Origin of the sequence: Streptomyces sp. 8N114, from assembly GCF_052245835.1 — a bacterium.
In the GTDB taxonomy this organism is placed as follows: Bacteria; Actinomycetota; Actinomycetes; order Streptomycetales; family Streptomycetaceae; genus Streptomyces.
Window position 1 is genome coordinate 1 of sequence record NZ_JBQQBT010000007.1, and the last position, 227075, is coordinate 227075.

General features: G+C 70.2%; 206 protein-coding genes, 9 pseudogenes and 1 riboswitch (1 of these 216 running past the window's edge). Of the genes and pseudogenes, 115 read left to right on the forward strand and 100 right to left on the reverse strand.

The genetic code is table 11. The features are described from left to right. Positions 1-32 precede the first annotated feature (32 nt). The 5 genes from ACTWQF_RS16660 to ACTWQF_RS16680 form a co-directional block, all read right to left on the reverse strand. Positions 33-1808 (reverse strand): 2-isopropylmalate synthase, encoded by a 1776-nt coding sequence (locus ACTWQF_RS16660; RefSeq protein WP_443280179.1) that lies wholly within the window; start codon positions 1806-1808, stop codon positions 33-35. Between the two features lie 323 nt (positions 1809-2131). Further along, entirely contained in the window at positions 2132-3877 is a 1746-nt protein-coding gene (gene cydC / locus ACTWQF_RS16665; RefSeq protein WP_443280180.1) for a thiol reductant ABC exporter subunit CydC, read from the reverse strand. 9 nt (positions 3878-3886) lie between these two features. After that, the gene (gene cydD, locus ACTWQF_RS16670; RefSeq protein ID WP_443280181.1) at positions 3887-5683 is read right to left on the reverse strand and encodes a thiol reductant ABC exporter subunit CydD; all 1797 of its coding nucleotides are present in this window, start codon (positions 5681-5683) and stop codon (positions 3887-3889) included. A gap of 23 nt (positions 5684-5706) precedes the next feature. Beyond that, positions 5707-6714 carry a cytochrome d ubiquinol oxidase subunit II gene (gene cydB, locus ACTWQF_RS16675; protein ID WP_443280182.1) on the reverse strand — a complete coding sequence of 336 codons (1008 nt, stop codon included), beginning with the start codon at positions 6712-6714 and terminating at the stop codon, positions 5707-5709. A 40-nt stretch (positions 6715-6754) separates the two neighbouring features. After that, entirely contained in the window at positions 6755-8227 is a 1473-nt protein-coding gene (locus ACTWQF_RS16680) for a cytochrome ubiquinol oxidase subunit I (RefSeq protein ID WP_443280183.1), read from the reverse strand. 143 nt (positions 8228-8370) lie between these two features. Here ACTWQF_RS16680 and ACTWQF_RS16685 point away from each other — a divergent pair, with 143 nt between their 5' ends. The 5 genes and pseudogenes from ACTWQF_RS16685 (at position 8371) to ACTWQF_RS16705 (ending at position 13303) form a co-directional block, all read left to right on the forward strand. After that, positions 8371-9270: a LysR family transcriptional regulator gene (locus tag ACTWQF_RS16685; RefSeq protein WP_443280184.1), complete on the forward strand. Its 900-nt coding sequence runs from the start codon at positions 8371-8373 to the stop codon at positions 9268-9270. Between the two features lie 54 nt (positions 9271-9324). After that, positions 9325-10203, forward strand: a complete 879-nt coding sequence (locus tag ACTWQF_RS16690) for a DUF2268 domain-containing protein (RefSeq protein WP_443280185.1) — start codon at positions 9325-9327, stop codon at positions 10201-10203. A 192-nt stretch (positions 10204-10395) separates the two neighbouring features. Beyond that, entirely contained in the window at positions 10396-11481 is a 1086-nt protein-coding gene (locus ACTWQF_RS16695; protein WP_443280186.1) for a pyridoxal-phosphate dependent enzyme, read from the forward strand. Positions 11482-11715: 234 nt separating this feature from the next. Continuing rightward, a pseudogene (locus tag ACTWQF_RS16700) lies at positions 11716-11901 on the forward strand (SDR family oxidoreductase); the annotation flags it as partial. Positions 11902-12103: 202 nt separating this feature from the next. Continuing rightward, complete coding sequence (locus ACTWQF_RS16705) at positions 12104-13303, forward strand: low temperature requirement protein A (RefSeq protein ID WP_443280187.1); 1200 nt, start codon at positions 12104-12106, stop codon at positions 13301-13303. A 248-nt stretch (positions 13304-13551) separates the two neighbouring features. Here the strand turns inward: ACTWQF_RS16705 and ACTWQF_RS16710 are convergent, their stop codons facing one another. Next, on the reverse strand, positions 13552-15051 hold the full coding sequence (locus tag ACTWQF_RS16710; RefSeq protein ID WP_443280188.1) for an MFS transporter: 1500 nt from the start codon (positions 15049-15051) through the stop codon (positions 13552-13554). 393 nt (positions 15052-15444) lie between these two features. On the opposite strand from ACTWQF_RS16710, the gene ACTWQF_RS16715 reads away from it, so the two are divergent. Together ACTWQF_RS16715 and ACTWQF_RS16720 are read left to right on the forward strand one after the other, a co-directional pair. Continuing rightward, a complete protein-coding gene (locus ACTWQF_RS16715) occupies positions 15445-16077 on the forward strand; it encodes a GAP family protein (RefSeq protein WP_443280189.1) in 633 nt (210 codons plus the stop codon). 49 nt (positions 16078-16126) lie between these two features. Continuing rightward, positions 16127-16546 (forward strand): DUF7144 family membrane protein, encoded by a 420-nt coding sequence (locus ACTWQF_RS16720; protein WP_443280533.1) that lies wholly within the window; start codon positions 16127-16129, stop codon positions 16544-16546. Positions 16547-16577: 31 nt separating this feature from the next. On the opposite strand, the gene ACTWQF_RS16725 is transcribed toward ACTWQF_RS16720, so the two are convergent. Continuing rightward, on the reverse strand, positions 16578-18008 hold the full coding sequence (locus ACTWQF_RS16725; RefSeq protein ID WP_443280190.1) for a hypothetical protein: 1431 nt from the start codon (positions 18006-18008) through the stop codon (positions 16578-16580). Positions 18009-18494: 486 nt separating this feature from the next. Here ACTWQF_RS16725 and ACTWQF_RS16730 point away from each other — a divergent pair, with 486 nt between their 5' ends. The 7 genes from ACTWQF_RS16730 (at position 18495) to ACTWQF_RS16760 (ending at position 26053) form a co-directional block, all read left to right on the forward strand. Further along, entirely contained in the window at positions 18495-19574 is a 1080-nt protein-coding gene (locus ACTWQF_RS16730; protein WP_443280191.1) for an acyltransferase domain-containing protein, read from the forward strand. Next, positions 19571-21454: an acyl-CoA dehydrogenase family protein gene (locus ACTWQF_RS16735; RefSeq protein WP_443280192.1), complete on the forward strand. Its 1884-nt coding sequence runs from the start codon at positions 19571-19573 to the stop codon at positions 21452-21454. The genes ACTWQF_RS16730 and ACTWQF_RS16735 overlap by 4 nt, the downstream gene beginning before the upstream one ends. Beyond that, positions 21451-22524, forward strand: a complete 1074-nt coding sequence (locus ACTWQF_RS16740) for a 3-oxoacyl-ACP synthase III family protein (RefSeq protein ID WP_443280193.1) — start codon at positions 21451-21453, stop codon at positions 22522-22524. Before ACTWQF_RS16735 ends, ACTWQF_RS16740 begins: the two co-directional genes overlap by 4 nt. Before the next feature lie 83 nt (positions 22525-22607). Further along, the gene (locus tag ACTWQF_RS16745) at positions 22608-23426 is read left to right on the forward strand and encodes an SDR family NAD(P)-dependent oxidoreductase (protein WP_443280534.1); all 819 of its coding nucleotides are present in this window, start codon (positions 22608-22610) and stop codon (positions 23424-23426) included. A 4-nt stretch (positions 23427-23430) separates the two neighbouring features. Then, the gene (locus ACTWQF_RS16750; RefSeq protein ID WP_443280194.1) at positions 23431-24537 is read left to right on the forward strand and encodes a beta-ketoacyl-ACP synthase III; all 1107 of its coding nucleotides are present in this window, start codon (positions 23431-23433) and stop codon (positions 24535-24537) included. After that, the gene (locus tag ACTWQF_RS16755) at positions 24513-24782 is read left to right on the forward strand and encodes an acyl carrier protein (protein ID WP_443280195.1); all 270 of its coding nucleotides are present in this window, start codon (positions 24513-24515) and stop codon (positions 24780-24782) included. The genes ACTWQF_RS16750 and ACTWQF_RS16755 overlap by 25 nt, the downstream gene beginning before the upstream one ends. Continuing rightward, on the forward strand, positions 24779-26053 hold the full coding sequence (locus ACTWQF_RS16760; protein WP_443280196.1) for a beta-ketoacyl-[acyl-carrier-protein] synthase family protein: 1275 nt from the start codon (positions 24779-24781) through the stop codon (positions 26051-26053). The genes ACTWQF_RS16755 and ACTWQF_RS16760 overlap by 4 nt, the downstream gene beginning before the upstream one ends. A 344-nt stretch (positions 26054-26397) precedes the next feature. On the opposite strand, the gene ACTWQF_RS16765 is transcribed toward ACTWQF_RS16760, so the two are convergent. Then, positions 26398-27015 (reverse strand): hypothetical protein, encoded by a 618-nt coding sequence (locus ACTWQF_RS16765; RefSeq protein ID WP_443280197.1) that lies wholly within the window; start codon positions 27013-27015, stop codon positions 26398-26400. A 56-nt stretch (positions 27016-27071) separates the two neighbouring features. Beyond that, on the reverse strand, positions 27072-27680 hold the full coding sequence (locus ACTWQF_RS16770; protein WP_443280198.1) for a hypothetical protein: 609 nt from the start codon (positions 27678-27680) through the stop codon (positions 27072-27074). Between the two features lie 576 nt (positions 27681-28256). Between ACTWQF_RS16770 and ACTWQF_RS16775 the strand changes: the two genes are divergently transcribed. Together ACTWQF_RS16775 and ACTWQF_RS16780 are read left to right on the forward strand one after the other, a co-directional pair. Beyond that, a complete protein-coding gene (locus ACTWQF_RS16775) occupies positions 28257-30347 on the forward strand; it encodes a SpoIIE family protein phosphatase (RefSeq protein WP_443280536.1) in 2091 nt (696 codons plus the stop codon). 210 nt (positions 30348-30557) lie between these two features. Beyond that, positions 30558-31097: a hypothetical protein gene (locus tag ACTWQF_RS16780; protein ID WP_443280199.1), complete on the forward strand. Its 540-nt coding sequence runs from the start codon at positions 30558-30560 to the stop codon at positions 31095-31097. Positions 31098-31103: 6 nt separating this feature from the next. On the opposite strand, the gene ACTWQF_RS16785 is transcribed toward ACTWQF_RS16780, so the two are convergent. The 6 genes from ACTWQF_RS16785 to ACTWQF_RS16810 all read right to left on the reverse strand — a co-directional run bounded on the left by ACTWQF_RS16785 (position 31104) and on the right by ACTWQF_RS16810 (position 38918). Beyond that, entirely contained in the window at positions 31104-32294 is a 1191-nt protein-coding gene (locus ACTWQF_RS16785) for an MFS transporter (RefSeq protein WP_443280200.1), read from the reverse strand. A 4-nt stretch (positions 32295-32298) separates the two neighbouring features. After that, positions 32299-32934, reverse strand: coding sequence for a GNAT family N-acetyltransferase (locus ACTWQF_RS16790; RefSeq protein ID WP_443280201.1), 636 nt, complete (start codon positions 32932-32934; stop codon positions 32299-32301). Continuing rightward, positions 32927-34216, reverse strand: a complete 1290-nt coding sequence (locus tag ACTWQF_RS16795; protein WP_443280202.1) for a type III PLP-dependent enzyme — start codon at positions 34214-34216, stop codon at positions 32927-32929. Before ACTWQF_RS16795 ends, ACTWQF_RS16790 begins: the two co-directional genes overlap by 8 nt. Then, the gene (locus tag ACTWQF_RS16800; protein WP_443280203.1) at positions 34213-35538 is read right to left on the reverse strand and encodes a DUF6271 family protein; all 1326 of its coding nucleotides are present in this window, start codon (positions 35536-35538) and stop codon (positions 34213-34215) included. Before ACTWQF_RS16800 ends, ACTWQF_RS16795 begins: the two co-directional genes overlap by 4 nt. Continuing rightward, the gene (locus ACTWQF_RS16805) at positions 35520-36623 is read right to left on the reverse strand and encodes a phytanoyl-CoA dioxygenase family protein (protein WP_443280204.1); all 1104 of its coding nucleotides are present in this window, start codon (positions 36621-36623) and stop codon (positions 35520-35522) included. Before ACTWQF_RS16805 ends, ACTWQF_RS16800 begins: the two co-directional genes overlap by 19 nt. A 240-nt stretch (positions 36624-36863) precedes the next feature. Continuing rightward, positions 36864-38918: a prolyl oligopeptidase family serine peptidase gene (locus ACTWQF_RS16810; protein ID WP_443280205.1), complete on the reverse strand. Its 2055-nt coding sequence runs from the start codon at positions 38916-38918 to the stop codon at positions 36864-36866. A 169-nt stretch (positions 38919-39087) separates the two neighbouring features. On the opposite strand from ACTWQF_RS16810, the gene ACTWQF_RS16815 reads away from it, so the two are divergent. From ACTWQF_RS16815 to ACTWQF_RS16830, 4 genes are all read left to right on the forward strand, one after another. Further along, entirely contained in the window at positions 39088-40101 is a 1014-nt protein-coding gene (locus ACTWQF_RS16815; protein WP_443280206.1) for an FAD-dependent oxidoreductase, read from the forward strand. A gap of 62 nt (positions 40102-40163) precedes the next feature. Further along, positions 40164-41372 (forward strand): hypothetical protein, encoded by a 1209-nt coding sequence (locus tag ACTWQF_RS16820; protein ID WP_443280207.1) that lies wholly within the window; start codon positions 40164-40166, stop codon positions 41370-41372. 158 nt (positions 41373-41530) lie between these two features. Next, a complete protein-coding gene (locus ACTWQF_RS16825) occupies positions 41531-42796 on the forward strand; it encodes an FAD-dependent monooxygenase (RefSeq protein ID WP_443280208.1) in 1266 nt (421 codons plus the stop codon). A gap of 220 nt (positions 42797-43016) precedes the next feature. Then, the gene (locus ACTWQF_RS16830; protein ID WP_443280209.1) at positions 43017-44258 is read left to right on the forward strand and encodes a threonine synthase; all 1242 of its coding nucleotides are present in this window, start codon (positions 43017-43019) and stop codon (positions 44256-44258) included. 11 nt (positions 44259-44269) lie between these two features. Here ACTWQF_RS16830 and ACTWQF_RS16835 read toward each other — a convergent pair whose 3' ends face one another. Further along, positions 44270-45187: an ABC transporter permease gene (locus ACTWQF_RS16835; RefSeq protein WP_443280210.1), complete on the reverse strand. Its 918-nt coding sequence runs from the start codon at positions 45185-45187 to the stop codon at positions 44270-44272. Further along, complete coding sequence (locus ACTWQF_RS16840; protein ID WP_443280211.1) at positions 45184-46260, reverse strand: ABC transporter ATP-binding protein; 1077 nt, start codon at positions 46258-46260, stop codon at positions 45184-45186. Before ACTWQF_RS16840 ends, ACTWQF_RS16835 begins: the two co-directional genes overlap by 4 nt. 271 nt (positions 46261-46531) lie before the next feature. On the opposite strand from ACTWQF_RS16840, the gene ACTWQF_RS16845 reads away from it, so the two are divergent. The 4 genes from ACTWQF_RS16845 (at position 46532) to ACTWQF_RS16860 (ending at position 49426) form a co-directional block, all read left to right on the forward strand. After that, the gene (locus ACTWQF_RS16845) at positions 46532-46648 is read left to right on the forward strand and encodes a keywimysin-related RiPP (protein ID WP_443280212.1); all 117 of its coding nucleotides are present in this window, start codon (positions 46532-46534) and stop codon (positions 46646-46648) included. 167 nt (positions 46649-46815) lie between these two features. After that, positions 46816-48744: an asparagine synthase-related protein gene (locus ACTWQF_RS16850; RefSeq protein ID WP_443280213.1), complete on the forward strand. Its 1929-nt coding sequence runs from the start codon at positions 46816-46818 to the stop codon at positions 48742-48744. Beyond that, positions 48744-48998, forward strand: a complete 255-nt coding sequence (locus ACTWQF_RS16855) for a lasso peptide biosynthesis PqqD family chaperone (protein WP_443280214.1) — start codon at positions 48744-48746, stop codon at positions 48996-48998. Before ACTWQF_RS16850 ends, ACTWQF_RS16855 begins: the two co-directional genes overlap by 1 nt. Then, the gene (locus ACTWQF_RS16860) at positions 48995-49426 is read left to right on the forward strand and encodes a lasso peptide biosynthesis B2 protein (protein ID WP_443280215.1); all 432 of its coding nucleotides are present in this window, start codon (positions 48995-48997) and stop codon (positions 49424-49426) included. The genes ACTWQF_RS16855 and ACTWQF_RS16860 overlap by 4 nt, the downstream gene beginning before the upstream one ends. A gap of 78 nt (positions 49427-49504) precedes the next feature. Here the strand turns inward: ACTWQF_RS16860 and ACTWQF_RS16865 are convergent, their stop codons facing one another. Next, on the reverse strand, positions 49505-50074 hold the full coding sequence (locus tag ACTWQF_RS16865) for a transglycosylase SLT domain-containing protein (protein ID WP_443280216.1): 570 nt from the start codon (positions 50072-50074) through the stop codon (positions 49505-49507). Positions 50075-51035: 961 nt separating this feature from the next. Between ACTWQF_RS16865 and ACTWQF_RS16870 the strand changes: the two genes are divergently transcribed. Further along, the gene (locus ACTWQF_RS16870; protein WP_443280217.1) at positions 51036-52448 is read left to right on the forward strand and encodes an RtcB family protein; all 1413 of its coding nucleotides are present in this window, start codon (positions 51036-51038) and stop codon (positions 52446-52448) included. A 29-nt stretch (positions 52449-52477) separates the two neighbouring features. Here ACTWQF_RS16870 and ACTWQF_RS16875 read toward each other — a convergent pair whose 3' ends face one another. Beyond that, complete coding sequence (locus ACTWQF_RS16875; protein ID WP_443280218.1) at positions 52478-52999, reverse strand: archease; 522 nt, start codon at positions 52997-52999, stop codon at positions 52478-52480. 17 nt (positions 53000-53016) lie between these two features. After that, positions 53017-53370 (reverse strand): hypothetical protein, encoded by a 354-nt coding sequence (locus tag ACTWQF_RS16880; protein ID WP_443280219.1) that lies wholly within the window; start codon positions 53368-53370, stop codon positions 53017-53019. Between the two features lie 248 nt (positions 53371-53618). Here ACTWQF_RS16880 and ACTWQF_RS16885 point away from each other — a divergent pair, with 248 nt between their 5' ends. Next, on the forward strand, positions 53619-54038 hold the full coding sequence (locus ACTWQF_RS16885; RefSeq protein ID WP_443280220.1) for a CBS domain-containing protein: 420 nt from the start codon (positions 53619-53621) through the stop codon (positions 54036-54038). Positions 54039-54113: 75 nt separating this feature from the next. Further along, positions 54114-56339 carry an SUKH-4 family immunity protein gene (locus ACTWQF_RS16890; protein WP_443280221.1) on the forward strand — a complete coding sequence of 742 codons (2226 nt, stop codon included), beginning with the start codon at positions 54114-54116 and terminating at the stop codon, positions 56337-56339. 3 nt (positions 56340-56342) lie between these two features. Here the strand turns inward: ACTWQF_RS16890 and ACTWQF_RS16895 are convergent, their stop codons facing one another. Further along, positions 56343-57059 carry a TetR/AcrR family transcriptional regulator gene (locus ACTWQF_RS16895; RefSeq protein WP_443280222.1) on the reverse strand — a complete coding sequence of 239 codons (717 nt, stop codon included), beginning with the start codon at positions 57057-57059 and terminating at the stop codon, positions 56343-56345. An 87-nt stretch (positions 57060-57146) separates the two neighbouring features. On the opposite strand from ACTWQF_RS16895, the gene ACTWQF_RS16900 reads away from it, so the two are divergent. Further along, a complete protein-coding gene (locus ACTWQF_RS16900; protein WP_443280223.1) occupies positions 57147-57947 on the forward strand; it encodes an SGNH/GDSL hydrolase family protein in 801 nt (266 codons plus the stop codon). 141 nt (positions 57948-58088) lie between these two features. Further along, positions 58089-59288, forward strand: coding sequence for an MFS transporter (locus tag ACTWQF_RS16905; protein WP_443280224.1), 1200 nt, complete (start codon positions 58089-58091; stop codon positions 59286-59288). Between the two features lie 29 nt (positions 59289-59317). Here ACTWQF_RS16905 and ACTWQF_RS16910 read toward each other — a convergent pair whose 3' ends face one another. Both ACTWQF_RS16910 and ACTWQF_RS16915 read right to left on the reverse strand, forming a co-directional pair. Further along, positions 59318-60073, reverse strand: coding sequence for a dienelactone hydrolase family protein (locus ACTWQF_RS16910; RefSeq protein ID WP_443280225.1), 756 nt, complete (start codon positions 60071-60073; stop codon positions 59318-59320). A gap of 521 nt (positions 60074-60594) precedes the next feature. Continuing rightward, positions 60595-61554 (reverse strand): AraC-like ligand-binding domain-containing protein, encoded by a 960-nt coding sequence (locus tag ACTWQF_RS16915; protein ID WP_443280226.1) that lies wholly within the window; start codon positions 61552-61554, stop codon positions 60595-60597. 329 nt (positions 61555-61883) lie between these two features. Between ACTWQF_RS16915 and ACTWQF_RS16920 the strand changes: the two genes are divergently transcribed. The 4 genes from ACTWQF_RS16920 to ACTWQF_RS16935 all read left to right on the forward strand — a co-directional run bounded on the left by ACTWQF_RS16920 (position 61884) and on the right by ACTWQF_RS16935 (position 64212). Next, positions 61884-62324, forward strand: a complete 441-nt coding sequence (locus tag ACTWQF_RS16920; protein WP_443280227.1) for a hypothetical protein — start codon at positions 61884-61886, stop codon at positions 62322-62324. Beyond that, positions 62324-63211, forward strand: a complete 888-nt coding sequence (locus ACTWQF_RS16925; protein ID WP_443280228.1) for a transcriptional regulator — start codon at positions 62324-62326, stop codon at positions 63209-63211. The genes ACTWQF_RS16920 and ACTWQF_RS16925 overlap by 1 nt, the downstream gene beginning before the upstream one ends. Next, positions 63208-63759 carry a roadblock/LC7 domain-containing protein gene (locus ACTWQF_RS16930; RefSeq protein WP_443280229.1) on the forward strand — a complete coding sequence of 184 codons (552 nt, stop codon included), beginning with the start codon at positions 63208-63210 and terminating at the stop codon, positions 63757-63759. Before ACTWQF_RS16925 ends, ACTWQF_RS16930 begins: the two co-directional genes overlap by 4 nt. 78 nt (positions 63760-63837) lie before the next feature. Beyond that, positions 63838-64212: a hypothetical protein gene (locus ACTWQF_RS16935; protein WP_443245779.1), complete on the forward strand. Its 375-nt coding sequence runs from the start codon at positions 63838-63840 to the stop codon at positions 64210-64212. A gap of 115 nt (positions 64213-64327) precedes the next feature. Here ACTWQF_RS16935 and ACTWQF_RS16940 read toward each other — a convergent pair whose 3' ends face one another. The 7 genes from ACTWQF_RS16940 to ACTWQF_RS16970 form a co-directional block, all read right to left on the reverse strand. Then, positions 64328-64624 carry a hypothetical protein gene (locus ACTWQF_RS16940; RefSeq protein WP_443280230.1) on the reverse strand — a complete coding sequence of 99 codons (297 nt, stop codon included), beginning with the start codon at positions 64622-64624 and terminating at the stop codon, positions 64328-64330. A 167-nt stretch (positions 64625-64791) separates the two neighbouring features. Next, positions 64792-65610: an NPP1 family protein gene (locus ACTWQF_RS16945; RefSeq protein ID WP_443280231.1), complete on the reverse strand. Its 819-nt coding sequence runs from the start codon at positions 65608-65610 to the stop codon at positions 64792-64794. 363 nt (positions 65611-65973) lie between these two features. Beyond that, a complete protein-coding gene (locus ACTWQF_RS16950; protein ID WP_443280232.1) occupies positions 65974-67923 on the reverse strand; it encodes a glycosyltransferase family 2 protein in 1950 nt (649 codons plus the stop codon). A 407-nt stretch (positions 67924-68330) separates the two neighbouring features. Further along, entirely contained in the window at positions 68331-69107 is a 777-nt protein-coding gene (locus tag ACTWQF_RS16955; protein ID WP_443280233.1) for a transglycosylase SLT domain-containing protein, read from the reverse strand. A gap of 4 nt (positions 69108-69111) precedes the next feature. Next, positions 69112-69287, reverse strand: a riboswitch (cyclic di-AMP (ydaO/yuaA leader). 490 nt (positions 69288-69777) lie between these two features. Continuing rightward, complete coding sequence (gene amaB / locus ACTWQF_RS16960) at positions 69778-71307, reverse strand: L-piperidine-6-carboxylate dehydrogenase (RefSeq protein ID WP_443280234.1); 1530 nt, start codon at positions 71305-71307, stop codon at positions 69778-69780. Positions 71308-71336: 29 nt separating this feature from the next. Further along, complete coding sequence (gene hglS, locus ACTWQF_RS16965) at positions 71337-72734, reverse strand: 2-oxoadipate dioxygenase/decarboxylase (protein ID WP_443280235.1); 1398 nt, start codon at positions 72732-72734, stop codon at positions 71337-71339. 71 nt (positions 72735-72805) lie between these two features. Then, positions 72806-73978, reverse strand: a complete 1173-nt coding sequence (locus ACTWQF_RS16970) for an NAD(P)/FAD-dependent oxidoreductase (RefSeq protein WP_443280236.1) — start codon at positions 73976-73978, stop codon at positions 72806-72808. Positions 73979-74154: 176 nt separating this feature from the next. Between ACTWQF_RS16970 and ACTWQF_RS16975 the strand changes: the two genes are divergently transcribed. After that, positions 74155-75087, forward strand: a complete 933-nt coding sequence (locus tag ACTWQF_RS16975; RefSeq protein ID WP_443280237.1) for a LysR substrate-binding domain-containing protein — start codon at positions 74155-74157, stop codon at positions 75085-75087. 235 nt (positions 75088-75322) lie between these two features. Then, complete coding sequence (locus tag ACTWQF_RS16980) at positions 75323-76726, forward strand: amino acid permease (protein ID WP_443280238.1); 1404 nt, start codon at positions 75323-75325, stop codon at positions 76724-76726. 144 nt (positions 76727-76870) lie between these two features. On the opposite strand, the gene ACTWQF_RS16985 is transcribed toward ACTWQF_RS16980, so the two are convergent. After that, on the reverse strand, positions 76871-77791 hold the full coding sequence (locus ACTWQF_RS16985) for a LysR substrate-binding domain-containing protein (protein ID WP_443280239.1): 921 nt from the start codon (positions 77789-77791) through the stop codon (positions 76871-76873). 231 nt (positions 77792-78022) lie between these two features. Between ACTWQF_RS16985 and ACTWQF_RS16990 the strand changes: the two genes are divergently transcribed. The 8 genes and pseudogenes from ACTWQF_RS16990 to ACTWQF_RS17025 all read left to right on the forward strand — a co-directional run bounded on the left by ACTWQF_RS16990 (position 78023) and on the right by ACTWQF_RS17025 (position 88432). After that, the gene (locus tag ACTWQF_RS16990) at positions 78023-80923 is read left to right on the forward strand and encodes an FAD-binding and (Fe-S)-binding domain-containing protein (RefSeq protein WP_443280538.1); all 2901 of its coding nucleotides are present in this window, start codon (positions 78023-78025) and stop codon (positions 80921-80923) included. Between the two features lie 29 nt (positions 80924-80952). After that, positions 80953-82101 (forward strand): Glu/Leu/Phe/Val family dehydrogenase, encoded by a 1149-nt coding sequence (locus tag ACTWQF_RS16995; protein ID WP_443280240.1) that lies wholly within the window; start codon positions 80953-80955, stop codon positions 82099-82101. A gap of 138 nt (positions 82102-82239) precedes the next feature. Continuing rightward, complete coding sequence (locus ACTWQF_RS17000) at positions 82240-82791, forward strand: cysteine hydrolase family protein (RefSeq protein WP_443280241.1); 552 nt, start codon at positions 82240-82242, stop codon at positions 82789-82791. A 58-nt stretch (positions 82792-82849) separates the two neighbouring features. Continuing rightward, positions 82850-83347, forward strand: coding sequence for a hypothetical protein (locus ACTWQF_RS17005; RefSeq protein WP_443280242.1), 498 nt, complete (start codon positions 82850-82852; stop codon positions 83345-83347). A 287-nt stretch (positions 83348-83634) separates the two neighbouring features. Further along, a pseudogene (pulA, locus tag ACTWQF_RS17010) lies at positions 83635-86275 on the forward strand (pullulanase-type alpha-1,6-glucosidase); the annotation flags it as partial. Positions 86276-86334: 59 nt separating this feature from the next. Further along, on the forward strand, positions 86335-86610 hold the full coding sequence (locus ACTWQF_RS17015) for an SCO4225 family membrane protein (RefSeq protein ID WP_443280539.1): 276 nt from the start codon (positions 86335-86337) through the stop codon (positions 86608-86610). A gap of 132 nt (positions 86611-86742) precedes the next feature. Next, positions 86743-86844 (forward strand): annotated as a pseudogene (locus tag ACTWQF_RS17020) (hypothetical protein); the annotation flags it as partial. Positions 86845-87334: 490 nt separating this feature from the next. Further along, on the forward strand, positions 87335-88432 hold the full coding sequence (locus ACTWQF_RS17025; protein WP_443280243.1) for a methyltransferase: 1098 nt from the start codon (positions 87335-87337) through the stop codon (positions 88430-88432). Positions 88433-88501: 69 nt separating this feature from the next. On the opposite strand, the gene ACTWQF_RS17030 is transcribed toward ACTWQF_RS17025, so the two are convergent. The 3 genes from ACTWQF_RS17030 to ACTWQF_RS17040 are packed head-to-tail and all read right to left on the reverse strand — an operon-like array spanning position 88502 to position 89748. After that, positions 88502-88768 (reverse strand): hypothetical protein, encoded by a 267-nt coding sequence (locus ACTWQF_RS17030; protein WP_443280244.1) that lies wholly within the window; start codon positions 88766-88768, stop codon positions 88502-88504. Then, entirely contained in the window at positions 88755-89171 is a 417-nt protein-coding gene (locus ACTWQF_RS17035) for a (2Fe-2S) ferredoxin domain-containing protein (protein WP_443280245.1), read from the reverse strand. The genes ACTWQF_RS17030 and ACTWQF_RS17035 overlap by 14 nt, the downstream gene beginning before the upstream one ends. Before the next feature lie 43 nt (positions 89172-89214). Then, on the reverse strand, positions 89215-89748 hold the full coding sequence (locus ACTWQF_RS17040) for a Fur family transcriptional regulator (RefSeq protein ID WP_443280246.1): 534 nt from the start codon (positions 89746-89748) through the stop codon (positions 89215-89217). A gap of 248 nt (positions 89749-89996) precedes the next feature. Here ACTWQF_RS17040 and ACTWQF_RS17045 point away from each other — a divergent pair, with 248 nt between their 5' ends. Together ACTWQF_RS17045 and ACTWQF_RS17050 are read left to right on the forward strand one after the other, a co-directional pair. After that, a complete protein-coding gene (locus tag ACTWQF_RS17045; RefSeq protein WP_443280247.1) occupies positions 89997-90557 on the forward strand; it encodes a TetR/AcrR family transcriptional regulator in 561 nt (186 codons plus the stop codon). Continuing rightward, complete coding sequence (locus ACTWQF_RS17050) at positions 90554-90979, forward strand: DUF6463 family protein (RefSeq protein WP_443280248.1); 426 nt, start codon at positions 90554-90556, stop codon at positions 90977-90979. The genes ACTWQF_RS17045 and ACTWQF_RS17050 overlap by 4 nt, the downstream gene beginning before the upstream one ends. A gap of 162 nt (positions 90980-91141) precedes the next feature. Here ACTWQF_RS17050 and ACTWQF_RS17055 read toward each other — a convergent pair whose 3' ends face one another. From ACTWQF_RS17055 to ACTWQF_RS17065, 3 genes and pseudogenes are all read right to left on the reverse strand, one after another. Next, on the reverse strand, positions 91142-92572 hold the full coding sequence (locus ACTWQF_RS17055) for a purine-cytosine permease family protein (protein ID WP_443280249.1): 1431 nt from the start codon (positions 92570-92572) through the stop codon (positions 91142-91144). A 215-nt stretch (positions 92573-92787) separates the two neighbouring features. Beyond that, positions 92788-93195, reverse strand: a pseudogene (locus tag ACTWQF_RS17060) (glycoside hydrolase family 6 protein); the annotation flags it as partial. Between the two features lie 33 nt (positions 93196-93228). After that, positions 93229-93795: a DUF2165 domain-containing protein gene (locus ACTWQF_RS17065; protein WP_443280250.1), complete on the reverse strand. Its 567-nt coding sequence runs from the start codon at positions 93793-93795 to the stop codon at positions 93229-93231. Between the two features lie 107 nt (positions 93796-93902). Here ACTWQF_RS17065 and ACTWQF_RS17070 point away from each other — a divergent pair, with 107 nt between their 5' ends. The 4 genes from ACTWQF_RS17070 (at position 93903) to secD (ending at position 100252) form a co-directional block, all read left to right on the forward strand. Continuing rightward, complete coding sequence (locus ACTWQF_RS17070) at positions 93903-94049, forward strand: hypothetical protein (protein ID WP_443280251.1); 147 nt, start codon at positions 93903-93905, stop codon at positions 94047-94049. Between the two features lie 72 nt (positions 94050-94121). After that, positions 94122-96773: a BRCT domain-containing protein gene (locus tag ACTWQF_RS17075; protein ID WP_443280252.1), complete on the forward strand. Its 2652-nt coding sequence runs from the start codon at positions 94122-94124 to the stop codon at positions 96771-96773. 339 nt (positions 96774-97112) lie between these two features. Then, positions 97113-97544, forward strand: coding sequence for a hypothetical protein (locus ACTWQF_RS17080; protein ID WP_443280253.1), 432 nt, complete (start codon positions 97113-97115; stop codon positions 97542-97544). Between the two features lie 398 nt (positions 97545-97942). Next, positions 97943-100252: a protein translocase subunit SecD gene (secD, locus tag ACTWQF_RS17085; protein WP_443280254.1), complete on the forward strand. Its 2310-nt coding sequence runs from the start codon at positions 97943-97945 to the stop codon at positions 100250-100252. A gap of 162 nt (positions 100253-100414) precedes the next feature. Here the strand turns inward: secD and ACTWQF_RS17090 are convergent, their stop codons facing one another. Next, on the reverse strand, positions 100415-100822 hold the full coding sequence (locus ACTWQF_RS17090) for a VOC family protein (protein WP_443280255.1): 408 nt from the start codon (positions 100820-100822) through the stop codon (positions 100415-100417). A gap of 110 nt (positions 100823-100932) precedes the next feature. Beyond that, positions 100933-101127, reverse strand: coding sequence for a hypothetical protein (locus tag ACTWQF_RS17095; RefSeq protein WP_443280256.1), 195 nt, complete (start codon positions 101125-101127; stop codon positions 100933-100935). 132 nt (positions 101128-101259) lie between these two features. Between ACTWQF_RS17095 and ACTWQF_RS17100 the strand changes: the two genes are divergently transcribed. Continuing rightward, positions 101260-101901 carry a TetR/AcrR family transcriptional regulator gene (locus ACTWQF_RS17100; RefSeq protein ID WP_443280257.1) on the forward strand — a complete coding sequence of 214 codons (642 nt, stop codon included), beginning with the start codon at positions 101260-101262 and terminating at the stop codon, positions 101899-101901. 58 nt (positions 101902-101959) lie between these two features. On the opposite strand, the gene ACTWQF_RS17105 is transcribed toward ACTWQF_RS17100, so the two are convergent. Further along, positions 101960-102721, reverse strand: coding sequence for a LysR family substrate-binding domain-containing protein (locus ACTWQF_RS17105; RefSeq protein WP_443280258.1), 762 nt, complete (start codon positions 102719-102721; stop codon positions 101960-101962). Positions 102722-102779: 58 nt separating this feature from the next. Here ACTWQF_RS17105 and ACTWQF_RS17110 point away from each other — a divergent pair, with 58 nt between their 5' ends. Continuing rightward, a complete protein-coding gene (locus tag ACTWQF_RS17110; RefSeq protein WP_443280259.1) occupies positions 102780-103205 on the forward strand; it encodes a DUF5997 family protein in 426 nt (141 codons plus the stop codon). A gap of 147 nt (positions 103206-103352) precedes the next feature. On the opposite strand, the gene ACTWQF_RS17115 is transcribed toward ACTWQF_RS17110, so the two are convergent. After that, complete coding sequence (locus tag ACTWQF_RS17115; protein ID WP_443280260.1) at positions 103353-103733, reverse strand: winged helix-turn-helix transcriptional regulator; 381 nt, start codon at positions 103731-103733, stop codon at positions 103353-103355. Positions 103734-103876: 143 nt separating this feature from the next. Here ACTWQF_RS17115 and ACTWQF_RS17120 point away from each other — a divergent pair, with 143 nt between their 5' ends. Next, the gene (locus tag ACTWQF_RS17120; protein WP_443280261.1) at positions 103877-104278 is read left to right on the forward strand and encodes a RidA family protein; all 402 of its coding nucleotides are present in this window, start codon (positions 103877-103879) and stop codon (positions 104276-104278) included. A gap of 119 nt (positions 104279-104397) precedes the next feature. Here ACTWQF_RS17120 and gap read toward each other — a convergent pair whose 3' ends face one another. After that, positions 104398-105408, reverse strand: a complete 1011-nt coding sequence (gene gap, locus ACTWQF_RS17125; RefSeq protein WP_443280262.1) for a type I glyceraldehyde-3-phosphate dehydrogenase — start codon at positions 105406-105408, stop codon at positions 104398-104400. 132 nt (positions 105409-105540) lie between these two features. Here gap and ACTWQF_RS17130 point away from each other — a divergent pair, with 132 nt between their 5' ends. Next, positions 105541-105996 (forward strand): MarR family winged helix-turn-helix transcriptional regulator, encoded by a 456-nt coding sequence (locus ACTWQF_RS17130; RefSeq protein WP_443280263.1) that lies wholly within the window; start codon positions 105541-105543, stop codon positions 105994-105996. Between the two features lie 87 nt (positions 105997-106083). Here ACTWQF_RS17130 and ACTWQF_RS17135 read toward each other — a convergent pair whose 3' ends face one another. Beyond that, positions 106084-106830, reverse strand: a complete 747-nt coding sequence (locus ACTWQF_RS17135) for a sulfite exporter TauE/SafE family protein (protein WP_443280264.1) — start codon at positions 106828-106830, stop codon at positions 106084-106086. A 76-nt stretch (positions 106831-106906) separates the two neighbouring features. Next, positions 106907-107467, reverse strand: coding sequence for a COG4315 family predicted lipoprotein (locus ACTWQF_RS17140; protein WP_443280265.1), 561 nt, complete (start codon positions 107465-107467; stop codon positions 106907-106909). Positions 107468-107862: 395 nt separating this feature from the next. Here ACTWQF_RS17140 and ACTWQF_RS17145 point away from each other — a divergent pair, with 395 nt between their 5' ends. From ACTWQF_RS17145 to ACTWQF_RS17155, 3 genes and pseudogenes are all read left to right on the forward strand, one after another. Continuing rightward, the gene (locus ACTWQF_RS17145) at positions 107863-110313 is read left to right on the forward strand and encodes a SpoIIE family protein phosphatase (protein ID WP_443280266.1); all 2451 of its coding nucleotides are present in this window, start codon (positions 107863-107865) and stop codon (positions 110311-110313) included. Positions 110314-110396: 83 nt separating this feature from the next. Then, positions 110397-111426 (forward strand): annotated as a pseudogene (locus ACTWQF_RS17150) (MDR family NADP-dependent oxidoreductase). A 30-nt stretch (positions 111427-111456) separates the two neighbouring features. Further along, positions 111457-111876 (forward strand): MerR family transcriptional regulator, encoded by a 420-nt coding sequence (locus ACTWQF_RS17155; protein ID WP_443280267.1) that lies wholly within the window; start codon positions 111457-111459, stop codon positions 111874-111876. 108 nt (positions 111877-111984) lie between these two features. On the opposite strand, the gene ACTWQF_RS17160 is transcribed toward ACTWQF_RS17155, so the two are convergent. Both ACTWQF_RS17160 and ACTWQF_RS17165 read right to left on the reverse strand, forming a co-directional pair. Next, entirely contained in the window at positions 111985-112338 is a 354-nt protein-coding gene (locus ACTWQF_RS17160; RefSeq protein WP_443280268.1) for a hypothetical protein, read from the reverse strand. A gap of 93 nt (positions 112339-112431) precedes the next feature. Next, a complete protein-coding gene (locus ACTWQF_RS17165; protein WP_443280269.1) occupies positions 112432-113640 on the reverse strand; it encodes an alpha/beta hydrolase family protein in 1209 nt (402 codons plus the stop codon). An 84-nt stretch (positions 113641-113724) separates the two neighbouring features. Between ACTWQF_RS17165 and ACTWQF_RS17170 the strand changes: the two genes are divergently transcribed. After that, on the forward strand, positions 113725-114744 hold the full coding sequence (locus ACTWQF_RS17170; RefSeq protein ID WP_443280270.1) for an ArsR/SmtB family transcription factor: 1020 nt from the start codon (positions 113725-113727) through the stop codon (positions 114742-114744). Between the two features lie 112 nt (positions 114745-114856). Here ACTWQF_RS17170 and ACTWQF_RS17175 read toward each other — a convergent pair whose 3' ends face one another. From ACTWQF_RS17175 to ACTWQF_RS17190, 4 genes and pseudogenes are all read right to left on the reverse strand, one after another. Beyond that, positions 114857-116179 carry a glucarate dehydratase family protein gene (locus ACTWQF_RS17175; RefSeq protein ID WP_443280271.1) on the reverse strand — a complete coding sequence of 441 codons (1323 nt, stop codon included), beginning with the start codon at positions 116177-116179 and terminating at the stop codon, positions 114857-114859. Continuing rightward, positions 116176-116364 (reverse strand): annotated as a pseudogene (locus ACTWQF_RS17180) (5-dehydro-4-deoxyglucarate dehydratase); the annotation flags it as partial. The gene ACTWQF_RS17175 and the pseudogene ACTWQF_RS17180, both read right to left, overlap by 4 nt. 368 nt (positions 116365-116732) lie before the next feature. Beyond that, positions 116733-117716: an LLM class flavin-dependent oxidoreductase gene (locus ACTWQF_RS17185; RefSeq protein WP_443280272.1), complete on the reverse strand. Its 984-nt coding sequence runs from the start codon at positions 117714-117716 to the stop codon at positions 116733-116735. A 106-nt stretch (positions 117717-117822) separates the two neighbouring features. Then, positions 117823-118683 carry a LysR family transcriptional regulator gene (locus tag ACTWQF_RS17190; protein ID WP_443280273.1) on the reverse strand — a complete coding sequence of 287 codons (861 nt, stop codon included), beginning with the start codon at positions 118681-118683 and terminating at the stop codon, positions 117823-117825. Between the two features lie 69 nt (positions 118684-118752). On the opposite strand from ACTWQF_RS17190, the gene ACTWQF_RS17195 reads away from it, so the two are divergent. Further along, a complete protein-coding gene (locus tag ACTWQF_RS17195) occupies positions 118753-119712 on the forward strand; it encodes an EamA family transporter (protein WP_443280274.1) in 960 nt (319 codons plus the stop codon). 7 nt (positions 119713-119719) lie between these two features. On the opposite strand, the gene ACTWQF_RS17200 is transcribed toward ACTWQF_RS17195, so the two are convergent. Both ACTWQF_RS17200 and ACTWQF_RS17205 read right to left on the reverse strand, forming a co-directional pair. Next, positions 119720-120562 (reverse strand): ATP-grasp domain-containing protein, encoded by an 843-nt coding sequence (locus ACTWQF_RS17200; protein ID WP_443280275.1) that lies wholly within the window; start codon positions 120560-120562, stop codon positions 119720-119722. After that, positions 120559-121482, reverse strand: a complete 924-nt coding sequence (locus ACTWQF_RS17205) for an ATP-grasp domain-containing protein (protein WP_443280276.1) — start codon at positions 121480-121482, stop codon at positions 120559-120561. Before ACTWQF_RS17205 ends, ACTWQF_RS17200 begins: the two co-directional genes overlap by 4 nt. A gap of 410 nt (positions 121483-121892) precedes the next feature. On the opposite strand from ACTWQF_RS17205, the gene ACTWQF_RS17210 reads away from it, so the two are divergent. Next, a complete protein-coding gene (locus ACTWQF_RS17210; RefSeq protein WP_443280277.1) occupies positions 121893-122429 on the forward strand; it encodes a hypothetical protein in 537 nt (178 codons plus the stop codon). A 213-nt stretch (positions 122430-122642) separates the two neighbouring features. On the opposite strand, the gene ACTWQF_RS17215 is transcribed toward ACTWQF_RS17210, so the two are convergent. Next, positions 122643-124097 (reverse strand): hypothetical protein, encoded by a 1455-nt coding sequence (locus ACTWQF_RS17215; protein WP_443280278.1) that lies wholly within the window; start codon positions 124095-124097, stop codon positions 122643-122645. A gap of 86 nt (positions 124098-124183) precedes the next feature. Between ACTWQF_RS17215 and ACTWQF_RS17220 the strand changes: the two genes are divergently transcribed. Then, on the forward strand, positions 124184-125041 hold the full coding sequence (locus ACTWQF_RS17220; RefSeq protein WP_443280279.1) for an aldo/keto reductase: 858 nt from the start codon (positions 124184-124186) through the stop codon (positions 125039-125041). 248 nt (positions 125042-125289) lie between these two features. Next, a complete protein-coding gene (locus ACTWQF_RS17225; protein WP_443280280.1) occupies positions 125290-126339 on the forward strand; it encodes an ABC transporter substrate-binding protein in 1050 nt (349 codons plus the stop codon). A gap of 153 nt (positions 126340-126492) precedes the next feature. On the opposite strand, the gene ACTWQF_RS17230 is transcribed toward ACTWQF_RS17225, so the two are convergent. From ACTWQF_RS17230 to ACTWQF_RS17245, 4 genes are all read right to left on the reverse strand, one after another. Beyond that, positions 126493-127311, reverse strand: coding sequence for an ABC transporter permease (locus ACTWQF_RS17230; protein WP_443280281.1), 819 nt, complete (start codon positions 127309-127311; stop codon positions 126493-126495). Further along, complete coding sequence (locus ACTWQF_RS17235; RefSeq protein ID WP_443280282.1) at positions 127308-128324, reverse strand: ATP-binding cassette domain-containing protein; 1017 nt, start codon at positions 128322-128324, stop codon at positions 127308-127310. The genes ACTWQF_RS17230 and ACTWQF_RS17235 overlap by 4 nt, the downstream gene beginning before the upstream one ends. Before the next feature lie 298 nt (positions 128325-128622). Further along, positions 128623-129207, reverse strand: coding sequence for an NUDIX hydrolase (locus ACTWQF_RS17240; RefSeq protein WP_443280283.1), 585 nt, complete (start codon positions 129205-129207; stop codon positions 128623-128625). A gap of 315 nt (positions 129208-129522) precedes the next feature. Beyond that, positions 129523-130083, reverse strand: a complete 561-nt coding sequence (locus ACTWQF_RS17245; protein WP_443280284.1) for a TetR/AcrR family transcriptional regulator — start codon at positions 130081-130083, stop codon at positions 129523-129525. Between the two features lie 111 nt (positions 130084-130194). On the opposite strand from ACTWQF_RS17245, the pseudogene ACTWQF_RS17250 reads away from it, so the two are divergent. Then, positions 130195-130305 (forward strand): annotated as a pseudogene (locus tag ACTWQF_RS17250) (short-chain dehydrogenase); the annotation flags it as partial. 216 nt (positions 130306-130521) lie between these two features. On the opposite strand, the gene ACTWQF_RS17255 reads toward ACTWQF_RS17250, so the two are convergent. After that, positions 130522-131844 (reverse strand): TerD family protein, encoded by a 1323-nt coding sequence (locus ACTWQF_RS17255; protein WP_443280285.1) that lies wholly within the window; start codon positions 131842-131844, stop codon positions 130522-130524. A gap of 198 nt (positions 131845-132042) precedes the next feature. On the opposite strand from ACTWQF_RS17255, the gene ACTWQF_RS17260 reads away from it, so the two are divergent. From ACTWQF_RS17260 to ACTWQF_RS17280, 5 genes are all read left to right on the forward strand, one after another. Next, complete coding sequence (locus ACTWQF_RS17260) at positions 132043-132957, forward strand: aminoglycoside phosphotransferase family protein (protein WP_443280286.1); 915 nt, start codon at positions 132043-132045, stop codon at positions 132955-132957. A gap of 461 nt (positions 132958-133418) precedes the next feature. Next, positions 133419-135464, forward strand: coding sequence for an oxidoreductase (locus ACTWQF_RS17265; RefSeq protein WP_443280287.1), 2046 nt, complete (start codon positions 133419-133421; stop codon positions 135462-135464). A gap of 40 nt (positions 135465-135504) precedes the next feature. Further along, entirely contained in the window at positions 135505-136773 is a 1269-nt protein-coding gene (locus tag ACTWQF_RS17270; protein WP_443280288.1) for an aromatic ring-hydroxylating oxygenase subunit alpha, read from the forward strand. Further along, positions 136770-137867 (forward strand): FAD-binding oxidoreductase, encoded by a 1098-nt coding sequence (locus ACTWQF_RS17275; protein WP_443280289.1) that lies wholly within the window; start codon positions 136770-136772, stop codon positions 137865-137867. Before ACTWQF_RS17270 ends, ACTWQF_RS17275 begins: the two co-directional genes overlap by 4 nt. Before the next feature lie 91 nt (positions 137868-137958). Then, positions 137959-138873, forward strand: coding sequence for a LysR family transcriptional regulator (locus ACTWQF_RS17280; protein ID WP_443280290.1), 915 nt, complete (start codon positions 137959-137961; stop codon positions 138871-138873). Between the two features lie 84 nt (positions 138874-138957). Here ACTWQF_RS17280 and ACTWQF_RS17285 read toward each other — a convergent pair whose 3' ends face one another. Then, the gene (locus ACTWQF_RS17285) at positions 138958-139785 is read right to left on the reverse strand and encodes an IclR family transcriptional regulator (protein WP_443280291.1); all 828 of its coding nucleotides are present in this window, start codon (positions 139783-139785) and stop codon (positions 138958-138960) included. A gap of 213 nt (positions 139786-139998) precedes the next feature. Between ACTWQF_RS17285 and ACTWQF_RS17290 the strand changes: the two genes are divergently transcribed. From ACTWQF_RS17290 to ACTWQF_RS17305, 4 genes are read left to right on the forward strand one after another with little or no spacing between them, the layout of a single operon-like run. Next, entirely contained in the window at positions 139999-140580 is a 582-nt protein-coding gene (locus tag ACTWQF_RS17290) for a thioesterase family protein (RefSeq protein WP_443280292.1), read from the forward strand. A 13-nt stretch (positions 140581-140593) separates the two neighbouring features. After that, entirely contained in the window at positions 140594-141772 is a 1179-nt protein-coding gene (locus tag ACTWQF_RS17295) for an acyl-CoA dehydrogenase family protein (protein ID WP_443280293.1), read from the forward strand. Further along, positions 141772-143967: an acetate--CoA ligase family protein gene (locus ACTWQF_RS17300; protein WP_443280294.1), complete on the forward strand. Its 2196-nt coding sequence runs from the start codon at positions 141772-141774 to the stop codon at positions 143965-143967. Before ACTWQF_RS17295 ends, ACTWQF_RS17300 begins: the two co-directional genes overlap by 1 nt. Beyond that, the gene (locus tag ACTWQF_RS17305; RefSeq protein ID WP_443280295.1) at positions 143891-144676 is read left to right on the forward strand and encodes an enoyl-CoA hydratase-related protein; all 786 of its coding nucleotides are present in this window, start codon (positions 143891-143893) and stop codon (positions 144674-144676) included. The genes ACTWQF_RS17300 and ACTWQF_RS17305 overlap by 77 nt, the downstream gene beginning before the upstream one ends. 34 nt (positions 144677-144710) lie before the next feature. Here ACTWQF_RS17305 and ACTWQF_RS17310 read toward each other — a convergent pair. The 11 genes and pseudogenes from ACTWQF_RS17310 to ACTWQF_RS17360 all read right to left on the reverse strand — a co-directional run. Further along, positions 144711-144875, reverse strand: a pseudogene (locus ACTWQF_RS17310) (alcohol dehydrogenase catalytic domain-containing protein); the annotation flags it as partial. Between the two features lie 136 nt (positions 144876-145011). After that, positions 145012-145185: a hypothetical protein gene (locus ACTWQF_RS17315; RefSeq protein WP_443280296.1), complete on the reverse strand. Its 174-nt coding sequence runs from the start codon at positions 145183-145185 to the stop codon at positions 145012-145014. Between the two features lie 52 nt (positions 145186-145237). After that, positions 145238-145444 (reverse strand): hypothetical protein, encoded by a 207-nt coding sequence (locus ACTWQF_RS17320; protein ID WP_443280297.1) that lies wholly within the window; start codon positions 145442-145444, stop codon positions 145238-145240. 37 nt (positions 145445-145481) lie between these two features. Next, entirely contained in the window at positions 145482-146087 is a 606-nt protein-coding gene (locus ACTWQF_RS17325) for a DUF5947 family protein (RefSeq protein WP_443280298.1), read from the reverse strand. Next, the gene (locus ACTWQF_RS17330) at positions 146084-146629 is read right to left on the reverse strand and encodes a NifU family protein (RefSeq protein ID WP_443280299.1); all 546 of its coding nucleotides are present in this window, start codon (positions 146627-146629) and stop codon (positions 146084-146086) included. The genes ACTWQF_RS17325 and ACTWQF_RS17330 overlap by 4 nt, the downstream gene beginning before the upstream one ends. Then, entirely contained in the window at positions 146622-148436 is a 1815-nt protein-coding gene (locus ACTWQF_RS17335) for a nickel-dependent hydrogenase large subunit (RefSeq protein WP_443280300.1), read from the reverse strand. Before ACTWQF_RS17335 ends, ACTWQF_RS17330 begins: the two co-directional genes overlap by 8 nt. A 51-nt stretch (positions 148437-148487) precedes the next feature. Then, positions 148488-149579 (reverse strand): hydrogenase expression protein HypE, encoded by a 1092-nt coding sequence (locus ACTWQF_RS17340; RefSeq protein WP_443280301.1) that lies wholly within the window; start codon positions 149577-149579, stop codon positions 148488-148490. Then, a complete protein-coding gene (locus tag ACTWQF_RS17345; RefSeq protein WP_443280302.1) occupies positions 149576-150181 on the reverse strand; it encodes a hemerythrin domain-containing protein in 606 nt (201 codons plus the stop codon). The genes ACTWQF_RS17340 and ACTWQF_RS17345 overlap by 4 nt, the downstream gene beginning before the upstream one ends. After that, positions 150153-151739 (reverse strand): hypothetical protein, encoded by a 1587-nt coding sequence (locus ACTWQF_RS17350; RefSeq protein WP_443280303.1) that lies wholly within the window; start codon positions 151737-151739, stop codon positions 150153-150155. The genes ACTWQF_RS17345 and ACTWQF_RS17350 overlap by 29 nt, the downstream gene beginning before the upstream one ends. A gap of 139 nt (positions 151740-151878) precedes the next feature. Then, a complete protein-coding gene (locus ACTWQF_RS17355) occupies positions 151879-152676 on the reverse strand; it encodes an alpha/beta fold hydrolase (RefSeq protein ID WP_443280304.1) in 798 nt (265 codons plus the stop codon). Then, complete coding sequence (locus tag ACTWQF_RS17360; protein WP_443280305.1) at positions 152673-154100, reverse strand: hypothetical protein; 1428 nt, start codon at positions 154098-154100, stop codon at positions 152673-152675. Before ACTWQF_RS17360 ends, ACTWQF_RS17355 begins: the two co-directional genes overlap by 4 nt. Positions 154101-154360: 260 nt before the next feature. Between ACTWQF_RS17360 and ACTWQF_RS17365 the strand changes: the two genes are divergently transcribed. From ACTWQF_RS17365 to ACTWQF_RS17380, 4 genes are all read left to right on the forward strand, one after another. Beyond that, positions 154361-154858, forward strand: coding sequence for a hypothetical protein (locus ACTWQF_RS17365; protein WP_443280306.1), 498 nt, complete (start codon positions 154361-154363; stop codon positions 154856-154858). 98 nt (positions 154859-154956) lie between these two features. Then, positions 154957-155397, forward strand: coding sequence for a helix-turn-helix transcriptional regulator (locus tag ACTWQF_RS17370; protein WP_443280307.1), 441 nt, complete (start codon positions 154957-154959; stop codon positions 155395-155397). Between the two features lie 10 nt (positions 155398-155407). Beyond that, the gene (locus tag ACTWQF_RS17375) at positions 155408-155818 is read left to right on the forward strand and encodes a VOC family protein (protein ID WP_443280308.1); all 411 of its coding nucleotides are present in this window, start codon (positions 155408-155410) and stop codon (positions 155816-155818) included. A gap of 341 nt (positions 155819-156159) precedes the next feature. Then, on the forward strand, positions 156160-158550 hold the full coding sequence (locus ACTWQF_RS17380) for an ATP-binding cassette domain-containing protein (protein WP_443280309.1): 2391 nt from the start codon (positions 156160-156162) through the stop codon (positions 158548-158550). Between the two features lie 24 nt (positions 158551-158574). On the opposite strand, the gene ACTWQF_RS17385 is transcribed toward ACTWQF_RS17380, so the two are convergent. Further along, positions 158575-159186 (reverse strand): TetR/AcrR family transcriptional regulator, encoded by a 612-nt coding sequence (locus tag ACTWQF_RS17385; protein ID WP_443280310.1) that lies wholly within the window; start codon positions 159184-159186, stop codon positions 158575-158577. A gap of 54 nt (positions 159187-159240) precedes the next feature. On the opposite strand from ACTWQF_RS17385, the gene ACTWQF_RS17390 reads away from it, so the two are divergent. Then, positions 159241-160350, forward strand: coding sequence for an alpha/beta hydrolase (locus ACTWQF_RS17390; protein WP_443280311.1), 1110 nt, complete (start codon positions 159241-159243; stop codon positions 160348-160350). 255 nt (positions 160351-160605) lie between these two features. Continuing rightward, the gene (locus ACTWQF_RS17395) at positions 160606-161028 is read left to right on the forward strand and encodes a hypothetical protein (protein WP_443280312.1); all 423 of its coding nucleotides are present in this window, start codon (positions 160606-160608) and stop codon (positions 161026-161028) included. 60 nt (positions 161029-161088) lie between these two features. On the opposite strand, the gene ACTWQF_RS17400 is transcribed toward ACTWQF_RS17395, so the two are convergent. The 3 genes from ACTWQF_RS17400 to ACTWQF_RS17410 all read right to left on the reverse strand — a co-directional run bounded on the left by ACTWQF_RS17400 (position 161089) and on the right by ACTWQF_RS17410 (position 163105). Continuing rightward, positions 161089-161637, reverse strand: a complete 549-nt coding sequence (locus ACTWQF_RS17400) for a DUF1697 domain-containing protein (protein WP_443280313.1) — start codon at positions 161635-161637, stop codon at positions 161089-161091. A 196-nt stretch (positions 161638-161833) separates the two neighbouring features. Continuing rightward, on the reverse strand, positions 161834-162250 hold the full coding sequence (locus tag ACTWQF_RS17405; protein ID WP_443280314.1) for an SGM_3592 family protein: 417 nt from the start codon (positions 162248-162250) through the stop codon (positions 161834-161836). A gap of 261 nt (positions 162251-162511) precedes the next feature. After that, positions 162512-163105, reverse strand: a complete 594-nt coding sequence (locus ACTWQF_RS17410) for an NADPH-dependent FMN reductase (protein WP_443280315.1) — start codon at positions 163103-163105, stop codon at positions 162512-162514. Positions 163106-163217: 112 nt separating this feature from the next. Here ACTWQF_RS17410 and ACTWQF_RS17415 point away from each other — a divergent pair, with 112 nt between their 5' ends. Then, positions 163218-164054, forward strand: a complete 837-nt coding sequence (locus ACTWQF_RS17415; RefSeq protein WP_443280316.1) for a helix-turn-helix domain-containing protein — start codon at positions 163218-163220, stop codon at positions 164052-164054. A 91-nt stretch (positions 164055-164145) separates the two neighbouring features. Here ACTWQF_RS17415 and ACTWQF_RS17420 read toward each other — a convergent pair whose 3' ends face one another. Further along, positions 164146-164286, reverse strand: a complete 141-nt coding sequence (locus tag ACTWQF_RS17420; RefSeq protein ID WP_443280317.1) for a hypothetical protein — start codon at positions 164284-164286, stop codon at positions 164146-164148. A 338-nt stretch (positions 164287-164624) separates the two neighbouring features. Here ACTWQF_RS17420 and ACTWQF_RS17425 point away from each other — a divergent pair, with 338 nt between their 5' ends. Further along, positions 164625-165953 carry an MFS transporter gene (locus ACTWQF_RS17425; RefSeq protein WP_443280318.1) on the forward strand — a complete coding sequence of 443 codons (1329 nt, stop codon included), beginning with the start codon at positions 164625-164627 and terminating at the stop codon, positions 165951-165953. Between the two features lie 446 nt (positions 165954-166399). On the opposite strand, the gene ACTWQF_RS17430 is transcribed toward ACTWQF_RS17425, so the two are convergent. The 5 genes from ACTWQF_RS17430 to ACTWQF_RS17450 form a co-directional block, all read right to left on the reverse strand. After that, positions 166400-167608: a DUF418 domain-containing protein gene (locus ACTWQF_RS17430; protein ID WP_443280541.1), complete on the reverse strand. Its 1209-nt coding sequence runs from the start codon at positions 167606-167608 to the stop codon at positions 166400-166402. Between the two features lie 163 nt (positions 167609-167771). Beyond that, a complete protein-coding gene (locus ACTWQF_RS17435; protein ID WP_443280319.1) occupies positions 167772-168680 on the reverse strand; it encodes an RNA polymerase sigma-70 factor in 909 nt (302 codons plus the stop codon). Then, positions 168659-169756, reverse strand: a complete 1098-nt coding sequence (locus ACTWQF_RS17440) for an NAD(P)/FAD-dependent oxidoreductase (protein WP_443280320.1) — start codon at positions 169754-169756, stop codon at positions 168659-168661. Before ACTWQF_RS17440 ends, ACTWQF_RS17435 begins: the two co-directional genes overlap by 22 nt. A 226-nt stretch (positions 169757-169982) precedes the next feature. Further along, a complete protein-coding gene (locus ACTWQF_RS17445; protein WP_443280542.1) occupies positions 169983-172007 on the reverse strand; it encodes a CocE/NonD family hydrolase in 2025 nt (674 codons plus the stop codon). Between the two features lie 24 nt (positions 172008-172031). Continuing rightward, positions 172032-173327, reverse strand: coding sequence for an ATP-grasp domain-containing protein (locus ACTWQF_RS17450; protein ID WP_443280321.1), 1296 nt, complete (start codon positions 173325-173327; stop codon positions 172032-172034). Between the two features lie 560 nt (positions 173328-173887). Between ACTWQF_RS17450 and srlA the strand changes: the two genes are divergently transcribed. The 9 genes from srlA (at position 173888) to ACTWQF_RS17495 (ending at position 181734) form a co-directional block, all read left to right on the forward strand. Further along, positions 173888-174559: a PTS glucitol/sorbitol transporter subunit IIC gene (srlA, locus tag ACTWQF_RS17455; protein WP_443280322.1), complete on the forward strand. Its 672-nt coding sequence runs from the start codon at positions 173888-173890 to the stop codon at positions 174557-174559. Further along, complete coding sequence (gene srlE, locus ACTWQF_RS17460; protein WP_443280323.1) at positions 174556-175617, forward strand: PTS glucitol/sorbitol transporter subunit IIB; 1062 nt, start codon at positions 174556-174558, stop codon at positions 175615-175617. The genes srlA and srlE overlap by 4 nt, the downstream gene beginning before the upstream one ends. Positions 175618-175628: 11 nt before the next feature. Then, complete coding sequence (locus tag ACTWQF_RS17465) at positions 175629-176000, forward strand: PTS glucitol/sorbitol transporter subunit IIA (RefSeq protein ID WP_443280324.1); 372 nt, start codon at positions 175629-175631, stop codon at positions 175998-176000. A gap of 35 nt (positions 176001-176035) precedes the next feature. Beyond that, positions 176036-176404, forward strand: coding sequence for a hypothetical protein (locus ACTWQF_RS17470; protein WP_443280325.1), 369 nt, complete (start codon positions 176036-176038; stop codon positions 176402-176404). A gap of 11 nt (positions 176405-176415) precedes the next feature. Then, positions 176416-176838, forward strand: coding sequence for a transcriptional regulator GutM (locus tag ACTWQF_RS17475; protein WP_443280326.1), 423 nt, complete (start codon positions 176416-176418; stop codon positions 176836-176838). Positions 176839-177132: 294 nt separating this feature from the next. Beyond that, the gene (locus ACTWQF_RS17480) at positions 177133-178464 is read left to right on the forward strand and encodes an NAD(P)H-dependent oxidoreductase (protein ID WP_443280327.1); all 1332 of its coding nucleotides are present in this window, start codon (positions 177133-177135) and stop codon (positions 178462-178464) included. A gap of 40 nt (positions 178465-178504) precedes the next feature. Further along, entirely contained in the window at positions 178505-179473 is a 969-nt protein-coding gene (locus ACTWQF_RS17485; protein WP_443280328.1) for a thiamine pyrophosphate-dependent dehydrogenase E1 component subunit alpha, read from the forward strand. Between the two features lie 33 nt (positions 179474-179506). Further along, positions 179507-180550, forward strand: a complete 1044-nt coding sequence (locus tag ACTWQF_RS17490) for an alpha-ketoacid dehydrogenase subunit beta (protein ID WP_443280329.1) — start codon at positions 179507-179509, stop codon at positions 180548-180550. Continuing rightward, entirely contained in the window at positions 180550-181734 is a 1185-nt protein-coding gene (locus ACTWQF_RS17495; RefSeq protein ID WP_443280330.1) for a dihydrolipoamide acetyltransferase family protein, read from the forward strand. The genes ACTWQF_RS17490 and ACTWQF_RS17495 overlap by 1 nt, the downstream gene beginning before the upstream one ends. Before the next feature lie 265 nt (positions 181735-181999). Here ACTWQF_RS17495 and ACTWQF_RS17500 read toward each other — a convergent pair whose 3' ends face one another. Next, entirely contained in the window at positions 182000-182953 is a 954-nt protein-coding gene (locus ACTWQF_RS17500; protein ID WP_443280331.1) for a sugar-binding transcriptional regulator, read from the reverse strand. A 502-nt stretch (positions 182954-183455) separates the two neighbouring features. On the opposite strand from ACTWQF_RS17500, the gene ACTWQF_RS17505 reads away from it, so the two are divergent. From ACTWQF_RS17505 to ACTWQF_RS17530, 6 genes are all read left to right on the forward strand, one after another. Further along, a complete protein-coding gene (locus ACTWQF_RS17505) occupies positions 183456-183770 on the forward strand; it encodes a hypothetical protein (RefSeq protein WP_443280332.1) in 315 nt (104 codons plus the stop codon). A gap of 149 nt (positions 183771-183919) precedes the next feature. Further along, on the forward strand, positions 183920-184360 hold the full coding sequence (locus tag ACTWQF_RS17510) for a hypothetical protein (protein ID WP_443280333.1): 441 nt from the start codon (positions 183920-183922) through the stop codon (positions 184358-184360). A 207-nt stretch (positions 184361-184567) separates the two neighbouring features. After that, on the forward strand, positions 184568-185029 hold the full coding sequence (locus ACTWQF_RS17515) for a GntR family transcriptional regulator (protein WP_443280334.1): 462 nt from the start codon (positions 184568-184570) through the stop codon (positions 185027-185029). Next, positions 185026-185967: an ATP-binding cassette domain-containing protein gene (locus ACTWQF_RS17520; RefSeq protein WP_443280335.1), complete on the forward strand. Its 942-nt coding sequence runs from the start codon at positions 185026-185028 to the stop codon at positions 185965-185967. Before ACTWQF_RS17515 ends, ACTWQF_RS17520 begins: the two co-directional genes overlap by 4 nt. Next, positions 185964-187043, forward strand: coding sequence for a translation initiation factor IF-2 (locus tag ACTWQF_RS17525; RefSeq protein ID WP_443280336.1), 1080 nt, complete (start codon positions 185964-185966; stop codon positions 187041-187043). The genes ACTWQF_RS17520 and ACTWQF_RS17525 overlap by 4 nt, the downstream gene beginning before the upstream one ends. 102 nt (positions 187044-187145) lie before the next feature. Beyond that, on the forward strand, positions 187146-188711 hold the full coding sequence (locus ACTWQF_RS17530; protein ID WP_443280337.1) for a glycosyltransferase family 39 protein: 1566 nt from the start codon (positions 187146-187148) through the stop codon (positions 188709-188711). A gap of 79 nt (positions 188712-188790) precedes the next feature. Here ACTWQF_RS17530 and ACTWQF_RS17535 read toward each other — a convergent pair whose 3' ends face one another. Together ACTWQF_RS17535 and ACTWQF_RS17540 are read right to left on the reverse strand one after the other, a co-directional pair. Beyond that, positions 188791-189714, reverse strand: a complete 924-nt coding sequence (locus ACTWQF_RS17535) for an RNA polymerase sigma-70 factor (RefSeq protein ID WP_443280338.1) — start codon at positions 189712-189714, stop codon at positions 188791-188793. Between the two features lie 156 nt (positions 189715-189870). Continuing rightward, the gene (locus ACTWQF_RS17540) at positions 189871-190344 is read right to left on the reverse strand and encodes a carboxymuconolactone decarboxylase family protein (protein WP_443280339.1); all 474 of its coding nucleotides are present in this window, start codon (positions 190342-190344) and stop codon (positions 189871-189873) included. A 224-nt stretch (positions 190345-190568) separates the two neighbouring features. Here ACTWQF_RS17540 and ACTWQF_RS17545 point away from each other — a divergent pair, with 224 nt between their 5' ends. Further along, positions 190569-190943 carry a hypothetical protein gene (locus ACTWQF_RS17545; RefSeq protein WP_443280340.1) on the forward strand — a complete coding sequence of 125 codons (375 nt, stop codon included), beginning with the start codon at positions 190569-190571 and terminating at the stop codon, positions 190941-190943. 85 nt (positions 190944-191028) lie between these two features. Here the strand turns inward: ACTWQF_RS17545 and ACTWQF_RS17550 are convergent, their stop codons facing one another. The 3 genes from ACTWQF_RS17550 to ACTWQF_RS17560 all read right to left on the reverse strand — a co-directional run bounded on the left by ACTWQF_RS17550 (position 191029) and on the right by ACTWQF_RS17560 (position 193854). Next, positions 191029-192114 (reverse strand): hypothetical protein, encoded by a 1086-nt coding sequence (locus tag ACTWQF_RS17550; RefSeq protein WP_443280341.1) that lies wholly within the window; start codon positions 192112-192114, stop codon positions 191029-191031. A 68-nt stretch (positions 192115-192182) separates the two neighbouring features. Beyond that, positions 192183-192350, reverse strand: a complete 168-nt coding sequence (locus ACTWQF_RS17555) for a hypothetical protein (protein ID WP_443280342.1) — start codon at positions 192348-192350, stop codon at positions 192183-192185. Between the two features lie 286 nt (positions 192351-192636). Next, positions 192637-193854 (reverse strand): erythromycin esterase family protein, encoded by a 1218-nt coding sequence (locus tag ACTWQF_RS17560; RefSeq protein WP_443280343.1) that lies wholly within the window; start codon positions 193852-193854, stop codon positions 192637-192639. A 58-nt stretch (positions 193855-193912) separates the two neighbouring features. Here ACTWQF_RS17560 and ACTWQF_RS17565 point away from each other — a divergent pair, with 58 nt between their 5' ends. Further along, positions 193913-194662, forward strand: a complete 750-nt coding sequence (locus ACTWQF_RS17565; protein WP_443280344.1) for a TioE family transcriptional regulator — start codon at positions 193913-193915, stop codon at positions 194660-194662. A 179-nt stretch (positions 194663-194841) separates the two neighbouring features. Here the strand turns inward: ACTWQF_RS17565 and ACTWQF_RS17570 are convergent, their stop codons facing one another. After that, complete coding sequence (locus tag ACTWQF_RS17570; RefSeq protein WP_443280345.1) at positions 194842-195561, reverse strand: hypothetical protein; 720 nt, start codon at positions 195559-195561, stop codon at positions 194842-194844. Positions 195562-196124: 563 nt separating this feature from the next. Here ACTWQF_RS17570 and ACTWQF_RS17575 point away from each other — a divergent pair. Both ACTWQF_RS17575 and ACTWQF_RS17580 read left to right on the forward strand, forming a co-directional pair. Beyond that, on the forward strand, positions 196125-197150 hold the full coding sequence (locus tag ACTWQF_RS17575) for an ADP-ribosylglycohydrolase family protein (protein WP_443280346.1): 1026 nt from the start codon (positions 196125-196127) through the stop codon (positions 197148-197150). A 202-nt stretch (positions 197151-197352) separates the two neighbouring features. After that, positions 197353-198606, forward strand: coding sequence for a GNAT family N-acetyltransferase (locus tag ACTWQF_RS17580; RefSeq protein ID WP_443280347.1), 1254 nt, complete (start codon positions 197353-197355; stop codon positions 198604-198606). A 142-nt stretch (positions 198607-198748) separates the two neighbouring features. On the opposite strand, the gene ACTWQF_RS17585 is transcribed toward ACTWQF_RS17580, so the two are convergent. Further along, positions 198749-198976, reverse strand: coding sequence for a hypothetical protein (locus ACTWQF_RS17585; RefSeq protein WP_443280348.1), 228 nt, complete (start codon positions 198974-198976; stop codon positions 198749-198751). Positions 198977-199329: 353 nt separating this feature from the next. Here ACTWQF_RS17585 and ACTWQF_RS17590 point away from each other — a divergent pair, with 353 nt between their 5' ends. The 8 genes from ACTWQF_RS17590 (at position 199330) to ACTWQF_RS17625 (ending at position 206331) form a co-directional block, all read left to right on the forward strand. Continuing rightward, positions 199330-199881: a CGNR zinc finger domain-containing protein gene (locus ACTWQF_RS17590; protein ID WP_443280349.1), complete on the forward strand. Its 552-nt coding sequence runs from the start codon at positions 199330-199332 to the stop codon at positions 199879-199881. Positions 199882-200049: 168 nt separating this feature from the next. After that, entirely contained in the window at positions 200050-200508 is a 459-nt protein-coding gene (locus tag ACTWQF_RS17595) for a nuclear transport factor 2 family protein (protein WP_443280350.1), read from the forward strand. Positions 200509-200692: 184 nt separating this feature from the next. Then, positions 200693-201637, forward strand: coding sequence for an RNA polymerase sigma-70 factor (locus ACTWQF_RS17600; protein ID WP_443280351.1), 945 nt, complete (start codon positions 200693-200695; stop codon positions 201635-201637). Positions 201638-201742: 105 nt separating this feature from the next. Beyond that, the gene (locus ACTWQF_RS17605; protein ID WP_443280352.1) at positions 201743-202942 is read left to right on the forward strand and encodes an NAD(P)/FAD-dependent oxidoreductase; all 1200 of its coding nucleotides are present in this window, start codon (positions 201743-201745) and stop codon (positions 202940-202942) included. A gap of 718 nt (positions 202943-203660) precedes the next feature. Beyond that, positions 203661-204092, forward strand: coding sequence for a hypothetical protein (locus ACTWQF_RS17610; protein WP_443280353.1), 432 nt, complete (start codon positions 203661-203663; stop codon positions 204090-204092). Positions 204093-204100: 8 nt separating this feature from the next. Beyond that, complete coding sequence (locus ACTWQF_RS17615) at positions 204101-204559, forward strand: hypothetical protein (RefSeq protein WP_443280354.1); 459 nt, start codon at positions 204101-204103, stop codon at positions 204557-204559. A 53-nt stretch (positions 204560-204612) separates the two neighbouring features. Further along, complete coding sequence (locus tag ACTWQF_RS17620) at positions 204613-205038, forward strand: hypothetical protein (RefSeq protein ID WP_443280355.1); 426 nt, start codon at positions 204613-204615, stop codon at positions 205036-205038. A gap of 783 nt (positions 205039-205821) precedes the next feature. Beyond that, on the forward strand, positions 205822-206331 hold the full coding sequence (locus ACTWQF_RS17625; RefSeq protein ID WP_443280356.1) for a DinB family protein: 510 nt from the start codon (positions 205822-205824) through the stop codon (positions 206329-206331). Positions 206332-206537: 206 nt separating this feature from the next. Here ACTWQF_RS17625 and ACTWQF_RS17630 read toward each other — a convergent pair whose 3' ends face one another. Next, a complete protein-coding gene (locus ACTWQF_RS17630; protein WP_443280357.1) occupies positions 206538-207089 on the reverse strand; it encodes a hypothetical protein in 552 nt (183 codons plus the stop codon). A gap of 239 nt (positions 207090-207328) precedes the next feature. On the opposite strand from ACTWQF_RS17630, the gene ACTWQF_RS17635 reads away from it, so the two are divergent. After that, positions 207329-208210, forward strand: coding sequence for a hypothetical protein (locus ACTWQF_RS17635; protein ID WP_443280358.1), 882 nt, complete (start codon positions 207329-207331; stop codon positions 208208-208210). 283 nt (positions 208211-208493) lie between these two features. Here the strand turns inward: ACTWQF_RS17635 and ACTWQF_RS17640 are convergent, their stop codons facing one another. After that, positions 208494-209303, reverse strand: coding sequence for a TetR/AcrR family transcriptional regulator (locus ACTWQF_RS17640; protein WP_443280359.1), 810 nt, complete (start codon positions 209301-209303; stop codon positions 208494-208496). Positions 209304-209402: 99 nt separating this feature from the next. Here ACTWQF_RS17640 and ACTWQF_RS17645 point away from each other — a divergent pair, with 99 nt between their 5' ends. From ACTWQF_RS17645 to ACTWQF_RS17655, 3 genes are all read left to right on the forward strand, one after another. Beyond that, the gene (locus tag ACTWQF_RS17645; RefSeq protein WP_443280360.1) at positions 209403-210242 is read left to right on the forward strand and encodes a patatin-like phospholipase family protein; all 840 of its coding nucleotides are present in this window, start codon (positions 209403-209405) and stop codon (positions 210240-210242) included. A 194-nt stretch (positions 210243-210436) separates the two neighbouring features. Next, complete coding sequence (locus ACTWQF_RS17650) at positions 210437-210571, forward strand: hypothetical protein (protein ID WP_443280361.1); 135 nt, start codon at positions 210437-210439, stop codon at positions 210569-210571. A gap of 451 nt (positions 210572-211022) precedes the next feature. After that, entirely contained in the window at positions 211023-212198 is a 1176-nt protein-coding gene (locus ACTWQF_RS17655; RefSeq protein ID WP_443280362.1) for a cytochrome P450 family protein, read from the forward strand. A gap of 598 nt (positions 212199-212796) precedes the next feature. Here ACTWQF_RS17655 and ACTWQF_RS17660 read toward each other — a convergent pair. From ACTWQF_RS17660 to ACTWQF_RS17675, 4 genes are all read right to left on the reverse strand, one after another. Then, positions 212797-213588, reverse strand: coding sequence for a DUF4232 domain-containing protein (locus tag ACTWQF_RS17660; protein WP_443280363.1), 792 nt, complete (start codon positions 213586-213588; stop codon positions 212797-212799). 294 nt (positions 213589-213882) lie between these two features. Then, the gene (locus ACTWQF_RS17665) at positions 213883-215508 is read right to left on the reverse strand and encodes an FAD-dependent monooxygenase (protein ID WP_443280364.1); all 1626 of its coding nucleotides are present in this window, start codon (positions 215506-215508) and stop codon (positions 213883-213885) included. Between the two features lie 91 nt (positions 215509-215599). Further along, entirely contained in the window at positions 215600-216229 is a 630-nt protein-coding gene (locus ACTWQF_RS17670) for an acyl-CoA-like ligand-binding transcription factor (protein WP_443280544.1), read from the reverse strand. Positions 216230-216618: 389 nt separating this feature from the next. Beyond that, a complete protein-coding gene (locus ACTWQF_RS17675) occupies positions 216619-216996 on the reverse strand; it encodes a VOC family protein (RefSeq protein WP_443280365.1) in 378 nt (125 codons plus the stop codon). Between the two features lie 656 nt (positions 216997-217652). Between ACTWQF_RS17675 and ACTWQF_RS17680 the strand changes: the two genes are divergently transcribed. Continuing rightward, entirely contained in the window at positions 217653-218159 is a 507-nt protein-coding gene (locus ACTWQF_RS17680) for a DinB family protein (protein WP_443280366.1), read from the forward strand. 264 nt (positions 218160-218423) lie between these two features. Further along, positions 218424-219164 (forward strand): class I SAM-dependent methyltransferase, encoded by a 741-nt coding sequence (locus ACTWQF_RS17685; protein WP_443280367.1) that lies wholly within the window; start codon positions 218424-218426, stop codon positions 219162-219164. 64 nt (positions 219165-219228) lie between these two features. Here ACTWQF_RS17685 and ACTWQF_RS17690 read toward each other — a convergent pair. Both ACTWQF_RS17690 and ACTWQF_RS17695 read right to left on the reverse strand, forming a co-directional pair. Next, positions 219229-220116 (reverse strand): annotated as a pseudogene (locus tag ACTWQF_RS17690) (IS5 family transposase). A gap of 243 nt (positions 220117-220359) precedes the next feature. After that, on the reverse strand, positions 220360-220752 hold the full coding sequence (locus ACTWQF_RS17695) for a nuclear transport factor 2 family protein (protein WP_443280368.1): 393 nt from the start codon (positions 220750-220752) through the stop codon (positions 220360-220362). 377 nt (positions 220753-221129) lie between these two features. Here ACTWQF_RS17695 and ACTWQF_RS17700 point away from each other — a divergent pair, with 377 nt between their 5' ends. Then, entirely contained in the window at positions 221130-221327 is a 198-nt protein-coding gene (locus ACTWQF_RS17700; RefSeq protein WP_443280369.1) for a hypothetical protein, read from the forward strand. Between the two features lie 100 nt (positions 221328-221427). Here ACTWQF_RS17700 and ACTWQF_RS17705 read toward each other — a convergent pair whose 3' ends face one another. Together ACTWQF_RS17705 and ACTWQF_RS17710 are read right to left on the reverse strand one after the other, a co-directional pair. Continuing rightward, a complete protein-coding gene (locus ACTWQF_RS17705) occupies positions 221428-222162 on the reverse strand; it encodes a DUF4232 domain-containing protein (protein ID WP_443280370.1) in 735 nt (244 codons plus the stop codon). 323 nt (positions 222163-222485) lie between these two features. Further along, positions 222486-223670 carry a thiamine pyrophosphate-binding protein gene (locus tag ACTWQF_RS17710; protein ID WP_443280371.1) on the reverse strand — a complete coding sequence of 395 codons (1185 nt, stop codon included), beginning with the start codon at positions 223668-223670 and terminating at the stop codon, positions 222486-222488. A 7-nt stretch (positions 223671-223677) separates the two neighbouring features. On the opposite strand from ACTWQF_RS17710, the gene ACTWQF_RS17715 reads away from it, so the two are divergent. Beyond that, on the forward strand, positions 223678-224016 hold the full coding sequence (locus ACTWQF_RS17715; RefSeq protein WP_443280372.1) for a hypothetical protein: 339 nt from the start codon (positions 223678-223680) through the stop codon (positions 224014-224016). A 112-nt stretch (positions 224017-224128) separates the two neighbouring features. Here ACTWQF_RS17715 and ACTWQF_RS17720 read toward each other — a convergent pair whose 3' ends face one another. Together ACTWQF_RS17720 and ACTWQF_RS17725 are read right to left on the reverse strand one after the other, a co-directional pair. Then, positions 224129-225373 carry a hypothetical protein gene (locus ACTWQF_RS17720; protein ID WP_443280373.1) on the reverse strand — a complete coding sequence of 415 codons (1245 nt, stop codon included), beginning with the start codon at positions 225371-225373 and terminating at the stop codon, positions 224129-224131. Positions 225374-225622: 249 nt separating this feature from the next. Beyond that, positions 225623-226570: a helix-turn-helix domain-containing protein gene (locus ACTWQF_RS17725; protein WP_443280374.1), complete on the reverse strand. Its 948-nt coding sequence runs from the start codon at positions 226568-226570 to the stop codon at positions 225623-225625. A 283-nt stretch (positions 226571-226853) separates the two neighbouring features. On the opposite strand from ACTWQF_RS17725, the gene ACTWQF_RS17730 reads away from it, so the two are divergent. Continuing rightward, a protein-coding gene (locus ACTWQF_RS17730; RefSeq protein WP_443280375.1) for a zinc-dependent alcohol dehydrogenase family protein crosses the window boundary here: on the forward strand, positions 226854-227075 show its 5' portion. The gene runs 801 nt beyond the window's last position; the window shows 222 of its 1023 coding nt (coding positions 1-222); it begins with the start codon at positions 226854-226856; the stop codon falls past the right edge of the window.

Consider the following 227075-nt stretch of genomic DNA (forward strand, 5'->3'; position numbering starts at 1 on the left):
CCGCACATTCGGTGCGGCGACCGCCCCACCCGTCACAGGGCCCGGTTGACCGCGGCAAGCACTGCCCGTACGGACGCGGTCAGCACGGAGGTGTCACGGCCCGCGCCCCAGCGCTCCTTGTCGCCGGTGCGGCAGGACGCGTAGGCCATGGCGGGGCTGTCCGGACCGGCCTTGGTGGCGTGCTGGACGAAATCCAGCACGGTGACGGACATTCCGGCGCCCTCCAGGGCGCGGGTGAAGGCGGACAGCGGACCGTTGCCGGTGCCTTCGTACCAGCCGGGCCGTACACCGTGGCCGCTCAGCCAGCAGGTGAACCGGTGCTCGCCGGGAGCTGTCGCCTCGGTGCTCCAGGACTCCAGCAGCAGCGGCCCCGCCTCGCCGGGTTCCAGATACGCCGCCGAGAACAGTTCCCACAGCTCCTTCGGCGTCGCCTCCCGTCCGCTGTGGTCGGTGGCCTCCTGCACGATGCGGGAGAAGTCGGCGCGCAGCCGGGCGGGCAGCTCCACACCGTGATGGGTGTGCAGCAGATGGCCGATCCCGCCCTTGCCGGACTGGCTGTTGACGCGGATGACGGCCTCGTAACTGCGGCCCAGGTCCGCCGGGTCCACCGGCAGATACGGTACTTCCCAGGGCGCCTCCGCCTCGGACACCCCCAACTCGGCGGCCCGCCGCGCGTGGTGGGCGAAGCCCTTGCTGATGGCGTCCTGGTGGGTGCCGGAGAATGCCGTGTGCACCAGTTCGCCGCCGTAGGGGTGGCGGGGGTGCACGGGGAGCTGGTTGCAGTGCTCGACGGTGCTGCGGACGGCGTCCAGCTCCGTCAAGTCGATCATCGGGTCGACGCCCTGCGTGTACAGATTGAGGGCGAGCGTCACCAGATCGACGTTGCCGGTGCGCTCCCCGTTGCCGAACAGACAGCCCTCCACGCGCTGCGCACCCGCCAGCACGGCCAGCTCGGCGCAGGCGACGCCGGTGCCGCGGTCGTTGTGCGGATGGACGGAGAGGATGACGGCGTCACGGCGGGACAGATTGCGGTGTGCGTACTCGATCTGGTCGGCGTAGACGTTGGGCGTGGCGATCTCGACGGTCGCCGGGAGGTTGTGGATGACCGGCCGGTCCGGCGACGCGTCCCACAGCTCGGTCAGCTCGTTGCACAGCCCCAGCACATAGTCGGGCTCGGTCAGCACGAACACCTCGGGGGAGAACTCGAACCGGATGTGCTGCCCCGGCCGCGCGTCCGCCAGACGCGCCAGCTGCTCGGCCGCTTCCCGTACGAGCGCCCGCACTTCTCCCCGGCCACGGCCGAGTACCACATCCCGCCACACCGGCGCGGTGGGCGTGTAGAGGTGGACGACGACGCGCGGCAGCCCCTCGACGGAGGCGAAGGTGCGCTCGATCAGATCCTGCCGCGCGGGGGTGAAGACGACGACCGTCACATCGTCGGGCACCGCGCCGGAGGCGGCCAGATGGCGGACGAAGTCGAAGTCGGTGCGGCTCGCCGAGGGATAGGCGACCTCGATCTCCTTGAAGCCGAGCCGGACCAGCATGTCGAACATCAGCCGCTTGCGTTCCGTCCCCATCGGCTCGGCCAGCGCCTGGTTGCCGTCCCGCAGATCGACCGGTACCCACAGCGGGGCCTGCTCGGTGCGGGCGTTCGGCCAGTCGCGCTGTGCGCCGGGAGCGGACAGGGGGAGTTGGACCCGCTCGTGGGCGGGACGGTAGCGGTGGAACGGCATACCGCTGGGGCGCTGCGGATTCCAGGAGGGTGCCCCGGCCGGGGCGACGGGTGAGTGGGTATGACGAGTGTGCATCTGTCTGCGGCTTTCCTCGGCGCGGTCGATGGGAGACCGGCAGCACGGCACCCCACGGCGGGGTGCCGGTCGGTCAGACCCCGCCGCGGCAGCCGAGAAGAAGAAGCCCGCAGACGATCATGCCGAGCATGCAAGCACACCTCCCGCCTCGCCTGCAACGCGTTTTCTCCGCGCGGATTTCCGTGTGAAGGCGATGATGCGCGCTGTGGGCCGTACGGCGCCGCGGCGGACTGGCCATACGGCGTCGTGGCGGACGGGCCGTACGGCGCCGCCGCGAACTCCGCTGCGAGCCCTACCTCGCGGACGCGCCACTGCTCGTGGCCCTACCTCGCGGGCGCGCCACTGCTCGTGGCGGCTCCCTGCCGAGGGGCTGCTCCGGCTCCCTGCCGAGCAGCGACTTCGACGATCCGGCCCTGGTCGAGCCGGACGATCCTGTCCGCCAGCCGTAGCCCGGCTTGCTGGTGCGTCACCAGGAGCGTGGTGCGGCCGTGGCCGGCTGCCAGGAGGTCGGCGAGCACGTCGTCGGCCGTCCGGGGATCGAGCCCTTCCGTCGGCTCGTCGAGGAGCAGCACGGCGGGGTCGGCCAGCAGCGCCCGGGCGAGCAGCAGCCGTTGCCGCTGCCCTCCCGACATGCTGCTGCCGCCTTCGGTCACGGTGGTCTCCCAGCCCTGGGGCAGCGATTCGACCCACGTCAGAAGCCGTGCCTGCGCCGCCGCGGCCCGGAGCTGTTCGTCGCTCGCCTCCGGCCGGCCCAGGGCGATGTTCTCCCGCACGGAGGCGCGGAAGACGTACGAGTCCTGGGTCACTCCCGTCACCAGGCGGCGTACGTCGTGCCCTGACAGGTCGCGCAGCTCGCGGCCGTTGAGCCGTACGCTGCCGTGCTGGTACTCGGCGAACCGCATCAGGGTGGCCAGCAGCGTGGACTTGCCCGCGCCGCTCGGGCCGACGAGAGCGACACACTCCCCCGGAGCCAGCACGAGGTCCACGCCGTCGAGCGCGGGCGGCCGATCCGGCTGGTGCCGCACGCCGAGGCCGGCCAGCTCCACCCGGACGGGAGAGCGGGGCGTCGGGAGGGGACGGGCGGGCTCCGCGACCGGTGGGACGGCCTCCCACAACTGCCCCAGCCGTACGGCGGACTCGGTGACGTCGACCGACAGGCGTGCCGTGGCGACAAGTGGCGCCGTGACCTCGAAGGAGGCCAGTGCCAGTACGGCAAGGACAGGCAGCAGCACCCCCGGCAGCCGCCCCTCCGCGTGGGCCTGCAGCACGAGGACGGTGACCGCCAAGGTTGTGAGGCCCTGCACCACGACCCCGGCAGCGGTGCCGACCGCGGCGGTCGTCGCCGGCCGGACCTGCGCCCTGCCCAGCCGCCGGCCGAGCAGGGAGGTGCGCCGAAGAGCACTGCCGCCCGCGTCGGCCGCCGCCAGGTCGGCCGCCCCCTCCGTGAGGTCGAGCGCCGAGGCCGCGAGGTCCTCGCGCGCCGCTCCGGCCTGCTCCCCGGCCCGCCGTACCGCCGTACGGACCAGCAGCGGGATGCCGACAGCCGTGAGCACCAGTCCCGCGGCGAGCACGGCCCCGGCCACCGGGAGGAGGGCGAAAGCGACTCCGCACACCGTGCCGCTGACCGTGAGCGCCACCACGGCGGGCATCAGACAGCGCAGCAGGAGGTCCTGGACCGCGTCGATGTCGGAGACCAGCCGGGTGAGCAGGTCGGCACGGCGGAAGGCCGGCAGCGCCGAGGGAGCGAGCGGGATCATCCGCTCGTACAGCCGGGCCCTGAAGGACGCCATCGCCGAGAGAACCGCGTCGTGGCCGACGAGGCGCTCGACGTAGCGCAGCACTCCCCGGCCCAAGGCCAGCGCCCGGACCATGACGATGGCGAGCGCCACGGCTTCCAGCGGCGGCTGCTGCGCGGCGCGGGAGATCAGCCAGGCGGCGGTCGTCAGCAGCGCGAGGGCGGAGAGTTCCGTGGCGACCGCGGCCGTCACAGCCAGCAGCAGACGGCGCCGATGGGGGAGGAGCAGCCGCAGCAGCTGCCACAGGTGCCGGTGGGGAGAGCCAGGAAGCATGGGAAGTCCTCAGTACCGGATGCCGGGAACAGCTGTTCCGGGACGTATCGGCTGGTCGGGAGTGGTCAGCCGGCCGTCATCGAGGGACACCAGCCGGTCGGCGTACCGGAGGATCGCGGGCCGGTGGGCGACGACGAGCGCCGTGCGCCCCGCGGCCAGCCGGGCACAGGCGTCCACCACGGCGGTCTCGCTGTGCGGGTCGAGGTGTGCGGTGGGCTCGTCCAGCAGCAGGAGCGGCGTGTCCCGCAGGAACGCGCGGGCCAGGGCGAGCCGTTGCCGCTGCCCCGAGGACAGGCCGGCGCCGTGCTCGCCGAGCCGGGTGGCGTATCCCAGGGGGAGGCCGGCGATGAACTCCTCCGCGTTCGCCGCCCGCGCCGCCTCGCGGACCTCCTGGTCGGAGGCGTCGGGCGCCCCCAGCCGGATGTTGTCCGCGACAGAGGCCGCGAACAGGTGCGGGTGCTGCGGCACCCACGCCACCTGCTGCCGCCAGTACGCCGGATCGATGTCGGCCAGGTCGGTGTTGCCGGCAGCGACACGGCCCGAGGCCGGGGCGAGGAAACCGAGAAGCAGTGTGAGCAGGGTCGACTTCCCCGCTCCACTCGGCCCCACCAGGCCCAGCGTCTCGCCCGGCTCCACCCGCAGCGACACCTCGCTCAGCGCGGGCACGTCCTGCCCCGGGTAGCGGACCGACACCCGCTCCAATGACAGGCCCGCACGCTCCAACGACGGGAAATCGCGCTCCAGGGGGCCGAACTTCCGCTCCGGGGCAGGGAATTCGGCCCGCGCGCCCGCGCGCACCGCTGCACGAGCACCGGCGGCGACCCGCGTACGGTTGCCGGAAGTGACCGTCCCCGGCGTGTCGAGCACTGCGAAACAGCGTTCGGCCACTGCCACACCCTCCGCGCTGTCGTGAAAGGCGCCACCCGCGGCCCGTAGCGGCGAGTACGCCTCCGGGGCGAGGAAGAGGACCGTCAAGGCGGTGCCGAGCTCGGCGTGCCCGGCCAGCAGCCGCAGCCCCATGGGGACGGCGACCAGCGCGACCGAGCAGGTGGCGACGAGTTCCAGGACCAGAGCGGACAGGAACGCCACTCGCAGGGTGCGCAGCGTGGCCCGGTGGTGTGCCTCGGCCATCCGGCGCACCACGCCGACCTGGCGCTCGGCGCGGCCGAAGGCGCGCAGGGTCGGCAGCCCGGACAGCACGTCGAGGAAGTGCCCGCCCAGCCGGGCCAGCGAGGCCCACGAGGCGGCGGTGCGTTCGCGGGTATGCGTTCCGACCAGCGCGCCGAACAGCGGGATCAGCGGCAGGGTGAGTACGACGATCAGCGCGGAGACCGGGTCGACTACGGCCAGCGCGGTCAGCACGGCGAGCGGGATCACCACGGCGCCGGTCGTCTTGGGGAGATAGCCGACGACGTAGGCGTCCATGCTGTCCAGGCCGCGGGCGAGGAGCGTCGCCAACTCGCCCCGGCGCCACCGGTCCGGGGCCACCGGTCCCCAGGCGTGGGCATGGGCCGCCAACCGGTCGCGCAGCGCCGCCTTCAGCCTCGCCGCCGCCCGCGCCCCGAGCACCGACTGTCCCCACGTCAGGGCCGCGCGCACTGCCATCGTCGCAGCCAGCGCCAGCAGTGGTCCGGCCAACTGCGCCGGCCGGGAGGCGCTGGTGAATCCGCCGGCGAGGACCTCGGCCAGCAGACCGGCCTGCGCGATGACGCAGCCCGCGGTGGCCGCGGCCAGCACCGTCGTCAGGACCAGATGCCGGCGCAGTGCCGGTATCTCCGCGTGGAGACGCCGTCGAGTGGCGTTCATCGTCTCTCCGCGCCCTTGCCGCGTCACAGGTAGCCGGGCGACTCGGCCCGTACCCGGCCGCTGAACAGCCACCAACTCCACGCCTGGTAGGCGAGCATGACCGGGACAAGGACGACGCCGAAGGAGGACAGCACCGTCAGCGTGGCACCGTCGGCTGCCGCGTCCTGGACGGTCATCCCGAACCGCTCGTCGACCGACGAGACCAGGACGTAGGGATAGGAGCCCGCTCCCACCAACGCCACCGGTGCGGCGGCGGCGAGGCCGGTGGCCGCGAACGCCCATCCGTTCCTCCGCCGCGCGAGGGCCGGCCACCCGCCGCCAAGGGCCAGGAAGAACACCACGCCGACGAGGACGCCGGCCGTGCCGTTCCGGAGCGCTGGGACCTCGCCGAGCACGGCCGACAGGGCGACGACCAGGGCGCACCCGGCGGTTGCCGCCAGGGAGAGTCGGGCCGCCCGCGCCGCGCGGTCGGCGAGCGCCCCCGTGGTCCGCATCGTGAGGAACACCGAGCCGTGCGCGGTGAACAGCGCGATACTGGTCAGCGCACAGGCCGGTACGAGCGGGTGGAGCAGCAGCTCCGCGCTCACTGTGAAGGTGCCGTCCGCACCTCGCGGTACGCCGATGAGCAGAACGCCGACCACCAGTCCCCAGGCCGCGGCGGGCAGCAGGCCGCCGACGGCGATCAGCAGGTCCCAGCAGCGGCGGCCGAACGCCCCCGACGCCCGACCGCGCAGCTGTACAGCAGCCTTGCCGAGCACGAGGCCGGTCAACAGCACGAGGACGAGCGGATAGAGGCCCGACAGCAGCGTGCCTTCCAGAATGGGGAACGCGCCGAACAGCACCCCCGCGAAGGCCACCAGCCAGACCTCGTTGCCGAAGAACAACGGGCCCAGTGCGTTCAGCGACACTCTTCGTTCGCTCTCGTCCGAGCACAGCAGGCTGCGTGCCATCTGCACTCCGTAGTCGTAACCGCCGAGCACGAAATAGCCGCTCAGCAGGGCTCCCAGCAGGATGAGCCAGGCAGTCTGCATTTGATGTTTCCTTTCCCGTCCGAGCGGTAGGAGGCGCAACTCACAAAGTGGGAGCGGACTGCGAGGTCGTCAGCGGGTCCAGCGGAGCCCGGTTGCCCAACTGGGCGCCCTCGGGACCGCGCCGGGCGAAGCGGGCGATCAGCGTCCAGTTGGCAATTGCCAGCGCGAGGAACACGGCGAAGAACACCACGCAGGAGGTGAGCAGCGTGACCGTGCTGACGGGGGAGACGGCTTCCTCCACGGTGAGCTCGCCGTACACCAGCCACGGCTGCCGTCCGCCCTCCCGGAACAGCCAGCCGCCGAGTGAGGCCACGAACGGCAGCGGAATCAACGCGACCAGTACGCAGTGCGCGAACCGACTGCGCGTCAGCCGGTCACCGAAGACCAGCACCGCCGCCAGTACCGCCGCGCAGGCAGCGAAGATCAACCACCGGTAGGGGCCGGCCTCGCCGAAAACGGCCGCCCCGACGAAGTCCGAGACGGGGAACGCGGCCACCGCCACGACGAGTACGGCCACGGGAACCCTGCGGACCAGCCGTTCCCGGTACAGCGCGATCGCCGCGACGATGACGACGGTGCACAGGAAGTACCCCAGGTACAGCATGACAAGCTGGGCCGTACCGATCCAGCTCGGCGGTACGTAGTCGCCAGGCCCGTGCTCCTTCGCCATGGCGGCGGCCAGCTCCGCCACGCCGTCTCCGGTCGTCGCGGCCAGCTTCATCGGCTGCGTCTTGCCCAGCAGCGGATATTGGAGCGCCCCGACGACATACACCGGGGCACTGGCGAGCGCCGCCACCAGCACACCCATCCGCAGCCCCCGGCGGAAGAAGCCGCGATCCTCCGCCTTGCCGGGCCCCTCTGTCCCCCTGGCCGAAGGCCGACGGCGGGCCAGATGGTAGGCGCTGATACCGGCCACGAAGATGCCACCGGTCAGCAGGGCAGCCGTCGTGATGTGGCCGAGCGCGAGCAGGGCGTTCGGGTTGGCCAGCATCGCGGCGAAGTCCGTGAGGTAGGCCCGCTCGCCCCGCACTTCGTAACCGACCGGGTGCTGCATAAAGCCGTTGGCCACCAGGATCCAGTAGGCCGAGGCGTAGGCGGTCAGTGTGACCAGCCAGATCAGCACAGCCTGGACACCCGGGCGCAGCCGTCCCCACCCGAAGATCCACATACCCAGGAACGTCGACTCGGCGAAGAACGCGATCAGCGTTTCCAGCGCCAGCGGGGCCCCGAAGACATTGCCCGCGAACTTGCTCAGCCCGCTCCAGGACAGTCCGAACTGGAACTCCATGACCAGCCCGGTCACAATCCCGAGCGCATAGTTGATGACGTACAACTGGCCCCAGAACTTGGTCATCCGCTCCCAGCGGAGCCGACCTTCCGGCTCACGGGCCAGCGCCGCGCGCGTGTGCATGACCGCCACCAGCGGAACCAGGCCCAGCGTCAAGATGACGAACAGCCAGTGAATCCCGGTCGTCCCGGCGAACTGCACCCGCGCCACTAGTGACGGATCCACGCGTCTTCCCTCCCACTTTCGCCGGTCACTGCCGACGACTTGCTTCCGGCGCAAAAGCTAGGCGCGCACCACTCATGCCGTCCAAGACAAGCTCGGATATATATTCATGCCCTCGATGGCATGAGTGGCATGAAGGAGTCGCTGTGGATCTGCTGCCGTTGCGTTACTTCCAGCTGGTCGCCAGGTACGAGCACGTCGGCAAGGCGGCGGCGGAGCTCCAGGTGGCGCAGCCGTCGGTGAGCCGCACCATCGCACGCCTGGAGAACGAGCTCGGGGTACCGCTGTTCGACCGGCAGGGGAAACGGGTGCGCCTCAACCGCTTCGGCGCCGCCTATCTCCGCAGGGTGGACCGCGCTCTCGCGGAGCTCGACGACGGGCGCCGGGAACTCGCGGACGCGGCAGGGCTGGAGTACGGCAGCGTCGCGATCGCCGTCGAGACCATGCTGACCCTCACCGAGCTGCTGCCCGACTTCCGCGCTCGGCGCCCCCGGGTGGACGTGCGGCTCTTCCAGTCGACAGCGGCCGACATGCAGGTCCAGTTGCAACGAGGCGAGGTCGACCTGTGCATCGCCTCCCAGCCCCTGACCGGGCCCTCGCTGCGCGAGGTCGAACTCCTGCGGGAGGAAGTCCTCCTCGCCGTCCCGCCCACCCACCGCCTGGCGGACCGGGAGGCGGTCGCCCTCACGGAGCTTGCCGGTGAACCGTTCGTCACAACCCGCGCCGGGCACTGGCAACGAACCCTGGCCGACCGGCTGTTCACCGAGGCCGGACTCCGGCTGACGGTCGTGTGCGAGGGCGACGAGCCAGGGGCGACCGCCGACCTGATCGGCGCCGGTCTGGGCGTCGGGCTGGTGCCGGCCATGTCGCGCGGCGTCTCCCCCCGGAGACCGGTGGTCTTCCTTCGTATCGACACCCCCGGCTGCTACCGGTCGCTGTCGCTGGTATGGCGCCAGGACGCCTATCTGTCGGCCGCCGCCCAGCGCTTCTCGGAACTGGCCGTCGCGCACTTCCGCCGCTTTCCGCGATACGGGGGCGCCGACTGAGCGGCAAGAAGACGGCTTGACCCTCACGTAACGTGAGGCTCTACGGTCCCAGCCATGAAGATCGTTGTTCACGACACCGCGTCCGCCATGACCGACCTCCTGCAGCGCCCGCTGGCGGAGCGGCCCGATGCCCTGCGAGAGATGCTGAGCCCCGTCAACAGAGCGCTGCCGGCCGGGGCGGACCTGATCCAGATGCACCACATGAGCGGCTTCCGGGTCGACAGAGAGGACCCGCGCTACCTGCCGGCCCTGGCACAGATGCAGGACGCGGGGGTGTGGAGCCGGATCGAGGAGTCGCTCGGCACGGCGTGGGAGCACCTGAGCGGCGCGGTGCCCGGCATCGAGCACGCGGACACGGTGGACGTCGTCCTGGTGCTCGGCAACCCCGACGACGAGCACCTGACGGTCCGCAGCCGCGGCTACTTCGGCATGGGCGGCTTCCCCGGACTGATCCATCTGGTGATGTGGCCCACCGACACAAGCCTGGAGAAGATCGGGCACGTCGCCGCGCACGAACTCCACCACAACGTGCGCTATGCCAACGTGCACTGGGACCCGATGGCCGTCACGGTCGGCGAGTGGGTGGTCTCCGAGGGCCTGGCCGAGGCGTTCGTACGGGAACTGGTGGGCGAGCAGGCCATGGGCCACTGGTCGCAGACGCTGACCGGTCCCGAACTGGACCGCGCCTACGAGAAGATCACCGCAGACATCGATGTCGCCGAGATGGAAAAACTGACGGCGTACGTCCTCGGTGACGCCACCGCCCAGTACATGGGACACCAGCCCGTGGGACTCCCGGACTTCGCCGGGTACGCGGCGGGGCTACGGATCGTCGACGCCCACTTGGCGGCCTCCGGCCTGACCGCGGCGCGGAGCACCGCCCTGCCGGCGCGCGAGATTCTGACCAACGCGGGTGTGACGACCGGCGCGTGACGGATCTTGCCGCGCGCGGGATGCGGCCTCTGCGCCCTCGGTTGCACCGGTGAGGGGGTGCCCCTGCTCGTAGGTTGCGGGCTGCGGGTTCCTCGTGGCTGGTGGGGGCACCACCCGGCCGGAGTCGCCCAGCCTCCGGCCGGGAGGTGGCCCCAGGGGAGCAGTTCCCCGCTCTCGATAGTGTCGGCGTTCATGAGCGCGGTGCATCCACATGTCTGGGCGGCGGAGGCGATCCGGCGGATCCGGGCGGACGGTCCGGGCCTTGCGCCAACGCCGCTTCGACCACTCCCGATGCCCGCGCTGGAGGGCATCGACATCTACCTCAAGGACGAGCCGGCCCTCCCCTCCGGCAGCATGAAGTACCGCCTGGTGCGGGCCATGTTCTGTCATGCGATCGCCGGAGGGGAGATCACGCCGGACACGCCGGTGTTCGCGGCGACGGGCGGGGCGGTCGCAGTCGCCGGGGCGCGCTTCGCGAAGCTGCTGAGCCTGCCGTTCACCGCGGTCGTACCGGCGAAGACCCCTGCGGACGTGCTGGACCGCATCGCCCACGAGGGCGGGCAGTGGCAGGTGGCTCAGCAGCCGCCGGCCGCGGTGCAGGAAGAGGCCCGTGCTGTGGCCGCCCGCAGCGGCGGCTACTTCCTGGACCACTTCACCGACGCGGAACGGGCGGTGGCCGGCTGGGACGGGCCGACGATCGCCGACGAGATCTTCGCTCAGCTGCGGCCCGAGCCGCAGCCGGTCCCCGAGTGGATCGTGACCGGCGTCGGGACCGGAGCCACGTCGGCGACGATCGGACGGCATCTGCGCCGCCACGGCCGTCCCACCCGGCTGGCCGTGGTGGACCCGGAGCACTCCGCCTATTTCCCCGCATGGGCGAGCGGTTGCGCCGACTACGCCACGGGGATGCCGTCGCGCATACCCGGCATCGGCCGTCCCCGCGTCGAGCCCGGCTTCGTACCGGGGGTGATCGACCTGGTGATCCCGGTGCCGGATGCCGCATCCGTAGCGGCGATGCGCTGGCTGCACACCGTGCCCGGCATCGCGGCCGGTCCCGCGACCGGCACCAATCTGTGGGGCGTGTGCCATCTGGCGGCGCGGATGCGCACGGCCGGGAGCAGCGGCAGCGTCGTAGCCCTCATCGGGGACAGCGCCGAGCCCTACCGGAACACGCACCTAAGCCCCGAGTGGCTGCGCGCGCGGGACCTCGACCCGGCACCTTTCGAGGCCGACCTGGAGCGCTTCGCCCGCACCGGGGAATGGCCGACGACCGGGTAGGAGCTCCCTCCGGCCTGCCTAGGACCCGTGCCCGGAATGTCCGCTTAGCCTCGTCGGTAGCTGTGATCAGGCCGGTCACCAGCGATGACGCGAAGGAGTGCCGGGCATGGCCGAGAACACGCTGCAGAACAAGGTCGCGCTCATCGGCGGGGGAGAGAAGAACCTGGGCGGGCTGCTCAGCCGGACGTTCACCGAGTCCGGAGCGAACGTCGTGGTGCACCACCACACCGCGGCGTCGTGGCACCGGGGCCGATGGACACGCCGTTCTTCTACCCGCAGGAGACCCCGGAGCGGGTGGAGTTCCACAAGTCGCAGGCGATGGGAAACCAACTCACCCGGATCGAGGACATCGCTCCGCTGATCGAGTTCCTGGCCACCGAAGGCTGGTGGTTCACCGGTCAGACGCTGTACCCCAACGGCAGGACACCACCCGCTGACTCGGGCGCGAGCCGGGTCGGGGGCAGGGCCGGGGCCGGGTGCCTTTCCCGAAGGCCCGCGCCGGGCAGCCGCGCCCCGCGAGGCCCGCCGGGAGACGGCCACCCCCGGCAGCCGTGGCGGTGTCATCCGGGCGGCCCGCGGCGGTGACAGCACAGTACGCAGGACTTTTTGGCGGGAGAGGCAGATGAGCGGAGGCGACAGCCTCGCGGAGCGGACCGGGGTGCTGCGGCGGGCGATGCGGGGCCGGGACCCGGGCGAGGAGCACCGGGCCGCCACCCCGCTGGAGCTGCTGTTCGATCTGACGTTCGTGGTCGCGGTGGCGCAGGCCGCCGCCCAGCTCCACCACGCGCTGGCCGAGGGGCACGTCGGGTCCGGGCTCACCGGCTATGCCGCGGTGTTCTTCGCGATCTGGTGGGCGTGGATGAACTTCAGCTGGTTCGCCTCCGCCTACGACACCGATGACGTGCTCTACCGATTGCTGACCCTGCTTCAGATGGCGGGCGTGCTGGTGCTGGCCGCGGGGGTGCCCGAGGCATTCCAGGACGGCGACTTCTCGGTGGTCGTGGTCGGTTACGTCATCATGCGCCTCGCGATGATCGCCCAGTGGCTCCGGGCCGCGGCCGAGCACTCCGCGGGCCGTGGTGCCGCGCTGCGCTACGCCGCGGGGATCGCGGTGGTGCAGTGCGGCTGGATCGCCCGGCTGTGGGCGGGCGGCGTGTGGGCGCCGGTCCCCTTCGTGCTGCTGGTGGTGGCGGAGCTGGCGGTACCGGCATGGGCGGAGTCCCGGGGCCGGGCCACCAATTGGCACCCCGGCCATATCGCCGAACGGTACGGGTTGTTCACCATCATCGTGCTCGGCGAGGTGATCCTCGCCAGCCTCAACGCCGTCCAGTCGGCCAGGACCGAACACGGCCTGTCCGCCCAAGTGCTCCTGATCGCCCTCGGCGGACTGCTGCTCGTCTTCGCGCTGTGGTGGATCTACTTCACCGGCAGCGACGCCGTACTGGCCAACTTGCGTACCGCCCTGGTGTGGGGCTACGGGCACTACATCGCCTTCGCCGCGCTCGCCGCGCTCGGCTCCGGGCTGGAGGCGGCCCTCGACGCGACCGAGCACCACGCGCATCTCTCCGAGCGGGCCGCCGGCCTGGCCGTGGCCGTACCCGTGGTGACCGTGCTGCTCATGCTGGGCGTACTGCACCCGATGACCGGCACCGGCGCCGTGGGGCACGGCCTGCTGGTGGTGGCCGGTGCGCTCGTGGTGCTGGCCCTCGGCTTCAGCTCGCCCGCGCTGGGCCTGGGCGGCGCTGTGCTCGGCATGGGGCTGGCCGTCGCTGCGTCCCTGACCGCCAACACGATGGCTCTGCACCGCCGTGCGAGGGGATGAGCCGGCGCGGGCGGCGTCTGCCCCTGCCCGACGCTTGCGGGCTGCGGGCTCGTTGTGGCCGGTCGCTCCCCCAAGTTCTCGGCTTCTCCCCCAGCCTTCGGCCGGGAGGTGCCCCCAGAACAGGGGGACCCCCATCGCGGCGGAGCCGCACATCAACACAGCCCCGCGCCCCTGACGGGGCGCGTCTCCCTGGGGGCAAGCTCTAGCGGCCCAGTGCTTCCTCTACCGACGGACCCGGAAAGAGGGGCTCAGACCAGGGCCTCGGCCGTCTCCGCAGGCGCTTCGGCCCGCCGCTCCGGCGGCGGCTGCTCGGCACGTGGCAGCAGGCCGACGAGCAGCACCGAGGCGGCGGTGAGCGCGGCTGCGGCCAGATAGGCGGCGGCGTAGCCGTCGGCGAGCTGCCCCGGGGTGGGCCGGGCATTGTGCGCGGTGGTCGCGCCGGCGGCGACGGCGCCGAGTACGGCGAGGCCCAGCGCGCCCCCGATCTGCCGTGAGGTGTTGACCAGCCCGGCCACCACCCCGGCTTCCCGTGCGGTGGCACCGGTGGTCGCGGCGTCGGTCAGCGGGGTCATCAGCAGGCCGGTTCCGGTGGCCATCAGGAGGCCCGGACCCAGGATCGTGCCGAGGAAGGTGCCGTCCGCGGTCAGTACGAGCCCCTGCCAGCCGAAGCCGGCCGTCGTCACCACGCCGCCCACGGCCACCATCGTGCGGGTACCGAACCGGGTCATCAGCCAGGGCGCCACCTTGGAGCCGACGATGACCCCCACGGTGTGCGGCAGGAAGGAGACCCCCGCGCGGACGGCGGAGTAGCCCAGCACGTTCTGCATGTAGAGGGACAGGAAGTACCACATCGCGAAGGCGCCGGTCATCGCGACGAAAGTCACCACGTTCCCCGCGGCGACGGCGCGCAGCCTGAACAGCCGGAGCGGCACGAGCGGTTCGGCGGTGCGCGCCTCGACCGCGACGAAGGCGCCCAGCGCCAGCAGCCCACCGACCAGCGGCACCAGCACTCCGGCGGTGCCCCAGGAGTGTGACTCGGTGCGGCCGATGCCGTACGCGAGCGCCGCGACGCCGACGGTCACCAGCGCCGCACCGGGCAGATCCAGGCCCCGGCGGGCGGACTTCTCGTGCCGTTCCCGCAGCCCGAGCAGGACCACGGCCACGACGAGTACCCCTACGGGGACGTTGATGAGCAGCACCCACCGCCACGACAGCAGATCCGTCAGCAGCCCGCCGACCAACCCGCCCGCCGCGCCGCCCGCCGTACCGACAGCGGCCCAGGTCGCGATCGCCCGGGTCCGCGCGGGCCCCTCCGGGAAGGTGGAGGTCAGCAGCGAGAGCGTGACGGGTGCCAGGACGGCGGCGCCGATCCCCTGCACCGCGCGCGCGGCGATCAGCATCTCCGCGTCCTGCGCGAGTCCACCCGCGAGGCTCGCAACGGTGAACAGGCCCAGGCCCACGAGGTAGACGGGCTTGCGGCCGAAGAGGTCAGCGGCGCGCCCGCCCAGCAGCAGGAACCCTGCGAAGGTCAGCGCATAGGCGTTCACGACCCATTGCAGCGTCGTGCTGCTCAGCGACAGTCCGTCCCGGATGCTGGGCAGTGCGACGTTGACGACGGACACGTCGAGGACGACGAGGAACTGGCCGATGCTGGAGGCGAGCACGACAGCCCACGCCCCGGCGGCGCGCCCGGACGCCGGGCCCTCCTTCGGAGCGGTGCTCGATGACGGTGACGTTCTGGATGACATGACAGCCATCCTGGGCACCGGGCCGCGCGCAGGCATCGGAACAAGGTCCCGCCTTCCGCCGCACCTTCGCCCTAGGTACTTGGTCCGTCCACCGGGACTGCGGCGGACTTCTTCGGTGACCTGGCCGCCGCGATGGAACAGGCGGGAGACGCCCGCCCGGACGCTCCGGTCGCCGACCGGGTCCGTGCGGGCGGCGACATGCGCCTTGTGGGTCCCGTCCTAGCCACCCCTGCGTCGTCACCCGTTTGGGCTACGCAGGTGTGCGGTGGTGACAGGCGCTGGTGCACTGGGAAGTGAGCAGGAAAACCAGGAAGTGAGCAAAGAAAAGAGGGTCAGGGCACGGTCTGCTGTGCGGGCCCACGCCGTGACAAGCTCCACACAGATGGCCTTCCTATGGACAATCTGAAGATCCTGCCTCTCGCAATCACCATGATGGCGGGGCCCCAGATCATGTCGGCCGTCATTTTCGCCACGGCGCAGAAAGCCGTTCGGATATCCTTGGCATTTCTGGTCGGAGTGCTGATGGCCACCTCGTTGGGTGTGGCTGTCATGCTGGGCGTTGCCACCGGCCTGGGCGGGGCCGTCGACTTCGGAAGCTCCGACAACAAGAGCTCTGCCGGGCACGTAATTCAGTATGTGTTGGTGGCCCTGCTGATTCTGGCCGCCTTGCGGAACTGGCGGAAGCGGGAGACCGTCGAACCGCCGAAGTGGCTGCATGCGCTGATGTCGGCCGACGCCCGGAAGGCGTTTCGGACGGGCTTGCTGGTGATTCTGGTGATGCCGTCGGACCTTATGGTGATGCTTACCGTCGGCATTCATCTGGAACAGGCGAAGGATTCCTACGTCGACGCACTTCCGTTCATCGCCCTGACCGTTGCGGTCGGCGCGGTACCGCTGCTCCTGCGTGTGCTCCTGGGGCGCCGTGCCGCGTCGGCGATGCCGAGCCTCCGGGACTGGATGAACAACAACAGTTGGCTGGTCAACATCATTGTGTGCCTGATCTTCGTCGTACTGATCCTGGCATGAAACCCGTTCCGTTCACCGTTCGGAGAACCCGAAGAACCTAGGAGTCATGATGACGCAAGCAGTGAAGCACCCGGCCCACAACTATGAGCCGCTGGCCACCGGAGTAGTGACATTCGGTGCGGTCATGCTCGTCATCGGGGGCGTGCTCGGAATCTTCCGCGGCATCATGGCCGTCGCCAAAGACAACGTCTTCGTGAGTACACCGGACTATGTATTTCGATTCGACGTGTCAGGCTGGGGCTGGATTCATCTGATCCTGGGCTTCATCGCTTTCGCGGTCGGCCTGAGCCTCTTCAAGGCCAGGCTCTGGGCTCGCATAGCGGGAGTCGCCATCGCCGGCCTGCTCCTGGTGACGAGCTTTCTGTCACTGCCCTACTACCCGGTCTGGTCCGTCGTCCTGATCGCCATGTACGGGTTCATCATCTGGGCGCTGTGCGTCGCCCGCCCCGGGGCCTCGGGCGCACGCTGAGCCGCATGCCACCCTCCGCGCCGGAGGGTCCTCAGAGCGGGGCCGAGGAGGTGCGCCGCGTCAGACGGACGATGTGGCCATGGACCTCGCGGGCCTCTGGGTGCCGGCGGTAGGGCGCGAGGGAGCGGCGGACGGTGGTCAGAGCCGCGGTGGTACGGCGGGAGGCGGTGTGCGGGTAGTGCACGAACAGCTGCCGGCACTGGTCCAGCGCGGCCTCCAGCTCGCCGAGGGCGAGCAAGGTCTCGGCCAGCTGCGCGTGGGTGAGGACGAGTGCGATGTGGTGGGCAGGCGGGCGTACAGCCAGTGATTCCCGGAAAGCGGCGACGGCTTCGGCCCGGTCGCCCAGTGACAGCAGGACTTCCCCGCGCTGATAGCGGAACCCGGCGGGCGGATACCGCGTGAAGAGGCCGAGAGGTCCGGCGCCGGCGTCGGCTTCCGCTTCGTGGGAGCGCTCGGCGGCCAGCAGGTCCGCGAGCGCCGCCCGGCGCTCCCCGTCGGCGGCCCGCACCACCGCGCGCCCCGCATGGAGATAGCACCGCACGTGGGAGGTCGCGGTGTCAGCCGCCACCTCCAGAGCGGTCTGTGACCACTGCCGGGCGCGTGCCATGTCGTCCAGGCGCAGGGCGAGCACTGCCATGGTGCGCAGGGTGATCGCGTAGATGTTCCGTTCGTCCGCCCGGTGCGCCAGGTCGAGCGCTGACCGGTAGCAGTGGTAGCCGAGGTTCGGCAGCCCCGCGTCGGCAGCCATCATGCCCAGCAGGTGCATCAGGCAGGCGCTGCCGGTCAGCACCGTGGGATCGGCCGCCTCGCCGTCCGGGGACGGCACCAGACGCGGGGTGACGTCGTCGGCTATATAGGCGCCCAGCGCCGAACGCGCATGCGCGCCCCCGTACTTCTCGGCCAGGTCGGCGAAGACGGTGACCATGTCCGCCAGCCGTGCGTCGGCGTACGGAGTCCCGCCCTGCGCCGTGCCGACCGGCCGGTCGGTCCGCGGCCGGTCGGTGCGCGGCCTGGTTCCGACCGGCCGGTCGGTCTGCGGCCCGGTCGCAGGCGGCCAGGCGGGCAGCCGACTGTCGACGGCGGTGAACATCTCCCGGTTGAGAGCCAGCCGCCGGGCGGGGTCCGCATCGGCGTCGCACAGCGCGGACAGCCGTTCCACCAGGTCGCCGGTGCGCAGCACCGCGGCGGTCGAGGTCCCGGCAGCGGTGGCGCTTTCCAGCCCCGTCTCGCCGATGTGTACGGCGCGGCCGAGGCGCCGTCCGAACACCTGGGCCACCAGGCCGGGAACCGGCGGGCGTGGCCGGGACCCCTCCAGCCAGTGGGCGACAGCCGTACGGTCGTAGCGCAGCCGCAGGCCGTACTTGGTCCCCAGGGCGTTGACCGCGCGGGCCAGTTCACCGGCGCTCCACCCGGACTCCGCGAGCAGCGCGGCAAGTTGCCGGTTCGGCCTGCGAGGGCCCATGGGAGTCTCCTGGCTCACTCCGCCCGGTCACGCAGGTCCGGGGCTTTCAACGCGTTCACGCCTTGGTGACCGGAACCGGTCAGCACCGCGCCCTTGCTTGTGTTTCGGTGGAGGCATACCCGGTCGGAGCCCTTTCCGCATGGACCGGGGGCATTTCCGGACTGTACGCACGGGGTGCCATGGCCCGGCGTTGCCCGTGCGTCCGGTGATGCCGTTCCGTCGACAACGCCAGTGCACAGGCCGGCGAGGTGCACCGCTGCGCCGCACGTCACAGGGGCCCGCCAGAACCGGCTGCCCGAGGAGAGGCCGGCTGCGGGGTCCGTTTCGAAAAAGTCCAAAACATGGCGCAGCTCCACGGCGGTCACCGGCCGCTTGGACTCCAGCGGTGTGCCCCTCCCGCGTGAGAAGACTCCTTCCCCGCGCCACGGAGGGCGCCCTTCCCCGTCAGCAGAACACCCGCTCCCCACGTGAGAAGGAGAAAGGAATATGCCCCCAGCACACGACCGGCCGGAGCCGCCGGTGCCATGGGTGCCGTCCCGCGAGATCGTCGTCCATCTGTTCCCCGGGCAAGGAGATTTCGCCGTCTCCCCGTTGGTACGGGCCGCCCGTGACCACTCCGTGGTACGCGCAGCCGTCGCGGAAGTGTTCGCGCAGGTCGACGCGGTGAGCGACGCGTACGGGGTGCCGGCTCTCGGGCCTGCGCTGCTGGGGGACGCACCGCCGAGCGGTCGGGAGCTGGCCGCCGGGCCGCTGGGTACTTCGCAGGTGGCGCTGTTCGGCGCTTCCATGGCGATCCACCGTGCGCTGTGCGCGGTCGGCGCGGCGCCCCATCGGATGGTTGCCGTCAGCTTCGGAGAGATCGCCGCACTCACCGCGGCGGGTGTGTTCGGTGTGCCTGACGGTACGCACATCGCCTGCAGGCTCGCCCGCTTCCTGAGCCGTTGCCGTGGCGGCATGACGATGCTCGCGGCCGGAAACGGCGAGGCGGAGCGGCTGATCGCTGCCGCCGCAACCCGACGGGTGGCCGTGGCCTGCGTCAACGACCCGTACGAAACCGTCCTCAGCGGCCCGGTCCAGGAGCTCGGCCGGGTGGAGGAGCGGGCGGCGGACCAGGGGGTGGACGCCGTTCGGCTCCGGCTGCCCTTCTCCTCCCACCACCCGTCACTCACCACCCAGGCCGAGGGATTCGCAGCGGCGATCCGCACCGTGCCCGCACAACCGGCCCACACCCCGGTCCACTCGGCCGTGCGCGGCGGGCCGTATGGCAGGGGCGACGACGTGTACGCGGGACTGGCCGCCTGCCTGACCCGCCCGGCCCGGCTCCCCGAACTCCTCGCCCGCGCCGCGGCCCCCGGACCCACCCTGCTCCTGGAATCCGGTACGGGACAGGCCCTCACCCGCAACGCCCAGCGGGTTCTCGCCCAGCAGGAGAGCGCCGTCGTGGCGCGCAGCCCGCTCCACGACCCGGACTTTCCCTGGGAGCGCCCGGACCGCCTGCACCGGACCGGCGCGACGGAGGACAGGCACCGCACAGCTCGCCGACAGCCCCAGGGAGAGAACGCATGACGCCGACAGCCACCGACCCGCCGACCACTTTGCCGCCCGCGCACCGGCCCGGCACCGATCCTTTACGCACGCCCCAGGGGCAGCGCATCGCCGAAGCGCTCGGCCCCGTCCGGCCGCCCGGACCGGGGGAGGGGACAAGCCGGAACCATCAGACCCACCACGAGCTGGCGCGGCTGGCCAGGGTGCTGCCGCCCGCCCGCGAACTGCTCGGCGACCGGGACTGGGCAGCCGCACTGAGCGCCTGCACAGCCCTCGCCGATCCCGCGCTGTACATGACGGTCGTCAACCACTACGTCCTGTGCCTCGGTTCCGTCGTCGCCTCGGCGGACGAGCAGCAGCTTTGCACCGCGGATCTCGCACGGGTCGTGGACGACCTGGAGAGCGGCCACCGGAAAGGGGTCTTCCTCGTCACCGAGATCGGCGACGCCAACAGCCACCTGGCGCTCCGTACCACCGCCGAATTCGACCCGCAACGCCGTGAGTTCGTACTGCGCACGCCCGATCCCGGCGCCGCCAAGTTCTCCAGCGTCGGCACGCCGGGCAGGCCGCAGTCGGCTGTGGTGTGCGCCCGCCTGATGGTGGGCGGCGCCTGCTGCGGAGTCCATCCCTTCCTGGTCGACCTGTGCGACGAGCGGCGCACCGCCCCCGGGGTCGCCATCTCCAGCCCTCTCGGGGTCGAAGCCCTCCCGCTGGAGTACGCGCTGGTGCGGTTCGACGGAGCGCGGCTGCCCTACGACCGCTGGCTGCGCGGCGCGGCCGGGATCGACCCCGACGGCGTCTACCACGACCCCGTCGGCGACCCGGCCCGGGCCCTCAAGCGCACGCTGGACGTCGGCCGGCTGCTCTGGGCCACAGTGCCCTCAGCCGCAGCAGCAACGGCCCGCGCCTCCGCCGTGGCGGCGCTCCGCCATTCCCAGTACCGGCGCTCGCACGGCCGACTCGCCCCGCAAGCCCCGGTGCTGGCCTACAGCACCCAACAGCGCGCGGTGCTCGGCGCGTTGGCGGAGGCGTACGCCCTCAGCTGCGCGGCGACCACCGCGCTGGACATCTGGCAGCGGTCGGAGGCCGCCCGCAGTGGCCCCGCCGCCGAAGACCCCCCGACGACGGAGACGGCGTTCTCGCCGTGGGCCGGGGTCGACCGCCGGTTGTCCGCTTTCAAGGCAGTGGCGGTGGACGGTGCGGCCCGGGTCACGGCCGAATGCCGGCGCCGCTGCGGCCTCGCCGGTTATCTCACCGTCAACCGGCTCAGCGGATATGCCGGTTTCACGGATGCCTTCGGCGCGGCCGGCGGCGACAACCGGCTCATCCTGCTGGATGCCGGCCGTGCCCTGGCGGACGAGGGCGATGCGCCCGCAGGAGCCGACGGCACGTCCACGCCTGCCGACACCGACGATCCCTCCTGGTGGCTTTGGGCCGTCAGCACTCTGGAACGGCGGCTGACGGCACGTCTCCGCGCGGCGATCGACGAACGCCGTCAGCAAGGGCTGGACGGTATGGACCTGTGGAACCCGCTGCTGGAGCGGGCGCGGCAACTGGGCGAGGTCCACACTCTGCGGCTCGCCGCACAGTCCGTCGCCGACGCGGTGAGCGCGGCGCGGAATCCGGATCCTGCCCACGTCGCCCTGGCCGCCCTCCACGGAACGACACAGGCACTGCGGCTGGCCGGGCCCCTGCAATGGACCGGAGTGCTCTCCGCCGAGACCGCTGCCTCGCTGGAGGCAGCGGCGGACCGGCAGTGCGCCCGCCTTGCCCCGTACCTGGACGAGCTGGCCGTCGGCCTCGCTCCGCCCGAGCCACTGTCGCTCACCCCGCTGGCCGCTCCCGACTACGCGGCGGCGCTCCACTCCACCCGCACCTGGCCCGCCGGAGGACGCTCGTGACCGGTACATTTCTCCCCTCTGACGCGACGTCACGCATCGGCGTACTCGGTATGGGCACCTATCTGCCCACCCGGCAGCGCTCCAACGAGGAAGTGGCCCGCGAGGCCGGAGTCAGCGCCGGCTGGATCGCCGAACGTACCGGGGTGCGCAACCGCCATACCGCGGCTCCGGACGAGGCCGCCTCCGACATGGCAGCGGCTGCCGTACGCTCCGCCGTGGCGGCGGCCGGGCTCGACATGGAACAGCTGGACCTGCTGGTGCTGGCCACCTCGACCCCCGACGAACTGGGCCCGGCGACGGCCTGCCGCGTACAGGCCCTCACCAAGGCACGCAACGCCGTCGCCCTCGACGTCAGCGCGGCCTGCTCGGGCTGGCTGTTCGCGGCCCGTGTGGCGCACGACTACCTGCGTGGCGACGCCGGTACGCGTTATGCGGCAGTGGTCGGCGTCGAGGCGTACTCGAAGTTCCTCGACCCCGCCGACCGTGGCACCGCCGTGCTGTTCGCCGACGGCGCCGCCGCCTCCGTGCTGGGCCCGGTCCCCGCCGGGGAGGGGTTCTGCGACTTCCATCTCGGCTCCGACGGGACCCTCGCCGACAACGTACTGATCCCCGCCGGTGGAAGCCGGGCGCCGGCCGGCGTCGGCACGGTTGCCGACGGCCGGCACACCATCCGTATGGACGGCCGAGCCGTGCGGGACTTCATCGTCGAGATGTTCCCCCTCGTCGTCTCCGACAGCCTGACCCGCAACCGGCTGCGGATGGACGACATCGACGCCTTCGTCGCCCATCAGCCCAACCCCAGGCTGCTGCGTTCGGTCGGCACGGCGCTGGGCGTCCCGCCCGGCCGGCTGCCGATCATCGCGGACGAGGTGGGCAACATCGGCGCCGCCTCGGCGCCGTACGCCCTGGCGTCGGCAGCCGTGGACGGCCCGCTGCGGCGCGGGGACCGCATCCTCCTCGCGACCATCGGAGCCGGCATGACGTGGGGCACTGCCCTGCTCAGCTGGAGCGGCGCTCCCGCCATCCGCACCGCCCCCACCGCCGAACCCTTGGAAAGGAGCGCGCGTTGAACAGCACACCCGCACCCACCCGGACACCCGCACCCACCCGGACACCCGCACCCGCACCCGGAACCACAGCCGAAGCGTTCCGGATCGACGGCGCCCGCGCCCTGGTGACCGGCGCGTCGCGTGGCATCGGACGCGCCGTCGCCCTCGCTTTCGCCGACGCCGGGGCCGACTTGGCGCTGTCGGCGCGCAGCGAGGAGGCGCTGAAGGACACCGCCGCCGAGGTCGCCCGCCGGGGCCGGACCGCGATCCTGGCACCCGGCGACTTCTCTCGGGCCACTGCCGCGGGCGCGGTGGTCGACGAGGCGGCCGAGGCGCTCGGCGGACTCGACATCGTCGTCCACAACGCCGGCATCCTGCCCGGAGGACCCGACGGCGCACCGCAGCTCACACCGCTCCAGCACGCCCGGCAGGAGGACTGGGACGCCGTGGTGACCGTCAATCTGAACGCCTCCGCCGCGCTGTGCCGGCACGCTCACCCGCACCTGGCCGCCTCCGCACGGGCGAGCGTGGTGCTGATGTCCTCGGTCGCCGGTGCGGTGGGCATCCCCATGATGGAGGCGTACGCGGCGACCAAGGCGGCGCAGATCTCCCTCGCCCGGAGCCTGGCCGTCGGCTGGGCGCGGGAGGGCATCCGCGTCAACGCGCTGTGCCCGGGCTGGACCCGCACCGACATGACCACGTTCGCCTCCGGCACCGCTGCGCTGTCCGACTGGCTGATGGCACACGTCCCGCTGGGCCGGTGGGCCGAACCGGAGGAAGCCGCCTGCGCTGCGCTGTATCTGGCCTCGCCCGCGGCGGCCTTCCTGACCGGTCAGGCCCTGCTGCTGGACGGAGGACTGTCGGTGCCCGACGGCGGACTCGCCGGTATCCCCAAGCCGGCCTCCCCGTTCGCCGAGGTGTGATCCGGTGACGCCCCGGACCGTCCAGACCGCCCCGGCCGACGGGCGCGCCACCGTCGTGTGCGGCATCGGCGCCTGTCTGCCGCCGCAGGTGCGGAGCAACGCGGACGTGGCGCACGACGGCGCGCTCGCCACCAGCGACGCGTGGATCCGCTCGCGCACGGGCATCGCCCACCGCCGCTGGGCCGCGGCCGGCACCGCCACCGGCGACCTGGCCACGGCCGCCGGCCGGGCCGCGCTGGAGTCCGCCGCCGGAGCACGCGCCGACATGCTGCTCCTGGCCACCACGACACCGGACCGGCGCTGCCCTGCCACCGCGCCCGAGGTGGCCCGACGCCTGGGCCTGGGCACCATCGCCGCCTTCGACCTGGCCGCCGTCTGCTCGGGCTTCGTCTACGCCATGACCGTCGCCACCGGACTGGTCCGCTCCGGGCTGTGCGACCGTCCGCTGGTCATCGGCGCCGAGACGTACTCGACCATCGTCGACCCGCAGGACCGGGACACCGCCGTCGTCTTCGGAGACGGCGCGGGAGCCGTGTTGTTGCGGGCCGGGGACCGCGGAGAGCCCGGCGAGGTGATCGCCTGGGATCTCGGTGCGGACGGGTCCGGAAGCGACCTGATCTCCATCACCGCAGGTGGTTCGAGCACACCCGCTACGGAGACCACGCCCCCGCGCGACCACCGGTACCTGCGGATGCGCGGGCGCGAGGTCTACGCACACGCGGTGCGCCGGATGACGGAGTCGTCACGCACCGCGCTGCGCCGGGCCGACTGGGAGCCGTCGGTGCTCGGCGCGTTCATCGGCCACCAGGCCAACCAGCGCATCCTCGACACGGTCGGCGACCGGCTCGGAGTCGCGCCCCGGCACCGGTACGGCAACATCCGCGACGTCGGCAACACCGCGGCGGCCTCCGTGCCCCTGGCCCTGGCCGACACGGCAGCGCGCGACCTGGTACGGCCGGGCACCCCCACCTTGCTGACCGCCTTCGGAGGCGGACTCACCTGGGGGTCGATCGCCCTCACCTGGCCCGCCGCCCGGCCCCGCGCCAACTCCCCACGCCAAGACCGGCAACAACGAAAGGAAGACCCATGGACCCTGTCCACGACTACGTGACCACCGTGCTCACCGACAAGTTCGAAGTGCCCTCCGACGGTGTCCGGCCCGGGGTGACCCTCACCGAACTGGGCCTGGACTCCCTGGCCGTCACCGAACTCCTCGTCACCCTCCAGGAGCACTACGGCACCGCCGCGCCCGACGATGCGGTCTCCGGCGAGGCCACGCCGGAGGATGTCGTCGCGCTGGTGCATGAGCTGCTGGGCGACACGCAGCAGCCTGCCGGGCAGCTGGGGGAGGAGTGACCGGCGCCCGCACCGGCTCAGCTGCGGCGGTCACCGGCGTCGGACTGGTGACACCGGCGGGTGTGGGCACCGAGGAGACCTGGCAGCGGGTGTGCTCCGGCCGGCCGACCGCAGCCGACGACCCCGAGCTGGCCGGGGCGCCGGTCAGCATGTCCTGCCGGGTGCGCGGGTTCGATCCACGCCGGCACGTGGGCGGCGCGCAGCCCTGGCGGTACGACAGGTTCACCCAGTTCGCCCTGGTGGCGGCCCGCGAAGCGGTGCGGGACGCCGCGCTGGACCCGCGCAGCTGGGACGGCGCGCGCATCGCGGTGGTGCTGGGCTCCGCCGCGGGAGGGATCGGCAGCTACGAGCAGCAGCACCACCGGCTGCTCACCACCGGGCACCGCGCGGTCTCACCGCTCACCCTGCCCGGCTTCCTGCCGAACATGGCCGCAGGCCAGCTCGCCATCGACCTGGGCATTCACGGACCGGTGCTGCACACCGCGACCGCCTGCGCCTCCGGGGCGACCGCACTGGTGACCGCCGCCATGCTGCTGGACAGCGAAGCCTGCGACATTGCGGTGGCCGGCGGCAGCGACGCGATGGTGACGCCCTTGTGTGCGACGGCGTTCGCACGCGCCGGCGCCCTGTCCCGGCGAGGCGGCGATCCGGCGGGCGCCTCCCGCCCCTTCGACGCCGCGCGGGACGGATTCGTACTGGCCGAAGGCGCCGGGGTGCTGGTACTGGAGCGGGCGGCGGACGCGACCGTGCGGCACGCCCCCGTCCGGGCCCTGCTCACCGGGCACGGTTCGACGACCGACGCCCACCATGCCGTTGCCCCGCGGCCGGACGGCCGCTGTCTGCGGGACGCGACGGAGCAGGCCCTCGCGCGGGCCGGCGCCGACCGTGCCGACGTGGACCACGTCAACGCCCACGGCACCAGCACCCCGCTCAACGACAGCACCGAGGCAGCCGTACTGCGCGAGCTCTTCGGCCCCGACGGTCCCGCCGTCACCTCCGCCAAGGGCGTCACCGGCCATACGATGGGCGCGGCGGGCGCCGTGGAGGCCGCACTCACCGTCCTGACCGTGCAGCGCCAGACGGTGCCGCCGACCGCCAACTTCCGCAGCGCTGACGAGGGCACGTCGGACATCGACGTCGTGCACGGGGCCGCACGGCCGCAGCCTGTCGGGCTGGCGGTCAGCAACTCCTGCGGCTTCGGAGGGCACAACGTGGTGCTCGCGTTCGCCCCGGCTCCTACGGTGCGCCGGGCGTGCCGGAGCCGGGTGTGAAAGGGGTCGAGGGGCGGGGCGGCGCAAGGTCGTCCTCGTCGTCCGGCGCGGCGGCAGCACGAGCCACCCCCAACCGGAGCTCCGCCGGGGGTACGGAGTGCCCGGCTGCCGGTTCGCCCCTCATGGCCAGCGCATAGTGCTCGGGATCGGTCATGACCGACGGTTACCTCCGCCGGCCGGCGACCAGGCAGCCACCCCCGGAAGACCACCCGTGCTGCGGTACGTCACCCACCCGCAGCCCCTCGCAGCGCCCCTGCCGGGCTCACCCTCCGACTTCTTCCGGGAGGTGCCCCGGGCGGCCGAGTCCGGCAGGGGCGGAGCGCGGTGGCTCCTCGGCCGTGGTGTCAGCCGCAGTGCTGGGCCTTCTCGTCCTCGGTCATCGCACGTGTGTGCTGGGTCTTGGTGCTCGGCGCGTCCGGCTTGGGGCCGGTGGCCTCGAACGGCACGTACCAGATGTAGTGGCCGTGGAACCGGTCCGGGAAGTGCAGCTCGTACTTCCCGCTGACGGTCTGCATCTGCGCCTCGCGTGTCACCCAGCCGACCTCACCCGGCCGGACGTCGATGTTCGTCTGGTCCGTCTCGGTGTGGGAACTCTCCCAAGTGTGCTGGTAGTTGGTCTCGATGCTGACCTTGAACGCTTCGGCGAAGCCGTACTCGGCGCTCAGTGAGACCCCGACGCTGTTGGACTCGCCGGTGGTGTCGGACCAGCCGACGGTGGAGCGCTGGGGGTCCTGCGTGCAGTTGTCAGCGCTGTCGCCCACCTGGTGGGCCTCGCCCATGGAGTCACGGGGCGGTCCGTCGGGGTGGAAGACGCAGACGTCGGTGCCGTTGTCGCACTTGTCGAGCAGCTCCCGCGTGGTGGGCGGGTCGTCGTCGGCCTGCGCCACGCCGGGGGCGAGCGCGGCACTGCTCGCTGTCACGAGGGCGGCCAGCAGGACGGACCACCTGACGCGTTGGTTCATGGGGGGTTCTCCTCACAGGAGGTGGGGGGTTGGTGAAGTGGCGCCGGTGTGCGGCGTCAGCTGAAGCCGATGGACTGGGTGCGGTCGTTCATCAAGGCACCGATGTCGGAGGTGTTCTCCTTGAACGGGCCGTCCCGGTCCCCGCCGAGGTTGGGCTCCGGGTAGAGCCAGACCCAGCAGTTCCCCCACGGCTGAACCGAGGAGATCCGGTTCTTCCAGGCGTCTTCCAGGTCGTGCTGGTAGTCGACCCAGCCGTCCTTCTCGCACAGCCCCTCGCCGCTGATGGTCAGCGAGTCGCCGCCGAAGCCGGGATCGTCGAAGAAGGTGCCCTGGATGACACTGTCGGCCTGCCGGTCGCCGTCCGCCGCCGGCGACCTGGCCTCCGCGCGGAACCGGCTGTCGTGCACCGCCGTGCGGGCGGAGGCCGGTGCGTCGTCGATGCGCCCGCCGCTGGCGTGGTCGACGGCCTCGGTGAAGCTGGCGTAGCAGCGTTCGGCGCCGGTGCTCAGGTCGAGGGTGCAGTGCCGCGGCTGCCCGCCCTCGCCCGGCGCGGCCGGACCCGTCGGGGCGGCCTGTGCCGCGGGCGCGGTGACCGCGCCGGCCAGCAGGACGGAGGCGGTCAGGGTGACCGAACGCCTGATGCGGTGTCTGGGCCGGGAGATCATGTGGAGCCTCCAAGTGTTCGTGGGGCACGCCTAGTTGGACGTGGAACAGCAGTACGCGTGCTCGCTCGGCCCAGGCTGAAACAACAAGCCCGTTATTGCCCGGAAGTTACCGGGCGTAACAGCTGTGACGTGGCGGCCGTGCCCGGAAATGTGGGAGCCCCGGCGCGGCATGGGAGCGCGCCCGCACCCGGCCCCGTCGCCGCCTACGCCGTGGAAATCGGTCCGGGCCTACGCCGGGCAAAAGCGGGCCGGCGCGATCTCCGTGACGCCCCCGTTCGGCTGATCCCCCGGACACGGCTCGGACCGCGTTCCCGGCTCGGCCGGCCGTCACCCGGCCCGCCCGTCGGTGTGCCGCCACCGCGTCGGCGGGTTCGTACCGGAACATGGCCAACGGCGGCCGGGTGCGGGCGGCACACCGCGCACGGCCGCCGGCCGCCGGCTGTCGGGCTGCCGACAGCCGGCGGCCCACCTTGGTCCAGCTTCGGGAGCGGCGTGAACGGTGAGAGCGGTACGGCGCGGGCTGCCGGCTCGGACGACCCCGGCTGGGAGCAGCTGGATGCTGTCCTGACCGATGTCATGGGTGCGACCGAAGCCTCGGTGGGCCTGGTGTATCTGCTGCCGCCCGGCGAACGGGTGCTCCGCCTCGCGGTGGTGTCCGGCGTCTCCCGCAGCATCGCCGCGCCATGGGCCCGGATCCCGCTGGACGCCCCCATCCCGGTGGCGGTCGCGATGCGGCGGCGGCGGATCGTATGGCTGGCCAGCCAGGAGGAGGTGGCCCGTCAGTTCCCCAGGCTCGGCCTTGTACTGCCGTACGACTTCCGGCTGGCCGCGGCGCCCGTCGTCATCGGCGCCGCGGCGCGGGGCGGCATCGTACTTCTGTGGCCGACCGAGCACCCGCCGCGGCTGAGTCACCGTGAACGCCACGTCCTGGGAGCGAGTTGCCGCAGCACCGCCCGCGTTCTCAAGCAGGCCGCCGACAACGGTCGTCCGCTGCTGCCGCAGGACGAGCCGCGGCTCCTGCGCCCGCAGAGGTCCGGTGAGCCCGATCCAGCTCAGGCGAGGGCGGCATTCGAGTTCGCCGAACGCTTCCCGGAGGGTTGCTGCTCGCTGAACATCGAGGGCCGGATCGTCTTCCTCAACTCCGCGACCGCCCAACTGGTGGGAGCCGACGCGGCGACGCTGCTGGGCACCCGGCCCTGGGAGTCGCTGCCCTGGCTGCACGACCCGGTGTTCGAGGACCGGTACCGGGCAGCCATGGTCGCCCGGCAGCCGTCCACCTTTACCGCTCGGCGACCGCCCGACACCTGGCTGTCGTTCCGGCTGTTCCCCGGTGCGGGCGGCGTGAGCGTCCACATCACCCGCGCCGACACCGAGGACATCCCCACGTCCCCGGACCGGCGCCCGGACAGGGCTGAGCGGCCGGCCGGTGCGCTGGCCCTCTACCACCTGACGCACTTGGCGGCCGTCCTCAGCGAGGCGGTGGGAGTCAACGACGTGGTCGAACTCGTGGCCGACCAGCTTGTGCCCGCGTTCGGCCCCGCAGCACTGGCCCTGCTGACGGTGGAAGAGGGCCGTCTCCGCGTCGCAGGCCACCGCGGCTACGCGACCGAGCAGCTCGACCGCTTCAACGCGGTCCCCCTCTCCTCCGGTATGCCCGCGGCGCGGGTGCTGGCCAGCGGCGTCCCGGCCTTCTTCGCGAACCCCGTCGACCTCGAACGGGCCTATCCGCCCGCCGTCCGCCACGACGGGATGGCCGCCTGGGCGTTCCTGCCGCTGACCGCCTCCGGTAAGGCCATCGGCACTCTCGTGCTCGCCTACGAGCAGCCCCACGCCTTCATGCCTCCCGAAAGAGCCCTGCTCACCTCCTTGGCCGGGCTGATCGCACAGGCGCTGGACCGGGCCCGCCTCTACGACACCCAGCGGCAGCTGGCCCACAGTCTGCAGACCGGTCTGCTGCCGCACAGCCTGGCCACCGTCCCGGGCCTGGAAGTGGCCGCCCGCTACCAGCCCGCGGCACGGGGGCTGGACATCGGCGGCGACTTCTACGACCTCATCCGCTGCGACCGCACCGGCGCTGCCGCGGCCATCGGCGACGTCCAGGGGCACAGCACCACTGCCGCAGCGCTCATGGGGCAGGTGCGGACCGCCGTACACACCCACGCCACCGCAGGCGCGTCGCCCGGCGAGATCCTCGCCCGCACCAACCGGCTCCTCATCGACCTGGACACCGGCCTGTTCACCAGCTGTGTGTACGCGCACCTCGACCTGGCACGGCAGGAGGTCAGGCTCGCCTCCGCGGGACACCCTCCACCGCTGCTGCGCCATCCCGACGGCCGCACCGAGATCCTCGGCCTGCCGCCCGGTCTGCTGCTCGGCATCGAGGCCGACACCGACTACACCACGACCGACATCCCCCTGGAACCCGGCTCCGTCCTGGCCCTCTACACCGACGGACTCGTCGAGGCCCCCGGAGTCGACATCGGCGTGTCCACCGCCGCGCTGGCCCGAGAACTCTCGGACGCCACCGATCGCAGCCTCGAAGACCTCGCCGACTCCCTCACCGCACCCACCGCCCAGCACACCCCGCCCAGCGACGACATCGCCCTGCTCCTGCTGCGCCCCACCGGCGGTCGGCTCGACCGGGAGCAGGGGGCCGGTCCCGCATGAGCGTGTCCAGGAGCCGCCGGACGGTGGACGGCTCATGAAGGTCGAGCCGGCGGCCACGGTCGTCGGCGACACCGCCGGAGTGCAGACCTCGGAGCTGCCCGTTCCGTGAGCGTTACGCCCCACGGCTGAGCGGACCGGTCCTGCGGTCATCCTCCCGGACGAGTGGATCAGGCTCCCAGGCTGACGGGATGCGAGGAACATCCCAGCAGGATGAGGCGCATGAGCACTCAGATGACCACCGCAGCTTCGAGTACGGCCGCCGATGCGCCGCGTTGGGCGGTCTGGGCAGCACATGCGACCACGCTGGTCGTGCTGCCGAGCGGGCTGTGGCGCATCGCTTTGGTACTCGGATATCCGGCCGGCTACACTGACGAGGGCTTCACAGGCTTCCAGTCGTTCGGCGCGAAGGTCTGGATGCTGACGCTGAGCGTCGTCTGCGAGTTGCTGGCGGTCCTGACGGTCGGCCTGGTACGGCCGTGGGGCGAGGTCGTACCGCGCTGGATACCGCTGATCGGCGGGCGCGCCGTCCGCCCCATGGCCGCCGTCGTCCCGGCCGCACTCGGCGCGGTCGCGCTGACCGCGCTGTGGGCCGGCGTGCCCTGGTGGTGGACGTATCCGCACGACGACATGACCGACACCGGGAACGTTGTCGTCGGCATCCTCTACCAGCCGCTGATCCTCTGGGGTCCGCTGCTCGCCGCAGTCACCGTCTCCTACTACCGGCGCCGGTGTCGGCGGCGATCTGCCTGACCGGTCTCAGCGCGGTGCGGTGGCCACCGGGGTCCACCGGATCCGGGTGCTGCACAGGGACACCACGGCTGCCGAAGCGGCGACGGCCGCCATCCCCCAGGCCAGGTTGCTCGCGCTCGCGACGAAGCCGATGAGCGGCGGCCCGGCCAGCAGCCCGGTCGTTCCCATGGCGGCGACCAGCGTCAGCGCGTCCGAGCCCTCTCGGGCCGCGGCCGCGTAGACGCACGGGGTGACGGCGGCAATTCCCAGTCCCACGCAGGCGAAGCCGAGAAGGGCCGTCACCACACCGCCGCCCACCACGGCGCAGGCGAGCCCGGCGGCGGCGAGCACGCTTCCCAGCAGGACCACCCGGCCGTCGCCCCAGCGGTAGCGCCAGCCGTCGGCGAAGAGGCGGGCGAGGACCATCATTCCGGAGACGACGGCGATCCCCAGCGGCGCGATCTGGGCCGACGCCTTCGCGATGTCCCTCATATAGAGAGTGGACCAGTCGTTCATGGCGCCCTCGGCGATGGTGCCGAACACCATGGCGCAGCACATCCACAGCGTCACCCGGGACGGCACGGCCCACCGGGCGCGGGCCTGCTTCTCCGCGCCCTCGGCGGGCCCGCCGTCCGCGAGCAGTCCGGTCCGTGCGTAAGCGCCCAGCAGCACGAGGACGGCGACCGCCACCCCGAAGTGCACCCCGACCGAAGGGGTCAGCGCGTTCACACCGGAGGCGAGCAGCGCCGCGAGCAGCGAACCGCCGCTGAAGGTCGCGTGCAGTCTCGCCATGGCGTTCCGCCCGTAGCCGGCCTCCAGCGCCGCCCCTTGCGCGTTCATCGCGACGTTCAGGCACCCGACGAACACCCCGTCGACGCACATCACCAGCAGCGCTACGGGGTAGTTGGGGGCCGCGGCCAGCGCGAGGAGCAGCAGCGTCAGGCACAGCTGGGACAGCACGGCGAGTCGCCGGGAGCCCAGGCGCCTCATCAGCATCGCCACCAAGGGGAACGACGCCGCGGCGCCGACCCCCGCCGCCATCAGCAGAACTCCCACCTCCGCGGCGGTCAGGCCGAGGTCTTCCTTGATCGCCGGTATCCGTGCGGCCCAGGTGGCGTACTGGAACCCGAGGGAGCAGAACAGCGCGGCGATGGCCGACTGGCTGCGGAAAAAGGCTCTGCGGGTGGAGAGATCGCGGATATCGCGGACAGGGAACACTGGATCAGCTCACTTCGTGCTGCAAGGACGGGCCGCGCCGTGTCGCGCTTCCCGGACCGGGCCGTCCGCCCGGGCCGGAGAGCACCGGCTTGGACATGTACACCGCGTCTGTGCCGTAACCGCTGCCCGGGGGAAGGACTTTCGGGTGCGCGACGAATCCGCGTGCCGACCAGAACCGGTCGCTGCCGCCGACGGCGACCAGGGAGATCCGCTCGTCCCCGCGCGCCCGTGCGGTACGGGTGAGGTGGTGCAGGAGGAGCCGCGCCAGTCCCCGGCGACGCAGGGGCCGGGCGACCACGATGTCGTGCAGATGCAGATTGCCCGCCGCAAAGGCGGCGGAGGTGTGCTCCGTCCGGCCCAGGTCCGGGTAGTTGAACGCCGGATGGGGCAGCGCCAGCACGTAGCCAGCCGTCCGGGAGCCGACGTCCAGCGTGAAGCATGTGCCCGGTGACGCGGACGCCCGGGACTGCAGGGCGGCCCGCTCCTCCGACAGACCCAGTCCGGCGTAGGCGTCCCGCTCCAGCTCCTCGATGGCGTCCCAGTCGCCCTCGACGATGCCGCGGATGCGAACAGTTTCATACGGCCATGTACGAACGGCTTTCGTGCGAACGGCTTCCTCTGTCCGGATGGCTTCACCCATCGCGGCCCTCCCCGCCCATGGCCCGGCCGCCGCGCGATCCCGCCGTGAGGTACGGAAGTGGCGCGATGCCGTTGAAGCCGCGGGTCGTATAGCTGAGCGCGTACGCGCCGCAGGACAGCACCCAGACGGGGTCGCCCGACGCCAGCGCCCTGGGCACCGGGACCAGGGCGTGGCCGGGGGAGTAGGCGTCGTCGCTGTCGCACGTGGGGCCCGCGAGCACGGCCGGGACGTACGCGCCCCCGGCGTGCCCCGGAAACACCAGCCGGTACTGCAACGCGTCCATCTCGTACAGGCCGTTGAACTTGCCGCAGCTCAGATACAGCCAGTGCTGCCGCTCGCCGTTCGGCTTCGGGCGCTCCGCGAGACGGGCGACGTGCGCCCGGATCGCCCCGTGGTCGGCGACGAGATGCCGCCCCGGCTCGACGACGAACGCCAGGCGACCGCCCACAATCCGGCGCAGGCCGGCCATGCCCTCCCGGATCACCGCGAAGATCTTGTCCAGGGGCGGATCGAGGGGCTGTCCGCGCCGGTCGAGGTACCCGAGCGCGGGCAGGCCGCCGCCCAGGTTGACGTGGTCCGGCCGTATTCCGCGGCGGGCCAGGGCGTGCAGGACATCGCCCAGGCTCTCCAGCGCGCCGTGCCACGCCTCGGGCGCCATCTGCTGGGAGCCGACGTGCACGGACAGGCCCGAGGGCACCAGCCCCGCTTCCCGGGCCCGCTCCAGCACCTTTGCGGCCTCGGCAGGCGGGCAGCCGAACTTGTCGCGGAGGCCCCATACGGCACCGTCCCCGCCGGTCGTCACCCGGCAGAAGACCCGGGACCCGGGGGCATGGGCGGCGATGGCCGCCACGTCCTCCAGGCTGTCGGTCGCGAAGTCCCGGATGCCGAGCCGGTGGGCGGCGGCGATGTCCCGGTCGGACTTGACGGTGTTGCCGTAGTGCATCCGGCGAGCCGGAACCCCGGCCCGCAGCGCCTGCTCCGCCTCGCCCGGGCTCGCCGCGTCGATACCGGCACCCTTGCGCGCCAGGGCAGCGAGCACCTCGTCCACCGGGCACGCCTTCATCGCGAACCGGACCCGGACTCCGGGCAGTTCCCGGCACAGCGTCTCGTAGCGCTGCTCGATGCCCGCCAGGTCGAGAACGAGCCGGTCCCCGGCCGCACCGGCGAGCGCCTCGGCGAGGGGCGCGCTGAGCCCAGGGCCGCCCTTGGCGCCCGTGACGCCTGCGGTGCCCGCCGCGGCCTCGATGCCCGGCCGCGGCGCCGTCCCTGTGCCCGTGCTCATCGCCCGCTCACCCGGCCGGACTGCGGGCTCAGGGGCGTGTTCCGGGCCGCGGTCATCAGCTCGTCCCATGCCTCGGTCAGCAGCGCGAAGTCCTCGATGTCGCTGCGGGCCTCGTCCAGCAGGCGCTCCCGGTGAGCGGCCAGCTGGTCGGCGAAGGCGGTGTACCGGCCGCCCAGCCGCCGGTAGGCGGTGTCCAGGGCGTCGAGCCGCTGGACGTTCTCCTGCCGGTCGAGCCCGGTGGCGTCCCTGGCGTACGCGGCGACGGCGGATGCGCGTGGCTGTCCCTGGTCGTCCAGCAGCGAGTCGCCGGCCCCGGCCATCCTGTCGTAGACGAAGTGGAAGTAGCGCATCGACAGCAGGAACTTGGTGAAGCGCCTCTGGTAGGCCATGAAGCCCGGGCCGGTTCTGCGCTCGGCCGTGTAGTAGTTGACGATGTTCCGGTTGTGCAGCACACCGGGCAGCTTGGCGGCGTGGAGCAGGTGGAACAGGAAGTAGTCGCTGCCGATGGTGTCCCGCGCGGGCGGCAGCGGCACCCGTTCGTGCACGCCGTGGAAACTGATGTTGCACATGTCCACCCGCATCGGGTCGACCACCGTCAGCACCGAGTGGTCCCGCTCGAACGGCTGCGTGCCCGCGCCGCGGAACGACTCGTCCACCAGCTCCCGTTTCTGTTCGGCGGACCAGCCCGCGGGTGCCCAGAGGCTGACGACGTCGTGGTAGACCTCCGGGTCGGTGGCCAGGATCTCGCCGATGTCCACGGACAGTTCGCCGATGAACGAGCTGCCCACCATCGCGACCCGGCGGTCCATGAGCTCCGCCGCCAGCGCCGTCCCACCGACGCCGGGCGCGGCCTCGGCGGCACGCTTGCCGAGCGACAGCAGCTCGTGGTGGACGGGGAAGACCGGGCGGCCGTCCACCATCTGGTACCGGCTGTCGGAGTCCCTGCGGTGCACGGACTCGCAATCGAGTGCGGCCGCGATCAGGAAAGCACGGTCGGTGCAGGCCCCGTAGGAGAGGCCGTCCGGAAGCAGCAGGTCGCGCAGCAGTTCCGGCTTGGCGCTTCCGGTGCGGTCGGTCACCCGCCGCAGGAAGTCCCGCTGCTGCGCCTCGTCGAGGTGGTGCACCGTGAGGCGAGGCGAGGCGGGCAGCAGTCGGACGGCCTCGGCGTGCTCGGCGTACACAGGTGGCGCGCAGGAGTCGAGGATCAGCAGGTGGACATCGTTGTCAAAGTGCGTGCCGGCGTAGGCCGCTTCCTCGCCGACGGCGGCTATCGTCGCCGCACAGGGCCTGTTGGTGGGGAGGGTCAGGCAGATACTGCGCATGTCTCTTCCCTGGTGACCTCGACCGCGTCCGCTCCGGCGCCGGTCTCGGCGCCCTCCCCGTGCCAGGACTCCGTGTGCCACGACTCCAGGCCCAGCAGCCTGGCGCCGAGTCCGGTGAGTTCGGCGGGCCCGTACCGCAGGGACTCGTGCATTCTGCTGTCACCGATCAGCGTCGCGTTCCACTCCGGAGTGCTGAGGTGGCGCCAGGAGCCGATCCGCGACTGCCGCAGCGCCCGGTGCGTCTCCAGTGCGGGCATCATGGACACGTACTGGACCGAACGCACCCCGTTCTTCGAGGTGTTGGGCGCCACCCCGTGCGCCAGCAGACCGTTCCAGATGAGCAGATCGCCGGCTTCCAGTTCGGGCCGTACGACGGGCAGCTCGTCCCGGTCGATCGCGGGCCGGATCGGGTCGCGGCCGTCCGGCTGGAGCGCTTTCCACCGGTCGAACTGCCGGAACAGCTCGGGGCAGCACTGGAAGCCTCCCCGTTCCGGTTCGCTGTCGTTGAGGGCGATGACGCCTTGGACCCGCTGGGGCGGTACGCCGAGCGAGGTGTCGATGTCCCAGTGCAGTTCGATGTCGAAGCCGCGCTCCCGGTGCTCGATCAGGGCCCGGTCCCGGTTGCGGATGTTGGGCGGGTTGAGGTTGAGCCGGTCCAGGGTGACCCACAGCTCTTCGCAGTCCCACACGTCGACGAAGGCGTCGTAGACCCGCGGTGTCTGGCGGCTGTCCCAGATGAGCTGGTGGTGGTACGCCTCGACGAAGCCGTAGATGTGGAGCTCCCGTTCGAGGTCGGAGCGGAACTCACGCTCCTCGTACCAGGTCTCGGGGCGGTCGGGCGCAAGCCCTTGGAACTCCCAGGCGAAGTCCAGCAGACGCCGGGCGGCGGAGGCCGGAATCGCCTCCTTGACGACGACGTACCCGTAGCTCTGCCAGAAGGAGAACTGCTCCTCGGACAGCACTCGCAGCGGGCGGGTCTTGCGGAGGTCACGTAGTGGCGTCCGGGCCAGATACGTGTCGCCGTCCGCGCTGAAGTAGGGGATGTTCGTTGCGGCTCGATGGAGATAGCGGTCAGGCGTCGCCATGTGGTGCTCCAGATGCTCACTGTCGCCCCGGGCCGGGGGCCTTCGGAGGCGCGGTGAAATGAACCCGCGCCCGCCCGGAAACGGAACGCGCGCCACCCCTGCCCCTCCATTGACTTGCGCCCCACCATAGTTGGACTAGACCAAAGGGAATGTCAACTCCCGTCCGTACGGCCGCAGGTGGGCGCGCCCCGAGGGGGCGCGGGCCAGGGACACCCCCTCACCGGAACAACGCAGGGCCCCTCAGCGCGGCACCCGGCCCTCGTCGCTCAGGGTCCGCCAGAGGAAGGTGTGGATCAGTGCTTCGACGAACGCGGCCTGCTCGTGATCGGCGGCACCGGCGTGCCCGCCGCCGGTGTTCTCGAAGTACCGGACGGGCAGCGCCAGTTCGCGCATGCGTGCGGCCATCTTCCGGGCATGGCCCGGATGGACACGGTCGTCGCGGGTCGAGGTCGTCAGCAGCAGCGGCGGGCAGGCGAGTCCGGCGTGCACGTTGTGGTACGGCGACCAGCGGAGCAGCTGGGCACGCTCGTCGGGGTCCTCGGGATCGCCGTACTCGGCGATCCAGGACGAACCCGCGAGCAGCCGGTGGAAGCGGAGCATGTCCAGCAGCGGCACCTCGGCCACGACAGCGCCGAAGAGTTCGGGGCAGCGGGTGAGCATGACACCCATCAGCAGACCGCCGTTGCTGCCGCCGGCGATACCGAGCCGGCCCGGTGCGGTGATGCCCCGCGCGGTCAGATCCCGGGCGACGGCCGCGAAGTCGTCGAAGGCCCGGTCCCGGCCGGAGCCGAGCGCCGCGCGGTGCCAAGCGGGACCGTACTCGCCGCCGCCGCGGATGTTCGCCACCACATAGCTGCCACCGCGCTGGAGCCACGCCCTGCCGGTCACGGCGGAGTAGGACGGGGTGAGGGACACCTCGAACCCGCCGTAGGCGTACAGCAGCGTGGGAGCCGGCCCCTCCTGCCGCTCCGGCCCGACGACGAAGTACGGGACCCGGGTCCCGTCCGCCGAGAGGGCGAAGTGCTGCTGCACGGCCAGTCCCTCGGCGGCGAAGCGGTCCGGCGCCTGCTTCAGCGTCTCCGGGTCGCCCGGTACGTCGGCCACGGCGCGGCGCAAGGTGGCGGGCTGGAGGAATCCGCTGACGTCGAAGAGGACCTCCTCCGCGTTCTCGTCCTCCTCGTCGGGGGCTGTCGCGGTCACCGTGGCCGTGGACAGCGGCGGCACCTCGCCGAGAGGGCTGCGCGACCAGCCGCCGCCGGTGTTCGGAGTGAGCAGGTGCAGCCGCGAGGAGACATCGGTGAGGGTCTCCACGACCACGCGGCGGCGGGTGGTGGCATAGCTTTCGAGAACGGTGTGCTCATCGGGCATGAACAGCACCTGGTGCTCCCGCTCGCCGCGGAGGTAGTCCTCGAAGGCGAAGGCCAGCAGCGCTCCGGCGGGCCGGTCCAGCCAGGGGGAGCGCAACTGGACCAGGAGCCACTCCCGGTGCACGGTGGCCTCCGCGTCGTCGGGCACCTCGATCCGTACCGCCGGTGCTTCGGACCTGAGCAGGAAGTACTCGCTGTGCCAGAAGTCACGGTGCCGGACGGCCAGATCCCGCTCGAACCCGGGAGCCGGATCGTGCCAGGCGGCGACGGACACGTCCTCTTCCCGTCCTTCGAAGACGACCGGCGCCTCGCCGAGCGGCGTACCGCGGCGCCAGCGCCGCACCGTGCGGGGATAGCCGGAGGTGGTGAGCGAACCGGGACCGGTGTCGGTACCCACGAAGAGATGGTCCTCGTCGATCCAGCTGACGGAGCTCTTGGCCTCGGGCAGCTGGAAGCCGTCCGCGCCGTCCGCCACGAACGAGCGCCCTTCCATGTCGTACTCCCGCACGACCACGGCATCGGCCCCGTCCCGGGACAGCTTCACCAGCGCCCGCTTGTGGCCGGGCCGCAGCACCGAGGCGCCCGACCACACCCAGGGCACGTCCTCCGCGGCGGCCAGCGCGTCCACGTCGAGCACCGTCTCCCAGCGCGGGCCGGGGCGGCGGTACTCGTCGAGGGTGGTGCGCCGCCACACCCCTCTGAGGTGGGCGGCGTCGCGCCAGAAGTTGTACAGGTGCGGGCCGCGTCGTACGACGTACGGGATGCGTGCGGGGTCGCTCAGTACTTCCCGCGCCTCCTTCCGCAGCTCCTCGAACCCGGGATCGGCGGTCAGCTCCGCCTCGGTCTCCGCGTTCCGCTCAGCCACCCAGGCGAGCGCGGCGTCGCCCTCGATCTCTTCCAGCCACAGGTACGGGTCGTTCTCGATCACACCTCATTGTCTCTCCCTCCCTCCCGCGGCTGTTCACCCGTGCGGCCAGGGACCGTCGGACGCCGTCGGCGGGCCGGCGGCGTCATCGGTGCGATCGTGGAGCCCGACCCGCCCGGGAAGGCGCCATGGGTATTCGGAGGTCAGTGGTCGGATGTCAGGGGAGTCGCACGTGGAGGCGGAGCTGGTCGTCGTCGGCGGAGGACCGGCGGGCGTGGCGGCGGTGCTGATGGCGGCAAGCCTCGGCCTGCGCACGGTTCTGGTCGAGGCCGGCCGGGTCGGCGGGAAGCCATGGGAGATCGGCGCGCTGGAGAACGTTCCGGGAGGCTGGTCCGACGGTGCCGCCCTCGCGGATGCGCTGGCCGCGGACGTCGCGCGGCTGCGGGACGCCGGCCGGTGCGCGTTCGTGGGCGCGCGCGCCGTCCGGGTGCGCGCGTACGAGGACCGGGCCGACACGGTCCTGGCCGACGGCCGTACCCTCGCCGCGGGCGCCGTGGTGGTGGCCACCGGCGTCACACCGCTGACGCCTGGGCACGTGACGTGGATCGACGCGCCGGAGGAGCTGTGCCCGCCGCCGCTGTGGCGCGCGAGGCCCGAGGACATCGGGTCCGGGACGGTCGAGGCGGCCAGGCCCGGGAGCGCCGGGGATGCGGGCGTCCGGCTCGGCGGCGCCGGGCCGGAGGCCGACGAACGCGGGAACGCCGAGGCCGCGGGTGTCGGACGTGGGGGTCCGGCGGTGGTGCTCGGCGCGGACCGTCCGCTCGGCACCTGGCTGCGTGCCCATCCGGACGCCGCCGTACGCCTCGACGTACTGCATCCACCGGGCGATGCCTACAAGACGGCGGAGGTGGCGGACGACAGCAGGGTGCGGCTGTCAGAGGTCGAACACGTCACCGTTGCCCCGGAGGGAGCCGGTTTCCGAGTGGCCGCGCGACGTAGCGACGGCGGGGTCCGCGAGGTCATGACGCACGCGCTGTTCGGCAACATCGGTTCCCGTCCGGCGCTGCTCGACGGCGATCTCGTGTCCGGTCCGGACGGCTACTGTGCGCCTGCGGCCCAGCATCCGCGGATCCTCGTCGCGGGAGACCTCCGCTCGGCCCGCCACCAGCGCATCGTCACGGCCCAGGGCTCCGGCGCCGAGGCAGTGCTCACCCACTACTACGCGGAGCGTGGACTCGCCGGGTGACGGCGTGGACAGGTGCGGAATTCCGTTCGCGGTGCGCTTCAGGACGTCCCTAAGGTGGTGCCGTGGACGACGTGGACGACGTGGACCGTAGAACCGCCGAACCGACCCTTGCCGAGCGCGCGGACCTGCTGCTGGGTGCGCCGCTGGGACGGGACTTCCTGGGCACGTTCGTCGATTTCGCCCTGGACCACACCCTGTTCGCCGAGCTCGGTCTGGGGGACGTACCGGGGACGGTGATGTTCGTCGTCGAGGACGACGGGCCGGGGTCCGAGCCCCGTAGCCGTACCGTCCGCCGGCGCAAGCGCAGGGACTGGCGCGACGTCCCCGCCGGAGAGGTGCGGGCCGTACTGCGGGACGCCGTCGGCCGGGGAGAGTGGCGCGGCCTGGGGGAGCTGTCCGAATCCGAGCTGATGGACCAACTGTCCGGGGTCACGGAGGGGTTCGGTTTCGGCGGCGGCGACACGGCGCTGTGGGGCCTCACCGCGCTCGCGGCCGAGGAACTGCGGCCGGTCGCCGCGGCGCTCGTCGCGTCACCGGCGGCCTCCTGGTGGTGGGACCCGGTCGACCGCTCGGACCAGCGGCAGTTGATATGGGCGGACACGGACGACAACGGCGGCGGGGGAGGGCTGGCCGGCGTCGAGGAGGCCATGCGGCGCGATATGGCACGCGAGCGCTCCGCCAACGAGAAGGGGCGGCGCCGGCGCCCGCGTCCCGGCGAACGGAACCTCGGCGCGACCTGGTGGTCGGCCCCGGACTTCGCAACGGGCACCTGGACCACCGGCCCGCGGGGCGGACTGCCCGCGCTCGAACTGGGCCACTTCATCGACACGTTCGCGCCCTTCGAGGAGTCCACGGCGACCGTCGGCAGCCTCACCGTCGGCGAACGGGCCCGGGTTGCGGAGATCCGGCGCCCCCACGACTGGCTGGACCTCGTGTCCCGCTTCCCCCGTGACGTGTCGGGGACCCACGACGGGGAGTGGCGCGACTGGGGCGACGTGGACGGCCCCTGGTACCTGCCCGACTGGGAGGCCGTGGCCGAGCACTACGACGGGGTGCATGTCACCATCGGCGGCTATCTGTCGTCCTGCGGCCTGGCCCAGCCCGTCCACGACGGCTGCACCATGCTCGCCGGATGGGTGCCCGGCGCCACGGTCTGGCTGCGGGACGTCGCCACGGAGTACCGGCGGCTCGGCGTATGGCGCGGTGCCCCGCAGGAGTGCGGTGAGTGGGAGGACGTCCTCGCCGGCTGGGAGCCGTACGCGCCGGAGTGACAGAACGGCACCTGCTGCGGTGTCTGTAGGCGATGTGTGGGCGGGCTGTAGGGGCCGTCGGCGAGGTGTCGGCGGTCTGTCGACAGCGGGCCGGAGGCTCGTGGGCGCCGCCGGCACCGGGAGGAGACGTCCCGGGCCGGGCACGGAAGGAGAACACCATGGCACCCGACACTCAGCCCACCCGCACCACGCCCGGGACCGCATCAGCGCCCGATACCGCATCAGCGCCCGGGACGTCCGGCAAGGGCCGCGTCCTGATCTCCGGCGCGAGCGTGGCAGGACCCGCCCTCGCGTACTGGCTGCACCGCTACGGCTTCCGGGTCACCGTCGTCGAACGGGCTCCGGACCTACGGCCCGGCGGCCAGGCGATCGACGTGCGCGGCCCGGCGGTCGAGGTCGCCCGGCGGATGGGTGTGCTGGACGAGCTGCGGGCCCACGCGACCGACCTGCGCGGCATGTCCGTACTGGACGAGGACGGCAACGAGACGCATCGCAGCACCGAGATGACCGCGAGCGGCGGGCGCCTGGACCGCGACGACGTCGAGATCCTCCGCGACGATCTGGTCCGGATCCTGGCACGCGCCGGCGGCCCCGGCATCGAGTATCTCTTCGGCGACTCGATAGCCCGGCTCGACGACGGCCCGGACGAGATCCGGGTGCGCTTCGCCGGCGGGAGCGAGCGCGCGTTCGACTTCCTCGTCGGGGCCGACGGTGTCCACTCGAACACCCGCGCCCTGGCCTTCGGCCCGGAGGAGAACTACTTCTGGCCCCTGGTCGGACACCTCGGGGTGTGGACGGCCCCGAACATCCTCGACCTGGACCGCTGGCAGATCGTCTACCGCACCCGCGACGAGCAGGCGTGGGGCGGCCTGGTGATGAGCGTACGCAAGAACACCGAACTGCGCGTCTACGTCGGCCTGAACGGGCTGGACCACAGCGACCCGGCGCTGCGTGACCCGGAGGCGCAGAAGCGGCTGATCGCCGAGCGGTTCGCGCACGCGCGCTGGGAGATGCCGCGCCTCCTTTCCTCCATGTGGGATGCACCCGACTTCCACTTCGACGCCGGGGCGCAGATCCATATGGATTCGTGGGCGAGGGGCCGGGTCGTGCTGTTGGGCGACGCCGGGTACTGCGGTTCGCCCGCCTCCGGCCAGGGTTCCAGCATGGCGCTGGTCGGCGCGTACGTCCTGGCCGGGGAGCTGAAGGCCGCCGACGGCGACCACCGCGCGGCCTTCGCAGCGTACGAGCGTGAACTGCGTCCCTGGGTCACCGCCAACCAGGCTCTGGCCGACCGGATGATCGACGACGCGGAGCGCCAGTCCGCGGAGGCCGAACGGGAAGAGGGGGGCGAGGAATCCCTCCCGGCCGCTGTGGACGACGCCTATTACGCCGTCGTGGACGACTTCACCATCCGCGACTATTAGGCCGTGTCCGGCGGCTCTTGCGCCCCGGCTCCGCCGCCGCAGTCACCGCCGAGCTGTCCGGCCGATCTTGGCCAGCCCTTTCCGTGTGCCGGCCAGGGGATGCCCCTGTCCGGCACCCGCAGCCTGCGGGCTCTCCCCCAAGCTCTTCGAGCAGGGAGGTACCCCCAGGCTGAGCGCGCAGTTCCCCGCGCCCCTCGGGCGCAGCGTTAGGCTCCGGATCATGACTGTCACCACCACCGCCTCGCTGGCCGTCGGCCAACGCTCCCTGGGTGATCCGGAGATCCGCTTTCCGCTGTGGCCGCCGCTGAGGCGCGGCTGTCCGCGCTCGGGTTCGGACGGTATGACGTACCCGGTGGAGGTGGACTACGACTACGCGCGCGTGCCCGACGGCTTCTTGACCGCACCGGCACCGCGCGGCTCCGGCCTGGACCGCTGGGCGCCGTTGCTGCCGCCGCTCGCCGCGCCGGGCCTGGGCGAAGGCGGCACTCCGCTGGTGGAGATCGGCGACGGGGTGTACATCAAGGACGAGTCGCGCAACCCCACATGGAGCCACAAGGACCGGCTCAACCGCTGTGCCGTCAGCGCCGCCTCGGCGCTCGGGGCACCCGGCGTCGTGGTGGCGTCGTCCGGCAACCACGGAGCCTCCGCCGCGGCGTACGCGGCACGGGCCGGACTGCGCTGCGTGGTGCTCACCTCGACCGGACTGCCGCCTGCCGTCGGCTCGTTCCTCGCCGCGTACGGGGCCGTGGTGCTGCCCGTGCCCGTCGAGGACCGGTGGCCGCTGACCGAGCGGATCGCCGAGGAGTTCGGCTTTCATCCGGTCAGCAATCTGACCAGGTTCCATACGGGCCATGCCTTCGGCCCCGAGGGCTACAAGACGGTCGCGTACGAGATCGCGGCCGAACTCGGCGTGCCGAAAGCCGTGTTCGTGCCGACCGGTTACGGCGAGCTGCTGTTCGGCGTATGGAAGGGCTTCGACGAGCTGCACCGGCTGGGCCTGACCGACCGTACTCCGCGCCTGTTCGCGTGCGAGCCCGCAGCAGGCGGGCCGCTGGCGGCGGCACTGCACGCGGATGTGCCCGCCACCGGGGTCGAGGTGGGCGACACGGACGCGTACGGCATCGACTGCCGGGTGAACAGCTACCGAGGCGTCCTCGCCGTCAGGAACAGCAACGGCCGTGCCCTGCTCGTCGACGACCCGGCGATGCGCCGTGCGCAGGCCGAACTCGCCAAGCAGGGGATGTGGGTGGAGCTTTCCGCGGCGGCGGGCCTGGCGGGACTGCGTACCCTGCCGGACACCGGAGACGACGAGGACGGCGCGCGCTTCGACGGGCCAGTGGTGTGCATCTCCACATCCAGCGGCTTCAAGGACGCCGGAACCGGCACGGACACCCCACCACCCGCAGACCCGGCCTGGGAGGCGGTCCGGGCCCGACTGCGAGCGGCGGGCATCGGAGCCTGACAGTCCTCCCGCTATTCACGGCGGCCGAACCGGTACGCCGCCCAGCCGAGTGCGCCGGCCCCCACCGCCGCCAGGAGGCCCCATTCCAGGAGGACGGGGGGCCGCCGGCCCGCCCACTCCAGGCCCTCGGGCGCGGCCAGTCCGGGCACCTGGCCGGCGATGCAGCGGCGCATCGCGTCGACGGCGTAGGACAGCGGATTCAGCGCGGCGGGCACGGTCATCCACTGCGGAAGTGCGGTGAGGGGGAAGAAGACACCGGAGAGGAAGAGCAACGGCATCCCTACCGCGCCGAGCAGCGTGTTGAAGGTCTCGACGCTGCGGATGTGCACCGCCAGTGCCAGGGTGAGTGTGGTGTAGGCGAAGGCGGTCAGCACCATGCCCACGGTCAGCAGGAAGAACAACAGCGGCCGGTAGGGCACGCCGACCGCGCCGGAGACCGACAGCAGCATGCATCCCTGGGCCGTGGCCATCAGCGTGCCGCCCAGGCAGTGTCCGCACAGCAGCGTCGAGCGGCGCACCGGGGCCATGAGCGTCTCGCGCAGATAGCCGCTCTCCCGGTCCATGATGAGGCGGATACCCACGGACATGGCGGGAGCCTGCACGGTGAGTGCGAGCATGCCCGGGAAGAGGAACGTCTTGTAGTCGCCGCCCACGGTGTGGGACGGAATCAGAGCGGAGAGCCCGCTCCCGAGCGCCACCAGGTACAGCGCGGGTTCCAGCACGATGAGCACCGTATGGACGCGCAGGGACAGCAGCCGCAGACACTCCCGGTACACCAGGGCGTGCGCAGCCCGCAGTTCACGGCGCAGCGCTGAACCGGGCACGGGATCCGGGGCGGCAACAGACCCGGCGGGTTCAAAACCGTCACCGGTCCAGGTGGTGACGGTTGTATGGGTGGTGGGAGTACGTGAGGCGGGCTCGGTGCTCATGGGCGCTCCTCACTTCCGCACGCGGCCGGAGCTTCGGCGGCGCTCACGCCGATGCTGCGGCCCGTGTGGTGGAAGAACACATCGTCCAGCGTCGGCGGTGTCGCCGTGGCCGCGTACACGGTGACGCCCCGCCGGGCGAGGGCTCCGCAAAGCCGCGGGAGCCAGGCACTCGCTTCACGGACGCGCAGGGTGACGCCCTCGCCGTCGGTCGGGTGCGGGGCCTCTGACGGGCGAGGGAACCCAGGGGCGTCCCGGCCGTCCGGGATGCCGCGGACGGTGAGCGCGTCGCGCAGCTCCGGTGTGTCCCGCGCCACCTCCCACACCGCGGCGTTGTCGCTTGTCCGCAGGTGCAGTTGGTCCCGCCCGATGGCCGCCTTCAGCCGGTCCGGGGTTCCGGAGACCACGATGCGGCCGTCGTCGATGATGGCGATGCGGTCGCAGTGCTCGGCCTCTTCCAGGTAGTGCGTGGTGACGAACAGCGTGGTGCGCCGGCCCGCGCGGAGCGAGTTGAGGTGTTCCCAGATCTGGACCCGGGCGTGCGGATCCAGTCCTACGGTGGGCTCGTCCAGGAACAGCACGCGGGGCTGGTGCAGCAGCCCACGCGCGATCTCCAGCCGGCGCCGCATGCCCCCGGAGTAGGTGCGTACCGGCTGGCGGGCCCGCTCCGCCACTCCGGCGAGCTCCAGCAGGCCGGCCACGCGTCGGCGTGCGTACCGCCGGGAGAGCCCGTACAGGCGCGCGTGCACGTAGAGGTTCTGCTGCGCCGTCATGCCGTCGTCCAGCGAGCTGGTCTGGAAGAGGTACCCCACACGCTGCCGTACGAGCCGGGCCTCGGCCGCCACTTCGGCACCGTGCACCCACGCGCGGCCCGCGGTGGGGGCGGCCAGTGCGCACAGCATGGCGATGGTGGTGGTCTTTCCCGCACCGTTGGGTCCCAGGAACCCGAAGGTCTCGCCGGGGGCCACTTCCAGATCCACCCCACGCACCGCCTCGACCGGTACGCCGCCGCTGCCCCTTCCCGCGTACGTCTTGCCCAGCCCGCGTGCCTGAACGGCGTACGTGCTGTCGCCCACCGGCTCCCACCATCCTCTTCTTGCGTGCGGATGACGCGAGAACTTCCCTTCGCGGCCGGAGGCATCCCGGCAGCCGCGCAAACACACTCGTCATGGTCATACGGAAGTGATGCGTCGATGCACACGGCGCTCTTGTGACGGTCGTACTTCGACTCCAGTCCACCTCGCACGCCCGTGCCGCGCTGTCTCGTCACCGGCGCGCCGGGGCAGTTCCTCCGAGGCGGCACTGCCGCAATCCGTCGACAACGGAAAGGGAAAGGAGGTGAGCGAGATGCGCCGCGCATACGAGCGCCCAACCCTGATGCTTGTCGGTTCCTTCCGTCGGGTCACCGGCGCCAAGACCACGGCATCGCCCGACTTCCTCGGGCAGCACAGCCTCCTGCGCTGACCGAAGACCGGCGCAGCCGGGCCGAACGGTCGGCCCGGAGGAACTCGAAGCAAGTGGTGGTGGGCGGCGAGAACCGCCCGCCACCGTCAGAAGCCCGCCGCCTTCCGGTCATCAGGCGGAGCAGGGCCGTCAGGCCACGTAGACGGAGCCGGAAGGAGGGGGCGCACATGGCTCGGGAGCCGGCTGGATTCGCCGCAGCCCCACTGTGGTTCGCGGTGTTCCCCGACTGCGCGTCCGCCGCGCCGGCTGCCGCACGGTTGCGTCGGTTCGCCGACTGCTGTCTGCCCCACCCCTCGGGCCGCCCCTTTCTGCTGGGACGCCGGCCAGGGGCACACGAACCCGGCGCCGAGACGGTTTGCGCGGCACGGGGCGGCGATACGGTGCTCGCGCTGGTCGGTCAACAAGGCGCCGGCGCGGCTGCCCTGGACGAAGCCGCGGCCCGTATCCGTACCACCGAGGAAGCCGCGGCGTACGCTTCCGGCGTCTCCGGGAGCTTCCACCTGGTGGCCTCCGTAGCCGGGCGGGTGCGGGTACAGGGCACGCTGAGCGGGCTGCGCCGGGTGTACGCGGCCGAGGTGGCGGGTGTCACGGTTGCCGCGGACCGGGCCGACGTCCTGGCGTACCTCACCGGCGCGGGTCTCGACGACCGACGCCTCGCCCTCCACCTCCTCACCCCGGCGTTGCTGCCTCCCTTGACCGAACGCCCGGTGTGGCGAGGGTTGCAGTACGTCCCGCCCGATCACTTCCTGCTGTGCGACCAACAGGGCCGCGCCCGGCAAGTGCGCCACTGGTCGCCGCCCGACGCCCGCCTCCCGCTCTCCGCGGGCGCCCCCGCACTGCGCGCGGCACTGCACGCCGCCGTCGCGGCCCGGACCACGGGGCGGCCTGTGGTCAGTTCGGACCTCAGCGGCCTCGACTCGACATCGCTGTGCTGTCTGGCCGCCCGGCAAGAAGAAACACGCGTGGTGGCCTTCACCGCGGCGTCCCCTGACCCCCTCGACGACGATGTGACGTGGGCGTTCCGTACGGCTGCTGCCGTACCCGGCGTCGAGCACCACCTTGTACCGCACCAGGACATGCCGACGATCTACGAAGCACTGCCGGGTATGCGGGAGCCGTTCGACGAGCCGTGTGCCGTCATCGCGGATCACGCGCGCTGGCTCTCGCTCACCCGCCGGGCGGCAGCGGCGGGTTCGGCGCTGCACCTGGCCGGTTTCGGAGGGGACGAACTGCTCATCGCCAGCGCGGCTCATCTGCGCACACTCCTGCGCCGCAGCCCGTGGACAGCAACGCGCATGCTGCGCGCCTACGCGGACGCCAACCGATGGTGCCGCGGACACGTACTGCGGCAGCTGCGTACCCAGGACTCCTACCGGAGTTGGCTGGAGTCGGTGACCGGTTCGCTCACCGATCCGCCGCCTCCCCTGGAACGTCCGGGGCTGAGCTGGGGCGAGCCACCACGCTTGGTGCCCTGGGCCACCGCGGACGCCGCCGACGCGGTACGCGAGCTGATCCTTGAGGCGGCACCCCACGCGGAGCCGGTCTCGGCCCATCCCGGAGTCCACGACGATGTGACCGGCCTGCGCTACGCGGCACGACCGCTCCGCCAGATCGGCCAACTCGCGCTGCGGGACGGGACGGCACTGGCCGCCCCCTACTGCGACGACGCAGTGCTTAACGCCGTACTGGCGGTACGACCCGAACACAGACGCACTCCCGGGAGCTACAAGCCGCTCCTGGTGGAAGCCGTACGCGGCGCCGTCCCCGACGAGAGCCTCACCGGGCGGACCAAATCGGTCACCAACAGCAATCCGGACGGGGCCCTCCGAGCACATCGCGACCAACTGGCCACCCTGTGGGAGGACTCCCGGCTGGCCCGCAGCGGACTGATCGACACGGCAGCATTGCGGGAGATGTGCGCCGGCCCGCTCCACCACCATGCTCACGATCTGCATGGCGGGCTCTACCAGACGCTGGCCTGCGAGCTTTGGCTGCGCTCCCTGGAGGGGCCCCCGGCCTCCGACCAGCCATGGGGGCACCCCCTGCTCGAAGAGCTTGGGGGAACACCCGTCACCGACACGGAAGCGAGGCCCTGATGCTCAAGCTGCGATCCGGCGTGTCCTGCGCCGACACCGACGACGGTATCGCCCTCCTCGACGAGGACAGCGGGCAGTACTGGAACCTCAACCTCACCGCAGCGCTCGTCCTGCGCACCCTGCTGGACGGCGGCAGCCCACAGCTCGCAGCACAGCGGCTGAGCGAGACGTACGAGGTGGACGACGACAGCGCCCATCAGGACGTGCAAGCGCTGGTCGAGGCCCTTGCCTCCACCGGACTGGTCGAGCGGTGACACCGCGACCGGCACCCACCACACGGGCCGACCCGCTTCCCCTGCCCTGGCGGCGCCGCGCTCTCGCCCGGCTCGCGGTCCGCTGCGCTCTGTTGCTGGCCCGCATGCCCCCGCGCCGTATCCGCGCCGTCCTCACCCTCGTGCGGCGCGGCGCCCGGCCCGCCCGGTATGCCGAGACCTTCGCTGCGCGGGAAGCGGTCAACGCCGTGAGTCCCGCCTGCGCCGGCCCGGAAGGCTGTCTGCCCCGCTCGCTGGCCACCGCACTGCTGTGCCGCGTGGACGGCCGCTGGCCGGTATGGCACGTAGGAGCGCGACGGCTGCCGCCGTTCGCCGCGCACGCCTGGGTGGAGGCCGAGGGCGCCCCGGTCGGCGAGGACCATCCACCGGACTACTTCCGCGCCTTCTTCACCGTCGGACTGGACAAGTGAATGCGAAGGAGCGGGTGGGAGGTGTTCCTCCCACCCGCTCCTGTTCGCATGCGCGGGGGCGTGTGTTTATGTCGTGGCTCAGTAGGCGGAGTCGACGTTGTCCATGGTGCCGTAGCGGTCGGCGGCGTAGTTGCAGGCGGCGACGATGTTGGCTACGGGGTCGGTGAGCTTATTAGGGGTGCCTTCGACGTGGTAGCGGTCGAAGGTGGGCTGGATCACCTGGAGCAGGCCCTTGGAGGGGGTGCCCTTCTTGGCGTTGATGTCCCAGTCGTTGATCGCGTTGGGGTCGCCGGCCGACTCGCGGATGATGTTGCGCTTGATGCCGTCGTAGGAGCCGGGGATGTCGTGCTTGGCCATGATGGCGCGTGCCTCGCGGATCCAGCCGTCCAGGTTGTCCGCGTACTTGCCGTCGGCCTGCTGGTCGTCCGCCTTCTGCGCCTTCTTTGCGTGTGCGGCCTGCATGCTCACGTGCTGCGCGGTCGAGGCGGCGCTTTCGATCGCTGCGGGCTTGGCGGCGGGCTTGGCGGGGGCCTGGGTGGCGTGGGCGGTGCCGGCCAGCGCGGTGGCGGCGATACCGGCCGCGCCCAGCGCGGTCAGGCCGGTGGTGGCGATACGGGCGGGCTTGAGGGTACGCAGGGCGTTACGCATGCGAGCGGGGAGCCTTTCGTGGGGGGACGTTCCGGCCGCGCGTCCCGGGGGTGGTGCGTTGTCCCGGTCTTGTCGCGGCCTGGCACCCACCCTGGGAACCGGCTCCCCCGCCCGGCAAATATGTGACGTACGATCCAGAATCGGAACAATCCGGACAGAGGGTCGACCGCTCCCCGCCTGCCCCAGGTCAGAGCGACGCAGACATACGAAGCTGCTTCGTAAGTGATCTGGGTCCTATGGGCGCCCTCACATCCAGCGCCTCCGCACCCTGCTTGCCGGATGCGTACCGGTAGCAACTCCTTGCGCAGGGTTACCGCTTCTCGCGCCTCACAAGCCGCCTCACAAGCCGCCTCACAAGCCGTCTCGCCAGCGCCTCGCGACCGCGTCGCAGATCCTCTTTCCGCGGGTCGGCGCCGGGGGAGGAATCGGGTCCGGAGCCGGTCCGGGTTCGGGGCCCGGGGTGGGGGGCTGCGGATTCGGCGGTATGGGGTCGGGCTCAGGGCGCGGCGGTTCGGGCGGCACCGGGTCGGGCCCTGACGGGGGCGCCGGCCCCGGCGCGGGCCCGGGCCCCGGCCCGGGCGATCCCGGGCCCGGTCCCGGAGTGGGGGGCTCGGGTTCTCGACCGGTCGGCGGGAGATCTTCGTACGGGGCGGTCATGGCGGTCTCGCAGCCAATCACTGTGCGGATACGTAACGTGAACGGCCCGGCCCGGGAATCCACTGCCCCGGCCGCGAGCCGTTGGGACAGCATCGATATCTCACCTTCGGGTAGCCGGGGGCGCGCGGCGTGAAACCGGGTGCGTACGGGGTGGGCGCCGCGTACCGCCGGGGCATGTTCCCGCGCGGGGTGGTTACTCCGTGGGGCTGTCGAGGCTGTGCCGACACGGACCCGGCGCCCACCGCGGGCGCGGGCACGCGGGCGGGGGACCGGAGGGGATCGGCAGGCCGGTCAGGAGGCCACGATGGAGTATGTGCAGGAACGCCCCTACCGCTTCCGGCTGGAACCACGGGACGGGATGCGGGCTCCTGGAGTGGTGTTCGCCTCGCAGGAGCTGGTGCGGGACGCCGAGAAATCGCTGGAGCAGGTCGCCAACGTGGCGACACTGCCGGGCATCGTCGGCGCCTCCTACGCCATGCCGGACATTCACTGGGGCTACGGCTTCCCTATCGGCGGAGTGGCCGCCACCGACGTTGCCGACAGCGGGGTGATCTCACCCGGCGGCGTGGGCTTCGACATCTCCTGCGGGGTGCGGCTGCTGGCCGCCGACTGCGACCGGCAGGCCCTCGAACCGACGCTGCAAGCGGTGATGGACGGGCTGGGCCACGCGATCCCCAGGGGTGCGGGGCCGGGCGGGGTCTGGGAGCCCGATGGCCGACGGGAGCTGGAATCCGTGCTGGAGGGCGGCTCCCGGTACGCCGTGGAGCAGGGCCACGGCGACGAGCGGGATCTGCGGCGCTGCGAGGACGGCGGGGCCGTGGCCGACGCGGACGTCGGCCAGGTGAGCGAGCGGGCCCGCGAGCGCGGACTGGTGCAGGTCGGCAGCCTCGGTTCGGGCAATCACTTCCTGGAGGTCCAGCAGGTCGCCGAGGTCTACGACGAGCCGGTCGCCGCCGCGTTCGGACTGGCCCGGGACCAGGTGTGCGTGATGATCCACTGTGGTTCGCGCGGGCTCGGTCACCAGATCTGCACCGACCACGTGCGGGCGATGGACAACGTCATGGCCCGGTACGGCATCCAGGTGCCGGACCGGCAGCTGGCCTGTGTTCCGGTCGACTCACCCGAGGGCCGCGCCTACTTGGGGGCGATGGCCGCCGCGGCGAACTACGGCCGCGCCAACCGGCAGTTGCTGGCCCAGGCCGCGCGCCGGGTGTTCCGCCGCACGGCGGGCGCCGGGCTCAGCCTCGTCTACGACGTGTCGCACAACCTCGCCAAGATCGAGAAGCATGCCGTGGACGGCGAGGAACGGCAGTTGTGTGTGCACCGTAAGGGCGCCACCCGGGCCTTTCCGCCCGGTCACCCGGAACTGCCCGAGGACCTGCGCGGCGTCGGCCAGCCGGTGCTCATCCCCGGCACGATGGGCACCGCCTCCTACGTCCTCACCGGCGTCACCGAGGGCGACGCCTTCCACTCCACCTGCCACGGCGCGGGCCGTTCCCTCAGCCGGCACCAGGCCGCACGGACCATCGGCGGCAAGCAACTGCGGGCACGACTGGAGGCGGACGGCATCGCGGTCCGTCCGCTGTCCCCCCGCAGTCTGGCCGAGGAGACACCGGAGGCGTACAAGGACGTCGCCGCGGTGGTGGAGGCGAGCGAAGGTGCGGGGCTGTGCCGCAAGGTGGCCCGTCTGGTCCCGCTCGGCGTGGTCAAGGGGTGAGCCCGCCGGGGGACCGGCAGCAGCCTCCGTCAGACGTCGACCGTGACCGCGCACGACCACCCGGACGGGTCCTGCGCCAGCCGCAGTTCGTTCCACGAGACGCCTTTCGGCGGTGCACCGATGACCGGCACCGATCCCAGGTCCGTCACCGACAGCCGTACGTCCGCCGCCACTTCCCGGCCGGACTCGGTCTCCGGGCCGGAATCGGTGCCGCCGGTGCCGCCGGTTTCCGTCTCGACGGCCACCGGTACTTCGCCGTGCACCTCCAGCCGGAAGACGATCTCGTCCAGCAGCGTGGCCAGCAGGTCCGCGTCACTGTTTCCCGCCACGCGTACGCGCCGTACGGAGTGCGCCTCGGCCCCGGAGCGGTCGGCGAAGCAGTCGACCATGCCGAGCACCGCTTCCGCCAGGCACTGCTCCCGGTCGGCGCCCCATGCCTCGATACGTACGTCAGCCGTGTGCGACACCGCGCGATGACCGCGCTCCTCCCGTTGCCGGGACCGCCTGTCACCGTCTGCCGCCTCGTCGGCATCTGCCGTCTCGTCGGTCATGGGTACCGCCTGTCCTCTCAGCGGCCGTGATCCGGCACAAGGTTTTTCGCTGCCTGCGCGTCCCGTACCGATACCGCGATGCGGGCGAACGGGGCCTTCCCGTACGTCTCGACGACGACGACCGGCTTCCAGGGATGGACCGCGACGAAGTCCTGCCCGTCCTCGTGCCGCCACACGCCGAGGTGCGCCATGCCGGGAACGTAACTGGTCCGCTTCGGCTCGCCCCGCAACGGCCGCCACCAGGCGGACGCCTCCTCGACCCGCGCCACCGCGGACAGCGGCACCCGGATCTGGCGGTGCCCTGTGGCGATCTTCTCCCACCAGGACGGTCGGACGACCAGGTCGTCCCCGTTGATCAGCAGCCGTGCCATCGCTTCGGTCCGTCCTCTGCCGTGCGCCTGTGCGCCCCGTGCACCTCATCGCCAGGCTTCTCCCTCCCAGGCTGGGGGCTGTTCACCAGCTCCGCACTCCGGAGGCATCCGGGACGCGTGCGGGACGCATTCGGGAAGCGCCATCAGGTGTAGGACCCCGCCCCGCTGGCAACGCACGGGGGGCGAAGACGGCCCCGTGGCGGCAGCACGCCGCCGCGCACCGTAGCGCAAGCAGTCAGGAGAAGATCATGGCCCAGCAGATCAGCGAAATCATGACGGCCGATCCGATCACCGTCACGCCGCAGACCGATATCGGCGAGATAGCCCGCCTGATGCGGGACGAGGACTTCGGCGAGGTTCTGGTCAGCGAGCAGGACCACCTCCGCGGCGTCGTCACCGACCGGGACCTCGTGATCCGTGCGATGGCCGACGACCGTGACCTGCACTCCACCAGGGCCCAGGATGTGTGCAGCAGCGACGTCGTCACCTGTGCGCCGGACGCGGGGATCGACGAAGCCGTGCGGTTGATGCGCGAGCACGCGGTCCGCCGCCTGCCCATCGTGGACGGCGACGAACTCGTGGGCACGGTCACCATCGGTGATATCGCTCTCGAACGCGACCCCGACTCCGCGCTCGCCGACGTGAGCTCCGCCCAGCCGAACCGCTGACACCGCACCCATGAGCCGGGCCGCCTGCGGAGCTGCCGAGGACGGCCCTTAGAGTGCGGCGCCATGATCCCCTTCATGGCGCGGCAGAGGTTGCCCGGTCGGCTGTACTCCGCCTTCCACGCCGTCGGCCTGGAGTGGCCCGACCTGCCGCTGGAGCGGTACGCGGCGCTTGCTCGCACCGCGCGAGAGGCCGGTTCCCGTACAGCAGACGGGACGACGGGCGGAACGGCGGGCGGAACGGCGGTGCGTCAGCTTGCCGCCCAGGCCCGCGTACTGGAGACCTTCGTCCGGGTCATGTCGGAGACGGAGAACGCCTTCCACGAGGACCTGGAGGAGCTGACCGAGGCACACGGCGGGCCGTTCGGCATCGCCCGCCACCGCGACGCCCCCTGTGTGGCGGAGGTGCGCGAACGCTGGCGCGAGCACGCTGCCGCCACGGTCGGGCACGCTGCTCGGGTGCGTACGGAGCACGTGCCGCTGGCCGTGGAACTGCTGGAGAGCACAGGTGCGGTGCCCTTGGCGCCCGACTACGCGGACGTGGATGCCTGCCCCTGGCTCCCCGGCCACGCGGCAGTGGGTGCGTACGACGGTTCACACACCCTCACCGCAGGACGCGGGCCCGCGGCGGAGGCTCTGCTGCGCTGGAGCGGGGACCTGTGCGGCCCTTCCGTATGTGTGCTGACGGGCGCCGCGGGAGCGGGGAAGACACATCTGCTGTCGTGGTTCACGGAGTCCACGTTCAAGGACTGGTCGAGCCCCTGCGCTGTCGGGGGCCCGGCCCGTGCGGCTGCCGTCTCCGTCGCCGGCCGCGACGCGGCGGAGTGCGCCCGTGTCCTGCACGCCCAGTTCACCGGCGACAGATCCGTTCCCGAGGACCCCGACTGCCGGGCGCTGCTCGCCACGGTGGCCGGGCGTGGCGAACCTCTGATGGTCACGGTCGCCGACCTCGACGCCTGCGCCGAATCCGCCCGGCTCGTCGAGCAGTTGATCCAACCTCTCGCGCAAGTGCCGGACGTGCGGGTGCTGGTGGAGGCCCGTGATCCCGAGGTTCTGGCGCGGATCCGGCATGTGGTGCTCGACCTGGACGATCCGCGGCTCACCGACCCCGCGTCCTTTGCGGCGTGGTACGAGGCGGAGGCGGCCACGTTGCCCGGCACTTCGCCTTTCGCGCCCGCCGAGACGTACCCGAACGTGGGGCTTGCCGCCGTCGCCGCCCGGGCGCGGGGCTCCGCCGTCGGTGCACCGAGCGCTGCCGTGGCCGAGCAGGTGTGCGCGGCATGGCTCGACGGTCTCGGCGCACCGGCCCGTGACGCGGCGGCGACGCTCTCCCTCGCCCAGGGGCCGATGACCGGCTCGGTGTGGCGGCTGTTGCACTGCGCTCGGCATCCGGACGACCCCGAGGCGGCGTCCGCGGCGGTGGACGCGGTTGCCGCGGCACTGCCTACCGTGGAGCCCGGCATCCCGGTGTACGCGCTGCGCCCCGCCTGCCTCGCGCAGGCGGCGGCCCGCTGCCTGCCGCCGCTCCCGGGCGGTACCGCGGCGCACCATCGCGACGCCGTCGCCGTCATGGCGGGCTGGCCCGTGTCCGAACGGCTCGGACCCGCCGACTACGTCACGGATCATCTGCCCACCCATGCGCGGCTCGCCGGGCTGACCGACCCCTGCGGCATACCGCCCCGCGCGCCCTGCCGTCCACCGGTGCGGGTGACGCGTGCGCTGCTGGAAGAGGTCTTCGGCGAGGAGGGACTGCTGAGACTTCCTCCCTCTCTGCTCCACCCCGGGATGACCCACGAGCCGACCCGGCGCTTCCTGACCGAGGTCGGGATTCCGGTCGGCGGCATCGACCCGCACTTCTGGGCGGACACACCGCTGCGCTGCCACATCCCGATCAGCGAGGAACCGGCCTGGCAGGAGGTGTCCGAGCAACTGCGCGCGGCGGAGGGCCTGCCGGGCCCCCTCGAAGCCCTCTTCCATCTGGACTTCGTGGCGTACGGCGATCTGCTTCTCGACGGCCGTACGGGCATTGTGCACGAGGTCGACGAGGGGCTCGAGCGGGTGCTGCCCGCGCACCGCGATCTGGAGTCCTACACGTATCTGCTGTACGCGCTCCACCGCGGCCTGCGGCGCTGGCGCGTGGGGGCGAAGGATGCGCATCGGGACGCGGCGTACTGGGTCGCCGATGACCTCGTACTCGACCTTCGCACGTACGATCCGTTGCCGTTCGCGGACCCGGAACGGATCTGGGCGGGGCACTTCGACGACCTGGCCTACGGCATCTGGAGCCCCGGCACACAGGAGTGAGGGTCACCTGCGGGTGTCCGAGGGGCGCTCGGGAGAGGGGTCCGGGAGGGCGAGCCCCGCGGTGACCGATCGCGCGGCGCTGTCGGCCGCGTCGCCCGCTGCCACGGCGAAGTCCCGCAGCATGCCGAAGAGGACCTCGCCGGGGGAGTGCTCGCCGATGATGTACCCGGCGCGGGTGAGCTGGGCCAGGCCGTGCATCTGGCTGAACAGCTGCCGTGCCAGCAGGTCCGGGTCCACATCCGGGCGGAAGCGGTGCTCCTCGGCGCAGCGCCGGATCGCGTCGCGCGGCAGCTGCAGCAGGTAGGACCCCATCCGCCGGTCCTCCTCGTCGAGTTCGAAGCGCGCCAGTGTCGAGGCGCCGAACATGACGGCGTACACGTCGGGTTCGGCGCGTGCGAACTCCTGGTAGCTGCGACACAGACCGGCGAGCCGGCCGACCGGGTCGGGCCCCGGTTCGACGGCCTCGGCATGCGCGTAGAACCGTTGGAACCCCTCGCGGATCACCTCTCGTACGAGACCGGGCATCGAACCGAAGTGGGTGTAGACGGCCATCGTGGAGGCGCCCACCGCCTTGACCAGGCGCCGGGCGCTGAGTGCGGCCGGGCCCTGTTCGGCCAGGACTCGCGCTGCTTCGTCGAGAAGGAGCCGCCGCAGAGCAGTTGGCTCCTTCTTCTCAGGCTTCTCCCGTTTTCCTGTCGCCACAGGCTTTCCGCTTGACACGGGCTCAGCATAACGCTGTTATCGTTCCCTGGTGCTGTTCATAACGCTGTTATGGCGGTGCGGTGCGTCGTCCCAGGGAGGCCAGTCGTGAGCGCGCAGTCAGCAGAAAACCTCAACTCCGCCGCAACACCCGAACCGGAGCGCCGGTCCGGCCGGAAGAAGCGGCCGGCGCACCCGAGCGGCCACCGCACCCTCCGCCTGCCGGCCGCCGCCGGTGACACCCACGGAACAGCGCCGGCCCCCACGCAGGACGGCCCGCCGCTGCGGCTGGCCGTCATCGGCGACTCCCTCGCCGCCGGCGTCGGTACGGACAGCCACCGCGAAGCGCTCTCGGGCCAACTCGCCCAAGCCCTCGCCGGGATGACGGGGCGCCCCGTCTCCTGGCGGGTCACCGCCAAACCCGGAGCGACCCTCACCTCGGTACGCCGCAGCCTGCTGGCGGGACTCACCGATCCGGCCTGCCGCTGGCGCCCCGACATCGTCCTGGTGGCAGCGGGATCGAACGACGCGCTGCGCATGCGCCGGCCCCGCGTCTTCCGGCGGGACGCCGACCGCCTGGTCCGCGACATCCGGCTGCGGCTGGGCGGCGACATCCCTCTCGCATTCGCCGGCCTGCCCAGCCTGGACCGCGTCGAGGCGCTGCCGCGGCGCGTGAAGATTCCCGCGAACGTCTACGTCCGGCTGCTGGAGCGCCAACTCAGGAGCCTGCCCTCCCGACACCCGCAGGTCTTCCACCTGCCCACCGACGGCCCCCCTCCCTTTCCGGGTGACTGGTTCGCGGCGGACCGCTTCCACCCTTCGCCGGCCGGATACCGCGTATGGGCCCGGGAACTGGCCGCAGGCGTCGCCACCCTGACCGAACTCGCTCCACCACCCGCCCCGGCCTGACCGCGATCCGGTCCCGCACCACGCGCCCCTGCACCACGCGGTGCCCCGCCGGCGCGGCCGGGGCCGTGTTCGGCCTGTCGGCCGAATTGGCGCGGTGATCTGTCTACCGGTGGGTAGCGGAGGGCCATACGCTGTCCGGCCATGACGGACGCACGGATGCGCCACGGCAGGGCCGCGCTCGCCTTCAGCTTCTTCGCGCAGGGCGTCGCTTTCGCGCTGCTGGTGACCCGCATCCCCGCCGTACAGGACCGGTACCGGATATCGGACGCCCTGCTGCCCGTTTTCCTCGCTGCGGTGCCGGTGCTCGCAGGTGCCGGGAGTGTGGGCGCGGAGCAACTGGTGAAGCGCGTACGGCCGAGCCGGGTCCTCCGCTGGTCGCAGCCCGTGGTGCTGCTGTCGCTGCTGGGGGTCGGTGCGGGCGACGGGGTGGTCCAACTCGCGGTCGCGCTCGGCGTGTTCGGGCTCGCCGTCGGGGCGCTGGACGCGTCGATGAACATGCTCGGGGTCAGCCTCCAGCACACGTACGGGCGCAGCATCATGCTGGGCTTCCACGCCGCGTACAGCCTGGGCGGGATCTTCGGGGCGACGGTGGCCTGGCTGGGGGCACACGGGGATCTGCCGCTCCTGGCGTCGTATCTGCCGGTGGCCGCCGTTCTGCTGCCCGCTGCGCTGGTGGGCAGCAGATGGTACGTGGACGCGGCCGTGCCGGATCCGAGGGCCGGGGGAGAGCGGCCCGCGAAGGCGGGGGAGGCGGCGGTGTCGTTCCGGTTGCTGCTGCCGCTGTGTCTGGTGATGACCTTCGCGTACATCGGGGACTCCACCGTCTCGAACTGGAGCGCGAAGTATCTCCAGGACGTGCTGGGCAGTTCGGAGCAGCTGGCCACCGTTCCGTACAACGTCTACATGGCGACCACGCTGATCGGCCGCTCGCTGGGGGACCTGGGGGTACGACGGTTCGGCGCCGCGGCCGTCGTTCGGGCGGGCACGCTGCTGGCAGCGCTGGGGTTCGCCACGGTTGCGGTGGCCCCGGGGGCGTGGACCGGCATGCTCGGCTTCACCCTGCTCGGACTGGGCCTCTGCGTCCTGGTACCGCAGACCTTCGCGGCGGCGGGCCGGCTCTTCCCGGGTGCCTCGGACGCGGCCGTCGCGCGGCTCAACATCTTCAACTACGTCGGTTTCCTCGTCGGATCACCGCTGGTGGGGGCGCTGGGTGACGCGTGGAACTACCGCGCCGCCATGCTGGTCCCGATGGCGCTGGTGCTGGTCACGCTCGTGTACGCCACCTCGTTCACGCCCCGGCAGCCGGCTGCCGTGCCTGATTCCCGCCCGACCCGCGCCTGATCCGTCGCTTCAGCCGGTTGGCAGCGTCGTCAGCGGGCCGACAGCGTTCCGGAGAGGAGCGACAGCAGCCGGTCCCAGTGCCGTTCCAGCGCCGCCGGGTTGAAGGCGGCGGTGTCGGCCATCGTGAAGCCGTGGGCCGTGCCCGGGTAGATCTCGGACGTGTAGTCGACACCGGCCTCGTTCAGCGCCTTGTTCAGCGTGGCTACTTCGTCGGGCGTCATGGAGGCATCGTTCTCGGCATGCCCGAGATGCAGCCGTGCTGTGATCTGCCCGACGACACGGTGCGGGCTGTCCGGCGCGTCGGTGACGAGATGGCCCGCGTGGAAGCTGCCCACGGCGCCCACCCGCTCCGGATGCGCGGCGGCCGTACGCAGGGCCAGCATGCCGCCCAGGCAGTAGCCGGTCACCCCCGCCTTCCCGTCCCGCACCTGCGGCTGCCGCGCGAGAAAGTCGAGGTAGGCGCCGGCGTCCCGGACGGCTTTCTCGGCCGTATGGGACTCCATCATGGGAAAGACCTGGCCCAGGAACGCCTCCCGCTCCTCAGTCCTGCTCAGATCGGGCACCTCGACCACGGGGGCGCGGCCGTGCCGGTAGAAGACGTTGGGGGCCAGTACGTAATAGCCGTGCGAGGCCAGCTCGGTGACCATCGCCTTGATCACCGGCCGCAGCCCGATGATGTCCATGTAGAGGAGCACGCCGGGGTAGCGGCCGTCCTCCCTCGGACAGGCGGCGTAGGCGTCGGCCGTGCCGTCCGGGGTGGGAATGTCGACGGTCCGGAAATGCATGGGCGGCCCTTCCTCGTGGATAGCTGCTTCGGACAGTTGTCGCTTGCCGTCCTATCACCGCAGCCCCGGAGCGAGCGGCTCAGGGTCGGAAAGGGCTGCTCGGCTCCGGCTCCGGCTCCGGATCGGGATCGGGATCGCGTTCCGGATCCGGATCCCGTTCCTGGGAGGACGTGATGCAGATGTAGCCGTAACTCGTGTCTCCACGACTCAGGGCCTTCCGCCGGGCTTCCGCTGCTTCGTCTTCGCAGCCTTCCGGTACGTCCACGTCCTGAACCCCCGGCGGCGACGACTGTCCGCCGTGCGAGTCGCCGTCCCGCTCCGGGCTGTCGGGTTCGAGTACAACAGTGGCGGTCCCGCCTGCGACGACGAGGACCAGCCAAATCCCACCGGCCCACCACCATGCGCGCCGCCTCTGCGTCATACCTCAGACCCCGAGATCCCAAGTTCGAAACTTTGGGCGAAGTCTGCCATTGCCGGTGCCAACTCGCAGGTGCAGCCCCGACCTTGGCAGGCGGGGTGGTCTAGCCGTCGGCCTGGTGTGCTCGATGCCGATAGTCGCTCGGGGTGGTGCCGTACGCAGCGCGGAAGGCGCGGGTGAAGTCCCCGGGGCGGGGGAAACCCCAGCGGGCCGCGATGGCATGGATGGGTGTCCGGCGTTCCCGGGGGTCGGCGAGGTCCTGGCGGCAGTGTTCCAGCCGCCGGTTCCGGATCCAGGAGCCGATGCTCGTGCCGTGCTGCTGGAACAGCCGGTGCAGGGAGCGCAGCGAGATGTGGTGCGCTGCCGCGACCTCGCCGGGGGTGAGAGTGGGGTCGCCCAGCCGGCGCTGCACGAACGCGGTGACGCACAGATACAAGGCGCGCTGCCGGGAGTCGGCCGGGATCTCCGCCGCGCGGTCCAGATGGTCCGCGAGCACAGCGGCGGCCAGATCGAGGGCGACGGTGCCGAGCCGGGCGGCGTCCTGCGTGGTGCGGCTGTAGCCGTCCCGTGCCATACGGGTCAGGAACTCCGCCAACAGCCGGCCGGTCCCCTGAGTGCCCGGGAGCGGGCGGGCGATGACCCGATCGAGTCGGTGGGCGCGCAAAGGAAGCACCCGGCGGGGGATCTGGAGGAGGAGCGCCTCGCCGTCGGCGTACGAGTCGAAGGGACGCGAGCTGTCGAACAGCAACAACTCGCCTGGCCGAGCAGAAGCGTTGCTCCGGTTCTGTTCGATGACGTGGGGACCGGAACGGGCGAGGGCGAACTGGAGGCACTCCGGGTCCGAGACGCGGATCAGTCTCTGTGTGCGGATCGAGCAGAACGAGGAGTAGGCCATGCGGGATATCTGCACGGGTCCCAGTGACGCCGTCGCGAACGAGCCGCGGAAGGTCTTGATGCCGACGAGTCGGAAGTCGGTCGGCATGACCGCGTCCCGGATGATCTCCTCCCATGCGGAGAGAGCGTCTGCCTTCGGGAAGTGCTTGCTGTCGAAGACCTTCTCCACGATCTTCCTCCGTCCCCCTCCGTTATGACAGTCCCGCCGTTGTGACCGGTCCCGGTCCACTGTCCGTCTCACAGCCCCTGTCTGGAAGCGGTCGGCGTGGTGGTGCGGTCTCAACTGACGCAGTAGGTTCCATTTTCTGTCAGCTCCGCAATCAAGCAGTCAATTCGCTAGGGGCTCTGATCAATCTCCCTGTGGTCTTGGCATGTTCCTCAGGAAAATGCCGGAACGGGCACGGACTGCCGGGCAGATGCGTAGTCTGAGCCTCACTGTCCGTGGCCGGGCGGTGCCGGTGGCGATGCCGTGTACCGCGCAGGGGAGGGGAGTGCAGCGTGCCCGGAATCGACGAATGCCTCCTGGAGGCGATGCGATTACCCGGCGCACGCAGTGCCGCCGTCGTCGACTGGGTCAGCGGGCTGGCGCTGGGTGTCGCCGGGGACCCGCCCGGCGGCGACTACGAGGCGACGGCCTGTGAGACCGCCGAGCTGGCCAGGATGGTCGCCGAGTACCGTTCATTCGGCCCGCTCTCCGTGGCCGGCCCCCCGACCGGAACCACACCGGCGGCTCCCGGCCCGACCGCGCGGCATGCCGGGACGGCACCGGCCGTCGAAGACATCATCACGACGAACAGCGACAGCTACCACCTGCTGCGGTTCGTGACCGGCGCGCTCGACGGCACCCTCTTTCTCCACCTGTGGCTCGGCCGGGACGAGGGCAATCTCGCACTGGCGCGGATCCGGCTGGCGGAGATGGCGGGGCGGATGGTGCTCTGATGCGAGACACCGTCCCCGTCCCCTGGGACGCGGAGCGTCCGTTATCGGCCCCGCCTGTAACGCGTAGGGCCGACTCGGAGCACTCCGCGCCGGACCGTCCGCTACTGCACCGGCTGGCTGCGGAGCGCGCCACCGGCGCCTTCACCCGGGCAGGCGGCACCCTCTTCCTCCGCGACGGCCAGGTCGTGCACGCGGAGAGCCCGGCCGCGACGGGGCTGGACGTGTTGCTGACCCGTGGCTGCGCGCTGTCGCAGGAGCGCTGGGAGGCGGCGCTGACACAGGCTGCGCGTGAAGGGTGTGTGGCGCAGCACCTCGTGGCGTCGGGCCAAGTGCCCCTCGGAGTGCTGGAACTGTGCCGGCGCACGGCCCTGTACGACGCGGCGTTCTTCGTCCTGGCGCCGAGTGGGGGACCGGGACGTTTTCGGCGCAAGGTGCGGGACCCACTGGGTGCCGGCGGCGGTGTCACGCCGGCGGCCGTGCAGGGGGAGACCGTTCGTCGCCTGGCGCTTCTGGACCGTATCTGGCCGGACGCCCGCACAGATGTGCTGCCCCCTGCGCCGACGGCCGTGGGTGGTCGGCTGCGCATGGTGCCGGACCGGCAACTGCGGACCCTGGAACTGGCTGACGGGACCCGTACGGCCACCGAGATCGCGCGGGTGTTGGGCCGGCCCGCCTTCCACACTCTCGTGGAACTGCGCCGACTGGCGGCCGGCGGGCTGGTCGTCCCGGCACAGTCCGCCCGCCCGGAGGGCGATGCTGCCGAGGGCGCCGCCCCCGCCGCCCCTGCCGAGGGCGGAACGCCCGTCGCCGCATCGCCGGTGCACGGGTTCGCGGATCCGGACGTCGCCCTGCTGCGCAGGCTCAGGGACGCGCTGGAGGCACTGTGATCAGAGGATTCCGTCAGCGTGCCGAGAGGAGAGTGCTGATGGCGGCGGAGGCGGCCGTGGTCGGGGAACTTCGGGGGTTACGAGCCAGGGTTCCGCAGGTGGGCGGGGCGTTGGCGGCGACCGTCGACGGACTGGTCCTGGCCGAGGACATCCCGCCGGCGCAGACCGGGCAGCAGCGGCCGGAAGCGGAGCCGCTGGCAGCGCTCACCGCCGCCGCGCTCGGCCTCGCGTTCCGGATGAACGAGGCGACGGGACGCGGCGCTTTCCGCGAACTGCTGATCCACGGGGAGCTCGGCTACGTCGCCACCTACGCCGCCGGACCGGCCGCCGTGCTCACGCTGCTCGCGGACGACCGCATCAATGTGGGGCGACTGCACCTGGAGGGACGTCGTACGGCGGGCCGCATCGGCGAACTCCTGGCCGAGGCCCAGCTCTCCGCACCTCCGCACCCCACCGCCAACGCCTCGCCGCCCGACGGCAGGCCCCCGCTGGACCGCCGCCGGCTGCCGCTCGAACGGCGCCGCCGCGGCTCTCCAGCGCCGGAGTGAGCCCTCCGCCCCGGAGCACGGCCACCGAACGACTGCACCAGGCCGGACAACACATCGACGAAAGGACAGCACGCCACCATGTCGAACACCGACGCCTCCCTCAAGGAAGCGATGAGCAGCATCGACGGCACGATCGGGGTCGCCCTGGTCGACTACACCAGCGGTATGGCGCTGGGAACGCTCGGCGGCGGCAAGGACTTCGATCTGGAGGTCGCCGCGGCCGGGAACACCGATGTCGTACGCGCCAAGCTGCGCACGATGGAGCTCCTCGGCCTCAAGGACGAGATCGAGGACATCCTGATCACACTTGGCAGGCAGTACCACTTGATCCGCCTGCTGCGGGCCAAGAGCGGCAACGGCCTGTTCCTCTACATCGCGTTGGACTCCGCCAAGGCGAACCTCGCCATGGCACGGCACCAGTTGCGCAAGATCGAGGCGAGCCTGGAGGTGTGAGGCTACTCGCGGGTGAACCGGCACAGGCAGCCGTACGCGCCGCGGCGCAGGCGCGCGGCGCGTACGGCAGAGTCGGTGCCGCCCGTGGGGGTTACTCCGTCACCACACCCAGCGTCTACAGGATTCCGTAGACGCCGACGCCGAGGATGGCGATGCTGCTGAGGACCAGCGCCGCGGTCAGCCAGGGGTTGGTGCGGAAGCGCTTCGGTACGCCTATGCAGCGCAGTCTCCAGACCGCGACGACGACGGCGAGCAGGAAGACGCCGCCGCCGATGCCCCCGATCTGCACCATCAGGACGGGGGACTGGACCCATAGGAAGAAGCAGGTCCACACCAGCGGCAGGGTCCAGGTGAGGATTGCGGACAGTGCGGGTGCGGGACCGGTCCTGCCGTCCGGCTGGACCCTCGTCACTCATGGCGCTGCCGACCCTGCGGACGTGGAGAAGTTCACCGAGCGGGGCGTGCGCGTGGTGCGGGCCGGTCGCGGAGTCGGGGCCGGAGTCGGCAGTGGCCCACCGACACCTTTCACAGGCGGCAACGGGCCCCGACGCGGATTCCGGACCCTGTCCGGGCGCTCCCTCAGCCGTTGGGGTCGAAGGGTATGCCGTCCGGTTTCGCCTCGGACAGATGGCTGTTGAAGGTGCCGTCCTTGATGCCGAGCGTGGCGCTGCCGAAGTCGGCTCCGGCCAGCGTGTCGCGCAGGCCCTCGGGGTAGCCGTCCCAGCCGACCAGGGTGGGGAACTGCCAAGCGCCCCGGTGGTTCTCGGGCGGCTCGTCCCCGCCGTCGTTCTTGGCCGCCCGGAAGCAGTGCGTACTCACCCCGTCCTTGTGGTAGACGACCTTGGGATGGGTGCCCTCGAAGGGCAGCGCTTCCTTGCTGTGCACGGTGAATCCGCCATGGTTGGAGGTCGAGACGTACTCGGCCTGGTCGTTGTGGACCCAGACCACGACGTGCTCCCAGTCGTGCCGGTGCCCGGCGCTGCCGCCGCCCAGTGCTGCCTGGTCCTTCTCGAAGTAGGAGGCGTAGGCGACGGCGCACCAGTCGTTGTTGCACTTGGTGCGGGCGTATCCGTTGGTGTTCTCCAGGTCGGACGCGTCGTGGCAGTTGCCGTTGACGTCACCGCCGATCTCCAGGCCCGGGGCGATGGTGCCGTCCGGGCCGATGGCAGGCGTCGCGTAGCAGCCGTCCGTGTCGTAGTCGTAGGCGGGCTGGAACTTCCGCTCCATCTCTGTCGCGTTCGCGGGCAGCGCCTGCGGCGGATCGGCCAGCGCCGTACCCGGCAGCGCGACGACCAGAGCAAAGGCCCCGACCACGACGGCCGGGGCCTTCCTGCCCCATCCTCCGACCCGACGGGGCCGGCCTGCAGGGGCGTCATGCACGGTGTTCGCCTCTCTCATGTGCGCACTCCACGGTGGGGGGTGAGTTGCTCGGCTCACGCTGCCGTGAGTCGGCGCACCTGCCAAGAGGGACGAACGACGTTGTGGGTCACCGCACTTCGCTTCGGAACAGCGCGGATCAGCTCGGCGGATCAGCCCGGATCAGCCCGGATCAGCTCGGATCAGTTCGGATCAGCACTGAGCCCGCGGCATCCGCTGTGCGGCGACCGCATTGGCCCCCTGTCCCCCCTGCCCCCTGTCTGTCCCCCTGCCCCCGGTGGACCGGTTCTGGTGCTCGGCACCCGGAAGTGGGCACAACTCACGGGCCGGCGGCGCACTCGGCTCGCCGGCCCGTCATCCCCCGGGGGCGTCAGGTGTGAGACATCAGGCTTTCCGCCGGGAGAGTCTGCGGCGCAGGCCGCGGGTGAGGCGCACCCGGTCCACGTGGAGGGTGAGCGGGGTGCCGGACTCGGGCTTGGCGTACATCTGCACCAGGCCGCGGCGCCAGCGTGCCCCACCGGGCGGCACGACCGGCTGCTCCAGGGGAAGGGCGCAGCGCCAATTGGCGGCGGCTATCAGGAAAGTTGCTGTCCACCGGCCCCGGGGCAGGGAGTCGAGGGGCAGTTCTGCCAAGAACCCGCCGTCCTGGAGGACCACGGGAAAGTCGGATGTGGCATCGGCGGTTTCCAGACGTACGACGGCGGTTCCCGGCGGCGGAGCGATGAGGTTCGTCGTCCCGCGTATGTGCAGGGCCGGGCCGCGCCAAGCAGCCGCTTCGGGCTCAAGGCGGAGTTCCTCGCCGAGTTGGGCCGCTGAGACATGCTGGAGGCGCACGGTGAGATTGCCGAAGGCGGTGGAGTAGAGCCTGGCCGTCCGTATGCCGCCCGCGCCGTCGTCGGACAGGCAGCTGACAGGGCACTCACCGGCGTCCGGGTCGCGCTGATTGCCCAGCCGTACGGTTTTGGCGAGCCCGTTCACGGTGTAGCGCAGATACAGATCCCAGAAACCGTCGGCCAGCGGTTCGTCGGTCCCGTCGCCGCTGAGGAGGTCGAAGTCGGCTTCGAAGGAATCCCCTTCGACGCGGATATCGGCGTGGTGGGTCCTGCTGTCCTTTCCGCGGTGCTCCAGGAAAATCTCGACGGTCCTCCCGCCGATGTGCTGGGCCTCGCTCAATCCCGCATGACCGCGCAGCCGCAGTCGGGTGCCGGTGAAGGAAATCGAGGACACGTAGTGGATGACGGCGAGGTGCTCCGTCACGTCGAAGCACGCGGCGGGGCTTGTGGAACAGGCTTCGCGTTCCACTGGATAGTGGGCCAGCGCCCGTCCCTGGGAGATATGAATGCGGAACGGCATATGGCTGTCGGCCCGGTGAGTGTGGTCCAGGAGCTCTTCCAGATTGCCGTGCTGGGTGAGATGACAGCGCAGGCGCTGGACCGGGGAGAGCCGGGGCCAGAAGGAGTCGGAGTCGTGATCGGTGACGAGTTTCTGCATGCGGTTGAACTCGCGCTGCTGGACCGCGGATTCCGTCTCATTGCCGAGGAATCGAAAGGCGCCCTTCAACTCCACCTGGAAGTGCCGCTCCAGCAGGGCATCGCGTCGTGGTCCCGGCTCCAGCTCGGTCCGAAGCAGCTCACACACCCGGTGGAGCGAGTCGAGGACCGGCTCGGTCTTGTTGGTGAGGGTCAGATGCTGGCCGTCGGGGCGGCGTACGAGGTAGTAGCAGTCGTAATCCGCGACCACGGAAATGCGGCGTGCGCGCAAGTAGGCGAGCGCCGTGAAGGGCTGGTCCTCGCCGATCCGCAGGCTGGTGTCGAAGCGAAGATGCAGCCGGTCGAGCAGCTCTTTGCGGAAGAGCTTCTGAACGGAGAGCGCCCAGTAGACCCGTGAGGTGAACAGGTCGGCGTCGGGCTGGTTGGCCCGGAACATCGAGCGCGGCACCCCGCGTCCCACCGAGGCCATCTTGCCGAGTACGACATCGGCACTGTTCTCCTCGGCGGTGGTGGTGAGCCGCTGCAGCGCCTCCGGTGCCAGATAGTCGTCCGCGTCGAGGAAGAACACGTACCGCCCGCTCGCCAGGTCCAGGGCTCGATTGCGGGGGACGGAGGGACCGCCGGAATTCTCCTGATGGAGCACCCGCAGCAGCCGCGGGTGCCGTTCGGCCAAGAGATCCAGTTCGGCTGCGGTGCCGTCCGTGGAACCGTCGTTCACGACGATCATCTCTATGCGACCGGGGTCGAGAGACTGGTGCGTGACCGAGGCGATACAGCGCTTGAGATAGGGGAGCGCATTGTAGGCGGGAGTTATGACGCTTACGAGATTGTTCGAGTCATCCATGGACAGACGGTGCCCATCGGGACGTACCCCTGCCAGGGGGGCGCCGCGTTCGGGTGAATCGGGCGCTCCGCTCGCCAGACTCGGAACGGAGAGTAGGTCCTTGCGGACTCTGAGTTGCGAGGCTCCCGCAATCACCGCCCCACTCGCCCGGCACACGCGCTGTCCCACCCGGAATTCGCCCTGCGCAACTGCGTGCTTTCGCCCGGTGGGTCAAATGCGCTGCGTTGTGGCTTGTCGCGCAGTTCCCCGCGCCCCTTGCGGGGCGCGGCCCCCTGCGAAGCTTGGGGGAGGCAAGCGCAGCCCTCATGCCGGGTACGCATGAGGCGCCGGACAAGCCTGCGCACAACGCGGCGGCTGCCCCGTCACCGGCGTGGTGAGGGGCAGCCGCCGCGTTGCGGGTCGTCGGCTCAGTACGGGCCGTTGACGTTGTCGATCGAACCGTAGCGGTTGGCGGCGTAGTTGCACGCCGCGACGATGTTGGCGACCGGGTCCCGCTGGTCGTAGACGGTGCCCTTGACGTGGAAGGAGTCGAAGGTCGGCTTGATCACCTGGAGCAGACCGATGGACGGGGTGCCGTTCTGGGCGTTGATGTCCCAGTTGTTGATGGCGTTGGGGTTGCCACCGGACTCCCGGATGATGTTGCGGTGGATGCCCTGGTAGGTGCCAGGGATGCCGTGCTGCTTCATGATGACCAGCGCCTCGTTGATCCAGCCGTCCAGGTTGGTCGACTGGGTCTTGTGCACGCTGGTGGTCCGCTCGGCGGTGCTGCGGTCGGCCCGCTTGGGCGTGGTGCTCCGCTCGGCGGGCGCCGGGGTGGCGTCCAGGGTCAGCTTCTGGCCGGGACGGATCAGGTCCGGGTCGCTGCCGACGGTCTGCTTGTTGGCCTTGTAGAGGGTGGACCAGCCGCCCTTGATGTCGTGGTCCACGGCGATCCGGTACAGCGTGTCGCCGGCCACGACGGTGTGGGAGTCGGCCTTCTTCTCGGCCTTCGCCTTCGGGGCGGCGGCCTGGGTGGAAGTGGCCTGCTTCTGCTCCTGCACCTTGGCCGGCGCGGGGGCGGCGTGCGCGCTGCCTGCGGTCAGCAGGGGAGCGGCGATTCCTGCACCGCCGGCGACGAGGGCGAGCGAAAGCCGGGAAAAGCGGCGGGCATTGCGCGATTTACGGGCATGACGGCCACGTGACATGGGGGTGTCCTCTCCTAGCGCCTGCGAGGTGAGCTGTCGGATTCGGGCTGGAGTTGCCCGGCCATAACCCGTGCGCGAGGCGCAACGGGCATGACTTCACCCCTAGCCGGGCCGCTGGATGCGGCACGGCACTTACTTGGGTCCCCCGCTCCTGCCGGCGTGGTCTGGTGCGAATTTCCCTCACCGGGCGGCAGGATTCGGCGCCCCGGCAGTGGGAACTCCGGCCGTTTACGGAGGCCGGAGCGAGGACACAGAAACACACCGGATTGTTGGGAGCAAGATGCCGGATTCGAATGCCGGGTATCCGCGGAGAATGATCTCGGAATTATTCAACGCTATGCTGTGGATCATTTTCTGAGCGTAAAGCAGCGAACTGGCGGGTTTTACGAAAAGCTCGCCAAGGATAGTCTCTTGACGACCCGACAGAAGATCTTGCCCGCGGACTCGAAGCGAGGATGTGTTTCTTGACACAGCGACTATGAAGTGGCCACGTGGGAGCGGTAAGTCGTCTATATCCGGACATTACGCGCCGAGAACTGGTAAAGGCGGTGGATTGTTAGGCATGCGTCCACCTCCTCACCGAGAACGCCCGGGAGCCCGCAACCACCGGAAAGGTGGCGCGGGCTCCCGGGCGTTCTTCGGTGCGTTCTTCCGTGTGCCCGGGGTCCGTTCAGAGGAAGCTGACGTTCTGGGCGAGGGAGAGTTCGCTGGAGTAGTTGATGGTGTTGGTGGCCGAGCGCATGTAGGACTTCCAGGCGTCGGAGCCGGACTCGCGTCCGCCGCCGGTCTCCTTCTCCCCGCCGAACGCGCCGCCGATCTCCGCACCGGAGGTGCCGATGTTGACGTTGGCGATGCCGCAGTCGGAGCCCGCGGCCGAGAGGAAGATCTCGGCTTCCTGCTGGTCGCGGGTGAAGATGCTGGACGACAGCCCCTGCGGGACGTCGTTGTGCAGCGCGATCGCCTCGTCCAAGGTGTCGTAGGTGAGCACGTAGAGGATCGGGGCGAAGGTCTCCTCCCGTACGACATCGTTCTGCTCGTCGACGCGGACGAGGACCGGCTCGGTGTAGGCGGCCTCGGGAGCGGCTTCGGAGAGCCGCCGGTTGCCGCCCGCCAGGATCTTGCCGCCCTGCGCCTGGACCCGGGCCAGCGCGCTGTTCATCGCGTCGAGGGCCGTGGTGGAGACGAGCGGGCCGACCAGGGTGTTCTCGTCGAACGGGTCGCCGACCGGCAGCTTGCGGTAGGCGCTGGTCAGCCGCTCGACCAGCGTCTCCGCGATGTCACGGTGGACGATCAGGCGGCGCAGCGTCGTGCAGCGCTGACCCGCGGTGCCCGCCGCGGCGAAGACGATGCCCTGGACCGCGAGGTCGAGGTCGGCCGAAGGGGCGACGATCGCCGCGTTGTTGCCGCCGAGTTCCAGCAGACTGCGGCCGAAGCGGGCCGCGACGCGGGGACCGACTTCCCGGCCCATCCGGGTCGAGCCGGTGGCGCTGACCAGGGCGACGCGGGGGTCGTCCACCAACTGCTCACCCACGACACGATCACCGAGCAGCAGCCGGTGGACGTCGCGGGGCGCCCCGACCTCGTCCGCGGCGCGGGCCAGCAGATGGTCGCAGGCCAGCGAGATCAGCGGAGTGAGCTCCGAGGGCTTCCAGACGACCGTGTCGCCGCAGGCAAGCGCGACGGCGGTGTTCCACGACCAGACGGCCGCGGGAAAGTTGAAGGCGGAGACGACGCCCACCACACCGAGCGGATGCCACGTCTCCGCAAGGCGGTGACCTGGGCGTTCCGAGGCGATGGTGCGGCCGTACAGCTGGCGGGACAGCCCCACGGCGAAGTCGCAGATGTCGATCATTTCCTGAATTTCACCCAGGGCCTCGGAGCGGATCTTGCCCGCCTCGATGGTGACGAGATCGGCAAGGTCGCTCTTGTGCTCACGCAGCAGCTCGCCCAGCCGGCGCACGAGCTCTCCGCGACGCGGCGCCGGCGTGGTGCGCCAGGTGAGGAACGCCTCGCGCGCTGCGCCGACGGCGGCTTCGGCGTCCGCCGCGTCGGCGGCCTTCAGCCCGAAGAGGTTCTCTCCGGTGATGGGGGTCCGCGCGGAGAGGTCACTGCCTTCCGGAACGGTGACGCCGATGTTGCCGAGGCTGGTGAGTGCGCGGGTACGCAGGTCGTCCGTGGTGGGCAGGGCGGTGCTGGTCATGGTCATCCTTAGGAGTGGGAGGGACGGGATCAGGCGAGGGCGCCGTCGAGTTCCAGTGCGCGCGCGACCTGGGTGAGGGAGCGGCTTTGCTGCTGTTCGTAGAGTGCGAAGGGATCGAGCACCTCGCGTCCGATGGCGCCGGAGAGCCACTCGGCGTCGTAGGCCGCACCCTCCTGCGCGTTGTCGCGGGTGCCCTCCGAGCTGAGGTTGGACTGGAAGATGCCGGCGGCCGAGCGGGGCAGGAAGTCCTCGTAGACGACGGGCTCGGCCCGCACCCACCCCCGCCGCAGCAGTTCGCCGATATCGGCCGGCGGCCGGTTGCCGTCGCGGGGCCGGTCGGCGGCCACCTGGTAGGTGAAGTACGCCAGCCCCTGAGCGGCCAGCTCCTCTTCGGTGTCGGGCAGGTGCTCCTCCCACACGCTGCGGGCGACGGCGCCGCGACTCTCTCCGGGCGCCTGCGCGCTCAGCTGGTCGACGAGGCCGAGCAACGTGTCGTACCGGGCACGGCCTTCGCGGGTGAGGGCGATGCCGCGTGCCTCGACCTCGCCGAACCGGACGCGTAGCGCGCCGCTGACCACACTGCCGTCCGGGGTGCGCATCGCGCGGGGCTCGGCCAGGGCCCGGAAGGAGGTCTGCCGAAGCAGGACATCCGGCCCCCGCCAGGCCGGCGGGCCCTGGATCGTGTCGATCATCTCGATGCCGCGCTCGGTCATCCGGCGGTACAGCTCGTCGATGTCCAGTACGCGCGGAGTGAGGTGGTTGATGTGCGTGCTGCGTACTCCGCCGATGTCCGCGGCGACCGCGGAGATCCGCTCCAGCGTCTCGTACCACGCCCGGTCGACCGGCTCGCCGGACAGCTCGAAGGCTCCGACGGCGAGCTGCAGGAAGCGCTCGGCGTCCTCCAGGGACAGCTCCTGCTCCGCTGCGGCGCGGTCGGCCAGCGTGAGCAGCTCCGGCGGGAAGAGTTCGCGGCCGGCGAGAAAGGTCTCCAGCCGGGCGCGCAGGTCCGGGTCGAAGAAGCGGGGGTCGGCCGGGGTGAGCATGGAGGTGAAGACGCGGAACGGGTTGCGTGCCAGCTCCTCGCCGTCGACCGGCCGGAACGCGGTGGAGACGACGGGGACGGCACTGGCGGCGGCCTCCCGCAGGTCGTAGAAGCCGACCGGATGCATGCCGAGGGCAGCGAAGATCCGGGCGACCTGTCGCAGTTCCTGCGGTGTGCCGACGCGGATGGCGCCGTGACGTTCGGCCGTCACCCTGCCGATGGATCCCAGACGCTCGGCGTCGGCGCCGCGGGCCCGCAGAACGTCCTCGTTGACCTCGCGGGAGACGTCCACGAGCATGGTGTAGGCGGGCACTTCCTGCCCGTACATCTCCGACAGCCGCGCGGCGAAGGCGGCCCGTAGCTGCCACTGGCTGAGCGTTGACATGGTTCGGCCTTTCGCTTCGGGGGTCACGCTTTCCTTCGGGATGGCGCTTTCGCTTTGCTGTGCACGCGGCTTCACACCACGTGGGCTTCGGGACGGATCTCGGCACCTGTGCGGAACCGGTCGGCACTGAGCGGGGTGATGTCCGCGAACGGGCGGCGTTCCAGATAGAGGTCGCGCATGATTTCGCCCACCGCGGGTGCCTGGAGGAAGCCGTGACCGGAGAACCCCGTGGCGTACAGGAAGTTGCCGAGCTCCCCGGAGCGGCCGATCAGCGCGTTGTGGTCCGGCGTGTTCTCGTACAGCCCGGCCCATCCGGCGACGGTCTCCATACCGGCCAGCGCGGGGGCGCGTCGGCGGACGGCGGCGCGGAACAGCTCCAGCCACTCCGGGGTCCAGGTGGTGTCGAAGCCCTCCTCCTGCGCGGGGTCGGCCAGCCCGAACAGCAAGCCGTCGTCGCTGTTGTGGAAATAGGCGCTCGAGGAGAAGTCGATGGTGAAGGGGATACGGGGCGCGGGCGGTACGAGCGGCGTGGTGAAGGCCAGTTGCCGGCGCACCGGCCGCACGGGAAGGCTGACGCCGGCCATCTCGCCGATCTGCCGGGACCACGCGCCTGCCGTACAGACGACGGCGCCGCAGGTGATGGTCCCGTGGCTGGTGTGCACCCGGGTCACCCGAGAGCCGGCCGTGTCGATACCGGTGACCTCGGTGTGCGCGGCAATGGTGACGCCTGCCTGGGCTGCGGCCCTCGCGTATCCCTGTACGACCAGTCCCGGGCGGGCGTGGCCGTCGGCCGGTGAGTACGCGGCGGCCACGAGACCGTCGGTGCTGATGTAGGGGCACAGCCGCTGTGCCTCCACCGGGTCGATCATGCGGCTGGGCACATCGAGACCGTTCTGGATACTGACGCTGGTCGCGAAGTCCGCCGCCTGGTCCTCGCTGGTGAGCAGGAAGAGGTAGCCGACGGTGTCGAGCCGGATGTCGGCTCCCGGGCGGGCGGAGAAGTCCTGGTAGGCGTGCAGGCTGCGGCGGCCCAGCTCGATGTTGAGCGGGTCCGAGAACTGGGCGCGTACGCCGCCGATCGGTTTGCCCGAGCTGCCGCAGCCCAGGTCGCCGCGCTCCAGGACGACGATGTTCCGTACTCCGGCCTCGGCGAGGTGGAAGGCGGTGCTGGCACCCATCACGCCGCCACCGACGATGACGACATCGGCGGAGTGCGGAACGGTGCGGAAAGCGGAGGAGGGCATGAGGCCGATCCCTTCCAACGGCCGGCGACGGGGCGGGCGAAGAGGCGAGCCCGGCCCGGGCACGGCGTGGCTGTCAGTGCGTGGCGGAGCTGATCAGCTGTCTGTCCACATCGTGCAGCAGTCCAACCGTTGACGTCCATGAACAGTTTCTGCGCGCTTTTGTTTACGATGCCTATATGGAATGGACGAGCGCCCAGCTCCGTTCGCTGGTCGAGCTGACCCGCCGGGGAACCGTCACCGCGGTGGCGCAGGCCCTGGGGTACACCCCCGGCGGGGTGTCGCAGCAAATTGCCGCGCTGGAGAAGTCCACGGGCATGGAGCTGCTGCGTCGGGTGGGGCGCCGCGTCGAACTGACCGACGCGGGCATGACGCTCGCCCGGCACGCCGAGCGCATCCTGGCCACGGAGGCCGAGGCCGTCGAGGCGCTGGAGCGCACCCGCACCGAGATCTCCGGGACGCTGCGGGTCGGGCTCTTCACCACGGCCGCCGCCGAGATCCTCCCGCCGGCGCTGCGGCGTGCCCGGGAGATGCACCCCGGCCTGACCGTGCGCAGCCGGGACATGGACGTGGACGACGTGTACGACGCGGTGGCCGGCGGTGCGGTGGATCTGGCCCTGGGGCTGGACTACCCGGACGTGCCCATTCCGCGCGACCCGTCCCTGTGTGTGATGCCGTTGTCCCGGGAGCGGTTCTCCCTCGCGGTCCCGGCCGGCGCCATGGCCGGCCGTAAGACGGTCTCCCTCACGGAGGCGGGGGAGCTGGGGTGGATCCTGCCGTCGGCCGACAGCTACTACGGCCGCGCCGTGCTCACCGTCTGCCGCCGGGCCGGCTTCGAGCCCTCGGTGCTGCACGAGGTGACCGACACGGCCGCGACCCTGGCCCTGGTCGAGACCGGCGTGGGGGTGAGCGTGGTGACGGACCTGATGCTGCGGCTGCGCGCCTCACGTATCGATGTCATCGGGCTGCGCGAAACCATGGAGCGCCACATCGTGGTCGTCTTCCGGTCCTTCGCGCAGCACCGCCCCACGGTGGCGGCTCTGGTGGAGGTGCTGCGTGCAGCGGTCGGAGCCCGAGGGGGAGAGGGGCAGGCTCAGCGTTCCTTGCCCTGAGGGGCGGAAGTTGTCGCGCTGCTACGTCTTCCCGGGCGGCAGGCGCTGAGCGAGGGTTTCCGGCCAGTGGTGACCCACGCCACGGCGGCGGCCCTTCGTGTCGCCGTTGCCTCCCATGGAGCGAGCGATGTCCACCAAGCACCCCTCGAAGCCTGGCCTTCCCCTGTTGCTGGGGAAGGGACCCCGGGGAATCTTCAGACGAACCCTTCCCTCCGAGCAGCCCGCAGGCGAGCGCATGGTGCGCACCCTCGGGCTGACCCAGCTGACGATGATCGGCGTCGGCGCCATCATCGGGGCCGGCATCTTCAGCCTGGCGGCGGCCGTCGCCAGGGACACCGCGGGCCCCGCGGTATTGATCTCGTTCCTGGTGGCCGGGGCCGCGTCGCTGTGCGCTGCCTTCGCCTACGCCGAGTTCGCCGGCATGGTCCCCAAGGCCGGCTCCTCCTACACCTACTGCGCCGCGGTCCTCGGGGAGGTCGTGGGCTGGATCGTGGGGTGGGACCTGCTGCTGGAGTACACCGCGATCGTCGCGGTCGTCGCGATCGGCATGTCCGGCTACCTCGACTTCCTGCTGAACGCCGTCGGCCTCCATCTGCCGACCTGGGCGCTGGGCGCCCCCGGCACCGGGGACGGCCACCGGATCGACCTGCTGGCGGTCGTGATCTGCCTGGCCGTCGCCTGGCTGCTGACCCGCGGGACCCGCACCTCGGCCCGCGTGGAGACGGTGCTGACCATCATCAAGATCGCCATCGTGCTGCTGGTGATCGTGGTCGGCTTCACCAAGATCAACACCGGTAATCTGCACCCCTTCGCACCGTTCGGGCTCGGCGGCGCTTTCACCGGTGCGGCTACCGTCTTCTTCGCCGTCTTCGGCTATGACGCGTTGAGCACCGCCGCCGAGGAGTCGGTCGAGGCCCGCCGCAAACTGCCGAAGGCCATGATGCTGTCACTGGGCATCTCCATGGCGCTCTACGTTCTCGTCTGCATCGTGCTCACCGGACTCCAGCACTACAGCGAGCTCAACCCCAAGAGCGGCATCTCCAGCGCCCTGGCGAGCGTGGGGATGAGCGGGCTGGCCAACGTCGTCGCGGTCGGCGCTGTCGTCGGCATCGTCACGGTGACGTTCTCCTTCATGATGGGCGCCTCGCGCCTGTGGTACGCCCTCAGCCGGGACGGACTGATGCCGGCCTGGTTCGGCGCCATCCACCCCAAGCGCAAGGTTCCGCACCGTGCCACCTGGATCATCGGAGCCGTCTCCGCGCTGCTCGCCGGCGTACTGCCGATCCATGCCGTGGCCGAACTGACCAACATCGGCGTACTGCTGGCCTTCATGGTGGTGTGCGCGGCCGTGCTGATCCTGCGCTACCGGAAACCGCACCTCAAGCGCGGGTTCCGCTGCCCCGGAATGCCGGTGGTCCCCGTCCTCGGCATCCTCTTCTCCGTCTGGCTGATGTCGTTCCTGCAGTGGGACACCTGGGTGCGACTGGGAGGCTGGCTCGTGGTCGGTCTCGTCATCTACGCCGCGTACGGCTACCGCCGCACCCGCCAGGTGATGCCCGGCGATTCGGTCGACCTGGACGCCCTCGACGACATGTCCGACTCCGCGGAGCCTGAACCGGCCCCCACGCCGACTCCATAACGCGCGCCCCGTAAGGGGCGCGGGGAACTGTGCGACCAGCCATGGGTGTACCTCCCTGCTCGAAGAGCTTGGGGGAGCACCGGCAGCTTGCGTCGGGCAGGCAGGGGCACCCCCTCGCCAGCACAAGGGCCGCCGGGCGAAACCCTAGGCGGAGCCGTCCCGCACCGGGTGCACAAACGGCTCCCCCTGAGGCACCGCGCTCCGCAAGGAACGCAGCATCCGGCCGAGCAGCGGATTGCTGTTCTCGCTGCGGTGCAGGGCCAGCACCCGCCGGAACGCCGCGCGAGCAGTGAGCCGGGTGGCCTCGACCGCCGTATCGGGGGCGTGCCCGAGAGCGGGCACGACCGCCACCCCGAGGCCGGTGGAGACCAACTCCCGTACGACGTCGTAGTTGTTGCTGCGGAAGGCGACCGACGCCTCGAAGCCGGCCGCCGCGCACAGCCGTACGACGGTGAGCGCCCCGGCCGTGCCTTCCCTGCTGGTGATCCACCGGGCCCGGGACAGCCCGGCCAGGCGGCTGCTCAAGCCGCTGTCCCGGGCCCGGAGAAGAACGAGATCCTCCTGCAGCAGAGCGTGGCAGCTCAGGCCCTCGGGCCACTGCCGGGGGACGAGGCCGTACTCGTACACCAAGGCCACATCCAGCTCACCGTCGCTGAGTGCGGCCACGAGTTCGTCCGGCTCTCCCTCCTCGAGCTCGATCTGCGCCCGCGGGTGCGTCCGGGCCAGTTCGGACAGCGCAGCGGGCACCAGCCGGACACCGGCGGTGGGGAAACTGCCCAGCCTCAGCCGACCGGTGGCGCCGGTGGCGAGTTGCTGCACCTGGTGGTCCAGGTCGTCCAGGGCGGCCAGCACCGGGACGCTGAGATCCACCAGCCGATGAGCCGCCGAGGTCGCCCGGACCCCGTGCGCCTCCCGCTCGAACAACGTCAGGCCCGTCTCCTTCTCCAGCGCCGAGATCTGCTGCGAGATCGCGGAGGCGGTGTAGCCCAGCTCGCGGGCGGCCACGACGAACGAGCCGCTGCGTACGACAGCCCGCAGGGTGAGCAGATGTGAGGGCTTGAGCAACGGGTCCTCCTGGGGCGACGGGTGGGAGCGGGGGATGGGACGGCGACGTGGCCGGGGCCGGGGTCAGGCCAGGGCCAGGGCCAGGGCCAGGGCCAGGGTAAGCGTTCCTTCGTCTCGGCGCTCAATTCTTTCGTGCTGCTGGGCCTTGTGGCTCGGCCGGCGGACGCAGATCGTGGCGTGGACGGGTCGAACACGACCGTGGAGCGAGAAGGAGCGACCGCAGTGACCGCAGTGCCCGCGACAGCGCAACTCCCGGACCCTTCCGACGCGGAAACTGTCACCGAGGCGCTCGGCCGGGGCGGCTGCGGGGAAGTGCACGGCGACGCGGGAAGCCGCGCCGCGTACTCGGCCGACGCGTCCAACTACCGGCAGATCCCGCTGGCCGTGGTCTTCCCCGGCGAGCGGCAGCACGTGCTCAACACCCTCGCCGTCTGCCGCCGCCTGGGCGTACCCATCACCTCCCGGGGCGCGGGCACCAGCACCTCGGGCCAGGCCGTCGGCTCCGGCGTGGTCATCGATTTCTCCCGCTACTTCAACCGCCTGCTCGCACTGGACCCGGCCGACCGCACCGCCACGGTGCAGCCGGGCATCGTCCTGGACGACCTCCAGCAGGCCGCTGCCCGGCACGGGCTGCTGTTCGGCGCCGACCCGTCGACCCACAGCCGCTGCACGCTGGGCGGGATGATCGGCAACAACGCGTGCGGCTCGCACTCCGTGGCCTGGGGACGCACCGCGGAGAACGTCGTGGAGCTGGAGGTGGTCACCTACCGGGGCACAGTCCTGCGCCTGGGCGAGATGACGCGGGCCGAGATCGACGAGGCCGTCGCCGCCGGCGGCGAACGGGGAGAGCTCATCGCATCCCTGCACCGGCTGGCCGAGAGCAACCTGGCGACGCTGCGTACGGAGCTCGGGCGCTTCCCCCGGCAGGTGTCCGGCTACGCCCTGGAACAGCTGCTGCCGGAGCGCCGCTTCAACCTCGCCAGGGCGCTGGTCGGCAGCGAAGGGACCCTCGCGCTCATCCTCTCCGCCACGGTCCGTCTCGTGACGCCCCCACCGGCGCGGGCCCTGGTCGTGCTCGGCTACCAGGACGCCTGTGCCGCAGCCGACGCGGTCCCCGGCCTCCTTCAGCACCGGCTGCTGGCCCTGGAAGGGCTGGACCAGGCCCTGACCGACATCGTCAGCAGGCCCGAGACCCGGCAGGCGATCGACACCCTGCCCCGCGCCCGGGCCTGGCTGTTCGCCGAACTCGGCGGCACGGAGGACGAACTGCCCGCGCGCGCTGCGGAACTCGCCTCGGCAGCGGGCCGCACCGCCGGCTTCACCAGCAGCGAAGTCGTCACCGACCCGGCGCGGGCCCGGCAACTGTGGCGGATCCGCGAGGACGGCGCCGGCCTGGCCACGCGGCTGCCCGGGGGAGCCGAAGCCTGGCCCGGCTGGGAGGACGCCGCCGTACCGCCCGGACAACTGGGCTCCTACCTGCGTCAGTTCACCGACCTCCTCCAGCAGCACCGGCTGCAGGGAGCCGTCTACGGCCACTTCGGCGAGGGCTGCCTGCATGTACGCATCAACTTCGACCTGGCCACCGAGCACGGCACCGCCGTCTTCCGCTCCTTCGTCACCGACGCCGCGAAACTCGTCGCCGCTCACGGTGGCTCACTCTCGGGAGAACACGGCGACGGACAGGCACGCTCGGAGCTGCTGCCGCTGATGTACAAGCCCGCTGTCATCGCGCTGTTCGAGCAGTTCAAGGCCGCATGGGACCCCGACAACGGCCTGAACCCCGGAATGATCGTCGATCCGCTGCCCGTCGACGGCAACCTGCGCGTCAGCCCGCACCGCACGCCATTGCCGCTGACCACCGTCTTCCCGTTCCATGCCGACGACGGCGACTTCGCCAAGGCCACCCGCAGATGCGTCGGCGTCGGCAGATGCCGTACGGCCACGCCCGGTGGGGGCGGCGTCATGTGCCCCAGCTACCGCGTCACCGGGAACGAGAAGGACTCCACCCGGGGCCGTGCCCGGCTGCTGTACGAAATGACCCAGGGCGAAGTGATCACCGACGGGTGGCGGTCCACCGAGGTGCGTGACGCGCTCGATCTGTGCCTGTCCTGCAAGGGATGCAGCACCGACTGCCCGGTGGGCGTGGACATGGCCACCTACAAGTCGGAGTTCCTGCACCACCACTACCGGCGGCGCCTGCGCCCTGCCTCCCACTACTCCATGGGCTGGCTGCCGCTGCTCTCCCGGGCAGCCGCACGCGTGCCCCGGCTGGTCAACGCGGTGACCGCGTCCCGGCTGGCACCGGCGGTCAAACGCCTCGGCGGCATCGCCGCCGAGCGGGAGGTTCCGCGCTTCGCCGACCGGACCTTCCTCTCCTGGTTCCGCACGCGTTCCGCCCGGGGCGACGGCCACCGCGGGCCCGTCGTGCTGTGGGTGGACTCCTTCAACAACCACTTCACCCCCGAGGTGCTCAAGGCCGGCGTCGAGGTACTGGAGCATGCCGGCTACACCGTCCAGGTCCCCGACGGCACCCAGTGCTGCGGGCTGACCTGGATCACCACCGGGCAGCTCGGCGTGGCTCGTCGGATCGCCCGCCGTACCGTCACCGCGCTCGCGCCCCTCACCCGCGCCGGGATCCCCGTCGTAGGTCTGGAACCCAGCTGCACCGCAGCACTGCGGACGGACCTGCCCGAACTCCTCGACGGCAACGCCGAAGCGCGGACCCTCGCGCAGAGCACCCGCACCCTGTCCGAACTCCTCGTCCACCACACCCCCGGCTGGCAACCACCCAGCATCGAGGCCCGAGCCATCAGCCAGACCCACTGCCATCAGCACGCGACCAGCGGCTTCGGCGCCGACAGCACCCTGCTCGCGGCCATGGGAGTCAGCAACAGCGTCCTGGACTCCGGCTGCTGCGGGCTCGCGGGCAACTTCGGCTTCGAACGCGGCCATTACGACGTTTCGGTCGCGGCCGGCGAAGAGGTCCTGCTGCCCGCCGTACGCGCCGCCGCGCCGGACACCGTCGTGCTGGCCGACGGCTTCAGCTGCCGCACCCAGATCGCCCAGCAGACCGAGCGCAGCGGCACCCACCTCGCGCAACTGATGGCCCGCGCCCTGCCCACCCGTTCCTGAATCCCTTCCAAGAGACAAGGATCCGCACCGTGACCGACGCCCTCTCCCTCGTCGACGACTGGGGCCCCGAAAAGATCGTCGTCGTCTCCCACCGCCGCACCGGCATGAAAGGCGTGCTGGTCATCGACAACACGGCTCGCGGAGTGGGCAAGGGCGGCACCCGTATGGGGCCGAACGTCTCCGTGGGGGAGATCGCCCGGCTGGCCCGGGTCATGACCTGGAAGTGGGCCGGGGTCGATCTCTTCTACGGGGGAGCCAAAGCGGGCATCGTCGCGGACCCTGCCTCTCCCGACAAGGAAGCCGTCCTGCGGGCCTTCGCGCGTGCCCTGTCCAACGAGGTGCCGCGCGAATACGTCATGGGGCTCGACATGGGACTGACCGAGGACGACGCTGCCGTCATCCAGGACGAACTCGGCGACCGCGGCGCCGCGGTCGGCACCCCGGGACACCTCGGCGGAGTCGCCTACGACAAGCTCGGAGTGACCGGCTACGGAGTCGCCGAGGCAGCGGACGCCGCAGCCGGGCATCTCGAACTGCCGCTCAGCGGCTCCCGGGTGGCCGTACAGGGCTTCGGAGCCGTCGGCCATGCCGCCGCCCTGCGCTTCGCGGAGCTCGGTGCCACGATCGTCGCCGTCTCCACGGCCCGGGGCGCCCTCCACGACCCCAGCGGACTCGATGTGCACGCGCTGCGGGCCGCGCGCGAAGAACACGGCGACGCCTTCGTCTCCCGGCACCACCAGGGCACCCTTCTGCCGCCAGGGCAGGAACTCACCGTTGACTGCGACGTCTTGGTACCGGCAGCGCTCCAGGACGTCATCGACGAGGCAACGGCCCACCGGATCAAGGCCAGGCTGGTGGTGGAGGGCGCCAACCTGCCCACCTCCCCCCAGGCGCAGACCATTCTCGCCGAGCGCGGGATCACTGTCGTACCGGACTTCATCGCCAACGCGGGCGGCGTCGTCGCAGCCGCCTTCGCCATGGACGCCCGCTACTCCGGCTTCCGCCCCGAGAGCGCTGCCATCTTCGAAACGGTCTCCCAGCGGCTCCGCGCAAATGCCCTGGCCGTCCTCGAAGCCGCTCGGCACGGCGCCACCACGCCTCACCTCGCCGGCCGCCGCCTCGCCGAGGAACGCGTCGCCGCCGCGATGCGCAGCAAGGGCCGCCTCGCCCGGCACTGACTCCGCAGCCTCCTGCGCTGTCGCGCAGACGGGGTTCCGCGCGCGCTGTCGCGCAGACCGGGTTCCGCGCGTACAGGGGCGGCGGGTACTGATGGGATCGGCGCGTCCGACGCCGAACACCGGAAGGAGCCCGATCCTGTGCCCGACACCGCTCTGCTCGCCATGGACCTTCAGCAGGGGCATGTTCCCCACATTCCCGACCCCGGCTACCTGGCCCGTGTCGCCTCCGCGATCGGCGCGGCACGGGCTGCGGGCATCCCGGTGGTGCACGTCGCGTTCGGCCTTCGTCCCGGCCATCCCGAGGTGCACCCCCACAACCGGATGCTGTCGTCCTTCGCCCCCGAAGCGTTCACCGACAGCGACCCCGCGGCCGCCATCCACCCGGACGTCGCGCCGCTCGACGGTGAGATCGTCGTGACCAAGAACCGTGCTTCCGCCTTCTCCGGCAACGACCTGCGGCAGATCCTGGCGGCCAACGGGATCGACCACCTCGTGCTCGCAGGCATCGCCACCGGCGGCGTCGTCCTCGCCACCACCTGCCAGGCAGCCGACCTCGATTACCGGCTGACCTTCCTTGCCGACGGCTGCGCCGACCCCGATCCGGAACTGCATCAGATGCTCATCGAACGGGTCTTCCCCCGCCGGGGCGACGTCACCTCCATCGACCACTGGACCAGGGCCATGGGTTAGGGCCATGCCATGAAAGGGGAACGCGGGGCGCCTCAGCCGAGGGGAAGGGAGTGGTGGGATGCGGCCAGGCGACGGCCCGGGGCCCGGTGACGAGAAGCCAGGGTTCGCCCTGCCGCGAGGAGCGACCGGATTCTTCAGCCCGCAGAACGGGCCGCTTCCCGAGACGGATCTCCGCACCCTCCGCACCGGGCTGTACGCAGCCGCCCGCGCCGCCGGAGGGAAGGTGGGCGAGCTGGAGGAACGTGTCTACCCTCGGACGTTCCACACAGCGGCGATCGTCGACGACACAGGCGAGCACATCCTCCTGTGCCACGCACACCATCCCTGTATCGCATTCGTGCGGGAACGCCGGCACTGGTACACCGAGGAGTTCCTTGCACCTCCGCCCTGGGCTCGCGCCTTCGAGCAGGCGGGGTTCGTGGTACTTGGTCGTGAGCAGCTCGGTATGCCCCTTACGGATGTCGACACCTCCGTGCTGAGCCAGGGCGAGTGGCGGGAGATCCGCTACTTCGGCGTCACCACGTTGGGCGGGGTGCTCTTCAATGCCTGGGACTGACTTCCGGAGGGCGCCGGGTGTCCCTGCCCGACGTCCGCAGGCTGCGGGTGCTCGACCAAGCCCTTCGAGCAGGGAGGTACATAAGCCTTCGGCCCACGCGACGAACCCCACTGCGCAAAGTCTTCCGTAATTTTCAGCAAGCTGTTACGTTCCACGCCGTACTCAGCACACCGTCAAGTCACCGGTGGCGACCCGTAAATCACCCGCGAAACAGCCCCGCCAGTGAAGGAGTCCCGCCCGTGCAGAGACTCGGCACAGCCCTGCTCGCGGCCGTACTCGCCCTGCCGCTGCTGGGCGGCGTCCCGGCCCGCGCCGCCGGGGACGGCGCGGCACCGGACACCACCGACCTTGGCACGGCGCGGGTGCAATGGATCGACCGCACGACCGTGGCCTGGCCCAGGACGCTGGGTGATCCCGCGGCGCCCCACCGGCTGGTCACCGACCCTCAAGGCGACCTCGCCGTACGGGACGGCAGGCTCAGCGGCGGAGGTCGCACCATCCCTTTGACGCGGGTACCAGGCGGCCTCAGCCCCGAACAGCGGGCGAAATGGCCGCACTTGGCCGACGGATACGACGCCTACCGCGTATCCGAACCGGACCTGGACGAACTGCGCAAGGCGTTGCGCGGTCAGGTCGTGGCCACGGCAGGAGCGGACGAACTGTCGGCCGCCACCGGCGTCCAACTGCCCGGCGTCCTGGACGATCTGTACGCGGGGAAGGCGAAGCACGCCTGGCTCGGCCCGGCCTTCCACGGCGGTCGCCGCACCTCCCTGGCCCTCTGGGCACCGACCGCACGCAGCGTACGGGCACTGGTCGCGGGCCGGTCCGTACCCCTGCGCCGGGACGAGGCGAGCGGCATCTGGCGGGCCGAGGGCAACTGGCGTTCCGCCACGTACCGTTACCGGGTCACAGTGTGGTCGCCCAGCGCGGGGAAGCTCGTCACCAACGACGTCACCGACCCCTACTCAACGGCCCTCACCGCGGACTCCGAACGGAGCGTCGCCACCGACCTCCGCGATCCACGGCTCGCCCCACCAGGCTGGTCCCGGCTGCGGAAACCGGCGCCCACAGCCCTGCGGAACGCGCAGATCCAGGAGTTGCACATCCGCGACTTCTCCCGGGACGACCGCACGGTGACCGCCCGCCACCGGGGCACCTACCGGGCGTTCGCGGAGCGTGGCTCGGACGGAATGCGGCAGCTGCGGAAGCTGGCCCGCGCCGGGACCTCCCACGTACATCTGCTGCCCGCCTTCGACTTCAGCTCCGTACCGGAACGGCGCGCGGACCGGCAGCAGCCGGACTGCGACCTGGCCGCACTGCCCCCCGACTCCGACCAGCAGCAGAAGTGCGTACGCGAGACCGCCGGGAAGGACGCCTTCAACTGGGGCTACGACCCGCAGCACTACACCGTCCCGGAGGGCTCCTACGCTTCGCAGCCCGACGGACCCTCCCGTACCCGGGAATTCCGCGGCATGGTGCAGAACCTCAACCGGGCCGGGCTGCGTACCGTCATGGACGTCGTCTACAACCACACCGTGGCCGGCGGCCAGGACCCGCGCTCCGTCCTCGACCGGATCGTGCCGGGCTACTACCACCGGTTGAACGCCGACGGCACCATCGCCACCTCCACCTGCTGTGCCAACACCGCACCCGAACACGCCATGATGGGCAAACTGGTCGTGGACTCGGTGGTCAGCTGGGCCCGCGACTACAAGGTCGACGGCTTCCGCTTCGACCTGATGGGCCACCATCCCAAGGCCAACATCCTCGCCGTACGCCGCGCTCTGGACGCACTCACCCCGGCCCGGGACGGTGTGGACGGCAAGAACATCGTCCTGTACGGCGAAGGCTGGAACTTCGGCGAGGTCGCCGACGACGCCCGGTTCGTCCAGGCCACCCAGAAGAACATGGCGGGCACCGGCATCGCCACCTTCTCCGACCGGGCCCGCGACGCGATCCGCGGCGGCGGCCCTTTCGACGAGGACCCGCGCGTGCAGGGCTTCGCCTCCGGTCTCTACACAGCCCCCAACTCCTCACCCGCCAACGGCAGTCCGGCACAGCAGCGGGCACGGCTGCTGCACTACCAGGACCTGATCAAGGTCGGGCTCAGCGGCAACCTCGCCGACTACCACTTCACCGACTCCCGCGGTCGCCGCGTCACCGGCGCCGAGGTCGACTACAACGGTGCCCCCGCCGGGTACGCCGAGCGGCCCGGCGATGCGCTCGCCTACGCCGACGCGCACGACAACGAGACGCTGTACGACGCGCTCGCCTACAAACTGCCTCGGAGCACCAGGCCCGCGGACCGGGCCCGGATGCAGGTGCTCGGCATGGCCACCGCAGCCCTCTCCCAGGGCCCCGCGCTCTCCCACGCGGGCTCCGACCTGCTCCGCTCCAAGTCGCTGGACCGCAACTCCTACGACTCGGGCGACTGGTTCAACGCCCTGCACTGGGACTGCCACCGCGGCAACGGCTTCGGCCGCGGCCTGCCCCCGGCGCCCGACAACGAGGCGAAGTGGCAGTACGCCAAGCCCCTGCTCAGCGATCCCCGGCTGCGGCCGGACTGCGCACAGATCACCGCCACCGCCGCCGCCTACCGCGACCTGGTGCGCATCCGTACCACCGAACCCGCCTTCGGCAAGAAGACCTCCGCCGAAGTGCAGCGCTCCCTCTCCTTCCCACTGTCCGGCCCCGCGGCCGGGGAGACCCCCGGCGTGGTCACCGCACAACTGGACGATCTGGTGCTGGTCCTCAACGCGACCCCACGGCAGCAGACCCAGCGCCTCCCGGGCCTCGCCGGGCGCGGATACGCCCTTCACCCCGTACAGGCCCGCCGGCGCCGACCCGGTGGTGAAGCAGTCGGCGTACGAGCAAGCCACCGGCACCTTCACCGTCCCCGCCCGCACGGTCGCCGTCTTCCGTCGGTGAACAGCGCCGAGAGGGACGGCTGTTCCGACTCCGACGCCACCCACCCCGCCCTGGGCACCGTGCGTGACGCGTTCCGCGGCATTCTCGCCCACATCTACCTCGCCGTGTGCGCGGCCCTGGTCATCTGGGCGGTAGTGGCGAGCAGCGGCGACCAGCCCGACGCCTCCATAGCCGGAGTGGTGCCGCTGTTCGCCACGGCACCGGTGAGCCTGATCGTGCTCGCGCTGCCGGACCACATCTCCATGCTCTTCGTCGCCGTCGGCCTCGGTGCCCTGGTGAACGCCCTGGTCATCGGCTGGTGTGCCCGCGTACTGCGGCTGGGCCGTGGCCGCTGAGCACCGACGGCCTGAAGCGAGGCCGAGGCTCCTTGGCGCCGCCCTCGAGGCGCTCGTCGTGCCGGGTGCGACGGCCGCGCTTACGCTCGACCTGCTGTCTGTCCCGCTGCTGCCGCGTCGTGCAGGGGTCCTATGGCTGTCCACCGTGGCTCGCCCCGCAGGGAGGCGGAGTTCTCCGGCGACCGCTTCGTCACCGCGGTGCTGGCCGAACTGGATGTGACCACCGGCATGCTGGAGTGGGTGTGCTGCGGCCACCCGCAACCGGCCGTTGTGCGCGGGCACGGCATCGTCCATCTGGACGGTTCCCGAGACGTTGCGTCGGCTCATCCGGCATCACCTGGAGTATCACGAGGGCCGGCTGAGCGACGACGCGACCGTGCTGCTGGCGGAGTGGCACGGCCCGGTGGGCCTCGCCACCAGCGAGACGTAAGACCTGGCCGGTCTCCCCGACGTGGCAGACGTTTCCGGTCTCGACGAGTGAACCGGGTCAACACCGTGCGGAAGCCCCACACCGGTTGACCGGCCGTCGCGTGAACGCGCAGACACGGGCACGCGCCTCTCCACAGACGGGCACACCCTCCACGGCCGGGCAGGAGGCGCTCCAGCGGTGCGTGCGCCAGGCGACTGTCCGGGCAAGATGCAAAGGTCAGCCTTACCTAAGTACGATCTCCGTGGACGGGACCGCACGGAGGAACTCGGCAGAAAAAGGCGGGAGTTGAGAACGGTGGAGGAGACCGGGACCGCAGCAGGGTCCGAGCCGGCGGAGCATTCACCGCAGACCGACGAGGCCGGGGGCGGCGAGCGCTTCACGGTACTCCGCCTCCTGTACGGCACTTTCACCGCCCAGACCGTGGGTGCTGCCGTGCGGCTGGGCATCATGGATGCGATCGGCGAGGACACCAGGACGGCGAAGGACATCGCCGCCGACTGCGCGACCGACTCGGGTGCCACGCACCGGCTGTTGCGGGCTCTGACCGCGCTGGGGCTGCTGACCGAGCCGCGGGCCGGGGCGTACGCACTGACGGAGGTGGGAGCCGCGCTGCGCCGTGACGCGCCCCGGTCCCTGGCTGCCCTCGCCGATGTCTTCACGGACCCGCTGATGGTGCGCGGCTGGGAGCGGCTCGACGACGCGGTGCGCAGTGGACGGCCGGTCTTCCCGGAGATCTTCGGCAAGAGCTACTTCGACCACCTCGCCGATGACCAGGAGCTCTCCGCGCGGTTCAACCTGGCGATGGGGGAGTCCTCCCGCACCACGGCCGAACTGCTGCCGGACGCCTACGACTTCTCCCGCTTCGGCACGGTGGTCGACGTGGGCGGCGGCGACGGCACCCTCCTCGCCTTCGTCATGCGACGCCATCCGCGACTTCGCGGCACCGTGTACGACACCGCCGCGGGCCTCGCGCAGGCGGCGGAGGTGATGGACCGGGCCGGAGTGGCCGACCGCTTCAGCGCGGTCACCGGCGACTTCTTCACCTCCGTGCCCGAGGGCGGCGATCTGTACATCCTCAAGGCGGTACTGCACGACTGGGACGACGAGCAGTGCGTCGCCATCCTGCGCAACATCCGCGACGCGATCCCCGCGCACGGCCGGCTGCTCGTCGTGGAAGGCGTACTGCCCGCCCGGGTCGACCCCGGCCTGGCGGGCGGCTACCTCGGGGATCTGAACATGCTCGTCAACCTCGGCGGCAGGGAACGCACCGGGGACGACTTCCGTGCCCTGTGCGTGCGCGCCGGCTTCACCTTCCCGACCATGACTCCGCTGCCCTCGACGAGCGGCTTCTCCCTCCTGGAGGCGTTCCCGGCGCACGACGACGGCAACTGAGGTCCTGTCTATGGGGGCAGTTGCCGAGCTCCACGACCGTGCCCGCGGGATGCACGTCGAGGAATTCGGTCACCCACGATCGGACAAGGCGGTGCGCAGCACCGAGCCGATCAGGCTGGGCAAGTCGTCGAAACGGGCGAAGTCGTAATCGACCGACGCGACGATCTCCTCGGCCCGGGTGTCGCGCAGGACGGCCTCCTGTTTGCGGTTCTCCACCGCGCGGCCGTACAGGGGGATCAGAAGAGTTTCCTGAGCGGTGCCCAGTTGTATGCCGTGCTCTGCGATGTCATCGACCTGGGTCGATGTGCGTTCTGGGCGTTCCTCACCGGCGCGCACGGGCCCGTGCCTCGCGTGGTGGGCGGATGAACTGCAGCTCCAGCGTCACCGGCGGCTGCGCAACTCCGGGACCTCCCTCGGCGGCCCAGCGCAGCAGGTCGTCCGTGCAGTCGTCGTCCGTCGCGAAGCCGATCCAGGTCGCCCGGCCCCCGGCCCGGCGGCCGGCGGTGGAGGGCTGGACGACGATGACATTGGCCTGACCGCACGGGCCGAGGCAGTCCGTCGTACGGACGGCGAACCGCCCGCCCGAGTCGGCGGCCTCCGCGCGCAGCCGGTCGAGCTGCCAAGCGTGGTCCGTCTCCGGGTACTTGCGCGGGTTGCCGCAGCAGCAGCCGCGGCATACGACGAGCGTGCAGGGCCGGTCGGCGGCACGGATTCCGGCCCGGGTCCCGAACCGGTTCACAGGACCGCACCGGGGTCGCGTTCGGTACGGCGCTCGGGGGCGGTCATGTGGCTCCTGTGTCCTGGCCGGCGGGGAGAGGGACGCACCGAGAGTTCGGCGAGAACGATGCTCGGCCCCGGTGGTCCGGGTCGTCCCGGTGATCGGGCTTCCAGTGGCAAGACAGCTCCGGTTCCCCTTCTTGGTCGCCGGTGGCCGGCCTGCACTCGGCACACAGACCGGTGAGTTCAACAGTGTGCTCCACCGCAACATAGCCGGTGTCGGCGGCGACGCTCGCAGCCCACTGCTCGACGACCTCCGCGTCCACCGGCCGACTACGGCTGCAGCAGCGGCAGATCAGATAGTGGCGGTGACCGTCGGAAGGCCGCAGCAGGAAGAGCCGCCCGCCGGTCTCGTCGCGCACGACGTCGACACCGCCGTCCGCCTCAAGTTCGCGCAGCGCGCGGTAGACGGTCGTCAGCCCGATCGAGTGGTCACCGGTGACCAGCAGGGTATGCAACTCCTGGGCCGACACGAAGTCCTGACAGCCCGCGAGCTCCCGCAGGACCGCCCGCCGCTGCCGGGTCGTCCGGCCGCCCACAGCAGATCACCCCCATCCGTCGGCGCTCGCCGCACCGTTCCGTGCACGGGGGTTGAGTGTAGATGAAAATGAAAGTCAGGACCATATGAATGACGCCTCATGCGACCTCATGCGATACCTCATGCATCAAGAGCCGCGAACAACTACCGGGCCAGGTCCGGTCTCGGCCGCTCCGTACCATGCCGTATGGTACGGTCGCTGTCGTCGGCGATACGGCGATACGGCGATACGGCGATCAAGGCGGGGACATGGCGAGCAGGCATGACTGGCTGGAGGAAGGGCTCAGGATTCTGAGCGAGGACGGTGCGCCCGCGCTGACCATCGAGCGGCTCACCACCCGTCTCGGCCTGACCAAGGGGTCCTTCTACCACCACTTCAAGGGCATGACCGGGTTCAAGACCGATCTGCTCGCGTACTACGAGACCGAGCACACCAGCCGTTACATCGCCGACGTGGAGCGCGTCGGCGACACGGCAGCGGCCAGGCTGCACCGCCTGATGGATCTGGTCCTGGACAGCAAGGGGGACAGTGATCGTCTGGAGATCGCCGTCCGCGCCTGGGCCTTCCAGGACGCCGAGGTCCGCGCGCTCCAGGAGCGCGTCGACCGGCTGCGTATCGAGTACTTGCAGTCGCTGGCGCGCGATCTGGGCGGCGCCGACTCCACCTCGGTGCCCCTGGCGCGGCTGTTCTACCTGCTGTTGGTCGGGGCCCAGCAAGTCGTCCCGCCCGTGCCCGCGGAGGACCTGCGGGAGATCTACGCACTGGCGCTGCGGCTGGCGGCGCCGAACGAGGAAGGACCCAGCGCATGAGCGGACTGGCCCGCTGGATACCCCGGCTGATCATCGCAACCGCTGTACTGCACTTCGTCTGGGCCTTCGCCCAGCCCAATGCCTGGGCCGGGATCGCCCAGGACGGTTTCGTGCGCACGTCCATCGACAGCGATGCCGCGGACTACTTCGAACGCGAGGCCAGCATCTGGTTCCTGACCTGCGGCGTCGCATTCCTCGCGCTGGGAACACTCGCCCGGCACACCCTCCGCGTCACCGGTCACCTGCCCGCCCAGATCGGCTGGTACCTGCTGGCTCTCGGCGTGCCGCTATGCGTCATCTACTTTCCCGTCACGGGCAGTTGGGCCCTGCCCGTCATCGGTATCCTCGCCCTGATCGCCACCCGCCGCACCGCCACGTCACCGTCCCAAGGCACCACCTCTCTTCGGAAGCCCGCCCGTTAGGGCTCGCCGAAGGATCTTGCCTACCCGGCATGGGGAACTGCGCGCCCAGCCATAAGGCACCCGCAGCCTGCGAGGTCGGGCAGGGGCACCCCCTCCCAGCACAGGGGAGGGGGCCGGACAAGACCCGCCGGACTCAATGTGGCGGCGCACCAGCGAACCGGCTCACGACGGCACCCGCGTGGCCTCGGGCGGAGCCTCCCGGGGCCCGGGCGGCGTCAGGATGGTGTGCTCCGGGATGTGCGCGGTGTCGCCACGGGCCAGCAGCCAGTAGAGGGCGGCGGGCACGGCCAGCCCGACGAGCCAGGAGATGTCGGCGCCGCCGAGCGGATTCACCAGCGGGCCGGTGTAGAAGTGGGTCACGAGGAAGGGGAACTGCGCGGCGAGGCCGACGGCGTAGACCGAGAGGGCCTTCCACCGCCAGGCGCCGTACCGCCCCTGCGGATCGCTGAGGGCCGGCAGATCGTAGCGTTCCTTCGCGATGAGGTAGTAGTCGACGAGGTTGATGGCCGACCACGGGGTGAAAGCGGTGAGCAGGAAGAGCAGGAAGTCCTTGAACGAGGTCAGAAAGCTGTCCTTGCCCGCCAGCGCCACTGCCGTGCCGGCGACCATGATGGCGGCGATGTAGCCGGCCCGGGCCCGCGGTCCCAGCTCGCGCTGGCCCCGGAAACCGCTGACACCGGTCACCATCGACATGAAGCCGCCGTAGGTGTTGAGGACGTTGATGGTCAGCTTCCCCAGTGCGATGACGAAGTAGAGGAACGAGGCCATGAGCCCGGCCCCGCCCAGCCCCACGACGTAGCTCACCTCGTGTCCGACGAACGCGGGACCGGCCGCCGCCGCGGCCAGCGCTCCGAAGGTCATGGACCACTGCGAGCCCAGCGTCGAGCCGCTCAGCGTCCACCAGAACGTGGCACGGGCCGAGGTGGAGCGTGGCAGATAGCGCGAGTAGTCGGCGACGTACGGCCCGAAGGCCAGCTGCCAGGAGGCGGACAGCGAGACCGCCAGCAGGAAGAGCGGGAAGGAGAACGTGCGATCGGCCAGCAGCTCGGACAGGTCCGCGCGCTCCAGCAGCCGGAAGCCCAGGTAGACGAAGGCGAGCGCGCACACCAGGCTTGCCACCCTGCCCAGCGCGTGGATGACGCGGTACCCGACAGCAGCGGCCACCGCGGTGACGAGCGCGAACAGCATGATGCCCGGCGTGTCACCGAGGTGGGTCAGCTCTCCGACCGCCTGGCCTGCCAGCACGCTGCCGCTGGCGAAGAAGCCGATGTACATCACGATGACCAGCGCCAGCGGCACCACCGCGCCCCGCACTCCGAACTGGGCCCGGCTGGAGATCATCTGCGGCAGCCCCAGCCGGGGCCCCTGCGCCGAGTGCAGCGCCATGACAGCCCCGCCCAGCAGGTTGCCGATCAGCAGGCCGAGCACCGCCCAGAATGCCTGCGCGCCGAAGACGACGGCGAGGGCGCCGGTCACAACAGCGGTGATCTGGAGATTGGCACCCAGCCAGAGAGTGAACTGACTGAACGCCTTGCCGTGTCGTTCCGCATCCGGGACGACGTCGATCGATCGCCGCTCCACCACTCCGGCCATCCGTTGCACCTTCTTTCTCGCACCCCGCGGTTCTGTATGGGGGTATTCATGCTGGGGGTCGAGTGAATGGCCGTCAATACATCGGCGTGAATCTTGCGTAACAGCAGGCGGAGCGGCCGGCCGGAGGGGAGCGGCCGGAACCTGCCGCACGGAACGGCCGGGCCCGCGTGTGCGGGCCCGGCCGTCGTCGTTGAGCGCGGGCGTCGGGACCGGCCTCAGGAGACCGGCGGAGAGGCGTTCTTCAGCAGTTGCTGGAACTGGGCCGGGAACCACTTGCCGGACAGCGGCGCGTCAGGCATCGCCCCGGAGGGGTTGTAGTCGTTGCGTGCGTTCCCCTGGTACGTGGGATCACACATGCGGTCGAAGCCCTTGCCCTCGTCGTTGGGGATCTCGGTGCTGGACCCGTCGGACTCGCCCGGCGGCTTCATCCACACATACGCGTGGATTCCGGCGGCCGGGGAGGCTTGCGGGCGCTCACCCAGGCCGGCGCCTGCCTGGTTGCACCAGTTGCCCGCGTGTATGCGGCGGTCGTAGCGCCCGCCGTCGACATCGGCGTCGACCGAGGTGGTGGGCCCGGGGCCGGTGGGCTGCTCCGAGCCGCCCCAGCCGTTGCGGGAGGTGTCCGCCGGTACGGGCCGCTCTTCTCCCAGCAGACTTCAGCCGGAATCCGCGGTGCCCGGGCGGTCGCTCGTCGTGTGCACCGTCAGCAGGGCAAGTCCGCTCAGGAGGACGACGCGGGTGGCGGCTTCGAGACCGTTCCACTTCTCGGACTGCCACATGGCGAACCACTCCCCGCCGATGGCTATGAAGCCCGCGCCGAACAGCAGAAGGAGCATCAGCAGACCGGCGGTCGACAGGAAGCGGGCCCGTCGCAGGTCGCGACGCCGGAGCCACAGCCAGGTCGCGGCGATCAGGACGAGTGCCGCGATGGTCTCCCAGCCGATGATCGCGATGTAGGCGGCGTCCTGCCAGGCGTTCGAGGTGATCGCCCGCCACATCAGGTCGTCGTCCCGGAAGGTGGTGTCCATCGCCAAGACATGGCGTACGAACTGTCTGTTGGTGTCGAAGTCCGTGATGTTCCCGAAAGCGACCAGCGCGATGTACAGGGCGACTGTGGCGGTCAGCACGGTTGCCGTTGCCTCGCGGACGCCGAAACGGCCGCGGGGCCGGGCGGTCGGCGTCCCGTCGCGCGGGCGGGGAGGATGATCCGGTGAGACGTTCATGGTCCGACTATGGGGCAGCGTGCCGTGTCGTCCAAGGCCGCGTGGGCGACGGCGACCGTCCGCTGCCCTCGACCGCTGCCCGATGCTCCGCGCACGGTGCGGGCAGGATGCCTGTGAACCATATCCTGTCCGGGCTCGCCACCAACCCCGCCCTGCCGTCCGAACTGGCCGACCGACTGGTCGGGATGGCGGAGGACGATGTTGCCGCAGCAGCCCTCGCCGACCGTGGGGACCTCAGCCGGAGGGGCGGGTAAGCCCTCGCATGGGGAGCCGCGCACCATGTGGGCCGAGCCGGAGTGTCAGTGGGCCACCCTAAGATCGCGGACATGGAACTACGGGGAAAGACAGCGGTGTTGATGGGGCGGTTCCCCGGGCTGTCGCGCGCTACGGCGAAGGCCGGCCTCGAGGCGCTGGGTGTCCGGGTGTCGGGCTCGGTGTCCGGCAAGACGGACCTGGTCTTCGCCTCGCACGACGCGCGGGGGCCCAAGATCGGGAAGGCGAGCATGCTCGGCATTCCGATCTTTGACTGGAAGACGTTGCGCGCGGTGCTGAAGAGGGCCGACGAGTCCTCGGCCGACGACGGGTCCGCCGGTGAGGCAGGGTTCGTGGATCACGCGTCGCTGATGTCGGCTGCCGACCCGGTTGCGCTGCTGGACGTTCTCCAGGGAGCGGACTGGTCCGCTTTCGTGGCGAAGCGGGACCTGCTGCCGCTCCGGGACCGGCTGTTGAAGATCGAGCGCACTCACGGGGTCAGCGAGGCCCACCGCTTCGCCACCGACCGGATCCGTGGCCTCGACGGCACTCGGCTGCAGCATCCGTACGGCCACATCACGGAGATCGAGTCGTCCGCTCTCAGCCCGTGCGGACGCTATCTGGCTACCGGAAGCTGGGTCGGTGACGACTATCACCGTGGTGGGGCCCTGCAGATCTGGGAAGTTCCCAGCGGCCGTTGCGTCAACGTCCTGGACCGCATCGATGGCGGCGTCGGCTGGCCCGACTATGACGACGTCATCCAGTGGTCGGACGACAGCACCCGAGTCGGGCTCGCCTACAACACCAACCAGGTGGGGGTCTTCGATCCCTTCGGTGCCGGCACGCATACATATCCGCTGGCAAGCGCGTCGGTGACGGACGGCGCCAGCCGACCGCCCGAGTGGGCGCTGGCTCCCGACGGCCGGCGCGCGTTCGTCAGGGCCGGAACCTCCGGTTCCATCCAGGGCTGCGTCGTTCCGCTGGAGGCAGGCGACCTGTACTGGTTGCCCGGCTATGCGTCTCCTTCGCATCCGTATCTGCTGGGCGAGGACCTTCCCGAGGATTTCGGTGAGAAGGGCGACGAACTGTGGCCGGAGTGCGGGGCCGGCTGGTCGACGGACGGCAGCCGGCTGTACATGTACGACCACCGGCGCAGACGGGATCTCGTCATCGACCTGGCCACCAAGCGCATCAGCTGGGCGACCAAGGAGGACAGAACGAAGACTTCCGCCGGGGACGGAGCCCCGGTGGCGGACGAATCGGGCGGAGTACGCGTCTCCGTCGGCTCGACCGGCGTGACTTTCCGACGGCCCGACACCGGAGGGGTGTTGGCCGACTTCGAGTTCCTCCTCGAACCACCAGGCCCACGCATCTTCGAGGACGACTACGCATTCGAGGAGCAGAACGTCAACTTCGCGCTCGACGCCGACACCTGGTGCGCGGCGTTCGACGAAGGCGTGGTCATCGCGCCACCGGACCGCAGGGAAGAGCTGGACGCGGTGCTGACCTGGTCGGTCGACCGGCGCTTCGCCTGGCCGGTGCGGTGGGGCGAGCTCGATGTCGTACCGGACGCGCAGGCCGCAGCCGAACGCCTCGGGGAGGACGGCTTCGGTTTCTTCGTCCGTAGGTACGTCGAAAGGCTCGCAGCCGCCGAGGCCGAGCGCGCCACCAAGGGGAACGCGGATGTCCAAGGGGACGGAACATGGCCACCGCCCAACACCGCGACAGTGGGCGACCTTTTCTCGGCGGCCAGGGATTCCGTCTCCTCACTCGACAGCAGCTGGAATTTCGCCGTGAACGAGAGCCTTGGTCACGCGGCGCGGCTGCGGGCGCGGCGGGGAGAGGCCGAGGGCGCGGCGGAGCTGCTGGAAGCGATCCCCGACGCCGACGAGCGTGTCGTGGCTTCCGCTCACGTGGCCATGCTCCTGGCCCGCGTGGGACGGACCGAACAGGCCCGCGCCGCTTTCGACTTCGCCGAGCCGCGCGCGGAGGCGGCTCTCGGAGCCCATAACGCCGCCCGCGTCACCTCCGCGGTGGCCGGTGCCTGTCAGGCCCTGGGCGACACGGCCGCCGCCGATGCGTGGTTCGCTCGCGCACGGGAAGCCATCGAGCCGGAAACCAACGCATGGCAGAACCGTCTCGCGGTCATCTGGGCCCTCACCGAGTGCGGACGCGTGGACGAGGCACGGTCGCTGTGGACGTTGCCCGACGAGGACCGCCGGCTCAACCGCCCCAACGGCCTTTACGCCGAACCATGGTTGCTCTACCTGCTGAGCACCGACCGGGTCGACCTGGCCGGAGAGTTCATGGAAGCGTGCGTCCCGCCGAGGGACCGTCCGTCGAGCATGATCGATGCACTGGTCGAGCTCGGCAGACCCGATCTGCTCCGCTCGTGGCTCTCCGACTCGTGGTACATAGGCGACGAGAAGTACGAACGGGCCCAGGCCGTCGCCGACGGCGCACCGAGGCGGACCCTGCCGCCGACACCGACCGAGGAGGACGTCGCGGCTCTCGCCGAGGCGCACGCCGAGCTGCTCAGGACGCCACGCGCCAAACGTGAGAGGCCGACCGAGGAGCTCATCGAGCAGGCCGCGGGCTGCGGGCATCTCAGTGCCGTTGTGGACCTGCTCGGCAACCTTCCGGACCACGATTTCAACGACCGGCCGAAAGCCGCCTTCTCCGCGCTCTGGCGCGCCACCACGGGCCACTACGACGCCCCTTGGTGACGAGGCACCGGACCCGACCGGCCCATCCGTATCGCACAGTTCGTCCGGATGGGCCGGGGGAGGCCGCCAGCAGGCGATGTCGGCGACCAGGGCCTGTCCGACGGATCTTGCGACCCGGCATGGAGGGGAGGGGGTACGGCCTCACCGCATTGCCGCCGAAGGTCACGACGAGGTGGTCGCCGCCTGAGCAGGGTTGCCGGACAGCGCGACGAGCTAGCCGGCCAGCAGGCTGACGCCCGTGGGGACGGTGCGGCGATCTGCTGCGAGCCTGCTTCAGCCGATGTGCGCCCTGCGTACACTGGCGCGCACTGGCAACGGATGTTCGACGGGGGAGGGACCATGCAGCAGCGCTCGCCGGGTCTGTCCTCACGCCGTTCCGCGTCCGCGTTCCTCGCGTTTGTCTGGGGTGCTCTGCTGCTTCTGGCGGGCGCCGCCGCGGCTGCTCCGGTGCCGGGCGGTGCGCCGTCGACCGTCACCGTGACGGTGGACCGTGGAGCACACCACAGCGGAGAGACCCGTTCCTCCGTCTCCCGCCCTGACGCGCGGCGGAAGGCCGTTGCACACGGCGCTACCGTGACAGCCCCGCGCGAGGTGCGGCCACCCGGCCATCCTGCTCACCCGCCGGTGGTGCCGACTTCCGCGCCGACCACGGCCGCTGCGCCGCTCGTCGGCCGCGTCGCCGGCAACCCCTCCCAGGAGCGCGCGCCGCCGCGCTCCTCCCACGACCCGCGCACCAGCCGGGGCCCGCCCGACTCGCCGCTCGACGTCTGACCGAGTCGGCCGACTCCCTTCCGCCCTCCGCGCTGCCGCACCGATCTGTACGGACCGTGGCGTGCCGCTGAGACGGCCTGTTCTCCGCCGTTGCCGCTGCACGTCGCCGCGGGGTCACTGCATGTCGGCGGGGCCGCTGCATGGCGCCGCGTGCCGCCGCACATCGCCGTACGGCGTATCCACACATGCCGTACGGCAGAGGTGCCGTGACGCGGCATGGGGGGCAGGGGGTTCATGCCCCCACAACTCCGCTGTCTGTTGCGGGCGGCGGGAGTGAGCGGTCGGCTGCCATGTGTGCTGCGCGTGTGTCGCGCGGTGCCTTTCAGCCTGGAGTGGACTTGTCCCGTACGCCTCGCCGTACTCGTACTGCTGGTGCTCCGCACCGTTCCCGCGCGCCGATGTGGCGTGCGCTGCTCGCGCTTGTTGTCGTAGGAATCTCACTCTTCTTCGCCCTGACGACCCCGGCCCGGCTGGGGTTGGACCTCAAGGGCGGAACTCATATCGTTCTCGAGACCCGGGACGGCCCAGGTGTGCGGGCCGACGCGGCCGCTACCGACCGTGCGCTGGAGGTGCTCCGACAGCGCGTGGACGCTCTTGGCGTGGCCGAGCCGTCGCTGTCCCGTGCGGGGGAGAACCGGATCGTCGTCGAACTGCCCGGGGTGCAGGATCCCCGGGAGGCCGCCGAGGTGATCGGCCGTACCGCCCAACTGACCTTCCATCCGGTGGCGGGGGAGACCGCCCGCGGGCCCGCGCAGGACGCGCGGCAGCAGGAGGGCAAGGACGGCACCAGGGTCCTGCCCGACCCCGACCGCAAGGGCGCGTTCCTGCGGCTGGGGCCGACCGCGCTGAGCGGTGAAGGGGTGAAGAACGCCGAGCCGCAGCTCGACACCGCGCAGGGCGACGGCTGGAGCGTGACCGTCGATTTCCGGGACGGAGCCGCCGGACAGTGGGCCGAATTGACCGGTGAGGCCGCCTGCCGGCCTCCGGATGCCCCGCAGCGACGGGTGGCGATCGTCCTGGACGACCGGGTCGTCTCCGCGCCCCGTATCCAGGAGAGTGTGGCCTGCCGCGGCGGCATCACCGGCGGGTCCACACAGATCACGGGGGACTTCGGCGACGACGAGGCCAAGGACCTGGCGGCTCTCATCAAGGGCGGCGCGCTGCCCGTCCCGGTCGACGTGGTCGAGCAACAGACGGTCGGGCCCTCGCTGGGTGCGGACGCCATCCGGGCGAGCGCTCAGGCCGCGGTCATCGGACTGGTATGCACCGCGGTGTTCATCACCGTCGTCTACCGCCTGCTGGGCGCGCTGGCAACCCTCGCTCTCGGCCTGTACGGACTGATCTCGTACGCGTCGCTCGTTGCGCTCGGAGCTACTCTGACGCTCCCTGGGCTCGCCGGTTTCGTGCTCGCCGTCGGAATGGCGGTGGACGCGAACGTGCTGGTCTTCGAACGGGCCCGCGAGGTGTACGGCAGGCCCTCCCCGCGGCCGGACAAGGCACGGCGGGAGCGGGATCTGCGGCAGGCGCTGCGCACGGGGTTCCAGCAGGCGTACAGCGCCGTCATCGATTCGAACGTCACCACACTGCTGGCTGCCGGGCTGCTGTTCTTCTTCGCGACGGGGCCGGTCAAGGGCTTCGGGGTGACACTCTCGCTGGGGGTGCTCGCCTCGATGATCTCCGCGATGGTGATCACGCGGGTGCTCGCCGACTGGGCGGTGCGGCGCCGCTGGGTGCGGCGGCGGCCCGCGATCACCGGAATGGTCGGCTCTTCCCGGCTGCGCCGTTGGCTGACCGCGCGCAAACCGCGCCTCGCATGCCGTCCCCGCCTGTGGTTGAGCGTCATGACCGGGCTGGTACTGGTGGCGCTGGCCGGGATCGGGCTCCGGGGGCTGGAGTTCGGTGTGGAGTTCACCGGTGGCCGGCTGGTGGAGTACAGCACCAGCCGGTCCGTCGACGCCGAGACCGCACGCCGGGCCGTTGCGGACGCGAGCTTCCCCAGGGCGGTGGTGCAGGATGCGGGCGACGGCGGCATCTCCGTACGCACCGAAAAGCTCACCGACGCACAACGGGAGCACGTCCGGGAGGCTTTGGAGCCGACCGGGGGTGAAGTCTCGGTCGAACGGGACGAGATGGTGGGGCCCAGCCTCGGCAGCGAACTGCGTGACAAGGCTCTGCTCGCGCTGGGCATCGCCGTCGGGGCCCAGCTGCTGTACCTGAGCGTCAGGTTCCGCTGGACCCTGGCCACGGCGGCTGTGGCGGCCATGGTGCAGGACGTCCTGCTGGTGGTGGGGCTGTTCGCCTGGCTCGGTAAGCCGGTCGACAGCGTCTTCCTCGCCGCGCTGCTCACCGTCGTCGGATACTCGGTCAACGACACCGTCGTCGTCCTCGACCGGCTTCGCGGTATGCGCCGCGCGGACCAGTCGACGCCGCTGCCGGACCTGGCCGACGCGGCCGTGCTCCGCACCTTGCCGCGCACCGTGAACACCGGAACGGGCGCGCTGTTCATCCTCGTCGCCCTCGCGCTCCTGGGCGGTGACTCGCTGACCGACTTCTCGGTGGCACTGCTGGCCGGAGTGGTCTTCGGTACGGCCTCGACGGTGTTGACGGCGACACCGATGGCCGCGGCACTGGAACAGTGGCGGCCGGAGCCGCGCCGCGAGCCGGCGGCTCGGCAGCGCGGCAAGGACCGCTCGGGCGCGGTGGTGTAGGCGGTGGAAGAAGGCACGGTGCGCCCCGCGCTCGGTCTCCGAACGCGGGGCGCACCGTATCGGCCGCCGGTGAGCGGGCGGGCACTCGGTGGCCTGTATGCCCGTCCCCAACTCGTCGGGCTTCCCCGGCAGTTCATCGATACGACAGCGGCTGAGGGCAGGTCACTCCTCAGCTCCCGGGGCGCCCTCAGCCGGTGTCACCCACTCGACGAGTTGCACCACCACGCCGTTGGGGTCTCTCGTCTGGAAGAGCCGTTCGCCCCACGGCTCTTCACGAAGCGGCAGCGTGATGGGTGCGCCTTCGGCGCGCAGCCGCTTCTCCTCGGCTTCGAGGCCGGTGACGGTGAATGCCAGGATCAGGCCCGCGGCGTGCTGGTCGCGTTGGTCGGGCGGCAGGACCTCCGTGCCGCGGGTGAGGAGGACGAGGTCGACGGCCGCCCCCTCGTGGCTGAGGGAGGCGAACCCGTCGGCTTCGACGGTGACCTGGTAGCCGAAGTGCGTCACGAAGAAGTCGCGGGAGGCGGCTACGTCGTCGACCGTGAGGGAGACAGTGGTGGCGGAGAGCTGCACGGGTACGGGGCTCCTTCGATGGCGGCGGAAAGCTGGCGGCTGAAAGCTGGGGGCGTTGAAGCGGTGCTCCCTGCGCCCGGTCCCTCGGGGGTTCCCTGGGGGCCTTCGAGTCAGTACGTGCGGTGGGGCGCCTTGCGGGTGCGCGGCGGTGTGCTCCCCCGGCGGCCGGTGGGCGGGAGCTGCCGGGGTCCGCGCGGACCACGGTGGAGGGGGCCGTTGGACGGCGCTGCCGGGAACGCGGTGGGGGCGGGGGAGGCGGCGAGGGCGGAGAAAGCGGTGATGCCGTTGATGTCGACCTTGCGCATGCGCGTCCTCTCGTCAGGGTGCGGCGTCGTCGGTCCGTTCGACCGGACGCCACGTCTTACGTCGGACGTAAAATTACTCCGATGCCCCTCCGAACGTCAAGAGTATTTTTGCGTCCGTGGTAAATTTTTGTCATGGGTACTGAGACGACAGGCTTGCGCGAGGCCAAGAAGCAGGAGACGAGGCAGCTCATCTCCGATCACGCCACCAAGCTCTTCATGGCACAGGGCTTCGAGCGCACGACCATCGCCGAGATCGCCGCGGCGGCCCGCGTGGCGAAGAAGACGGTGACCAACTACTTCGCGCGCAAGGAGGACATGGCACTCGACCATCAGGACGCGTTCGTAGCCGCACTGGCCCGTACGGTCACCGACCGCCGCCCCGGCGAGTCAGCGCTGGCGGCGCTGCGCCGCGCCTTCGACGCCGACCTGGAGCAGCGCAGCCCCGTCGCGGGGTTCGCCGGGCCCAGGTTCACCCGCATGATCGCCGACAGCCCCACCCTCACCGCCCGCCTGCGCGACCTGCACGACTTGCGTGAGGAGGCCCTCGCGCACACCCTCGCCGAGGCAACCGACGCGGACCCCGACGACATCACCCCCAGCGCCGTCGCGGCCCAACTCGGCGCCGCCCACCGGTTGCTGTTCCGCCGCATCCAGGACCTCACCCTGGCCGGCCGCACCGACGACGCCATCGCTCAGGAGGTCGCCGAGGACGCCCATCGCGTCTTCGCTCTGCTGGAACCCGCCCTCGCCGACTACGCAACGGCCCCCAGCTGAACGCCGACAGCGGCTGTTGTCCCGCGTCCTTCCGGCCTGCGTCCGGCTCGTGGTCGTACTACGACCGGCGGCCGGGCCTGCCTCGCCTGTTGCCCTTGCCGCCGCCGGAACCGGTGCGCCTGCTTCTGCCGGTCGGCTTGTGGGCCGCGGACTTCCGCCGTGCGGTGCCGGTGTCGGGGCGCTTCTCCTTCGGCTGGGCCGGGGCGGGGCGGCGCCCCCGTGAGCTGTTGACGGTCCGCCCGCGGACGATCCCGATGAAGTCTTCCACCATGTCGGTGGTCTTCTCCTCGGGCCACGACAACGCGACCTGCGACTGAGGAGCGTCCGTGACCGGCCGGTAGGTGAGGTCCCTGCGGTGGTGCAGGCGGGCCAGCGACTGCGGCACGACGAGCAGACCGACCCCTGCCGCCACCAGCTGGATGGCGTCCGCCGTCGTGGCGGGACGCTCCTTCGCTGGCTGCCCCGGCCGACGTTCCCAGTCGAGAACCTCGTCGAGGGGGTGCAGCACGATCTCCTCGGCCAGCTCCTCGGCGGACACCTCGTCGACCGCCGTCACGATGTGGTCCTTCGGGACCACGACCACTGTCGTCTCGGTGTAGAGAGGGATGGCGCTCAGAGCCGTCCGGTCGATCGGCAGCCGTACGAAACCCGCGTCGGCGCCGCCGCGGCGCAGTACGTCAGGGGCTTCCGCAGCGGGGAGCGCCACCAGGTCCACGGGGATGTCGGGCAGTCGCTCCTGCCAGATCCGCACCCACTTGGTGGGGGTCACGCCGGGGACGTAGGCGAGCCGGAACGAAGGGGGTGCTTCCGAGCCTGTCACGTGGCCAGGTTACCGGGCGTGGTCGGGAGCGGCACACACGCTCGATATGCTGGACGGCATGACGTCGCACCAGAGCACCCAGACGATGAAGCCCGCGACCGCGGCGAAGAAACTGGGTGTGTACCTCGATGCCACCCCCGCGGAGTTCCGGGAGGGCGTCGTCTCGCGCGACGAGCTGAAGGCGTTGCAGGCCGACCCGCCCGAGTGGCTGCGTGAGCTGCGGCGCAACGGCCCGCACCCCCGCCCGGTGGTCGCGGCGAAGCTGGGGATCTCCATCTCGGGTCTCGCCCGTGGCGGAGTCACCGAGCCGCTCACCACGGAGCAGATCGAAGAGCTGAAGAGCGCGGGCCCGGAGTGGCTGCACAAGGAACGCGCCACCCAGGCCGAGGTGCGCAAAGAAGCGGTACGCCTCAAGGAGAAGCGGCTCAAGGAGCAGGAGAAGAGCGCGGAGCGCGGCGATCAGCCTCGCCGCCCGCGCTCCTGACCGCGATCTTCCGGCAGCCCGGGAAGAGCCGGTCGGCGGACGTTCCGAGCCAGGCCGTGAGGGCGGCGGGCGCCTGCCGAGCCGGTGACTCCGGGCCGGTTCCGCTCGTCCCCGGCCCGGATCTGCGGTTCCTACGCACCCCGCCCGTCAGGCGTCGAAGCGACGGCGGGCATCCTCGATGTGGCCGAGGTACTGGTGGGTCCAGCCGCACATTCCATCGACCGTGGCGCGCAGGGCTCGGCCCGGCTCGGTGAGGGTGTACTCGACCCGCGGCGGCACGGTGGGGTGCACCGTCCGCTCGACCAGCCCGTAGCGCTCCAGCATGCGCAGGTTCTGGGTGAGCATCTTGTGGCTGACGCCTTCGACCTCGTTACGCAACTCGCTGAAGCGCAGGGTGCGCTCACCCAGAGCCTCGATGATCAGGAACGCCCATTTGTTGGCGACGTCCGAGAAGATCTCCCGCGCCAGAGAGTCCGCGCGCCGCAGGTCCGCTTCCTCGGGCGAGCCCGTGAACTGCTTGGTCACCATAAGGTTCCTCAGTTGCTGAAAAGTGCGTTCTTCCAGGCCATCGGCAACTCTCCTACGGTTCCTGAGTAACCGCAAGAGAGCGCCTGCGGCTTGTTTCGATGCAAGCGAACCCGCGGGCTCTCATGGCAAGGAGGCAGGCAAGCATGGCCACCATCGACGTCTTCAACCACAACGTGCCGGCCGAGAGCGACTTCGGCTACTCGCAGGCAATCAAGTCCGACGACCTGATCCGCGTCTCCGGACAGCTCTCGCTCGACGAGGCGGGCAACGTCCTGCACCCGAACGACTTCGCCGCCCAGCTCGAGCAGGTCTACGTCAACTTCGACAAGGTCCTGAACCACTACGGCGTCACCCGCAACCAAATCGTCTCGCAGACTCTGTATGCGGTGAACCTGCAGCAGAACGCCCGCGCGATCTGCGAAGGAAACCTGGCGTACTTCGGCGACCATCGCCCGGTCAGCACGGTCTTCGGCGTCACCGAACTGTCCTTCCCCGGCCAGGTCATCGAGATCAGCTTCCTCGTCGACACCAAGCTGCCCGCCTGAGCCCGTTCAGCTACGGCAGGGAGGATCAGCGACGGTCTCCAGGGCGGCATCGCCCTGGAGACCGTCCGAGCCGGGGCGCGCCCCCGACTTGTTCGGCACTCTCTCCGTGCCGACGCTGCTCACTCTCCGGGTGAGCGGCCGACTTTCAGCGCCAGGTCGAGGAGACGGTTCGAGTAGCCCCACTCGTTGTCGTACCAGCCGACGACCTTGACCTGAGGGCCGACCACGCTGGTGAGACCTGCGTCGAAGATGCAGGAGGCCGGGTCGGTGACGATGTCGGAGCTGACGATGGGCGCTTCGGTGTAGGAGAGCAGTCCCTGGTACGGGCCGGCGGCGGCTGCCGCGTACGCCTCGTTGATCTCCTCCACGGTTGTCCGGCGGCTCGTGGTGACGGTGAGGTCGGTGACCGAGCCGGTGGGAACGGGGACCCGCAGCGCGAACGCATCGAGGCGACCCCGGACTTCCGGCATGACCAGGCCGATGGCCTTGGCCGCACCGCTGGAGGTCGGCACCACGTTGACGGCCGCCGCACGGGCGCGCCGCAGGTCCTTGTGCGGTGCGTCCTGAAGGTTCTGGTCCTGGGTGTAGGCGTGGACCGTGGTCATCATCCCGTACTCGATGCCGACGGCGTCGTGCAGCACCTTGGCCAGCAGGCCGAGACAGTTGGTGGTGCAGGAGGCGTTGGAGATGATCGTGTGACGTTCGGGATCGTACGCGTCGTCGTTGACACCCAGCACGATCGTCACGTCCTCGTCGTCGGCGGGTGCGGCGATGATCACCTTCTTGGCGCCGCCGTCGACGTGTGCGCGTGCCTTCTCCGCCTTGGTGAAGATGCCGGTGGACTCGATGACCACATCCACGCCGAGTTCCCCCCAGGGCAGCGCGGCCGGATCGCGTTCGGCCAGGAAGCTGATCTTCCGGTCGCCGACGCGAATCGCTCCGGACTCCGCCGAGACCTCTTCAGGGAAACGGCCCAGGACCGAGTCGTAGGTCAGCAGGTGGGCCATGGTCGCCACCTCGCCCAGATCGTTGACCGCCACGATCTCCAGGTCCGAGTCCCGCGCGGCGGCGGCCCGGAAGACGTTCCTTCCGATCCGGCCGAAGCCGTTGATGCCTATACGAACAGTCATGCTTCCCTCTCGCAGATGGTTCCGGGGCGGCGGTCGTGCGTCGGGCATGCCGCCACCGCAGGCAGGGACAGCATAAGCGATTTCTATAAGTTGAGAATGTATTTCTGTCGCCGCAGGTTATAGGCTCCCCGCGTGTGTGATTCGACGAGCGATCTGAGCGTGCCCGACTTCATCAGAGCGATCGAGGCGTTCAACCGCTTCTACATCCGCCTGCCCCAGGAGCTGGTGCTCCCGTTCAGCACGCTGTCGGTGCTCGACACCCTCGCTTTCGACGGCAGCCCGAAGCGCTTGACCGAGTTGACCGGCAGCGAGCAGATGAGCCAGCCCGGCCTCACCCAGCTCGTGAAACGCCTCGAACGCGACGGCTTGGTGGAGCGCACGAGCGACCCGCAGGACGGCCGTGCCGTTCTCGTCCACATCACCGACGCCGGCCGGAGGATCGGCGAGTCACGCCGAGCCGAGCGGACCCGGCACCTCTCGCCCCTCCTCGAGCTCCTCAGCCCCAAGGACCGCAGCGCACTCGCCGAGGCCCTGCCGGTACTGGAACGTCTGGCGCAACTCGGCCGGGACAGCGCCAGGACCACCTGAGCGCTGCCGTGAGTTCATGCCACATGTCCCTGCGCTGCTCGTCCTCGGCATCCACCATGCGTTGAACGAGGTCTTCTCCGGCGGCCGCTAGACGAGCAGCCGGACGACCGCTGCGACGCCGATGACCACGACCGTCCCGCGCAACACGTTCGGGGGGAGCTTGCGTCCGACCTTCGCGCCGAGCAGCCCGCCCACCGTGGAACTGGCGGCGAGGATGCCGACGACCGGCCAGCTGATCGGGGCGACGAAGGCGTAGATGGCGCCCGCGACGACGTTGACCACGGCGGTCAAGGTGTTCTTGAACGCGTTGAGCGTCTGCAAGGAGTCGGCGAGCAGCAGCCCCATGACACCGACGAGCATGATGCCCTGCGCCGCGGTGAAATAGCCGCCGTATACGCCGACGAGGAAGATGAGAAAGAACAGCAGCGGACCGGAACGGTCTTCCGCGTCCCTCGTACGGAGCCGCTTGGCGGCCAGTGGCTGGAGCGCGACGAGGACGACCGAGATGCCGACCAGCCACGGCACGACGACCTCGAAGGCGTCCTGCGGCAGCGAGAGCAGCAGTACCGTTCCGCCGATGGCGCCGAAGAACGACGCCACCGCGTAGCCGAGCACCCGACTGCGTTGCCCGGCCAGCTCATGCCGGTATCCGTAGGCGCCGGTGATCGAGCCCGGAACCAGTCCGATCGCGTTCGACGTCGTCGCGGTCACCGGCGGATAGCCGAGGGCGACCAGTACCGGGAAGGTCACCAGAGTGCCGGAACCCACCACCGTGTTGATCGCGCCCGCCCACAGACCGGCTGCGGCGATCAGTGCGCCCTCCCACCCCATCATGGCGGCAACGGTACGGCCCGCCACAGAGTGGCACCGCAGCGCCCCTGGGCGGCCGGGCGCTCACGGTGCCGCCGGCTCAGTAGCCTCCGTCGGTGTTCTCCGGTTTGGGTGAGTCCCCGCGCTTCGGTTTGTTTACGACAGCCTTTCCCTTGGTGTCGACGACGTACCACTTGGCGCCGAACTGGTCGATGCCCTGGCCTTTGGTCTGCCCGGCCTCTTCGTCCTCGTCGAACCGGTAGAGGGGGTGACCGTTGTAGGTGACCTGCTTCTCGCCGTCCCTGCTTGTCGTGGACAGCTCGGACTTCTTGACGCCCTTTCCGGCCCGCGCCTTCTTGTCCACCGTCATGGGCGGCCATTCCTTTGCGCAGCCACCCTGGCAGTTGCTCTTGTTCTTCTTGTCCTTCTTGAAGAGGTAGAGCGTTCTCCCTTTTCCGTCCACCAGTATCTTTCCGTACTTCCCTTTCTTGACCTTCACCGTGTCCGCTGCCTTCCTGGACGTGTCCGGCTCGGACTGCACCGTTTCGGACTGCGCCGCGCTGTGTGCCGGAGCGGCGGTGGCCCCGGCGGTGCCGGCTGCTGCCCCGCCGACCAGCATCACGGTGGCAAGGGGGATCGAGATCCTTGTGAACGTGGCCATGGAAATCCTCTCGATTTGTTCGGTCGGCCCGGCCCCCACGCAGCGCGCTCGCGGCACATGTTCCCGTGCTCCTGGCCCGTGCGTCTGTTCTCAGTAAAACGGCTGGGGAGCCGGTCGCAACCGGAGCCTTTCGGCTACTCTCTGCCGTGAGGGACAGCGTGACGTAATCATTTTCGCGAGGGTCGGCCACGGGAATTCGACGTCGGTCCGACCGAGGGTGGTCCGGCGGTTCGCGGACGAATTCTTCACGAACTGTGGTCGGCGTATCGCGCTCGGCGAACCGGTGCTGTATCGGTACTGGTCGCGCCGTTGGCCCCCAGGGCACTGCAGGGCGCCGAAGAGGGTCGGCACGTAGACTGAAGGCGGAAGAAAACCCGCCAGAAGGGCGGTCGGCAATGGTTTCTTCCGAAGGAGCCATCCCCACCGAACCGCTCCGGCCGATGGACGCGGCGGACCCGGCGATGGCGGTCATCGACGCCCGAGGCACGGTCATCGGCTGGACCCCGGCCGCCGAGGGCCTTGTCGGTTACCCGGCGGCCGATGTGGTGGGCCGGTCCGCCGAGGAGTTGCTGACATCCCCAGACGACGTGACGCGAGCAGCGACCGTGGCCGAGCGAAGCCGGGCGCAGGGCGGTTGGTCCGGGCTGGCGACCGTACGGCACCGCAGCGGCCGGCCGGTCGAGGTGGGGCTGCGTGCCTGCCCGCTGTCCGACCTGGACGGCCGGGACTCCTGGCTCGTCTCCGCTGTCGACCTGGGGAAGGCGCCCTCGTGGGTGCTGGGGGGCTCGGTGCTCGAGGCATTCCTGACACGATCACCGCTGGCCATGGCCGTCCTCAGCCCGGACCTGCGGTACGTGTGGGTCAACGACGCGCTGGAGCGCCGCGGCGGAGTCCCGCGTGAGGAGCGGCTGGGGCGCCGTCTGGCGGACACGCTTCCAGGTCTGGACACCGAAGCGCTGGAGGCCCAGATGCGGCGGGTGCTGGCGACCGGCGCCCCGGTGATCGATTACGAGTACCGCGGATGGACCATGGCCGACCCGCAACGGGAGCACGCCTACTCCACCTCCTTCTTCCGCCTCGACGACGCGGCCGGCAACATCATGGGGCTGTGCTACATGGTCATGGACGTCACCGAGAGGTGGCGGTCGCGCGAACGTCTCACGCTGATCGACGAGGCAGGTACCCGCATCGGCAGCACGCTCGATGTGGAACACACCGCGCAGGAACTGGCCGATGTCGCCGTGCCACGCTTCGCGGACTTCGTCACGGTCGACCTGGTCGAGTCCGTGGTGCGCGGCGAGGAGCCCGTACCGGGACCGGCCGGCACCCTTCCCACCTTTCGGCGCTCCGGGCTGCGGTCGGTCACCGAAGGCACCCCGGAGTCCATCGTGGACCGGGGGGACCAGGTCACCATCGACCCGGCGTCGCCCTTCGTCCGCGCGTTCCAGACCGGTGAGGCGCTGCTGGACCGGGACCTGGGCGGAACCGCCGACCGGTGGCTCGACGACGACCCCGCCCGGGTCGAGAAGATTCACCAGTTCGGCATGCACTCGCTGATCGCCGTCCCGGTACGGGCCCGCGGCACCATCATGGGCGTCGCGTCCTTCGTCCGCTCGCGGTATCCCACGCCGTTCGAGGAGGACGACCTGCTCCTCGCCGAGGACCTGGTCTCCCGCGCTGCGCTGTGTGTGGACAACGCCCGCCGCTACACGCGTGAGCACACCGCGGCCCTGACCCTCCAGCGCAGTCTGCTCCCGCACGCCCTGCAGGGCGGGACGGCCATCGAGGTGGCGTCCCGCTATCTCCCCTCCGGTGCGCACGACGGCGTCGGCGGTGACTGGTTCGACGTCATTCCGCTGTCCGGGGCCCGGGTGGCCCTCATCGTCGGAGACGTGGTGGGCCACGGCATCAACGCGGCGGCGACCATGGGCAGGCTCCGCACCGCTGTGCACACGCTCGCCGACATGGAGCTGCCGCCCGACGAACTGCTCGCGCACCTCGACGACTTGGTCATCCGCCTCACGGAAGAGGAGTACCGCCCGGAGGCGAGCGCGATCACCGTACTGGGCGCCACCTGCCTGTACGCCGTGTACGACCCGGTGACCCAGCGCTGCACGATGGCGCGCGCCGGCCACCCGCCGCCCGCGGTGGTGTACCCGGACGGCTCCGTCACCTTCCCCGACCTGCCCGCCGGCCCTCCACTGGGCCTCGGAGGGCTGCCCTTCGAGGCCGCGGAGCTGGAGCTGCCCGAGGGCAGCCTCCTCGCCCTCTACACCGACGGCCTCATCAGCGCCTGCGACCCGGACATCGACGTGGGAATGAGCTGCCTCAGAAGCGTCCTGGCACAGCCGGACCTCCCGCTGGAGAGCCTCAGCTCGGCCGTACTCGACAACCTGCTCTCCAGCCCTCCGTCGGACGACGTGGCGCTGCTCATCGCCCGCACGCACGCCCTCACCGCGAGCCGTGTCGTCTCCTGGGAACTGCCCAGCGACCCGGCCATCGTCGCCAAGGCCCGCTCCACGGCCGCCCGCCAACTGGCCGACTGGGGGCTGGAGGACCTGGTCCTGACCACGGAGCTGGTGGTCAGCGAGCTGGTGACCAACGCCATCCGGCACGGTGCCGGACCGATCCGGCTGCGGCTGATCCGCCACAGCGTCCTCATCTGCGAGGTGACCGACGGCAGCAGCACCTCGCCGCGCCTGCGCCACCCGCGTACCACCGACGAGGGGGGACGTGGCCTCTTCCTCGTCGCTCAGCTCAGCCGCCGGTGGGGCACCCGCTACACCGAGGGCGGCAAGCTCATCTGGGCCGAGCAGGACCTGCCCGCGTCGGCTGCGAGTGGGTGACCCGGTCGCTCGCGGGCTTGCACTTGACGTTTGCGGAAGGTCTTGGCGTCGGGGCGAGGCCGTCCCCGACAAGGAGTTCACTCATGACGCGTCACGCGCCCGCCGCCCACCGCGAAGTGCGGCTTGCTGCCCGGCCGGAAGGTCCCCTGGAGGAACGGCACTTCGACATCGTCGGAGGTGCCCGTTCCCGCGCCGGGACCCGGACAGGCGCTGGTGCGCCACCGGATGATGAGCGTGGCGGCCGTGATGCGGACGCTCATGCGGGAGGACGCCGAGCTGCCCATGCCGCCGTACGCGGTGGGCGAGCCGCTGTACGGCCCGGCGGTCGGGGAGGTCGTCGAGGCGCCGGGGGAGAGCGGGCTCGCGCCCGGGGACATGGTGGAGCACAACGGCGGCTGGCGTGAGTACGCCGTCGTCGACGTGGACGGGCCGCAGCACGGCGCCGAGCGCCTGGACACCGAGGCGCTGCCCGGCCTCGCTGCCCACCTCTCGCGGGGCTTCACCGCATGGCTCGGTGTCGTACGGGCCGCCGAAGTCCGGGAGGGCGACACCGTGTTCGTGACCGGTGCGGCAGGCGGCGTCGGCTCGCTCGCGGGGCAGTTCGCCCGGCTGTACGGTGCCGGGCGGGTCATCGGCAGTACGAGCAGCCGCAGCAAGGCCGCGTACCTGACCAGGGAGCTCGGCTACGACGCGGTCGTCCTGCGTACCGAGGGTGACATCGAGGCCCAGCTGCGCGAGGCGGCACCCGAGGGGCTCGACGCCGTCTTCGACAACGTCGGCGGCGAACAGCTTCGCGCCTCCCTCGCCCTCGCCCGCCGCGGTGCGCGGATCGCGCTGGTCGGCGGCCTGTCGGGCCAGGTGGGCGGCAACACACAGGCTCCGCTGGAGCTCGACACGCTCTCGCTTGCCTCGCGGAGCATCACGCTGCGCGGCATCGCGGGCGCCCACCACCTGGATGCGCTGCCGCGCTGGCGGGAGGAGTTCGCACGCGGGCTGCGCGAGGGGGCGCTCACCGTGCCGCACACGCTCCTGCCGGGAATCGAGGAAGCCCCGCGAGCGCTGTGCGAGTTGCTCGCGGGGCAGCACATCGGTGCCGTACTCGTGGAGCTCTGACGTACGGACCGGCAACACACAGGAGGGCACATGATGCGCATCGGCGCCGCGGCGGCGACCACCGGGCTGACCCCACGGGCGTTGCGCCACTACGAGGAGGAGGGCTTGCTCCGCCCCCGGCGTGCCCCCTCCGGCCACCGGGAGTACGGGGAGGCGGACCTCCGGCGGCTCCGCGTCATCCGCGGGCTGCTCGACGCGGGGCTGACCGTTGCCGACGTACGCTCACTCGCGCACGTCCTCGACGAGGAGTCCGCACGCTTCTCCTTCGGCATCCGGCGCGAAGAGCCGGAGGGCTGCGCCGTCGGCGAGGTCAGCCTGCACCGCCTCGCCGAACTCGACGCCCGCATAGAGGAGTTGACCGCTCTGCGGGAGCGGCTCGCCTCGCGGATCGCCGAGCGCTTCGGCGCGGTTTTCGACACCAGGCCGTACGCCCCCGGCCGGGCGGCATGAGGGTGTGAGGGCACCCTCTGCCCCCACTTCCTGGGTGAGGTCGCAGCGGAGCAGATCCCCGGGCGATGCTGCCGGCCACCGTGGTGTCCGCGGTTGGCCGGTCCATGGTCAGCGATCTTCGGGACGGACGTCTTCGTGCGCTCGCACGGCCGCCCCCGCGGAGGCGACATCCATATCGATGACGACCTCCTCGTTCTCCCAGCGGCCGCGTTCCGAGATCGCGAGACCGATCAGCGCCAGTTCTGCGGCGTTTTCCCGTATCGCGTGCTGCCCGTGGGTCTCGTCGCCGAGCCCGTGCGGTGCTTCCGGTTCGTCGCGGTGCCAAGCGGCCACCGCGGCTTCGGCCAGTACCTTCGGCAGACGTACGGTGACACGGCCGGCCTGCGCCTCGACACACGTCCCGATCGCGGCCAGCGACTTCGCGTCTTCCCGGTATCTGACGTACTGCTCCTGAGCGCTCACATGCCGAGGGTACGCAGCGAGACAGCACGCGCCATCGGCGGGAGCCGTCGGATCGGCCCGACCGCCCGACCCGGAACGGCCCTTCGAGGCGACTCAGTGATGACCGGACGCGTCCCGCAGATGCCGGGAGAAGAACGTGTGCAGGTAATCGCGCACCAGGGGTACCGACTTCTTCGGGGCGATGGTTCCGATCAGACTGTTGCGGCCCTGGGCCGACATGAGTCCGGTTTCCTGCAACTGGGGCGCCATCGATGCGTAGTCCGTGAACACCCAGTGCGTGGCATTGCCGACCTGCCGTCGGGGAACGCCCTGCATGACCGACCAGGAACGCTCCAGCTCCTTCCGCCTTGAAAAGCCGTCGCTGCCTATCAGGAGCAACGGCCGGTCCGGCTTCTGCTTGGCGACCGGGAACAGCTCGCCGTCCGGGTGGTCCAAAAAGCCCTCGATGTTGACCGCGGCCTTGATGCGGCGGTCCTCGTGCATCGCCTCCGCAGCCGCCGTTCCGCCTGCCGAATGGCCGTAGATGCCTACGCGTCGCAGATCCATCGCCCGGCCCAGCTCGCTCCGCCCGGCTGCCAGGGCTTCCAGCTGGTCCAGTACGAACCGGGTGTCCGCGATCCGGGTTTCGATGACCGTGCGGAAGAGGGCCGGGTCCGTCCGGGGGTCTCCTCTGAAGACGGTCGTCCGGACGGAGCCGTCAGGAAACTCGACCTCGGTCGCGTCGCCGGGATGGTCGATGGTGACCACCACACAGCCGTGGCTCGCCAACTCCTCGGCAACCGAGGTGCCCAGCGTGCGCGGATCGCCGCCACCGGGGCTGTAGAGCAGCACCGGCCGCCGTCCGGTCCGCACGGGTGCGCCTGTGCGCGCGTGGGCCATGGTGGCCGCCCAGTCCACTCCGGTCTTCGGCAACTCCGGGTGGAAGAGGGGAGCGAGCTCCTGGAAGCTCTGTGCGGCGCGCGCTGTCATCTGCGGTGCGACCGGGTAGCCGTGCACGTCGCGGGCCGGGTGGAGCACCGAGACCATCAACTCCCGATCGCTTTCCGGCTGCCACGGGTCGCGCCTGGAGCGGTCGGTCATATGCAGCGTGGTGACGCCGACCCGGTGCGGGCCGGTCGGTGCGGGCAGGCGCAGAGTGAAGCCGCCACCTCCCGCGGCCCGGGCCACACCACTCCCGGTCGGCAGCACGAGCGCGGCGGCGGCCACCGCGGCCGACTTGGTGAGGGACCGCCGCTTTACAGTGAACGGGGACGTGGAGGAGGAAGAGGAAGAAGTGGAGGAGGAAGAGGAAGAAGAAGACATGCCTGCATGCTGGCGCCCGGCGGGGAGGGCGGCCATCGTTCAGGCCCTCGCCGAAACGCTGGCACAACACCGACGGGGAGAGTAGTGATCCGGATTCGTTTCACCACCGCCGACCTCGCCCGTGTCCGGTTCGCGTCCCGACCGGCCCCGCTGCAGGAACTCAACGCGGCCATGAGCACCTTGTGCGGTCACGACGACGCCGTGCTCCTCGACCGCTGGAGACGGCGGCTGTTCCGCTCCCTGCCGGCCTCCGCCGCGCCGTTCGCGGACCTGGTCCCCGCGGGAGAGGCGCCCGCGTTCATCGATGTGTTCAGCGACAACCTCGCGGACGGCCTGGACACCGTGCGGGCCTCCCACCCGGACCTGGTCCGCTCCGAGCTCGAGCGCGTCTACGTCAAGCACGCGTCCCCGCCACCGAGCTGGATCCGCCACCTGCACCGAGGCGATGCCGATGCCTGGCAGCTCCTGCACCGCGCACAGCACGCCGCCTTCGAGACGGTGCTGCGCCCCGTATGGCCCCTGATCCAGGACCTGCACCACCAGGAGCTCGTCCGATACGCCGTGGACGCCGCCGAACGCGGCATCGGCGCCTCACTCGCCGGACTCGTACCCGGCAGCCGTCTGGAGGACGGGGCTTGGCACCTGGAGGGGCCCGGCTCGCGGGACATCGAGCTCGGCGGCCGTGGCGTGGTCCTGCTGCCCAGCTTCCACTGGACCGGTCATCCCCTCGTCGCCGACCTGCCCGACCGCCCGCTGTTCGTGACCTATCCGGCAGGCCCCGGCCTGCCGCTCTCGCTGGTCGAAGCCGGTCGCTCGGACGAGGCGCTGGCCGGGGTGCTCGGGCGGACCCGCCTGGAGATACTGCTCCTCCTCGCGGACGAGCACACCACCAGCGGGCTCGCCCAGCGGCTGCGCGTCAGCAACGCCACCGCCTCCGCCCACACCGCCGCGCTGCGCGGAGCGGGCCTGATCACCACCATCCGCGCCGGGCGGGCCGTACTGCACCGACGCACCGAACTGGGCAGCCTGCTGGTGCGTCGGCGCTGGTTGCCGCCCGGCCGCCGCGGCGAGGGCCACCGGCAGTCCGCACCGGTGGCCCCGTAGGGCTCGGGTCGGCATCCCGGGCTTCCTGCTCGGAGTCGATCGCCTGACGAGTTCGGACTTCTCCTCAACGTGAAGGCCGCCCCCAACGGAGGCTGGTGGGGGAGGGGGTGGGCTACCAGCGCGGGATGCGCGGCGTGGTCCAGTCGGGGTCGGCGACCCGCATGGCGGCGGCGTCGTCGCGGTCGCGCATCGTCCCGTCGTCGTCCAGCCAACGCTGGTGCAGCGGGGCGAGCTTGTCGTGGTCGAGCTCGACTCCGAGTCCAGGCGCTTCGGTGACATCGAGGCAACCGTCCCGGAAGGTGAGCCGCTCGGTGATGACGTCCTCGGTCTGCCAGGGATAGTGGCTGTCGCAGGCGTAGTCCAGGTTCGGCACGGTGGCCGCGACGAGGGTCATCGCGGCGAGGCTGATGCCCAGGTGGGTGTTGGAGTGCATGGACAGGCCGACGCCGAAGGTACGGCAGATCGCGGCCAGTTCCCGAGTGTTGCGGAGCCCGCCCCAGTAGTGGTGGTCGGAGAGGACGACCTGCACCGCGTTCCTGGTGAACGCCTCGCGGATCTCACCGAAGGTGGTCACACACATGTTGGTGGCCAGCGGCACCCCTGCCTTCGCGGCAACCTCCGCCATCCGACCGGTGCCGCTGGTCGGGTCCTCCAGATACTCCAGGACGTCCCGCAGCTCCTCCGCCACGTACAGCGAGGTGGGCACGGACCAGGCGCCGTTGGGGTCCAGCCGCAGTGGCCGGCCAGGGAAGCGCTCGGCCAGGGCGCGGACAGCGGCGATCTCCTGGTCGGGCTCGAAGACGCCGCCCTTGAGCTTGAAGGAGGTGAAGCCGTAGGTGTCGGCGAAGCGTTCGGCCTGGGCCACCACACCGGCCGGGTCGGTCGCCGCGCCCCAGTGGTCGGAGGTCCCGCCCGCCCCCTGAGGGTGCTCGGCCCAGCGGTAGAAGAGATACGCGCTGTACTCGACGCGGTCGCGTACCTTGCCGCCCAGCAGTGCGTGCACCGGCAGGTCCGCCGCCTTGCCCCAGGCGTCCAGGCAGGCGACCTCGAAGCCGGAGAGCACCGAGAGGCGCAGCTTGTCGGCTGTCTGCACGCCGCGCAGCCCGCCGACGTCCACCGAGTTCTCGACCCGGGCGGCGTTCACCGCGACCTCGTCGGCCAGCGCGAAGAGTCCGTTCAGATCGGTGACGCTGTGCCCGACGAGCTTGCCCGCGAGCGGCCGGGCGAGTTCCAGGTACGTGGTGTCGCCGTATGTCTCGCCGATGCCCGTCACCCCGTCCGCGGTGACCACCTCGACGATCAGGCGCGGAGTGTACGGCTGGTGGACGCCCTGGGTGTTCAGCAGCGGCGGATCGGCCACCAGGATCGGCGTGAGCCGCACTTCGCTGATCGTCAGCCGGCGGCTCTGCGGTGTGCGGGGCGGTGTCGGCGTCATCGTGCGGCTCCTACGAGGTCGAGTCCGGTGGTCAAGGGAGTTTCGAGTTCGGCGAGGTCGCGCGGTCCCGGGTCGGTGAGCGGGGCACGCACGCGTCCGACCGGCCGCCCACGCAGCTGGGCCGCTGCCATGACCAGGGATACGGCATAGCCGGGGTCGCGGTCGTGAAGCTCGACGAGCGGCACGCTGCGCCGACCGGCAGCCGCCCGTCGGCCTCGTGCACGGCCACGGTGACGACTGGCGGCACTCGTCCTCGCCGAGGGAGGGCGCCGCCGGTGTCCTCTCGTTCCCGCTCACCAGCTGTAGAGGGTGGGTGTCTACGTATGGAGATGGAGATTAGGAATGTGAACGGAGGGCGTCAATAGGCCGACCACGGTTGGGCGGGCTGCCGGCAGAGCGCGGCGATGCGGCGCAGAACCGCACTGGCGCTCGTTCCAGGGCTGCGCCCCGCAGGGGCGCGGGGCTGTGTTCAATGTGCGGCTCCGCCGCGATGGGGTCCCCCTGGACTAGCGAAGCCGAGAACTTGCAGGGGCAAGGTCCGCCGGGCAAGCCCTCAGCGCACGGCGGCCCCGGCGTACTTCTTGACGAGCTCGTAGGAGCGAACGCGCTCGTGGAGGTCGTAGACGGGCGTGGTCAGCATCAGTTCGTCCGCCCCGGTCTCGTCGGCGAGTTGTGTGAGGCGGTGCACGACGGTCTCGGGCGTTCCGGTGGCCTGCTGGGCACGGAAGGCGGCCAGTGCCTGGCGCTCCTGTGCCGTGAAGGGGTGGGTGGCGGCCTGTTCGGGCGTGGGGAAGGGAATCTCGCTCGCTCCTTTGAGGAGCCCGGCTTTGACGACGTCCATCGGACCCGCTCGCCAGGCGGCTTCTTCGTCCGTCTCGGCGCATACCGTCTCCACACACACCAGAACCCGTGGCTGCTCGCACCAGCGGGACGGGGTGAACGCCGCCCGGTAACGCTCCAGGACCGCGGGGGTGTTGTCCGGCCGGATGTGGTGGGCGACGGCGACCGGCAGGCCGAGCTCCGCGGCGAGCGTGGCGCCCGCGGTGCTGGAGGCCAGCAGCCATGGCTCCGGCAGCGGGCCGAGTGCCACTTCGTCGACCAGGAAGGACAGGACCGCGGCTGTGTCGTCCCGGTATTCCGCGTCCGTCGTCGGTCCGGCTCCGCGGCGAAGCGCCCGCGCGGTGGCCTCGTCGAAGGTGCCTGGTCCGCGGCCGATACCCAGGTCGACGCGGTCGGGATGCAGGGCGGCCAGCGTTCCGAACTGCTCCGCCAGCATGAGTGGCGCGTGGTTGGGAGCCAGCACTCCGCCGGAGCCGAGGCGGACGACCGAGGTCGAAGCGGCAGCGTGTGCGGTCAGCACGACGGGTGGGAAAGCGCCGATCGCGGGCGAATGGTGGTGCTCCGCGTACCAGATCCGGTGGTAGCCGAGCCGTTCAAGTTCCTGTGCGAAGGCCGCGGTGTCCCGCAGGGTGTCCACGACCCGGGCACCCGCTTGGACCACCGCGACTTCCAGCACCGAAAGAGGTATATCCACCATGTCCTCAGCATAGAGATCATTCGTTCGGCAAAGGGCCGTTGATCGATTTTCGCGCCAAGGGGCCGGAACCGCCGGTCCGGTGAACCGGAGGAGTGGCCGTCGGCCATCAGTGGGCCGTCACCACCTCGCGGGCCAGGCGGAGCAGTTCCGGGAGCGCCGGGTGGGCCGGGGTGCCACGGCGCCAGGCCAGGTGCAGCGGCACCGGCGGTGCATCGGTCAACGGGCGGTAGGCGATGGAGGGGTGCCTGTGCAGGCGGGGCGTCGCCGACGTGGAGATGCCCACCGCCCGGCCCACGGCGATGGCCGTCAGCCACTCGTCCGTATTGATGACCTCGACGGTAGCCGTGGGACGCACAGCGCTGGGCCACAGATCCAGCGTGGTCGTGCCCGCAACCGTGTTCAGGGCGATCGGCCACCCAGTGAGGTCTGCGAGCGTGAGGGAGGTTTGGTGCGCGAGGTCGCTGTCAGCGGGCACCACCGCCACGCGCTCCTCCTCGATCAGCAACTCCGTGACGAGGCCGGGTGCCGTCACCTCGCCGCGCAGCAGAGCGGCGTCGACCTTGCCGTGGGTGAGCCCGGCCGTACGGTCGTCGATACGGCGCAGCTCCAGCGGCACGTCGGGATACTCCGCGTCCCATCGGCGCAGCAGCGGGACGGTGTGGTCTCCGAGTGCGGCCCAGGGGTGCCCGAGCCGCAGCGGCAGAGCTGCCGGCGAGCGCGGGTCGAGGGCCGTCTCCACGGCGGCCAGCGCAGCGGCAGCCTTGTCACGGAAGCTGCGGCCTGCCGCGGTGAGCTCCAAGTGGTGTGTGGAGCGGTCGATCAGGCGGACACCGAGGTGATCCTCCAGCTGGCGCAGCGTGCGGGAGAGGGCGGGCTGACCGGTGTGCAGCCGGGCCGCGGCGCGCGTGATCGTGCCCTCCTCGGCGATGGCGAGGAAGGCCCGCAGGTGACGCAGCTCCATGGTCATGCCCAGGAAGCATAACAGCTCCATAATTGGCATTTCACGTGGCGTGGGCAGCTCCATAGCGTGAGGTGCATGACAAACACCTGCTCCCAGACAGGAACCGCAGGCACGCAGTCCGCGACAGCGCCCAGCACCTCGGCGCCCGGCCGCAGCCGTATCCGTACGGTGACCGCCCCCGCCGGTGCCGGCAGCTTCGGCGGCATCGGGCTGGTACTGGCCGGCGCCCTCTCGGTGCAGTTCGGCTCCGCGGTCGCCGCCCTGCTCTTCCCCCGCGCCGGGGCACTCGGCGTGGTGGCATTGCGGGTGACCATCGCGGCGGTGCTGCTGCTGGTCGTCTGCCGTCCCCGCCTGCGCGGGCACAGCCGTACGGACTGGGCCGTCGCGGGCGCCTTCGGGGTCGCGCTCGGCGGCATGAACATCCTCTTCTACCAAGCCATCGACCGGATTCCGCTGGGTCCGGCGGTGACCCTCGAAGTCCTCGGCCCTCTCCTGCTGTCCGTCGTCGTCGCACGCCGCGCGCTGAGCCTGGTGTGGGCCGGGCTCGCACTCGTGGGCGTCGTCCTGCTCGGACAGAGCGGCCTCGGCGAACTCAGTCCGACAGGCGCCGGATTCGCCCTGGCGGCCGGAGCCATGTGGGCCGCGTACATCGTCTTCAACGCGCGGGCCGGGGCCCGCTTTCCCCGGCTGGAGGGGCTGACCGTGGCGATGACCGTGGCCGCGCTCATGAGTCTGCCGCTGGGAATCGGCTCCGCAGGCACCACGCTGCTCCAGCCGGGAGTACTGGGGCTCGGGCTGGCTGTGGCACTGCTGTCCTCCGGAGTGCCCTACTCCCTGGAACTGCTGGCTCTGCGCCGCTTGCCCGCACCGACCTTCGCGGTACTGATGAGCCTGGCCCCGGCAATCGCCGCGCTGGCCGGGTTCCTGGTCCTCGGCCAGACACTGTCACTGCTGCAATGCCTCGCAATCGCCCTGGTGGTTGCCGCCAGCGCGGGAGCGGTACGGACGGGAGAAACGAGCCGGAAGCAAGGATGAAGGCGCCTTACCGCGCCTCATCGGGCTGCGGCCTGCGGGGCAGCGCCTTTGCGCATTTGCGCAGGGCGAGGTCGGCGAGGGCTCGGGGCGCTTCGACCTGTCCTCGTACCCCTGGGAACGCGTTGACGTCCACGATCAGAGGGCCGTTGCCGGTGTCGATGATGTCGAGGCCGTACACCTCCAGGCAGAAGACCGCACCGACCTTCCGGGCGAGGTCGTACCACCCGTCAGGCAGGTCACCGGGGGCGAGCGGCACGGCCGGGCCGCGCTCCGCGTCGGCCAGTTCCGAGCGGCGCAGGGCGGCGAAGAGCTGCCCGGCTATGACCCACAGCTTGTGATCCCAGCCGTCGTTCGCCGTGAAGGGCTGCATCACCACCGGCTCGGCAGCCCACGTGGCGCACAGGGCACGCAGTTCCTCCGCGCCGTCGATACGGGCGACGAGGTCTCCGCGCCGACTGTGCCGGCTCTTGACGACGACCGGATGGGCAAGGTCGGTCTCGGTGAGTTGCCCCAGCGTGCCCACGGTACGAGTACGCGCGAACGGCAGACCGGCCCGGTGCGCCAACTCGGCCATCTTCGTTCGGTCCTGGCACAGCTCGGTCGCCGAGGCTGAGTTCACGACCACCCTGCCCTGGTGCTCCAGAAACCGGGCCAGGGCGAGCGCGCGCGGAGTGTGGTCCTTGAGCAGGTAGACATCGGCAAGCGGCTGGCCAAGCGCTTCGGCATACGGGGCAGAGCCGTCCACGATCTCCGGGTCGACCACGTCCACTTGGTGGTGCGGCGTCAGCAGGGCCGTGGCGGCGGCGAGGAGCGGATGGTCGGGCCGTGGGGTGATCAGTCCGACCCTCACCGCAGGTCACCGGCTGTCGCGGGGATCTGCACCGGAACCCGCGCGGCTGCCGCCGAGCCCTCGGACGCGGCCCCGGGGAGGGCAGCCTGCGGCGCCGACGGTTCGGTGCCACCGGTGTGTGCCAGGGCGAGGATCGCCTGCGCCACGCGTGTTGTCGCGTCGGGCACCTGCCGGAAACTGGGGAAGTCGTTCACATCGACGACCACCGGGCCGTCCGGGCCGAGCAGCACGTCCACGCCGTACAGATCGAGTCCGTAGACCTTCCCGGTCTCGGTCACGAGATCGGCCACCTCCGCGCTGAGCGGCACGCACTGTTCGGGGGCCGACAGCTCGGGATGCAGCGGGGAACTCCGCTGCGTGGCGAACAGTTCGCCGCAGACGCTGTACACCTTCAGGTCCACCCCGGAATTGGGCACATACGGCTGAGCTATCAGCACCCCCTCCCCGGCCAGCTCGCCGGACAGTTGTGGCAGCAGCTCAGGTGAAGCCACCAGCCGTACGGCCCTTCCTGAACTTCCGTCGGCCGGCTTGACCACGAGCGGGAACTCGGTGTCCGGCACCTCCGCGAACAGCTCAGCGCGTGCCGCCGTGTAGGTGACCGGCACCGGCAGCCCCCGGCTGCGCCCGACAGCGGATGCGAGCGCCTTGTCCCGGACGCCGCGAATCGACCGTGCGTCGTTGACCGTGACCAGCCCCGCAGAGGCCGCCGCCTCCAACAGCGTCAGGCCGGGACCACCGGAGACCGTCTTGAGCACCCAGGCGTCGTGACTGCCCGCTTGGATGTCCTCCGAGACCCGTACCAGCGAGCTGCCGGGCCGGAGCACGTCCACATCATGCCCCCAGGCTCTGAGCCGGTGAATCACTTCCTTGGGCATACCGTCGTAGCGGTACTGCTCCTCCACCAGGAAACAGAGCCTCATGCGTTGCCGCTCCTCTACATACACCGGACGCCCGGGAAAGCTGTCCGGCGTGCTGCTGACATCCGAACTGCATGATCCAACCCGTTGCCTGGTGGGCCGTCACCGCCCCGCAGCCGGGGCGGCGAGGGCACCACGATGATGGACGGCGCGCCCGCCCTCTCTCGTGGACGACTCTGACAGGCACTGATCCCCGGCGTTCCTCGGGGGGACGTGACAGCAGCGCGAGAGCGGTGGCTACTGTGTCGGCAGCGGTCTACGGCGGGGTGCAACAGGAGCGGGACATGGGTGATCACGGGACAACAGTGGCACCTGGCGGCATCGGCCCTGGCGGCATCGACAAAGCTCCGGCGTCCTCCTCGCGGCCCCCGAGGTCAGGGATACGGAAGGCCCTCAGCTCTCTCCTCTGGGCCGTGGTTCTGCCCGGCTTGATGATTCTGGGCGCCGGGATCGGCCAATGGGTGCTCTGGGTCGGCGTGGTGGTCATGATGGCGGTCGTCGCGGGCGCCGCGTGTCTGATCGGCGGTGCCTGGCACCGTGCGGGTGCCGCGACGTTGGTCTCGTTCGGCGGCTTCGCGCTGATGCTCTTCGCCGGGCCCGCGACGTACGAGATCTACATGAAGACCGCGGGCGACCCGGTCGCTGCCGTGGTGACCGAGGTGACCGACCAGCACAACCGGCGGGGCCCCGACATGTTCTGCACCGTCGAGGAGGTCGGCGGCGAGCGCAAGAAGTACGAGGTCTCCCAGCAGGAGAACTGCTTCGGTCAGGCCGAGCAGGGCGATCGCGTCGAGATCCGCGAAGATCCGCTCGGCCTGCTCGACCCGCGGCTGCCCGATGGCCCCGACCAGCAGAACACCACGGAGATCACCCTCGGCATCACTGCGGGGCTCACCGCGCTGACCGCGGCAGGCACGTTCTACGGAGGACAGCGCCGCCGGAAGGGGTAGGCCGTGCCCGGCGGGTTGCCCTGCCTCTCCGTTGTTCCGGTGAGGGGGTGCCCCTTGCCCGATCCCACGGGGTGCGGGTTCGTTGTGGTCGATCGCGCAGTTCCCCGCGCCCCTTCGGGGCACATTCCTCCCCGTGCTTGGGAGGTCTGCGGGCGCAGGGCTCGCACGCGCAGCCCCCATGCCGGGTACGCGAGATCCACCGGACGCCGCCCGTCACCGCAGTACGGCCACTGCCCACTTGGCCCGGGTGGACAGCTTGCTCAGTGCCTTCGCCGACTGCTTGCCGATGGTGTCGAGCAGAAGCCTCGCGTACGTCATCGTGGCGCGCGCGAGTTCGGCATCGCCTGCCTCGACCGCGGCCAGCGTCAGCTCCAGATGCTGCTCCGTGATCAGCCGGCCGAGTCCGCGGCGGTGCCACTGGGACACCGTCTCGTCCGGTCTGGTGCCATCGGCGCCGACTGCCGCCCGTGCCCGCTCCAGCGCCCGTCCCGCTGCTGCGAGGTCGCCCTTGCGGCGCTCCAGCCGGGCCAGCACATACGCCTCCGAGGCCCGGCTCCATGCCGTGTCCTGGAGCGAGAGGAGGTTGAACTGGGCGCGGGCCGCCTGGGCGTGGTCGCCGAGGCGTTCCAGCGCTCGGCTCAGCTCCCGGAGCCGGTCCGCGTCCGGGCCCGTGTCGTCCAGCATGCGGATGAGCGCGACCCGGGCGTGCTCGACGCGGCCCTGTCGGCGGGCCAGCTCGATCCAGGCGAACTCGCTCTCCGCGGCCACGTCTCGCCCGTGCCGCTTCGCCTCCTCGGCCCGGGCCCATTCCACGGCCCCGGCGCTGTTGGTGACCTGCCCGGACGTTGCCGACCGCAGCAGTGGTACGTCCTCGTCCTGCCCGTGCAGCGCCACCAGCACCGCGGCCAGCCGCCGCTCCTCGAACCACTCGGTCCGCCAGGCGTTCTCGCGCTCCAGCAGAAACCGCAGCAGCGGCAGGTCGCCCTCCCGGCGGTCGTATTGTGCGGCCCGCAGCACCCCCGCCCGCAGCACCGGATCGTCAGCCGCCGCCCGCCGTGCGCCGGAGTCGCCCGACCGCAGCCGCGCCAGCACCTCCCGTCCCGGCCCGAGTACGACATCGCGCAGAGGCGGCCGGAAGGACTCCTCCAGCTGGTACGCGCACAGCTCCCGGGAGTTGAGCAAGACGTAGTCCGGATCGGTCCGCCTGGTGGCCGACTCCGACATGGCGGCGAGCTCGACCAAGGGCCGGTGCGGCAGCCCCAGACCGCTGAGCAACGCCGCCCGCTGAGCGTCCAGTTCCGGGGCGAACTCCTTCCGCGCCTCGTCGTCCCCCGCACGTACGGCGGCGCGAAGCTCCTCCTCGTCCATCTCCGCGGAGACGTCCTCGCACCACCAGGGCAGCCGGACGAGCATCTCCAGCGCCTCGCCCACACTGTCGGCGAGCAGCGAGGCGTACCCGTCGGAGGACGCGTGCAGCACGGCCGTTCCCCCGCACAGGAAGTACGTGCCGCCGGTGTCGTCACCCGCGATCGGCTCCAGCGACGCACCGGACGCCAGGTGCACCCCCTCGACGTGGTACGCCCGGCTCACGTCGAAGTCGAAAGGAAACGCGACCAGGTCCGCCAGTTCCGGGCGGGTACGCAAGACTTCCAGCACGGGATCGGTCATACGACCGAACCTTAACGAGGGTTTGAGCAGGTCACAGCGGCTGCCGTACATGACGACCGCGTCGGGGACCTCCGAGCCCCTTGAGTATGGGGAGAAGACAGCACGTGACATCGACTGGGTTTCGCATCGGCGGAGGTCCGGAAGTACGGCGGCTCGGCTTCGGAGCCATGCACTTGGCGACTGAGCCGGGCCCGGCGCGCGAGAACTCCCTCGCGGTGGCCCGGCGAGCCGTCGAGCTGGGCGTCACTCTGATCGACACCGCGTATCTGTACGGCGGGGGAGCCAACGAGGAACTTCTGGCCGAGGCCCTGCACCCCTACCCGGAGGGGCTGCTCGTCACCACCAAGGTCGGGGTTGCCAAGTCGCACCCTTCGGACGAGTGGAAGCTCGACGGGCGGCCGGCTGTGCTGCGCGATCAGGTCGAGCAGGCTCTGCGCCGACTGCGCGTCGAGCGGATCGAGCTGCTTCAGCTGCACCGTATCGATCCGGAGACGCCGCTCGCCGACCAGCTCGGTACGCTGCGGGACCTGCAGGACGAGGGCAAGATCGGCCGGATCGGGCTGTCCGAGGTGACCGTCGACGAACTCGCCCAGGCCCGGGAGATCATCGACGTCGCCAGCGTGCAGAACCGCTACAACCTGCTCGACCGCGAGCACGAGCCCGTGCTCGCGGCCTGCGAGGCGGCGGGGATCGCGTTCCTGCCGTGGCGCCCTGTCGCCTGGGGGGAGTCGGGGGCGAGGGCCGAGGTCGCCGCCGTGGCAGCAGAGCTCGGCGCCACCCCCACGCAGGTTGCGCTGGCGTGGCTGCTCGACCGCTCGCCGGTGATCCTCCCGATCCCGGGCACTTCCCGGATCGACCACCTGGAGGAGAACCTCGCTGCGGAAGGTCTCCATCTGCTCCGGGCGCACCGCGACCGCCTCGACCGGCTGCCCGAACTGGCATAGGCCGCCGTCTCCCGGCGAGCGAGGCCCGTATCCGGTTCGGAGCGCTCCTGTCTGGGGGCACCGACAATGAGTGGTGACGCCGGAGTGGACGGGCGGGGTCCGGGATCAGGTGGCAGTGCGCCCGGAGTTCCACCGGGCTCGGCCCACCCCGGGGGCGTTCGGGCCGGGGAACCGGGGCCGGGTGCAGGCGTGGCCGAAAAACGAAGTAAGGTTCGCCTAAGTAGTGATCCCGAGTCCCGGAGCACCTCATGTCGATACGCCCGAGCGGCAGCAGAAAGCGCGTTGCCGCAGCCGTCGCCCTCCCTCTCGCCGCCGTACTTGCGCTGTCCGCCTGCGGCTCGTCCGGCGGCTCCGGCAGCTCCGGCGATGGCAAGGGCAAGTCGAAGGAGAAGGTGGCGCAGGGCGGAAAGGACTTCGCGGGCGCCGCGAAGAAGACCGCCTCGTTCGGTACGGACGCCAAGCCGGGCGAGTTCCCGCGCACCGTCACCCACGCCATGGGCAAGACGGAGATCAAGAAGCAGCCCAAGCGCGTGGTCGTGCTGGACGTCGGCGAGTTCGACAACGCCGTCTCCCTCGGCGTCAAGCCCGTCGGCCTCGCTCCCACCGAGGGCGACAACGGGATCCCCAGCTACCTCAAGAAGCAGGCGGGCCACCCGAAGAACGTCGGCACCATCAACAACCTCAATCTTGAGGCCGTCGCCAAGCTCAAGCCCGATCTGATCCTCGGCAGCCAGCTCCGTGCTGCCGACAAGTACAAGCAGCTTTCGGCCATCGCGCCGACGGTCTTCTCCATCAGGCCCGGCTTCACCTGGAAGGAGAACTTCCTCCTGAACGCCGCGGCTCTCGACCGTACGAAGCAGGCGAAGGCCCAGCTCGGCGCGTACGAGAAGAAGGCGAAGAAGCTCGGCGACGACCTGGGGGACAAGAAGCCCACCATCTCCATGGTCCGCTACATGCCCGGCATGATCCGGCTGTACGCGAAGGCGTCGTTCATCGGCACCATCCTCCAGGACGTCGGCCTGCCCCGGCCCAAGAACCAGCAGGTCAACGATCTCGCGACCGAGATCAGCTCCGAGCGGATGGACGAGGCCGACGCGGACTGGATCTTCACCGGCGCCTACGGCGACCCGAAGGCGACGGACCGCGCCAAGGCCCAGGACAGCCCCCTGTGGAAGAAGCTGCGCGCCGTCAAGGAAGGGCATGCCAAGGATGTGAACGACGAGACCTGGTACCTGGGTCTCGGCGTGACCGCGGCCGACGAGGTCCTCGACGACCTGAGGGGCCACCTCCTCAAGTAGCAAGCCACCGGGGCCCGGCCCTTCATACGCCCAGCTCGCCGGACGGACCAGTAGTCCGTCCGGCGAGCGGCGTCTTGGGTGTGCACGTCCCCCAGTCACTCCCGGACGCGAGGTCAGTCAGCCTCCTCCCGCGCCGAGCAGATCAGTTGCTCCTCACGTCGACTTCCGGTAGGTCCGGAACGCCTGCGTGGCCAGGAAGCCCATGACGAGGGCTGCCGCCGTGAGGAGTCCCAGGTGCACCCAGACCTTGGTCCAGTCGGTGTGTACGAGCATCGCCTGCCGCGCCGCGACGACCGCCCACTCCACGGGGTTGTACCGGGCAACATCCCCGACCCAGCCCGGAGCGAGGCGGAGGTCCATCACAGCAGAGCTCAGGAACATCAGCGGCAGCGTGGTGAACTGGGAAATCGCGATCAGCGTCGCCTGCTGACGGGTCAGCAGGGCGACGGCGTTGGACAGCGCCGAGAAGATCAGCGTCAGCAGCACCGCGGCCGGCACCATGACGCCGAGTCCCGCGACGCCTCCAGGGAAACGGGCGCCGGCGGCCAACGCGATGACCACGATGGTCAGGCTCTGGACGACGGTCTGGACCGCCTGGTAGGCCATGGTCGCGCACATCATGGCGCCTCGGCTGGCAGGGGAGGTGAGCAGCCGGTCCATCACGCCGCGGTCGATGTCCTGCAAGTAGGTCGTCCCTGCCCACGCACTCGCGAACAGCGCGGTCATCATCACCACGCCCGGTGTGAGGAACTGCAGGAAACCGCCGCTGCCGTACGCGAATCCGGGCAGATTCGCGACCGAGCGGAAAAGCTGCCCGAACAGCACCAGCCAGATCACCGGCTGCACGAGACCGATGACGAGGAAGGTGGGCATGCGCCACAGCGTGCGCAGCAGACGGCCGGTGAGGAACGCGGAGTGCCTGACCACGGTCAACGGGCGCGGACCGATGAATTCTTCGTGTGCGGTGCTCACTTGGCCACCTCCACCAGCGTCTTCGGCTGCTCGTCCGCGGCGGCCTCGAGGCTGCGGCCGGTGTGCCGGAGGTAGACGTCGTCGAGCGAAGGCCGGGAGAGCGTCGCGGAGGTCACGACGATTCCGGCTTCGTCGAGTGCGGCCAGCACAGGTGGCAACGCCCGTGCGCCGTCATCGGTACGGCCGCGGACCGTGCATCCGTCCATGGTGATCTCGCGTAGCTCAGGCACCCGTCGCAGCACCGCTCGGGCTCTGCTGTCGGCCTCTGTGAGCTCGACATGCACAGCGTCGCCGCGCAGCTCGCTCTTGAGTTCCTCCGGGGTGCCCGCAGCGACCACTGTGCCGTGGTCGACGATCGCGAGCCGGTCCGCGAGGTGGTCGGCCTCTTCGAGGTAGTGCGTGGTGAGGAGCACCGTCATCTGCTCGTCAGCGGCCATCCTGGCGATCTCGCCCCACATCTCGCTCCGGGCCTGGGGGTCGAGACCCGTCGTCGGCTCGTCGAGGAAGAGCACCTGCGGGCGGTGCATCAGCCCCAGCGCGACGTCCAGCTTGCGCGCCATGCCGCCGGAGTACGTGCCCACCCGCCGGTTCGCGGCATCGGCCAGTCCGAAGCGGTCGATGAGCTCACGAGCCCGTGCCTTGGCGTCGCGGCGGGACATCCCCTGGAGACGGCCCGCGAGCAGCAGGTTCTCGGTCGCGGTACCCATCGGGTCCGTGCCGGGCTTCTGGGCCACGAACCCGATGGCCTGGCGTACCCGGTCCGGGTCCGCCGTGACGTCGAGGCCGGCGACGCGTGCCGATCCCGAGTCGGCGACCGAAAGCGTGGAGAGAATCTTCACGGTGGTCGATTTGCCTGCCCCGTTCGGGCCGAGCAGCCCGAAGACGGTCCCCTGCGCAGCGGAGAAGCTCAGCCCCCGCAGCGCTGTGACCGGGGTCTTCTTCCTACCTGCCGAGTAGGTCTTGACAAGATCAACGGCTTCCAGAGCCGTGTCTGAACGCGGAAACGCAGCCATCGCCGCACACCCCTGTCAGAAGCTGGTGTGACTCCCACCTTCCTGATGTCACCGGACACAAGGAGGCTGAATGGCGAGGGCTGAACCCTACGGTGAGATGTCGCAGCAGACCTTAACAAGGCTCGTAGGCAGCAGCAACGAGACGAGGAGCGGGGGAGCGGGACGCTATCGCGGTTGCCGCCGATGTGGTCGGCGTAGCCGCCCGGGCCGCTGCCTGGACCGTGTGAGTGCGGAGGCGGCCCACGGCACCGGCGCGTTCCGTGACCGCCGTGGCAGCGGCAGTGGTGGTCACCGGGCTTCATCCGTGAGACGTACCGGAGGTGCAACCGCCTTGCGGCGCGGCTTCGGCGAACAGCCGGCGATAGAAGGGGCCGAGGCCGTCGGGGACGGCCAGAGCCTGGAACGCCCTCTCCGCGGGTAGGAGTCGTCGGTGGGCCATCTCGAAGCGTGGGTCCCACGGCGCCAGCCGCACCTCTGCTCGCCACATCGACCGGACCAGCACCAGCCCTTCCTCCGGGCCGCGTACGCACACGCCCCGGCTGAATCCGAGGAGTCGGCAATCCGTCACCGCGGCACAGGCTTCCTCTTGGACCTCGCGGCGCATCGTGTCGATCCACTGCTCATGCTGCTCGGGGCGGCCTGCGGGCAGGCCCCACCGCTCTCCGTCTCGGCTGACCATGACGACCCGGTCGTCGGCGACGCACACGGCCTCCGCGCCGTGTGGCGTACCCGACGGTGGGTCAGGGGGCGGATGCCAGGCAACGTGCCATACCTGGCCGTTGATCACTGCGGGGAACTCGATGCCGTTCCGCGCGATGTCGTTCCCGGCGATGTCGTCCACGGGGTGCTCCAGTGAAATGGATCCAGCGGCTTCCTCTGCCATCGGTGAGCTTCTTCCCCGTTGGCCTCCTTCGCCAGTCGCCTTCGTCCGCAGACCACAGGACAGTTGAAGGCCGACTCGACGGGTCAGTTGTGAGGGATCCCTGCCCCGGCGCCGTCCGCGGCCCCTTCCGGGTCTGGCTGGTCAGCCGGAGGTGTGCGAACGGGCCGAGTCCCTCGGCGCGTTCGGGCGCTTCGACTGCAGCCTCCCCCCAGGACCTGTATGAGCTCGCGCTGTTGATGGCCGTACGCCTTGCCGGCGCCAGGGGGATAAGCGGAGCCTCGCGGGCATGGTTTCCGTCAACCACCCCGTCACGTATCAGCTGGTTGCCGTCAAGGCTGTGTGCGCAGTGGTGAGGATCTCCTCGGAGAGGGGTGAGCCCTTGGTGGCGCGGGCCAGAAGAAGCGCGCCGAGCATGGTGCACAGCCGGGTGATGCCGTCCTGGTCCTCGGTGGCCAGCCACTCCGCGAAGTCGCTCACCCCCTCGCTGTACACCCGGCGGGCCTCACGGTCGCCCAGCCCGCGCGCCATGTCGGTGGCGAGCGCGGCGGCGGGGCATCCCTCTGCCGCGTCGTCGCGATGCCGGACGGAGAGGTAGGTGTCGATCAGCGCCTGTTGGGCGGCGTCGCGCTGCCCGGCATGCTGCTCGAGCCCCGCATTGCGGAGCCGCGTGAGCTCACCGAACGCGTGGGCGATGGCTTCGTCGATGAGCGCCTCTTTGGAGGCGAACTGCTTGTAGAAGCCGCCGTGGGTCAGGCCCGACGCCTTCATGAGGTCGGCGACGCTGACGTGGGTGCCCTGCTCCCGGAACAGCCGTGAGGCGGTTTCCACAACCCGCTTGCGGTTCTCCTGCGCTTGCGCTTGCGATACGCGGCCCATCAGCCACCTCCCACTTGGATGTCGGTTGGCATCTATTCTATGCCGGATTTAGATTGCAGTCGCAATCTAACCAAGGGCCGGGTCACCCGGGTCCCAGCGCTGGGAGCAGACATGGGATTGAAGGACGCGGTGGCAGTTGTCACCGGCGCCAACCGGAGACTGGGACGGCACCTGGCCACCCAGTTCGTGGCGCGTGGAGCGAAGGTGTACGCGGCGGCGCGCGCCGCCGCTGCATCACCGTCTCGGCGCTGCACGTCGGGTTCATGGACACCGACATGGCCGCAGGTCGGCCCGAGCGATGTCCTGGTCCGGATCCAGGCGGCCGGCGTCAATCCGCTCGACTTCGAGATGTGGCACGGGGAGTTCCGACCCGCTGACCCCCTCACGGCCACTGCCGTACCGGCAGTGGCCGGAGTTCCCATCAGCGGTCGGGGTGGGTCAGCTCTTGCCGGCTGCGTTCCAGGTCATCCCCCAGCCGTATTCCAGATCCACGGCCTGCTGCTTCATGATGCCGGGCGGCAGCACGATGTACTTCGCCTCCCGCCGGACGATCAGTTCCCCGCCCACGTTCTCGATCAGTGCGACCGCGGCGACCGGCGCTTGAACGGTGCACTCGTCCAGGTGCATCTCGATCGGCGGCCCGACCGGCGGATACAGCGTGGCAACCCCGTCCAGGCCCGCGAAGCTCGATGCCCCGGCGTAGATGACCACGAACACAAGGAGGCGCTTGATCTCGGCCGTGTGATCAAGATTGACCACGAGATTCTCACCGGCCGCACTCGAGCCGGTCCGGTCGTCCTGGTCCAGCCGGATGTAGGGCGGCTGATCGAACGAGCCGAACTTGTTGTTGATGGGGTGGATGATCCCCTTGTCTCCGTTCTGCAGCTCCCACAGACAGGAGAGGTCGAGGTCGACGTTCTCCAGCCGGACGGCGCCCTTACCCTTCATCATCCAGCCACGCGACGGCTTGCGAGCGCTCCACGTGAGATTGACCCGCATGGCTCCTGAGGTGGCGCCCTGCTTGGTCAGCGACACGGCAGGCGCTGCCTTCGTCAACGTGACCTTCGTCAGCCGTACGGGCTGCGCCGGGGCAGCCGCAGGGGCAGGCGCAGGCGCAACCGGGGGCGGCGGGGGCGCGGCGTGCTGCATGGGCGCGGGCGGGGGCGCGGCGTGCTGCATGGGCGCGGGCGGCGGGGGCGGCGGAGGTGCGGTCTGCTGTGCCGGTGCAGGCGCGGCGGGCTCCTCGACGGTGATACCGAAATCGGTGGCGAGCCCTTCCAAGCCGGTGGAGTATCCCTGGCCCACCGCCCGGAACTTCCACGTGTCGTTCCGCCGATACAGCTCCCCGAGCACGAAAGCCGTCTCCGAGGTGGCACCTGAGGCGTCGAACCGCGCCGTCTCTGCGCCGCTCTCCGCGTCCAGCACGCGCACGAAAAGGCCGGGCACCTGACCGAACGTGCCGTCGGTGGAAGCCGCGACCACCACGGTCCCGATCTCCTGCTCCATCGCGGAAAGGTCCACCAGGATCGTCTCGAGCGCGCCGGTGCCTTCCTGGCGTTTGCCCTCGTGACGCACCGCACCACCGCGGTGCACCGGCTGGTTGTAGAACACGAAGTCGTCGTCCGACCGCACCTTGCCGGTCCCCGTCAGCAACAACGCTGAGGCATCCACATCAGGCGCCCCCGGCCCTCCTTGCCAACCCAACTCCACCCGGACCCTGTTAGCCGGCACCGGTACGTTGGCACCCTTTTGCAATGACATACAGCTCTTCCCCTCCGTGCCCTTCCAGTCCAGGCAGCTTAGGTGTTCGGATCACACACAGCACATGCCGGTCCGGCAATGGCGCGACCCGCCCCCATAGGTCAGTACCGACCACGACTCCGTCAGCCGTCCGAGTCGCATCCTGTCCTTCCAAAAGCGTTTGACGCCCGTCGGTATCCGGCGATCGGATGGCGCCCCATGAGCACAGGGCAGCTGCATCCCGGCCAGCACCCCATCGACGACGATCTCGTACGGCGGCTGATCGCCGGGCAGTTCCCCCAGTGGGCGGGGCTGGCGGTGGAGCGGTTCCCGTCCGGCGGCACGGTCAACGCCATGTACCGGCTGGGCGAGGACATGATCGTACGGCTGCCACTGGTGCAGGGCGGAGCCGGGGACGTATCGACGGAGCAGGAGTGGCTGCCCCGTCTCGCATCCCGGCTGCCTACGGCCATCCCCGAGGTGCTCGGGGCCGGTGAGCCCGCCGAAGGGTATCCCTGGCCGTGGTCGGTGTACCGGTGGCTGGCGGGGGAGAACCCCGAGGCGGGGGCGCTGAGCGAGCCCGTGCTGCTGGCCGCGGATCTGGCCGAGTTCGTGGCGGCGATGCGGCGCATCACGCTGCCGGGGGCGCCGGTGGCCCACCGCGGTGGGCCCGTCGCCTCGCTCGACGCGGAGACCCGGGCGGCGATCGAGGAACTGCGGGCTGTCCCGCAGGAGGGTGTCGACTGCGACGCCGCGACTGCCGTATGGGAGGACGCGCTGCGAGCCCCGGACTGGGACGGGCCGCCGGTATGGCTCCACGCCGATCTGATGCCGGGCAATCTCCTGGTGGAGGGCGGCAGGCTCACCTCGGTGATCGACTTCGGCTGCATGGGAGTGGGCGATCCGGCCTGCGATCTGTTCCCCGCATGGAATCTGCTGCCGCCCGGTGCGCGGGAGATCTTCCGCGAGGCGCTCGCCGTGGATGACGCGACGTGGAACCGCGGCCGGGGGCGGACACTCTCGCAGGCGCTGATCGCGCTGCCGTACTACCGCAGAACCAACCCGGCGATGGCGCGCAACGCCCGGCACGTGATCCGGGCAGTGCTCCGCGAGGGCCCTCCATTGTGCCGTTAAGGGGGTGCCCCTGCCGGTCGCTTGCGGGGTGCGGGTCCTCCCCCAAGCTCTTCGAGCAGGGGTACCCCCATGGCTTGTCGCGCAGTTCCCCGCGCCCCTTACGGGGCGCGCGTTGCCCCCTGCGAAGCTTGGGCAGTCTCCTCCCCCAAGCTCTTCGAGCAGGGGGTACCCCCAGGGCGCAGGGTGGCAAGCGCAGCCCCCATTGCCGGGTATTGCAAGACACGCCGGACAAGCGCTAGCAGACAACCCCCACCAGAGGAAGCGCAGCGGCAACAGTCGATCTTGCAGGTGGTTCGTACGGTTCCCTGTGACTTCGCTTGATTGTGCTCGGGGAACGGGGACTCCACGCTGGTGATGTACCGCTCGGGCGAGCTCAACTCCCGTCTGCCCGTGCGCCAAGACGGCGCCGAGGAATGCGTCGAAGTCCCCACCGGCAATCCGGATGGTTTCCGAGGAGCGCCATGCATACCCGAGTGACGGATCCCTTGCTCCAGCCCTTCACGATAAAGAACCTCACCCTGCGCAACAGGGTGGTCAGCACCTCGCACGAACCGGCTTTCGGGGAAGACGGTCTGCCCCGGGACCGCTACCGGATGTACCACCTGGAAAAGGCCCGGGGCGGGGTCGGCCTGACGATGATCGGCGGCTCGGCAGTCGTGTCACCCGACAGTCCGCCGTCGTTCGGCAATCTGCTGCTCTACCGCGACGATGTGGTGCCCTGGCTCCGACGGCTGGCCGACGATGTCCACGCCGCCGGGGCCGCGGTCATGTGCCAGGTCACTCATCTGGGACGGCGCACCAGCAATTACACGGGCGACTGGCTGCCCGTCCTTTCGGCATCACCTTTGCGAGAGCCTGCCCACCGCGCTTTTCCCAAGGAAGCCGAGCCCTGGGATCTGGACCGCATCGTGCGGGATTACGCCGACGCGGCCGCACGCTGCGAGGAAGGCGGTCTCGACGGTGTAGAGATCCAGTCGTACGGCCACTTCATGGACAGCTTCCTCTCGCCGGCGACGAACCACCGGGATGACGAATTCGGCGGGAGCCTCGCTGACCGCATGGCTTTTCCGCGCCGGGTTATCCGCGCGATCCGGTCCGCGGTCTCCCCCGAATTCATCGTCGGTATCCGCATGACGATGGAGGAGGACCGGCCGGGCGGATTGACCTTCGACGAGGCACTGGCGGCGGCCCGGAAGTACATCGAGGACGGCATCGACTTCGTCAGCACCATCCGGGGATCGATCGAGAGCGACGCATCCCTGGCGAAGGCGATTCCGTCCATGGGCACGCCCTCGGCGCCGTTCCTGGAATTCACCGCCAAGATCAAGCGCAAGCTCGATGTCCCGGTGATGCACGCCGGTCGCATCGCCGATGTCGCCACCGCACGGCATGCCGTACGGGAAGGTCTTCTCGACCTGGTCGGCATGACCCGGGCCCAGATCGCCGACCCCCATCTCATGGCCAAAGTGGCCGCCGGCCACGAGGACCGCATCCGGCCCTGCGTCGGAGCGAGTTACTGCCTCGATGCGATCTACGATTCCGGTGACACCAAATGCATCCACAATCCCGCCACGGGGCGGGAGCTTCGGCTGCCGCACACCGTCGCTCCTGCGGCCGAGCGGAAGAAAGCCGTGATCGTCGGTGCCGGGCCCGCGGGCTTGGAAGCGGCTCGCGTACTGGGCGAACGCGGGCACGAGGTCGTTCTGTACGAGGCAGGGGAACTGCCTGGCGGGCAGATCCGTATCGCCGCTGCGAACAGCCGCAGAAGGGATCTCCTCGGCATCGTCGACTGGCGCGTCGACGAGTGCAAGGTGCTCGGCGTCGAGCTGCGGCTCGGGGTTCTCGCCGAGGTGGAGGACGTACTCGCGGAACGCCCCGACATCGTCCTCGTCGCCACGGGCGGACTCCCCAACCTCTCCTTTCTCACACAGGGTGGCGATGTCGTGGCGGATACCTGGGACGTTCTCAGCGGAGCCCTGCGTCCCCGAGGACGGGTGCTGGTCTACGACGACAACGGGGCCTGTCCCGCGCTGGACGCCGTAGAGGTGATGGCGCGCCAGGGCGTCGCGATCGAGTACGTGACGCCGGAACGAACGCTCGCACCTGATGTCGGCAGCATGAATTCCCCCGCCTATCTCCAGGTCTTCGCCGAGCATGCGGTGAGCACCACGCTGGCGCACCGGCTGCTGTCCGTACGCCGCGAGGAAGACGGCCGCCTGACCGCGACTCTGCGCAGCGAGTACGCGGCGACGGAGACGGAGCACGTGGTGGATCACGTGGTGGTGGAACACGGAACGCTGCCCAACGCGGATCTCTACTGGGACCTGCTCCCCGGATCGAGCAACCTCGGTCACCTGGACCACCGCGCACTGCTGGCCTGCGAACCGCAGCAGAACGCCACGAACCCGGAGGGCCGCTACCAGCTGTTCCGGATCGGTGATGCCGTCACCAGCCGCAACATCCACGCCGCAGTTCTGGACGCACTGCGCCTGTGCCTGCCGATGTGACCTCGCTACCACCACGGAACAGCATCGAGAGGAGAGCAGCGTGACACTGCTGGGAAACACCAAGTCCTCGGAGGAACACCGGGTCCGCGACGCGGTGGCGCGACGGGCCGCCGGTCGCAGTCTGGAAGGGCCGTTCTACACCGACCGGGAGTTCTTCGACCTCGACCTCGCAGCGATCTTCACCCGCCAATGGCTCTTCGTCGCCGTGGACGCCGAACTGCCCGAGCCCGGCGACTACACCACGGTGGAGATCGGACCGTACTCGGTCATCGTGCTACGTGACGACGAGCAGAACCTGCGGGCATTCCACAACGTCTGCCGACACCGTGGCGCCCGCATCCTGAACGCGGGGAACGGATCGACCGGGAACCTGGTCTGTGGCTACCACAAGTGGACGTACGGAACGGACGGCACACTCCTGCACGCCCCCTCGCAGCCAGGGGACTTCGACCGTAGCTGCTCCGGCCTCAAGACAGTGCACGTACGCAGCGTCGGCGGGCTCGTGTTCGTCTGTCTCGCCGAGAAGCCGCCCGCCGACTTCGAGGAGGTCGCCGCCCGTATCGAGCCGTACCTTCTCCCGCACGAGCTGGGCCGGGCCAAGGTGGCGGCCCGGACCGACCTCGTCGAGGACGGCAACTGGAAACTCGTGATGGAGAACAACCGGGAGTGCTACCACTGCGACGGTCACCCCGAGCTGCTGCGCACGTTCTTCCCCACCTACGGCTACACCGAGGAAAACGTCCCTCTTCGGCTGCGCCCGGCGCACGAACGCTATCTGCGGGCGGACGCCGAGCTGCGCGAAACGTACGAGAAGCTGGACCTGCCGTACGCGCTCATCGAGGAGCTGGACAACCGCGCCACCGGGTTCCGCATCCAGCGCGATGCGCTCGACCTGGCCGGTGAGTCCTTCACCCCGGACGGCAAAGCCGCATGCCGCCGCCTGCTGGGCGACCTGCCCACACCACGCCTCGGACACCTGGCCCTGCACCTGCAGCCCAACTCCTGGTTCCACGTCCTCGGCGACCACGCGATCACCTTCAGCGTCCTCCCTCTCGCCCCTGACAGGACATTGCTGCGCACCACATGGCTCGTGCACCAGGACGCCACAGAGGGCGTGGACTACGACCCGGACACGCTGCTCAAGGTCTGGACCGCTACGAACGAGCAGGACGCGAGCCTCGTCGCCCGCGCTCAGCAGGGAGTCTCCAGCCCTGCGTACGAGCCGGGTCCGTACGCCGCGACGGAATACCAGGTCGAGGCGTTCTGCGCCTGGTACATCGCCCGCCTCCGCGAGGAGCTGCGGCGATGACCGACATGCTCACCCTCCCGGCCTCCTTCCGGCCGCCGGCCGCACTCTGCGGAGGGGACAGCGCGGCCGACCACTTGCTGGTCTGCACACAGGTCCTCGATGTCACCCGCGATACGAAGACCTTTTCCTTCGAGCCGACCGAGCCCGGCCTCTTCCGCCATGACCCGGGCCAGTACCTCGCGTTCACCTTCGCGATCGACGGCCAGGAGACCACCCGCTGCTACACCATCTCCTCCCCGCCGTCACGCCCGCACGTCGCCGCGGTCACCGTGAAACGCGTACCCGGGGGGCGGGTCTCCAACTGGCTGCACGACCATCTGACCCCGGGGCAGGTGGTCCGCGCCCGAGGGCCGCAGGGCCGGTTCTCGATGGTCCGGCATCCCGCGCCCGCCTACCTGTTCCTCTCCGCGGGCAGCGGGGTGACGCCCCTGATCTCCATGACCAGAACGCTTTACGACCTGGCGTCCCCGGTGGACGTGGTCTTCGTGCACAGCGCCCGCACTCCCGACGACATCCCGTTCCGGCAAGAACTGGAACTCATCGAGGCGACCGCGCCGAACATCCGGGTCACTCACGTCTGCGAGGACGACGGGGCGACGCAACGGTGGCACGGCTACCGGGGCCGTCTCACCCTTGACATGCTGCGGCAGATCGCTCCCGACTTCCGCGGGCGGGAAGTCTTCACCTGCGGACCACCCGGCTATATGCACGCGGTCCGCCGGCTGCTCGCCGCAGCAGGGCTCCCCGAGGACCGCTACCACCAGGAGAACTTCGAGGCTCCATCCCCTGTCCCCGCGCCGGCCGGCACCGGGACGGATACGGGCGGGGCCACGAGATTCGCGGTGGAACTCTCCCGCAGCGGGACGACCATCGAGTGCGACGCCGGCACGCCGGTGCTGGAGGCCGCAGCCCAAGCGGGTCTCACCCTTCCCTCCTCATGCGGACAGGGCATGTGCGGCTCGTGTCTGACCACCCTCGAAAAGGGTTCGGTCGACATGCGGCACAACGGCGGCATCCGCCCCAGGGACAGAGCGCAGAACAAGATCCTGCTGTGCTGCTCAATGCCCCTGGAAGATCTGGTGATCGACGCCTGAAGCGGATGGCGGCTCAGCCCGGCTCCGGCGCCGCTGAGGGAGAGCAGAGGAGAATCAAACGATCCTGAGCCCGACCGTGCAAACTGTTTGCATGATTGACTCCCGGCTTCGGATCCTGCAGATGGTTGCCGAGCACGGCACGGTGACAGCCGCGGCCCGGGTGCTGCACTACACGCCCTCCGCCGTCTCCTACCAACTGCGCCAGCTCGCCGCTGAGGTGGGCGTGGAACTGGTGGTGCAGCAAGGCCGGGGCATACGTCTGACGAACGCGGCCCGCATCCTGTTGCGCCATGCGGAGCGCCTCCATGAGCAGTGGGAGCTCGCCCGCACCGAGCTGGCCGCCGTCGGCACCGAGCCCACCGGCCAGATCACGCTGTGCGGGTTCTCCACCGCCGCCAGCCGCCTGCTGCCGCCCGCTGCGGCCGGACTCCGCGACACCCACCCTCGACTGACGGTCCGGATCATCGAAGCCGAACCCGACCGCTGCTTCGACCTGCTGCTCTCGGACGAGGCCGACCTCGCGCTGCTGGTGGTCACCGCGGATTCACCGCCCATGACCGACCACCGCTTCGACCAGCAGCCACTGCTGGACGACCCGCTGGACCTGGTCGTTCCGCGGGATCACCCCCTCACCCGGCAGCAGCGGGTCACCCTTGCCGATGCCGCGAGGGAGCCGTGGATCCTGGGCAATCCGGGTACGACCTACCACCAGTTGGTGCTCACCGCCTGCATGAGTGCCGGCTTCACCCCCCACATCGCCCACTACGCGGATGAATGGGACACCGGCACCGCACTGGTCGCCCACGGCTTCGGCGTGATCCTCGTACCGCGCCTGGCACAGCTGCGCGGCGGGTCACTGGTGGAACGCCTCCCGCTCCATGGCGAGCCTGCTCCGGCCCGCCGCATCATGTCCGTCACCCGTCTCGGCGCCCGAGAGATCCCCACCCTCACCCACGCCTTGGAGACCATCACCGCAGCCGCCGAGCAGCTGTTGCCGCAGCAGTGACAGAGCCGCCGCTCGACACGGGGCGACGGCCGCACCCCGAGCCGCACCTCCGAGCCACGGTTCACCGGAGCGCCCGTCGCGCGGTTACGCCCCGGGCGCGAGTCGTTCGCGGATTTCCTGTGCCGCGCGTCGGGCCTGCGCGCCGAGTTGAGCGAAGCGGGACTCGGGGACGCGGTCCCGCGGGCCCCAGACGCTGACGACGGCGATGGGGTGGTCGTCCGCGTCGAGGACGGGAGCGGCGACCCCGTACAGCTGGGGTTCGAGTTCGCCGACGCTGACGCTGTAGCCCTGGGCGCGGACCTCGGCGAGTTCGGCGTGCAGGGCCCTCCGGCCGGTGCGGGTCGTCTCGGTGTACTCGGCCAGCGGTCCGGAGAGCAGCGCGTCGACCTCTCCAGGTGTTTGCCAGGCCAGCAGCGCCTTGCCCGCCGAGGTGGCGTGGATCGGCACCTGCCGTCCGAGCCAGCGCGCGCTGAGCACTGCGGGCGGGACCACCTCGTCGACGTACGTGAGGCCGAGCCGCCGGGCCACCGCCAGGTTCGCGGTCTCACCGGTTTCCCGGCACAGTCGCTCCAGTACGTCGTGGGAGCGGCGGATCAGTCCCTCCACGCTCGCGGTCGAGGCCAGCCGGCTGACCGCGGAACCGATGGTGTAGCGGTTGCCCACCGGGTCGCGCTCGACCATCGCGTGATGTTCCAGGGTGGCCAGCAGCCGCCAGGCCGTGGCCCGGTTCAGTCCGCACTCGGCGGCGAGTTCGGCGGCGGGACGGCCCTCGGGAGCGCTCGCCGAGACGGCGTTGAGCAGGGCGATGGCCCGCTCCAGTGCCTGCACCCGGCCCCCGCCGTGCCGCGACCCGCCCTGCTCTCGCAAGGAGTCCAGGGTGTCCAAGGAGTCCGGGGCGTGCGCCGCGTCCATTTCCGTTGCCTCCGCTCTCTTCGTCCGCTCCGCGAAGCGTAGTCGTCCACCTCGCACGGCTCGTACGGCTCCTACGGGCGGTCGCGGCCCCTTGACGCGCCGGAAAGCCCACCCGTAGCGTCGCATATTACGAACGGCCGCCGCACACTATGCAACGCATGCATGGCGGCACAGCACGCGGCGACTGCTGAACCGTGATCACAGGGTGGGCAGATGGCAGAGAACCCGGCACGCGTGGTCACCCCGTACGAGGGGACGGGGCACCGGCCATGGGACGACGCAGTGCCCGTACCGGCGCCGCTGGAGCTGCACAGCACTCCGGTACGGCCGGAGTGGGTGGACTACAACGGGCACATGAGCGAGTCGTGCTATCTGCTCGTCTTCGGCGACAACTCGGACGCCTTCTTCCGCTACCTCGGCATCGACGAGGAGTACCGGGCGAACGGCGGGTCGCTCTACACGGTCGAGACGCACCTGCACAACAAGCGCGAGGCGGCCGAGGGCGAACCGCTCCGGCTCACCCTGCGGTTGCTCGACCACGACACCAAGCGTGTCCACCTCTTCCACGAGATGCGGCACGGCGCCGACGGCACCCTGCTGGCCACAGCCGAACAGATGCTGCTGCACGTCGACACGGAGCAGGCCCGCGCCTGTCCGCTCCCCGGCGAACTGCTGCGCAGGCTCGGCGCGATCCAGACCGCGCACGACGTACTGCCTGTGCCCGAAGCAGTCGGCAAGCCCATGGGCATACCCGGCGACCGCAGCCGGGCCGGCCGCCGGACCAGGACCAGGTGAGGAGAGGACGAGCATGGATTTCGAGCTCACCGACGAGCAGCGCTTGATCGTGGAGACGGTCGGCAAGTTCGTGAGGACCGAACTGGACCCCCACGCCGACGAGGTCGAGCGGCTCGACGACGTACCGCCCGAACTGGCCCGCGGTATCCGCGAGAAGGCGATCGCCGCCGGCCTGTACGCGGCGAACATGCCGGAGGAGATCGGCGGCGGCGGACTCGACGCCGTCACCATGACCCTCGTCGAGCGCGAACTGGGAAAGACCAGCTTCGCCCTTCAGATGCTCGTCGCCCGCCCCAGTAACATCCTCGAAGCCTGCGAGGGCGAGCAGCGCGCCCGCTACCTCCTCCCCGCGGTCCGCGGAGAGCGGCACGACTGCCTCGCCATGACCGAGCCCGGCGCCGGCTCCGACGTGCGCTCGATGCGGACCCGGGCCGTACGCGAAAGCTGCGGCGACGGCGGCGCTGAGGCGTACGTACTGAACGGCACCAAACACTTCATCTCGCACGCCGACATGGCCGACTTCGCCATCGTGTTCGCGGCCACCGGCACCGAGGAGACCGCACGCGGCACCAAGAACCTCATCACCGCCTTCCTGGTGGACCTGGACGCGCCCGGCGTCGAGGTGCGGCGCGGCTCGGGATGTGTGTCGCACCGCGGCTACCACCAGTGCGAACTCACCTTCGTCGACGTTCGGCTCCCGGCCGGGCAGCGGCTGGGCGAGGAGGGCCGCGGCTTCGCGCTGATGGGGGAGTGGCTCGGCGCCAGCCGTCTCCAGGTCGCCGCCACCAGCATCGGCCGCGCCCGCCGTGTCCTCGACCTCACTCTCGACTGGGCCGCCGAACGCGAGCAGTTCGGGCAGCCCATCGGCAGGTTCCAGGGCATCGGCTTCCCGCTCGCCGACATGGCCACCGAGCTGGAGGCCGCCGAACTGCTGACCCTGCGCGCCGCCTGGAAGCAGGACCAGGGCACCATGACCGACCGCGACGCGGCGATGGCCAAGCTGTACGCCTCCGAGGCCCTGGGCCGCATCACCGACCAGGCGCTCCAGACCTTCGGCGGCATGGGACTCATGGCCGAGCTGCCCATCGAACGCTACTGGCGCGACGCCCGCGTCGAGCGCATCTGGGACGGCACCAGCGAGATCCAGCGGCACATCATCTCCCGCTCCCTGCTGCGTCCACTGGGCGCCTGATGGCGGCGGGCGCCCACTCACTGAAGCGCCTGCTGGCGCCCCGGCACACAGCCGTCTACGGCGGCGAGTCGGCGGCCCAGGTGGTACGCCAGTGCCGCGCCGTCGGATACGAGGGCGAGCTGTGGCCCGTCCACCCGCGGCGGGCGCACATCGAGGGCCTGCCCTGCTACCGCAGCACGGCCGAGCTCCCCGCGACGCCGGACGCCGCATTCCTCGCCGTGCCGGCGCAGGCCACAGTGGAAATCCTCGCGGAACTCGCCGGGCGCGGCGCGGGAGGAGCTGTGTGCCACGCGTCCGGCTTCGCCGAGGACGGGCCGCGCGGCGCCGCACTGGAGGACGCACTGCGTGCCGCCGCCGGTGACATGCCGGTGATCGGCCCCAACTGCATCGGCGTCCTCAACTACCTGGACGGCACGGCACTCTGGGCCGACCAGCACGGCGGCGCGCGTACGAACAGCGGCGTCGCCGTCATCACCCAGAGCGGCAACATCGGCCAGAACCTCACCATGCAGCGCCGCGCCCTCCCGCTCGCCTACCTGATCACCGCGGGGAACGGCGCCGTCACCGGAACACCGCAGCTGATCGAGGCGCTGCTGGAGGACCCGCGGGTGACCGCCATCGGGCTGCATCTGGAAGGGATCGCCGACGCCGCCGGATTCGCCCGCGCCGCTCTGTCCGCACTGCGGCGCGGAGTGCCCGTCGTGGCGCTGAAGACGGGCAGTTCCGAGCTGGGTGCGCAGACCACCATGAGCCACACCAGCTCCCTCGCCGGGTCGGACGTGCTGTGCGACGCGCTGTTCCGGCGTACCGGCGTCGCGCGGGTGGCGGAGATCGGCACCTTCGTGGAGACGCTGAAGCTGCTGCACGTCCACGGACCGCTGACCGGCGGCCCCGACCCGGCGGGGCACGCCCGGATCACCTCGGCCAGCTGCTCGGGCGGCGAGGCAGCCCTGCTGGCCGACACCGCGCAGCAGCACGGGGTCGAACTCCCGCCGCTCCCGGAGCAGTCGGCGGTACGGCTGCGCGAGGTGCTGGGCGCGCAGGTGCACGTACGCAACCCGCTCGACTACCACACCTACATCTGGGGCGACTTCCCCGCGCAGCGGGAGTGCTTCAGCGCCCTCCTCGGCGCGGGCTGCGACATGAACCTGCTGTTGCTCGACATGCCACGCGCCGACCGGTGCGAGGGCGACGCCTGGACCACCGCACTGGACGCCTACGCCGCGGCCCAGCGCCGCACCGGCGCCCCGGCATGCGTCGTCGGCTCGCTGCCCGAGGGCATACCCGAACCGGTCGCGCAGCAGCTGCTGTCGGAGGGCATCGCCCCTCTTCAAGGGCTGGCCGACTGTGTACGGGCCATCGCCTCGGCCCACCGGATAGGCGCAGCCCAGCGTGCGGCCGACCGGGTGCTGCCGCCCCACGGCCCGGGACGCGGGCAGGCCACCCGCGGAGACGAGGTGCTGGACGAGTACGCCGGGAAGCGGGAGCTGGCCGGGTACGGCCTGCCCGTCCCGGACAGCGCCGTGACGGCACCCGGCGACGCCGCGCAGGCCGCTCATGGCCTGGGCTTCCCCGTCGTCGCCAAGGCCCTTGCCACCGACCTGGCGCACAAGAGCGACGTGGGCGGCGTGCGCCTGGGACTGTCGGGCGGGACGGCGGTGGAGGAGGCCGTCTCAGCCATGGCGGGGCTTGCCGACAGGTTCCTGATCGAACGGATGGTGCCGGACGCGGTCGCCGAACTTCTCGTCGGGGTGCACCACGATCCGACGTTCGGCCCCGCGCTGACCCTGGGAGCGGGCGGCGTACTGGTGGAACTGGTCCGGGACACCGCCACATTGCTGCTTCCCGCCACCGGTGAGGAGATCGAGGCCGCCCTCTCCTCGCTGCGCGCGTGGCCGCTGCTGCGCGGCTTCCGGGGGCGCCCGGCGGGCGACGTACGCGCCACCGTCGACGCGGTCCAAGCCGTGGCCGCCTACGTGCAAGACCACCCCGAGGTCACCGAACTGGACGTCAACCCGCTGCTGGTGCTGCCCGAGGGGCGCGGCGCGGTCGCCGCGGACGTACTGATCAGACGCCTCACCCCACACGGGAACGACGGGAACGACGGAGAGGAACACCATGGACCCCGTACGGCTGGACGTACACGACGGCGTACTGGTGATCACGCTGGACCGGCCCAAGGCCAACGCCATTGACGCCGCCACGAGCCACGCCCTGTTCGCGGCCTTCGACCGGCTGCGAACGGACGGCACGCTGTGCGCCGCGGTGGTCACCGGAGCGGGGGAGCGGTTCTTCTCCGCGGGCTGGGATCTGAAGGCCGCCGCGGAGGGCGAGGCCATCGAAGCCGATCACGGCCCCGGCGGGTTCGCGGGGCTGACCGAGCTGTTCGACCTGGACAAACCCGTGATCGCCGCGGTGAACGGACTCGCGCTGGGCGGCGGATTCGAACTCGCCCTCGCCGCCGACCTGATCGTTGCCGACGCGCACGCGGAGTTCGCCCTCCCCGAGGTGAAGGTCGGCATGATCGCCGATTCCGGCGGAGTCCTGCGGCTCCCTCGCAGGCTGCCGCGTGCCGTGGCGACGGAGCTGCTGCTGACCGGCCAGCGGCTGGGCGCGGCGGAGGCAGCCCGGTGGGGCCTGGTGAACCAGGTCGCCGAGCGGCCGCACACCGCCCTGGAGAGGGCCATCGATCTGGCACAGACCATCGGGGAGGGCGCGCCCCTGGCCGTGGCGGCCGTGAAGGAAGTGCTCCGCGCGACAGAGCAGCTGGCGGTCGAGGACGCCTACGCCCTGCTGCGCGGCACACACCTGCCCCGCTACCGCTCCATGCTGACCTCCGCCGACGCCCAGGAGGGCCCCCGCGCCTTCGCGGAGAAGCGCGCACCGCGCTGGACGGGGGCCTGAGCACGAACGGCGGGACGCCACCGGGCAGCGGGTGGACGGCGCGGCTCGGCGCGATGACGTACTCGGAGAATGCGCCGTGTGTGGGCGGCGAGCCGTAACAGGTGCCGTCAGGACAGAGGTTGTAGCGGCCCGACCGGCACGTGGGACAGGTCCCGCATCCCACGGCCGGTTCGTCCGCCACCGGAGTACCCGGCACCACCCCCCGCCCCGGCCCCCGGCCACCACCACCCCGCTGGCCTCGTGCCCGAGAACGGTCGGCTGCCGCAGCTCGTTCTGCCCATTGCGCCCCGGTGAGGGGCCTGCGCCCACCCGTCCGGCCGGGACGTGGCCGAGCTTCAGCGCGGGTGGCGGGGCCCGGCGCCGAAACCGACCATGCGCCAGATCCGAACTTCGCGTACCAGGCCCGGGAGTTCCCGCAGGAACATCGCCAGGCCGAGCAGGCCGATCACCGTGCCCTGGCCGATCAGGACCCGCTTGGCCCGGCAGGGGCCGGTGTGACGTTGCCGCATGTGCCGCTCCTCAGTTTCTTCCCCCCTGTGAGCCCCCTCGGGTCCGGAGCTCTCAGCCGGGCGAGATGTTCGGCATGATCTTCATGATGGCGTTGTGCTTCTTCCAGTGGACGCCGGTCGAGCGCCGCGCGTCTGCCGTGCCGTCCTTGTGGTGGCCGGGCTGGCGGTTGTAGAGGCCCTTGTTGCCCTGGTGCATGCCCCGCACATGGTTGGGGGCGTCCGGCTTGACGTGGGGCTTTCCGATGCGGATACGGCCCATGGCTCCTCCTCGCACTCCTTGGTGCCGCGCTGTTGCGTCACCTTCGGCATTCGGTCAGTCCGGCGAAGAACCGGTCGATCTCGGGCCACACCCGGCTGCCGCCGGACAGGCCCCGCCACTCGCGCCGTACGACGGCCACCATGCGGAAGCAGTCGTCGACCGGGACGATCCAGTGCTGTGCGCGACCCTGGACGGAGTTGACGAGCAGCGCTTCCACATCGACCGCCAGGGTGGCCAGTTCGGGGCACTGCCCGACGGTCTCGCGCCACGCCTCGGGATCGACCTCCCACCGGGTCGGACCGGCGGGGCTGGGGTAGTGGGCGCGTACGCTGCCGTCGGTGCGCGGTACGAAAAAGGCGAGCCCGACCGGAACGCCCAGCGTCGCGGTCGGCACCGGGCCCAGACGTTCCCGGCGCTGCGGGATCAGCCGGTAGTGGCCCTCGCCCGCGGCGTCCCGTACGAACAGCACGGAGCACGGCCAGCAGGCGCACAGCACCTGGTCCGCGGTGGTGTCGAGCAGATGCCGGTGCTGCTCGGCGGGCACCGGCGCCGCGCACAGGTCGCAGCGTTCGGCGTCCTCGCCCCGGCCACCGCGCTGGGCGGCGGCCTGGCGGATGACGCGGGCGAGGGCACCGGTGGTCATGGCGCCCCCGCGGCCGGTGCGGTGGCGGGCAGCAGCGTCTCCAGGGGGACGAAGGCGGGGGCCGGTTCGTCCGCCACCCGGCGTACGCCGGAGAGTTCGGGCGCCGCGGCCAGCACCGCCTCGCGCACGGCTTCCTCGATGCCGGACGCGGAGCCGCCGCACCCCTTGGTGGTGAGCCGTACGGAGGCCACCGGCCCGTCGATGCCGACGAGTTCGAGGGCGGCGCCGCGCTCGCGCAGCACCTCCGCCATGCGGTCGACGGCGGTGGCGACGCGGCGCTCGACCGGATCGGGGTGCAGTTCGTGCAGCACCAGGAGGTGGCCCACCAATTGGTCCTCGGTCAGCCGGGCGGCCAGTTCGGGTCCGGCGAGATCGCGGATCCGCGCCAGCGCCTCGCCGTAGATCTCCGTCAGGCCACGTACGGCCTCCAGCGCCGCGTCGGCGGTCGGTCCGGCGACGCCCTCGACACGTTCGAGGAGTTCGTCGAGGCGGGCCAGGCGCTGTTCGACGTCCGCGTCAGCCAGCCGGGGTGCCTCACCCATGGCCCGGTCCCGTCCCGGCGCCCGCGCCGAACATCGGTGAGTGCGTCTGCTGAAGCTCCTTGCCCTTGCCGAGGTACATATGGACACCGCAGGGGAGGCAGGGGTCGAAGCTGCGGACGGTGCGCATGATGTCCACCCCCTTGAAGTCGTCCGGCCCGTTCTCCTCGAAGATCGGCTGGCCTTGCACGGCGTCCTCGTACGGGCCCGGGTTGCCGTAGTTGTCCTGAGGGCTGGCGTTCCAGGGGGTCGGCGGATACGGGTGGTAGTTGGCGATCTTCTTGTCCTTGATCACCAGGTGGTGCGACAGCACGCCGCGTACCGCTTCGTGGAAGCCGCAGCCGATCCCCTCGTCGGGCAGCTCGTAGTCGGTGAAGATCTTGGTGTCGCCGGCGCGTACCAGGTTCAGCGCCCGGTCGACGAAGTCGAACGCCATGGCGGCGGAGTAGGCGACGAAATAGGGGCGGGCCCGGTCCCGCTCCAGCGTGTTCGACCACTTGGGGATCTTCCACTCGAGCGTCGTCTCCGGCAGCTGGCTGCTCTTGGGAAGAGTGATCTTCACGCTGTGCCCGGTGGCCTTGACGTAGGGGGTGTCCACCAGCCCGTTGAGCGCCGTCGACCACAGCCGGGCCAGCGGGCCGCCGCCGGTGTCCAGGGCCAGGTGGTCGCCGGTGCCCTTGTCGAACCAGCGGGGGCTCATCACCCAGCTGTACTTGTCGTCGAAGTCACGCTTCTGCGGTGCGGGGACGGTCGTCTGGTTCCAGGGGTGGCGCATGTCGACGGGGTTGCCGAGCGGGTCGTGGGTGACGAACGGCTCTTCGTTCACCCAGTCCTCGTAGTAGGAGCTGCCCAGCAGGATGCGCATGCCGAGGTTGATGTCGACGAGATTGTTGGTGACCAGTTTTCCGTCGACGATGATGCCGGGGGTGACGTACATCGCCTTGCCCCAGGTGTTCATGTTCTCGTACCGGTAGTCGACCGTCTTGTAGTGCTGCCAGGCGCCCCAGCAGCCGAGCATGATCCGGCGGCGGCCCACTTCCTCGTAACCGGGCAGTGCCTCGTAGAAGAAATCGAAGACGTCGTCGTTCATGACGACGGACTTCTTGACGAAGTCGAGGATCTTCATCAGCCGGCTGAGGTAGTCGGTGAAGGTGGTGGGCGTCGGCATCGTGCCCACGCCGCCCGGATACATCGTCGACGGGTGGACGTGGCGTCCCTCCATCTTGCAGAACATCTCGCGCGTGACCCGGCTGACGTGCAGCGCCTCCTTGTAGACCGCCCCCTCGAACGGGTTGAAGGCACGCATGATGTCGGCGATGGTGCGGTAGCCGTGGATGTCCCCGTGAGGTGCCGGGGTCTTCTCGGCCTTGGCCAGCACGCCGGGGTTGGTGGCCTTGACCATGGCCTCGCAGAAGTCGACGAACACCATGTTGTCCTGGAAGATGGTGTGGTCGAACATGTACTCGGCGGCCTCGCCGAGGTTGGTGATGTGCTCGGCGAGCGGCGGGGGTTTGACCCCGTAGGCCATCTGCTGCGCGTAGTTGGAGCAGGTGGTGTGGTTGTCGCCGCAGATGCCGCAGATACGGCTGGTGATGAAGCCGGCGTCCCGCGGGTCCTTCCCCCGCATGAAGACCGAGTAGCCCCGGAAGAGCGACGAGGTGCTGCGGCACTCGGTCACTTCCCGGTTGGCGAAGTCGATCTTCGTGTAGATGCCGAGGTTGCCGATGATCCGGGTGATCGGGTCCCAGGACATGTCGACCATTTGCGGCGTCTTGCGCTCCGCCTTGGCCCGCTCCGCGGTTGCCGTCATATCAGTCCTTACCTGGTCTGGATGTCGTCCGTGCTCGGGGAAGCGCCTGGGTCAGGGGCGCCAGCGCGGGGCGTAGCCGCTGGTCAGTTCGGGCCGGTTGTGGTGCCACTTGGGTTCCTGGTTGACGGCGATATTGGTGATGCCGCGCATCCGCCGGATGAACGCGCCGTAGGGCCGGATCAGGATGGAGGAGAGGCTGCTGCCGGCGGGCTCGTCCATGAACGGCATGAAGGCGTCGGGGAAGCCCGGCATCGTGCAGCCGATGCAGATGCCGCCCACGTTGGGGCAGCCGCCGATGCCGGACATCCAGCCGCGCTTGGGCACGTTGCAGTTGACCACCGGGCCCCAGCAGCCCACCTTCACCTGGCACTTGGGCGAGTTGTAGTCCTTCGCGAAGTCGCCCTGCTCGTAGTAGGCGGCCCGGTCGCAGCCCTCGTGCACGGTCTTGCCGAACAGCCACTGCGGCCGCAGCATGTGGTCGAGCGGAGGCGGCGGCGCGGCCCCGGCGGCGTGGTGGAGCACCCAGGTCAGGGTCTCCATGAAGTTCTCCGGCTGGATGGGGCAGCCCGGCACGTTGACGATAGGCAGCGCGCCCTGCGACCTGAAGTCCCACCCGAGGTAGTCCGCCAGACCCATGCAGCCGGTGGGGTTCCCCGCCATCGCGTGGATGCCGCCGTACGTGGCGCACGTGCCCGCCGCGACGACCGCCCAGGCCCGGTGCGCGAGGCGGTCGAGCCACCAGTTGAGGGTGAGCGGCTCGCCGGTCTCCTCGTCGTTGCCGAAGGAGGTCCAGTAGCCGTCGCCCTCGATGATGTTCTGGTTGGGGATCGAGCCCTCGACGACGAGAATGAACGGGTTCTTTGCCTCACCGCGGGCCGCCTTGCGGAACGGGGCGAGGAACTCCTCGCCGCCGGTGGTGGGCGAGAGCACCTTGTTGTGCAGATTGATCTTCGGCAGGCCCGGAACGAGGCCGAGGACAAGGTCTTCGACGGCAGGCTGCCCGGCGGCCGTCATCGAAACGGTGTCGCCGTCGCAGCTCATCCCCTCCGAGATCCAGAGAATGTCGAGCTCGTCGAACCCTTGCCGCTCCTCGGCCCCTGGCGGATGCTCACTCGTCCGGGTGGTGCCGCTCTCGATCGTCATGTCGTCGGCCTCCCTTGCAGCCGGTCGCGCAGTCGGTCGTAGACGCCTGCGACAGGGGCCGCCATGGCGAGGGCAGGCGGCTGGTCGGGGGCGCGCGGATGCGGCCGGCTCGGCGCCGTCCGTTTCGCTTTCTTCAGTTCACGGGCGAGTTCGTCGAGGGTCTGCTGGTCGAGGGCCGCGCGCAGCTTGGGAAGCATCAGCCCTTCTTCCTCGGCCACATGCTCCTCGACCTCCCGTTGGAGCTCGGCCATCAGCCGGTCGGTCTGCTCGAAGATCTGCTCGTCCCCCTCCCCGCCACGGTGCCCGTCCGGATAGGTCTCGCTGTGCCGGCCGGCGGCAGGCAGCTGATCGAGGGCCAGGAGCGTCCTCTTCATGCCCATGTGTTCCGCGAGGTGTTCTTCGATCTCCTGCTGCCCGTCCGCCAGGACCTTCCGGGCCAGCGGATAGACCATCAGTTCTTCGATAGCCGCGTGCTTGGACAGCTCCCGGATCACCGTCTCCACCACGGCACGTCGCTGACGCGCTGAGGCGGCCCCGCGGTAGTCGCGGAAGAGCTGCTCGACCATCCGATGGTCATGCTTCAACAGTTCGATGGCATCCATCGGGCCTCTCTTCGTCGGGGGAAGCGGAACCGGCACCGTCCAAGCGCTGGACCTCATCGGGGCGGAAGTAGAAGAACCGGCCGTACCAGGCGTTCAGTTCAGCGGCGGGATCGTCCTGCACCGACACGGCGAGGCGTACGCTGCCGTCCACATCGTGGAAGACCCCCTCGACCTGAGCGGTGCGGCCGACGAGGAACATGTCCTGCGCATCGGCGCCGCGGCCTCCGGGGCACAGCCGCACCCGGTCGCCGCGCCGCACCGCGACACCGCCGACCAGCACGCTGTCGGTCGCCGGACTCAGCCCCTCGTCCCCGCCCTCCTTCCACCAGGGGATGTTGTTCCGGGGCGCGGGCTCGGCGCGCGGCACGGCCGGGTCGGGCCCGGTCGACCGGGCAGGGCGGGCCGGTTCCAGGGAGCGGATCGCGCCGTGCAGCCGGGTGAAGACGTCCTGCGGCATGTTCTCGACCCGGTCGAGAATGGCGGCGGCGCGCGGATCGGTGGCCCGCGCCTCCCGCTTCTCCTCGTCGGTCAGCAGCAGGGTGCGCAGCGAGAGAATCTCGTCGATCTCCGCGGCGTCGTGCAGATCCCCCGGGCTCTCCGGGGCGATCTGCGGATGGTCGCCCAGCAGGATCGGCGAGGAGAACATCGTCTGCCGGGTGCCCTCGTCCCCGGCCAGCACGGGGAAGGTGTGCAGATTCCGGCAGGCACGCGCGTACGGCCGGGCCCGGGCCGGCGGGTCGATCAGGGAGACGAACTCCAGGCCGTCGCCGCCCAGCAAGGTGTGGGTGGCCAGCAGCGCGTGGGCCAGCGCCTCCTCCCGGGGCGTGTCCGGGGGCAGGGCGTCGTCGGTGTTCTCCGTACGGACGATCAGCCGGTTGAGCCCCTCGGGGCCCTCCAGCGTGTCGACGCGCAGGGCGGTACGCGCCCGGACCGGCCGTCGTCGGCGCACCACCCGTACGGACTGGCCGTGGTCACTGCTGTCGGCGAGTACGGTCGTCTCCTCGCCGCCGGGCGCGCCGACGGGATATGTCCGCTCTCCCTCCAGCAGCTCGGCCAGCGGCAGTTCGATGACGGTCTCGTGGGGCACTGCCTCGTCGAAGGACAGCTGGAGCTCGCCGTTCACCTCCAGCGACTCCACGAACTCCCACGGTCCGTCCCGGTGTGCGCGGCGCTCGACGTGCTTGCTCTGCAGCTGGAGGAACCGCACCAGAACGCGGAGCACGGCGCCAGGTGCGGCCTCGATCAGGCACGCGGTCTGCTGCTGCCAGGACTCCACCGAACCGGCCACGCTCGCCGGGACCGGACCGTCGGCGTCGACCCAGTGCCGGGGCGCGAGCACGCCGAACTGCCAACGCACCCGGTTCTTGGGCGAGGAGCGGCGGTACGGGTAGAGCAGGTAGCCCTCGTAGCAGATGGCGTCGGCAACGGCGCGGATCCGGTCGAACCCGGTGTACGCGGGACCCGCTCCGTACGCGGAGATCGCGTTGCGCTCCGCCTGAGCCGGATGATCCACCCTCGCGCCTCCCGGTCTGCCGGCACCCACCGCACTTTCCAACATGTCGCCGTCCATATTTGCACCACTTTTTAATCTTTGCGCGTTATGCGGTGAAGGGTGTGGCGAGCAGAAGGCGCCCACGTGAGCTGATCACGCACGGCCGCCACCCAACGGCGTGATGCGTGCGGGCCTGCGGTCTCGCTCACGGGCGGGAGGCCACCTCTTCCGCGAGGTGCCGCACGGGCTCCGACCAGGCTTCGGGGTCGAGCCAGGGAAAAGTGTGGGCTCCCGGCACATCGGCAAAGCGGCCGTCCGGCGGCAGGGCGGCGAGCCGAAGGGCCCAGCGCCTGGTACCGATCACGTCCTGCCGGCCGTGCAGAACCAGAACAGGGACGGCCAGGCGGCGTACGGAAGCCTCCAGCGGCTCCTTCAGATGGGCGCCGACGGTGTGGAGGAGCCGCTTGGGGCCGGCGCGTTTCCACTCGGGGCGGTGGGAGGGGCCCAACCCGGCCGGTTCCCGGCGGGAGTCCAGCCTCCAGCGGGCCAGCAGTCGCAGCCAGCCTCGCGCCGCGGGGTCGACTGTCGGGCTGGCCAGCACGACTGCGGCTACGTTCGGGTGGTCGACAGCCGCCCGTGCGGCGACCTGCGTGCCGCTGGAGTGCCCGGCCAGCACGACACGGTGCAGGTCGCGGGCAGTGAGCCAGTCGGCGACGCACCGGCCGAACTCCGGCACGTCCAGCTCGTGCGGAGGCTCGCCGCTGCCCCCGAACCCCGGCAGCTCGACCAGATGGGCACGCGTCCACCGGCCGAACGCGGCGAGGCCCGGCAGCAGATAGTCGGCCACGGCCAGGCCCTGGACGAGAACGACTTCCGGGACTCCCGGGCGGGGGGCACCGACGGACCGGCTGCGCATCCGTCCCAGCACCCCGTCGTGGTAGGCGACGACCGTCCGGGCAGGAAAGGCCCGAGATCCGGCAGCGGCGTCACCCCGGCGCGTCACGGGCTGCCCTCGTCCACGCTCTCGAAGGTGGCGAGCCGTGCCGCCTCGGTGCCCCGCTGCTGGTCCAGAAAAGCGTCCAGCTCCTGGATCGTCAGCCGAGGGGGCAAGGGATACCGCTCCGGCTGGGCCGCCAGCGCCGGACCCCAGCGCAGCGTGCTGCCGATGTCCTCGGGAAAGGCACGCCGGTCCACCCCCAGCGTGCCGCCGGCCTCAGTTCCATACCGACCGGCCAGCATGTCCCAGTCCTCGGCCGGAACCTGACCCACCGCGCGGAGCCCGTTGGAGAAGAGATTGACATCGACGCGCCGGTAAGTGCCGGTCGGCGACCGCTCCAGGTAACTCTCCAGCAGCCGGTACGAGGAACGCGCGGTGAACTGCAGCCAGAACGGCACGGCCCCCAGCCGCAGCGTCCAGTACGGCTCCCACTGGTTGTAGGACTCGACCAGAAGACGATCAGCGGGCCTGCCGAGCCGGCGCAGCCACCAGCGGTGCAACTCGGCGACCAGCGGACTGAGGTGCTCCGGTTCGCCGATGGTGATGCGTCGGACCGGGTGCCCCCGGCGGGCGGCCAGTGCGCGGAGGTCGGCGGTGAGGGCATCGTCGTACCCCCACTCGGCCTCCGGGTACGTCTCGTCCGGTGGCGGTGCCTCCCAGCGACGCACGGGTGACCCTTGTTCGGCCAGATGCCGGGCGATCTCCTCGCTGCCGTCCGCGTACTCATGCGCGGGCATGCCGCCCAGCGCACCGAACTGGAAGCGGTGCCGGTCGCCGAGCACCGTCATCGGCCACCGCAGCGTGCAGTCCACGACGAAGATCGTCCCGCCGGGTGCGAGCTGCTGTTCGAGGAAGCGCGTCAGCACCGGGCCGAGTTGCAGCCGCTTGAACCGGAAGTACATGAAGCGCACGAGCATCGCGCGGTCCTGACTGGGATCGTGCATATGGCACAAGGACAGCTCAGGGTTGACGTCGGCCATGTGCCGCCCCAGCGCGCGCCCGGCTTCCAGCGCGGCTTGCGGCTGGTCCGGGTCCAGCCGTGCTCGTACGGGGATGAGGAAAGTCTGCGGCAGAACGGGTGCTCCCATGGCCGCCGCCAGATGCACCGCCGCACCGCTGACCGCACCGACGAAGACAGCCGGATACGGCCCCGGGCCGTACCGCGAGGTGGTCCACCGGGCCAGGTCTTCGGCGCGGAGCCCGCTCACCAGGCCGGGCCGCGTGCTCTGCAGATCCCCCGCGAGAACGAAGGCACGGCGTCGCGCGGCGGAAGGCAAGCGGGCGAGCCCGTCCGCCAGCCGCGCAGACCCGGGCATCACACCGAGCCCCCCGAAAGAACGGCCCCGCAGAAACCGGCTCACCGCCCGCACCGAAGCGACCGAGGAGTCGAAATCGCACAGACAGCTCGCCACCCGCGACGCCTGTCGCACCGCCCGACCTCCCTCCGCAGCCGTGGGGTCACGGATTCCCGGAACCTCGTCCTCGCAGTTCAGCCGGGCGCCTGGATGCCCTGACCCGCTTCGTCCCAGACTGCGACGCGGCCGTCGTTTGCGCATCTCGGCGCAGCGGCCGGGCTGGTGGCGGGGCCGGGCATGGTCGACCTGAGGGCCGACGCCTGGGTTTTTGTGGGCGCTGCTGTATCTTCTTCCGGGCTCGTGGAGGGCGAGTCATCCGGGGGCGAGGGGTGAACGTGGCTGGTCAGCGGCTTGCAGCCGAGTGGGTTCGGGCCTGGTGCGAGCAGACGGATGCCGCGCTCACGGAGCTTGTGCACTCGTTTCAGGCACGGCACGGCTTTCCGCCCGGCAGAAACGTCATCGCGCGCGCAACGGAGGAGAGCCACCGGGCGACGGACGCGCTCGTGGAACTGACGCCGATCCCCTCGGATCTGACAACGGTGTACTGGGTGGTCGAAGAGGTCTCGCTGCCTGATGTGGACAGCGGCTTTTTCCTCCATCCGTCCTCAATGGTCGCAAGCCACTTCCGCGAGTACGGGTCCATTCACCTCGACGGGGAAGAGCCTGCCGTGGTGTTCGCCAGCGACGGCGGCGGCCATCTGTTTGCGCTGGCAGGCTCCGGGCGGGTATGGCGGTCGACCACCGCCTCATGGTTCGGTCAGTTCGACCTGGCCGCAGCCGGCCTTCAAGAGCTCCTCGAAGGGCTGGCTCAACGGATCACCGCTCAGCTCTGACCGGCAGCCGACACGGTTGCACGCGATGCAGCGTCGTGGAGTGGTGGCGCCAGTGAGGGCGGTGCAGATATGGGGGAGCCCTTGGTAGCGTCGACCCCATGACTCCGGAAGATCTCGCCAATCTCGCACATCTGCGCCGAGCGCGGGATCTGATCGACCGGGAGTACGCGCAGCCGCTCGATGTGCCGACGATGGCACGCCGCGCGCTCATGTCGCCGGCGCACTTCTCGCGACGGTTCCGGGCGGCCTATGGCGAGACGCCGTACAGCTATCTCATGACCCGCCGGATCGAGCGGGCGATGGCGCTGCTGCGCGGGGGCATGAGCGTGACCGACGCGTGCATGGCGGTCGGCTGTACGTCGCTCGGCTCGTTCAGCTCGCGGTTCACCGAGCTCGTGGGGGAGACGCCGAGTGCGTACCGCAGCCGGGAGCACAGCGCCGTGGCGGCGATGCCCGCGTGCGTGGCGAAGGTGCGCACCCGCCCGGTGCGGAATCCGCCGAGCAGGATTCGAGAAGCGGACGGCGCCCCCGCCGCTTAACGTCGGTGGCATGACCATCGCACTCCAGTACTGCCACATCACCGTCAACGAGCTGGACGAGTCGCTCGCCTTCTATCGCGACGCTCTCGGCCTCGAAGTGCGCAACGACGTCGCTTACGGCGAATTCCGCTGGGTCACCCTCGGCAGCGCGGCACAGCCGGACCTCGAGATCGTGCTCTCGGAACCGCACGCCGGCCGTTCGCAGGCCGACGGCGACGCCCTGCAAGAGCTGCTGGTCAAGGGCGTTCTGCCGATGACCGTCTTCAGCACCGACGATCTCGACGCGACCTTCGAGCGAGTACGGGCATCCGGCGCCGAGGTACTGCAGGAGCCCATCGACCAGCCCTGGGGACCGCGTGACTGCGCATTCCGGGACCCCTCGGGCAACATGGTGCGGATCCAGCAGAAGCCCAAGGCGTAATGCCCGGCCGTTCGAGCATCTCTCGACGGCGTTCTTCGCGGAGTTGGCAGCGTATTCCGTAGGGGCTGTGGAGGCCCGCTGAGCCGGTTTGCGCGGCGGCAGCTTCCCGGCTCGACCCCTGGTTCGCACTCGGACCAGGGGGTCATACTTGGCGCAGTTTTCCCAACGGCTGCGCCACCACCACACGACGGCCTCGGGCGCCGCGCGGCGACTCGCCCTTCGGCGGGGGCTGGGCCCGCACCGCGCCCCGCGCGTGATCGTGAACCCCAGGCGCGGGTCCTCGAGATCGTCGTACCGCCGCAGGAGCGGGGCCCCGCCTGACAGATGGAGAGACGAAGAGCATGACCACGAGGCCGGACACGCAGTCGCCTGCGCTGCACGTTGCCGACAGCCACGATTTGATCCGCGTGCACGGCGCGCGGGAGAACAACCTCAGGGACGTCAGCGTCGAGATCCCGAAGCGCCGACTGACGGTGTTCACCGGTGTTTCCGGCTCGGGCAAGAGCTCGCTGGTGTTCAGCACGATCGCCGCGGAGTCACAGCGGATGATCAACGAGACCTACAGCACCTTCGTGCAGGGCTTCATGCCGACCCAGGCCCGGCCCGAGGTCGACGTACTCGAAGGGCTGACGACTGCGATCATCGTCGACCAGCAGCGGATGGGGGCGGACCCCCGTTCCACGGTCGGCACGGCCACCGACGCAAACGCGATGCTGCGCATCCTCTTCAGCCGACTCGGGGAGCCGCACATCGGCTCGCCCGCCGCGTTCTCCTTCAACACCGCCTCGGTCCGGGCGAGCGGGGGGATCACGGTCGAACGCGGTGCTGACAAGACCAGAACCGTGAAAGCGACCTTCTCCCGCACAGGGGGCATGTGTACGCGCTGCGAAGGCCGGGGCACGGTCTCCGACATCGATCTCACCCAGCTCTACGACGACTCCAAGTCGATCGCCGAGGGCGCTTTCACCATTCCCGGCTGGAAATCGGACAGCTTCTGGACCGTGCGGCTCTATGCCGAGTCGGGCTTCCTCGACCCGGACAAGCCGATCCGCAAGTTCACCAAGAAGGAGATGCAGGACTTCCTCTACCGGGAGCCGACCAAGGTGAAGGTCGAGGGCGTGAATCTCACCTACGAGGGGCTGATCCCCAAGATCCAGAAGTCGTTCCTGTCCAAGGACAAGGAGGCGATGCAGCCGCACATCCGGGCGTTCGTGGAGCGGGCGGTCACCTTCACCACCTGCCCCGAGTGTGAGGGCACCCGGCTCAGCGAGGCGGCCCGGTCGTCGAAGATCAAGAAGATCAGCATCGCCGACGCCTGTGCGATGCAGATCAGCGACCTGGCCGAATGGGTCCGCGACCTCGACGAACCTTCGGTGGCGCCGCTGCTCACAACGCTGCAGGAGACGCTCGACTCGTTCGTGGAGATCGGGCTGGGCTACCTCTCGCTCGACCGGTCGTCGGGCACGCTGTCGGGCGGCGAGGCGCAGCGCGTCAAGATGATCCGCCACCTCGGTTCCTCGCTCACCGACGTCACCTACGTCTTCGACGAACCCACCATCGGGCTGCACCCGCACGACATCCAGCGGATGAACAACCTGCTGCTGCGACTGCGGGACAAGGGCAACACGGTGCTCGTCGTGGAGCACAAGCCGGAGACGATCGCGATCGCCGACCACGTCGTCGACCTCGGCCCCGGTGCCGGTACGGCGGGCGGCACCATCTGCTTCGAGGGCACCGTCGGGGGGCTGCGGGCCGGCGGTACCGTCACCGGCCGCCATCTCGACGACCGGGCCGCCCTCAAAGAGACGGTGCGCAAGCCCACCGGCACGCTGGAGATCCGCGGCGCGACCACGAACAACCTGCAGAGCGTGGACGTCGACATCCCGCTCGGGGTGCTCTGTGTCGTCACCGGCGTCGCCGGCTCCGGCAAGAGCTCGCTCGTCCACGGCTCCATCCCGGCGCCGGAGGGCGTGGTGTCGATCGACCAGGGTGCGATCCGCGGCTCGCGACGGAGCAACCCGGCGACGTACACCGGGCTGCTCGACCCGGTCCGCAAGGCGTTCGCGAAGGCCAACGGTGTGAAGCCGGGGCTGTTCAGTGCCAACTCCGAGGGCGCCTGCCCCAACTGCAACGGCGCCGGCGTCGTCTACACCGACCTGGCGATGATGGCCGGGGTCGCCATCACCTGCGAAGAGTGCGAGGGGAAGCGGTTCGAGGCATCGGTACTGGAGTACCACCTCGGCGGCCGTGACATCAGCGAGGTGCTCGCCATGTCGGTGACCGAGGCCGAGGAGTTCTTCGGCGCCGGCGAGGCGCGTACCCCGGCGGCCCACAAGATCCTGACGCGGATGGCGGACGTCGGCCTGGGCTATCTCACCCTCGGCCAGCCGCTCACCACGCTGTCCGGTGGCGAGCGGCAGCGGCTCAAGCTGGCCACGCACATGGCCGAGAAGGGCGGCGTCTACGTCCTCGACGAGCCGACCACCGGCCTCCACCTCGCCGACGTCGAGCAACTGCTCGGCCTGCTCGACCGGCTCGTCGACTCCGGGAAGTCGGTCGTCGTCATCGAGCACCACCAGGCGGTCATGGCGCACGCCGACTGGATCATCGACCTCGGCCCCGGCGCCGGCCACGACGGCGGCCGGATCGTCTTCGAAGGCACACCCACCGACCTCGTCGCCGCCCGCTCCACCCTCACCGGCCGGCACCTCGCGGCCTACGTCGGCACCTGACCGGAGCCCTCGCGGACGCCGCGCTCACGGACTGCCGCCGAGGCTGCGGAGACAAAGGGCTGTGGCGGCCTCGATGCACTGCTGTGTCGTCCGGCCGGGTGGGGGATCGAGGACCGCTCCGTGCACTTGGGCGTCGACGGCTTGGACGAGGAGCAGGGCGGTCAGGTAGTGATCGGGGCCGCCGACGCCCAGTCGGCGCAGGTGCTCTTCGACGTGTGCGGCGAAGCCGACCTGGAGTTCGCGGAGTTGGCGGGCGGCCTGGGGAGGCCGGGGCGCCTGGTCGTACAGCAGCCGGTGGGTGTGCGGGTCGATCCGGTGCTGCTCGGCCACGGCGCCGATGAGGGTGCGGATCGTCTCTTCCAGCGGCGGGCCGGTGTCCTGCAGCTCGCGGAAGACGGTACCGAGGCGTTCGGCCAGCTGGCGCACGTGCCGCTCGCCGAGCGCGTACAGCAGCGCGTCCTTGTTGGGGAAGTACTGGTAGAGCGAGCCGATCGACACTCCGGCCCGTTCGGCGATCTTGTTGGTGGTCGCCTCGGCGTACCCAAGGCGTTGGAAAACCTGAGCAGCGGCGTCCAGGATCGCCTCGAAGGTCTCCTGGGACCGCTGCTGACGCGGCCTTTTCCGTGGGGTGTTCATGCCGGGCCCAATGCGAGTTGCCGAAAGCTGAGAATTACTCGCATTCTAATGGGCGTGTTCATCTTCCCCGTGGATCCCCAGGCGATCTTCGAAGAGCGTGCCCCGCAGTTCGCCGCGTGGGGCATTCCCCGACCCCTGATAGCCCAGGCCCAGGGCGAGATCACCGACATGTGGGGGACCGGCCCGAGTGGCTGGCTTCCCGTGTGGGCCTCCCTGGCCGAGCGAGCCGAACGCCGCGGCCAGTGGCTGCTCGCCGCCCAGTTGTGGGGCGCGGCCAGATTCCCGTGCCTGGCCACCCCGGAGCGGCACACCGCGTTGGAGCGTCAGCACGCCGCCTACCAAATGGCCCGGCTTCCGGTCCGGTTCCAGCGACAGGTCCTGCAGGTTCCCTACCGCGACACCACGACCCCGGTCCCGGTCCATCTCTACGAACGCCGCCGTGAACAGCGCCGCGGAGTCCTCGTGCTGTGCGGCGGAGTTGACACCTGGAAGGTCGAACTGCACCGGCTGGCAGTGACCACCGCGCGGCTGACCGGTCTGCTGGTCGCCGCGCTCGACATGCCGGGCACCGGCGAATCCCAGGTCCCGCTCTCCGCCGACGGCGACCGCGTCCTGGCCGGGACCGTCGGGGCGCTCCGCGACGCGTACGGGCTGCCCATCGGGTTCCTCGGACTCAGCTTCGGTGGACACTGGGCAGCCAAACTCGCCCTCCAGGAAGATGTCGACGCGGCAATCGACATCGGCGGTCCCACCGGCCTCGCCGACCAGCCCATCAGCCTGCTGGACCTGCCGTACGGCATGCCTGGCATCGTCGCCAACGCCGCCGGGCTCGACCGCCTCCCCACCCCCGAACAGGCACCGGCCCTGCTGGAAGAGTTCTCCCTGCGCCACCTCGTCGACGCTCCCGGCAGCACGCCGCTGCTGGCCGCCAACGGTGCCGACGACCAGTACATACCTCGCGGCGACACCACGGGTCTCGGCCACCGGGACGCCACCACCGTGTGGATCGTCCGCGACGCCACGCACTGCGCAACCGAGCACTTCCGCCCGCTCATTCTCGCCTCCTGGGGCTGGCTCCTGGCGCGCCTCGCCCCCCGACCCGCCACCCGCCGACTCGCCGAACCCCTCCTCACCACCCCCGTCCGCCGCTTGCTGACGACCTGACCACGCGTCCCGAACCCGGCCACGACGCCCCCACAACCTCGCCCGGGCGCCGCCTGGTCCAGGTCGCGTACGACGTGCTCGACGTGTGCCTTCCAGCGCGACCAGCACCTTGCCGCGGGACGCCGCCCCCGTCATCCACACGTGATGGCGTACGCAGCGGGCAAGCGCCCTTACCTCGCGGGTAATTGCTGGTAGTGAGCGGCTTGCATAGCGTCCGTGACACAAACGGCGACCGGTATGAGAGGAGAACGGCCAGTGGCATCGATACAGCACAACGGCGCAGCCGCAACCGCGGGGAGGACCGCATCCGACGGTCTCGCTCGCCTCGCCCTGAAGTCGGACGGGGTCGTTACAGGTCTGAACGGTCTCGGCTATCTCGCGCTCGCCACGGTCCTCGACTCGTTCTTCGGGTTCGACACCAAGGTCCAGTACCCGGTCGGCGTCTTCCTGCTCGTCTACGGGATCGGTGTACTCGTCCTGGGGACGCGCGAGACGATCAACCGCAACGGCCTGGGCCTCGTGCTGGTGGCAAACCTCGGGTGGGCTGCGCTGAGCATCGTCGTACTCGCCACCGACGCGCTCACTCCCACCGGAGCCGGCCAGGTATGGATCGTCCTCCAGGCCCTGGTGGTCGGCGGCTTCGCGGCGCTCCAGTACACGGGGCTGAAGCGGTTGTGAACGAGCGGGGGTCGTACACACGGGCCGCATCTTCCGAAAGTTCGTCGCGGAGAACTGTCGTCAGGCGCGGGTCAGCTCCACGAGCTTCTTCACGGTGTTCCAGTTGCGGGACGTCGTCTCGGTCCCTTTGAGCAGGCTCGGGCGCTGAAGGGCAGGGGAGAGGCGTGAGGCGCCGAGTCCGCCGGGGGTGTACAGGTACAGAACTCGATCACCGACCCGGAATTCCTCAGGAAGGTACTCGGTGGGATCGAGGGAAGTGAATTGCTCGGAAGTGACCGGCTGGGAGCAGAAGACGGCGTGCAGCCGGCTGCCTGAGAGCTCGGCGGCCGGGAAAGGACAGTCGTCGAGGACGGCCCGAAGGTACGACCCCGCACGCACCATGCAGGTGACTTGGAGGCCGAAGTGCTGCTCGATCGCCGTCTCCAGGCCGACGGCGAGCGCCTCCTCGTCGTCCGATTCACTGCGGAAGACGGCATTGCCGCTGTTGAGGTGGGTCCGCACTTCGCCGTGCCCAAGTTGGCCGAGAAGGTCTCGCAACTCGGCCATCGGCACCTTCTTGCTGCCGCCTACGTTGATTCCGCGCAGAAGTGCGGCGTACATCATTGCCACCACTCCAGCTTAGAACGGCCTCCGCCGTGAAACGGCCTGCGTCATCGAGACGGCCTGCGTCATCGAGACGGCCTTCGCCACGCGCGTCCGGCTGGATAAGCCGTGAGCGAGCGGGGACGGGGGCACGACGTGTTGCTGGATGTATCCGGAACAGTACCGACAGTTACCCAACCTTCTATTCACGATCCAACCGAATTCAGGATCCGTCTCTGGGCTTGCGCCGCCAAGGCCGGCGCCGGTTTCTGCTCCGCCGGCCACGACTGTCCTGCCGTCCGCGGCTCCAGAACCAGCCGGCCGGAGGCTCGTCGGAACGCCATGGCTCGCGTTCGGGGTAGCCCTCCCTGCTCCACCGGGCGGCCAGCTCCCGGGTCCGGGCCGCAGGCTCGGTCACGCTCGCCGCTCGGACGAAGTCCTCGTCGAATGCGACGGGGTCGGCCTCGTCGCTCGTGACCGGGGCCTGCGGATCCGCCGAATTCTGCGGCTCGCCCGCCCCGGGCGGCCGAAGCACTTCGCCCGGGGCAGCCGCGTCCCCCGGCTCGGTCCCGTTCTGCGGTCGGCGCCTGCCCCCTTTGTCACCGCCCGGTCGTCCGTCTCGTTCGCCACTGCTGTTCATGACCCGTAAGCCTCCTCAGGTCTCAAGGCTACGAGCGTGGAACTTCATGGATTTCCGAGTTCGGTGAGAAATTCTTGAGAATCCATGGGGAGGGGACGTCGAAGACCGTGGCCGTGTCGTCCGTAGCCACGAGTCGGGCATGCTGCCGATGCCCGACGGGTGACGACGGTGCCGAGGGGCGAGCCGGTGGATCAGGCCGGATTCCTCATGCCGGATTCCTCATGCCGGATTCCTCATGCCGGACTCCGCATGCCGGATTCCTCATGCCGGGTAGGGAGCGGCCTCGCGCGCCGTGCGGAGCGCGCCTGCCCACCAGGCCAACTGGTCGAGCAAGGCCTTGGCGTATCCGGCGGTTTCAGGGTCGAGCGGACGGCCGTCCTGCCATGCGGTGAAGTAGTTCGGGAAAGCGAGACCGTCACGGATGGTCACCGCATGCAGTTCGGTCAGTACGTTTTCCAGATGCAGCACCGCGTGCCGGCCGCCTGCCGCGCCGCCATAGCTGACGAAGGCGACGGGCTTGGCCGTCCACTGGGTGAAGTGCCAGTCGATGGCTGCCTTCAAGGACGCGGGGTAGCTGTGGTTGTACTCCGGCGTGACCACGAGGAACGCATCGGCGCCTTCCAGCGCCGATGTCAGCGCCGCCATTCCGGCGGGACGGGGGTACTCGTCGCCCGCGAACTTCGGTGATTCCGCGGGCAGGGACAGCGGGACGTCGATCTCGGCGAGATCGACGACCTCCACCTCGAAACCACCGTGAATGCGGGCCTGCTCGGCGACCCATGAGGCCACGACCGGACCGAACCGTCCTTCCCGAACGCTTCCGACGATGATCACCAGCTTGTGTGTGTTCTCCATGTCCACCAGGTTCAGGCCGCACCGTGGCAGCAACCAGACCGTGATCAGGCTGGCCCCCGCAGGGCCACCCTGGGCACTGCGAGATCAGCGGGCAACGGCATACGCTCAGGGCATGGGTACGCCATTGGGGGACTTCATCCGGGCCAAGCGCGACAGCACCCAGCCGGAATCGCTGGGGCTGCCGGACCGCGGCCGCCGACGGGCACCGGGGCTGCGGCGCTCGGATCTCGCCGTACGGGCCGGCATCAGCGTCGAATACCTCACCCGCATCGAGCAGGGCCGTGACCGCAATCCTTCGATAGCAGTGGTGAACGCACTCGCCGATGCCCTCAGCCTCGACCCCTCGGAACGTAACCACCTGCGCTACCTCGCGAAGATCACCGGCGGCGAATGCTCCGCTCACCCGCAGCCCGCACCACCGCGTCGAGAAGTGCGGCCGACCGTGCTGCAGACCCTCCGCCTCCTCGAACCGGGCATCGCCATGGTGACCAACCGGCTGGGCGACGTCCTCGCCCACACCAGTACGTACGAGTCGGTGACCAGCGGATCCGGACTGCTCGACGCCGACACACCCAACCTCACCCGCTACGTCTTCACCGACGCTCGTGCACGGACGTTCTTCGCCGACTGGGACGATGTCGCCGACGAGCAGGCGTTCGACCTGTGGCTCGCGCCCTCGGTCGAGAACTCCGAGTGGCTCACCGCCGAGCTCGCGACCGTCGCCGGCCCCGACTTCACACAGCGCTTGAACCAGCACGTGGTTCCGCAACGTGGAATCCTCCGGCTCAACCACCCCTCCGGGTGCGAACTTCAGCTGCTCCGCGAGACGGCCGAACTCTCCTCGGACTCACAACAACTGGTCGTCTTCCTCCCCGCGGACGAAGCGACGGCCCAGGCCGTCGACGAACTCCGCGGCCGGCCCCACGGCCGGCTCCGCGCCATCTCGTAGCGCCGCCTCCTGACCTTCGTCCGGCGCCGAGCCCTCGTATTGAAGCCCACCGCTGACGGCCTCGAACGCGCACCCGCCACCCGCGCAAACCTCAGATGACGGTTGCCGACGGCGGTGAGCGGGCTTCCTGGCACGGCTCGCACAGCTGCGGCAGCAGCGGCTCCGCCTGTCGCCGGCTGCCGAGCAGGGCAGCCACGGTGTCCGGGCCGCGGACGATGATGTCCGTACCCATGGCAGTGAGGCTGGACCAGCTGTGGGAGGGCGGCTGACGGGCCACCTTGCACCGATGGTCGGGGTCCACCGAGAAAGACACCTGCGGCCAGAGGTTGCCGTGGGCTAGTGTCCGGGCAACGAGTGACCTCTAGGAGCTGAGAGATGCCCGGTCGTCCGAGCGCGCGTTGACGTCGTGGGCCGTGAGCGGCCTGTCATCGCGTGCTGCCTTTGGTCTGCGGCACAGCGAGCCTGCTCGCCCCCTGGCAGCGCTGCGTGTGTGTCACGCCTCGCAGGGCAGGGTGGCAAGCCCTCTCTTCAGCAACCCCAAGGGGCCCTGTGTCACCCGCATTCTCCGCTGTGTCCGACGGATCCGAATCCGGTCGGCCTGGCCCGTCGTCCGTGTGGCGGGACGATGATTTCCGCAGGCTCTGGGTGGGGCAGACGGCCTCCCAACTCGGGGAGCACGCCTGTCTGGTGATCCTGCCGCTGACCGCCGTCCTGACGCTCCGCGCCGACGCCGACCAGTTGGGCGCCCTCCGAGCGGTGGGGCAGGCGCCGATCATTCTGCTCTCGCTCTTCGTCGGCGCTTGGGTGGACAGATGGCGGACCCGGATCGTGATGGTCCTGGCGGATCTCGGCCGGGCTCTGGCCCTGGGCGGAGCCGCCCTGGTCGGCCTACTCGGCGGACTCGGCCTTCCCGCACTGCTAGTGATCGCGTTCGTGGTCGGGGCCCTGTCCGTGTTCTTCGATGTGGCCTATCAGGCATCCGTCGTACGGCTGGTCAAAGGCGATCAGCTGGTGGAGGCCAACAGCGCGCTCGAGGGCAGCCGGTCCGCGGCCCAGACCGGTGGCCCTGCACTCGGCGGGGCGTTGGTGTCACTGCTGTCGGCACCGATCGCAGCCGCATCCGGCGCGTTGTTCTTCGCGCTGTCCTTCTTGTCGATCCACCGCATCCGGCGGGAAACGCGCCCAAAGCGCTCGCAGCGCCCGTACCGGGTCTGGCGGCAGCTCCATGAAGGCATCCGCTGCGTCGTCGGGGACACCTCACTGCGAGCCGTCGGACTCGCCTCGGCCGCCTTCCAGTTCTCCTTCGCGGCCATGATGACCGTCTATCTGCTCTTTCTGCCGCGGGAACTGCACCTGTCAGGCGCCACCGTCGGGGGAGTGCTCGCGGCAACGGGGCCTGGCGCAATCCTGGGCTCCCTGCTCGCCGCCCGCCTCCCGCGCCGATTCGGTTACGGCCCGGTGCTCGTGGCCGCGGCGGCGGTCGGCGACGGCGTGATGCTGTGTACGCCCACGCTGCGCGGTTCCTCCGCGGTGACGGTCATTGCGCTCGTCGCGGTCAACTTCGTCTTCGCGACCTTCGGACAGCTGGTCAACGTCACGCTCATGGCCGTCCGGCAGGCCGCCGCCCCCGACGCCATGCAAGGCCGCGCGGCTGCGACGATCACCTTTGCCGGCATGGGTCTGACACCGCTCGGCTCGCTGCTCGGCGGCCATCTCGCGGAGACGTGGGAGCTGCGTACCAGCCTTGTGGTCACGGCCGCGGGCATGCTGCTGTCCCCTGTGGTGATGGCCTTCTCGCCGCTCGTCCGCCTGGGAAGGCTGCTTACGGCTCCGCAGGGCGCCGCCGACGGCTCCGCCACCGCCGGTCACGATCACCCGCACACCGGGAATTCCGCCTGATCACCACGCCGCACAGCAGCGCCGGCCGCTCGCCAACGGCCGGGCACCCTTCACTGCTGCACGGCTTCGCCCTCCCTCACACCGTATTGATCAGCTCTTGCGTCAGACGGTGCGGGCGAAGGGCGGCGTCCTGGTCGAATGCCGTTCCCTTTCAGGGGAAGTCGGCGCCGGCGTTCGCCGGCATTGCCTGCACTCTCATCTGCCGGGGAGGGGGAGCTCTAGTTCTTGTCGCACTCCTTGGTGTTCGTGTTGACGTCGAGGATTTCGTTGATGTGCGCGAACTTGTACGTACCTTGAGTCATTCCCTCGAAGGTGACGCACCTGTAAAACGGTTCTGACCCGTCGTTGTAAAACTTGAAGGCAGCCTTGATGCGCGTGCCTCCCAGGCAGTGGTACCGGCCCGCTACTTCGACCCTTGGGGCCGAAGAATGTGAGGGCCACTGTGCTCAGCGTCGTAGCAGGCGCTTCTGTACTGCCTCCAGCGGCCCGTGCTCGAACCGGCGCAGCCACAGACTGGACCCCATCACCAGTACCAGGCAGATCGCCGCCCACAGACCCATCACCCACCACGGGCCGCTGTCCGCCCAACGGGAGGCCAGGCCAAGGCCGATGCCGTAGCAAGCCAGCATGGCGAGCACGTTTTGCAGCACGTAACAGGAGAGAGCCGTACGCCCGACGTAGGTCAGGGCGGAGCTCAGCGGCCCAGGACGGCGGAGCCGGTCCATCGCCACCCCTATGAGGCCCAGGTAGCCGATCGCCAGCACCGGCGCAGCCCCGTACCGGTCCAGCAGGAAGAAGTCCGGCCCGCCAAGCACGGCCAGGGTGTTGAGGGGCAGGCCGATCCCCAGGCCCCAGGCAGCCAGCCGGCGCCGCAAGTGCCGCCCTGCCGCGTCGCTCTGGAAGGCCCCGGCTCGGAAGAGCCGTACGCCGAGCAGGAACAGGAACAACAACAGCCCGAAGGAAAGCACCGGTTCCATGCGCAGCACTACGGCATGCGACAGACGGAAGGCGACCTGCTCCCCGTAGCTCCCCTGGGCGTACAGGGTCACGACGTCGGCGTCGGGGCCGCCACCACCCGTATCGCCGTCCGAGGTGAGCAGCATGGCGGCGGTGAGCAGCGACATCGCCACCAAGTGGACTCCGCCCGCGACCAGCCACGTGACGCGCTGTGCCCGCGCGGATCGCGTGAGCAGCCAGGCGACCAGCAACGCGACCACCGCATACCCCATCAACACGTCCCAGGCGAAGACGAGTACGAAATGCGCAGTCCCCTCGGCGAAGAGGAACAGGGCCCGCCACTTGTACCGGCCCGGCCATGGCTGCCCCCGCTTGGCGGCCGACCGGAATTGGATGGCCAACCCGACCCCGAAGAGAATGGTCAGCATCGACAGAAACTTCCCGTTCGCGAAGGAACGGAAGACCGTTTCCGCCACTCCGGCCAAGGAGGACGAGTCGGCCCCTGTCGAGGACCCGATGTTCCCACTGAGGACACCCCACTCGGCGCCCGGCCCTGCGAAGATCCAGACGTTACTCATCAATGTGCCGAGGATTGCCACCCCGCGAAGCACATCGAGCAAGGGCAACCGCCCGCCCGCCCCGCTGCCCACGCTCTTGGTGGCGCCCTCCGCCGCCACGGCTTCCCGCGCCCCCACCACTCCGTGCACGCCGACTCCCGCCCGTGATACTCGCTTTCCACCATGGTCACGACGCTCGGGGCCGAATTCGTCGTTCGCGACGATGAAGCCGTACTACATCCTTCGATGCAGTACGAATGGAAGCGGACGCTCTTCGCCGGTGCGCTCGCCGAGGAAGGCAGCCTCAGATCTTGACGGCGGTGAGCTTCTCCGGGTTGCGGACGCAGTAGACGGCCGTCACGGCACCGCCGCGAACCTCGATCGAGGTCACCTGGTCGAGTACGCCGTCGATGAGCACCGCGACGGAGTGCATCCCGTTGTAGGTGCCGATGCGGATGTCGAGTTCGCCCATGCGGGCGCCCTTGTCCAGGAGGCCGAGGAGCAGCCTGGCCACCTTGTCGGGCCCGATCACGGGGCGCCGCACCGCGTTCACGATGCCGCCGCCGTCGCCCAGGAACACCACGTCGGGTGCGAGCAGGTCCATCAGACCTTGGACGTCACCGGTAGCGGCCGCCGTCAGGAACCGTTCGGCAATCGGCCGTGCCTCAGCGGGGGCGGCGACGGCGGTGTGCCGCCTCGCGCGCACGCTGTTGCGGGCGCGCTGGTTCAGCTGCCGCACCGCGGCCTCGGACTTGCCCACCGCGGCGGCGATCTCCGGGTAGTCGAAGGCGAATACCTCTCGCAGCACGAACACCGCGCGCTGGGTCGGGGTAAGGGTCTCCAGCACCAGCAGCATCGCGGTGGTCACGGCCTCGCCGGTGAGCACATGGTCGATGCCGTCGGGTGCGTCGCCGGCGGCGTCGGTCACCAACGGCTCGGGCAGCCACGGCCCCACGTACTGCTCCCGGCGGCGGACGGCCGACCGCAGTACGCCGAGCGCCTGCCGGGTGACGATCTGCGCGAGATAGGCCCGCGCGTTCTCCACCGATGTGGGGTCCACCGACCGCCACCGCAGGTAGCTGTCCTGCAGGACGTCTTCGGCGTCGGCCACAGAGCCGAGGATCTCGTAGGCGATCGAGAACAGCAGGGCCCTGTGCGCGGTGAACTCGTCCTCAGGGCCCGGCTGTTCGGTCACTTCGAGTCTCGCAGCCATGCGTAGGTGGCGGTGCGGGCGCCGAACTTCGCGTAGCGGCAGACTCGCTCCTTGCCAGCGGCCGCGGTGCGCCCGGCGAAGTAGAGCCGCCGCACGGTGTCGTCCCTGCGGCCGGCCTGCAGCAGCCCGTCGCGCCGGCCCAGGCTCAGCGCCTGTCCGGTGTACCCCATGGAGTAGGGCTCGGGCTTACGGCCTTCGATCATCCGCGCCAGCGTATCCGCTGCGTGCGCCCCCTGAGGCATGGCCGTCGCACAGGCCGCGCGTGCGCCGGGAACCGCCGCGCAGTCACCGACGACGAAGATCCGCGGGTCGGTCACGCTGCGCAGATGCTCGTCGACCACCGCTCGCCCCTCGGCATCCACCTCCAGCCCACTACGGGCGGCCAGGTCGGGCACGCCCCCGATGATCGCCCACAGCGTGAGGTCGGAGGTGAACCGCGGGCGCGAGTGGAGACGCACCATGTCGCCTCCTCCCTCCCCGGCGCCGGGGTCGATCTGCGCGACGGAGTCCTCCACGATCTCCACGTTCAAGCGGTCCAGGCCGGTGCGCACACGCTTCTGCGCCCCCGCCGACAGGCTCGCGGCGATCGTCTGTCCCACGATCCGCACCCGGAGGTCGGGCCGGCCGAAGGCGATCTCGGATGCCGTCTCGATGCCCGTCAGCCCGCCACCGATGACGGTGACCGCCCTTCCGCCGGGCAGCCCGGCCAGCGCGGCCCGCGCCTCCTCCGCGCCCTCCCAGGTCCCCACCGGGACGGTGCCCGGCAGCGGTGCGACCGTGCTGCCCACCGCGAGGAACAGGTGGTCGAAGTCGAGACTGGACCCGTCGCCGAGAGCGGCCTGGCCGTCGCCGATCTTGTCGACGGTGTCCAGCCGCGTTGCGATCCCTTCGCGCAGCATCGAGGTCAGCGGCGTTGCCGCGGCGCCGGTCCCGGCGATCTGCTCGTGCAGCCGCACCCGCTCGACGAAGTCCGGACGGGGGTTGATCACCGTGATCTCCGCTGACTTCACCTTCTTGGCCAGCCGGTTCGCCGCGATCGTCCCCGCGTAGCCGGCGCCCACCACCACGACCCTCATGTGTGCCTCCCGTTGTGCGATCGGTTCACACACGGGATGCAGCCCACCTCGCGTCTGTGACGGAGGAGCCGAGTGATCTGCGTCACTGCATGACTGAATGCCGAACAGACAGGGCGGAGGGACGTAGCTCACGGATGGGAAACGGGCGAGGACCTCGCCGACGTGGCGGGCAAGGACCCACATGCGAGGTGACCGGCGATCGGCCAGCCCGCGTCCCGTGACGTCTTCAGACGTGGTCCCGCGGAATGGACCGTTCCCAGTTGCGGGACCGTACCCGGCGGTTGTCCTCGTAGGCGTCCAAGGTGGCGTGCAGGTAGAAGTTCGACGCATCGGAGGTCAGTACGGTGCGGGTCGTGGTGTGCACGTCCCAGCCATCGCGGGCGAAGCCCATGACCCACTCGATCTCGCCGCGTACCGATCCGAAGTCGTCACCGGTCCAGCTGTAGCGCTCGTAGGCGCGGCGGGTCACCCTCAGATCGATGTCCTCCATGTACATGACGCCGAGGTCCTTGACGACTTCCAGCGCCGACCCGTAGTCGACGAGATCGCGTGAAACCGTCCAGCGGTGCTCACCCGGCCGGATCACCTTGCTCGACAGCGGTGGCGCGCCTTCAGGGGCTCCGAACAGCGGCGTCGGCAGCTCGTCGGGTTCGACGAGCGAGCGGATGGGCAGTTCCAGCTCGCTTTCGGTCGGATGCACGGTCAGCCGCACCGGCTCCGGTGGCGGCCAAGCCAGCGGCCAGTACGAGGTCGACAGTGCGATCCGGATCCGGTGGCCCGCCGGAAATGCCTGCGCCACACCGTTGAGCTGGACGCCCACGCGGTAGGGCTCACCGGGTTGGAGGGCCTCGGGCTCGGCATGCCCGTTCCGGTGGTTGAGATTGAGCAGCCCGTACGTCGCCCGCGTCGCACGTCCGTCCGGTGCGACGTCCGAGAGCCGGACCGCGACCATCGCCACCGGGCGGTCCACCTCCAGCGTCGCGTACAGCACCGGCCCGCCGAGGATCTCGCAGCGCTCGGTCAACGGCTCGCTCTGGAAGACCAGCGAACCGCCGTCCTCCTCGCGCTGGTCGTAGGGGAGGTCGGGAGGCGCGTTGTAGGAGCACCACTTCCCGGCGAACTGGCCCACCGACAGCGGTGACTCCACGCTCAGCGGCGGTGAGTCGAGCTGCTCACCGGGCCGTCCGATCCGGTGGTCGCCCAGTGGATGCCGAACCCGTTGAACGTGCGGCGAGAGCCACTTCGGTTCCCCCACCCAGCGCCCGGGACGCTGGTCGTAGGAGGTGCACGGGGGCATGCTCTCCTGCATCCACGTGAACAGCATCGGCCCGTCCATGATGCCGTTGTCCTCGTCCTTGAGCCAGTGGTCCCACCAGCGCACGAGTTCCTGCAGGAAGCCGATGGCGGGGCCGGGCACGCCGAGGTGCGGGTACTTGTGCGACCACGGGCCGATCAGCCCTCGGCGGGGGACCTTGAGCCGCTCCATCAAGCGGAAGACGGCGTTGGAGTAGCCGTCGGCCCAGCCGCTCACGGCGAGCACCGGGCATGCGATGTCGGAGTAGTCCTCGCAGACGGAACCGTGCTGCCAGTACTCGTCGCGCCGCTGGTGGTTCAGCCATTCGGCCAGCCACGGGCTCATCCCGTCGAGCCGCTCGTACCACATTTCCCGCCACCGGGAGCCGACCACCTGGGGATCCGGCGGGCACGAGGTGTAGGCGAACATGGTCGAGGCCCAGGAGAGGTTGTCGCTGAGCAGGCACCCGCCCATGTAGTGCACGTCGTCGGCGTAGCGGTCGTCGCTGTAACAGAGCGCGGCGACCGCACCGAGCCCCGGGGGGCGTCGCGCGGCGAGTTGGAGAGCGTTGAAGCCGCCCCAGGAGATGCCCATCATTCCGGTGCGGCCGTTGCACCAGGGCTGCTTGGCCATCCAGGCGAGGATGTCCTCGCCGTCCCGGAATTCCTGTTCGAGGTACTCGTCGCTGAGCAGCCCCTCGGAGTCACCGCTGCCACGCAGATCCGCCCGCACACAGGCATAACCGTGCCCCGCGATATAGGGGTGGTTGATCGAGTCTCGGAGGGCGGTCAGATCGCGCTGGCGATAGGGGATGAATTCCAGGATCGCCGGCACCGGTTCGGTGTCGGAGGCGAGTGGCCTCCAGATGCGCGCGGCCAGCCGGGTACCGTCCCGGGCCGGAATCCAGACGTGCTCCTCCTGCTTGATGGCGTGGGGTGAGGAGCTGACCTCCTTGATTCCCGCAGCCCGCATGCGGCTCTCCTACTCGTCGAATTCGAACGGCAGCAGTTCCAGGCAGCGCTGGTACTTCTCGTTGAGCTCCGTCTCGTCGTCGGCCCCGAGGTAGAGGGCCGCCAGCTCGTAGCTGTAGCTGTCCTGCGAGGGCAGATCGGACAGCCGCTCGCCCTCCTTCGCGACGATGTCGACGATCGTGTCGGGCACCTCGCGCCGCACCCGGGAGATCTCGTCCCCGGTCGGGCACCGCCGCACGTACGCGTCGGAGAACCGCCGCAGGAACCACTTCGCGGCGACCCTGTACGGGCCCTGGCGGAACGGCAGCTTGGGCTCATGGCCGAGCGCGAGGCTGACCATGGACTGGTAGTTGGGCAGGCCGTCGACGTATTCGAACAGGGGTGCGTGCGACTGGGACAGTCTCGGGTTGACCTCCACGATGTTGATCCGGTCCCGTTTCTGATCCCAGAAGTACTCGATGTTGAACGTCGAATTGTTCAGACCGATCTGCCGCACGACACGGCGGGCGACGTCGATCATTCGCTCGGCTACCTCGGCCGGCGCCGAGGACGGGTACTGGTACCGCAGGAAGCTCGACGTGCCGGGATACAGGAGGGAGTCGATCACCCCGTACACGTGAACCCTCCCGTCCCGGCAGTAACCCTCCACCGTGATCTCGTGGCCGGAGATCTCCTCCTCGGCGAGGCATGCCTGGCCGCCGGCCTTCGCCACTTCCGGCGGGGGGTCCAGCATCGAGAGCACGCAGTCGAACGCCGACCCGACCCGGCTGATGCCCTCCCTGATCCGCCCGGCCGCGTCGGCGAACTGCTCGAGATCCTCCGCTTTGAACGCCAGCTCGGACGAGTAGGACTTCACCGGTTTGAGCCACATCGGGAAGCCCACCCCCGGTGGCGGCTTCGGGTTGTCGAGATCCACCAGCGCGAAGGGCGGGTGCGCACCGCAGACCTTCTGCTGTTCCAGCCGACTCCAGTACTTGTCCTCGCACTTGACGACCGCTTCCAGTGGGGCGGACGGCAGGCCGTGGCGTTGGCACAGGATCGGCACCATCGAGCTCACCGGGAAGTCCCAGTAGCCCACGATCGCGTCGATCGACCCGTCGAAGGCATCCAGCCTGCTCTCCGCCTTCTCCAGCAGGCCGTGCAGCGGCACCGGTGCACCGTGCATCAGCTCCTCCCGCCCGAGCAGCGCGTGGAAGCGGCATCCGGCGAGGAGCGGGAGGGCGTGCAGGTCGTGCAGGAGCCCGCGATTGCGCTCGTCGAGGCCCAGCACGAAGACGTTTTCCGCCCTGCCGCCCATAAGTGACATAAGGGACATTTTACGCTCGCCCTGTTCGGCCTGCACGCGCGTTCGGAATCATGGCTGGTCAAACCACTCGATGACTGGCTGGCGAAGGTCTTCCTGCACCACCGCATCGAGAGACCGGCGACCGCAGGGCCGCAGCTGCTCCTATCGCAGATCACGCAGCCGCCGCTGCGGCCGCGTGCCGTCGCCGAGATCGTCCGTTCCGTCAGCGGTGTCGACGCCGCCATCCGCCAAGCCGAACCAGGGAAGGGCCGTGAGTGGCGGGGCCCGGATTCGCAGTCGTCACACAAGGTAATCGCGGTCGACATCTTGTCGTGCCTCGCGGCGCAGTGCTAAACAGCTGGATGAACAGAGGTGAGGAACCTTGAGCAGGCGTGCAAACCGCGTCTCGTGATCGCCTGGTTCCTCCCGTTGCATCCCGTGAACCGTCGGCTCTCCAACCTTCCAGGGACCGGCCCCGAGCCTCCTTCGCCCGAGCCATGGAGCGGGCGAGCTTCCCCATTCCCGCTCAGAGAAGCATCGAGCCTCCCTATCCCCGCTCATGAAAGAGAGGAGGGGTCGAGGTGATTGCCTTCGCTGCCGCCGACCTGGCCGCATCAACGCCTAAGGATGAGAGCGATAATCCCGTCATCCAGGGCGCGGTCTGGATCGGCTCCCATTTCATCGGCCTGTTCAATGAGGCCGGAAAGCAGTTCACCGGTCTGGTGACCGGCATCCTTCCCACACTGATCGTTCTGCTCACCGCGATGTACGCGCTGGTGACGTTCATCGGCGAGAAGCGCGTTACCCGAGCCGTCCAGTGGTCCTCCCGCTGGTGGATCACTCGCTACAGCCTGATGCCGGTCCTCGCCGTGCTGATGCTGACCAACCCGATGTGCTATTCGTTCGCCCGGTTTCTGCCCGAGCGGTACAAACCGGCCTTCTACGACTCGGCGGTCTCCTTCGTCCACCCCGTGACCTCGTTCTTTCCCTACGCCAATGCCGGTGAACTGTTCGTCTGGCTGGGGATCGCCAATGGCGTGCAGAAGCTGGGCTTGTCCACCGTCCCGCTGGCGCTGTCCTACCTCGCCACCGGCGTCGTGGTGATCTTCATCAGGGGCGTGGTCACCGAATGGATCACTCGCATCCTGATCAAGAGAACCGGCCGCACCGAGATCTTCCGCAAGTTCGACGAGGAATTCACCACCGCCGGTGGCGGCAGCGGTGGGCTCACGGCGGCTGGAGGAACGCGATGACCACGACCGACCAGAGCCCCCAGAGCCCGCGCACATATCCCTCGGTGTTCGTCCGCAAGGGCACCGGCGGCTGGGGAAGAGGGCTCACACTGCGCCGTACCGAAACCCGTAACAAGGTCCTTTCGGTGACGGGAGGAGGTATTCATCCGGTCGCCCAGCGGATCGCGGAGCTGACCGGGGCTGAGGCGATCGACGGGTTCCGTGTCAATGTGCCCGACGAGGAAATCATCTGCGCAGTGATCAACTGCGGCGGCACCGCACGGATCGGCGTCTACCCGCGCAAGCGCATCCCGACCGTCGATGTCTATCCCGGCGCCCCCGGCGGACCGCTCGCTCAGTTCATCACCGAGGACATTTTCGTCTCCGACGTGGGGTTGGACGAGGTGGTGGCGCAGGAAGGTCAGAGTGACAGCGCCGATGCGGACGCCGCGTCGGACGTGCCGACCGGCCGTGACGACGACGAAGAACCGGCCGCTGCCCGGGAAGCCGTCGCGGAACCGGCGGAAGGGGGCGGCGGACGTTTCTCCCGAATATCGAACGGCTTCATCAAGTTCAGTTCGGGCATCGGCTACGCGGTGAACACGATGCTGGCCTCGGGCCGTCAGTCGATCACTCTGACGATCAGCACCATCCTGCCGTTCATGGCGTATGTGAGCCTGCTGCTGGGCTTCGTCACCTACACCGGCGTCGCCGAGGCGATGGGTGAGGGCCTCAAGCCGCTGGCCGGGAACCCCGTCGGGCTCATCGTCCTCGGGGCTGTGGCGGCTCTCCCGTTCCTGTCCCCGATCCTGGGGCCGGGAGCCGCGATCGCCCAGGTCGTCGGCGTACTGATGGGCACGCAGATTGCCTCCGGAGCGGTCCCTGTGGAGTACGCCCTGCCCACCCTGTTCGCCATCAACGGCCAGGTCGGCTGCGACTTCATCCCAGTCGGCCTCGCCCTGGGTGAGGCCAAGCCCGAGACGGTGGCGGTCGGTACGCCGGCCGTTCTCCTGAGCCGTCAGATCACGGCACCGCTTGCCGTCGTCATCGCCTGGCTCGTCAGCTTCTGGATGTACTGATGAAGGTACTGATGAATGATTCCTATTACACCAGCACGATCCTGCGCGTCGGCGACGAGGCCGCGGACCTCATCACAGGTGGCCTCCTCATCCTGTTCGGCGAGCCGCTGCCCAGCGATCTGGAAAGCCTGAGCGTGGTGCACAGCCCGGTCGGCAAGCCGGCTCTCGAGATGCGACCGGGCGACGAAGTCCTGCTCGGTGACACACGGCTGACCATCACCGCGGTGGGGGATCTCGCCCACGAGAACCTGGCCACGCTCGGACACATCGTCATCTACGTCGATCCCGACCCGGCAGCCGGCCTGCTTCCCGGCGCAGTGCACGCCAAGGGCCGACTCGAAGTCCCGCCGCCCGGAGCCGAACTGAGGCTCGCCCGCGCGTGAAGGAGCGGGGGAGCCAGGAAGGAGAGCAGCACTCCATGAACGGCACCGATGACAGCACCCCGAAGGCGGAGGCACGTTGCGACTGCGGGGGAACTCTGGTTGAGGGCTCCATGGCCTTGCCGCTGCTCGGCTCCCCCCGTTTCGCCTGTCGTCTCGGCACCACCGAAGTCACCACCGAGGTGGCGGCCTTCATGTGTCTGAAGTGCGGGATCGTCCGGCTGCACGGTCGGCACCCGGAGCGGATCCGGAACGCGGTGGCGGCCAGGACGGTCCGCCGTCGCCACTCCCTTCGTCTGCCGCAGATCCCTGGACTGTCGGCCGGCTCGTCCCTCGAGTCAGAGGCCGAGCCGGGGCCGGCTGCCCACTCCCCTCGTGGGCACGGGGCCGAAACCGAAGGCCGCTGAGAAGAGGACTGATGGAACAACTTCCCTTGGCACTGCTGCTGCTCGGCGCCTTCGTGGTGTCGATGGCGTCGAGCCTGGCGCAGCACCGCTACTACATGCGCACCGTGAACCGGCTCACTGCCGAGGAGCACCGTGCGGGCGTCACTCTCGTCTCCGGACGCGCCACCGGGCGATTTCGCGGGGCTGTGGTGCTGTTGCTCGTACGGCAGAGTGACGAGGTCGTCGAACGTGCCCTGGTGATGCAGGGGATTTCGATCTTCGCCCGCTTCCGCGAAAGTCCCCAGCTTTCAGGCCAGTTGCGTACGGCGTCCTCCCGAGCCGCCTCGGCCGCCGCGGCTCGTGCGGTGGAGGACGCCCGCGACCGTTACCGCCGGATGCGGTCGGGCGGTAGGACCTTGCGCAGCGCCGTCGGCAGGACGAGGACGGCACGCTGAGCGACATGTGAACGGTGCGCCGCAACTGAGGCGTACCGCCGGTGCGAGCTGCTGCCGCACCGTGAAATCCCTTGAGCGGACTTCCGTGTGAGTGCCCACCGGAACCGAGCGTTCCGGTGGCAACGGCGATCAGCGGACGAAGACAGCGAGCACGGCAATCCCGCACGAGACGAGCCCTTGTCCCGGCAACGGCATGCGTGCTACCAAAGGAATCACTTAAGTGCATACAGTTTGCACCAATGTGCAAATGGCGCCCGTCGGTGGGCACCGACAGGGCACAGGAAGGACCGGAGCATGAGCTACATCGATCAGTTGCGGCAACGCGAGTTGGAGCTCGGGCGACCGGTCCGGGTGGGACTGGTCGGCGCCGGACAGATGGGTCTCGGTTTCGTCGCCCAAGTGACGCGCATACCGGGCATGGAGATCTCCGCAATCGCCGACATCGCTCCGGAACGCGGTCACGAGGCGTTCCGGCGCTCCCAGCGGGGGGTGGCGCTCTCCGGCGGTACGCCCGGCGAAAGGGCCGCGGCGGTGCTGCGCGGCCAGCCGGTCGTTGTCACCGACGCGCTCGACCTGGTCGCCCTCCCGATCGACATCATCGTCGACGCCAGCGGTGTGCCGGACGTCGGTGCGTCGGTCGGCTTCTTCGGACTTCTGGCGGGCAAGGACATCGCGCTGCTCAATGTGGAGTGCGACGTGACGATCGGCCTGCTGCTCACGACGGTTGCGCAGCAGACGGGCCGGGTCTACACGGTCTGCCGCGGCGACGAACCCGTGGAGTGCAAGCTTCTGGTGGAGTACGTGAGAGACATCGGGTTCGACGTGGTCTGCGCAGGCAAGGGCAAGAACAACCCCCTCGACCCGACGGCGACCCCCGAGGCGCTGGCCGAACAGGCCGAGGCGAAGCACATGAACCCCAAGATGCTGGCCAGCTTTGTCGACGGCTCCAAGACGATGATCGAGATGGTCGCGCTGGCCAATGCGACCGACCTGCAGATCAGCCAGCGCGGTATGACAGGGCCCCGCGTAACGGTCGAGGACCTGGCCTGGGCGTTCCGCCCCAAGGAAGACGGGGGAGTGCTCCCCGGCACCGGGGTGGTCGACTACTGCACCGGCCCGGTCGCGCCCGGTGTGTTCGTCATCGGCCACTGCACCGATCCGGTCGTCACCGCCGAGATGAAGTACCTGACGATGGGGGAAGGTCCCTATTACGCCTTCTATCGGCCCTTCCACCTGGCCAGTGTCGAAGCCCCGCTCTCGGTGGCCGAGGCGGTGCTGGAACGGACCGCGAGCCTCGCCCCCACAGTGTGGAACGCCGAGGTGGTCGCGGTCGCCAAGCGTGATCTGCGTACAGGCGAACGCGTCGACGGCATCGGTGGATCCACGGTGTACGGCCTCGCCGAAAGCGCCAGGACGGCCGCCGACCAGGATCTGGTGCCCCTCGGCCTGGTCAGTGGAGCCGAAGTACTGCGCGACGTCCCGGCCGGAACCGTGCTCACCTCCCAGGACGTACGGATCGACCAGAACACCATGATCGCGACGCTACGGCGTCTGCAGGACCGGCTGCTCGCCGGGCAGCGGATCGACCTGCCGGTGGCGGGTCCGACCGAGTCCCTGGCCGCATGACGAGGAACAGGGTTCCTGGCCGCACGAGGAGGAACAGGCCATGGATCTGATCAAGGATGCTGAGGCCGCCCGCTCCGCACTCACCACGATGTGGACGATCCGCCGGTTCGAGGAAGCCGTCGACGACCTCTTCGCCCGCGGCATGATGCACGGCACCATGCACCTGTCGATCGGTCAGGAGGCCGTACCGGTCGGTGCCTGCGCCGAACTTCGGGACGGCGACTACATCACCTCCACGCACCGCGGCCACGGACACTGCATCGCCCGCGGCGCCCAGCTGGACCGCATGATGGCCGAACTGCTCGCCAAGGAAACCGGCTACTGCCGTGGCCGTGGGGGATCCATGCACATCGCCGACGTGGCGACGGGCAACCTCGGGGCCAACGGCATCGTCGCCGGCGGTGTCCCCATCGCGGCGGGCGCCGCGCTGGCGAGCAAGCTGCGCGGTGAACAGCGGGTCGCGCTGAGCTTTTTCGGGGACGGCGCTGTCAACGAGGGGGCATGGCACGAGGGGGTCAACCTTGCCGCCGTCTGGGATCTGCCCGTGGTGTTCATCTGCGAGAACAACAACTACGGCATGTCGATGTCCGTACAGCGTGCCTTCCGCGTGGAACACCTGGCCGAGCGCGCCGCCGGCTACGGCATCCCCGGCGTGACGGTGGACGGCAACGACGTGCCCGCCGTCCAAGAGGCCGTCCGCACCGCCGTCGAACGGGCCCGGGCGGGCGGCGGCCCCACCTTCGTGGAAGCCGTCACCTACCGGTGGAAGGGCCACTCCAAGAGCGACAAGAACCTCTACCGCACCCGCGAGGAAATCGAACGGTGGCGTGAGCAGGACCCGATCGCCCGCTACGCGGCCACTCTGCTGGACGTCGGCACGATCACCGAGACCGAGGCCGAGCAGTGCCAGGCCGACGCACGGGAGGCCGTGCGCGAGGCCGTGCGCATCGCGAACGCCGCCCCCGATGCCGGCGCCGCAGAACTCACCTCCGCCGTCTACGCCGACTGACCTCGGACCCGACCGACCCTCGGAGAACCACCGATGACGACCACACTCCCGAGCACCGGGCCGACGAGCCAGCCGTCGTCGGACGACCCGGCAGAGCGCAGCATCACCTACGCCGAAGCGGTTCGCGAGGCCCTCGCCGAAGCGATGCAGGCCGATTCCCGTGTCTTCCTCCTCGGCGAGGACATCGGCGTCTACGGAGGTGCCTTCGGCGTCACCGGCGACCTGGTGCACCGCTTCGGCGAGGACCGGGTACGCGACACACCGATCAGCGAACTGGGCATCGTCGGCGCGGCGGTCGGCGCCGCGCTGGCCGGTATGCGGCCGGTGGTCGAGATCCAGTTCTCCGACTTCACGGCTCAGGCCATGGACCAGATCGCCAATCAGGCCGCGAAGATCCACTTCATGCTGGGCGGTGCAGCGCGCGTCCCCCTGGTGCTGCGTGCCCCCAGCGGCTCCGGCACCGGCGCCGCCGCCCAGCACTCCCAGAGCCTGGAGACCTGGTTCGCCCACATACCCGGGCTGAAGGTCGTCATGCCCGCGACCGCTGCCGACGCCAAAGGGCTGCTGCTCGCCGCCGTCGACGACCCCAACCCGGTGATCGTGCTCGAGCACAAGCTGCTGTACAAGCAGACCGGCCCGGTGCCCGCCGGCGCCGATCGCATCCCCCTCGGACAGGCGGCTGTTCGCCGCCAGGGCCAGGACCTGGCCATCGTGGCCACCGGTGTCATGGTGGCCCGGGCCATGGAAGCCGCCCAGCAGCTCGCCGAAGACGGCATCACGGCAACGGTCATCGACCCCCGCACTCTCGTCCCCCTGGATGAAGCAACGATCATCTCGGCAGTGGCTGCCACCGGGCGGGCCCTGCTGGTCCAGGAAGCTCCGCAGAACTGCGGCTACATGGCAGAGATCGCCGCGCGGATCGCCGACTCCGAGGCATTCGGCTATCTGCGGGCCCCGATCCGGCGGCTCAGCGGCCTGGACGTGCCGGTGCCCTACGCCCCGCAGTTGGAGCGCGCGGCGGTGCCGCAGGTCCCCGACATCGTGGCCGAGGCCACCCGCCTGGTCAGGTCGTGGTGATGACCGAGATCCCGCTGGTCATGCCCAAAATGTCCATGACGATGGAGGAAGGCGTCCTCCTCGTCTGGCACAAGGCCGAAGGCGACGTGATCCGCTCCGGTGACGTGGTCTGCGAAGTGATGACCGACAAGGTCGACATGGAGGTGGAGTCCCCCGTCGACGGCACCCTGCTCCGCCTGGTGGCCCAGCCGGAGCAGACGGTCGCCGTCGGCGAGCCGATCGCGTACCTCGCCAGTTCAGCGGACGACTTGCTCGGTGACCTCCTCCCAGGACCACCTGCACCCGACGGCTCCCTGCCCGCGCCGGAGCAGCCCGCGCACGAGCAGGCCATCCCCGGGCCCACGGTGGCGCCCTCCGCCTCGACACGCGTGCCGATGGTGCCGCTTGCCCGACGACGGGCGACCGAGCTCGGCGTGGACCCCGCGACGCTCATCGGCACCGGACCGGGCGGGACCATCAGAGTCACGGACGTGGAGACGGCCCCCCGGCCGACAGCACACGCGACTCCCGCACCGCCCAGCCAGGCATCCGGCACCGGCACGCCGACAGCGCGCCGCAGATCTCGTACGACGGTCGCCCGCCAGACCAGTGCCGGCGCCGCCATCCCGCAAGCCGTCGTCTACCGCGACCTCGACCTCGAAGCCCTCGTGGCACACCGAGGGACGTTCCGCTGGTCCAGCCTGATCGTCAGGGCGTACGCCGATGCCCTGCGCGGCAGCCCGCTCAACGCCCGATGGACGGGGGAGGGGAGCGAGGTGTGGTCCGCTGTCGCGGTGGCCATGAGGGTGGACACCGAACGTGGCCCGCTCGCCCCCGTGCTGGCCGACCCGGACCAACTGCCCGTCGACGAACTGGACGAGAGCCTCGGGCGCCTGGCCGACCAGGCGCGCAGCGGCAGGGTGCCCCTGCAGCACCTGACCACGGCTACGACCACCGTGTACGACCTCGGAGACATGGGCGTCGATGCCTTCCAGGAGCTGCTCACCCCGCCCCAGGCCACCGTACTTTCGATAGGAACAGTGGCTCCGCAAGTCGTCCCCGCCGCCGACGCTGTGGAGCTCCGCACCCGCTGCCGGGTCGGCCTCACCGTCGATCGCCGGGTCGGCGACTGCCTGGACGCCGCCCGCCTGCTCATCGCGGTGCAGCGGCGTCTGGACGAACCGAGCTGGTTCGGATGGGGGTGATCAGGCCCCATCCTCGCCACCGCCGGTGGCCCCTGAACGCGCTGCCGCTCGTCCACATTTCCTGGCCCTGCCTGCCGGTGGACGCGGCGGCAGCGTGCTGTCCTGGTTCGGCGGACAAGTCGCGTGCGGGAGGACGTCAAGATCTGACGCCCGGAGCCCGGCGGGCAGTTGGGTCTCCGGCCGGACTTCGCAAGACGTGCGCTGGTACGTCCGCCCGAAGGGGCCCACCGGGCCGCGTCACAGGGGCCGGAAGGTACCCGGACGGTCACCGAGCGGCTGCGGAAAGCAGCGCCTCGGCCAGCGGAGTGTCGCAGACGAGAACGTTCACGTACTGGCCGCGCAGCGCGCCGAGCACTCCGCGGGCCTTCTCGACACCCGCGGCCAGGCCCACCACGGTCGGAATCCGACGGAGATCTTCGAGCGAGACGGCCAGCACCCTGTCCTGCACGGCTCCGGTCACCGGGTTGCCGTCCTCGTCGAAGAACCGGGCGCACACATCGCCCACCGGCTTCGCCGCTTCGAAGGCCGCCCGCTCGCGGTCGCTCAGGTTGAGCGAGTCGATGACGGCTGCCGACGACCCCACCCCCGCCGCGCCGATACCCACGCAGGCCACGGACGACTTACGGCTTGCGTCCAGCACGGAGATGATGGACGGCTCTGCCATCAGGGTGTCCCGCGATGCCTTGGTTCCCAGCAAGGCGGGCGCGTGCAGTCGCCGGTAGCTGGTGCCGAGGCGGTCGGCCAGCTCGCGCACCAGCTCCTCGCCGGTGATCTCCGACGTCACAGAGGAAAGCCCACCGACCAGGGGGAGCACTTCCACCGGGAGCTTCTGCTCGGCCGGGACGGCGCGCACCATGGCCTGCAGCGTGCGCCCCCAGGACAGCGAGATGCCGGCGCCGGGCTGCTCCGTGCTCAGTATCCAGCTGGCCGCCAGTTCTCCCACCTTCGTGAGCGCCGACTCGTCGTCGCTCACCGAGGCCACACGGCAGGCCGACATTCCGAAAGCGGCTTGCAGCCGCTCCTCCAGGTCCAGCTCACGTCCGGCCGGATCGTTGATCTTTATCTCCACTATCCCCTGGGCACGTGCGGCGGCCAGGATGCGTGAGACGTTGGAGCGGCTGACCCCCAAGGCGCTGGCGACCTGCTGCTGCGAGAGATTGTCCTGGTAGTAGAGCCGTGCGGCCTTCACCAGCAAGTCGTGTTCGCGGGACGCCGGCATGCCTATCCCTTCGCCTGCGCTTCTTCACATCTGCCCAGATTCTTGCACACCCGACCAGCGGGTGTTCCCCTCGGAGAGCAGCAGGGTGGAGTTCGGCCAGAAAGCGGTGTGTATCCGGCCGCCGACCGCAGAGTGTGCATGTGTGACGGTGACGCGAAGGAAGACCGTCGGGCCGGGAACGCTCGAAATGGTGGATGGCCTTCCGGTGGTACGGCCCAGGTGGGCAGGGCCTTACCACCTGTATGCGACCAGGGCGCATTGCGGCGGTGGGTGGTGCGCGGACCTGGACAGGGAAGCGATGTCCGTGCAATTCTTTTCACGTCCGTGAATCTTATGCTCACGTATGTGCACACCGACCGGGGCGGCTCGATCACTCTCAGCTGACAGCGTCTGTCACCCGGCGCGTGGAACGGCCGCGCCGGGCGCCACCGCGATCCTGACCGGTTGCTGCACGCCTTGCACGACAGCGCGGTGGGGCACCGAGAAAGCCAAGGAGCCGACAATGATCGAGACCGATACGGAGACCGCGTACCTGGAATGCACCTGCGGTGGCGAGCGGCTTCATCGGCTCACCTATGTCCACGGCTGCCTGCTGACGATCGTCTGTGACAACTGCGGCAGAACCACCGCGATGCCCAGGGAGCTGGTCCTGGGTCAGTACACACGGGACTTCCGCGACCGCATTGGCCGACTCCCGGCGAAGCTTCGGTCCGACGCCCGTGAACGTCCCGTGCGTTTCGTCTTCAGCCTTCCGGTGAAGGCGATCGGCAAGGTCGGCCAAGTCATACACGAAATCAAGCTGATATCCCGCACCTGACCTCACCCACCGTGATCGGCCGTTGGCTCGCAGCGCGCCGGAACCCACACGGTTCCTGACGTCGGAGCGCGAACTGTCCCCGAAGACGGGGCACTTCCAGACCGTGGTCTTCGACGGCAAGCGCAGGAGAGAGCCACGACAATGGCTCCATGAGGACTGAAGAGGACACCCCGCTTGCTGAACGCGTTCTGCTCATCGAGAGCCGTGCCGACGAGGGTGCTCTCACGGCCATTGGTCAAGGGCTTCCCCGGCGTTCCGCGAAGGAGGAAGCCCTCTTCCTCTCTTACAACTACGCGGATGTGCCGGTGGGTAGAAGTTTCCACTGTTGCTTCCGACGCTCCGACGAGAGCGATGTCGTCTCGGTGACCACGACTGTCGTGGCGGTCACCCAGCAGTTCGGAGTCGCGTTGGACGTGATCCCTCACGGCTGGAAGGCGCTGGCCGTGTTGAGGTTCGAGCCTGAGATCCCCGCGATGGTCCGTGACCTCCCCGAGGCCGCTGGATGGTTCGACCAGCCCATCTCCGTCTATGTCTCGGACAGTGACACCTGGGAAGCGCGAGCCGCCGGCAGGCAGCGCAATATGAGCTGACAGCAGCACGTCCTACGCGCCCTGCTTTCCGGTTCGGACCAGGTTCCACCGGGTCCGCGCAGAGGCTCCCATCGGTGCCTGCGGGCCTGACCCGTCCCTTCCCAACGCGGGGGAGAGCGGGGCCGATTCGTGCGTACGCCGCCCAAGAGCTCGGTTGACAGGGGAGTTGGGCGAGCCGCATCATCATTCCACTAACTGATTAGTGGAATGGTGGTGGAAGTGGTCGAGTACCGCATCGACCGGCGCAGCGGCGTCGCCACCTACCTGCAGATCGTCCAGCAGACGAAGCAGGCGCTGCGCCTCGGCCTGCTCAAGCCGGGGGACCGGTTGCCCACGGCCAAGGAGGTCGTCTCGGCCACCGCGATCAACCCCAACACCGTGCTGAAGGCGTACCGCGAACTGGAGCGGGAGGGGCTGGTCGAACCGCGGCCGGGGCTCGGCACCTTCGTCCAGCGGTCGCTGGCGCGGCCCGAGGCCGGCCCCGACTCGCCGCTGCGTGCCGAACTGAGCGCCTGGACGGAGCAGGCCCGCGCCGCCGGGCTCGACAGGGACGACATCGCCGCACTGGTCGCCTCCGTCCTGGACGAGTGCTTCGGCGAGGGCCGTGACCAGCGCCTCGGCGACGGCGCGCCCCGCACCACAGATCCTGCGAACGGGGAGAGCGAGTGACTGACACAACCGAGGCCCCAGGTGCCGTCGAGGCAGCGGGGCTCACCAAGAGGTACCGGACCCGCTGGGCGCTGCGGGACTGTACGTTCCGGCTCCCCGCGGGGCGGATCTGCGCGCTCGTCGGCCCGAACGGCTCCGGCAAGAGCACCCTCCTCGCGCTGGCCGCCGACCTGGCGGCAGCGGACGCCGGCACGGTGCGGCTGTTCGGCGAGCCGCCGTCCGCCCCGGGCACCCGGCGGCGAGTGGCCTTCGTCGCCCAGGACAAGCCGCTCTACCCGCGCTTCACCGTCGCCGAGACACTGCGGCTCGGCCGCGAACTGAACGCCGGCTGGGACCAAGCCTCGGCCGAGCGCGTCGTGGCGGAAGCCGACGTACCGCTCACCGCGCGCGTCGGCTCCCTCTCCGGCGGCCAGCGCACGTGTGTGGCGCTTGCCCTCGCACTCGGCAAGCGTGCCGAACTGCTGCTGCTCGACGAGCCGTTGTCCGACCAGGACCCGTTGCGGCGCAGCCGGATGATGAGCGCCCTCATGGCCGAGGCCGCCGAACACGGCACCACCGTGGTGATATCCACCCATGTGCTCGCCGAGGCCGACGGGGTCTGCGATTATCTGCTGCTGCTCGGCGAGGGGCGGATACGGCTGGCGGGTGAGACGGAGACGTTGCTGGCCTCCCACCACATGGTCACCGGCGCACTGCGGCGGGACGCGGCTCCGCCGCCCGACCTGGACCGGTACACCGTGGTCGAACAGCGGGTGACAGGGCGCCAGTTCACGGCCCTCGTACGGGCAGAGCAGGCACCCGCGGGCGACGCGTGGGTGGTTGCCGAACCGACGCTGGAGGAGATCCTGCTCGGCTACCTGCGCTCCCCGCAGGCTCCGCCGCAGCTGACCCCCAGTGCGCGGGTGCGCCTTCCGGACGCCGGGGAGGTGGCTGCATGAGTGCCCTCGTCTCCCGGACCGGCTCCCGGTTCGCCGTCGGCCCTCGCTTGCGCGGCCTGACCTGGCTGACCTGGCGGCAGCACCGGGCCGCGTTCGGCGCGGCGGCCGTGCTGTTCCTGCTGGTCGTTTCGTACTTCGTATGGCAGCGGGCGGAGCTGAGCGGTTTCGTCGACAGGTACGACATCGGTCCCTGCGTGGGCCACGGTTGCGGCCTTCCCCGGTCGGACTCCGTGAGCAAGACGCCACCGGAGTTCGCGATGAGCCGCCTCCAGAGCGAGGTGATCGAGCCGCTGTCCCTCGGCGGGTACGTACTCCTCGCGCTGCCGGTGCTGATCGGCGTCTTCGTCGGGGCCCCGCTCATCGCACGGGAGCGGGAGACCGGCATTTACAAGCTGTCGTGGACCCAGTCGTACGGCCCCGAGCGTTGGCTCGCTCACCAGCTCGCCCTGCTGGCCGCCGGAACCGTGGCCATGACCGGGGTGCTGGCTGCCGTGTACCGGTGGTGGTGGGGGTCCGTGGACCATGTCGTGCGCGATCTCCAGTCGTATACGGGGACCAACACGGTGCACAACCCCTGGTACGTGGCGGTGTCCTTCTTCACCAGCGGACCGGTGTTCGTAGGCGTGGCCCTGCTGGCGCTGGTCCTCGGCACCATGTCGGGTCTGCTGCTGCGGCGGACCTTGCCCGCCATGGTGCTGACCCTGGCCGGCACCGTAGGCGCGCAGTTCGCCTTGGTGAGCGCGCTGCCCCATGTGATGCCGCCGGAGACCGTCTACGCCAAGCCGATGCTGCTGGGCGACACCCAGCCGTTGGACACCTGGTGGCAGGGAGACGACTCCGCGGGCTTCCTGCTGCGGTCCGGGCGGCATGTGCCAGACGGGATGTGCTCGGACAAGTACATCGACGACAACACCCTCTCCAGCTGCCTGACCGACAACGACGTCGTCAAACAATGGGCGGAGGTCCACCCTTACAGCCACTACTGGCCCCTCCAGTGGATCGAGACCGGGATCTGCCTGGTCGCGGCTGCCGCTCTCACCCTCTTCTGCCTGCGCCGGATCCGCCACCGGCCGTAAGCGGCGCCCCTCGCCCTGAGTCGAGCGGTGCCCCACCACCGCGCCCGGGCGTTGCCCACGCCTGCGCGGACATCCCTCCACATGAACGGAGCTCCCTCCACCATGGCCACCACCACCGCGGTCACGCCTGCCGCCGACCGGTCCGCGACAGCCCTCGGCGACGGCTCCGGCGTGTGGAACTCCCACGGTCCGCCCGGGAAGCGCGCGCCCTCCCGTACCGAGTTCGTGGCGGTCGCCCTCGTTCCCGCCGCGCTCATGCTCGGCATGGGGCTGTGGGGCATCCGGCGCGAGAACTCCATGTGGCGGGACGAGTCGACGACGTACCAGGTCGCGCACCGCAGCCTGGGCGAACTGTGGCACCTGCTGGGCAGCATCGATGCGGTGCACGGCCTCTACTACCTGTTCATGCACGGCGTTTACGCCGTGTGGGACGGCGGGCTCCTCGCCCTGCGGCTCCCCTCCGTGCTGGCCATGGCCGTCGCTGCCACAGGCGTCGCACTGGTGGGCCGACGGCTGGTCGGACCCCGGGCGGGGCTCGCCGCAGGGATGGCCTTCCCCCTGCTGCCGATGGTGCAGAAGTACGCACAGGAAGGGCGCTCTTACGCGTTCGTCTGTGCGGCGGTCGCCTGGGCCACGTATCTGCTGCTGTGCGCGGTGGACGAGCCCCGCAGGCGGATCTGGTGCGCGTATGCGTCCGTGCTGTCCGTCGGCTGTCTGCTGCACGAGTTCGCGGTGCTCGTCCTGCTCGCCCACGGTGCCGCGCTGCTCAAGTCGCGGGTTCCCCGTACGGTGCTGTGGTCCTGGGCGCGTGGCGCTCTCGCGGTCGCCGTTGTGCTGGCGCCGCTGGCGCTGATCAGCAAGCAGCAGGAGGCCCAGATCGCGTCCCTGGAGCCGCCCAGCGGGATGGAACTGCTGCGCTTCGGCATCATGGTGGCGCCGGGCGCCCTGTTCGCCTGCGTCCGGCCGACCGCGCGGGGGCTGTCGACGCGGGGTCCGGTCGGCCTGCGGACGGTTGACCTGCGGACGGTTGGCCTCTTCCTCCTCGTACTGCCGTCCGCCGTGCTGATGCTGGTGTCTTTCGTCCACCCGCTCTACTCCGACCGGTACGTCATGTACTCGGCGATCGGGCTCGCGCTGCTGGCGGGCGGCGCCGTCGACTGGGCGCTGCGCGCGCTGCCCACGGTGCTCGTCGCCGTGCTGGTCGTCGCCGTACTGGCGGGCCTGCTGCCCGCGTGGCTGCAGGTGCGGCGGCCCGAGGTCCACATGGACGACACCAACGCGACCGCGGCCGCCGTGGCGCGGATGACGCGAACCGGCGACGGAGTGCTGTTCACGCCGTGGCGGCGGCGCGAGGGCAGCCTGTCCCACCCCCAGGAGTACCGCGGACTGCGTGACCTGGCCCAGGCCGAATCCCCCCGCCGCTCGGGCACGTTGTGGGGGGTGGAGCTCCCTGCCGAGCGCATCCGTACTCGCGTTCGGGCCGTCGACCGGTTGCTGGTGCTGAGCGACCCGCCGAACGGTAAGCAGGAGGACCCGGAGAACGCTCAGGAGCGCGCGAAGCGGGACGTCCTCAAGCAGAACTTCCACGTCTGTGCACGCGAGAAGGCGGGGCGCATGGTGCTCACCCTCTACGCAGCTCGCCCCGGCCTGTGTCAGGACCGCTCCTGACTTTCCCCACGGGCGAGGCGACGAGGCACCGACCTGCTGCCGCAGGGTCAGCAGTGGAACAAGCACGCCCCTCCCGAGGTCAGTTCGGCCGCCTGCGGGCCTGCTTCACCTCGCGGTCGATGGCCCAGGCGTCGGCCACCGGCCCGAGGTGCCCGATCTTGTCGGGGTTGATCACCCCGCGGATCGTCTGAATCTGCCCGTCGAGCACATCGAGGGCCAAGACGTGGAGCACCTTGCCGTCCCGGTCGCGGAAGATCGCGCCAGGCTGGCCGTTGACCTCGTGCGGCTCGAACGACACGTCGATCCGGATCAGCTGGGGGAAGAACATGCCCAGCACCCGGGCCACGTTCTCCGCGCCCATGACGGCCTTGGCCAGCTGCGGAGCCTTGCCGCCGCCGTCCCCGACCAGCTGGACATCGGCGGCCAGCAGTTCCTGCAGTCCGCCCACATCGCCGTCCTTCAGCGCATCGAAGAACCGCGTCGCCAACTCCTGCCGCTCCTGCCGGTCCGCCTCGAACCGCGGGCGTCCGGCATCCATATGCCGCCGCGCCCGCACCAGCAGCTGTCGGCATGCCGACTCCGAACGCCCCACCGCCGCAGCGACCTCGTCGAATCCGAAGGCGAACACCTCCCGCAGCACAAACACTGCCCGCTCCAGCGGGCTGAGCCGCTCCAGCAGCACCAGCGACGCCATCGACACCGAGTCCGCCAGCTCCACCGACCGCGCCGGGTCCTGATACGGATCGCTCAGCAGCGGCTCGGGAAACCACGGGCCCACGTACTCCTCCCGCCGCACCCGCGCGGAGCGCAGCACATCGATCGAGATCCGCGTCACCGTGGCCGACAAAAAGGCCTTCGTCGACGTGGGCCGGGTCGCCGAGCGGTCGAAACGCAGCCATGTCTCCTGCACCGCGTCCTCGGCCTCACCCACACTGCCCAGAATCCGATACGCGATCGAAAACAGCAGCGGCCGCAGCTCCTCGAACTCCTCGACCTTGCTCACGCCGCATCCCCTCCCCGTGAAGCCCTCCCACCCGGCCGAACTCGCCGGTGCGGGCATCTACTGCTGATCATCCGGCCCACCGGCAGACCGGAGCAAAGCCGCTCGGACCGGGGCCCGGAGCCCGCAGCCGGGCCCCGAGCCTGTTGCCGATGCCGTTCAGTGGAACTGCCCCGGCTCGTAATCGCCGGCCGGCTGTTGGGTGATGATGTTCAGCCGGTTCACCGTGTTCATGAAGGAGATCATGATCACCAGGGCGGTGAGCTGCTCCTCGTCGTAGTGCTTGGCGGCGCGTGCCCACACCTCGTCGCTGACCCCACCGGCGGCATCCGCGACCCGAGTCCCCTCCTCCGCCAGCTCCAGCGCGGCACGTTCGGCCTCGGTGAAGACCGTGGCTTCCCGCCACGCCGCGACCAGGTTCAGCCGCACCGAGGTCTCGCCGGCAGCGGCGGCCTCTTTGGTGTGCATGTCGATGCAGACGGCACAGCCGTTGATCTGACTCACGCGAAGCGCCAAGAGCTCCTGCGTGGCGGTCGGCAGCGACGAGTCCTTGAGCGCCTTGCCCGCCGACATGAAATGCTTGAGGGCCTTGCCGGCGGTCGGGTCGGCGAAGTAGTTCAGTCGCGCGTCCATGGTGTGCTCCTCTGTGGTCGTCAGTGGCTACACCCCCTGAGACGGGGTAGCCCGATCCCCTGTGACACGGACACATGTGACCTGCGTCTCCCAGCCGTCGCCGCACGTCAGCCACACTCATGGGTTGTGCTCCCTGTTCCCCGTTCCCCGCTCCCAGTGGCCGGGGAGGCGGGACGAGTGCCCGTACTCATCCAGCGGCCGGCTGCGGCGGCCAGACTGATCTCATGAACCGGCCTGACCAACTCGCCACCGGCACCAGCAGCGAGACGTGCGCTATCTCCCTCGGCGTGCCCCTGTGGGCCGTGACCTTGCTGTCCCTCGGCTATCTGTTCTGGCTGTTCACCAAGGCGATCGGCGCCATCTTCGCGATGGGCCTCGTCGGCTGGTTCGGTGCCGACCCCGATCTGTCCGGGCACATCCGGAGGGACAGCCTGCTCCTGGGACTCGGGGCCACGGCCGTAAGCGCAGTCGCTTGCGGCCTCGCCTACTGCTTCCCCGCCATGCGCGCTCTGCCGGGCAGCCACCAGTTCACGGTGCTCGGGGCACTCTCGTCCGTCGCCCCGATGGCAGCGGCAGTCCGGGCGGCCACCACCCGGTGACCGGGTCCACCGTCCGCCGCGGCTCAGCGCTCTTCCGGTGCCGGTCCGTTGGCGAACCACTCGCGCATGACCCGTCGGACAAGCCTTAGCCGCTGATGTAGATGAGGGCGGTGCGTTGTGGCCCGACCAGGAGGAGGCAGGAATCTGCCTCGCCGTACAGGACCGATTCGAGGGGGAAGTTCTTGGCGTAGGCGAGAAGGGGTGGGATTCCGGACGCCCCGGTGGTCTCGGTGACGAGGGTTTCGAGGAGGTCGCGGGCCAGCCAGGAGACGAGCTCGTCGCCGGGGATCTCGGGCGTCGTGGAGTCGAACTCCCAGACCAGGGTCTGGGCCCGGGCCGCCGCGACCATGTTCAGCTCGGACTCGGTCAGCACGGCCTTCAGTGAGTCAGCGTCCAGTGCCCAGAGGACGTCGTCGGTGTCGTCGTCGCCCTCCTCTGCGATCAGCCAGTGTTCGTCTCCGGTCCAGCCCGCGCGGAAGGCGGCGTCGGGGTCGGCGACGTTCAGGTCGATGTCATGGGTTCCGAAGGCCACCTCGAAGGTGACGGCGTCGGTGTTGTTGATCTGGAGGAATTCGCTGAGCAGTGTCGTGACGCAGGCGATCCGGTACGCGGGCGCATCGTCGGCTTCGGGGGCGACCGCAGCGGGGGCCAGTGCCAGCCGCCTTGTCCTCTTGCCGGAGCGCACCAGCAGGTGCAGTTCATCGTCCAGTGCGGGGCCGCCCGGCTCGGCGGACACGGTGATCCGCAGCAGGTCCGTACCGTCTGCTGCCAGGTAACCGCTCAGGTAACCCGCGAGCGCCCGGCCTCGCTGGTCCAAGCCCTCGGGTCCCGACTCCAATGCTTCGATGAGCAACGCGAACGGCTGCTCCGCGCCGGCGTCCGGCAGGCCCCACGAGGCGTGCAAGGGGCTGACAGATGTCTCGTCCGGGTCATGGATGTCGAACCGCTCAACACCCACCGGATGTCGCCGCCCCTCAGGGTCGGTGAACGTCGACGGGAACACCCCGTAATCCGACACCTTGGCCAGGGAGGGCGCGGCAGTCCACTCTTCCTCATAGGACGGGGGAGCTTCGCCGCCGACGACCGCCAGCCGCCATCGCGGCAGCCACAGCGCGAACAGATGCTCCAAGGCTTCGAACGGGCCGATATGGCGAATCTCCGCCTCCGTCAACGTCCCACCCCGAGGTCCATGCTTGTGATCACCGCAGAGCCTATCGTCATGGTCACCTTGTTGACTGGTCAGCCAGCCGAACCCGGTGAACGTACGCGGCACAGCAGCAGGGCGAGGTGCAGTTCCTCGTGCACCTGGCCGGTATCGGCGCGGACGCCGCGGAGTTCGGCGTAAGCCACTTCGTCGCGGTGGCGGCGTTGCTGGTTGTGCTCGGTTGTGGCGCGGACGGCGTCCAAGGCAAGGCGGTTGGTTTCTCGGCGGCTTCGGCAACTTGTTCTCGGCAGCGCGGCGCCGATCGCGTTCGATGCACCCACCACCGCCCGGGAGCGGGCAAGGTCGTCTCGCTGCGGGATGTGTGCCGGGACACCGGTCCGGTCCGGCCGTCGCCGGAGGCCATCTGGGAGCACCAGTCTGCTGGGCACCGGGGGGCGCCCGGCGCTGAGGCGGTCATATGCGCCGTTGACGGCCGGGACGCCCCCGGCATCTGAGGCGCCCCGACTGTCCGGACTGCTGATGGTGGCTCTAGCTCTGTGGGACGTCCTTGATGAACACGATCCCGTCGATGCGGTCCAGGTGGGCTGGGTCGAGCGAGGCGTAGCCGAACCAGGGGGAGACGCGGGGCGCGGGCCGTGTGTGGCCGAGGGCGGTGGCCAGCCGCGGGGCGTCGATGACGCAGTGGTCCTCCGGGAGCGCGTAGAGGAGTCCTTCGAGGGTGTCCGGCGGTGGTGTGTCCACTCCCTGGTGCCGGATCGTGCCGAGGGCTGTGGCCACGAAGGCGTACTCCTCGCCGAGCTGGGCGCTCACCAGCGCACCGGCGCTCCACCACTCAACCGGCCCCTGCCACATCTGCATCGAGCTCTTGTGCCGCTGGAGATGGGAGTTGTGGGCGTGGACGAGTGCCGGGCCCCGGGCAGCGATGGCGAGGAGGTTGTGGGCCATCATCGAATCCCGCAGCGCGCACAGCCGCGTCATGCGGCTCGGTGAGGTGTCAGCCATCCAGTGGTGGTAGCGCAGCAGGCCGGCCGCTGTGCGCCCGTACAGGCGCGCCCGGTCCCAGTCGTCCCGCGAAGTCGTCGCGAGCAGGCGCGGCGTCTCCGCGTCGAGCAGCGCCACCAGATCGTCGGCGAGCAGTCGCAGTTGGCCGGACTCGGCCGACTGCCCCACGGACTGGGACGGGTCCATCATCGCGTCGGGATTGGTCCACCGGTCGTCGGTGCCGAGCAGGCGGTCGAGCGTTTCCGCGGTGCAGGGGAGCAGGTCCGCGTCGACCCGGGCCGCGAGGTAGCCGTGGAGTGCGATGAGGGCCTGCCGGGGGCTCGCGGCGTGGGTGATCTCCAGCGGGCCGTCGAACCCGGCGAAGCGGAGTCGCTCGGACGCGGGTCGGCCGTCGTTGTCGGCGCGAACGTTGTAGGCGCGCATCCAGCACACGAGTTCGCGGTTGGCCGCGGACGCGCCGAAACCGTGGCTGAATCCGCGCTCCATGACCTCGTCGAGGGTGCCCGTGCCCGTAGTGACGTAGTCGTCCACGACCAGGCCCGTCATGCAGTCGCTCTCGATCGCGATCGTCCGGTAGCCCTCCTGCTCGACGAGTTGCTGGAACAGCTCGTTGCGCAGGTCGAGCAGAGTGTCCTCGCCGTGGGTGGGCTCGCCCAGGGCGAGCAGCCGCGGCCGGGCCGGGAGCAGCCTCAGGACGGCGGCAGCCTCGACGGCATGGACGGTGTCCTTGATGTCAGTAGCCATGCCTTAAACGGTATCGTTGAACCCTCCGTGGAAACTCTCCCGCGATATCGTCAGGCTCATGGGGAGAAACTTTCAAAACTGCGAGCGGCTCAGGCCGGTTGATCTGGCGCGCGGGCACGGTCTGTCCACCCAGGCGATCAGGAACTACGAGGAGGCCGGCATCCTTCCGGCCGCCGATCGCACACCCCACGGCTACCGCACCTACACCCCGCTGCACGCGCAGGCCCTCCGCGCGTTCCTCGCCCTGGTGCCCGGCCACGGCCACCAGACAGCGGCGTCGATCATGCGGGCCGTCAACGAGGGCGCGGTCGATGAGGCGTTCCGCCTCATCGACGAGAGCCACGCCCAACTCCTCGACGACCGCGGGACCCTCAAGGCCGTGGAGAGCGCCCTCCGCGACCTGGAGCCCACCACGGCGTCCGGGCCCACCACGGCGTCCGGGCCGGCCGCGGTGTCCGAGCCCGGAGACACGTTCATCGGGCCGCTGGCAGGCAAGCTCGGAATCCGGCCCGCGACGCTGCGCAAATGGGAGCGCGCCGGGCTGGTGCACCCGCGCCGCGACCCGCTGACCGGGTACCGCGTCTACGACGAGGCCGATGTACGGGACGCCCGGCTGGCCCACCAGCTCAGGCGGGGCGGCTACCTGCTGGAGCAGATCGCACCGCTGATCGCCCAAGTGCGGGCGGCTGGCGGGCTGGAGCCGCTGGAGGCCGCACTGGGCGACTGGCGCAGCCGACTGTCCGCCCGCGGGCGGGCGATGCTGACCGGGGCCGCCGAGCTGGAGGCGTATCTCCGCAAGCGCGGATGAGATATCAGTCGCCGGCGGAAGAGAACAAGTCGCCGGCCGAAGAGAACAAGAGGCACCAACGGTTCCGTCTCGGCTGACCCGTCCGCCGATGTCGGCCCCCGCCGACGGTGCCGAGGGCGGCGCCGAACGGCACGAAGCACACGCCCTCGGCCTCGACTGTCGTACGGGCAGTTGCCGCCTCAGCGCAGTAGCGCCCCGCGCAGCCTCAGGCCGTAGTGAACGCGCAGGCGGTGGAGTTCCCACAGGCCCACCGCGGTCACCGAGATCGGCGCTCCCACGAGCATGATCATCCGCAAGGGCCCGGGAACACCCGCGTAGGCGCCGGTGAACACGTCGACGAGCAGCATCTCCCACACCACGGTCATCGCGATCAACGGCGGCACGGTCTCGTGGATATCGGCGGTACGGAAGACATGCACGAGGGACATCGAGATGCCGTAGACCACAAAGGGCAGCACCCAGACGATGGTGACCACCGTGGCCGTATGCTCAACGATCGTCATGGGCAGATTGCCCGCGAAAAGTCCGTTCCCGAAGCCCGTGAGCACCTGCAACGGGAAGAGGAACATGCCTGCAAATATCGCGACGATCGCGCCCAGCGGCCGGCCCGCACGCCGCAGCAGTTCCCTGCGCTGGGCGGGCCGGGCGAGCGCGACCAGTATCCCGACGAGTACGGGGAAGGTGACCGACAAGGCCAGAACGGTGATCCACGACTGGTTGAAGCGGTCTTTGGCCGCGTCGTTCAAGTTTTCCGCGAGGCGGTACGAGAGAGACACCCAGATGAAGGCGCCCAGACCCACCATGGTGCGGATCTTCTGGATGCGCCTCACCCCGGCGTCCTCGATCCGCCCGGGCCGCGACGGCAGAAAGACCCGCCTCCCCACGCCGATCGGTCCCACCGCGCGCCACGCTCGCGCGAGCGGCCCGGTCCGCCGCACCGGCACCGGGCGCGGGGGGTAAGGATACGGAGGTCGCGGATGCGGGTAGTTGGGCGGCGGGGGTGGCGGGACGTACGGAGGGGGCGGTACGGGATGGTTGCGGTTTCCACCGCGGGGCGGCTCCCCCCGCGGACCCCCTACGGCCATCTGCATTGCTCCCTCGTTCAAGCCAAGGCGTCCACCAAGCGCCGCAAGGACGCATGCATTGGAGACACCTGACGGGTCGGAATGGTTGCGCAACCTGCCGCGGGTCCGGCGATGATGCGGATGCAGCGCCTCGGCTCTCGCGGCGCGGCAAGATTCTCAACTTCCCCCCGCTGTGTCCACCTCTCCCCGGCGCCGACATCGAAGGCCACGCCACCAGCACCACACCTCCGCTCGGCATCTTCCACACCAACACGTGCGCCCCGCCGCACGGTGTGCAAACCCGGCGCGCACCGGACACATGAGGCACGCGCCGCTCTGTCGAACTGCTCCCGGCGAAAGCGGTGGCCACCACCCATCTCGGTGACTTGAATGGGCGGATGAACATCCAAGCAGGGGGCAAGCGGGCCGCGGTCGGGGCGATGGTCGGGCTGGCGATCGGGGACGCACTCGGCTTCCCCACCGAATTCAACGACGTTCCGCAGATCCTCGCCAAGTGCGGCCCCTGGCGGGTGATGGAGTTGCCCGCGCCCGCGTTCGTCACGGACGACACGCAGATGACCCTCGCCCTGGGCCGGGGGCTGCGTACCGCGGGGGAGCGGGGGCCGCTCGCGCCGGCCCGGGTGGTGCGGCCGGTCCGCGAGGAGTACGTCGACTGGTGGCGCTCGCCCGACAACAACCGGGCGCCGGGACGCACCTGCCTCGTGGCGTGCGAGCAGCTCAGTCATGAGAAGCGCCGCTGGCAGGAGGCCAGCCGGACCGGCTCCAAGGGGTGCGGCGCGAACATGCGGGTGGCGCCGGTCGGGCTGATGCCGGGGTTGCCGGAGGAGACCCGGTCGGGAGTGGCGCAGTTGCAGGCCGCGCTCACGCACGGGCACCCTACGGAGCTGGCCGCCAGCGACCTCACGGCACACGCGGTACGTCTGCTCGCGGACGGGACGCGGCCGGCCGAACTCGTGGGCACACTGCGGGACTACGCGCGGAAGAACCGCTCCGTCTACCGGGAGTGGTGGCTGGGCGACCTGTGGGAGTTCGCCCAGGACCACAGTGCGGCCGAGTTCACCGAGCGCGGGTGGGACGAGTGCCTGGCCGTCCTGGACCGGGTGGACGAGGCCCTGCGGGCACCGGACCCGGAGGTCGATCCGTGCACGTTCACGGGTGCGGGGTGGGTCGCCGAAGAAGCCCTGGCCACCGCTCTGCTGTGCTACCTGCTCTTCCCCGACGAGCCGCTCACTGCCGTACGCCGGGCCGCCTGTACTTCCGGCGACTCCGACTCCATCGCCTGCCTGACCGGCGCTTTCGCGGGTGCACACCTGGGTGCGGACGCCTGGCCGAGCGAATGGGCGGACCGGATCGAGTACCACGACGAACTACTGACCCTCGGGCACCTCTGGGACGCGGCCTGAGGCCCCTGTGCCCCACGCCGAGTGACGCAACGAGCACTGGAACGGCACCACTCGAACCCGTCGCCACTGCCGAGTTGGAGGCGCAGGATCTCGTCTCGTCCTCCACGCTGAGTCTGCCCTGTTGGGGCCACGCCACCGCCGACCCTGCCCGAGCGCGGGTAAGCGATTCCCCGCTCGCCTCGCCGTGATGTACACATGTTCGGTGACTACGCCGCCGTTCCCGCTTCGCAGCGTCGCTGAGCAGGAATTCGTGCCCTGGGCGCGAATGATCGCCGACACCTATGGCATGGACCGTTCCGAGGAGGAACTGGCCGACCAGCGAGCCGCGACAGACCTTGGTCGCACTCTGGCCGTCTTCGACGAGGGCGTGCCGGTTGCCGGAGCCTCCGTCTACAGTCGGGTGCTGACCGTGCCCGGCGGTGTCCTGCCCGTGGCGGGTGTCGCCTCTGTGGGCGTGGCCCCGACGCATCGCCGCCGCGGCATCCTCACCTCGATGATGCGTGCCCAGCTGACCGACCTGTACGAGCACCGGCGTGAGCCGATCGCCGTGCTCCGCCCCTCCGAGGCCGGGATCTACGGACGCTACGGCTACGGCCCCGCGACACTCGGGAACCCGATGCGTTGCGACCGACGTGCCATGCACTTCCGTCCCCACACCGACTTCGGGGACGGCACCGTCCGACTGCACCACGCAGATCAGGGCCGACCCCTCCTCGAGGAGGTCTACGACCGGGTCCGCACCCAGACTGTCGGCTGGCCCGACCGACAGGCTGTCCACTGGGCGGTGCGCCTCGCCGACCATCCGCACCGGCGCGGCGCAGCAACTTCGCTGCGCTTCGCCGTGCACCAGGAGAGCGACGGCCGCACCACCGGCTACGCGCTCTATCGGCACAGCTCCGCGCCGGACGGACTCGGCGGCAGCGCCGGCATGGTGCAGGTAGTGGAGCTGGCAGCGCTCTCTCGCCAGGCGTACGCGGCGCTGTGGCGCTTCCTTGCCGGAATCGACCTGGCGACCTGGATCGACTACGAGGGAGCTGTCGACGAACCGCTGCCGCACCTGTTGACCGATCCACGAGCAGTCCGGGCCGCACCGGTCGACCGCCTCTGGGTGCGTCCGGTCGATGTCGACCGGGCCCTGTCCGGCCGGAGTTACGCCTGCCCGCTCGACCTCGTCCTGGACGTGCGGGACGACTTCTGCCCATGGAACGCTGGACGCCACCGGCTGCAGGCGGAGGGTCGGACCGCGGTCTGTGAGCCCACGACCGCCCCCGCCGATCTGCGTCTGACGGCAGCGGAGCTCGGTGCCGTCTTCCTCGGCGGCACCACGCTGACCGCCCTCTCCGCCTCGGGGCTCGTCGAGGAACTACGGCCCGGCGCGCTCTCCCTCGCCTCGACGGCCTTCCGTGGCGAACGCGAGCCCTGGTACCCCGGCGGCTGGGCCTTTCCCCTCTGCTGAGCAGCCGCCCGGCGTACGTACGCCGAGCGGCTGCCCGGACTGCCCCGGAGATACGGCCGACCGGTGGACAGGCGCGGCTGCGGGAGTCGGGTCCCGACAGGTGGGGGGCAGCGATCGCGTGAGTGCGTTCCGGGCCCCCGGGTTACGGCGTGCTGGTGGGGGCTGTCGGCGGCCGGGGGAGGGCCTTGAGGATCTCGCCGTTGACCAGGAGGACGAGGCAGCCGCAGCCGCCGGCGCAGTATTCGACCTCGCCTTGGGAGGTGCGGTGATGCGACCGCAGTGTCCACCACCGCATCTCCTCGGGGGTCGGCTGCTGGCAGACAGGGCAACGGTCGTCGTCTGACGGGGTGTTCGGGGAGGTGGGAGCCATGCCGCCAGCGTGGAGTCACTGTCTAGAGCAGTTCAACCATTACATCCTTCCCTGGACTTGTGCTCACGGCCCCCGGGCGGGTGCGGCACCCCGCAGACTCCCGGGCAGCGGACAGCCAAGTTCCAGAGCGGTCGGCCGTAGTACGCCGACGAACGCCGGCCCCTTGGCTGCCGCACGCGCCAGTTGGTGCGGAGAGCAACCGGCAGCGCGCACAGATCGCGCAGTCAACGAAAGGGACGGCCACTCCGGTCCGCGGATGACTGACGACCGATGAGTGCACCAGGTTCATGGCCGCGAAGACGAGGCCGGGCAACCCCCTGCAGTCGCGGCCGGCACGATGCTGTAATTGTCTTATGCACTTCGACCCTTACGGCGGGGAGGCTGCCCGGCTGGCCGCGGACCTGGTGAACCTGACCGCTCCGCCCCAGCCCGGGGACCTCGAACCGCTGCTCGCCGCGCACGGAATCGTGCGTCCTGCGCTGACCGCGCGGCAGACAGCGGAGATCTGGGCATGGTGCCGGCGCCTGGCCGTCTGCTTCGGACCGCAGGATCTCGGCCGGCGGTGCCAGGCGGTCAACGTGCTCCTCGCCGCCGCCTCCAGCACGCCTCACATCTCGCTCCACGACGGCAACCCCCATCTGCATTACAGCGCGGCCGACGCTGATACCGCCGCGCACATCCGGGCCGTCACCGCGGCCGGACTCGCCTACGTGGTGTGTTCCGCAGGCGCCGACCGGCTGGGGCGCTGCGCGCGCCGCGGCTGCGCGGTGGCGTTCGTCGACACCTCCCGCAACGGCCGGCGCACCTACTGCTCGGTGCGCTGCGCCAACAACGACGCCGTGGCACGTCATCGCCGCCGGGACCACAGCACAGGCCACCCGCCGGCCACACAAGAAGCCGAGTAAACGCGAACCGGTGCCTTTCGTGACCGACATCCGAAGAAGGCGTGCCCTGTCACCCTTGGCTGCTCATTACGCCCGGGGTAATCGACCGCTCTGCCCTCCCACCGGCAGGATCGAGCACATCGACGGGAACCCCCGCCGGAATCCGGCCGCAGCCGCGAGGAGAGTGCCATGTCCGTCAAGTCCGCTGGCCACACGGTGAGTTCAGCCGCCACCGCGAGTTCCGACGCCGAGGACACCCGGGCCGTCGTGCAGGCGTTCCTTGCCGCCCGGGCGGACGGGGACATCGGGCGGATCGTCGCGCTGTTCGCCGACGAGGTCGACTGGGTGCTCGCCGAAAACCCCGCCGTCCCGTGGATCCGCCCGCGGTCAACCGCCGCCGAATGTGCCGCCCAGCTGACGGAGTTGCTGGAGCACACCGTGCCCGAGGATGCGCGCGCCTCCGTCGACACCATCCTCGTCGACGGCACCGACGCTGTCCTGATGGGGCACCTGTCGGGGACCGTACGCGCAACGGGAAAGTCCTTCCAGGGCCCGTTCGCGCTGCGCCTCACCGTCGAGAACAGCCGGATCACCAGGCACCACCTCTACGAGAACAGCGTGTCGATCGCCGAGGCCTGCACCCCGTGAGGCCAGCGCGGGCGGCCGCGCCTGAAGAGCAATGCCTGGCCGGGCCCCGGGCAGGCGGGCGCCGTCCACTCCACGGCGTCCGGGGAGTCGGACCGTACCGGCTGTGGGCGTGCAGGGCCGCAACGAGACTGCTGTCGCCCGCAACGAGGCTGCTGTAGCCCGCCGCGAGAGCTAGGATCGGGCCATGCCTCTGACCGTGGACGACGTGGACCGGTTCGAGGTCTTCAGGCCCCGCCTGGAGGCCATCGCCTACCGGCTCCTGGGCTCCGCGGTCGAGGCCGAGGACGCCGTGCAGGAGACGTTCCTGCGCTGGCAGAGCGCTGACGTCGACCGTATCGAGGTCCCCGAGGCGTGGCTGACGAAGGTCCTCACCAACCTGTGCCGCAACCAGCTCACCTCGGCCCGTGCGCGACGCGAGACCTATGTGGGCCAATGGCTCCCCGAGCCGCTGCTCGCCGGGGACCCGATGCTCGGCCCGGCCGACACCGCCGAGCAACGTGAATCCGTCTCGTACGCGGTCCTCACTCTGCTGGAGCGCCTGTCCCCCAACGAGCGGGCGGTGTACGTGCTGCGGGAGGCATTCGACTACCCGCACCGGGAGATCGCCGAGATCCTCGACCTCAGCGAGGCCGCCAGCCAGCAGATCTTCCACCGCGCCAAGAAACACGTCGCGGACGGCAAGGCCCGCACCGAGATCGACGAGGCCGCTGCCCGGCGGGTCGTCGAGGAGTTTCTCGCGGCCGCCACCAGCGGCCGGACCGAGCCGCTCGTACGGCTGCTCACCGAGAACGCCGTCGTGATCGGCGACGGCGGCGGGAAGGTCCCGGCCCGGGCCAAGGCGTTCGAAGGCGCCCTCGCCGTTGCGAAGTTCATGCGGGGCCTGTTCAAACCCAGCGAGGCCAAGCGCGCCATCCTCGGCGGCACAGCCGAGATCTACGCCACGAGCGCCAACGGCGACCCCGCCATCGTGGTGTTGGTCGACGGCCGGGTCGTCGGGGTCATGTGCCTGGAAGTCGACGCCGAGGGCATCGCCGCGTTCCGCAACCAGGTCAACCCCGACAAGCTCGCACGCGCGACCGAGCGGTGGGCGGCCGCTGAGCACGGGGAACCCCTGCTCAGCGCCTTCTGATCCAGATGTGAGGTGCTTCACACCGCGTTCCTGTCAGAAAACGGCGGGCCGCCCGGTTCAAGGGGCGGAACCGCGTCGGACAGGAGCAAGGAACAGGAGCAACAAATGCAGCACCGCATCATCGTCCTCGGAGCCGGGTACGCCGGAGCGGTCGCAGCCGGGCGTCTCGCCAAGCGGCTGCACCAAGAAGACGTCGCCATCACCCTCGTCAACGCCGAGCCCGACTTCGTCGAGCGCGTCCGGATGCACCAGCTGGCGGTCGGCCAGGAGCTCAAGCCCAGGCTCTTCAACGACATGTTCGCGGGTACCGGCGTCGTACTGAAGCTTGCGAAGGTCACCGGCGTCGACGTCGACCGCAGGACCGTCGCCGTCCTCGACGCGGACGACGGCGCCGAGGAACTGGAATACGACACCCTCGTGTACGCCCTCGGCAGCGGCTGGAACAACCAGGCAGTCCCCGGCACGGCCGAGCACGCCCACGAGATCGCCGGCCGCCCCGGTGCGTTGCGGCTGCGCGCGCGCCTGGCCCGCCTGGACGCCGGACAGCCCGTGGTTGTCGTCGGCGGCGGCCTCACCGGTCTGGAGGCCGCGACCGAGATCGCCGAGGCCCGCCCGGACCTCGACGTCGCCCTGGTCGCCCGCGGCGGCTTCGGTGACTGGCTCTCGCCCAAAGGCCGTCAGCACCTGTGGAAAGTCTTCGACAAGCTCGGCATCACCGTGCACGAGCACACCGCCGTCACCGGCGTCGAGACCGACCGTGTCACCACCGACGGCAGCAAGTCCGTCCCGGCCTCGGTCACCGTGTGGACCACCGGCTTCGCGGTCCACCCGATCGCGAAAGCCACTGCCCTGGAGGTCACCGGCACAGGCCAGATCGTGGTCGACGGGAGCATGCGCTCGGTCTCGCACCAGGACGTGTACGCCATCGGTGACGCGGCCCTGGTGATGGGCCCCGGCGACAAGCCGCTGCGCATGTCGTGCGCCTCGGGCATCCCCACCGCGTGGCAGGCCGCCGACTCCATCGCGGCTCGGCTGACCAGCGGGAAACTCCCGAGCGCGCCGCTCCGCTACTTCAACCAGTGCATCTCGCTGGGCCGCAGGGAAGGTCTGATCCAGTACGTCACCGCGGACGACCGTGCCGTCCGGGCTGCCCTGACCGGCCGGATCGCCGCCGTCTACAAGGAACTGGTCTGCAAAGGCGCGGCCTGGGGTGTCGCCAATCCGACGCTCGGAATGCCGATCCGGCGGCGCCGCGTCGTGCAGGAGCGCGCTCAGGCAGGCTCGGCCGTCAGGGCGCGGGTCTAGTGCGTTTCGTTCGGATCAGCTCGCGGGCCGAAGGAAGTTGCCTGCGGTGCGGAGTACGACAAGGCCGGGGCCGGCCCGCCGATCGGGGATCGCTGGAGAACGCGGAGATCGCCCCGGTCCGGGACCGTGAGTACGGCTGATCGTGGCCATGGCACCGGAGGGCGGCAGCCTGCCTCTCTTCACCGAGGGGCAGCAAGTGCGGGCACGGATCGACCTGCAGGAGCGCATGGCGCACGCTGCGCTGCACACGGCAGGGCACTTGGTCGAAGCGGTGAGGCGGATGCAGGGCTGGACATGCTCAGCAACAACCACCACCGCATGAATCTCGGCGAGCCGGGGCTGCTCCTCTGGTGCCGCGCAGTCAGGCCGGGCTCGGCGTGGAGGTGGAAGTTGCGGCAGCAGCTCCCACAGGGGCCAGGGCCCGGCTGTCGGGCGAGCAGCTGCCGGTCGACCATGCCCCGCGTACGGAATATGACCCACCCCGCCAAGAGCCACCCCCCAAGAGCCATCGGAAACGGCCTGGACGGGTCCATTTCCGGGCGGCACTTCGACTTCTGTTCCGCCGGACCCATGCGGAGGACTTTCGGCTCTCGCCGAAAGTCCTGGCCCGCCCCAGGGATTGCCGTGCATCCTGCTTCTGCCGCGTCCGTTGCGGAATCCAGAGACGCGGGGGGCGTGCCGGCCTCGACCCGCGGCACGACAAAGGGGGAACCACTGAATGCTCACATCACGAAACGCGGCGGCTTTCGCTTGCGCCGTACTGGTCGCGAGCGGCGGGCTGACCGCAAGCGCCACTGCTGCCTACGCCGGGGGCCTTTCGGAACGGGCGGCGCGGATTGCGTCGACCACGTGTGAAGAATTCCGGGAGCCGTACGCGAGGTGCGAATCACCTACGAAGGGCCGCACGCAGGGGGCCTACATCGACAAGGGCGACAAGGTCGATATCGTCGACCGCTACCGGAACGGGCGGTCGACGAAGGTGGTGCCCCACGTCAAGGGGAGCGGAAAAGCGTACTTCTCCAGCAAGGGTCAGCAGCACAGGGTCGTCGGAAACAGCTATACCGAAGGCAAGAAGGTCCGCATCAAGGTATGCACCTCGTTCAGCAAGAAGGCCAAGTGCTCTGACTGGAGCGGCTGGGGGACCACGTGAAGCACCGCATGCACGCACTCGAGAAGGTCGTCGCAGCCGCCTGCGCCCTGGCCGTCACGACAGGGGGTCTGGCCGCTGCCGCGGGAACAGCCTCCGCCGACACGCCCGCACCCCGGGGCACCGCTTCGGCATCACTCGCGGAAGCGAAGAAGAAGACTGACTGTTACACCCACGCGTCGTCGGACATCACAGCCGGATGCGCCTCCTCCAAGAAGAACCGGACATTCGCCTGGTTCGATACCGACGGAGACGACATCGGCATCGTGGATCACTACCGCAATGGGCGGTCCACGAAAGTCAAGCTCAAAGTCGAGGGGTACAAGGTCAGGAATTACAGCAGCAAGCGCAAGAGCTTGAGGGTCGTCGACGCGAACTTCAAGGAGAACAGGATGGTACAGATCAAGGCGTGCACCTCGTTCAGCAAGAAGGCCAAGTGTTCCGATTGGAGCAAATGGGACTTGACCTGATCGCGGAACGCGAGGAAATTCCGCGAAGTTCCTGCTGACAGGAGACACCACCCATGAACGTACACAGGAACCGGATCGCATCGGCCTGCGCGGGCGTACTCATCGCGCCCGCGCTCGCGGCGGTGCCCGCGGTTGCGGATTCCGGCAACGGGGCACCGCAAGTGAGGAAGACCACGTGCGAGACCGTGACGGTCGAGCCGGCCGCGTACTGCGGCACCTCGGCGAAGAACGTGACCCAAGTGACCTACTACGACAAGGGCGACAAGATCCATATCCTCGACAAGTACAACAATGACCGCTGGACAAAGGCGATCGTCCATGTCCAAGGCCACTCGAAGAAGAAGTTCAGCAGCAAGGGAAAGAAGCACCGCGTCGTGGAAGGACACTATCCCGAAGACCGGTCGATCCGCGTAAAAGTCTGCACCTCGTGGACGAAGAAGGCCAAGTGCAGCGGCTGGTCGCGCTACTTCGCGACCTGAGGGCGCGAACGAGCAGAGCGGGCGCGGTCACCCCACGGTGCCGGGTGACCGCAGGCTCCAGACGCGGGCCGGAGGCCGACTGACCACTACAGCGCAGCATTCGGCGCGCGAGCATGCGCGGCAACCAGCCAGGACATCCTCGTCGGCGCGCCGACGGGCTCGGCAAAAAGCGCGCGGCGAGCGGGCGCCGGTGGCCCTACCGTGCCGACGCAGGCCAAGCAGAAGAGAAGAGGGGGGCGGGTACAGCGCCCGCCCCCCGCACCTCCCTCCACACGGTCAGCGGCCGGTCGGGTCGGAGGGGCCGCGGGACAGCCGGGAAATGCGCTGGCCTGCGGTATCCGCCGAGCTACAACGGCGAGCCCTGCGAGGGCGCGCTGTGCCTCTGGTCCTCATCCGTTCGGCCGGCCGGTATCGGGCCGGCTGGGTGCGACCCGGGCAGGCCAGAGCGTATGACGGGGGTTCTCAACTGCCCATGAAGAGGGCGCTTGCTCTTCCATTTACCTTCCAACCCCCTTACATGGCTGTCGCCGGGTGCCCGGTGAAACGCCGGCCGCGCGGCAGTTCGCGGCCGAAGCCGCCGGTCGTCGAGGGGAGGCCAGCAGCTGGCACATGAGGTGGTCGCCGTTGTGGAGGACGGAGCCCGCCACTACCTCGCCGCCGGGGAGAGAGAAGGACCTCACCGGCCCAGAGCGGGTGCGGGTGACCGGTGAGCCTTTCTGATTTCTGTGGGCCGACGGGAGTGGATACTGGCCTGCGTACAGGCACGGATGAGGAGTACGGCCAGTGGCGAGCGACGATCGCATAGGACCGCCTACGTTTGGAAGCGAACGCGAGATGTTGCGGGCTTTCCTCGACTACCACCGCGCGACCCTCGCCATGAAGTGCGAAGGGCTTGCCGACGAGGAGCTGCGGCAGCAGTCGATGCCGCCGTCCACGCTTTCGCTGCTCGGTCTCGTGCGTCACATGGCGGAGGTGGAGCGTGCTTGGTTCCGTCGAGTGTTCGAGGACAATGACGCGCCCATGGTGTGGTCCGACAAGATCGACTTTCAGGCGGCGTACGACGCGAGCGTGTCGACCAGGGATGAGGCGTTCGCAGCTTGGGAGGCAGAGGTGGAGAGCTCGCGCCGTATCGAGCGGGAGGCTGAGTCCCTGGACCAGCCCGGGTATCAGCCGCGATGGGGCAAGGAGGTGTCGCTGCGGATGGTGATGGTGCACGTGCTCCTGGAGTACGGCCGCCACAACGGGCACGCGGATTTTCTGCGCGAAGGCGTCGACGGCACCGTGGGCGCCTGAGTCCACAAGAGCCACCGATCCCCAAATGCTGATCCCTGCCAGAAATCCACGCGACCGGAATTGAGCGAGCCCAACGTCGCCCGGCTACAAGAAGCGGTTTCGGGTCCTGCGCCAGCTACTTGCCTGCGCGGAGACCGTAGAGCGTAGAGCTCCCCAAACGTCTGAACCGCTGGCCGCGTTCCCGCTCCGAAGCCGGGTCGCTTCAGTCATCGCCTGGCAGCAGCGCGGCGGTCCCGACGTGTGGGCCGGGACCAGAGATGGCGCCAGGCTGACCGCCGCCGAAGCACGTACCAGGCTCCGGCCTCGCGAAGTTCGGTGTGTGCGATCCGGGTCTGTTCCCGTCCGGTGACCAGTGCTTCTTCGACAGCCTCGCTGGCCTTCCCGTCAGGCCCGACGGGTCCCAGTTCGATGTCGCTCAGTTCGAGTGCCGATAACGAGGCCCTGTGTGCACCAGCGAGGAGGTGAGAGTCGGACGTGGCGAGAGCGAGGCGGTCTCGTGCCTTGGTGATCTCCGAACGTGCCCGGTACAGGGCCGCACGTTCTTCACCCGTTTCGGGCTCTCTCTCCCGGAGGCCGGCGATCCGCAGCCAGAACAGCTCCCGGTAGGCCAGCACCGCGTCGAGCAGGTGGGCGACAAGGTCGGTGACGTGGAGCAGCTGCTGCTCCTCCCGGGTGCGCCGGTCCAGCCAATGCTGAGAGGCGACGCCCAGGGCCGCACCGGCCAGGGTGCCCAGCACAGCAATGACACTTGACCACATCAGCTTCCCCCTCCCAACAGGCCAGCTAAGCGTGAAACGGGGTGCCGGCGCCAGGCCGTACCACTTGCGGCGCACCGCGCCGCAGGGAACGCGGCTGACGGAAACAGAAGGGGAGGGGTCCCCGCGTGGGAACTCCTGCGCAGCACCTAACGTGTTCCGGAGGCGCCGGCCGCGCGGGCGAGGTCGGGCAGCGAAGGGGCAGTGCAGAGGCAGCGCAGGGGGAGTGAGGGGGAGCGGCTGTGCGGCATGCGGTTCAGGAATGGTTCGACGATGTGTGGGCGCGTACGCGTCTCGTTCAGGTGCTGGCGGGCGGCGAGAGCGCTGAGCCGCTTGACTCGCGAACCCTGTTGGGCTGGGTCGAGTCACCCGAGTCCCTGGGGAAGCTGAGATCTCTCTCAACCCAGGGGGTCGTCACCATGGATACGTGTCGTTGTCCAGGCAGCCTCACCATCACCTTGCACGGCGCCGAGAAGCAACTGCTGGGCCGAGCGAGTCTGCACGGCCCCGACGCCCTCCTGTGGGAAGGCGGTCGATTCTGCGGAAACCTCGAAGTCAGCGACCCGGTCGGCCTCGCACTCCTGCTGGCCAGGCACGGCGCGATGCGACACCTCGCGGGCTTGTCCACCCGCCTCGCGTATGCCCTCGGCCTCCGGGAGGGGCGGCCACAGTTCCGAGCGGCCGGCCGGGGTCCGAACGGAGCGCGGCTGCTGGGAACCCGAGGTGTGCCGGCCATTCTGCGTCCCGCACTGTCACGTGTCTCGGGGCACGACTGTGCCCGCCTCGCTGATACGCGTGTGGAAGAACTGCGCCTCATGCTGAGCGACTGGGAACCGGATGAGCAACGCCGCGCGGTGCTCCTGCTGACGTGGCTGGGCCGACTGCCTGAGCCCATGGAGGCGGACTACGGCGAGGGAGTCCTGGTGCGGTCGCTACTGCGCGGCCTCGCCCCTGTTACCGCTGCGCGCGCCATCGGCATGCCGATCGACTCTCACGTTGCCCTGGGCCTCCTGCGGTGGGTGAGGCATCACCAGGAGAGCGGCGACATGGACGCGGACGCCTTGACGGACCTCCTCGAGCCAGTCCTCTATCAGACTTTCCCAGCCACGCCCCCGGCACCCTGAGAGACCTCCTCGGCGCCTGCCCCGTCACAGCCCGCCCGAGTGTGCCGACTGGGAATCCGCACTTGGTTGTTATGGGTCCGTCGTCGGGGGTGTCGTCTCGTGCAGCTTCCCGGCGTCACCGGGGGCAGCATTCCCGGCCGTGTCCTCGCCAGACAAACCTCGTCCGGCTGGCGGGGTGGCTTTTGAGCTGCGTCCTCGGAAGCACTACCCACGTCGACTGGGTCCGCCGGTTCCTCCGCCGCGTCTGCGCACCTGGATCTGCTCGTCCACTGACACCAGTCGCTCACGTCGAATCAGAGTGGCGAGCGTGGGGGCCGCGGTGGGGGCCCAGTTGGTCGAGGGTGGTGGCAAGTTGGGCTGCGGTGAGGGACGGGGTGGGGAGAGGGGAGGGGGAGGAGACGCGGAGGGCGTCGAGAAAGAGGGTGAGGGGGCGGCGCCAGGCGTCGGGTGCGACGGCGGTCAGCGCGGGAACGGCGCGGCCGAGGGCGGCGAGGGTGAAGAGCACATCTTCCGTGGTGATGTCAGCACGGACCGTGCCTTCCACATGGCCTCGGCGCAACAGGATGTCTACCGTCTCGCGGTTGTGGGCGTGCACGGCCTGCAAGGTCTCCGCGCCTTCCAGATGAGTAGTCATGAGATCGTTCGCGCCGCGGTCCGCTGCCAGGATCGTGAAAACCTCTTCGAGGTAGTCCCTCAGCCCTGACCAGGCGTTCTCGGCGGTTCGGGCCTGTTGACCGGCAGTCATCGTGTGCGTCAGCAGGTCGTGGAAGACGGCGTCCACGAGGGCGGCGCGGGTGGGGAAGTGACGGTAGAGCGTCGCGTTGCCGACCCCCGCCCGACGGGCGATCACGTCGAAGGGCGCTTCCAGGCCCTGCTCGGTGAACACCTCGTGGGCAGCTTCCGTGAGGAGCTGCCTGTTGCGCCGCGCGTCACGGCGTCGCCGGGGTGCCGGCGTTCCTCCCGGATCGCGCCCGTCGCGTTCGTCACCCCGGCCGCGACCGTCGGCCCTGTCGCGCGTATCGCGCCCCGAGCGCCCCGAGTGCCCCGCGCGTCCCTTGTGCCCCGCGCACCCCTCGGGCGTGTTCCCGGTCATCGTCACCTCCGCTGGAAACGGGGACTGGTCCCCAACTGGATGTTATCGTCGACCAAGGAAATGGGGAGTCCTCCCCATTTACTCAACTGGAGGGCAGAGATGAGCGGGACAGCGCTGGTCCTCGGCGGTGGCGGGCCGGTGGGCGGGGCATGGATGGTCGGGGTGCTCGCGGGGCTCGCCGAGGCGGGAGTCGAGCTGGGCCGAGCCGACGTCGTCATCGGCACCTCGGCCGGGGCGATCTTCGGTACTCGGCTCCTGCACGGCGAGAGCCCGCGCGAGTTGTACGAGCGGCAACTGGTGGGCGAGGACCGCATAGACCTGAAGGTCTCGGCGGCGCAGACGTTCCGTTTCCTGTGGGCGGCCTGCGGAAGCCGGGACTCCAGGCGCTCCGCACAGCGGCTGGGCCGGGCGGCCCTCGCAGCGACCACCCCGGCTGAAAGCGAGGTACTCGATACCGTCAGGGCCCTGCTGGGCGGCGAGCAGCCCTGGCCCGAGCGCGCGCTGCGGATCGCTTCTGTGGACGCGGAGACCGGGGAGGTGGAGACCTTCGGGCCGGAGTCGTCGCTCACCCTGGTGGAGGCGGTCGCCGCCAGCTGCGCGGTGCCGCTGGTCTGGCCTCCGGCCAGCGCCGCCGGCCGTCGTTGGATCGACGGCGGCTGCCGTTCGGCCGGGAACGTGCATCTGGCCCGCGGACATCAGCGGGTGGTGGCCGTCGTACCGATCCCCTCCGCACCGGGCCCGCACCCCAGCGCCCGGCAGGAGGCCGACGAACTCGCGGCCGGGGGAGTCTCTGTCGCGCTTCTTACGCCCGACTCGGCGGCCCGTCGTGCCATGGGCCGGGACATGACCGCCGACAACCGGCGGCCGAACGCCGCCCGGGCGGGCCACGCGCAGGCCACCTCTCTCGCACAGACCGTCGCTGATGTCCTGCACGGCTAGGCGTATATCCAGGGCGAACGTGGACCGCGCAGGGGGCGCCTTGCCAAAGGGCCGGACACGGCGGGGGCGGCCCGGCACCGGTCCACGGCCGCTTCGTCAGATGGGCCAGGGTGCGATGCGGTCGATCAGCAGGACAGGCGGCGGTGGAGGGCAACCGTGGGGAGTCGACCGCTGCGCATGAGGGTGGCCAGGCCGTGCAAGCCGGCCCGGACGGCTTCCGTGAGCACACCCGGGTCGCCGTCGGCGAGCAGCTGGACGGCCTGGAGCAGCTCGCCGAACGCGTCGCGCCAGAGGCGGGGCTCCGTTCGGCGAACGCGTACGCCAGGTAGTGGGGCTCCGTTCGGCGAACGCGTCACGCAAGGAGGCCGGGGGCTCGCGGTGCAGCGGACGGCAGATCGAGGGCGTACGCGAGCATCGCGCCGTGGAGCGCCCGGTGCTTCTGCGCGGCAGCGTGTTCGTCCGAACAGGCGGCGCTCCGACGCCGAATCGCCGTTGCGTATCCGCGATTGCCCCCGCCGCGGCACCACCACCACGGCATCCAGGCTTGCGGCATCCCGGCCCGTACCGACACAGAGACCACGCGATGCCGCAACCAACGAAGCGGCGCGGCAACGCCGTAAAGCATGAACACTCGGAACGGAAGGTGACGCCATGGAGGCGCCGCAAACACCCCAGTCATCTCAAGGACGCCGAAACCCCCAGCCCTCAGAGTCGGTCCAGCCGCCGCCACCTCGACCGCAGGCGCCCACTTTGCAGCAATTGGCCCCCAAAGGGGTCGACATGGATGTGGATCCGCATCTCGTCCACGCTGCCCTGCGCGCCAAGGGGGCGGTACACCGGGTGTTCGTTCCCGATAGCGGGGAGAGCTGGTTCGTGGTGACGCGGGAGGCAGCGCGGACGGCGTTGACCGACCCGCGGTTGTGCAACGACATCCGTCACTCCGCCTCGTGGCAGAACGACGGCGGGCACGCCATCGGGCGAAACATGCTCCAGACCGATCCCCCGCAGCACACGCGGCTGCGCCGCATGGTGGCCGGTCACTTCACGCCTGGACGTATCGCGGCGTTGCGCCCGAGGATCGAGGCGGCCACCGGCGACCTGCTCGGCGCACTGCCGCGCCAGGGGCAGGCAGACCTGGTGAGCCAGTACGCACTGCCGCTGCCCGTCACGGTCATCTGCGAGCTGCTGGGGGTCCCCGTACAGGACCAAGCGCTGTTCCACACCTGGTCGAACGAGCTGGTCATGCCCACCTCGCAGGAGGCAGCGGCGGCGGCAGCCGACGAACTGACCGGGTATCTGACGGCGTTGACCGAGCGGAAGGCCCGGACCCCGGACGACACGCTGCTCAGCGCACTGGCCGCGATGCGACGCCCGTCCGGCCCCGCGCCGGAGAGCCGGGACGACCGAGCGGATGGCCTCGACCCCGAGGAACTGCTCGGCATGGCTTTCCTCATCCTCGTCGCCGGCCATGAGACGACGGTCAACCTGATCTCCAGCACCTTGTACAGCCTGCTGACCCACCCGGACCAGCTGGATCTGCTGCGCACCTCCCCCGAGCTGACCGAAGGAGCCGTCGAGGAATCGCTGCGGTACAACTCGCCTGTCCACGCAGCCGCGTTCCGGTTCGCGGTCGAGCCGCTGGAACTGGCGGGCACCCGCATCGCGGCCGGCGACGCGGTCTTGGTCTCACTCGCCGCTGCCTCACGCGATCCGCGCCACTTCCCCGACCCCGACCGCTTCGACATCCGGCGCAGCGCTCGCGGCCATCTCGGGTTCGGTCACGGCCTGCACCACTGTCTCGGCGCGCCCCTGGCCCGCACAGAGGCGGCAATCGCCCTGCGACGGCTGCTGGCGGCCCGCCCCCGGCTCGCCTTCGCCACTGACCCGGCCGCCCTCACCTGGCGCTCCAGCACCCTGCTCCGCGGCCTGGTGGAACTGCCCCTGCGCCTGGGGTGATACGGGGATTCGCGCGGTCAACGATGAATCTCCGACGACTCGGCTCCTGGCTGTGGCGACGAGCGCCGACTGTGTACGTGGCGCATGAGAAGGCGGCCGCCGAGCCAGACTCCCGTATGCTGCCAGGCTGGCTGACGCGAGCAGGATGACGACTTGCAGGACCCGTCCCGCCCCGCTCATCTGCGCTGCGAGGACGATGACGACGTAGAAGAAGGGCCGGTGCATCGAATCTGACGAACCAGTTCACACCGCTGTCGGCAAAGTGCCTACTGTCAGCCGAAATCGGCCCTCGCGACAGAAATCGAACTTTGCCGGTCGATGCCGAGCAGTCAAGGGGCAGGGCGGGTGTCGGCCGGTGACCCGGAGGCTCGACTGTACGGCTCACCGGAACGCCAGCCGGGACCCCTGATGGCCCGCAGCGACCATCTGCCCGCTTATCGTCCTTCCAGGTTCCAGCGCGTCATCGCCGTGAGAGGTGACTGGCGCGTCGTCTCCGGCTCCGGAGCAACTGCTGCGGGTTCGCGGGTGCGCGCGGGGTGCGGTGTTCACACAGGCGACCCCGTGCTGGACGACTCCTGGCGGGCGCCGACGAGTGTGGTCACTGGCCGGCGCCGACGGGGCTGACCGTGATCCTGGAGGAGGTGGGGCTGTCGGGGTTGTCGACGGGTAGGTTGATGCTGACCGGGAGGGTCCGCGACTGGGTCTCGTTGGGCGGGGTGACAACGAGGCTGGTCATGGTCACACCGCTGCCACCGGAGTCGTTCGGCGGGTAGCGGAGGGTGAAGCGGGTTGCCTCGCCGGGATCGACGCTGACCGTCGGAGGGGCGCCGTTGCCGCGGCTGGCGTTGAGGGAGCCGTCCTCGCTCCTGAGGTCCGCTCCGGGGAAACCCTTGAGTGTGCAGGTGGCCGAGCCGACGTTCTTGAGGTTCACCAGCAGGCTGCCCTCGGCCATACCGCTCGAGGTGCTGAATGCGAGCTCAGAGGTCTTGCACGAGCTCAAGCCGGGCGCCCCCGGCCCGGAGCCGCCCCCCGTCGCTCCGGAGGAGCCCGCGTCGTTGTCCTCCGACGAAGCAGGTGGCCCCTTGTCATCCTTGGAATCACCGCCATCGGAACGCGATGACGACGACGGGGAGGCACTCTTCTTCCGCGATATGTCACCGGGAGAGTCACCAGGCACGGGCGCTGCTTCCCCGGCGACCTTCTTGGGCCCCGACGCACCCGCCTCCTTCCCGCACCCGGTCAGCAGAACCGCCGCCAGCCCCACCGCAGCGACCGCTGCCAGACCCATGCCCCCGTCAACGCGCCGTCGGGCGCCCCCGGTCCCTTCGAACCGACCGGTTGCCGGCGCCGCATCCTGTTGTTGTTTCCTCACTGCCCCCACCCTGGTCATTCCATCATGAACCCGCGCCGGATGCGGGGGGAGCCGAGCCCTTTGGGCCGACCCCCGTGCCGTACAGTCCGATGACCGGCCCGGCGAAAAAGTTCACCATGGATTTTTCCGTGACGGCGATCCGCCCCCCGGAGAGGGTAGACGCTCCTGGCCCAGCGGCTCATCTCCCTTGCCACGGCCCGTATTTCGTCCAGCAGGACGATGAGTTCGGCCTCGGTGGTGTCCGGATGGGGATGCAGCCGGTGTCGACGGGTACGTCGGGCCGCAACCTGCCAGTCTCCCTTGGCCAATTGCTCAGACCGGGGTGGTCCCAGGTGATGACGGCTCAACGCCTGGCGCTGCCTGCCCCGCACCATGGCTCCTTGCCTCCGGCTCTCCAGGGGCGATCCACTGCTGTGTGGCTGCTCGGAGTGATTCCAGGTCGGCTGCGTTCGGTCGGGGTGAGGCCGTTGCCCATGCCACGTAGCAGTCCGGCCGAAGCAGCAGGGCGGTGGCCGGGGGCCCGGTGGGCTGGGGGCCTGCCGTGAGAATGTCTACATGGTCCTGCCATTCGGCGAGCGCCTTGGCCGGGTATCCGTCCTGGGTGAGGTCGAGCAGCAGAGGCCGTGCGGATCTGGTCATTTCCGCCAGCCGGACTGTCCCGGTGGAGGTGTGCAGGTCCAGGTCCGGGCAGAACCGGCCGACGAGTGGGTGGGTGCCGGTTCCTCCCATGTCGTAGTGGATGTCGGCGCCTGCGGTGAGGTCGGCGAGGCGTTGCACGGTGGTGCGGTCGCCGAGTAGTTCGGTGAACAGCTCGCGCAGGGCGGTGACGTCGCTGCCGGGGGCGGACAGTGCGGCCTGCGCCTGGGAGTACGTGGCCATGCGGGCGGCGGCGGGGCGCCGCTCCGTGTCATAGCTGTCCAGCAGTCCGGGCGGGGCGCTGCCGCGCAGCGTGGCGGCAAGTTTCCAGCCGAGGTTGACCGCGTCCTGCAGGCCGAGGTTGAGTCCGGAGCCGCCCGTGGTGCCGACGTGGGCTGCGTCGCCGACCAGGAAGACCCTGCGGTCCCGGAACTGCTCCGCCACGCGGACGTTGCCGCCGTCGAGCCGGCGCAATACGAACGGTCCGTCACCGGCGGGCGGCCCGAGTGGTACGTCCGCGCCGAGCACGCGGCGGACGCTTGACCGCAGTTCCTCGAGGCTCATCGCTGACTGAGTTGCGGGCTGGTCCCATTCCGTGGTGCTGATCAGCGGTGGATGGCCAGGGAGCGGTGCGTACGAGAATGCTCCGTGCTCGGTGCGGTGGGGCAGGAACGGCTGGATGCTGCCGTAGCCGGGCACGTTCAGCGCACCGGTCGCGGGATCCAGCCACTGCGCCGGGACCGTGGCGTGCGCTGTCCGGTTGGTCGTCCGGTCGAAGGTGATGCCCGGGAAGGCGATGCCGGACAGCTTGCGGGTGACGCTGTGGCCTCCGTCCGCACCGACCAGGTAGCGGGTCCGCAACCGGTAGGTTCCGTCCGGGCCTGCGACGTCAACGGTGACCGCGTCATCGTCCTGGGCGAGGCCGACGACCCCGTGTCCGCGGCGGATCTCTACGCCGAGCTCACCCGCGCGCTCCGCCAGCACCTGCGTGATGCGGTGCTGCGGCGCTGGCAGGGCATAGATCGGGCTGTCCTCCAGCAGGCCGAGGTTCAGGCCCATCGCCGCGAACATGAAGTAGGAGGAGATCGGCTCCGGCGGCCCTTCGCTGCCGCTGAGACGCTCATACAGGCCCCGGCGGTCGACCATGCGCACAACCTGGCCGAGCAGCCCGTTCGCCCTCGGCTCCGTGCTCGGCTCCGGCAGAAGCTCGAGCACCACCGGACGGACGCCCGTCAAAGCCAGTTCGCAGGCCACCATGAGCCCGTTGGGGCCCCCACCGGCTATGACCACATCGGCTGTCATCGGATCTCTCTTTCGGCAGGCTGAAGCAGAATGGAAGAGGGCAGGAAGCAGCGGCCCGGAAACCACCGGGCAGGATCTGGCGCCGCGTTCTCTAGGGAATGGGCAGGCCCGCAGCCAGCTGCTCGAACGCGTCGCGCAACAGCGGCCCCATCTCGGCAGGCCCTTCGGCGCGCAGGCAGTGCTCTGTGACCGTCGTGATGGCCGCGCCGACTGCGGCGGCGACCAGTTTGGGGTACACATCGCTGCTCACGTCCGTGCCGGTGCGCCGGGCGACGGCCTCGGCAAGCGCGACCTGTGCGGCCGCATTGGCCTTGAGGGTCTCGCCCTGCACCTCAGGGTCATTGAGCACAAGCCAGATCCGGTTCATGCGCTGACGACCGGACGGGCCGTCGGCCGTGCTGTCACCCGCCGCGAACTGAGCGATCACCGCGTTGGCGACGGCCTCCCACAGCGGCTTGCTGCGCGGCCGGGCGCACAACGCGTCCCCGATGCGGAGCATGCGGTCAAGGTGCGTGGCGGCGACTGCTTCGGCCTTGCTGGAGAAGTAGTTGCGAAAGGTGCGCACAGACACGTTCGCCGCGGCGGCGATGTCCTCCACGGAGACGTTGCCCCACCCGCGCTCGAGGCTGAGGCGGAGCGTGGCCTGGCTCAACGCAGCGCGGGTCTCCCGCTTCTTGCGCTCCCGCAGGCCAACCTGCCCGTCGTGTTCTCCCGTCGTCATGTGTCCCACTCTAGCAATTCTTGCCGTCACGGCAAGTTTTCCTCATCGGCAAGATTGCTAGAGGGTCCCGGCTCCTCCTGCCCGCAACAGGCTCACCCGCGCGCTGATGCCAGCGGCCCGGCTGCCTTCGGGCGTAGTCGTGGGCTCCTGCTGCGCAGCCTCCGGGCCGTCACGCGTCTGCCCCTGCGCTCACCTCGCTGCCCCTTCGAGGAGCCCTTGCCGACGCTCTGTCGCAACCTTTCGGCCACAGCGCGGGCCGCTACCTTCAGCAGGGCTGGCGCAAGCGATTCTCAGCGCTGGCCGCCCCACTGTCGGCTCGCGTCGTCGGCAGCCCATGCTCCCGAGCCTCGGCGGGGGCCGTCCCTGCCGGGGGTCTGCGGAGTGCCCGGTCACGTGCCAGGCCAGACCAGGAGGCAGAACTCGTTGCCCTCTGGGTCGGCGAGCACCGTGGTCAGGACGCCGTGGTCGTCGAAAGGGGCGGTGAGGAGCGCAGCGCCGCAGGCTCGGATCCGAGAGAACTCCGGCTCCAGCGTGGGCACGCGCAGATCGAGATGCATCCGGTTCTTGCCACGCTTGGGCTCGGGCACCTGCTGAAGCAGCAACTCAGGACCGTCGCCGTCCGCCGGGGCAAGACTCACGTACGGGTGCACAGCACGGACCCTGCGGTAGCCGAGCACGGCGCACCAGAACTCGGCGAGCCGGTTGTTGTCGGCACAGTCCAGCACGAAGGCGAGTTGCCCGCGAACGGTCTGCTCCACCTCAGCCATGGCTCTTCCCTTCCTTGACGGGGGAAGCTCCCTGTACGGGGTCTTCGCGATGTCGAGCTCGGCGAAGGCCTACGCGGGAGTCACCCTCACGGCGACCAGCAGGACGACCCCCAGCCCCAGAAGGATGCCGAGGGCGGAGGTCCGTCTCCTCAACGTTTGCATGCCCATGCGGTTTGCATGGCCATACGCTGCGCCTGTCTTGTCATGGCCCGTCGTGACGCAGGTTCCGGCTGCGCAATGGGAGCGCGGTTCTGGGGGAGAGCCTGCATGGCAGGAACGCATCGGGGGGTGGCCATTGACGGGTGCGGCGCCCACTTCGCCCGAGCGCCACCAGCCACATGGCGACCATTGGACGGCAGGCGTAGGACGCTCCTTCGAAGCATCGGATCGGAGGGCTGGATGTCGTTGACTGATGCACAGTTGGCTGACCCAGAGGGGCGAGCCGCCGAATCATGCCCTGGGACGGCTCACGCGGCGGACTGACCAAGACCACCACGCCGCACTCCACCTAGGACCTGCCCGGCCGATCATGCCGGGCGGCCCACCGGCCCTGAATCGCTGTGGCGACCCGTCGGACAAGGAGCTGGGTGGAGCAGGTTGGGTCCGTCGACTAAATAGCTCGACATCGGTGGCGGTGATCGGGGACGCTTCGCGCGATGACCAGAATCGACGATACGCCGCCCGCGTGGGACGAGCGCACCCAGCTCACCACGTTTCTCGACTACGCACGTGAAACCGCCCGCGCCAAGTGCGATGGCGTCTCTGCGGAGAACGCCCGAAAGGCGCTCCTGCCGGGCTCACCGCTGATGACCATGAGCGGCCTGATCAACCACCTCCGCTGGGTCGAGTACTACTGGTTCCAAGTGGTCTTCCTCGGCGAAGAAGACCAGGGCCCCTGGACCGAGGAGGACCCCGACCGCGAAATGCGTATCGCCGTCGACTTCCCGCTCACACAGTTGCTCGACGAATACGCTGAACAGAGCGCCCGCTACCGCGAGCTGGCCGCGGGGAACGACCTGGACAAGCAGGCCCAGCGAGCCGTCCGCAACGGCCTCCACGTCGACCTGCGCTGGATCCTCCTCCACCTCACAGAGGAGACGGCCCGCCACAACGGCCACCTGGACATCCTGCGCGAGATGCTCGACGGCACGACCGGCGACTAGGCTCTGTCCGGCGGATCACCCCGCCGATGCCAGGCAAAAGAAGTTACTCCGGCGCCGCTGGCTTCCGCTGGGCCCCGCAGGTAGCTACGTAGCCGACGGGGGATCGGAGTTCGGCCGCGGCTCGATCTGACGAGGAATCTCTGACTCAGGACACTGGGGCTCGTCCGGCGGATCATGGGCCGAGCCAGGGCCGGACCGGGGCGAGGGCCGGCCAGTGTCCTGATCGTGTTGACCGCCCCCGGCAGGCAGTGCTGGAGTCGGCCCGTGGACAGCATCCACGCCAACCGGCGGCTCTGGAACCGGATCACCAGCGCCTACCAGCACGAGCACGACCCGCAAATCGGCGCCGCACCCCGGCTGTGGGGTATGTACTCCGTCCCCGACGCGCACCTGCACGCCCTGGGCGACGTCACCGGCAAGCGCGTCCTCGAACTCGGCTGCGGCGCCGGCCAGTGGTCCAGGGCGCTCGCCGCCGAGGGCGCCACCGTGGTCGGGCTCGACCTGTCCGAAGCCCAACTCGCCGCAGCGGCCCGCGCGATGGGAGCGGCCCGCTACCCGCTGGTGCAAGGCGCCGCCGAACAACTCCCCTTCGCAGCCGACAGCTTCGACCTGGTGTTCTGCGACTTCGGTGGACTCAGCTGGGCGCCCCCGCACCTGGCCGTCCCGCAGGCCGCACGCGTCTTGGGCCGAGGCGGGCGCCTGGTGTTCAACGTCGCCAGCCCATGGTTCGAAGCTTGCTACGACGAAGCCGCCAGCCGCGTGACCACGACGCTGCAGCAGGACTACTTCGGGCTGAACACCATCGCCGAAGACGGCGGCGCGACCAGCTATCAGCTCACCTACGGCGGCTGGGTCAAGGTCCTGCGCGGCGCGGGTCTCATCATCGACGACCTCATCGAGCCGCGGCCCGAACTCGGAACACCCAACGGCTACAACGAAACCGACCCACCCGACTGGGCACACCGCTGGCCGGCGGAACTGCTCTGGGTAACCCACAAACCGTAAGTTCCGCCGCGCCGAGACGTGAAGGCATCCCCTCGCCGGGCAGGCCGAGGGCCTGTCCGGCTGATCATGGGCGGAGCCAGAGCCGGATCGAGGCGAGGGTGACGGTCCCGTGGAAGACGTAGGCGCGCTTGTCGAAGCGTGTGGCCACGGCCCGGAAGTTCTTCAACGCGTTGATCGTCCGCTCCACTTCGTTCCTGCGTTTGTAGATCGTCTTGTCGAAGCCGGCGGGCCGTCCGCCCCTGCTGCCGCGTCTTTTGCGGTGGGCCCACTGATCTCGGGCTCGGGAATGGTGTGCTTGATCTGGCGACGTCGCAGGTAGCGGCGGTTGCGCCGGGAGGAAACGCCTTATCGCCGCCCAGGTGGTCGGGCCGGGTGCGCGGATGCCCGCCACCCGGGCGGTGGACACGGATGCATTCCATGACCGGGATGAGCTGCGGGGCGTCGCCCCACTGGCCCGGCGTGATCAGCAGCGCCGGCGGGCGGCGTCCGCCTTCACCGGCCAGGTGGATCTTGCAGGTCAGGCCGCCCCGGGAGCGTCGGAGACCCTCGTCCGGGCGGTGGTGCCGGGGCGTGCTTCTTTTCCGGACACCCGCGGAGGTCTCCTGCGCGCTCCCGCCGCATGCTGATGACTCCGGCAGGACGTGGAGTCCACGCTCACCATCGACCAGTCGATACGGCCCTCGGCATCAGCGTCGGCCAGCACGGCCGCGAAGATCTTGTCCCACGCGCCGTCCGCCGACCACGGCCGGTGCTCGCTCGTGGACGGTCTTCCACGGACCGAGACACACAGGCAGATCCCGCCAGGAAACCCCAGTGCGCTGTCGATACAGGATCCCGTTGATGATCCTGCGATGACTGACCCAACGACCCCCACGCCGCCCGGACTCGGGCAGATGCGGCTTCAGTCGTTCAGTCGGGCCCACTCCTCAATCGTGAGATCTTCCCGCCCCATGACCATGCCAACGAGCCAACCCGCGAACGGTCACAAGATCCGCCGGACAGGCCCTGGCAGGCATCTTCATCCGGTCCGCGTGGTGATCCAGAAGTAACCGCCTAAGCCGGTGACGAAAACAGCGTCGTGATTACGGTGCTCGGCCGCCGTCGTCCGGCATTGTTCGCTGCCGACTTCGTACGCGGGAACGGGTTCCGGCTCGTCATTTGTGGCGCTGCCACAGTGAGTGACGGCTTGCCGTTGCTACGACCAGAACTCGTCATATGCCCTCTGATCGGACCACAGGTCCCAGCCCTCGGTGATCCTGCCGTCTTGAATGTGGAAAACGATCGCGTAGTCCATGTCGAGCTCCTTGCCTTCACGCGAGGCCGTGGCATGGAGTAGGGCGACCGTGTGCTTGTCGTTGGCGAGCACATCGTGGAGTCGCGGGCGGTACGTGCCCCCTGACATCTGGAATTCCCGTTGGAACAGAGCGAAGGCCGCCTCACGACCACGGAAGTCACCCGCCAGCGGGCCTTGACCGGGGTTATGCCACACCACGTCGGGGTGGAACACCTCCGCCAGCGCCTCCAAGTCGCCTGCCGTAAAGGCGGCCATGGCCCGTTGGAACACGGCAATGTTCGGGTGATCAGTCATTTCAGCCTCCGGATAGCCCCGGGCGAACGTAACCCGAAGCCGACACGACAGCCGCTGACACACCGGGTTGGCCGGCCCACGGTTACCCGCTTGGGCTCAACCGGAGCGATGACGACCTCCCGACGCTTTCGCCCCCGCCGCCGACCGGGCGCGTTGCCTGCTACGGGTCCTCGATCCTCGGCTCCGGCTGGGCAGGGACGCCCTCTTTCGAGGCGCCCCCCTTTCGAGGCGTCGGTGGTCGGGACCCATGTCACTGACCACAAAAGTTGAGCCAGGACCCGAGAACGGACAGCGCTTGTTCAACAGTTTGGGAGGGAACCTGTTTCGGACACAGCCCGATTCCGTCGGCCAGCCGAACAGGTCCCGAGTTTCCGCTGATGGGCCACTTCGATGACTGGGTGACCGACCGCGCGGTGACCTTCGAGGACGTGCGCGCGTTCGTCGACGACCCCGACCTGATCGGGCAGCGGTTCTGCGGGAAATGCCTGGTGGCCGCCACATCGGGCACGTGCGGCCGGCGCGGCATCTTGGGGCTGTCCTCGAACCGGTCGACGCCAACTGCCGACCGTAGATGATGTCACCGACCCCGGAGTGGAGCTCCTGGCTTTGGACGATCCTGTCCCGCAGGGGTGTCTCCGGGCCGGGAGGGGAGGCACCCTGCGGGGTGGTGCGGGTTTACTGCAGCGCCCCCTCGATGGTGCTGTTCCAGTAGGAGACGGTGGAGTTGTCGCTGATGGCGAGGCCGGCGCCGCTGGGGGCGTTGACCTTGGCGGTGGCGCCGGTGCCGTACAGGCTGCGGTCGGCCAGCTGGACGGTGAGCCGCTTCTCGCGGTGCATGTTGCCGCCGTTGCCCTTCTCCAGGCTGAGCGAGGCGTAGGCGGACTTGCCCGGCGCCAAAGACACCACGGACTGGGGCTTGCCGCCGCCGACCCCGATCGGAGCCTGGGCGTCCGGGTAGCCCACGAACGGGTAGCCGTACAGATCGCAGCGGGCACTGCCGTTGTTGGTGGCCTTCAGCAGAATCACCGGCGCCGAGCCGCCGGTCTCCTGGAGGCCGACGGAGACCTTGCCGACGGTGCACGCCGAGCTCTTGGTGCCCGAGCCCGCGGCCTCCGGCTGCTCGCCCGCGCCGCCGCTGTTGCCGTTGCCGCTCTGCCCACCGCCGTTGCCCGTGGAGCCTGATTCGCCCGAGTCGGAGCCGGTCGAGCCGGAGTCCTTCCCCCCGGAGCCGGCCGAGCCCGAGTCCTGCGCCTCGGAGTTCTTCGACGCCCCGGCGGAGGACGAGGAGCCGGCGTCGTCGTCCTTGCCTCCGTCGTCCTGGCAGGCGGTCAGCGAGAACGCGGCGGCGGCAGCCACGGCGACGAGCCCGGCGGTACGGACGGAGCGGCGAGCGCGGCGAGTGGTCTTCACGAGTGTCCCCCCATGGATGTCGGATACGGCGCGGCCGCCCTCTTCCCGCAGGGCGCCCCGGCCGCGTTGACTGGTCGGTCATGCATTGAGATGGCGGCCGACCGGGGTTTGTTCACGGGACTCTGTGTGATCCACATCACCGCCCGATACGGGGCTGCTCCGGCAAAGCGGCCGTGTCTACGAGAAGCGCAACTTCTCCGGACGGCTGGGTGTGCAAACAAAGCGCGCCGTCATGCGCACCCAGGTGGGGCGGGGGTGGTTCCTGTCCCCGCCCATCTGTCCGAGCGCCGCGCCGGGCGGGGCGCGGCTCGGTGCGCGTACCGTCAGAGGTGCTGCTCGTTGCTGCGGTACGCGTGGTACTCCTCCTGGCCCGCCTCGACATAGGCCGGGATGGGGAAGTCCCACCAGCCCGGGACCCAGGGCCCGGCTGCGTCCCGGGAGGTGGGCACCTCCACGAGCACCGGCTCGTTGAGGGCGATCGCCTTACGCAGGGTGTCCTCCAGCTCCGCGTCGCTCTCCACGCGGAACGAAGTCAGCCCGAACGCCTCGCCCAGCGCCTGGTAGTCCGGGCTGTAAGGCGTGCCGTCGGGGCGGTTGAACTCCGTACCGATGTGCCGGTCGGTCTGCTTGCGCTGGCCGCCACGGATCGACATGAAGCCCGAATTGTTCTGCACCACGAAAACGACCGGGATGCCGTTGGTGACGCACAGGCCGATCTCCTGCGCCGTCATCAGGAAGTCGCCGTCGCCGAGCACGCAGACCACCGTGCGGTCGGGCGCGCCCAGTTTGGCCCCAATGGCGGCGGGCACGGCCCAGCCCATCGAGGAGAAGCCGCCCGAGGTGAGGTGGGTGCGCGGCTCGTAGACGGGGAACGTCTGTTTCACCGCACCCTGGGTGTTGCCGGATCCCGCGACGATGATGGCGTCCCGGGGCAGGACCTTGCGCAGGGCGCCGAGCGGGCGCTGACAGGTGAACGGGAAGCGGTCGGAGTCGCGGCGCTTGGACAGCTGCGCCTCCCATTCCTCCTTCTTCGCAGCCAGCTCGGCCTCGTAGACCGAGCGGTCCGGGCGGGCCGGGGGGAGGGCGTCGGTGATCTGCTGCACCGTCACCTTGGCGTCGGCGGCGATGCCCACGGTGGCGGGGTAGTTCTTGCCGATCTCCTGCGGGTCGACATCGATGTGGATCAGCCGGGAGTCCGGGATGGAGAACGACACCCCCTTCACATAGCTGGAGGCCGACCAGTCCGTGAAGCGACAGCCCACGGCGATGACCACATCGGCGGAGGCGGCGATGGCGTTCCCGGTGGGGGTACCGGTCTGGCCGACGCTTCCGGCGAAGAGTTCATGGTCCTCGGGAAAGGCGCCCTTACCGTTCCAGGTCGTGACGACCGGCACCCGCCAGTGCTCGGCGAGCCGCAGGATCTCCCCGGACGCCTCGCCGGTGATGGCGCCGCCGCCGACCACGATGACCGGCCGCTGCGCCGGGATCAGCACTTGGCAGACATGCACCCTCGCCATGGTCCGGCTGGGACGCATCAACCTGGAACTGTTCGAGTACTGCGCCCCCGAGCGGTCGACGGCCCAACCGCTCAACAGCGACATCGGCGGGCACCATCTCGCCCTCTACGTCGACGATGTCGACGCGGCGCGCGCGTATCTCTCATCCGTTCCCGGCGTAACCCTGATGGAAGGACCGAACGGGGTCGCTGAGGGCTCACCGGTGGAGGGTCAGCGGTGGTTCTACTTCACCACGCCGTGGGGCCTCCAGATGGAGATCGCCTCCTGCCCCGACGGCACGTTCTACCGGGGCCGCCCCGGCGAGCGGATGGCTCCGCCAGCAGAACGCCGGGGCTGACCAGAACACAGATCGTGGGGCGCCCGGATGCCGCAGCCGTGCTCCTCGACCGCCGAGTTGTCCGGCTGCGGCAGCATCCGTGCCGGGCGGAAGCCAGTCCTGGTGCCGGCGACTACCGCGTCGCCCCGCGCACAGGAGCGAGCGGGTTCGGTGTACGGCCCGTCCAGCGGTGGAGGACGGCCCGCCCTGTCTGCTTGGTGACGCCGTCCTCCTCGACGGTGCCGGACTCTGCGACGTAGTAGCGCCCGTCGCCCAAGGAGACCAGGCCGTACTCGCCGGGAGCCTGCCAGCCCCGCAGGCCCGTGGCCCGGTCGTACAGACCCTGCCGCGCGAGGGTGAGCAACTCGCCCTGCTCCGGCTCGGGCTGGCCGCGCACCGGGCCGCGCACGGCGGGCTTCGTACCGTCGACGGTGAAGAGGGAGTAGTTGGGGAAGTCCGGCTTCTTCCCCTCGTACACGGCCATCTGCCAGTTGTGGGAGGCGGCGTCGTACTCCAGGTTCTGCACGCCGTAGGTCGTGTTGCCGGTGTACGCGAAGTACTTGCCGTCGGTGTGCGCCGGGCCGCTGGTGTGCGGCGCTGACTCGCTGAGGGGACGCTCGTACTTCTTCCACCGGCGCACGTCGTACTGCAGCAGCACCTGGTGGTCGTTGTCGGAGCGTGCGTTGTTGGAGTAGATGCCGTAGGCGACGGTCAGCAGGGGGGCGTCGCGCTTGCGCCCGCCGTGTCCGCCGAGGTCCGGCCCGAACGCGACGCCGTCGATGCCGCTGCACCCGTATCGATGGTCGCGCGTGTTGGCGGTGTTGCCGTCGAATACCCCGTTGCCGTCCATGTCGGCGGTGTAGTCCTCGACGACTTCCTTGAGATAGACCGTCGAGACGATGTCGCTGGTCTGGGCGTCGATGCCCATCCGGTCGATGCGGTCGGCGTCGAAGACCGCGATGTAGAAGGACTCGGCAGCCTTGTACTCCAGGGAGCCGTAGAGCCTGCCGTCACGTTCGTTGAAGTCCAGGTCACCCAGGTGGCCGGTGAACCCGGTGACCGAGCCGACCGGGTTGCCGCGCAGGTCCGTCTTGACCAAGAGGTTGGTGAAGGAGAAGTACATGTAGCCGCCCTTGCGGTCCAGGGCCATGCCCTGGACGTGTCCGGCGTCCCACGCCCCACCGTCTATGACCGCCGGCAGCTGTTTCCCGCCACGGACGTCGTTACCGGCGTCCGTGCCGGCGGACGCGGTCTGCGGTATCAGAACCGACCCCAGCAGCGCGGCAACCACCGCAGCACCCGCACGCGCGGTGGCCCGTCTGCCGGCCCGGCGCCCGGACTTTCCGCCCCGTCCGGTGGCCTTCTCCAGAGTCGTCATCCCGCTCCGCCTTTCCCCGACTTCCTGAGCGACCGCCGCCCCCACCCCGTCTTCATTAGGACATCTGTCCCCGGGGCGGGCACCGCTGATCGACTGCAACACCAGCGATCATTCTGGGGCTCTGCCCTGAACGCGGGGAAGCCTTACGGGTACATGAAGGCGACGATCGGATGCGGCCGGACTCCGACCGTCAGTAGGGGACCGACCTTCCAGGTGCTCGGAGGCGTTGACCACCGGCGCAACCGGCCGTCACCGGGACGGTCCGCGGGTATCGGCGCTCCCCTCCTGACGTCCGGAGCGGGTGGCGGGCGGGCTCTCGCGCCCCGAAGCGGTGGCTGCCCAGCTGGCGAGGAGCTTGAGCCGGTCTTCGTCGGGGGTGCCCGGCTCGGCGGTGTAGATGGTCAAAGAGTGTGCCTCGTGGGTGGAAATGGGCAGGTCCAGCGGCTGGTAGGTGAGTTCCAGGGGACCGGCGTCAGGATGGTGGAAGCGTTTGACGCCGCCGTGGTGGATGCGCACGTTGTGGGCGGCCCAGCGGGTGCGGAACTCGCTGCTCACGGTCGACAGCTCTCCGATGAGTTCGCGTAGCGCCCTGTCGTGCGGGGAGCGTCCGGCTTCGGCGCGCAGCAGGGCGGCGGTGGTGTCGGCGGCGCTGTCCCAGTCGGCGGCGAAATGGTGTGAGTCACGGTCGAGGAAGTAGTACCGGGCGAAGTTGGGGCGGTGGCGTTCGTCCGTGGTCTTGCTGTCGAAGATCGGTGCGAACAGGGCGCGGGCGAGTGCGTTGGTGGCCACGATGTCCAGACGGCCGTTGGTGACGAACGCCGCGGACAGCGTCATGGAGTCGAGCAGCCACTGGACGCGGGGCGGGAAGTCGACGGCCTTGCGGCGGCGAGGTGCGCGACTGGGCGGCTGCGCTGCCCTGGCCAGGTCGAACAGGTAGGTGCGTTCGTCCTCGTCCAGGTGCAGGGCGCGGGCGACCGCGTCGAGGACGTCTTCGGACACGCCGCGGATGTGGCCCTTCTCCAGCCGGGTGTACCACTCGGTGCTCACTCCCGCGAGGATCGCGACTTCCTCGCGCCGCAGCCCCGGGACTCGGCGGCGGCCGCTGGTGGGAAGCCCGGCCTGGTCCGGGGTGATCTTGGCGCGCCGGCTGGCAAGGAAGTCCCGGATCTCGGAGCGGTTGTCGGGTCGCTGATCCATGTCTTCCACGGTAGGCGCGAGCCGCCTGGAAGGGAGGTGGAGCTTGTGCCCCCCATAAGCGCGACCTTCCTCGTGTGCGACGCAGCCGGTTGCCTGGGATGCACACCCGCTGTCACGACTCTCCGCGCCGGTCCGGCGGCCTGCTGCGCTGTCCGGACGGGACGGGACGGGACGGGGCGGGGCGGCGGGAGCGAAGGATCGCAGGAAGGCGCGGGACTCCCGTGCCTTCCTGGACACGAATCGGCGCCGTAGGCGTCAATACGCTCAGCAAGGAGACCCACGCATGCGTGGAGTAGTGATGTACACGGCCGGCGATGTCCGGGTGGAGGAGCGCGACGATCCGAAGATCATCGAGACCACCGACGCCATAGTCCGGCTGACCGCGACCTGTATCTGCGGGTCGGACCTGTGGCCCTACCGCGGCATCGAGCCCGCCGACCACCAGGCCATGGGCCACGAGTACGTGGGCGTGGTCGAGGAAGTCGGCTCCGGCGTGAAGAACGTC

What these genes read in the sequence shown, in the direction of transcription:
- ACTWQF_RS16725 (WP_443280190.1), bottom strand. Translation starts at nt 18,008, where the DNA reads ATGGGCCCTCGCAGGCCGAACCGGCAACTTGCCGCGCTGCTCGCGGAG.
- ACTWQF_RS16720 (WP_443280533.1), top strand. Translation starts at nt 16,127, where the DNA reads ATGACGCAAGCAGTGAAGCACCCGGCCCACAACTATGAGCCGCTGGCC.
- ACTWQF_RS16790 (WP_443280201.1), bottom strand. Translation starts at nt 32,934, where the DNA reads ATGGGTGAAGCCATCCGGACAGAGGAAGCCGTTCGCACGAAAGCCGTT.
- ACTWQF_RS17045 (WP_443280247.1), top strand. Translation starts at nt 89,997, where the DNA reads ATGGCGAGCAGGCATGACTGGCTGGAGGAAGGGCTCAGGATTCTGAGC.
- ACTWQF_RS17320 (WP_443280297.1), bottom strand. Translation starts at nt 145,444, where the DNA reads ATGGGCCGTATCCGCATCGGAAAGCCCCACGTCAAGCCGGACGCCCCC.
- ACTWQF_RS17470 (WP_443280325.1), top strand. Translation starts at nt 176,036, where the DNA reads ATGAACGGCACCGATGACAGCACCCCGAAGGCGGAGGCACGTTGCGAC.
- ACTWQF_RS16825 (WP_443280208.1), top strand. Translation starts at nt 41,531, where the DNA reads ATGGCACCCGACACTCAGCCCACCCGCACCACGCCCGGGACCGCATCA.
- ACTWQF_RS16875 (WP_443280218.1), bottom strand. Translation starts at nt 52,999, where the DNA reads ATGACCGACGAGACGGCAGATGCCGACGAGGCGGCAGACGGTGACAGG.
- ACTWQF_RS17405 (WP_443280314.1), bottom strand. Translation starts at nt 162,250, where the DNA reads ATGAACAGCAGTGGCGAACGAGACGGACGACCGGGCGGTGACAAAGGG.
- ACTWQF_RS16835 (WP_443280210.1), bottom strand. Translation starts at nt 45,187, where the DNA reads ATGAGCACCGAGCCCGCCTCACGTACTCCCACCACCCATACAACCGTC.
- ACTWQF_RS17440 (WP_443280320.1), bottom strand. Translation starts at nt 169,756, where the DNA reads ATGAGGGTCGTGGTGGTGGGCGCCGGCTACGCGGGGACGATCGCGGCG.
- ACTWQF_RS16865 (WP_443280216.1), bottom strand. Translation starts at nt 50,074, where the DNA reads ATGCGTAACGCCCTGCGTACCCTCAAGCCCGCCCGTATCGCCACCACC.
- ACTWQF_RS17545 (WP_443280340.1), top strand. Translation starts at nt 190,569, where the DNA reads ATGAACCGGCCTGACCAACTCGCCACCGGCACCAGCAGCGAGACGTGC.
- ACTWQF_RS17265 (WP_443280287.1), top strand. Translation starts at nt 133,419, where the DNA reads ATGCATACCCGAGTGACGGATCCCTTGCTCCAGCCCTTCACGATAAAG.
- ACTWQF_RS17375 (WP_443280308.1), top strand. Translation starts at nt 155,408, where the DNA reads ATGACCATCGCACTCCAGTACTGCCACATCACCGTCAACGAGCTGGAC.
- ACTWQF_RS17245 (WP_443280284.1), bottom strand. Translation starts at nt 130,083, where the DNA reads ATGGGCCGCGTATCGCAAGCGCAAGCGCAGGAGAACCGCAAGCGGGTT.
- ACTWQF_RS17560 (WP_443280343.1), bottom strand. Translation starts at nt 193,854, where the DNA reads ATGGCTACTGACATCAAGGACACCGTCCATGCCGTCGAGGCTGCCGCC.
- ACTWQF_RS16695 (WP_443280186.1), top strand. Translation starts at nt 10,396, where the DNA reads ATGAGCGCGGTGCATCCACATGTCTGGGCGGCGGAGGCGATCCGGCGG.
- ACTWQF_RS17505 (WP_443280332.1), top strand. Translation starts at nt 183,456, where the DNA reads ATGATCGAGACCGATACGGAGACCGCGTACCTGGAATGCACCTGCGGT.
- ACTWQF_RS17525 (WP_443280336.1), top strand. Translation starts at nt 185,964, where the DNA reads ATGAGTGCCCTCGTCTCCCGGACCGGCTCCCGGTTCGCCGTCGGCCCT.
- ACTWQF_RS17385 (WP_443280310.1), bottom strand. Translation starts at nt 159,186, where the DNA reads ATGAACACCCCACGGAAAAGGCCGCGTCAGCAGCGGTCCCAGGAGACC.
- ACTWQF_RS16705 (WP_443280187.1), top strand. Translation starts at nt 12,104, where the DNA reads ATGAGCGGAGGCGACAGCCTCGCGGAGCGGACCGGGGTGCTGCGGCGG.
- ACTWQF_RS17215 (WP_443280278.1), bottom strand. Translation starts at nt 124,097, where the DNA reads ATGACCGATCCCGTGCTGGAAGTCTTGCGTACCCGCCCGGAACTGGCG.
- ACTWQF_RS17075 (WP_443280252.1), top strand. Translation starts at nt 94,122, where the DNA reads ATGGAACTACGGGGAAAGACAGCGGTGTTGATGGGGCGGTTCCCCGGG.
- ACTWQF_RS17120 (WP_443280261.1), top strand. Translation starts at nt 103,877, where the DNA reads ATGGCCACCATCGACGTCTTCAACCACAACGTGCCGGCCGAGAGCGAC.
- ACTWQF_RS16690 (WP_443280185.1), top strand. Translation starts at nt 9,325, where the DNA reads ATGAAGATCGTTGTTCACGACACCGCGTCCGCCATGACCGACCTCCTG.
- ACTWQF_RS17480 (WP_443280327.1), top strand. Translation starts at nt 177,133, where the DNA reads ATGAGCTACATCGATCAGTTGCGGCAACGCGAGTTGGAGCTCGGGCGA.
- ACTWQF_RS17145 (WP_443280266.1), top strand. Translation starts at nt 107,863, where the DNA reads ATGGTTTCTTCCGAAGGAGCCATCCCCACCGAACCGCTCCGGCCGATG.
- ACTWQF_RS17475 (WP_443280326.1), top strand. Translation starts at nt 176,416, where the DNA reads ATGGAACAACTTCCCTTGGCACTGCTGCTGCTCGGCGCCTTCGTGGTG.
- ACTWQF_RS17725 (WP_443280374.1), bottom strand. Translation starts at nt 226,570, where the DNA reads ATGGATCAGCGACCCGACAACCGCTCCGAGATCCGGGACTTCCTTGCC.
- ACTWQF_RS16845 (WP_443280212.1), top strand. Translation starts at nt 46,532, where the DNA reads ATGCGCCGCGCATACGAGCGCCCAACCCTGATGCTTGTCGGTTCCTTC.
- ACTWQF_RS17510 (WP_443280333.1), top strand. Translation starts at nt 183,920, where the DNA reads ATGAGGACTGAAGAGGACACCCCGCTTGCTGAACGCGTTCTGCTCATC.
- ACTWQF_RS17655 (WP_443280362.1), top strand. Translation starts at nt 211,023, where the DNA reads ATGGATGTGGATCCGCATCTCGTCCACGCTGCCCTGCGCGCCAAGGGG.
- ACTWQF_RS17670 (WP_443280544.1), bottom strand. Translation starts at nt 216,229, where the DNA reads ATGACGACGGGAGAACACGACGGGCAGGTTGGCCTGCGGGAGCGCAAG.
- ACTWQF_RS17540 (WP_443280339.1), bottom strand. Translation starts at nt 190,344, where the DNA reads ATGGACGCGCGACTGAACTACTTCGCCGACCCGACCGCCGGCAAGGCC.
- ACTWQF_RS17630 (WP_443280357.1), bottom strand. Translation starts at nt 207,089, where the DNA reads ATGTGGTCAAGTGTCATTGCTGTGCTGGGCACCCTGGCCGGTGCGGCC.
- ACTWQF_RS17345 (WP_443280302.1), bottom strand. Translation starts at nt 150,181, where the DNA reads ATGGATGCCATCGAACTGTTGAAGCATGACCATCGGATGGTCGAGCAG.
- ACTWQF_RS17065 (WP_443280250.1), bottom strand. Translation starts at nt 93,795, where the DNA reads ATGAACGTCTCACCGGATCATCCTCCCCGCCCGCGCGACGGGACGCCG.
- ACTWQF_RS17290 (WP_443280292.1), top strand. Translation starts at nt 139,999, where the DNA reads ATGGCAGAGAACCCGGCACGCGTGGTCACCCCGTACGAGGGGACGGGG.
- ACTWQF_RS17530 (WP_443280337.1), top strand. Translation starts at nt 187,146, where the DNA reads ATGGCCACCACCACCGCGGTCACGCCTGCCGCCGACCGGTCCGCGACA.
- ACTWQF_RS17235 (WP_443280282.1), bottom strand. Translation starts at nt 128,324, where the DNA reads ATGGCTGCGTTTCCGCGTTCAGACACGGCTCTGGAAGCCGTTGATCTT.
- ACTWQF_RS16890 (WP_443280221.1), top strand. Translation starts at nt 54,114, where the DNA reads ATGGCGCGGCAGAGGTTGCCCGGTCGGCTGTACTCCGCCTTCCACGCC.
- ACTWQF_RS17190 (WP_443280273.1), bottom strand. Translation starts at nt 118,683, where the DNA reads ATGACCATGGAGCTGCGTCACCTGCGGGCCTTCCTCGCCATCGCCGAG.
- ACTWQF_RS17720 (WP_443280373.1), bottom strand. Translation starts at nt 225,373, where the DNA reads ATGACGACTCTGGAGAAGGCCACCGGACGGGGCGGAAAGTCCGGGCGC.
- ACTWQF_RS17640 (WP_443280359.1), bottom strand. Translation starts at nt 209,303, where the DNA reads ATGACCGGGAACACGCCCGAGGGGTGCGCGGGGCACAAGGGACGCGCG.
- ACTWQF_RS17660 (WP_443280363.1), bottom strand. Translation starts at nt 213,588, where the DNA reads ATGACCAGGGTGGGGGCAGTGAGGAAACAACAACAGGATGCGGCGCCG.
- ACTWQF_RS17220 (WP_443280279.1), top strand. Translation starts at nt 124,184, where the DNA reads ATGGGGAGAAGACAGCACGTGACATCGACTGGGTTTCGCATCGGCGGA.
- ACTWQF_RS17275 (WP_443280289.1), top strand. Translation starts at nt 136,770, where the DNA reads ATGACCGACATGCTCACCCTCCCGGCCTCCTTCCGGCCGCCGGCCGCA.
- ACTWQF_RS17175 (WP_443280271.1), bottom strand. Translation starts at nt 116,179, where the DNA reads ATGACGCCGACACCGCCCCGCACACCGCAGAGCCGCCGGCTGACGATC.
- ACTWQF_RS16850 (WP_443280213.1), top strand. Translation starts at nt 46,816, where the DNA reads ATGGCTCGGGAGCCGGCTGGATTCGCCGCAGCCCCACTGTGGTTCGCG.
- ACTWQF_RS16660 (WP_443280179.1), bottom strand. Translation starts at nt 1,808, where the DNA reads ATGCACACTCGTCATACCCACTCACCCGTCGCCCCGGCCGGGGCACCC.
- ACTWQF_RS17240 (WP_443280283.1), bottom strand. Translation starts at nt 129,207, where the DNA reads ATGGCAGAGGAAGCCGCTGGATCCATTTCACTGGAGCACCCCGTGGAC.
- ACTWQF_RS16795 (WP_443280202.1), bottom strand. Translation starts at nt 34,216, where the DNA reads ATGAGCACGGGCACAGGGACGGCGCCGCGGCCGGGCATCGAGGCCGCG.
- ACTWQF_RS16970 (WP_443280236.1), bottom strand. Translation starts at nt 73,978, where the DNA reads ATGCCCTCCTCCGCTTTCCGCACCGTTCCGCACTCCGCCGATGTCGTC.
- ACTWQF_RS17340 (WP_443280301.1), bottom strand. Translation starts at nt 149,579, where the DNA reads ATGACGATCGAGAGCGGCACCACCCGGACGAGTGAGCATCCGCCAGGG.
- ACTWQF_RS17225 (WP_443280280.1), top strand. Translation starts at nt 125,290, where the DNA reads ATGTCGATACGCCCGAGCGGCAGCAGAAAGCGCGTTGCCGCAGCCGTC.
- ACTWQF_RS17295 (WP_443280293.1), top strand. Translation starts at nt 140,594, where the DNA reads ATGGATTTCGAGCTCACCGACGAGCAGCGCTTGATCGTGGAGACGGTC.
- ACTWQF_RS17615 (WP_443280354.1), top strand. Translation starts at nt 204,101, where the DNA reads ATGCACGCACTCGAGAAGGTCGTCGCAGCCGCCTGCGCCCTGGCCGTC.
- ACTWQF_RS17585 (WP_443280348.1), bottom strand. Translation starts at nt 198,976, where the DNA reads ATGGCTCCCACCTCCCCGAACACCCCGTCAGACGACGACCGTTGCCCT.
- ACTWQF_RS17330 (WP_443280299.1), bottom strand. Translation starts at nt 146,629, where the DNA reads ATGGGTGAGGCACCCCGGCTGGCTGACGCGGACGTCGAACAGCGCCTG.
- ACTWQF_RS17700 (WP_443280369.1), top strand. Translation starts at nt 221,130, where the DNA reads ATGGGCCACTTCGATGACTGGGTGACCGACCGCGCGGTGACCTTCGAG.
- cydC (WP_443280180.1), bottom strand. Translation starts at nt 3,877, where the DNA reads ATGCTTCCTGGCTCTCCCCACCGGCACCTGTGGCAGCTGCTGCGGCTG.
- ACTWQF_RS17370 (WP_443280307.1), top strand. Translation starts at nt 154,957, where the DNA reads ATGACTCCGGAAGATCTCGCCAATCTCGCACATCTGCGCCGAGCGCGG.
- ACTWQF_RS17565 (WP_443280344.1), top strand. Translation starts at nt 193,913, where the DNA reads ATGGGGAGAAACTTTCAAAACTGCGAGCGGCTCAGGCCGGTTGATCTG.
- ACTWQF_RS17315 (WP_443280296.1), bottom strand. Translation starts at nt 145,185, where the DNA reads ATGCGGCAACGTCACACCGGCCCCTGCCGGGCCAAGCGGGTCCTGATC.
- ACTWQF_RS17695 (WP_443280368.1), bottom strand. Translation starts at nt 220,752, where the DNA reads ATGACTGATCACCCGAACATTGCCGTGTTCCAACGGGCCATGGCCGCC.
- ACTWQF_RS17255 (WP_443280285.1), bottom strand. Translation starts at nt 131,844, where the DNA reads ATGTCATTGCAAAAGGGTGCCAACGTACCGGTGCCGGCTAACAGGGTC.
- amaB (WP_443280234.1), bottom strand. Translation starts at nt 71,307, where the DNA reads ATGACCAGCACCGCCCTGCCCACCACGGACGACCTGCGTACCCGCGCA.
- ACTWQF_RS17165 (WP_443280269.1), bottom strand. Translation starts at nt 113,640, where the DNA reads ATGTCTTCTTCTTCCTCTTCCTCCTCCACTTCTTCCTCTTCCTCCTCC.
- ACTWQF_RS17305 (WP_443280295.1), top strand. Translation starts at nt 143,891, where the DNA reads ATGGACCCCGTACGGCTGGACGTACACGACGGCGTACTGGTGATCACG.
- ACTWQF_RS17420 (WP_443280317.1), bottom strand. Translation starts at nt 164,286, where the DNA reads ATGGGTACGGACATCATCGTCCGCGGCCCGGACACCGTGGCTGCCCTG.
- ACTWQF_RS17155 (WP_443280267.1), top strand. Translation starts at nt 111,457, where the DNA reads ATGATGCGCATCGGCGCCGCGGCGGCGACCACCGGGCTGACCCCACGG.
- ACTWQF_RS17675 (WP_443280365.1), bottom strand. Translation starts at nt 216,996, where the DNA reads ATGGCTGAGGTGGAGCAGACCGTTCGCGGGCAACTCGCCTTCGTGCTG.
- ACTWQF_RS17300 (WP_443280294.1), top strand. Translation starts at nt 141,772, where the DNA reads ATGGCGGCGGGCGCCCACTCACTGAAGCGCCTGCTGGCGCCCCGGCAC.
- ACTWQF_RS16780 (WP_443280199.1), top strand. Translation starts at nt 30,558, where the DNA reads ATGAGGCGCATGAGCACTCAGATGACCACCGCAGCTTCGAGTACGGCC.
- ACTWQF_RS17095 (WP_443280256.1), bottom strand. Translation starts at nt 101,127, where the DNA reads ATGCGCAAGGTCGACATCAACGGCATCACCGCTTTCTCCGCCCTCGCC.
- ACTWQF_RS17205 (WP_443280276.1), bottom strand. Translation starts at nt 121,482, where the DNA reads ATGAGGCTCTGTTTCCTGGTGGAGGAGCAGTACCGCTACGACGGTATG.
- ACTWQF_RS17495 (WP_443280330.1), top strand. Translation starts at nt 180,550, where the DNA reads ATGACCGAGATCCCGCTGGTCATGCCCAAAATGTCCATGACGATGGAG.
- ACTWQF_RS17415 (WP_443280316.1), top strand. Translation starts at nt 163,218, where the DNA reads ATGGGTACGCCATTGGGGGACTTCATCCGGGCCAAGCGCGACAGCACC.
- ACTWQF_RS17350 (WP_443280303.1), bottom strand. Translation starts at nt 151,739, where the DNA reads ATGTTGGAAAGTGCGGTGGGTGCCGGCAGACCGGGAGGCGCGAGGGTG.
- ACTWQF_RS17335 (WP_443280300.1), bottom strand. Translation starts at nt 148,436, where the DNA reads ATGACGGCAACCGCGGAGCGGGCCAAGGCGGAGCGCAAGACGCCGCAA.
- ACTWQF_RS17005 (WP_443280242.1), top strand. Translation starts at nt 82,850, where the DNA reads ATGCGGCCAGGCGACGGCCCGGGGCCCGGTGACGAGAAGCCAGGGTTC.
- ACTWQF_RS16880 (WP_443280219.1), bottom strand. Translation starts at nt 53,370, where the DNA reads ATGGCACGGCTGCTGATCAACGGGGACGACCTGGTCGTCCGACCGTCC.
- ACTWQF_RS17435 (WP_443280319.1), bottom strand. Translation starts at nt 168,680, where the DNA reads ATGGCTGCGAGACTCGAAGTGACCGAACAGCCGGGCCCTGAGGACGAG.
- ACTWQF_RS16855 (WP_443280214.1), top strand. Translation starts at nt 48,744, where the DNA reads ATGCTCAAGCTGCGATCCGGCGTGTCCTGCGCCGACACCGACGACGGT.
- ACTWQF_RS17285 (WP_443280291.1), bottom strand. Translation starts at nt 139,785, where the DNA reads ATGGACGCGGCGCACGCCCCGGACTCCTTGGACACCCTGGACTCCTTG.
- ACTWQF_RS16945 (WP_443280231.1), bottom strand. Translation starts at nt 65,610, where the DNA reads ATGAGAGAGGCGAACACCGTGCATGACGCCCCTGCAGGCCGGCCCCGT.
- ACTWQF_RS17135 (WP_443280264.1), bottom strand. Translation starts at nt 106,830, where the DNA reads ATGATGGGGTGGGAGGGCGCACTGATCGCCGCAGCCGGTCTGTGGGCG.
- ACTWQF_RS16905 (WP_443280224.1), top strand. Translation starts at nt 58,089, where the DNA reads ATGACGGACGCACGGATGCGCCACGGCAGGGCCGCGCTCGCCTTCAGC.
- ACTWQF_RS17450 (WP_443280321.1), bottom strand. Translation starts at nt 173,327, where the DNA reads ATGTCACTTATGGGCGGCAGGGCGGAAAACGTCTTCGTGCTGGGCCTC.
- ACTWQF_RS17100 (WP_443280257.1), top strand. Translation starts at nt 101,260, where the DNA reads ATGGGTACTGAGACGACAGGCTTGCGCGAGGCCAAGAAGCAGGAGACG.
- ACTWQF_RS16800 (WP_443280203.1), bottom strand. Translation starts at nt 35,538, where the DNA reads ATGCGCAGTATCTGCCTGACCCTCCCCACCAACAGGCCCTGTGCGGCG.
- ACTWQF_RS16715 (WP_443280189.1), top strand. Translation starts at nt 15,445, where the DNA reads ATGGACAATCTGAAGATCCTGCCTCTCGCAATCACCATGATGGCGGGG.
- ACTWQF_RS16885 (WP_443280220.1), top strand. Translation starts at nt 53,619, where the DNA reads ATGGCCCAGCAGATCAGCGAAATCATGACGGCCGATCCGATCACCGTC.
- ACTWQF_RS17605 (WP_443280352.1), top strand. Translation starts at nt 201,743, where the DNA reads ATGCAGCACCGCATCATCGTCCTCGGAGCCGGGTACGCCGGAGCGGTC.
- gap (WP_443280262.1), bottom strand. Translation starts at nt 105,408, where the DNA reads ATGACTGTTCGTATAGGCATCAACGGCTTCGGCCGGATCGGAAGGAAC.
- ACTWQF_RS16925 (WP_443280228.1), top strand. Translation starts at nt 62,324, where the DNA reads ATGCGAGACACCGTCCCCGTCCCCTGGGACGCGGAGCGTCCGTTATCG.
- ACTWQF_RS16710 (WP_443280188.1), bottom strand. Translation starts at nt 15,051, where the DNA reads ATGTCATCCAGAACGTCACCGTCATCGAGCACCGCTCCGAAGGAGGGC.
- ACTWQF_RS16770 (WP_443280198.1), bottom strand. Translation starts at nt 27,680, where the DNA reads ATGATCTCCCGGCCCAGACACCGCATCAGGCGTTCGGTCACCCTGACC.
- ACTWQF_RS17610 (WP_443280353.1), top strand. Translation starts at nt 203,661, where the DNA reads ATGCTCACATCACGAAACGCGGCGGCTTTCGCTTGCGCCGTACTGGTC.
- ACTWQF_RS17050 (WP_443280248.1), top strand. Translation starts at nt 90,554, where the DNA reads ATGAGCGGACTGGCCCGCTGGATACCCCGGCTGATCATCGCAACCGCT.
- ACTWQF_RS17410 (WP_443280315.1), bottom strand. Translation starts at nt 163,105, where the DNA reads ATGGAGAACACACACAAGCTGGTGATCATCGTCGGAAGCGTTCGGGAA.
- ACTWQF_RS17590 (WP_443280349.1), top strand. Translation starts at nt 199,330, where the DNA reads ATGCACTTCGACCCTTACGGCGGGGAGGCTGCCCGGCTGGCCGCGGAC.
- ACTWQF_RS16730 (WP_443280191.1), top strand. Translation starts at nt 18,495, where the DNA reads ATGCCCCCAGCACACGACCGGCCGGAGCCGCCGGTGCCATGGGTGCCG.
- ACTWQF_RS16755 (WP_443280195.1), top strand. Translation starts at nt 24,513, where the DNA reads ATGGACCCTGTCCACGACTACGTGACCACCGTGCTCACCGACAAGTTC.
- ACTWQF_RS16975 (WP_443280237.1), top strand. Translation starts at nt 74,155, where the DNA reads ATGGAATGGACGAGCGCCCAGCTCCGTTCGCTGGTCGAGCTGACCCGC.
- ACTWQF_RS17490 (WP_443280329.1), top strand. Translation starts at nt 179,507, where the DNA reads ATGACGACCACACTCCCGAGCACCGGGCCGACGAGCCAGCCGTCGTCG.
- ACTWQF_RS17500 (WP_443280331.1), bottom strand. Translation starts at nt 182,953, where the DNA reads ATGCCGGCGTCCCGCGAACACGACTTGCTGGTGAAGGCCGCACGGCTC.
- ACTWQF_RS17260 (WP_443280286.1), top strand. Translation starts at nt 132,043, where the DNA reads ATGAGCACAGGGCAGCTGCATCCCGGCCAGCACCCCATCGACGACGAT.
- ACTWQF_RS16950 (WP_443280232.1), bottom strand. Translation starts at nt 67,923, where the DNA reads ATGGATGACTCGAACAATCTCGTAAGCGTCATAACTCCCGCCTACAAT.
- ACTWQF_RS17380 (WP_443280309.1), top strand. Translation starts at nt 156,160, where the DNA reads ATGACCACGAGGCCGGACACGCAGTCGCCTGCGCTGCACGTTGCCGAC.
- cydB (WP_443280182.1), bottom strand. Translation starts at nt 6,714, where the DNA reads ATGCAGACTGCCTGGCTCATCCTGCTGGGAGCCCTGCTGAGCGGCTAT.
- cydD (WP_443280181.1), bottom strand. Translation starts at nt 5,683, where the DNA reads ATGAACGCCACTCGACGGCGTCTCCACGCGGAGATACCGGCACTGCGC.
- ACTWQF_RS17070 (WP_443280251.1), top strand. Translation starts at nt 93,903, where the DNA reads ATGCCTGTGAACCATATCCTGTCCGGGCTCGCCACCAACCCCGCCCTG.
- ACTWQF_RS16910 (WP_443280225.1), bottom strand. Translation starts at nt 60,073, where the DNA reads ATGCATTTCCGGACCGTCGACATTCCCACCCCGGACGGCACGGCCGAC.
- ACTWQF_RS16955 (WP_443280233.1), bottom strand. Translation starts at nt 69,107, where the DNA reads ATGTCACGTGGCCGTCATGCCCGTAAATCGCGCAATGCCCGCCGCTTT.
- ACTWQF_RS16980 (WP_443280238.1), top strand. Translation starts at nt 75,323, where the DNA reads ATGGTGCGCACCCTCGGGCTGACCCAGCTGACGATGATCGGCGTCGGC.
- ACTWQF_RS17715 (WP_443280372.1), top strand. Translation starts at nt 223,678, where the DNA reads ATGGTCCGGCTGGGACGCATCAACCTGGAACTGTTCGAGTACTGCGCC.
- ACTWQF_RS17600 (WP_443280351.1), top strand. Translation starts at nt 200,693, where the DNA reads ATGCCTCTGACCGTGGACGACGTGGACCGGTTCGAGGTCTTCAGGCCC.
- ACTWQF_RS17645 (WP_443280360.1), top strand. Translation starts at nt 209,403, where the DNA reads ATGAGCGGGACAGCGCTGGTCCTCGGCGGTGGCGGGCCGGTGGGCGGG.
- ACTWQF_RS17575 (WP_443280346.1), top strand. Translation starts at nt 196,125, where the DNA reads ATGAACATCCAAGCAGGGGGCAAGCGGGCCGCGGTCGGGGCGATGGTC.
- ACTWQF_RS16935 (WP_443245779.1), top strand. Translation starts at nt 63,838, where the DNA reads ATGTCGAACACCGACGCCTCCCTCAAGGAAGCGATGAGCAGCATCGAC.
- ACTWQF_RS17485 (WP_443280328.1), top strand. Translation starts at nt 178,505, where the DNA reads ATGGATCTGATCAAGGATGCTGAGGCCGCCCGCTCCGCACTCACCACG.
- ACTWQF_RS17595 (WP_443280350.1), top strand. Translation starts at nt 200,050, where the DNA reads ATGTCCGTCAAGTCCGCTGGCCACACGGTGAGTTCAGCCGCCACCGCG.
- ACTWQF_RS16735 (WP_443280192.1), top strand. Translation starts at nt 19,571, where the DNA reads ATGACGCCGACAGCCACCGACCCGCCGACCACTTTGCCGCCCGCGCAC.
- ACTWQF_RS17515 (WP_443280334.1), top strand. Translation starts at nt 184,568, where the DNA reads ATGGTGGTGGAAGTGGTCGAGTACCGCATCGACCGGCGCAGCGGCGTC.
- ACTWQF_RS17620 (WP_443280355.1), top strand. Translation starts at nt 204,613, where the DNA reads ATGAACGTACACAGGAACCGGATCGCATCGGCCTGCGCGGGCGTACTC.
- ACTWQF_RS17140 (WP_443280265.1), bottom strand. Translation starts at nt 107,467, where the DNA reads ATGGCCACGTTCACAAGGATCTCGATCCCCCTTGCCACCGTGATGCTG.
- ACTWQF_RS17325 (WP_443280298.1), bottom strand. Translation starts at nt 146,087, where the DNA reads ATGACCACCGGTGCCCTCGCCCGCGTCATCCGCCAGGCCGCCGCCCAG.
- secD (WP_443280254.1), top strand. Translation starts at nt 97,943, where the DNA reads ATGTGGCGTGCGCTGCTCGCGCTTGTTGTCGTAGGAATCTCACTCTTC.
- ACTWQF_RS16830 (WP_443280209.1), top strand. Translation starts at nt 43,017, where the DNA reads ATGACTGTCACCACCACCGCCTCGCTGGCCGTCGGCCAACGCTCCCTG.
- ACTWQF_RS17080 (WP_443280253.1), top strand. Translation starts at nt 97,113, where the DNA reads ATGCAGCAGCGCTCGCCGGGTCTGTCCTCACGCCGTTCCGCGTCCGCG.
- ACTWQF_RS17185 (WP_443280272.1), bottom strand. Translation starts at nt 117,716, where the DNA reads ATGGTGGATATACCTCTTTCGGTGCTGGAAGTCGCGGTGGTCCAAGCG.
- ACTWQF_RS16765 (WP_443280197.1), bottom strand. Translation starts at nt 27,015, where the DNA reads ATGAACCAACGCGTCAGGTGGTCCGTCCTGCTGGCCGCCCTCGTGACA.
- ACTWQF_RS17665 (WP_443280364.1), bottom strand. Translation starts at nt 215,508, where the DNA reads ATGACAGCCGATGTGGTCATAGCCGGTGGGGGCCCCAACGGGCTCATG.
- ACTWQF_RS17110 (WP_443280259.1), top strand. Translation starts at nt 102,780, where the DNA reads ATGACGTCGCACCAGAGCACCCAGACGATGAAGCCCGCGACCGCGGCG.
- ACTWQF_RS17115 (WP_443280260.1), bottom strand. Translation starts at nt 103,733, where the DNA reads ATGGTGACCAAGCAGTTCACGGGCTCGCCCGAGGAAGCGGACCTGCGG.
- ACTWQF_RS17680 (WP_443280366.1), top strand. Translation starts at nt 217,653, where the DNA reads ATGACCAGAATCGACGATACGCCGCCCGCGTGGGACGAGCGCACCCAG.
- srlE (WP_443280323.1), top strand. Translation starts at nt 174,556, where the DNA reads ATGACCACGACCGACCAGAGCCCCCAGAGCCCGCGCACATATCCCTCG.
- ACTWQF_RS16805 (WP_443280204.1), bottom strand. Translation starts at nt 36,623, where the DNA reads ATGGCGACGCCTGACCGCTATCTCCATCGAGCCGCAACGAACATCCCC.
- ACTWQF_RS17465 (WP_443280324.1), top strand. Translation starts at nt 175,629, where the DNA reads ATGAATGATTCCTATTACACCAGCACGATCCTGCGCGTCGGCGACGAG.
- ACTWQF_RS17055 (WP_443280249.1), bottom strand. Translation starts at nt 92,572, where the DNA reads ATGGCCGGAGTGGTGGAGCGGCGATCGATCGACGTCGTCCCGGATGCG.
- ACTWQF_RS17280 (WP_443280290.1), top strand. Translation starts at nt 137,959, where the DNA reads ATGATTGACTCCCGGCTTCGGATCCTGCAGATGGTTGCCGAGCACGGC.
- ACTWQF_RS16870 (WP_443280217.1), top strand. Translation starts at nt 51,036, where the DNA reads ATGGAGTATGTGCAGGAACGCCCCTACCGCTTCCGGCTGGAACCACGG.
- ACTWQF_RS17195 (WP_443280274.1), top strand. Translation starts at nt 118,753, where the DNA reads ATGACAAACACCTGCTCCCAGACAGGAACCGCAGGCACGCAGTCCGCG.
- ACTWQF_RS16775 (WP_443280536.1), top strand. Translation starts at nt 28,257, where the DNA reads ATGGGTGCGACCGAAGCCTCGGTGGGCCTGGTGTATCTGCTGCCGCCC.
- hglS (WP_443280235.1), bottom strand. Translation starts at nt 72,734, where the DNA reads ATGTCAACGCTCAGCCAGTGGCAGCTACGGGCCGCCTTCGCCGCGCGG.